196 protein-coding genes, 1 tRNA gene, 1 other RNA gene, 1 pseudogene and 1 riboswitch (2 of these 200 only partly in view) are annotated in these 230,686 nt (G+C 52.1%); of the genes and pseudogenes, 79 read left to right on the top strand and 120 right to left on the bottom strand.

The genetic code is table 11. From position 1 onward, the window contains the following. The 3 genes from ubiH to X965_RS02035 all read right to left on the bottom strand — a co-directional run. On the bottom strand, positions 1-914 hold the 5' portion of the coding sequence (gene ubiH / locus X965_RS02045) for a 2-octaprenyl-6-methoxyphenyl hydroxylase (protein WP_004238343.1). 289 nt of this gene lie to the left of the window's left edge; only the first 914 of its 1,203 coding nucleotides appear in the window; its start codon is at positions 912-914; its stop codon lies off the left edge, out of view. A 3-nt stretch (positions 915-917) separates the two neighbouring features. Beyond that, entirely contained in the window at positions 918-2,237 is a 1,320-nt protein-coding gene (gene pepP / locus X965_RS02040) for a Xaa-Pro aminopeptidase (protein WP_036416807.1), read from the bottom strand. Positions 2,238-2,324: 87 nt separating this feature from the next. Then, complete coding sequence (locus X965_RS02035) at positions 2,325-2,906, bottom strand: YecA family protein (protein ID WP_004238345.1); 582 nt, start codon at positions 2,904-2,906, stop codon at positions 2,325-2,327. A gap of 149 nt (positions 2,907-3,055) precedes the next feature. Here X965_RS02035 and zapA point away from each other — a divergent pair, with 149 nt between their 5' ends. The 3 genes from zapA (at position 3,056) to X965_RS02025 (ending at position 4,319) form a co-directional block, all read left to right on the top strand. Continuing rightward, entirely contained in the window at positions 3,056-3,385 is a 330-nt protein-coding gene (gene zapA, locus X965_RS02030) for a cell division protein ZapA (RefSeq protein ID WP_004238346.1), read from the top strand. Between the two features lie 108 nt (positions 3,386-3,493). Further along, a non-coding RNA gene (gene ssrS / locus X965_RS18845) (6S RNA) lies at positions 3,494-3,676 on the top strand. A gap of 37 nt (positions 3,677-3,713) precedes the next feature. Further along, entirely contained in the window at positions 3,714-4,319 is a 606-nt protein-coding gene (locus X965_RS02025; protein WP_004238347.1) for a 5-formyltetrahydrofolate cyclo-ligase, read from the top strand. Positions 4,320-4,489: 170 nt separating this feature from the next. On the opposite strand, the gene serA is transcribed toward X965_RS02025, so the two are convergent. Both serA and rpiA read right to left on the bottom strand, forming a co-directional pair. Continuing rightward, positions 4,490-5,740: a phosphoglycerate dehydrogenase gene (serA, locus tag X965_RS02020; protein WP_004238348.1), complete on the bottom strand. Its 1,251-nt coding sequence runs from the start codon at positions 5,738-5,740 to the stop codon at positions 4,490-4,492. Positions 5,741-6,026: 286 nt separating this feature from the next. Then, on the bottom strand, positions 6,027-6,683 hold the full coding sequence (rpiA, locus tag X965_RS02015; RefSeq protein WP_036416805.1) for a ribose-5-phosphate isomerase RpiA: 657 nt from the start codon (positions 6,681-6,683) through the stop codon (positions 6,027-6,029). 128 nt (positions 6,684-6,811) lie between these two features. On the opposite strand from rpiA, the gene X965_RS02010 reads away from it, so the two are divergent. Continuing rightward, positions 6,812-7,720 (top strand): LysR family transcriptional regulator ArgP, encoded by a 909-nt coding sequence (locus X965_RS02010; RefSeq protein ID WP_015422913.1) that lies wholly within the window; start codon positions 6,812-6,814, stop codon positions 7,718-7,720. Here X965_RS02010 and X965_RS02005 read toward each other — a convergent pair. The 11 genes from X965_RS02005 to ampD all read right to left on the bottom strand — a co-directional run bounded on the left by X965_RS02005 (position 7,717) and on the right by ampD (position 22,571). After that, positions 7,717-8,442 (bottom strand): oxidative stress defense protein, encoded by a 726-nt coding sequence (locus X965_RS02005; RefSeq protein WP_015422914.1) that lies wholly within the window; start codon positions 8,440-8,442, stop codon positions 7,717-7,719. The genes X965_RS02010 and X965_RS02005 overlap by 4 nt on opposite strands. Before the next feature lie 91 nt (positions 8,443-8,533). Then, on the bottom strand, positions 8,534-9,157 hold the full coding sequence (argO, locus tag X965_RS02000) for an arginine exporter ArgO (RefSeq protein WP_004238353.1): 624 nt from the start codon (positions 9,155-9,157) through the stop codon (positions 8,534-8,536). Between the two features lie 126 nt (positions 9,158-9,283). After that, positions 9,284-9,769 carry a hypothetical protein gene (locus X965_RS01995; RefSeq protein WP_004238356.1) on the bottom strand — a complete coding sequence of 162 codons (486 nt, stop codon included), beginning with the start codon at positions 9,767-9,769 and terminating at the stop codon, positions 9,284-9,286. A gap of 65 nt (positions 9,770-9,834) precedes the next feature. Continuing rightward, entirely contained in the window at positions 9,835-10,695 is an 861-nt protein-coding gene (gene mscS, locus X965_RS01990; protein WP_036416802.1) for a small-conductance mechanosensitive channel MscS, read from the bottom strand. A 130-nt stretch (positions 10,696-10,825) separates the two neighbouring features. Further along, positions 10,826-11,197, bottom strand: coding sequence for a YacL family protein (locus X965_RS01985; protein ID WP_004238358.1), 372 nt, complete (start codon positions 11,195-11,197; stop codon positions 10,826-10,828). Between the two features lie 188 nt (positions 11,198-11,385). After that, a complete protein-coding gene (gene acnB / locus X965_RS01980) occupies positions 11,386-13,983 on the bottom strand; it encodes a bifunctional aconitate hydratase 2/2-methylisocitrate dehydratase (RefSeq protein ID WP_015422915.1) in 2,598 nt (865 codons plus the stop codon). Positions 13,984-14,397: 414 nt separating this feature from the next. Beyond that, positions 14,398-15,825, bottom strand: a complete 1,428-nt coding sequence (gene lpdA / locus X965_RS01975; protein ID WP_004238360.1) for a dihydrolipoyl dehydrogenase — start codon at positions 15,823-15,825, stop codon at positions 14,398-14,400. A gap of 194 nt (positions 15,826-16,019) precedes the next feature. Beyond that, entirely contained in the window at positions 16,020-17,903 is a 1,884-nt protein-coding gene (aceF, locus tag X965_RS01970; RefSeq protein WP_024474864.1) for a pyruvate dehydrogenase complex dihydrolipoyllysine-residue acetyltransferase, read from the bottom strand. Positions 17,904-17,916: 13 nt separating this feature from the next. Beyond that, entirely contained in the window at positions 17,917-20,580 is a 2,664-nt protein-coding gene (gene aceE / locus X965_RS01965) for a pyruvate dehydrogenase (acetyl-transferring), homodimeric type (protein WP_004238362.1), read from the bottom strand. Positions 20,581-20,757: 177 nt separating this feature from the next. Further along, positions 20,758-21,522 (bottom strand): pyruvate dehydrogenase complex transcriptional repressor PdhR, encoded by a 765-nt coding sequence (gene pdhR / locus X965_RS01960; protein WP_015422916.1) that lies wholly within the window; start codon positions 21,520-21,522, stop codon positions 20,758-20,760. A gap of 488 nt (positions 21,523-22,010) precedes the next feature. Continuing rightward, entirely contained in the window at positions 22,011-22,571 is a 561-nt protein-coding gene (gene ampD / locus X965_RS01955) for a 1,6-anhydro-N-acetylmuramyl-L-alanine amidase AmpD (RefSeq protein ID WP_036416800.1), read from the bottom strand. 281 nt (positions 22,572-22,852) lie between these two features. On the opposite strand from ampD, the gene ppdD reads away from it, so the two are divergent. The 6 genes from ppdD (at position 22,853) to yacG (ending at position 27,777) form a co-directional block, all read left to right on the top strand. After that, positions 22,853-23,272 (top strand): prepilin peptidase-dependent pilin, encoded by a 420-nt coding sequence (gene ppdD / locus X965_RS01950; protein ID WP_036416798.1) that lies wholly within the window; start codon positions 22,853-22,855, stop codon positions 23,270-23,272. 25 nt (positions 23,273-23,297) lie between these two features. Then, positions 23,298-24,821, top strand: a complete 1,524-nt coding sequence (locus X965_RS01945) for an ATPase, T2SS/T4P/T4SS family (protein WP_036416796.1) — start codon at positions 23,298-23,300, stop codon at positions 24,819-24,821. 27 nt (positions 24,822-24,848) lie between these two features. Further along, positions 24,849-26,048, top strand: a complete 1,200-nt coding sequence (locus X965_RS01940; protein WP_036415473.1) for a type II secretion system F family protein — start codon at positions 24,849-24,851, stop codon at positions 26,046-26,048. Positions 26,049-26,190: 142 nt separating this feature from the next. Then, a complete protein-coding gene (coaE, locus tag X965_RS01935) occupies positions 26,191-26,808 on the top strand; it encodes a dephospho-CoA kinase (protein ID WP_036416793.1) in 618 nt (205 codons plus the stop codon). Then, positions 26,805-27,557, top strand: coding sequence for a cell division protein ZapD (gene zapD, locus X965_RS01930; protein WP_004238473.1), 753 nt, complete (start codon positions 26,805-26,807; stop codon positions 27,555-27,557). Before coaE ends, zapD begins: the two co-directional genes overlap by 4 nt. A 13-nt stretch (positions 27,558-27,570) precedes the next feature. Continuing rightward, positions 27,571-27,777, top strand: coding sequence for a DNA gyrase inhibitor YacG (gene yacG / locus X965_RS01925; protein WP_004238472.1), 207 nt, complete (start codon positions 27,571-27,573; stop codon positions 27,775-27,777). Between the two features lie 50 nt (positions 27,778-27,827). Here yacG and mutT read toward each other — a convergent pair whose 3' ends face one another. From mutT to secM, 3 genes are all read right to left on the bottom strand, one after another. Next, positions 27,828-28,220 (bottom strand): 8-oxo-dGTP diphosphatase MutT, encoded by a 393-nt coding sequence (gene mutT / locus X965_RS01920; protein ID WP_036416873.1) that lies wholly within the window; start codon positions 28,218-28,220, stop codon positions 27,828-27,830. Between the two features lie 84 nt (positions 28,221-28,304). Next, positions 28,305-31,016, bottom strand: a complete 2,712-nt coding sequence (gene secA, locus X965_RS01915) for a preprotein translocase subunit SecA (RefSeq protein ID WP_036416791.1) — start codon at positions 31,014-31,016, stop codon at positions 28,305-28,307. Positions 31,017-31,086: 70 nt separating this feature from the next. Next, positions 31,087-31,629: a secA translation cis-regulator SecM gene (gene secM / locus X965_RS01910; protein WP_036415476.1), complete on the bottom strand. Its 543-nt coding sequence runs from the start codon at positions 31,627-31,629 to the stop codon at positions 31,087-31,089. Positions 31,630-31,632: 3 nt separating this feature from the next. On the opposite strand from secM, the gene X965_RS01905 reads away from it, so the two are divergent. Continuing rightward, positions 31,633-32,157: a DUF721 domain-containing protein gene (locus tag X965_RS01905; protein WP_004238468.1), complete on the top strand. Its 525-nt coding sequence runs from the start codon at positions 31,633-31,635 to the stop codon at positions 32,155-32,157. A gap of 78 nt (positions 32,158-32,235) precedes the next feature. Here X965_RS01905 and lpxC read toward each other — a convergent pair whose 3' ends face one another. From lpxC to leuO, 21 genes are all read right to left on the bottom strand, one after another. Beyond that, positions 32,236-33,153 carry a UDP-3-O-acyl-N-acetylglucosamine deacetylase gene (lpxC, locus tag X965_RS01900; RefSeq protein ID WP_004238467.1) on the bottom strand — a complete coding sequence of 306 codons (918 nt, stop codon included), beginning with the start codon at positions 33,151-33,153 and terminating at the stop codon, positions 32,236-32,238. A gap of 98 nt (positions 33,154-33,251) precedes the next feature. Next, complete coding sequence (gene ftsZ / locus X965_RS01895) at positions 33,252-34,409, bottom strand: cell division protein FtsZ (protein WP_004238466.1); 1,158 nt, start codon at positions 34,407-34,409, stop codon at positions 33,252-33,254. A gap of 61 nt (positions 34,410-34,470) precedes the next feature. Then, on the bottom strand, positions 34,471-35,727 hold the full coding sequence (ftsA, locus tag X965_RS01890) for a cell division protein FtsA (protein WP_004238465.1): 1,257 nt from the start codon (positions 35,725-35,727) through the stop codon (positions 34,471-34,473). 34 nt (positions 35,728-35,761) lie between these two features. Continuing rightward, positions 35,762-36,565: a cell division protein FtsQ gene (gene ftsQ, locus X965_RS01885; protein WP_036416789.1), complete on the bottom strand. Its 804-nt coding sequence runs from the start codon at positions 36,563-36,565 to the stop codon at positions 35,762-35,764. A gap of 1 nt (position 36,566) precedes the next feature. Further along, the gene (locus X965_RS01880; RefSeq protein WP_004238463.1) at positions 36,567-37,484 is read right to left on the bottom strand and encodes a D-alanine--D-alanine ligase; all 918 of its coding nucleotides are present in this window, start codon (positions 37,482-37,484) and stop codon (positions 36,567-36,569) included. A 2-nt stretch (positions 37,485-37,486) separates the two neighbouring features. Next, the gene (murC, locus tag X965_RS01875) at positions 37,487-38,953 is read right to left on the bottom strand and encodes a UDP-N-acetylmuramate--L-alanine ligase (protein ID WP_036416787.1); all 1,467 of its coding nucleotides are present in this window, start codon (positions 38,951-38,953) and stop codon (positions 37,487-37,489) included. A 25-nt stretch (positions 38,954-38,978) separates the two neighbouring features. Next, positions 38,979-40,052, bottom strand: coding sequence for an undecaprenyldiphospho-muramoylpentapeptide beta-N-acetylglucosaminyltransferase (gene murG / locus X965_RS01870; RefSeq protein WP_004238461.1), 1,074 nt, complete (start codon positions 40,050-40,052; stop codon positions 38,979-38,981). After that, a complete protein-coding gene (gene ftsW, locus X965_RS01865; RefSeq protein ID WP_004238460.1) occupies positions 40,049-41,242 on the bottom strand; it encodes a cell division protein FtsW in 1,194 nt (397 codons plus the stop codon). Before ftsW ends, murG begins: the two co-directional genes overlap by 4 nt. Beyond that, complete coding sequence (gene murD / locus X965_RS01860) at positions 41,239-42,555, bottom strand: UDP-N-acetylmuramoyl-L-alanine--D-glutamate ligase (RefSeq protein WP_004238459.1); 1,317 nt, start codon at positions 42,553-42,555, stop codon at positions 41,239-41,241. The genes ftsW and murD overlap by 4 nt, the downstream gene beginning before the upstream one ends. 2 nt (positions 42,556-42,557) lie before the next feature. After that, positions 42,558-43,640, bottom strand: a complete 1,083-nt coding sequence (mraY, locus tag X965_RS01855) for a phospho-N-acetylmuramoyl-pentapeptide-transferase (protein WP_004238458.1) — start codon at positions 43,638-43,640, stop codon at positions 42,558-42,560. After that, positions 43,634-45,007 (bottom strand): UDP-N-acetylmuramoyl-tripeptide--D-alanyl-D-alanine ligase, encoded by a 1,374-nt coding sequence (gene murF, locus X965_RS01850; RefSeq protein ID WP_004238457.1) that lies wholly within the window; start codon positions 45,005-45,007, stop codon positions 43,634-43,636. The genes mraY and murF overlap by 7 nt, the downstream gene beginning before the upstream one ends. Next, positions 45,004-46,491 carry a UDP-N-acetylmuramoyl-L-alanyl-D-glutamate--2,6-diaminopimelate ligase gene (murE, locus tag X965_RS01845; protein WP_036416786.1) on the bottom strand — a complete coding sequence of 496 codons (1,488 nt, stop codon included), beginning with the start codon at positions 46,489-46,491 and terminating at the stop codon, positions 45,004-45,006. The genes murF and murE overlap by 4 nt, the downstream gene beginning before the upstream one ends. Further along, the gene (gene ftsI, locus X965_RS01840; RefSeq protein ID WP_046024167.1) at positions 46,478-48,271 is read right to left on the bottom strand and encodes a peptidoglycan glycosyltransferase FtsI; all 1,794 of its coding nucleotides are present in this window, start codon (positions 48,269-48,271) and stop codon (positions 46,478-46,480) included. Before ftsI ends, murE begins: the two co-directional genes overlap by 14 nt. Before the next feature lie 7 nt (positions 48,272-48,278). Continuing rightward, positions 48,279-48,596 carry a cell division protein FtsL gene (ftsL, locus tag X965_RS01835; protein ID WP_004238454.1) on the bottom strand — a complete coding sequence of 106 codons (318 nt, stop codon included), beginning with the start codon at positions 48,594-48,596 and terminating at the stop codon, positions 48,279-48,281. Then, positions 48,593-49,534: a 16S rRNA (cytosine(1402)-N(4))-methyltransferase RsmH gene (gene rsmH / locus X965_RS01830; protein WP_036416782.1), complete on the bottom strand. Its 942-nt coding sequence runs from the start codon at positions 49,532-49,534 to the stop codon at positions 48,593-48,595. Before rsmH ends, ftsL begins: the two co-directional genes overlap by 4 nt. Then, positions 49,535-49,993: a division/cell wall cluster transcriptional repressor MraZ gene (mraZ, locus tag X965_RS01825; RefSeq protein ID WP_004238452.1), complete on the bottom strand. Its 459-nt coding sequence runs from the start codon at positions 49,991-49,993 to the stop codon at positions 49,535-49,537. 669 nt (positions 49,994-50,662) lie between these two features. Further along, complete coding sequence (cra, locus tag X965_RS01820; protein WP_004242044.1) at positions 50,663-51,667, bottom strand: catabolite repressor/activator; 1,005 nt, start codon at positions 51,665-51,667, stop codon at positions 50,663-50,665. Positions 51,668-51,751: 84 nt separating this feature from the next. Then, entirely contained in the window at positions 51,752-52,243 is a 492-nt protein-coding gene (gene ilvN, locus X965_RS01815) for an acetolactate synthase small subunit (RefSeq protein WP_004238450.1), read from the bottom strand. A 2-nt stretch (positions 52,244-52,245) separates the two neighbouring features. Beyond that, positions 52,246-53,967, bottom strand: a complete 1,722-nt coding sequence (gene ilvI / locus X965_RS01810) for an acetolactate synthase 3 large subunit (RefSeq protein WP_015422920.1) — start codon at positions 53,965-53,967, stop codon at positions 52,246-52,248. A gap of 286 nt (positions 53,968-54,253) precedes the next feature. Then, positions 54,254-56,062, bottom strand: a complete 1,809-nt coding sequence (locus X965_RS01800) for a long-chain fatty acid--CoA ligase (RefSeq protein WP_004242048.1) — start codon at positions 56,060-56,062, stop codon at positions 54,254-54,256. A gap of 212 nt (positions 56,063-56,274) precedes the next feature. After that, complete coding sequence (gene leuO, locus X965_RS01795) at positions 56,275-57,222, bottom strand: transcriptional regulator LeuO (RefSeq protein WP_004238446.1); 948 nt, start codon at positions 57,220-57,222, stop codon at positions 56,275-56,277. 861 nt (positions 57,223-58,083) lie between these two features. On the opposite strand from leuO, the gene leuA reads away from it, so the two are divergent. From leuA to X965_RS01755, 8 genes are all read left to right on the top strand, one after another. Then, a complete protein-coding gene (leuA, locus tag X965_RS01790) occupies positions 58,084-59,685 on the top strand; it encodes a 2-isopropylmalate synthase (protein ID WP_032098316.1) in 1,602 nt (533 codons plus the stop codon). 2 nt (positions 59,686-59,687) lie between these two features. Then, a complete protein-coding gene (gene leuB / locus X965_RS01785; RefSeq protein WP_004238443.1) occupies positions 59,688-60,779 on the top strand; it encodes a 3-isopropylmalate dehydrogenase in 1,092 nt (363 codons plus the stop codon). 1 nt (position 60,780) lies between these two features. After that, positions 60,781-62,193: a 3-isopropylmalate dehydratase large subunit gene (gene leuC / locus X965_RS01780; protein WP_036416780.1), complete on the top strand. Its 1,413-nt coding sequence runs from the start codon at positions 60,781-60,783 to the stop codon at positions 62,191-62,193. An 11-nt stretch (positions 62,194-62,204) separates the two neighbouring features. Beyond that, positions 62,205-62,807: a 3-isopropylmalate dehydratase small subunit gene (gene leuD, locus X965_RS01775; protein ID WP_004238441.1), complete on the top strand. Its 603-nt coding sequence runs from the start codon at positions 62,205-62,207 to the stop codon at positions 62,805-62,807. Positions 62,808-63,072: 265 nt separating this feature from the next. Then, entirely contained in the window at positions 63,073-64,737 is a 1,665-nt protein-coding gene (sgrR, locus tag X965_RS01770) for an HTH-type transcriptional regulator SgrR (protein ID WP_036416778.1), read from the top strand. A gap of 560 nt (positions 64,738-65,297) precedes the next feature. Then, the gene (gene mutH, locus X965_RS01765) at positions 65,298-65,984 is read left to right on the top strand and encodes a DNA mismatch repair endonuclease MutH (protein ID WP_036416775.1); all 687 of its coding nucleotides are present in this window, start codon (positions 65,298-65,300) and stop codon (positions 65,982-65,984) included. 89 nt (positions 65,985-66,073) lie between these two features. Beyond that, on the top strand, positions 66,074-67,324 hold the full coding sequence (gene agp, locus X965_RS01760) for a bifunctional glucose-1-phosphatase/inositol phosphatase (protein ID WP_015422921.1): 1,251 nt from the start codon (positions 66,074-66,076) through the stop codon (positions 67,322-67,324). A gap of 157 nt (positions 67,325-67,481) precedes the next feature. Further along, complete coding sequence (locus X965_RS01755; protein WP_036416772.1) at positions 67,482-67,901, top strand: hypothetical protein; 420 nt, start codon at positions 67,482-67,484, stop codon at positions 67,899-67,901. On the opposite strand, the gene X965_RS01750 is transcribed toward X965_RS01755, so the two are convergent. Beyond that, the gene (locus X965_RS01750) at positions 67,849-68,307 is read right to left on the bottom strand and encodes a DUF6122 family protein (RefSeq protein ID WP_004242057.1); all 459 of its coding nucleotides are present in this window, start codon (positions 68,305-68,307) and stop codon (positions 67,849-67,851) included. The two genes, X965_RS01755 and X965_RS01750, sit on opposite strands and share 53 nt — an antisense overlap. Before the next feature lie 234 nt (positions 68,308-68,541). Here X965_RS01750 and fabV point away from each other — a divergent pair, with 234 nt between their 5' ends. Beyond that, a complete protein-coding gene (fabV, locus tag X965_RS01740) occupies positions 68,542-69,741 on the top strand; it encodes an enoyl-ACP reductase FabV (RefSeq protein WP_036416769.1) in 1,200 nt (399 codons plus the stop codon). Positions 69,742-69,813: 72 nt separating this feature from the next. Here the strand turns inward: fabV and X965_RS01735 are convergent, their stop codons facing one another. Further along, positions 69,814-70,362 carry a GNAT family N-acetyltransferase gene (locus tag X965_RS01735; RefSeq protein ID WP_004237786.1) on the bottom strand — a complete coding sequence of 183 codons (549 nt, stop codon included), beginning with the start codon at positions 70,360-70,362 and terminating at the stop codon, positions 69,814-69,816. A gap of 21 nt (positions 70,363-70,383) precedes the next feature. Continuing rightward, the gene (locus X965_RS01730; protein ID WP_004237785.1) at positions 70,384-70,878 is read right to left on the bottom strand and encodes a YbaK/EbsC family protein; all 495 of its coding nucleotides are present in this window, start codon (positions 70,876-70,878) and stop codon (positions 70,384-70,386) included. Positions 70,879-70,977: 99 nt separating this feature from the next. Here X965_RS01730 and X965_RS01725 point away from each other — a divergent pair, with 99 nt between their 5' ends. After that, positions 70,978-72,399, top strand: a complete 1,422-nt coding sequence (locus tag X965_RS01725) for a PLP-dependent aminotransferase family protein (RefSeq protein WP_004237783.1) — start codon at positions 70,978-70,980, stop codon at positions 72,397-72,399. Positions 72,400-72,509: 110 nt separating this feature from the next. Next, positions 72,510-73,391, top strand: coding sequence for a pirin family protein (locus tag X965_RS01720; RefSeq protein WP_036416767.1), 882 nt, complete (start codon positions 72,510-72,512; stop codon positions 73,389-73,391). Between the two features lie 77 nt (positions 73,392-73,468). Here X965_RS01720 and X965_RS01715 read toward each other — a convergent pair whose 3' ends face one another. The 3 genes from X965_RS01715 to X965_RS01705 all read right to left on the bottom strand — a co-directional run bounded on the left by X965_RS01715 (position 73,469) and on the right by X965_RS01705 (position 76,441). Then, on the bottom strand, positions 73,469-74,566 hold the full coding sequence (locus X965_RS01715) for a Fic family protein (protein ID WP_004237781.1): 1,098 nt from the start codon (positions 74,564-74,566) through the stop codon (positions 73,469-73,471). Between the two features lie 74 nt (positions 74,567-74,640). Continuing rightward, positions 74,641-75,564 carry a LysR substrate-binding domain-containing protein gene (locus X965_RS01710; RefSeq protein ID WP_036416766.1) on the bottom strand — a complete coding sequence of 308 codons (924 nt, stop codon included), beginning with the start codon at positions 75,562-75,564 and terminating at the stop codon, positions 74,641-74,643. A gap of 97 nt (positions 75,565-75,661) precedes the next feature. Next, on the bottom strand, positions 75,662-76,441 hold the full coding sequence (locus tag X965_RS01705) for an acetoin reductase (RefSeq protein ID WP_004237779.1): 780 nt from the start codon (positions 76,439-76,441) through the stop codon (positions 75,662-75,664). A 417-nt stretch (positions 76,442-76,858) separates the two neighbouring features. On the opposite strand from X965_RS01705, the gene galS reads away from it, so the two are divergent. From galS to mglC, 4 genes are all read left to right on the top strand, one after another. Further along, positions 76,859-77,872 carry an HTH-type transcriptional regulator GalS gene (galS, locus tag X965_RS01700; RefSeq protein WP_032098325.1) on the top strand — a complete coding sequence of 338 codons (1,014 nt, stop codon included), beginning with the start codon at positions 76,859-76,861 and terminating at the stop codon, positions 77,870-77,872. Positions 77,873-78,130: 258 nt separating this feature from the next. Continuing rightward, the gene (mglB, locus tag X965_RS01695; protein ID WP_036416764.1) at positions 78,131-79,126 is read left to right on the top strand and encodes a galactose/glucose ABC transporter substrate-binding protein MglB; all 996 of its coding nucleotides are present in this window, start codon (positions 78,131-78,133) and stop codon (positions 79,124-79,126) included. 73 nt (positions 79,127-79,199) lie between these two features. Beyond that, positions 79,200-80,708: a galactose/methyl galactoside ABC transporter ATP-binding protein MglA gene (mglA, locus tag X965_RS01690; protein WP_004237775.1), complete on the top strand. Its 1,509-nt coding sequence runs from the start codon at positions 79,200-79,202 to the stop codon at positions 80,706-80,708. Between the two features lie 11 nt (positions 80,709-80,719). After that, complete coding sequence (mglC, locus tag X965_RS01685) at positions 80,720-81,733, top strand: galactose/methyl galactoside ABC transporter permease MglC (protein ID WP_004237773.1); 1,014 nt, start codon at positions 80,720-80,722, stop codon at positions 81,731-81,733. A 64-nt stretch (positions 81,734-81,797) separates the two neighbouring features. On the opposite strand, the gene speB is transcribed toward mglC, so the two are convergent. Next, a complete protein-coding gene (gene speB, locus X965_RS01680) occupies positions 81,798-82,721 on the bottom strand; it encodes an agmatinase (RefSeq protein ID WP_036416762.1) in 924 nt (307 codons plus the stop codon). Between the two features lie 79 nt (positions 82,722-82,800). Continuing rightward, positions 82,801-84,705 (bottom strand): biosynthetic arginine decarboxylase, encoded by a 1,905-nt coding sequence (gene speA, locus X965_RS01675; RefSeq protein ID WP_036416759.1) that lies wholly within the window; start codon positions 84,703-84,705, stop codon positions 82,801-82,803. A gap of 668 nt (positions 84,706-85,373) precedes the next feature. Between speA and metK the strand changes: the two genes are divergently transcribed. After that, positions 85,374-86,528: a methionine adenosyltransferase gene (gene metK / locus X965_RS01660; protein ID WP_004237769.1), complete on the top strand. Its 1,155-nt coding sequence runs from the start codon at positions 85,374-85,376 to the stop codon at positions 86,526-86,528. A gap of 74 nt (positions 86,529-86,602) precedes the next feature. On the opposite strand, the gene X965_RS01655 is transcribed toward metK, so the two are convergent. The 3 genes from X965_RS01655 to X965_RS01645 are packed head-to-tail and all read right to left on the bottom strand — an operon-like array spanning position 86,603 to position 87,767. Continuing rightward, positions 86,603-87,028 (bottom strand): DUF6691 family protein, encoded by a 426-nt coding sequence (locus tag X965_RS01655; protein ID WP_036416754.1) that lies wholly within the window; start codon positions 87,026-87,028, stop codon positions 86,603-86,605. Positions 87,029-87,037: 9 nt separating this feature from the next. Next, positions 87,038-87,448: a YeeE/YedE family protein gene (locus X965_RS01650; protein ID WP_036415514.1), complete on the bottom strand. Its 411-nt coding sequence runs from the start codon at positions 87,446-87,448 to the stop codon at positions 87,038-87,040. Position 87,449: 1 nt separating this feature from the next. Beyond that, on the bottom strand, positions 87,450-87,767 hold the full coding sequence (locus tag X965_RS01645; protein ID WP_004237764.1) for a helix-turn-helix transcriptional regulator: 318 nt from the start codon (positions 87,765-87,767) through the stop codon (positions 87,450-87,452). A 109-nt stretch (positions 87,768-87,876) separates the two neighbouring features. Here X965_RS01645 and X965_RS01640 point away from each other — a divergent pair, with 109 nt between their 5' ends. Then, positions 87,877-88,428: a SprT family zinc-dependent metalloprotease gene (locus X965_RS01640; RefSeq protein WP_004237763.1), complete on the top strand. Its 552-nt coding sequence runs from the start codon at positions 87,877-87,879 to the stop codon at positions 88,426-88,428. Here X965_RS01640 and X965_RS01635 read toward each other — a convergent pair. From X965_RS01635 to hcp, 4 genes are all read right to left on the bottom strand, one after another. Then, positions 88,409-89,470: a magnesium transporter gene (locus tag X965_RS01635; RefSeq protein ID WP_004237762.1), complete on the bottom strand. Its 1,062-nt coding sequence runs from the start codon at positions 89,468-89,470 to the stop codon at positions 88,409-88,411. The genes X965_RS01640 and X965_RS01635 overlap by 20 nt on opposite strands. A 75-nt stretch (positions 89,471-89,545) precedes the next feature. After that, positions 89,546-89,718, bottom strand: a riboswitch (M-box (ykoK) riboswitch). 87 nt (positions 89,719-89,805) lie between these two features. Further along, positions 89,806-90,195, bottom strand: a complete 390-nt coding sequence (locus X965_RS01630) for a nuclear transport factor 2 family protein (protein WP_004240932.1) — start codon at positions 90,193-90,195, stop codon at positions 89,806-89,808. Positions 90,196-90,322: 127 nt separating this feature from the next. Next, the gene (hcr, locus tag X965_RS01625) at positions 90,323-91,330 is read right to left on the bottom strand and encodes an NADH oxidoreductase (protein ID WP_015422923.1); all 1,008 of its coding nucleotides are present in this window, start codon (positions 91,328-91,330) and stop codon (positions 90,323-90,325) included. A gap of 66 nt (positions 91,331-91,396) precedes the next feature. Next, positions 91,397-93,049 (bottom strand): hydroxylamine reductase, encoded by a 1,653-nt coding sequence (hcp, locus tag X965_RS01620; RefSeq protein WP_015422924.1) that lies wholly within the window; start codon positions 93,047-93,049, stop codon positions 91,397-91,399. Between the two features lie 502 nt (positions 93,050-93,551). Between hcp and X965_RS01615 the strand changes: the two genes are divergently transcribed. After that, positions 93,552-95,693 carry a TonB-dependent siderophore receptor gene (locus tag X965_RS01615; protein ID WP_036416752.1) on the top strand — a complete coding sequence of 714 codons (2,142 nt, stop codon included), beginning with the start codon at positions 93,552-93,554 and terminating at the stop codon, positions 95,691-95,693. A gap of 14 nt (positions 95,694-95,707) precedes the next feature. Continuing rightward, positions 95,708-96,865, top strand: coding sequence for an ABC transporter substrate-binding protein (locus tag X965_RS01610; protein ID WP_036416749.1), 1,158 nt, complete (start codon positions 95,708-95,710; stop codon positions 96,863-96,865). Between the two features lie 69 nt (positions 96,866-96,934). Here X965_RS01610 and X965_RS01605 read toward each other — a convergent pair whose 3' ends face one another. Then, positions 96,935-98,314 carry a sodium:alanine symporter family protein gene (locus X965_RS01605; RefSeq protein WP_024474815.1) on the bottom strand — a complete coding sequence of 460 codons (1,380 nt, stop codon included), beginning with the start codon at positions 98,312-98,314 and terminating at the stop codon, positions 96,935-96,937. A gap of 216 nt (positions 98,315-98,530) precedes the next feature. Between X965_RS01605 and clcA the strand changes: the two genes are divergently transcribed. Next, positions 98,531-99,931, top strand: coding sequence for a H(+)/Cl(-) exchange transporter ClcA (gene clcA, locus X965_RS01600; protein ID WP_004237754.1), 1,401 nt, complete (start codon positions 98,531-98,533; stop codon positions 99,929-99,931). A 6-nt stretch (positions 99,932-99,937) separates the two neighbouring features. Here the strand turns inward: clcA and tehB are convergent, their stop codons facing one another. From tehB to X965_RS19705, 9 genes are all read right to left on the bottom strand, one after another. Then, complete coding sequence (tehB, locus tag X965_RS01595; protein ID WP_036416747.1) at positions 99,938-100,801, bottom strand: SAM-dependent methyltransferase TehB; 864 nt, start codon at positions 100,799-100,801, stop codon at positions 99,938-99,940. A gap of 69 nt (positions 100,802-100,870) precedes the next feature. After that, a complete protein-coding gene (locus X965_RS01590) occupies positions 100,871-101,950 on the bottom strand; it encodes a linear amide C-N hydrolase (RefSeq protein WP_004237752.1) in 1,080 nt (359 codons plus the stop codon). A 72-nt stretch (positions 101,951-102,022) separates the two neighbouring features. Beyond that, positions 102,023-103,516, bottom strand: coding sequence for a DHA2 family efflux MFS transporter permease subunit (locus X965_RS01585; protein WP_004237751.1), 1,494 nt, complete (start codon positions 103,514-103,516; stop codon positions 102,023-102,025). A gap of 42 nt (positions 103,517-103,558) precedes the next feature. After that, complete coding sequence (locus X965_RS01580) at positions 103,559-104,749, bottom strand: EmrA/EmrK family multidrug efflux transporter periplasmic adaptor subunit (protein WP_004237750.1); 1,191 nt, start codon at positions 104,747-104,749, stop codon at positions 103,559-103,561. A 487-nt stretch (positions 104,750-105,236) separates the two neighbouring features. Beyond that, positions 105,237-106,007 (bottom strand): hypothetical protein, encoded by a 771-nt coding sequence (locus tag X965_RS01575; protein ID WP_004240944.1) that lies wholly within the window; start codon positions 106,005-106,007, stop codon positions 105,237-105,239. A 104-nt stretch (positions 106,008-106,111) separates the two neighbouring features. Continuing rightward, entirely contained in the window at positions 106,112-106,687 is a 576-nt protein-coding gene (locus tag X965_RS01570) for a YceI family protein (RefSeq protein WP_032098366.1), read from the bottom strand. Between the two features lie 39 nt (positions 106,688-106,726). After that, positions 106,727-107,278, bottom strand: a complete 552-nt coding sequence (locus X965_RS01565; RefSeq protein ID WP_015422926.1) for a cytochrome b — start codon at positions 107,276-107,278, stop codon at positions 106,727-106,729. Positions 107,279-108,083: 805 nt separating this feature from the next. After that, complete coding sequence (locus X965_RS01560) at positions 108,084-108,932, bottom strand: glycosyltransferase family A protein (protein WP_004237741.1); 849 nt, start codon at positions 108,930-108,932, stop codon at positions 108,084-108,086. A 117-nt stretch (positions 108,933-109,049) separates the two neighbouring features. After that, positions 109,050-109,229: a helix-turn-helix domain-containing protein gene (locus X965_RS19705; RefSeq protein WP_225902866.1), complete on the bottom strand. Its 180-nt coding sequence runs from the start codon at positions 109,227-109,229 to the stop codon at positions 109,050-109,052. 540 nt (positions 109,230-109,769) lie between these two features. Here X965_RS19705 and mtnK point away from each other — a divergent pair. The 4 genes from mtnK (at position 109,770) to X965_RS01535 (ending at position 113,303) form a co-directional block, all read left to right on the top strand. Further along, complete coding sequence (mtnK, locus tag X965_RS01550) at positions 109,770-111,035, top strand: S-methyl-5-thioribose kinase (protein WP_004237738.1); 1,266 nt, start codon at positions 109,770-109,772, stop codon at positions 111,033-111,035. A gap of 26 nt (positions 111,036-111,061) precedes the next feature. Beyond that, positions 111,062-112,171, top strand: coding sequence for an S-methyl-5-thioribose-1-phosphate isomerase (mtnA, locus tag X965_RS01545; protein ID WP_004237737.1), 1,110 nt, complete (start codon positions 111,062-111,064; stop codon positions 112,169-112,171). Between the two features lie 2 nt (positions 112,172-112,173). Then, positions 112,174-112,821: an L-fuculose-phosphate aldolase gene (locus X965_RS01540; protein ID WP_036416743.1), complete on the top strand. Its 648-nt coding sequence runs from the start codon at positions 112,174-112,176 to the stop codon at positions 112,819-112,821. Positions 112,822-112,946: 125 nt separating this feature from the next. Continuing rightward, positions 112,947-113,303: a hypothetical protein gene (locus X965_RS01535; RefSeq protein WP_065425773.1), complete on the top strand. Its 357-nt coding sequence runs from the start codon at positions 112,947-112,949 to the stop codon at positions 113,301-113,303. 54 nt (positions 113,304-113,357) lie between these two features. Here X965_RS01535 and X965_RS01530 read toward each other — a convergent pair whose 3' ends face one another. Together X965_RS01530 and rimO are read right to left on the bottom strand one after the other, a co-directional pair. Then, positions 113,358-114,344: a sugar-binding transcriptional regulator gene (locus X965_RS01530; protein ID WP_036416741.1), complete on the bottom strand. Its 987-nt coding sequence runs from the start codon at positions 114,342-114,344 to the stop codon at positions 113,358-113,360. After that, the gene (gene rimO, locus X965_RS01525; protein WP_004237733.1) at positions 114,341-115,681 is read right to left on the bottom strand and encodes a 30S ribosomal protein S12 methylthiotransferase RimO; all 1,341 of its coding nucleotides are present in this window, start codon (positions 115,679-115,681) and stop codon (positions 114,341-114,343) included. The genes X965_RS01530 and rimO overlap by 4 nt, the downstream gene beginning before the upstream one ends. A 378-nt stretch (positions 115,682-116,059) precedes the next feature. Here rimO and X965_RS01520 point away from each other — a divergent pair, with 378 nt between their 5' ends. Genes X965_RS01520 through X965_RS01510 form a run of 3 tightly spaced genes read left to right on the top strand, consistent with a single transcriptional unit; the run spans position 116,060 to position 121,015 of the window. Further along, positions 116,060-117,133 carry an HlyD family secretion protein gene (locus X965_RS01520; protein WP_036416738.1) on the top strand — a complete coding sequence of 358 codons (1,074 nt, stop codon included), beginning with the start codon at positions 116,060-116,062 and terminating at the stop codon, positions 117,131-117,133. After that, a complete protein-coding gene (gene rbbA / locus X965_RS01515; protein ID WP_036416736.1) occupies positions 117,130-119,889 on the top strand; it encodes a ribosome-associated ATPase/putative transporter RbbA in 2,760 nt (919 codons plus the stop codon). Before X965_RS01520 ends, rbbA begins: the two co-directional genes overlap by 4 nt. Position 119,890: 1 nt before the next feature. Beyond that, positions 119,891-121,015 (top strand): ABC transporter permease, encoded by a 1,125-nt coding sequence (locus tag X965_RS01510; RefSeq protein ID WP_004237730.1) that lies wholly within the window; start codon positions 119,891-119,893, stop codon positions 121,013-121,015. 262 nt (positions 121,016-121,277) lie between these two features. Here X965_RS01510 and X965_RS01505 read toward each other — a convergent pair whose 3' ends face one another. Together X965_RS01505 and X965_RS01500 are read right to left on the bottom strand one after the other, a co-directional pair. Further along, on the bottom strand, positions 121,278-122,279 hold the full coding sequence (locus X965_RS01505) for a LacI family DNA-binding transcriptional regulator (protein ID WP_004237729.1): 1,002 nt from the start codon (positions 122,277-122,279) through the stop codon (positions 121,278-121,280). A 112-nt stretch (positions 122,280-122,391) separates the two neighbouring features. Next, positions 122,392-122,937, bottom strand: coding sequence for a D-lyxose/D-mannose family sugar isomerase (locus X965_RS01500; protein WP_004237728.1), 546 nt, complete (start codon positions 122,935-122,937; stop codon positions 122,392-122,394). A gap of 211 nt (positions 122,938-123,148) precedes the next feature. Here X965_RS01500 and X965_RS01495 point away from each other — a divergent pair, with 211 nt between their 5' ends. The 6 genes from X965_RS01495 to X965_RS19500 all read left to right on the top strand — a co-directional run bounded on the left by X965_RS01495 (position 123,149) and on the right by X965_RS19500 (position 129,808). Beyond that, positions 123,149-124,186, top strand: a complete 1,038-nt coding sequence (locus X965_RS01495) for an NAD(P)-dependent alcohol dehydrogenase (RefSeq protein WP_015422928.1) — start codon at positions 123,149-123,151, stop codon at positions 124,184-124,186. Positions 124,187-124,189: 3 nt separating this feature from the next. Beyond that, a complete protein-coding gene (xylB, locus tag X965_RS01490; RefSeq protein WP_036416733.1) occupies positions 124,190-125,701 on the top strand; it encodes a xylulokinase in 1,512 nt (503 codons plus the stop codon). Further along, positions 125,698-127,197: a sugar ABC transporter ATP-binding protein gene (locus X965_RS01485; protein WP_004237725.1), complete on the top strand. Its 1,500-nt coding sequence runs from the start codon at positions 125,698-125,700 to the stop codon at positions 127,195-127,197. Before xylB ends, X965_RS01485 begins: the two co-directional genes overlap by 4 nt. A gap of 40 nt (positions 127,198-127,237) precedes the next feature. Next, a complete protein-coding gene (locus tag X965_RS01480; protein ID WP_004237724.1) occupies positions 127,238-128,278 on the top strand; it encodes an ABC transporter permease in 1,041 nt (346 codons plus the stop codon). A gap of 153 nt (positions 128,279-128,431) precedes the next feature. After that, a complete protein-coding gene (locus tag X965_RS01475; protein ID WP_223302461.1) occupies positions 128,432-129,394 on the top strand; it encodes a substrate-binding domain-containing protein in 963 nt (320 codons plus the stop codon). Positions 129,395-129,601: 207 nt separating this feature from the next. Further along, positions 129,602-129,808: a DUF2786 domain-containing protein gene (locus X965_RS19500; RefSeq protein WP_036416731.1), complete on the top strand. Its 207-nt coding sequence runs from the start codon at positions 129,602-129,604 to the stop codon at positions 129,806-129,808. Between the two features lie 95 nt (positions 129,809-129,903). Here X965_RS19500 and X965_RS01465 read toward each other — a convergent pair whose 3' ends face one another. Then, complete coding sequence (locus tag X965_RS01465; protein ID WP_036416729.1) at positions 129,904-130,818, bottom strand: LysR family transcriptional regulator; 915 nt, start codon at positions 130,816-130,818, stop codon at positions 129,904-129,906. Positions 130,819-130,955: 137 nt separating this feature from the next. Here X965_RS01465 and X965_RS01460 point away from each other — a divergent pair, with 137 nt between their 5' ends. The 3 genes from X965_RS01460 (at position 130,956) to X965_RS01450 (ending at position 134,333) form a co-directional block, all read left to right on the top strand. Beyond that, complete coding sequence (locus tag X965_RS01460; RefSeq protein ID WP_036416728.1) at positions 130,956-132,605, top strand: alpha-keto acid decarboxylase family protein; 1,650 nt, start codon at positions 130,956-130,958, stop codon at positions 132,603-132,605. Between the two features lie 249 nt (positions 132,606-132,854). Continuing rightward, entirely contained in the window at positions 132,855-134,066 is a 1,212-nt protein-coding gene (locus X965_RS18840; protein ID WP_082457264.1) for a colicin E3/pyocin S6 family cytotoxin, read from the top strand. A gap of 12 nt (positions 134,067-134,078) precedes the next feature. After that, positions 134,079-134,333: a colicin E3-like toxin immunity protein gene (locus X965_RS01450; protein ID WP_004240967.1), complete on the top strand. Its 255-nt coding sequence runs from the start codon at positions 134,079-134,081 to the stop codon at positions 134,331-134,333. A 114-nt stretch (positions 134,334-134,447) separates the two neighbouring features. On the opposite strand, the gene X965_RS01445 is transcribed toward X965_RS01450, so the two are convergent. Beyond that, the gene (locus X965_RS01445) at positions 134,448-135,257 is read right to left on the bottom strand and encodes a DeoR family transcriptional regulator (protein WP_015422932.1); all 810 of its coding nucleotides are present in this window, start codon (positions 135,255-135,257) and stop codon (positions 134,448-134,450) included. Positions 135,258-135,516: 259 nt separating this feature from the next. Between X965_RS01445 and kbaZ the strand changes: the two genes are divergently transcribed. The 11 genes from kbaZ (at position 135,517) to X965_RS01390 (ending at position 148,848) form a co-directional block, all read left to right on the top strand. Continuing rightward, on the top strand, positions 135,517-136,839 hold the full coding sequence (gene kbaZ / locus X965_RS01440) for a tagatose-bisphosphate aldolase subunit KbaZ (RefSeq protein ID WP_015422933.1): 1,323 nt from the start codon (positions 135,517-135,519) through the stop codon (positions 136,837-136,839). Continuing rightward, positions 136,821-137,294 (top strand): PTS N-acetylgalactosamine transporter subunit IIB, encoded by a 474-nt coding sequence (gene agaV / locus X965_RS01435; RefSeq protein ID WP_004237714.1) that lies wholly within the window; start codon positions 136,821-136,823, stop codon positions 137,292-137,294. Before kbaZ ends, agaV begins: the two co-directional genes overlap by 19 nt. A gap of 10 nt (positions 137,295-137,304) precedes the next feature. Beyond that, positions 137,305-138,084 carry a PTS N-acetylgalactosamine transporter subunit IIC gene (agaW, locus tag X965_RS01430; protein ID WP_004237713.1) on the top strand — a complete coding sequence of 260 codons (780 nt, stop codon included), beginning with the start codon at positions 137,305-137,307 and terminating at the stop codon, positions 138,082-138,084. Beyond that, complete coding sequence (gene agaE / locus X965_RS01425) at positions 138,074-138,949, top strand: PTS N-acetylgalactosamine transporter subunit IID (protein WP_004237712.1); 876 nt, start codon at positions 138,074-138,076, stop codon at positions 138,947-138,949. Before agaW ends, agaE begins: the two co-directional genes overlap by 11 nt. 15 nt (positions 138,950-138,964) lie before the next feature. Beyond that, positions 138,965-139,399: a PTS galactosamine/N-acetylgalactosamine transporter subunit IIA gene (gene agaF / locus X965_RS01420; protein WP_004237711.1), complete on the top strand. Its 435-nt coding sequence runs from the start codon at positions 138,965-138,967 to the stop codon at positions 139,397-139,399. Further along, positions 139,396-140,535 (top strand): N-acetylglucosamine-6-phosphate deacetylase, encoded by a 1,140-nt coding sequence (gene nagA / locus X965_RS01415; protein ID WP_036416727.1) that lies wholly within the window; start codon positions 139,396-139,398, stop codon positions 140,533-140,535. Before agaF ends, nagA begins: the two co-directional genes overlap by 4 nt. 284 nt (positions 140,536-140,819) lie before the next feature. Continuing rightward, complete coding sequence (locus tag X965_RS01410) at positions 140,820-141,989, top strand: SIS domain-containing protein (protein WP_036416724.1); 1,170 nt, start codon at positions 140,820-140,822, stop codon at positions 141,987-141,989. Positions 141,990-141,991: 2 nt separating this feature from the next. Beyond that, positions 141,992-142,849, top strand: a complete 858-nt coding sequence (kbaY, locus tag X965_RS01405) for a tagatose-bisphosphate aldolase subunit KbaY (RefSeq protein ID WP_004237706.1) — start codon at positions 141,992-141,994, stop codon at positions 142,847-142,849. A 140-nt stretch (positions 142,850-142,989) separates the two neighbouring features. Next, positions 142,990-144,561: a maltose/glucose-specific PTS transporter subunit IIBC gene (malX, locus tag X965_RS01400; RefSeq protein ID WP_004237705.1), complete on the top strand. Its 1,572-nt coding sequence runs from the start codon at positions 142,990-142,992 to the stop codon at positions 144,559-144,561. A 12-nt stretch (positions 144,562-144,573) separates the two neighbouring features. Further along, complete coding sequence (locus X965_RS01395; RefSeq protein WP_036416721.1) at positions 144,574-145,746, top strand: MalY/PatB family protein; 1,173 nt, start codon at positions 144,574-144,576, stop codon at positions 145,744-145,746. 1,620 nt (positions 145,747-147,366) lie between these two features. After that, complete coding sequence (locus X965_RS01390) at positions 147,367-148,848, top strand: nucleobase:cation symporter-2 family protein (RefSeq protein WP_015422934.1); 1,482 nt, start codon at positions 147,367-147,369, stop codon at positions 148,846-148,848. A 68-nt stretch (positions 148,849-148,916) separates the two neighbouring features. Here X965_RS01390 and X965_RS01385 read toward each other — a convergent pair whose 3' ends face one another. The 15 genes from X965_RS01385 to X965_RS01310 form a co-directional block, all read right to left on the bottom strand. Further along, positions 148,917-150,881 (bottom strand): FAD-dependent oxidoreductase, encoded by a 1,965-nt coding sequence (locus tag X965_RS01385; protein ID WP_032098351.1) that lies wholly within the window; start codon positions 150,879-150,881, stop codon positions 148,917-148,919. Between the two features lie 303 nt (positions 150,882-151,184). After that, positions 151,185-152,447 (bottom strand): NupC/NupG family nucleoside CNT transporter, encoded by a 1,263-nt coding sequence (locus X965_RS01380; RefSeq protein ID WP_004237700.1) that lies wholly within the window; start codon positions 152,445-152,447, stop codon positions 151,185-151,187. Positions 152,448-152,576: 129 nt separating this feature from the next. Then, entirely contained in the window at positions 152,577-153,509 is a 933-nt protein-coding gene (locus X965_RS01375) for a pseudouridine-5'-phosphate glycosidase (RefSeq protein WP_004237699.1), read from the bottom strand. Further along, positions 153,506-154,597, bottom strand: coding sequence for a PfkB family carbohydrate kinase (locus X965_RS01370; protein ID WP_004237698.1), 1,092 nt, complete (start codon positions 154,595-154,597; stop codon positions 153,506-153,508). The genes X965_RS01375 and X965_RS01370 overlap by 4 nt, the downstream gene beginning before the upstream one ends. Before the next feature lie 569 nt (positions 154,598-155,166). Next, the gene (zinT, locus tag X965_RS01365) at positions 155,167-155,811 is read right to left on the bottom strand and encodes a metal-binding protein ZinT (protein ID WP_024474783.1); all 645 of its coding nucleotides are present in this window, start codon (positions 155,809-155,811) and stop codon (positions 155,167-155,169) included. Between the two features lie 2 nt (positions 155,812-155,813). After that, entirely contained in the window at positions 155,814-155,939 is a 126-nt protein-coding gene (gene ykgO / locus X965_RS01360) for a type B 50S ribosomal protein L36 (RefSeq protein WP_004237696.1), read from the bottom strand. A 17-nt stretch (positions 155,940-155,956) separates the two neighbouring features. Beyond that, on the bottom strand, positions 155,957-156,205 hold the full coding sequence (locus X965_RS01355) for a type B 50S ribosomal protein L31 (RefSeq protein WP_004237695.1): 249 nt from the start codon (positions 156,203-156,205) through the stop codon (positions 155,957-155,959). 201 nt (positions 156,206-156,406) lie between these two features. Next, complete coding sequence (gene gss, locus X965_RS01350) at positions 156,407-158,299, bottom strand: bifunctional glutathionylspermidine amidase/synthase (protein ID WP_036416718.1); 1,893 nt, start codon at positions 158,297-158,299, stop codon at positions 156,407-156,409. Between the two features lie 140 nt (positions 158,300-158,439). Then, positions 158,440-159,801: a nucleobase:cation symporter-2 family protein gene (locus X965_RS01345; RefSeq protein ID WP_004237693.1), complete on the bottom strand. Its 1,362-nt coding sequence runs from the start codon at positions 159,799-159,801 to the stop codon at positions 158,440-158,442. A 1,447-nt stretch (positions 159,802-161,248) separates the two neighbouring features. Beyond that, positions 161,249-162,265 (bottom strand): alcohol dehydrogenase AdhP, encoded by a 1,017-nt coding sequence (adhP, locus tag X965_RS01335; protein WP_004237690.1) that lies wholly within the window; start codon positions 162,263-162,265, stop codon positions 161,249-161,251. Positions 162,266-162,438: 173 nt separating this feature from the next. Beyond that, positions 162,439-163,332, bottom strand: coding sequence for a pirin family protein (locus X965_RS01330; protein WP_004240988.1), 894 nt, complete (start codon positions 163,330-163,332; stop codon positions 162,439-162,441). Between the two features lie 316 nt (positions 163,333-163,648). Beyond that, on the bottom strand, positions 163,649-165,763 hold the full coding sequence (locus tag X965_RS01325; RefSeq protein WP_036416715.1) for a peptidase domain-containing ABC transporter: 2,115 nt from the start codon (positions 165,761-165,763) through the stop codon (positions 163,649-163,651). 34 nt (positions 165,764-165,797) lie between these two features. Further along, positions 165,798-167,084, bottom strand: coding sequence for an HlyD family secretion protein (locus tag X965_RS01320; RefSeq protein ID WP_032098354.1), 1,287 nt, complete (start codon positions 167,082-167,084; stop codon positions 165,798-165,800). 609 nt (positions 167,085-167,693) lie between these two features. After that, positions 167,694-167,969 carry a hypothetical protein gene (locus X965_RS01315; RefSeq protein WP_036416713.1) on the bottom strand — a complete coding sequence of 92 codons (276 nt, stop codon included), beginning with the start codon at positions 167,967-167,969 and terminating at the stop codon, positions 167,694-167,696. A 484-nt stretch (positions 167,970-168,453) separates the two neighbouring features. Further along, positions 168,454-169,380 carry an SPFH domain-containing protein gene (locus X965_RS01310; RefSeq protein WP_225902835.1) on the bottom strand — a complete coding sequence of 309 codons (927 nt, stop codon included), beginning with the start codon at positions 169,378-169,380 and terminating at the stop codon, positions 168,454-168,456. A 221-nt stretch (positions 169,381-169,601) separates the two neighbouring features. Between X965_RS01310 and X965_RS18835 the strand changes: the two genes are divergently transcribed. Next, positions 169,602-169,781 carry a hypothetical protein gene (locus tag X965_RS18835; protein ID WP_004240997.1) on the top strand — a complete coding sequence of 60 codons (180 nt, stop codon included), beginning with the start codon at positions 169,602-169,604 and terminating at the stop codon, positions 169,779-169,781. Between the two features lie 108 nt (positions 169,782-169,889). Here the strand turns inward: X965_RS18835 and X965_RS01305 are convergent, their stop codons facing one another. From X965_RS01305 to X965_RS01275, 9 genes and pseudogenes are all read right to left on the bottom strand, one after another. Further along, entirely contained in the window at positions 169,890-170,873 is a 984-nt protein-coding gene (locus X965_RS01305; protein ID WP_036416707.1) for an MDR family oxidoreductase, read from the bottom strand. Positions 170,874-170,990: 117 nt separating this feature from the next. Beyond that, positions 170,991-171,689 carry a TetR/AcrR family transcriptional regulator gene (locus X965_RS01300; RefSeq protein WP_004237680.1) on the bottom strand — a complete coding sequence of 233 codons (699 nt, stop codon included), beginning with the start codon at positions 171,687-171,689 and terminating at the stop codon, positions 170,991-170,993. A 131-nt stretch (positions 171,690-171,820) separates the two neighbouring features. Next, positions 171,821-172,243 carry an arsenate reductase (glutaredoxin) gene (gene arsC / locus X965_RS01295; protein ID WP_036416703.1) on the bottom strand — a complete coding sequence of 141 codons (423 nt, stop codon included), beginning with the start codon at positions 172,241-172,243 and terminating at the stop codon, positions 171,821-171,823. Between the two features lie 10 nt (positions 172,244-172,253). Next, complete coding sequence (locus tag X965_RS01290; RefSeq protein WP_032098356.1) at positions 172,254-173,543, bottom strand: arsenic transporter; 1,290 nt, start codon at positions 173,541-173,543, stop codon at positions 172,254-172,256. 55 nt (positions 173,544-173,598) lie between these two features. Then, positions 173,599-175,350, bottom strand: coding sequence for an arsenical pump-driving ATPase (gene arsA, locus X965_RS01285; RefSeq protein ID WP_015422940.1), 1,752 nt, complete (start codon positions 175,348-175,350; stop codon positions 173,599-173,601). Between the two features lie 13 nt (positions 175,351-175,363). Then, complete coding sequence (arsD, locus tag X965_RS01280; RefSeq protein WP_024474765.1) at positions 175,364-175,729, bottom strand: arsenite efflux transporter metallochaperone ArsD; 366 nt, start codon at positions 175,727-175,729, stop codon at positions 175,364-175,366. A 47-nt stretch (positions 175,730-175,776) separates the two neighbouring features. Then, positions 175,777-176,112, bottom strand: a complete 336-nt coding sequence (locus tag X965_RS18830) for a metalloregulator ArsR/SmtB family transcription factor (RefSeq protein ID WP_072144547.1) — start codon at positions 176,110-176,112, stop codon at positions 175,777-175,779. Positions 176,113-176,192: 80 nt separating this feature from the next. Continuing rightward, positions 176,193-176,345: pseudogene (locus X965_RS19495) on the bottom strand (Arm DNA-binding domain-containing protein); the annotation flags it as partial. A gap of 165 nt (positions 176,346-176,510) precedes the next feature. Next, positions 176,511-176,587, bottom strand: a tRNA-Arg gene (locus X965_RS01275). 192 nt (positions 176,588-176,779) lie between these two features. Here X965_RS01275 and folD point away from each other — a divergent pair. From folD to cybB, 3 genes are all read left to right on the top strand, one after another. Next, on the top strand, positions 176,780-177,643 hold the full coding sequence (gene folD, locus X965_RS01270; RefSeq protein ID WP_004241000.1) for a bifunctional methylenetetrahydrofolate dehydrogenase/methenyltetrahydrofolate cyclohydrolase FolD: 864 nt from the start codon (positions 176,780-176,782) through the stop codon (positions 177,641-177,643). A 2-nt stretch (positions 177,644-177,645) separates the two neighbouring features. Next, positions 177,646-177,858: a ribosome-associated protein YbcJ gene (gene ybcJ, locus X965_RS01265; RefSeq protein WP_004237674.1), complete on the top strand. Its 213-nt coding sequence runs from the start codon at positions 177,646-177,648 to the stop codon at positions 177,856-177,858. 68 nt (positions 177,859-177,926) lie between these two features. Next, on the top strand, positions 177,927-178,460 hold the full coding sequence (gene cybB, locus X965_RS01260; RefSeq protein WP_036416701.1) for a cytochrome b561: 534 nt from the start codon (positions 177,927-177,929) through the stop codon (positions 178,458-178,460). Between the two features lie 80 nt (positions 178,461-178,540). Here cybB and cybC read toward each other — a convergent pair whose 3' ends face one another. Next, positions 178,541-178,930 carry a cytochrome b562 gene (gene cybC / locus X965_RS01255; protein ID WP_004237672.1) on the bottom strand — a complete coding sequence of 130 codons (390 nt, stop codon included), beginning with the start codon at positions 178,928-178,930 and terminating at the stop codon, positions 178,541-178,543. A 175-nt stretch (positions 178,931-179,105) separates the two neighbouring features. After that, positions 179,106-180,494, bottom strand: coding sequence for a cysteine--tRNA ligase (gene cysS / locus X965_RS01250; protein WP_004237668.1), 1,389 nt, complete (start codon positions 180,492-180,494; stop codon positions 179,106-179,108). A gap of 273 nt (positions 180,495-180,767) precedes the next feature. On the opposite strand from cysS, the gene ppiB reads away from it, so the two are divergent. The 5 genes from ppiB (at position 180,768) to X965_RS01225 (ending at position 185,084) form a co-directional block, all read left to right on the top strand. After that, positions 180,768-181,262, top strand: coding sequence for a peptidylprolyl isomerase B (gene ppiB / locus X965_RS01245; protein WP_036416698.1), 495 nt, complete (start codon positions 180,768-180,770; stop codon positions 181,260-181,262). Positions 181,263-181,264: 2 nt separating this feature from the next. Continuing rightward, positions 181,265-181,987, top strand: a complete 723-nt coding sequence (locus X965_RS01240; protein ID WP_004237665.1) for a UDP-2,3-diacylglucosamine diphosphatase — start codon at positions 181,265-181,267, stop codon at positions 181,985-181,987. Between the two features lie 148 nt (positions 181,988-182,135). Next, complete coding sequence (gene purE, locus X965_RS01235; RefSeq protein ID WP_015422943.1) at positions 182,136-182,660, top strand: 5-(carboxyamino)imidazole ribonucleotide mutase; 525 nt, start codon at positions 182,136-182,138, stop codon at positions 182,658-182,660. Beyond that, complete coding sequence (gene purK / locus X965_RS01230; protein ID WP_004237663.1) at positions 182,660-183,730, top strand: 5-(carboxyamino)imidazole ribonucleotide synthase; 1,071 nt, start codon at positions 182,660-182,662, stop codon at positions 183,728-183,730. The genes purE and purK overlap by 1 nt, the downstream gene beginning before the upstream one ends. Positions 183,731-183,818: 88 nt before the next feature. Then, positions 183,819-185,084 carry a CynX/NimT family MFS transporter gene (locus X965_RS01225; RefSeq protein WP_004237662.1) on the top strand — a complete coding sequence of 422 codons (1,266 nt, stop codon included), beginning with the start codon at positions 183,819-183,821 and terminating at the stop codon, positions 185,082-185,084. On the opposite strand, the gene ybbP is transcribed toward X965_RS01225, so the two are convergent. Both ybbP and ybbA read right to left on the bottom strand, forming a co-directional pair. Beyond that, entirely contained in the window at positions 185,081-187,513 is a 2,433-nt protein-coding gene (gene ybbP, locus X965_RS01220) for a putative ABC transporter permease subunit YbbP (protein WP_004237661.1), read from the bottom strand. The genes X965_RS01225 and ybbP overlap by 4 nt on opposite strands. Further along, positions 187,510-188,196 (bottom strand): putative ABC transporter ATP-binding protein YbbA, encoded by a 687-nt coding sequence (gene ybbA / locus X965_RS01215; protein ID WP_004237659.1) that lies wholly within the window; start codon positions 188,194-188,196, stop codon positions 187,510-187,512. The genes ybbP and ybbA overlap by 4 nt, the downstream gene beginning before the upstream one ends. Between ybbA and tesA the strand changes: the two genes are divergently transcribed. The 5 genes from tesA to X965_RS01190 all read left to right on the top strand — a co-directional run bounded on the left by tesA (position 188,164) and on the right by X965_RS01190 (position 191,998). Then, complete coding sequence (gene tesA / locus X965_RS01210; protein WP_032099246.1) at positions 188,164-188,790, top strand: multifunctional acyl-CoA thioesterase I/protease I/lysophospholipase L1; 627 nt, start codon at positions 188,164-188,166, stop codon at positions 188,788-188,790. The two genes, ybbA and tesA, sit on opposite strands and share 33 nt — an antisense overlap. A 62-nt stretch (positions 188,791-188,852) precedes the next feature. Further along, positions 188,853-189,638, top strand: a complete 786-nt coding sequence (locus tag X965_RS01205) for an SDR family oxidoreductase (protein ID WP_004241009.1) — start codon at positions 188,853-188,855, stop codon at positions 189,636-189,638. Positions 189,639-189,697: 59 nt separating this feature from the next. Further along, the gene (locus tag X965_RS01200; protein ID WP_015422944.1) at positions 189,698-190,555 is read left to right on the top strand and encodes a co-chaperone YbbN; all 858 of its coding nucleotides are present in this window, start codon (positions 189,698-189,700) and stop codon (positions 190,553-190,555) included. Positions 190,556-190,610: 55 nt separating this feature from the next. Next, positions 190,611-191,549 (top strand): SPFH domain-containing protein, encoded by a 939-nt coding sequence (locus X965_RS01195; RefSeq protein ID WP_004237654.1) that lies wholly within the window; start codon positions 190,611-190,613, stop codon positions 191,547-191,549. After that, complete coding sequence (locus X965_RS01190; protein WP_004237653.1) at positions 191,546-191,998, top strand: NfeD family protein; 453 nt, start codon at positions 191,546-191,548, stop codon at positions 191,996-191,998. Before X965_RS01195 ends, X965_RS01190 begins: the two co-directional genes overlap by 4 nt. A 65-nt stretch (positions 191,999-192,063) precedes the next feature. On the opposite strand, the gene X965_RS01185 is transcribed toward X965_RS01190, so the two are convergent. The 6 genes from X965_RS01185 to cueR all read right to left on the bottom strand — a co-directional run bounded on the left by X965_RS01185 (position 192,064) and on the right by cueR (position 201,502). Beyond that, entirely contained in the window at positions 192,064-193,548 is a 1,485-nt protein-coding gene (locus X965_RS01185) for a C69 family dipeptidase (protein WP_036416694.1), read from the bottom strand. A 302-nt stretch (positions 193,549-193,850) separates the two neighbouring features. Further along, a complete protein-coding gene (locus X965_RS01180) occupies positions 193,851-194,078 on the bottom strand; it encodes a type II toxin-antitoxin system YafQ family toxin (RefSeq protein WP_004237651.1) in 228 nt (75 codons plus the stop codon). Then, positions 194,062-194,334, bottom strand: a complete 273-nt coding sequence (locus X965_RS01175; RefSeq protein WP_015422945.1) for a type II toxin-antitoxin system RelB/DinJ family antitoxin — start codon at positions 194,332-194,334, stop codon at positions 194,062-194,064. Before X965_RS01175 ends, X965_RS01180 begins: the two co-directional genes overlap by 17 nt. A gap of 208 nt (positions 194,335-194,542) precedes the next feature. Further along, entirely contained in the window at positions 194,543-199,177 is a 4,635-nt protein-coding gene (locus X965_RS01170) for a hemagglutinin repeat-containing protein (protein WP_036416689.1), read from the bottom strand. Positions 199,178-199,213: 36 nt separating this feature from the next. Next, positions 199,214-200,902: a ShlB/FhaC/HecB family hemolysin secretion/activation protein gene (locus X965_RS01165; protein WP_036416687.1), complete on the bottom strand. Its 1,689-nt coding sequence runs from the start codon at positions 200,900-200,902 to the stop codon at positions 199,214-199,216. A 183-nt stretch (positions 200,903-201,085) separates the two neighbouring features. Then, the gene (gene cueR / locus X965_RS01160; protein WP_004237647.1) at positions 201,086-201,502 is read right to left on the bottom strand and encodes a Cu(I)-responsive transcriptional regulator; all 417 of its coding nucleotides are present in this window, start codon (positions 201,500-201,502) and stop codon (positions 201,086-201,088) included. A gap of 141 nt (positions 201,503-201,643) precedes the next feature. Between cueR and copA the strand changes: the two genes are divergently transcribed. The 3 genes from copA (at position 201,644) to ybaK (ending at position 205,858) form a co-directional block, all read left to right on the top strand. Next, on the top strand, positions 201,644-204,382 hold the full coding sequence (gene copA, locus X965_RS01155) for a copper-exporting P-type ATPase CopA (RefSeq protein ID WP_036416684.1): 2,739 nt from the start codon (positions 201,644-201,646) through the stop codon (positions 204,380-204,382). A gap of 135 nt (positions 204,383-204,517) precedes the next feature. Next, positions 204,518-205,327: a TraB/GumN family protein gene (locus X965_RS01150; protein WP_036416681.1), complete on the top strand. Its 810-nt coding sequence runs from the start codon at positions 204,518-204,520 to the stop codon at positions 205,325-205,327. Positions 205,328-205,378: 51 nt separating this feature from the next. Then, on the top strand, positions 205,379-205,858 hold the full coding sequence (gene ybaK, locus X965_RS01145) for a Cys-tRNA(Pro)/Cys-tRNA(Cys) deacylase YbaK (RefSeq protein WP_004237643.1): 480 nt from the start codon (positions 205,379-205,381) through the stop codon (positions 205,856-205,858). A gap of 61 nt (positions 205,859-205,919) precedes the next feature. Here the strand turns inward: ybaK and X965_RS01140 are convergent, their stop codons facing one another. Together X965_RS01140 and ushA are read right to left on the bottom strand one after the other, a co-directional pair. Beyond that, positions 205,920-208,760 carry an RHS repeat-associated core domain-containing protein gene (locus X965_RS01140; RefSeq protein WP_051997300.1) on the bottom strand — a complete coding sequence of 947 codons (2,841 nt, stop codon included), beginning with the start codon at positions 208,758-208,760 and terminating at the stop codon, positions 205,920-205,922. 246 nt (positions 208,761-209,006) lie between these two features. Further along, on the bottom strand, positions 209,007-210,674 hold the full coding sequence (gene ushA / locus X965_RS01135; protein ID WP_036416678.1) for a bifunctional UDP-sugar hydrolase/5'-nucleotidase UshA: 1,668 nt from the start codon (positions 210,672-210,674) through the stop codon (positions 209,007-209,009). 606 nt (positions 210,675-211,280) lie between these two features. Here ushA and ybaL point away from each other — a divergent pair. Continuing rightward, on the top strand, positions 211,281-213,086 hold the full coding sequence (gene ybaL, locus X965_RS01130) for a YbaL family putative K(+) efflux transporter (RefSeq protein WP_036416674.1): 1,806 nt from the start codon (positions 211,281-211,283) through the stop codon (positions 213,084-213,086). Positions 213,087-213,211: 125 nt separating this feature from the next. Here ybaL and X965_RS01125 read toward each other — a convergent pair whose 3' ends face one another. The 10 genes from X965_RS01125 to apt form a co-directional block, all read right to left on the bottom strand. Continuing rightward, entirely contained in the window at positions 213,212-213,424 is a 213-nt protein-coding gene (locus X965_RS01125) for a DUF1471 domain-containing protein (RefSeq protein ID WP_036416672.1), read from the bottom strand. A gap of 354 nt (positions 213,425-213,778) precedes the next feature. Then, positions 213,779-215,089 carry an inosine/guanosine kinase gene (locus tag X965_RS01120; protein WP_036416671.1) on the bottom strand — a complete coding sequence of 437 codons (1,311 nt, stop codon included), beginning with the start codon at positions 215,087-215,089 and terminating at the stop codon, positions 213,779-213,781. A gap of 95 nt (positions 215,090-215,184) precedes the next feature. Then, entirely contained in the window at positions 215,185-216,174 is a 990-nt protein-coding gene (locus tag X965_RS01115) for a Wzz/FepE/Etk N-terminal domain-containing protein (protein ID WP_036416670.1), read from the bottom strand. A gap of 176 nt (positions 216,175-216,350) precedes the next feature. After that, the gene (gene hemH, locus X965_RS01110) at positions 216,351-217,307 is read right to left on the bottom strand and encodes a ferrochelatase (RefSeq protein ID WP_036416668.1); all 957 of its coding nucleotides are present in this window, start codon (positions 217,305-217,307) and stop codon (positions 216,351-216,353) included. A gap of 190 nt (positions 217,308-217,497) precedes the next feature. Beyond that, positions 217,498-218,142, bottom strand: a complete 645-nt coding sequence (gene adk / locus X965_RS01105; RefSeq protein ID WP_004236486.1) for an adenylate kinase — start codon at positions 218,140-218,142, stop codon at positions 217,498-217,500. 211 nt (positions 218,143-218,353) lie between these two features. Next, positions 218,354-220,228 carry a molecular chaperone HtpG gene (gene htpG, locus X965_RS01100; protein WP_036412853.1) on the bottom strand — a complete coding sequence of 625 codons (1,875 nt, stop codon included), beginning with the start codon at positions 220,226-220,228 and terminating at the stop codon, positions 218,354-218,356. Between the two features lie 162 nt (positions 220,229-220,390). Then, the gene (recR, locus tag X965_RS01095) at positions 220,391-221,008 is read right to left on the bottom strand and encodes a recombination mediator RecR (protein WP_004236484.1); all 618 of its coding nucleotides are present in this window, start codon (positions 221,006-221,008) and stop codon (positions 220,391-220,393) included. After that, positions 221,008-221,337, bottom strand: a complete 330-nt coding sequence (locus X965_RS01090; protein WP_015422952.1) for a YbaB/EbfC family nucleoid-associated protein — start codon at positions 221,335-221,337, stop codon at positions 221,008-221,010. Before X965_RS01090 ends, recR begins: the two co-directional genes overlap by 1 nt. 44 nt (positions 221,338-221,381) lie before the next feature. Further along, on the bottom strand, positions 221,382-223,313 hold the full coding sequence (gene dnaX, locus X965_RS01085) for a DNA polymerase III subunit gamma/tau (protein ID WP_032097920.1): 1,932 nt from the start codon (positions 223,311-223,313) through the stop codon (positions 221,382-221,384). 94 nt (positions 223,314-223,407) lie between these two features. Further along, positions 223,408-223,971, bottom strand: a complete 564-nt coding sequence (gene apt, locus X965_RS01080) for an adenine phosphoribosyltransferase (RefSeq protein WP_024474610.1) — start codon at positions 223,969-223,971, stop codon at positions 223,408-223,410. Positions 223,972-224,147: 176 nt separating this feature from the next. On the opposite strand from apt, the gene priC reads away from it, so the two are divergent. Together priC and rsmS are read left to right on the top strand one after the other, a co-directional pair. Then, positions 224,148-224,693, top strand: coding sequence for a primosomal replication protein PriC (priC, locus tag X965_RS01075; RefSeq protein WP_036416664.1), 546 nt, complete (start codon positions 224,148-224,150; stop codon positions 224,691-224,693). Between the two features lie 18 nt (positions 224,694-224,711). Continuing rightward, positions 224,712-224,876 carry a pleiotropic regulatory protein RsmS gene (gene rsmS / locus X965_RS18820; RefSeq protein ID WP_004236479.1) on the top strand — a complete coding sequence of 55 codons (165 nt, stop codon included), beginning with the start codon at positions 224,712-224,714 and terminating at the stop codon, positions 224,874-224,876. On the opposite strand, the gene mscK is transcribed toward rsmS, so the two are convergent. The 3 genes from mscK to acrR are packed head-to-tail and all read right to left on the bottom strand — an operon-like array spanning position 224,864 to position 229,373. Then, positions 224,864-228,280: a mechanosensitive channel MscK gene (gene mscK, locus X965_RS01070; RefSeq protein ID WP_082457266.1), complete on the bottom strand. Its 3,417-nt coding sequence runs from the start codon at positions 228,278-228,280 to the stop codon at positions 224,864-224,866. The genes rsmS and mscK overlap by 13 nt on opposite strands. A gap of 54 nt (positions 228,281-228,334) precedes the next feature. After that, entirely contained in the window at positions 228,335-228,688 is a 354-nt protein-coding gene (locus tag X965_RS01065) for a DsrE/DsrF/TusD sulfur relay family protein (RefSeq protein ID WP_004236477.1), read from the bottom strand. A 37-nt stretch (positions 228,689-228,725) separates the two neighbouring features. After that, positions 228,726-229,373, bottom strand: coding sequence for a multidrug efflux transporter transcriptional repressor AcrR (acrR, locus tag X965_RS01060; protein WP_004236476.1), 648 nt, complete (start codon positions 229,371-229,373; stop codon positions 228,726-228,728). Between the two features lie 125 nt (positions 229,374-229,498). Here acrR and X965_RS01055 point away from each other — a divergent pair, with 125 nt between their 5' ends. Then, a protein-coding gene (locus X965_RS01055) for an efflux RND transporter periplasmic adaptor subunit (RefSeq protein WP_015422955.1) crosses the window boundary here: on the top strand, positions 229,499-230,686 show its 5' portion. The gene runs 9 nt beyond the window's last position; 1,188 of the gene's 1,197 nt are visible here — the first part of the coding sequence; its start codon is at positions 229,499-229,501; its stop codon lies off the right edge, out of view.

Below are 230,686 nucleotides of genomic sequence, written 5' to 3'. Positions count from 1 at the left end.
ACGTCACGCATTCCCAGGTTAAAACCCTGGCCGGCGATCGGATGGAGTGTCTGCGAGGCGTTACCCACCAGCGCCAGGCGGTGGGAAATCTGAGAGTGCGCGGCACTCAGAGTCAGCGGATAACAGTGACGGGCACCGGCAGTGACAATTTTGCCCAGTTGCCAGCCAAAGGCTTTCTGCAATTCGCGGCAGAAAGTCTCATCATCCCATTCACGCACGGCTTCCGCATGCTCTGCACGGTGACACCAGACCAGCGAACTGCGCCCTTCTGTCATCGGCAGCATGGCCAGCGGCCCCTGCGGGGTGAAACGCTCAAACGCCCGCCCCTGCGGATCCAATTCTGTCATCACATTGGCAATCACCGCCACCTGCTCATACGGGGTGTCGCTCCACTGCATACCGCATTGTTGCGCGACCGCAGAGTGACTGCCGTCCGCCGCGATCAGAACCTGACCGTTCAGTGTTTTGCCGCTGTCCAGCTGAACACTGACCGAATCCATTGTACGGGTAATGCTTTTTACGCTGTCCGGACAATACAACGTGACATTTTCGGCTTTTGCCAGTTCGGCAAACAGGGTTTGCCCGGCATCATACAGCTCAATCACCTGTCCGAGCGCATCAATATCATAATCACCGGCGGTAATATTCACACAGCCGGTATGCCCCTGATCAGACACATGCACCCGGGTAATCGGCGCCGCATGCGCTTTCAGGGCGGACCACAGCCCGATTTTCTCCAGCCGCTGACAGGTACCGTATGCCAGGGCAATCGCCCGCGCATCAAACCCCGGATGATGGTCATCCGGTAATCTGGCTTCCGCCAGTGCAACGGGAAGCCTGCCGTGACTGAGGCGGGAAAGTGCCAGCGCCAGTGTTGCGCCGGTCATTCCGCCCCCGGTGATTATCACACTCATTAATTATTCAGCCTGTTTTGCCTGCGCCATCAGCGCCTCAATATCATCTGCGTTTTTGACCACTGATGCGGTCAGGTTTTCGTTGCCGTCCGCTGTGATGACAATATCATCCTCGATACGGACACCAATGCCGCGATATGCTTCCGGCACATCCGCATCCGGCGCAATATACAGCCCCGGTTCGATGGTCAGCACCATACCCGGTTCCAGGATGCGGTCACGTTCTGTGCCGTAATGGCCGACATCATGTACATCCAGTCCTAACCAGTGGCTGAGACTATGCATGAAAAATGCGCGGTATGCTTTGGTCTCGATCAAATGCGGCACATCCCCGGTCAGTAAGCCGAGTTTTACCAGCCCTTCCGTCATGATTTCCACCACGCGCTCTGTCACCTCTGCAATAGAAGTACCGGGGCGGTAGAGTTCGAGGGAGACATCCAGGGTTTCCAGCACCAGATCATAGATTTCGCGCTGCTCTTTGCTGAATTTGCCGTTCACCGGGAAGGTACGGGTGATATCCCCGGCATAACCCTCAATTTCACATCCGGCGTCGATCAGCACCAAATCGCCGTCTTTCATCCGGCATTCGTTTTCGGTGTAGTGCAGAATGCAGCCGTTCTCACCGCTGCCGACAATGGTGTTATAGGACGGGAAACGCGCGCCGTTACTGACAAATTCGTGTTCAATTTCGCCCTGTAACTGGTATTCGTACATACCCGGACGGCATTTTTCCATCGCGCGGGTGTGTGCCAGTGCACTGACTTTCCCGGCACGGCGCATGATGTCCAGCTCCGCCGGGGATTTAAACAGACGCATTTCGTGGACAATCGGCCGCCAGTCAATAATCGTGCCCGGCGCGGAAAGGTTACGGCGGCTGCCGCGGCGCAGTGTATCGAGGGCATTAAAGACAATGGTATCAGCATACGCCATTTCGCCCTGAGCGAAATAGAGGGTGTCGAGGCCGTTAAGCAACTGGCAGAGCTGCTCGTTGATTTCATCAAACGGCAGTGCGCGGTCAATACCCAGTTTTTCCGGCGCAGCATCCTGGCCGAGACGGCGGCCGAACCAGATTTCCGCCGTCAGATCACGAACCCGGTTAAACAGAACACTGTGGTTATGGGTTTCATCACTTTTAATCAGTACCAGTACGGCTTCCGGCTCACTGAAACCGGTCAGGTAGAGAAAATCACTGTGCTGGCGGTAGGGATACTCACTGTCCGCATTGCGCTGTGCCGGAGGTGCCGAAAAGAAAACCGCCGCGCTGGCCGGTGCCATTTTTTCCAGCAATGCCTGACGGCGTGAGATAAATTCTTGTTTATTCATACCCTCTTTCCTTGTACTGTGTGATGATTCAGGAATCTGATGGTTCAGTGTGCCGCAGATTATCTGCTGCGGACAGATTCAGATATATCAGTGTAATGTCGGTTTCTGTTCCGGCGCATCAGCCTTTTGTGCGCTGCGCGGCTTCGCCAGCGAGATATAGCACAGCTGTACCGCAACGCGGACATACTCGATCACTTCTTCCAGCGCGTCATCCAACTCTTCGGCATCTTCTGCCTCATCATAGCCCAGCATGCCGATTTCCCGCAGATCAGTCACAATTTCTTTTACTTCCTTGCGATCACTGAATTTCGGATCCGCCACACCCAGACCTAATAAGAAGTGATTGACCCAGCCGGCCAGCTCATCAGCCCGGGCAAACACACCCGCTTCATCATCCGGCAGCAGTAAATTAAACTGACATTCGGTATCATCAAGCAGTTCAAATGTGGTATTAAAGAGAGCACGCAGCGGCTGTGCCAGAACCTGTGAAAACGCCATGCCTTCGTTGGTCAGGTCGTGGATCAGTGCCAGCCAGCTGTCATCTGTGTTACCGCCGCAGAGCAGACCCGTGATCAGGCCGTGCATCTCTGACGCGGTCATGGCGACGGCCTGCTGACGCAAAAGTTCATCAAGTGTTTTAAAATCGGGCAGTGTTTTATCCGGGGTCATTATTTTGCTCACCAGTCGGGTTTCAGTTCATGATATGCTACCATCAAGAGGCGCCGCTGTACCAGATAAGGGCTGCGGCCTGCTGCTATAACGTACACAATTCACGTCACACAGGATAATATCCTGTTGCAGAACCAAAGGAAGATTTCATGTCTGCACAACCCGTTGATATCCAGATATTCGGGCGTTCCATGCGCGTTAATTGTCCACCGGAACAAAGAGAAGCTCTGCTCGCTTCTGCTGCGGAGCTTGAACAACGGTTACAGGACCTGAAAGAACGCAGCCGGGTGTCCAACACAGAACAGCTCGTTTTTATCGTCGCGTTAAACATCTGTCACGAACTGGCACAAGAAAAATTGAAAACGCGCGATTATGCCTATAACATGGAACAGAAGATAAAACTGTTACAGCAGACTATCGAGCAGGCGCTGCATGACCAAACCCGAATCACTGAGCGCCAGGTAACACCTATTGAATAAAATTGTTTAGAAATCAGTCACTAGACAAAAAAAATTTCGAAATTAGGTTGCAATATCTGCCCGATTTCATACAATGAGTTTAAGAACAACGTTACACGAAGTTCACAAAATTCTCTGAGATGTTTGTCTGCGGGTCAGTCCCCTGAGCCGATATTGATACAGACAGAATGTGGTGATTTGTCACCGGTGAGCATACCTGATTCGTTCAGGCAGCCTAATGGAAGCAACACCGCGTTCACCTTGAACCAAGGGTTCAAGGGTTACAGCCTGCGACGGCATCTTGGAGACCTCTCTCTTCTTTATCTCCTGATATTTCGCTGATTTCACTATGACTCATGACCCGTTGTTACAAGCGCGGCATCATCTGCGTCAGTTAATCCGCAACAAGCGCCGTGCGCTGACACCTCAGCAGCAAAGCACTGCCGCACAAGACCTTGTTCAGCAAATCATTCATCACCCTGATATACACCGCGCCAATAATATTGCCCTGTTTCTCTCTTTTGATGGTGAGATTGATACCCGTCCGCTGACAGAGTGGCTGTGGTCACAGGGAAAACAGGTCTTTTTACCTGTTCTTCACCCGTTCAGCCGCCATCATCTGTTATTCCTTGCTTATCGCCCTGATACACCGCTGATTAAAAACAAGTTTTCAATTTCAGAACCGGCGTTGGATGTCACACAGGTATTACCGCCGCAGGAACTGGATATGATGTTTATTCCGCTGGTCGCGTTTGATGAAAAAGGAGAGCGTCTCGGGATGGGCGGCGGTTTTTATGACCGCACACTGACAGGCTGGCAGAAGAAAGGGTTTTACCCGGTGGGGCTGGCACATGATTGTCAGCAGGTTGATGAACTTCCTGCCGCACAGTGGGATGTCCCGCTGCCGGAAGTGATCACGCCATCACGTCGCTGGCTGTGGCCGGAACATAAATAAATCAGTATAAACAATCAGATAAATAATCCATCTGCTGCTGACAGCGACAGCGGTTAACGGGCAAATGAAACGAAAAGCATGCGCGTCATGGATGACGCGCCTGAGCGCACACGGATGTGTTTACCGCGACTTTTCGTTTTTGCCCGTTATCCGCAGAGCAATCACCGCTCTCAGAACAACAGACGTGCTCTGACAGTTCCCGGCAGCGCTTTCAACTGCAGCAGAACGTCGTCAGCTTCATCTTTGTTATTCGCCACAATGTCGATAACCACATAACCCAGATCACCCGCCGTCCGCAGATACTGCGCCGCGATATTAATACCGCGATCAGTAAAGACCTGGTTGATGCTGGTCAGCAGTCCCGGGCGGTTTTCGTGGATATGCAGCAGACGGTTGGCATTCTGGCCATGCACCGGCAGTGACACTTCCGGGAAGTTGACCGCAGAGAGCGTCGAGCCGTTATCGGAATATTTCGCCAGCTTACCGCCGACCTCAAACCCGATATTTTCCTGTGCTTCCTGAGTGGAGCCGCCGATATGCGGGGTGAGAATGACATTATCAAACCCAATCAGCTCTGAAATAAACGGATCTGCCGGGTCATTGTTGGCCGCCGGTTCAGACGGGAACACATCCACTGCCGCGCCGGACAGGTGTTTTGATGCCAGTGCCTGACTCAGAGCCGGGATATCCACTACTGTGCCGCGTGAGGCGTTAATAAAAATTGCCCCAGGTTTCATCAGCTCAAACTCATGTTTACCAATCATATTTTTGGTGGATTCCGTTTCCGGCACATGCAGGCTGACCACATCACTCATATTCAGCAGCTCAGACAGATGGCGCACCTGAGTGGCATTACCGAGCGGCAGTTTGTTTTCGATATCGTAAAAATAGACATCCATACCGATGGATTCCGCCAGGATACCCAGCTGTGTCCCGATATGGCCGTAACCGATAATCCCCAGCTTTTTACCGCGCGCCTCGTAGCAGCCTTTCGCCTGTTTATCCCAGATACCGCGATGCGCTTTGGCATTCGCCTCCGGAATACGGCGCAGCAGCAGTAATAACTGGCCCAGCACCATCTCAGCCACGGAACGGGTGTTTGAGAATGGCGCGTTAAAGACCGGAATACCGCGTTTTGCCGCTGCATCGAGATCAACCTGGTTAGTCCCGATACAGAAACAACCGACGGCGACCAGTTTTTCCGCACAGGCAAAAATCTCTTCCGTCAGTTGGGTACGGGATCGGATACCGATAAAGCGTGCATCACGGATCGCTTCTTTTAATTCTTCCGTGGATAATGCGCCTTTATGATATTCAATATTTGAATAACCCGCTGCTTTCAGACTGTCTACCGCACTCTGGTGTACGCCTTCCAATAGCAGAAATTTAATTTTATCTTTTTCCAGTGATACTTTTACCATGACCCTGCCTTTTGTTAAGTTCCCGAAATGTCCTGTCCTCACATCAAAATAACAAAAAATAACGTCTCCGCAATACACGCTCCTGTACAAGTCACAGAACAAGTCACAGGGAAAAGGCAGGTTTACAGGAGAAAATGAAAAAATGCCGCTGAGAGCTGATATTTTGGCCATATCAAAGACAAAATTGTGATATATATCACCGAAATTTATGATTTTAAAAAAATAAAAAAAGGAACCGTTTCCGGTTCCTTATTCAGCATCTGAATATGACAGATATCGTACTGATTTATTTAATGGTTTTTACGCCATCCTGAGTACCCATCAGCACCACGTCGGCACCACGGTTAGCAAATAAACCAACGGTCACCACACCGGCGATACCGTTGATTTTATTTTCCAGCTCAACCGGATTCAGGATTTCCAGGTTGTAGACATCCAGAATCACGTTACCGTTATCCGTCACCACATTCTGACGATATTCCGGCTGGCCGCCGAGTTTGACCAGTTCACGCGCCACATAAGAACGCGCCATCGGGATCACTTCCACCGGCAGCGGGAATTTACCCAGAATATCAACACGCTTACTTTCATCCACGATACAAATGAATTTCTTCGCGATAGCCGCCACGATTTTCTCGCGGGTCAGTGCCGCGCCACCGCCTTTGATCATATTCATGTGATGGTCGATTTCATCCGCGCCGTCGACATACACGTCCAGGCTGTCCACATCATTGCAGTCCAGCACCGGAATGCCATAGCTTTTCAGTTTTTCGGTTGAGACCACAGAGCTGGATACCGCGCCGTCAATCTGGCCTTTCATGGTTGCCAGTGCATCAATAAAGTGAGATGCGGTGGACCCGGTGCCCACACCGACAATGGTGCCCAGCTTCACGAATTCTAATGCTGCCCAGCCAACCGCTTTTTTTAATTCATCCTGAGTCATGTTATTGCCTTTTCGTCGTCATCCTATGCCACCGGCATAGCCCGCAATAATTATAGCAATTATTTCTCCCCCGGAATGCGAATTGTGGCATATTGTGAATGACTTATAAAAAAGAGGAGAAAACCGCCATGAGACGACCGGATTATCGCGCCCTGCAGGCGCTGGACGCTGTTATCCGTGAACGTGGTTTTGAGCGGGCTGCACAGAAACTCTGTATTACCCAGTCTGCCGTTTCGCAGCGCATCAAACAGCTGGAAAATCTGTTCGGGCAGCCGCTGCTGGTGCGTACCGTGCCGCCGCGTCCGACTGAAGAAGGCCAGAAGCTGCTCGGCCTGCTGCATCAGGTGGAATTACTCGAAGCGGAATGGCTGGGGGATGATGCCGGGAATATTGAGCCGCCGCTGATCTCTCTGGCGGTCAACGCCGACAGTCTCGCGACCTGGCTGCTGCCGGCACTGCGTCATGTTCTGGCGGATCTGTCTATCCGTCTGAATATTCAGGTGGAAGATGAATCGCGCACTCATGAACGCCTGCGGCGCGGGGAAGTGGTCGGTGCGGTCAGTATTCAGCCGCGTCCGCTGCCCGGATGTCTGGCGGATCAACTTGGCGCGCTGGATTACCTCTTTGTCGCCTCACCGGAATTTGCCGCCCGTTATTTTCCTGACGGTGTCAGCCGCAGTGCCCTGCTGAAAGCTCCGGCTGTGGCGTTTGATTATCTCGATGACATGCACATGGCCTTTTTACAGACTAATTTTGACCTCGCCCCCGGCAGTGTGCCGAGCCACGTACTCAATTCCTCAGAAGCGTTTGTGCAGCTGGCAAAACAGAGCTCAGCCTGTTGTATGATCCCGCATTTGCAGATTGCGGATGAACTGGAGCGGGGAGAGTTACTGGATCTGACACCGGGGCTGTTTCAGCGCCGGATGCTGTACTGGCACCGGTTTGCACCGGAAAGTGCCACCATGCGCCGGGTGACTGACGCCCTGCTGAAACACGGGCGTCAGACCTTACGGCAGGAGCAGCCTGAAACGGCTTAACGTTTCAGTTCAAACACGACATCCACCTGGTCGCGGAAATCGATAGTCTGCTGTTCATAGGTTTCATCCGCAGAGACTGCTGCCGGTGCGCCGGCGGCCAGCATCATTTTATTACGCGCCATTACCGGAACCGGCTGTGGTGCGTTGTAACCGATGCTGTAAACCGCACCCAGCTCAGTACCAAAGCCTTTTGCGACCGATTTGGCTTGTGAAATCGCATCAGAAATCGCTTTCTGGCGTACTTCTTCACGGTATTTCTCCGGATTATTCACCCCGAACTCAACGGCACTGATATCATTCAGCCCGCTTTTCAGCGCACCGTCGAGCAGTGTGTTCAGTTTGTTCAGGTCATGCACTTTCACTGTCACAGAGCGTGAGGCGTTATAACCACGGATAACGGACTCTTCTTTCTCTTTGTCATAGACATAATCCGGACTGGTACTGATATTGGCCGCATTAATGTCTTTCTTTTCAATTCCCTGTGCTTTCAGGAAATCAAAATATTGCGCCACACGTTTATCTGCCTGTGCTTTGGCGGCTGACGCATCTTTTTCCTTTACTGTCACATTGATGGACAGTGTCGCCATATCAGGCTCAGCCTGGATCACGGCGCTGCCGGAGGTTGAAATATGCGGGCCTGCCGGCGTTTCCGCTGCCTGAGCAGCTGCCGCGTAACCACCCAGGGCAACCATAGCGGCAAGAGCAAGAGATTTCAGTTTCACATATCCTCCTTCTGTTTTAAACCGGTCACATAACAGAATGTTATGCCGGAATTAGTAACACTACCACACTCTGACGAAACAATATTTCGGATTAATAAGAAATATTCAATCCTTTTAAAGCTAATTGTATCGCGATATACCACATCACCGAACCGACAAACAGATTGATAATCCGCTGTGAAACCGGTTTTTGCAGCACCGGAGAGAACCATGCCGCCAGCAGCGCCAGGCCGAAGAACCACAATATTGATGCACAGACTGCCCCGGCGGTGAACCAGATCCGCATATCAGAACCGAGTTGCCCGCCGATGCTGCCCAGCACCACAAAGGTGTCCAGATAAACATGCGGATTCAGCCAGGTAACAGCCACCAGCGTCATAATCACCCGCCAGCGACTGCGGACCACCTGTTCCTGCATGGTCAGCGCGGTATCAGCGGTAAAAACTGCCCGCAGTGCCCCCCAGCCGTACCACAGCAAAAACGCCACGCCGCCCCAGGTAACCAATGCCATCAGCCACACTGACTGGCTCAGCAGCGCACTGCCGCCGAAGACCCCGGCCGTGATCAGTAAAACATCACTCAGCGTGCATAAAAATGCACTCATCAGATGGTACTGTTTACGGCTCCCCTGCTGTAATACAAATACGTTTTGCGGCCCGAGCGGCAGTATCATTGCTGCGCCAAGTAATAACCCCTGAAAATAAGTCGATAACATGCAAAAAATCCCGATAATTATTCAATCCACGCCGGATGGAATGAATATTACCGGGATTTCAGTATTAGTGAAATTAATACCATTAATGGACCATTACTGCGGCTAATAACACACGGAAAAATGCTGTCAGATCCACTCCCAGACCAGACGCACCGGTGTACCGAGACATTCACTCACACGATGGATAATTTCGTCACGCCCGTTATCCATGCAGACAATAAAACTGTTGTTATAACGGACTGTCAGCCCGTAACACGCGAAACCACCGGTTTCATCGTAATCCATCTCCGGAATAACGACCGGCGCCCCGCAGCAGGGGGTATTGCGTGGTGTCAGCGCCGCAGAAATTCGCGCCTGTCCGGTGACCGCAAAAATCGCATTCATCTGTGCGCCCCACCAGACACCGGAAACCGGCTTACGGCAGACAGGGCAAAGCGGATAACGGAAATTTTCACTGCCGGACCAGAACATAACGTCCGGATCCGCCTGATGCATAATATCGTCAGCCGCCATCCACTCACTCAGATACTGCTCCGCAGCCTGTTGCTGCTCAGCATCCGGGATATAACTCAGTGTCTCAGGAATAAAATGAAGTAAATGCTCGCTCATCATAATCTCTCACAGTACGGCAAAAAAAAGCGGCACCCGAAAGGGGCACCGCTGATAATATACACCTGTTATGCCTGTGTTTGCTGACTATTCTGATGCATATGCACATCAAGCTGCGGGAACGGAATGCCGATATTATGCTTATCGAGTGCGCGCTTGAAGTTTTCCAGCAGATCCCAGTATACATCCATGAAATCGCCGTTTTTTGTCCAGTAGCGGACAACGAAATTCAGAGAAGACGGCGCCATTTCATTGAGACGCACCACGATGCCTTTCTCTTTCTGGACACGCGGGTCAGCCGCGACGATCTCTGTCAGAATCTCTTTGACCTGATCAATATCCGCGTTGTAGGCCACACTGACAATAATGTCACGGCGGCGATCCGGTTCACGGGTCACGTTAATAATATCACCCGCAATCACTTTACCGTTCGGGATCACAATGATTTTGTCATCCGCGCTGCGCAGTGTGGTGGAAAAAATCTGCACATTCTGAACCGTCCCTTCTGACGCACCGATAACCACATATTCTCCGGCACGGATAGGACGGAAAACCACCAGCAACACGCCAGCCGCGAGGTTAGAGAGTGAGCCCTGCAATGCCAGACCAACGGCCAGACCTGCCGCACCGAGCACCGCGATTACGGACGCAGTCTGCACGCCGAGACGTCCCAGCACCGCAATCAGTGTGAAGGCAATAACCGCATAGCGAACCATCGCGGACAGAAAATCAGAGACAGTGACATCCACGCCGCGCATTGCCAGCAGGCGGGAAACCGCTTTAGCAGCCATTTTTGCCACAAACAGACCAATAATCAGGGTCAGTACGGCAGCCACAATATTCACTGCATAATCCAGCAGCAATGCCTGATTATTTGCCAGCCATCCGGTTGCCTGATTCAGACCGTCCGTCAGGATTTGTTCATTCATTCATCCACCTCATAAGTTACCGGAAATAAAGAAAAACAACATTGTTGCAATAACCGACCGATTATCGCCCCGGGTAAAGAACCTCTGGTTTATATTACCGTAACAAATGAAAATTTCAGAATAAAAATTCTCAGCCCTGCCCGCCGGTCACAATAAATTTACGATAGTTTTCCAGTAAAATCATAAAGTCAGCTGTGCCGCAGAATGCAATACTTTCATTATCGTAATAACTCATGCCTTCGTCCGGCTCATCTGTTTCAAAGGTAATCTGATTCGCGTTAATCATGATTTCCTCATCATCCATCAGCAAAGTGTATTCATGCCCCACACGCTGCCACTGCTGTTCCCGCCCTTTAATACTGTCAAATGCCACGGTTATCTCATCAATCACCGAGAGATCCCCTTTCACTTCTTCATTCAGCCAGTGACCGATCGCTTCGTGATCCATTGACAGCTTAACTATCACGTTCCCGTCGATCCCGAGGGAAAATTCATAATCCATCGCTGTATACCTCTTGTTAATGCTTTACCGCTGTCACGTATGCAACACCTGCTCTTATTTTAGCGGGTTATCCCGTTTCCAGGTACATTGATACCGTAATTAACCGGATAACAGGTATAAAAAACGGGAGACAGTGGTTGCTGTCTCCCGCCGGTAATAAAACTGCGGACTGATTCAGATGCTGACTATCACACCTGAGTCTGGAAAATCACGCCATCCGCGACTTTGGTATACTCATTCAGCTGGTCAAAGTTGAGGTAACGGTAGGTATCTTCCGCCGTCTCATCCACTTTATCCATAAAGGTCTGATACTCCGCCGGTGTCGGTAAACGCCCCAGCAGGGAAGCCACCGCCGCCAGTTCCGCAGAGGCCAGGTACACATCGGCACCGGTACCCAGACGGTTCGGGAAGTTACGGGTGGAGGTGGAAACGACGGTTGAGTTATCCGCCACACGCGCCTGGTTCCCCATGCACAGTGAACAGCCCGGGATCTCAACACGGGCACCGCTCTTACCGAAGATGCTGTAATAGCCCTCTTCTGTCAGCTGAGCGGCATCCATCTTGGTCGGCGGTGCCACCCACAGGCGGGTCGGCAGCTGGCCTTTATGACTGTCGAGCAGTTTACCCGCAGCGCGGAAGTGTCCGATGTTGGTCATGCAGGAGCCGATAAAGACTTCATCAATTTTACTGCCCGCCACGTCAGACAGCAGACGCGCATCATCCGGATCATTCGGCGCGCAGAGAATCGGCTCTTTGATGTCATTGAGGTCGATTTCGATCACCGCTGCGTAATCCGCATCCGCATCACCTTCCAGCAACTGCGGATCCGCCAGCCATTTTTCCATGCTCTGAATACGGCGCTCAATGGTACGGCGATCGCCGTAACCTTCCGCAATCATCCACTTCAGCAGAACGATGTTGGAATTGAGGTATTCTGTGATCGGCGCTTTATCCAATTTGATGGTACAACCCGCCGCAGAACGCTCGGCAGAGGCATCCGCCAGCTCAAACGCCTGTTCCACTTTCAGTGTCGGCAGACCTTCAATTTCCAGGATACGACCGGAAAAAATGTTTTTCTTCCCTTTTTTCTCCACCGTCAGCAGGCCCTGCTGAATAGCGTAATACGGGATAGCATGCACCAGGTCACGCAGTGTGATCCCCGGCTGCATTTTCCCTTTAAAACGCACCAGTACAGATTCCGGCATATCCAGCGGCATCACACCGGTCGCCGCTGCGAAGGCAACCAGACCGGAACCGGCCGGGAAGGAAATCCCGATAGGGAAACGGGTGTGAGAGTCACCACCGGTACCCACGGTATCCGGCAGCAGCATACGGTTCAGCCAGGAGTGGATGATACCGTCCCCCGGACGCAGAGACACACCGCCACGGTTCATAATGAAATCAGGCAGAGTGTGGTGAGTATTTACATCCACCGGCTTCGGATACGCGGCTGTGTGGCAGAAAGACTGCATCACCAGATCCGCTGAGAAACCAAGACACGCCAGGTCTTTCAGTTCATCACGGGTCATCGGCCCGGTGGTGTCCTGAGAGCCGACAGAGGTCATCTTAGGCTCGCAGTACTCGCCCGGACGAACACCTGCCACACCGCAGGCACGGCCGACCATCTTCTGAGCCAGCGAGAAACCACGGCTGCTTTTCTCAACCGGTTTCGCCTGACGGAAAATATCCGTATGCGGCAGACCGAGAGACTCGCGTGCTTTTGCGGTCAGGCCACGGCCGATAATCAGCGGGATACGGCCACCGGCGCGGACTTCATCCAGCAGCACATCTGTTTTCAGTTCAAATGTCGCCAGCAGTTCATTGGTGTCATGATTGCGGATCTCACCTTTATACGGGTAAACATCAATCACATCCCCCATATTCAGATTACTGACATCCACTTCCACCGGCAGCGCGCCCGCATCTTCCATCGTGTTGAAGAAAATCGGGGCAATTTTGCCGCCCAGCACGATACCGCCGCCGCGTTTGTTCGGCACATACGGGATATCATCCCCCATAAACCACAGCACGGAGTTGGTCGCGGATTTACGGGAAGAGCCGGTACCGACCACATCACCGACATAGGCCAGCGGGAACCCTTTTTTGCTGAGCAGATCGATCTGATTAACCGGACCGATATTACCCGGTTCATCCGGATCAATACCGTCACGCGGGTTTTTCAGCATCGCGAGTGCATGCAGCGGGATATCCGGACGCGACCAGGCATCAGGTGCCGGTGACAGATCATCGGTATTGGTTTCACCGGAGACTTTAAAGACGGTGACGGTCAGTTTTTCCGCCAGCTGCGGACGCTCCAGGAACCAGTCTGCATCAGCCCAGGACTGAATAATTTTCTGTGCATACGGATTACCGGCTTTCGCCTTTTCTTCCACATCATAGAAATTATCGAACATCAGTAAGGTATGAGAGAGCGCTTTGGCGGCCACAGGGGCCAGTTTTTCGTTATCGAGGGATTCAATCAGGGCGTGAATATTATAACCACCCTGCATGGTTCCGAGTAATTCAACGGCTTTTTCAGCGGAGATCAGCGGTGAATGTGCTTCACCCTTTGCCAGAGCGGCCAGAAAACCGGCTTTCACATACGCGGCTTCATCAACACCCGGCGGTACACGGTTGGTAATCAGATCAACAAGAAACGCTTCTTCGCCTGCCGGCGGAGATTTCAGTAATTCGACTAACTCAGCAACCTGAGCGGCTTCCAATGGCTTAGGGGCGATCCCTTGTGCTGCACGTTCGGCAACGTGCCTGCGGTAATTTTCCAGCACGACGTACTCCTTGCTTTGTGTTTTTTATGAGTGCCCGGCAACGGGGTTTCAGCATATCAAAATTTAAACACATTGTTAATTCATTCACATTAAAGCAACATAAACAATTTGTGAGCTGAATAACATTAGTGAATTAAACTTGCTGCTTACCCGTTTCACCAGTGTTATGCCGTTTTAAACAGGAATCTGCACGATTATTGATTACGCCGGAAATGCAAAAAACGGTCGTTTGCGTAGTTCTGCTGCACCGGGAACGGCGGTCAGCACGCTAAAATTATTAATATCTGAATAATACCGGTTTGTCTATGAATACACAGGCGGGTGCTGACAGCAGGGAATAAAAAAAATCCGGCGCCAGAGGCAACCGGATTTTTATCTTCAGCCGGGTAACAACGTGGTTACCGGGTCAGCTGATTACTTTTTCTTTTTCGCTTTCGGATTCGGAAGGTCAGTGATGCTGCCTTCGTAAATCTCAGCCGCCATACCGATTGATTCGTACAGCGTCGGGTGAGCGTGGATGGTCAGTGCCAGATCTTCCGCATCACAACCCATTTCGATAGCCAGGCCGATTTCACCTAACAGCTCGCCGCCGTTAGTACCGACAATCGCACCACCGATAACACGGTGAGATTCTTTGTCGAAAATCAGTTTGGTCATACCTTCAGCGCAGTCAGACGCGATTGCACGGCCGGAAGCTGCCCACGGGAAGGTTGCTGTTTCGTAGCTGATGCCCTTCTCTTTCGCTTCTTTCTCGGTCAGACCAACCCATGCCACTTCCGGTTCGGTATAGGCAATAGATGGGATCACTTTCGGATCGAAGTAGTGTTTCAGACCGGAGATAACTTCGGCTGCCACGTGACCTTCGTGAACACCTTTGTGCGCCAGCATCGGCTGACCGACGATATCGCCGATAGCAAAGATGTGCGGCACGTTGGTGCGCATTTGTTTGTCAACGTGAATGAAACCGCGATCGTCAACTTCAACACCGGCTTTATCAGCCGCCAGCAGTTTACCGTTAGGGGTACGGCCGATAGCCACCAGAACCGCGTCGTAACGCTGTGGTTCTGCAGGGCCTTTCTTGCCTTCCATTGTGACATAGATACCATCTTCTTTGGCTTCAACGGCAGTCACTTTGGTTTCCAGCATCAGGTTAAACTTGGAGCTGATACGTTTGGTGAACAGTTTAACGATATCTTTGTCTGCCGCAGGAATGACCTGGTCAAACATTTCAACAACATCAATCTGTGAACCCAGCGCGTGGTATACGGTACCCATTTCCAGACCGATGATACCACCACCCATGACCAGCAGACGGCCCGGGACGGTTTTCAGCTGCAGTGCATCAGTTGAATCCCAGACACGCGGATCTTCGTGCGGGATAAACGGCAGCTGGATCGGGCGTGAGCCCGCAGCAATAATCGCGTTGTCAAACGTGATGGTGGTTTTACCCTTCTCACCGTTGACTTCGATAGTATTTGCGCCGGTGAACTGGCCGAGACCATTCACAACAGTCACTTTACGGCCTTTCGCCATACCGGCCAGACCGCCGGTTAACTGAGAAATAACTTTCTCTTTCCACAGACGGACTTTATCGATATCGGTCTGCGGTTCGCCGAACACGATGCCGTGAGAAGCCAGCGCTTTCGCTTCTTCGATCACTTTAGCAACATGCAGTAATGCTTTAGACGGGATACAACCTACGTTCAGGCAGACACCACCTAAGGTTGAATAGCGTTCAATCAGGACAGTTTCCAGACCTAAGTCAGCACAGCGGAAAGCCGCTGAATACCCTGCAGGGCCCGCACCAAGTACAACGACCTGGGCTTTAATTTCAGTACTCATCGTGACCTCTTAATTGTTTGTCCGGCGGGTCAGACGACATATATTCCACCGGGACGTACACACTGAGAGCAGTTTACAAAATTGTTAACAACCTGGAAAGGCGCAGTTCTGTGACCTGACTCCCGTTATCCGGGATGAGCACGTTTCAGCCTGCGCCACTGAGACCGGCTCTGCACCGGTCTCAGTGTAATTGCTTACATCGCCAGGCGGCGTAAATCGCTCATGTACTGATTAATCAGCGTGATGAAGCGGGCGCCGTCAGCACCATCGATCACACGGTGGTCGAAGGAGAGTGACATTGGCAGAATGAGACGCGGAACAAACTGTTTGCCGTCCCATACCGGTTTCATGGATGAACGTGACAGACCCATGATAGCCACTTCCGGTGCGTTAACAATCGGTGCGAAACCGGTTGTCCCGATACCGCCCAGGCTGGAGATGGTGAAACATCCGCCCTGCATATCAGAAGAAGTCAGCTTACCGTTACGGGCTTTTTTGGAGATTTCAGCCAGTTCGTAAGACAGTTCCAGAATACCTTTTTTGTTCACGTCTTTAATGACAGGAACAACCAGGCCGTTCGGGGTGTCTACCGCGATACCGATATTGACATATTTTTTCAGAATCAGACGCTGTGCATCTTCGGTGATAGAGCTGTTGAAACGCGGCATTTCGACCAGCGCTTTGGCAGCAGCTTTCATCACGAAGACCAGCGGAGTGATTTTCACGCCCAGCTGTTTCTTCTCAGCTTCTTTGTTCTGCTGTTTGCGGAATTCTTCAACATCAGTGATATCCGCTTCGTCCATCAGCGTAACGTGCGGGATCATCACCCAGTTACGGCTCAGGTTAGCACCGGACAGTTTCTGAATACGGCTCAGTTCAACTTCTTCCACTTCACCGAACTTGCTGAAGTCCACTTTCGGCCATGGCAGCATGCCAGGCAAACCGCCGCCTGCTGCAGCCGGAGCTGCTTCAGCGCGTTTCACCGCATCTTTCACATAAGCCTGAACGTCTTCGCGCAGGATACGGCCTTTACGGCCTGTCCCTTTGACTTTCGCCAGGTTCACACCGAATTCACGGGCCAGACGGCGGATAACCGGACTTGCGTGAACGTAGGCATCGTTCTCAACGAAGTCATTACCCGCAGCCGGAGCTGCTGCCGGAGCGGCTTTCGCTGCCGGTGCAGATGCCGGTGCTGCTGCCGCAGGTGCGGCGGCTGGCTGTGCTGCCGGAGCAGGTGCTGCACCCGCTACTTCGAATACCATGATCAGAGAGCCGGTTTTGACTTTATCGCCAACGGCTACTTTGATTTCTTTAACTTTACCGGCCATCGGAGACGGGACTTCCATTGAGGCTTTATCGCCTTCAACGGTGATCAGAGACTGTTCTTCAGTCACGGTATCGCCGACGCTGACCATGATTTCAGTCACGTCAACTTCATCACCGCCGATATCCGGTACATGGATTTCTTTGTCTGCTGCCACGGCAGGTGCCGCTGCTGCAGGAGCCGGAGCGGCTGCGGCAGGCTGTGCCGCCGGTGCTGCGCCCGCAACTTCAAAGACCATGATCAGGGAACCGGTGCTGACTTTATCGCCGACAGCAACTTTGATCTCTTTAACCACGCCCGCCATCGGAGACGGAACTTCCATTGACGCTTTGTCGCCTTCAACGGTGATCAGAGACTGTTCTTCAGTCACGGTATCGCCGACGCTGACCATGATTTCAGTCACGTCAACTTCGTCACCGCCGATATCCGGCACATGAACTTCTTTCAGTGCGGATGCGGCAGCCGCCGCCGGAGCAGCCGGTGCGGCAGCCTGAGCTGCCGGAGCAGGAGCCGCTGCTGCGGCCTCTGCTTCAAATACCATGATGAAAGAGCCGGTGCTGACTTTGTCGCCCACAGCCACTTTAATTTCTTTAACAACCCCTGCCTGCGGAGACGGAACTTCCATCGACGCCTTGTCACCTTCAACGGTGATGAGTGATTGTTCTGCTTCTACTTTATCGCCGACACTGACCAGAATTTCTGTTACATCAACTTCATCTGAACCGATATCGGGCACATGGATTTCAATAGACATTAATTTTTACCTCTTATGCCACACGCGGGTTAACTTTTTCAGGGTTGATGCTGAATTTCTTAATGGCTTCTTCAACCACTTTCACGTCAACTTCACCACGTTTAGCCAGCTCACCCAGAGCAGCAACAACAACGTAACCGGCATCGATTTCGAAATGATGACGCAGGTTATCACGGCTGTCTGAACGGCCGTAACCGTCAGTACCCAGTACACGGTACTGGTCAGCAGGAACATAACCGCGAACCTGTTCTGCGAACAGTTTCATCCAGTCAGTGGACGCCACAGCAGGTGCATCGTTCATCACCTGAGTGATGTAAGGCACGCGCGGGGTTTCTGACGGATGCAGCATGTTCCAGCGGTCACAATCCTGACCTTCACGGGCCAGTTCGGTGAACGAGGTTACGCTGTAGATATCAGAGCTGATACCGTACTCAGAAGACAGAATCTGACCTGCTTCACGCACGTGACGCAGAATCGCACCTGAACCCAGTAACTGTACCTTGCCTTTATCACCGGTCAGGGTTTCGAGCTTGTAGATACCTTTACGGATACCTTCCTCAACACCTTCCGGCATTGCAGGCATGTGGTAGTTTTCGTTCAGCGTGGTGATGTAGTAGTAAATGTTTTCCTGCGCTTCACCATACATACGCTCCAGACCATCCTGCATGATGACCGCAACTTCGTACGCGAATGACGGGTCATAAGACAGGCAGTTAGGGATAGTCAGAGACTGAATGTGGCTGTGGCCGTCTTCGTGCTGCAGACCTTCACCGTTCAGGGTGGTACGGCCGGAAGTACCGCCGATCAGGAAGCCGCGTGCCTGCTGATCGCCTGCCATCCACATCAGGTCACCGATACGCTGGAAACCGAACATTGAGTAGTAGATGTAGAACGGAATCATCGGCAGGTTGTTGGTGCTGTAAGAAGTCGCAGCTGCCAGCCAGGATGCGCCTGCACCCAGTTCGTTGATACCTTCCTGCAGGATCTGACCTTTCACATCTTCACGGTAGTAAGCAACCTGTTCACGGTCCTGCGGGGTATACAGCTGACCTTTGGAGTTGTAGATACCGATCTGACGGAACAGACCTTCCATACCGAATGTACGTGCTTCGTCAGCAATGATTGGCACGATGCGTTCTTTGATGGATTTGTTTTTCAGCATCACGTTCAGTGCACGCACAAACGCGATAGTGGTGGAGATTTCTTTGCTCTGCTCTTCCAGTAACTGGCTGAAATCGCTCAGTGCAGGAATATCCAGTTTCTCATCGAAATGAGAACGGCGTGAAGGAACCGGACCATGCAGTGCCGCACGGCGTTCCATCATGTATTTCTGCTCTTCAGAGTTTTCGTCAAACTTGATGAACGGCAGTTTTTCCAGCTGATCATCAGCCACATCGATATTGAAACGATCACGGAGATGGCGCACGCCTTCCATGTTCATTTTCTTAACCTGGTGAGCGATGTTTTTACCTTCAGCGGTATCACCCATACCATAACCTTTAACGGTCTGGGCCAGGATCAGAGTTGGTTTACCTTTGGTGTCATGCGCTTTTTTCAGTGCAGCGAACATTTTCTTCGGATCGTGACCACCGCGGTTCAGTGCGAAGATCTGCTCATCAGTCCAGTCTTTGACTAATGCAGCAGTTTCCGGATAGCGGTTGAAGAAGTGTTCACGGACGTAAGCACCGTCTTTGGATTTGAATGTCTGATAGTCGCCGTCAACGGTTTCGTTCATCAGCTGGATCAGTTTACCGCTGGTATCTTTCTTCAGCAGTTCATCCCAGCGGCCGCCCCACATGACTTTGATTACCTGCCAGCCGGCACCTGCGAACATACCTTCCATTTCGTTAACGATTTTACCGTTACCGTTTACAGGGCCGTCAAGACGCTGCAGGTTACAGTTGATAACGAAGATCAGGTTGTCCAGGCTTTCGCGGACAGCGATATTGATTGCACCTTTAGATTCCGGCTCATCCATCTCGCCATCACCCAGGAAGGCATAAACGGTTTGCTCAGAAGTGTCTTTCAGACCACGGTGTTCCAGATATTTCAGGAACTTAGCCTGATAGATAGCTGCCAGCGGCCCCAGACCCATAGAAACGGTCGGGAACTGCCAGAAGTTAGGCATCAGTTTAGGGTGCGGATAAGAAGGCAGACCTTTGCCGCCGATTTCCTGACGGAAATTGTTCAGCTGCTCTTCGGTCAGACGACCTTCCATGAATGCGCGTGCGTAGTAGCCCGGGCTTAAGTGGCCCTGGAAATAAATAACATCACCGCCGTCTTTTTCGTTCTGCGCACGGAAGAAGTGGTTGAAGCACACTTCATACATGGTAGCCGCAGACTGGTAAGATGCCATGTGACCGCCCAGATCCAGATCTTTCTTGGATGCGCGCAGGACCATCATGACAGCGTTCCAGCGGATAGCAGAACGGATACGACGTTCCAGCTCCAGGTTGCCCGGGTAGGCAGGTTCATCCTCAACAGGAATGGTGTTGATGTAGTTACGGGCCGCAGCACCTGCTGCAACACTCACACCACCCTGACGGGCAGTATTCAGAACCTGATCAATCAGGAACTGTGCACGCTCAACACCTTCTTCACGGATGACCGATTCGATCGCCTGTAGCCAGTCGCGGGTTTCGATCGGATCCACGTCATTGTTCAAAATGTCTGACATGGTGTATTCCTTATAGTTTATCTGTTTCTAATGATATTCGGAGCCTATCTTCACGTATCCCGCTTTAACGGTGACGGGCGACGTGAAGATAGGCCCGGCTATATATTGCCGCTGATGCATAGGTCAGCTTACAGACGCAGCATTCAGGGATCTGTAAGCCCCAAAACCATTACTGATTTATTCTGTATACTGCTGGAGACGGCGCAGTGAACGTTCCCGGCGGGTGTGTTCACGGCTCATATCCAGCAATACGTCTTCCAGGAATGCCAGATGGCGGTGGGATGCTTCCCGCGCAACCTCCGGCGACCGGCTCATAATGGCCCGGAATACCTGTTCCCGGTGCTCGCTGACCATCGCCAGCATCTCTTTCCGGGTATATAAGAATTCAAAGTTCTGCCGGATATTTTTTTCCAGCATCGGCACCATACAGCGCAGCAGATGTAACAGCACCACATTATGTGCGGCTTCTGTGACAATCAGCTGATATTGCAGGACAGCCTGAGATTCGGCTTCCACATCCCCGGCGTCGCGGGCATCGGCAATCGCCTGATGGCTGTTGGTGATACGGACAAAATCCGCTTCGGTTCCCCGCAGTGCGGCATAATAGGCAGCAATACCCTCGAGGGCATGACGGGTTTCCAGCAGATCAAACTGAGATTCGGGATGCCCTTCCAGCAGCTGGGCCAGCGGGTCACTGAAGCTTTGCCAGAGATTGCTCTGTACAAATGTGCCGCCACCTTGTCTGCGCAGCAGAAAGCCTTTCGCTTCAAGTTTTTGAATTGCTTCGCGCAGTGAGGGACGTGAGACGTCGAACTGTTTGGCCAGCTCGCGTTCAGGCGGCAGCTTCTCCCCCGGGCTCAGAGTGCCGTCGAGGATTAAGTGTTCCAGCCGCTGCTCGATCACGTCGGCTAATTTTGGTTGGCGGATTTTGCTGTAAGCCATATTTGCATCAGAACCATCAACATGGATAAATATTGCTTCATGGGTTTTGTAGTCAATTGGTAATACCAATTTCTTTTACAGGGTCTTAAAGTAACAAAGTATTCACCAACTGTCTATAAAGACCTTGAGCTAAATCATAAAAACCAGCAAGTTTTAACAATTTTTTTTAAATTTTAGCATAAATTGATAACTGATACGTTTAAATGCTGCATCGTGAATGTTACAGAATTTAACGTTTAAAATTCAGATAAATACGCAAACTGAACCGTTACAGTGACTAGATTGACGGATAAATAATCACTTTTTGTGCATTTTCACCGCATCTTATTGATGATTTTCCGCTTCACAGAGCCCGACCAGATTGTTTCCGCTGTAACGATACTCACCAGACGCATTTAATCAGTAACAGGTTACCGGAATGCTAATTCTAGCAGGGAACCGGTAAACAGGAAAATTTCACGTCAGTCATATCTGCGAAATTTTACTGATCATTCAGCCGGAACGTCTGCCGGATTCAGTGAATTCCTGTATCGGTTCCAGTCGAAACAGGGACCGGGATCCGTTTTGCGCCCCGGCGCAATATCACTGTGTCCGGTGATATGCCCTTTTATTTGCGGATAGTGTGCCAGAAGCATCTGTGTCACCGCAGTCAGTGCGCGGTACTGTTCATCCGTAAAAGGTCGGGTATCCGTGCCTTCCAGCTCAATACCGACGGAAAAATCATTACACTTTTCTGTGCCCTGATAACAGGAAACCCCCGCATGCCAGGCCCGTGCATCAAAAGGCACATACTGCACAATTTCCCCGGTCCGGCGGATCAGGCAATGTGCGGAAACCCGCAGTGCCTGTATTTCCGCAAAAAAAGGATGCGCATCCGGGTCCAGCGTGCCCTGAAAAAGCTGGTCAATATACGGACCACCGAACTGTCCCGGCGGCAGACTGATATTGTGGATCACCAGTAAACGGGGAGTCACCTGTTCCGGCCGGGTATCGTGATGCGGTGAAATCACCCGGCGCGCTGTGGTCAGCCAGCCATCCTGAATATCCATTCGTTCTCCTGAGCAAAAAACCGTTATTCAATCACATAATAAATATCATTTTGTGCCGCACAGTATACGTGTCTTCCCCCCTTTCCGGGGAGTACTGATTTTTCACGACAGATTTTTGCGTGTCAGACCGAAAAAAAATCTGCATTTCTCAAATGTTACACCGCAGTTTTCCATCTGTACCGAGAAATCCGGAGACCTCTCTTTTTTGCCGATCCGTCATTGAATAAAGTGCATCACGCTAAATAAGTACCTCTTTCACAGACACAAAAAGGAGCATCTGTATGAACCAGCGCGGATTCACATTAATCGAGGTGATGGTGGTGGTTGCCATTGTGGCCGTTCTCAGTGCCATCGCGGTTCCCGGCTATCAGAACTATATCCGGAAGGCAGCACTGATTGACGTGCTGCGCACGGTTACCGCGTTTAAAACCAGCGTGGAACTGTGCAGTTTTGATAATCCCTCTTTTGCAGGATGCAACAGCGGGTCGGGCACCATTCCGGCTGATACTCCGGGGCGCTACATCAAATCCGTCAAAGCGGAAAACGGTGTTGTGACGGTACAGGGAAACAGTTCACTGGCTGCGCTGACGGTCAGCACTACCCCGGTAAGAAATCCGCTTAACGGTATCACGGTCTGGACAACCGACTGTAACAGCGAAGAAGACGCACTGAAAAAAATCTGTCTTGACGTCATCAAGTAACTACTGACATGAAAAGGAATTCATTATGCAAACAGCTGCACCCGCCCCTGTCACCCGTACCGGCGGGGAAGAACAACTCTTACTGGCTGAAGTTCATGCACTTTGTGAGCGCAATGAACTGATGCTGATTGACTATAACCCCGATGCCGTCAGAGTTGCTGCCGCACAGCAGCCGCGCAGAGATATTGTGTCTGCTATCCGGTTTCTGGCCGGTAAGCGGGTGGACATTGAATTGTGGCACAGTGAAAAACTGGCCTACTGCCGCCGCAATACCCCGCTGCCGGAGCCGGTCCTTTTCCCCGGTGTAACACCGGAGACAAACACGCAGGTCTCGGCGGATACCGGCAATAACTGTACAGGCTCCGGTTCACCACTGCCGCCGCCTGCCCCGCCTCCGGCGCAGGATCCCCGCAGGGCGCCGGAGACCGATACCTGGCCGGCAGAACAGCAATCCGCCGCTGTCCGGTTTGTTAACCAGCTGATTGCCGGAGCCATTGCCAAACGGGCCTCCGATATTCACATTGAACCGGCACAACAGGGTTACCGGATCCGTGCCAGAATCGACGGGCAACTGCATACGCTGAATTCACCGCCACCGGAAATCAGTAGTGAGATAATTATCCGCATCAAAATCATTTCCGGCCTCGATATTGCCGAAAAACGGTTACCCCAGGACGGGCAGTTTGAGTGGCTGGAAAATAACACCCGCTATGCTGTCCGTGTTGCCACACTGCCGACAATTTATGGTGAAAAAGTCGTACTGCGCCTGCTGAGCACCACGCAGAATCTGGCGCTGGAAAAATCCGGGCTGACGGCCCGGCAACTGGAAACGCTGCATACAGGTCTGGGCAGTGCCACCGGTATTATTTTGCTCACCGGTCCCACCGGCAGCGGAAAAACTGCCACACTCTACGGCTGCCTGCAGTACCTGAATCAGAATAACCGGAATATCTGCAGTGTTGAGGATCCGGTGGAAATCCCGCTGCGGGGGATCACCCAGACGCAGATAAACCCCAAAATTGAGCTGGGCTTCGCCGCCATCCTGCGAGCCCTGCTGCGTCAGGATCCGGATGTCATTATGGTGGGGGAAATCCGGGATAAACCCACCGCCGAGATGGCAATCAAAGCAGCTCATACCGGTCACCTGGTGCTGTCCACTCTGCATACAAACTCTGCGGAGGATACATATTCACGACTGAGGCAACTGGGTATTGATGAATATTTCATGAAAACCTGCATCAAACTGATCATTGCACAGCGTCTGGTCCGCCTGTTGTGTCCGCGCTGTAAAACGCAGAAACAGAAAACAGAAACCGTGATACTGAGCAGCGGAAAAACACATCAACTCACCCCGTGGCAGGCAAACGGTTGTGATCACTGCTTTTCAGGCTATTACGGGCGTACCGCCTGCTTTGCATTTCTCACTCCGCAACACACAATGTCTTCTTCTGCCGGTGAATTACCCGGTTCACTGTTTGATGCCGGTATCGCGCTGGCGGAATCAGGGGTAACCACACTCAATGAGATTTACCATATGCAGGATATTTAACATCCGCTGACCAACAGGAGTGATGCCATGCAAATTTACCGGCTGTATGACTGGTCCGGTCTGACACCCGCTGACAAGGTGGTGACCGGAACGCTTATCTCACCTTCAGAGAATAATGCTGTCAGTCAGCTGATTTCGCAGAGCATCACACCTGTATCACTGTTTTGCCGCAAACGGCTGGTCTGCTCACAAAAAGAAAAACAGTATCTGCTGCACTTTACCCGGCAGCTGGCAACATTACTGACGTCGGGGTTACCGTTACTGAAAGCGCTCACACTACTGGCAGGTGAATGCAGTCACCCGCTCTGGAAAGAAGTAGTCCGTGCTCTTATCAGACAACTTCAGCAGGGAAAAACATTTACTCAGGGAATAATGCAGTACCCCGGTTTATTTGATTCCTTTTATTGTCAGATGGCCACTGTCGGGGAGGAGACAGGAAAATTGCCGGAGTGCCTTCACACGATTGCACAACATATTCAGAGTAACCGGGATCACCGGGCTGCATTAATTAAATCAATCCGCTATCCCGTTGCATTGTTAGTTGTCTGCTTTTTGATGATCACATTAATGTTTCTGTTTGTTATTCCTGAATTCGCAAAAATATATACCTCATTCGGTGCGGAGCTTCCGGCTCTGACGCAATGGCTGATCCGGGTTTCTGGTGTTATTACCGGTTACACAATCCCGGCAATGGGTATAATGACTGCAATTATATTTATTTATCATGTATTTCGGCGAAGACATCCGGATATAAAAAAAACAGAATCAACCTGTATTCTGCGTATTCCGTTTATCGGAAACATTATTATCTTCAGCTGTGTCTCTCATATTTTCCGGATACTGGCAATAACACAACAATCAGGCATTACACTTATTTCGGGTATTAATACACTTATTATGACAACAACACATCCGTTATATAAAGAGGCATTAACTGTGATACGGGAGGACTTGCTTCACGGGAAAACATTCAGTGAATCAATTAAACAATCCGGGTTATTCCCATCTCTGTGCCATGAGCTGATTGCCACCGGTGAAGCCACCGGGCAATTCGGACACTTTTTTCTCTATACCGCAGACTGGTTTAAATCTCTCGCCTTAAACCAAATTCAGACATTTTTTAAAATACTCCAGCCGGTACTGTTTATCCTGCTGGCAATTCTTGTTGCTGTTTTATTAATTGCAATGTATTTACCTTTATTCCGGCTCGGTGAAGTTTTAGTCTGATAAAACTATTCATAATTTAAAGAAACAGATTAAAAAAATTCAAACCTGTGAAATATCTCTGTATTCATCGCTTATTTGCCATAGGCGAAATTAATTTCATCAGGTACAATTTACCCGTTGTTTCGATCAGGACAGAAATACAATGGCTTATATTGTTGCGTTAACCGGAGGTATCGGCAGCGGAAAAAGTACCGTTGCGGATATGTTTGCCCGTCTCGGGGTCCCTGTGACAGATGCGGATATTATTGCCCGTCAGGTGGTTGAACCGGGAACGCCCGCATTGCAGGCTATTGCCGATCACTTCGGTACCCGGATTCTGACTGCAGACGGCACGCTGGACAGAGCAGCACTGCGCCGGGAGATCTTTGCAGACCCCGCGGAAAAAACCTGGCTCAATCAGTTACTGCATCCGCTTATCCATCAGGAAACCCGGCGCCAGCTGAACAATATCACTGCCCCTTATGCCCTTTGGGTGGTTCCTCTTCTGGTTGAAAATAACCTTGCTTCCCTTGCGGATCGCGTGCTGGTTGTGGATGTTCATCCGCACGAACAAGTCGCCCGGACAATGCGCCGTGACGGCGTTTCCGCTGAGCATGCCGAAAATATTCTGCGGGCGCAGGCATCCCGTGAACAACGTCTGGCCGTTGCCGATGATATCCTGACAAATCATGATAACGATGAGCCGCTGATGCCCCGCGTCCTTGCACTGCACGAACTTTATACAGCATTGGCCCGTCAGCCAAAACAGGAACACCCATGAGCGAAATCCGTCAGTCTGTTATTTTTGAACACCCTTTAAACGAACGAACCCGTTCATGGCTGCGCATTGAAACATCACTTCAGCAAATGAGTACACTCTCCCCGCTGGACTCTCTGCCGTCCAGCCTGGCATTCTTCCGGGCCGTCGCGGAATTTATTGAAGTGATTGATCGCGGTGAAGTCCGTTCGGAAATTTTAAAAGAGCTGGAAAAGCAGCAAAAAAAACTGGCCATGTGGGCAGAAGCCCCCAATGCTGACCAGGCACTGATCCGGGGGTTTTCTGACGAACTGAAACAAAAGGCCGCTGAACTGAGCAAAGCGCCCCGCATCGCCCAGCACCTGAAAGAAGATAAAATAATCGGTATTGTCCGTCAGCGGCTGAGTATCCCGGGCGGATGCTGCGGGTTTGATCTGCCCTACCTTCATCTGTGGCTGAATCTGCCGCAGAGTGTCCGTGATACCACACAGGCCGCCTGGATTGAAGGCTTGCAGCCGCTGCAAAATGCACTCGGCAGCCTGCTGACCCTGCTGCGTCAGTCCGCACCATTTGTTGCGGCTGAAAGCCACAACGGTTTTTATCAGGATAACGCGGAAGGGGCGGATTTACTGCGCCTGCGTCTGCCGGTTGATTTCCAGATTTACCCGCAGGTCTCCGGCCATAAAACACGTTTTGCCATACGCTTCCTGCATACTGACAGCGAACACGGTATAATACCGGCTACTTTACCGTTTGAAATTGCCTGTTGCTGACAGGGAGGATGTTATGTCAGAAGCTATTATCGTTAACTGCCCGAATTGCAAAAAAGAAGTTGTCTGGGGACCGGAAAGTCCGTACCGCCCGTTTTGCAGTAAACGTTGTCAGTTGATTGATCTCGGGGAGTGGGCTGCGGAAGAAAAACGGATTGCCAGCCAGAGTGACCTTTCTGACAGTGAAGCCTGGAGTGAACCGGAAGACAGTTCACCGTACTGATTAATCCGGCAGCGGCTGAATTAAAACAGCCGCCGCCGTACCTCTGAATCTTATTCTGTCAGCAATGCCACAATTCCCCGGTTAACCGGCGGGAACTCCTCAGCAATCAGTGCTGTTTGTTTTACCCAGCGGGATGGCTGACCTTCGCGACCATATGGCGCATTCTGCCACTCTTCCACCAGGAAGAAATAAATGGTGATCAGGCGATCCGGAAATTCATGTTCTGCCGTCTGCAATAGTTTACCGGGAACCGCAACAATACCCAGCTCTTCTTCCAGCTCCCGTACCAGCGCCTGCTCCGGTGACTCTCCGGATTCCAGCTTACCGCCGGGAAACTCCCAGTAACCGCCCATATGAGATTTCAGCGGACGCTGAGCAATAAATATCTCACCTTCTGCATTACGGATAACGCCGGCGGCAATACGTAAGTGTTTTTTTTCCATCATGTTCTGTCCGTTTTATTTACAGAAGAAAGGCGGGTTCCCCCGCCTTTTTACTTTATTATGCTAATCGTCTGTCAGGACTGATTATTTCAGTGCACCGTGGCACTGCTTGTATTTCTTACCGGAACCGCAAGGACACGGATCGTTACGGCCGACTTTGCGGACACCGGATGCCATTTCCGCTTCAGTTTTAGTCATCAGCGCGGCATTGTCATTTTCATGGCTGAGCTGCTGGCGCTGTGCCAGACGTTCAGCTTCCTCACGACGACGCTGCTCCAGTGCTTCCACTTCTTCCGGCATGCGGACCTGAACTTTGGAAATGGTGCTGACCACTTCATATTTCAGGCCTTCCAGCATGTTAGCAAACATGGAGAAAGATTCACGCTTGTATTCCTGCTTCGGATCTTTCTGTGCATAACCGCGCAGATGGATCCCCTGACGCAGATAATCCATTGCCGCCAGGTGCTCTTTCCACAGGGTATCCAGGGTTTGCAGCATCACGCCTTTCTCGAAGTGACGCATCATTTCAGCGCCGACAATCTCTTCTTTGGCTTTGTAAACTTCTACCGCTTTGTCAAGAATGCGCTCACGCAGGGTTTCTTCGTGCAGTTCAGGCTCTTTATCCAGCCACTCTTTGATTGGCAGATGTAAGTCGAAATCCTGTTCCAGACGTTTTTCCAGCCCCGGGATATCCCACATTTCTTCCAGAGATTGCGGCGGAATATGTGCATCGATAACTGTTGTGAATACATCACCACGGATGCTGTCGATAGTTTCGCTGATATCCCCGTTATCCAGCAGGTCATTACGCTGGGTATAGATAGCGCGGCGCTGGTCGTTAGCCACATCATCGTATTCCAGCAGCTGTTTACGGATATCAAAGTTGCGGCTTTCCACTTTACGCTGTGCGTTGGCAATCGCTTTGGTTACCCACGGATGCTCAATCGCCTCACCTTCTTTCATACCCAGTTTGCGCATCATGCCGGTAACACGGTCAGAGGCGAAAATACGCATCAGCGCATCTTCCATAGACAGGTAGAAGCGGGAAGAACCGGCATCACCCTGACGGCCTGAACGACCGCGTAACTGGTTATCGATACGGCGGGATTCATGACGCTCAGTACCGATAATATGCAGGCCGCCTGCTGCCAGAACGGCATCGTGGCGCTCCTGCCATGCAGCTTTTGCCGCAGCGATATTCTCTTCTGTCGGCTCGTCCAGCGCCGCCAGATCCGCCTGTAAGCTGCCGCCCAGCACGATATCCGTACCACGACCCGCCATGTTGGTGGCGATAGTCACGTGACCGGAACGACCCGCCTGTTCAACGATATCCGCTTCCATGGCGTGGAATTTGGCGTTCAGCACGCTGTGTTCAATGTTGGCTTTTTTCAGTGCGTTGGAGATGAGCTCTGATTTCTCGATAGAGATAGTACCCACCAGTACCGGTTGTCCGGCTGCGGTACGCTCACGGATATCTTCAATGATGGCATTGAATTTATCAGCTTCTGTCATATAAACCAGATCCGGCAAATCTTTACGGATCATCGGACGGTTAGTCGGGATAACAATGGTATCGAGTTTATAAATTGAACTGAATTCAAAGGCTTCCGTGTCCGCTGTACCGGTCATCCCGGCCAGTTTGGTGTATAAACGGAAGTAGTTCTGGAAAGTGATGGAAGCCAGTGTCTGGTTTTCATTCTGGATTTCCACACCTTCTTTGGCTTCCACTGCCTGATGCAGACCATCAGACCAGCGGCGGCCCTGCATGGTACGGCCGGTGTGCTCATCGACGATGATAACCTCACCTTCGCTGACGATATAGTCGACATCACGGACAAACAGGGAGTGCGCACGCAGACCCGCCATAACGTGGTGCATCAGCATGATATTGGATGGTGAGTACAGTGATTCACCTTCATTCATCAGACCCGCTTCAGACAGCAGCTCTTCCACCAGCACCAGACCACGCTCGGTCAGTGTGACCTGGCGGGTTTTCTCGTCCACAGAGAAGTGACCTTCACCTTTGAAAGTGTCGGAATCTTCTTTTTCCTGGCGGACCAGACGCGGGATCAGTTTATCCACTTTCATGTACAGCTCAGAGCTGTCTTCTGCCGGACCGGAGATAATCAGCGGGGTACGGGCTTCATCGATTAAGATGGAGTCAACCTCATCCACCAGCGCGTAGTGCAGTTTGCGCTGTACACGCTCTTCCGGGCTGAACGCCATGTTGTCACGCAGATAGTCAAAACCGTATTCGTTGTTGGTACCGTAAGTGATATCCGCAGCGTACGCTTCGCGTTTGGCCGGTGCAGGCATGCCCGGCAGGTTGATACCGACGGTCATACCGAGGAATTCAAACAGCGGACGGTTGTTTTCGGCGTCACGCTGGGCGAGGTAGTCGTTCACTGTCACCACGTGAACCCCTTTGCCGGACAGGGCGTTGAGGTAAGCAGGCAGTGTTGCGGTCAGGGTTTTACCTTCACCTGTACGCATCTCAGCGATGCAGCGTTCGTTCAGCACCATGCCGCCGATCAGCTGGACATCAAAGTGACGCATACCAAATACACGTTTACTGGCTTCACGTACCGTGGCGAACGCTTCCGGTAAGATATCCTGCTCGGATTCACCTTTGGCCAGGCGATCACGGAATTCCTGTGTTTTGGCTTTTAATTCATCATCACTGAGTTTTTCGAACTCAGGTTCCATCCGGTTGATAGCTTCCACGGATTTGCGCAGGCGGCGTAAAGTACGGTCATTCCGGCTGCCGAAGATTTTGGTCAGTAATTTTACCAGCATAATAAACGTCTCTGTTCAGGCACAATCAGGCCTTGTTAATAATCAATGTGTTAATAATTTTTTTGAGGAACTACGCTGATTGTACGGGACCGGCACGGATGCCGCCGGTGCGGGCAATCCACTGAACCGAAAAAGACGGAGACGGGTTAACTACAGCAATACGCTGCGGCAGAACTGCCGGATGATAAACAGGCAGAGCCGGGGAGTCGGTCAGAATGGCATACAGTGCCGCCAGCATATTTTGTGCGGAGGCATCATGCCGGTCTTCTGCCGGGGTATTATCTTTTGAGGCATCTTCCGGACAGGAAAATGCAAAGGAAATCTGGCGGATAACATTACGGACAGCATGCTGCTGCCAGTAATTAACGTTCTGTGAGGTTCTCGCCGGCTGGCTGCTTTGCAGGAACAGGCTGTCAAAGGCGGATAATGCCTGACTCTGGCGGTTTTGTGTTGTCCCGGTACCGGCTGTGGTAACATCACCACTGTTCAGTACCGCAGGCAGGCCAAAACCGGTCGCCACAATCCCGATAAAGAGATGGCACCAGAAATAACGCCTGCCAAATTGCCGCCAAAGATTTAAAATAGTGTTTCCCTCACGAGATCCGGAGTATATGTGATGCGCGACAGTCAGCCAGTTTCCCTTGAAAGCCTGCTGGAAAGCGGGACTAAGGATAATAATACCCTTAAAAGTATTCAGCAGCGTGCTGTCGTGTTACTTAAACTCAACCGCGCAGTTCTGGCGCTGCTGCCTGCGATGCTTAAACCACACTGCCGCGTGGCTAATTATCGCAAACAACTGTTAATTCTGGAAGTCTCTAATGCGGCACAGATGACCCGGCTGCGTTACGAACTTCCCGCACTGCGTTCTGCACTGCGCCGGGAGATTTTACCATCATTATCGGCCATCGACATCAAAATCAATCCGTCATTGATGAAATCATCAGCAACAGGGTTACCGGGTGGTGATAAAAGCAGCAATTCAGATAGCAGAGGGCAAAAAACAGCGGAGCCGGGACGGAGATTAAGTGCGGAGAGTGCCAATTCACTGAAAGCGCTGGCGCAGAGAAGTCCGGAAAAACTGAGGAAGAAGCTGGAGAAATTGGCTGCACTGGCCGGAGAGAGTACCAGTGCAGCAGATTAAGCAGACGGTTATTTGGTAAATAACGTCAGTGACAGGAGTGTCAGGGTCAGAGCAACGAGCTGTGGCACCATGACCTGATTACGCCAGTACGGTTGACGGTGCACGGAATGCAACCGGCATCTGTGCTTCGTTCTCGAATGTCACGAGTTCCCAGGCGCTCTCTTTAGCCAGAACAGCCTGAAGTAACTTGTTATTCAGTGCGTGACCGGATTTGAATGCGGTAAAGGCACCAATGATATTGTGGCCGCACATAAACAGGTCACCGATAGCATCCAGCATTTTGTGACGGACAAATTCGTCTTCAAAACGCAGGCCATCTTCATTCAGTACGCGGTAATCATCCACCACGATGGCACAGTCAAAGCTTCCGCCTAAACATAAGCCTTTGGACTGGAGATATTCAATATCCCGCATGAACCCGAAGGTACGTGCACGGCTGATATCCCGGACAAAGTTTTCCGCAGAGAAGTTCATCGCGTAGCGCTGAGTGCTGGAATCGATCGCCGGATGGTTGAAATCGATAGTGAAATCTAAGCTGAAACCGTTAAACGGAGAGAGTTCAGCCCACTTATCACCATCTTCAACACGGACGGTCTCTTTCAGACGCAGGAATTTCTTCGCACTGCTCAGTTCTTCAATACCGGCATCCAGTAACAGGAATACGAACGGGCTTGCGCTGCCATCCATAATCGGGATTTCAGCGGCATCGACTTCGATAACCAGGTTATCAATGCCGAGTCCGGCCAGTGCTGCGTTCAAATGCTCAACCGTGGAAATACGTACGTTGTCTTCATTTACCAGACAAGTACATAACATCGTATCACGCACGGATTTCGCATCTGCCGGAAAATCGACAGGCGGATTAAGATCAGTACGGCGATAGATGATCCCGGTATTGGCCGGTGCCGGACGCATTGTCAGCGTAACTTTTTTGCCGGTGTGTAAACCTACACCCGTAGCCTGAACAATACGCTTTAATGTTCTTTGTTTGATCATCGTTTCTGTCTCGTTTGATTAACTGTCTCCCTGTCATTATAAACTAATGACAAGGGAGATAGTTTAGCACAAAAAGCGGAGATGCAAATCTTTTCGGTTTAATCAGCCTGTTTGCGTAAGAAAGCCGGGATATCTAAATAATCCGGTTCTTTATTGCTCTGGGCTGAAGAATCGTTGACAACCTGTGCCACTGATTTGCTCTCATCCATGCTGGTCATGCTGTTTTGCATTTGTGCATAACGATGTTCCATGTTGTTGGTCTGCACCGCTTTATTGGTTACCAGCGTGATTTCAGGACGTTTGTCCATGCCGATACCGGTCGCGACCACAGTCACACGCAGTTCATCGTTCATTTCAGGGTCTAAGGAAGTACCGATAACCACAGTCGCGTTATCCGATGCAAATGCACGGATAGTGTTACCCACAGTTTCGAACTCATCCAGACGCAGGTCAAAGCCCGCGGTGATGTTAACCAGCACACCACGCGCACCTGACAGGTCGATATCTTCCAGCAGCGGGCTGGAAATCGCCATTTCGGCAGCTTCTTCCGCACGGTCTTCACCGCGCGCCACGCCGGAGCCCATCATCGCGTAACCCATTTCTGACATCACAGTACGGACGTCCGCAAAGTCAACGTTCATCAGGCCCGGACGGGTGATCAGTTCTGCGATACCCTGGACCGCGCCGCGTAACACGTCGTTGGCGGCACCGAAGGCATCCAGCAGTGAGATCCCGCGGCCTAATACTTTCAGCAGTTTGTCATTCGGGATGGTGATCAGTGAGTCAACATGCTTGGATAACTCAGTAATCCCCTGCTCGGCGAATGCCATGCGCTTTTTGCCTTCAAAGTTGAACGGCTTGGTCACCACAGCAACAGTCAGGATGCCCAGCTCTTTGGCAACTTCAGCAACAACAGGTGCCGCACCGGTTCCTGTACCGCCGCCCATACCGGCTGCGATAAAGACCATGTCCGCACCGTCGAGTGCATTGCGCAGCGCTTCGCGATCTTCTTCCGCCGCGTTACGGCCCACTTCCGGGTTTGCACCCGCACCCAGGCCTTTGGTGATTCCGTTACCAATCTGAATAGTCTGGCCGACGGCGGTTTTACGAAGCGCCTGAGCGTCCGTATTCACAGCGAAGAACTCAACGCCTTCGATGCGTTCACGGACCATATGCTCAACAGCGTTACCGCCGCCCCCGCCGACGCCGATGACTTTAATCACCGCGTCGTTGGTCAATTCCATCGGTTCAAACATAATCTCTCTCCGTTTTGTGCCTTTCTTATATGGCGGCTATTATCGCCAGCCTTAATACAAATTAAAATTCTTTTCTGAGCCAGCCAGTTAATTTTTTAAACCAACTGCCCACCGAGGCACGTTTTTCTGTCTCGGTATCGCCGACCAGGTGAGATTCTTTTCCGTAATGCAGCAACCCTACCGCTGTAGAGTAATACGGTTCCTGCGCATAATCCGTTAAGCCGGTTATATTAAGCGGTTGTCCGATACGAACCTGTGTATGGAAAACACGCTGGGCGCACTCAACCAGTCCGTTAATCTGAGCCGCACCACCTGTCAGCACGATACCAGCGGCCAAATGGTGTTTGACACCCTGCTGACGTAATTGTTCCTGCACTTTCAAAATTTCGTCATTAACCAGATTGAGTAATTCGGTGTAACGCGGCTCAATAACTTCGGCTAATGTCTGGCGCTGTAAACTGCGCGGCGGACGCCCGCCGACACTCGGTACTTCCAGGGTTTCGTCTTTGCTGACCAGAGACCCCAGCGCGCAGCCGTGACGGACTTTAATGGCTTCCGCATCATTCGGCGGCGTGCCGAAGGCGTACGCGATATCGCCGGTCACCACATTCCCTGCATACGGGATAACACGGGTGTGACGCAGTGCGCCGCCGGTGTAAATCGCCATATCCATGGTGCCGCCGCCGATATCCACGACACAGACACCCAGCTCACGCTCATCTTCCGTCAGTACCGCGAAGCTTGATGCCAGACCGGCAAAAATCAGCTGGTCAACTTTTAGTCCGCAGCGCTCAACGGCTTTGACAATATTCTTTGCCATGTCGTTATGACAGGTGATCAGATGCACTTTCGCCTGCATCCGCACACCGGATAATCCCACCGGATTTTTAATGCCTTCCTGGTAATCGATGGCATATTCCTGCGGGATCACATGCAGAACGCGGTGCTCGTCGCGGACACGGACAGATTTCGCCGTATGCACCACATTTTCCACATCTTCCTGGGTCACTTCTTCTTCTGAAATCGGCACCATACCGATTTCATTCTGGCAGCTGATGTGTTTGCCGGATAACGCCAGATAGACTGATGATATCTGGCAGTCCGCCATCAGTTCCGCCTGGTCGATGGCACGCTGAACGCATTTTACCACCGACTCCAGATCATTGACGCCGCCTTTGTCCATTCCGCGTGACGGGCAGTTACCCGCACCGATAATGTTCACCACACCGTCCGGCAGAATTTCACCAACAAGCGCAGATACTTTGGCGGTGCCTATTTCGAGGCCGACGACTAATTTTCTATCCGTTGCTTTGATCATTGTTATTCTGCCCGCCTTCTTTACCTGTTATGTCTTAATGTCCGTTTGCGAAAGGATCGATCTGCAATGGCGCCCAGCCGACCGCAGCACCGCTGTCATAGCGGAGATCGACATAATCAACCCGTTTGTCCTGTTCCTGCGTCAGGGTCGGATACAGTTCGATAAAACGCTGTAACCGGCCTTTGGTATCCAGCCGTCCGAGTTCAACCCGGACATCATTATCCAACACAAGCTGCCAGGCATGACGCGGTGACATTGAAGCTGATTTGATTTTCAGCCCTGCCCCGCTGAGCTGCTGCGCCATTTCACGATACCCGCTCAGTACATCCTGTTCACTGCCCTGTGCCCCGTAGAGCATCGGGAAAGAATCTTTTTCTGTCAGTTCCGCCGGCAGGCTGAAAACCCGCCCGGCGTCATCAACCATCTGTGAGTCATTCCAGCGTGCATACGGCACATACTCGACCAGATGAATTTTTAATTCGTCCGGCCACTGCTTGCGCACAGTGACCTGACGTAACCACGGGATCCGTTCCAGCTGCTGCTGTACTTCATTGACATCCAGTGTCATAAACGTGCCGGGCGTCCCGAGGGATAACACCGCTTTGCGCACATTATCGTTTGTCGTGTAATGGCGCTCACCGGTTAATACCAGTTTTGACATCGGCAGGCGGTCTGCATCTTTCATCCAGTTCAGCACCATCAGCCCCCCCCAGACCAGCGTTCCCAGCACCATCAGGAAAAACAGCAGTCCGGCAAGGTATGTGCCGTTACTGGGACGTGAACCGTCATAATCCGAATCCGGATCCGGTTCACGCATATTCAGTGCAGCCTGTGACATATCAGTCCGCCAGTGCCAGAACGTCCGCCACAAAAGCGGAGAAGCTCATGCCTGCCTGACGCGCCGCCTGCGGCACCAGACTGTGGTTGGTCATACCAGGGGAAGTGTTCACTTCCAGCAGGTAGAACTGCCCGTCACTGTCGAGCATCACATCCACACGGCCCCAGCCTTCACAGCCCACGGCTTTGTAAGCAGCTTTTGCCAGCTCACGGATTTCTGTCTCGCGTGCCCCTTCGAGGCCCGGGCAGAAATATTGTGTGTCGTCAGAAATATATTTGGCTTCGTAGTCGTAGAACACCGCCGCCGGCTGAATACGGATAGACGGCAGCATCTGCTCACCGAGGAAGCCCACGGTGAATTCCGGGCCGCTCAGCCATTTTTCCACCAGCACGTCTTTGTCGTGTTTAAACGCTTCTTCCAGTGCCGGACGCAGCGCCTGCGCATTATCCACTTTGGACATACCGACACTTGAACCTTCCAGGCTTGGTTTGACAATCACCGGATAACCCAGCGGTGCCACACCCTGCTGTAATTCTTCATCGCTGATCTGCGCGAAACGGGCTGCACTGATGGCGAAATACGGTGCAATCGGCAGACCTGCGCCCGCCCACAGCTGTTTGGTGCGCAGCTTGTCCATAGAGAGTGCGGAGGCCATGACACCACTTCCGGTGTACGGCAGTCCCATCTGCTCCAGGCAACCCTGCAGTGTGCCGTCTTCCCCGCCGCGGCCGTGCAGCGCGATAAAGACTTTGGTAAAACCGTCTTCCTTCAGACGGGTAACCGGATACTCTTTGGTATCCACACCGAATGCATTAATACCGGCTTCTTTTAAACCGGCGAGCACCGCCGCACCTGAAGCCAGGGAGACTTCACGTTCTGCGGATGTACCGCCCATCAGTACCGCGACTTTTTCAGTCATTCTTAATTATCCTCACTCAAAACCGGCCGTAATTTTGTGTCAGCCAATGTACGCGCTATTTTACCGATATTTCCGGCGCCTTGAACCAGTATTAAATCATTATCTTCAAGAACCTGTGCCAGAACCGCTGCAATTTTGCCCGGTTCGGTGACCAGAATCGGATCCAGCTTACCGCGCTGGCGGATTGTGCGGCACAGCGAGCGGCTGTCCGCCCCCGGAATGACCGGCTCACCGGCGGCATACACATCCAGCATCAGCAGGATATCGACCTGATCCAGCGTGTTGGCAAAATCATCATACAGGTCACGGGTACGGGTGTAGCGGTGCGGCTGAAACACCATCACAATCCGCTTATCCGGCCAGCCTGCTCTTGCCGCTTTGATAGTCGCATCCACTTCGGTCGGGTGATGGCCGTAATCGTCCACCAGCATCACACTGCCCTCTTTCTGGTTGACGTGCTCCAGCGGGAAGTTGCCGAGGAAATCAAAACGGCGCCCGGTACCCTGGAATTCACGCAGAGAGGCCAGAATATCCTCATCCGGAATACCCTCTTCTGTCGCGACCGCAATCGCCGCGGTGGCATTCAGGACGTTGTGACGGCCCGGTGCATTCAGTTCCACAGTCAGATCCGGCAGATTCTCCCGGTGAACGGTGAAGAAGCACTGTGAGCCGCGCTGTTCAAAATCTGTGATACAGACATCCGCATCCTCATGAAAACCGTAGGTAATCACATAACGGCCGATACGCGGTACGATTTCGCGGATAACCGCATCATCCATACACACCACAGCCAGGCCGTAGAACGGCAGGTTGTGCAGGAAATTCACAAAGGTGTCTTTCAGGGTTTCAAAATCACCGTGATAAGTATCCATGTGATCCGGCTCGATATTGGTGACCACGGCCACCATCGGCTGTAAATGCAGGAAAGAAGCATCGCTTTCATCCGCTTCCGCAATCAGGTAACGGCTTGAGCCGAGACGCGCATGCACACCGGCAGCTTTAACCAGCCCGCCGTTGACGAAGGTCGGATCCAGGCCGCCGCGGCCGTAAATACCGGAAATCATCGCCGTGGTGGTGGTTTTGCCGTGAGTACCGGCAATCGCCACACCGTGGCGGAAGCGCATCAGTTCCGCGAGCATTTCCGCGCGGCGGATCACCGGAATACGGGCTTCACGCGCCGCAACAATTTCCGGGTTATCCGCTGAAATGGCGGTGGATACCACCACCACACTGGCGTCTGCCACGTTTTCCGGACGGTGATTGAAATAAATCGTCGCGCCCAGGTTAGTCAGCTGTTTTGTTACCGCATTCGGCGCCAGATCAGACCCGCTGATCTCATAACCTTCGTTCGCCAGCACTTCCGCTATCCCGCCCATACCGGCACCGCCGATACCGACAAAGTGAATGTGCCGGACACGTTTCATTTCCGGAATGAAGGATCGTAATTTCGCCAATTGCTGTGTATTCACGTTATTTCTTCGCTATATCAATTCGTTAGTGTTTTTTCGCTGCCGCGATAATTGCATCCGCCACCCGTTTGGTGGCATCGGTAATTGCGACACTCCGTGCTTTTTCCGCCATGGTCAGCAGGCGTGGTCTGTCCCACTCGCGCAGCTGCTCTGCCACTGCCTGTGCGTTAAAGGACGGCTGTTCCATGATAACCGCAGCGCCCGCCTGTTCCAGCGGCAGCGCATTCCAGTATTGCTGGCGGTCTTTATGCAGGAACGGCACAAAAATCGCACCCAGCCCGACCACCGCGATCTCACTGACGGTCAGCGCCCCGGAGCGGCAGATAACCACATCCGCCCAGGTATAAGCTTCAACCATGTCATCAATAAATTCTGTGACTGTCACACTGTCTGACGCATTCTGCGCGTTATACAGCGCTTGTGTGCTTTCCGCACTGCCTTTGCCGGCCTGGTGGCGGATACAGACGGCATCCCCCATAATCCCGGCCACTTCCGGCAGGGTCTGATTCAGGATACGCGCGCCCTGACTGCCGCCGATCACCAGAATGCGGATCGGACCTTCACGTCCGGCAAAGCGTTCTGCCGGGGACGGCAGACTGAGGATATCCTCCCGCACCGGGTTACCGACCACCGGAGCCTGCGGAAACGCGCCCGGAAATCCCTGTAATACTGTGGTGGCGATTTTCGACAGCCAGCCGTTGGTCAGCCCGGCCACACCGTTCTGCTCATGCAGGATCACCGGAATACCACAGCGCCAGGCGGCCACACCACCGGGACCGGAAACAAACCCGCCCATGCCGAGCACGGCATCAGGCTGGTAGTCACGCATAATTTTTTTCGCCTGTTTTACCGCTTTCGCGATACGGAACGGCGCGGTGAGCAGCGCTTTCACGCCTTTGCCGCGCAGACCGGTAATCTCAATAAAATCGATATCAATGCCGTGTTTCGGCACGAGCTGAGCTTCCATCCGATCACGGGTACCCAGCCAGCGGATTTCCCAGCCCTGACTCTGTAAATAGTGCGCAACCGCAAGCCCCGGAAAGACATGTCCGCCACTACCACCGGCCATCACCATCAGACGGGGGGCTTTATTACTCATCGCGCTCTCCTTGAGAATGCCTGGGCTTTTGCCAGGCGTGTTTCAAAATCAATCCGCAGCAGCAAGGCAATGGCTGTGGTCATAATCACTAAACTCGAGCCGCCGTAACTGATCAGCGGCAGCGTCAGCCCTTTGGTCGGCAGCATGCCGGAGGCTGCACCGACGTTAACCAGGGCCTGGAAGCTGAACCAGATGCCGATGGCACAGGCCAGAAAACCGGCAAAACGCTGGTCGATCATCAGTGCGCGGCGGCCGATAACCATGGCGCGGAATGCGACAAAAAAGACCATCAGCAGCACCAGGATCACACCGAAATACCCCAGTTCCTCACCGAGGATGGCAAAAATAAAGTCGGTATGCGCTTCCGGCAGGTATTCCATTTTCTGAATGGAGTTGCCCAGCCCCTGACCGAGATAATCACCGCGCCCGAAAGCCATCAGTGACTGTGTTAACTGGTAACCGCTGCCGAACGGATCTTCCCACGGGTCAAGGAAGGAGGTTACACGCCGCATACGGTAAGGTTCGGCAATAATCAGCAGCACCACTGCCGCGACACCGCCGCCGATAATCGCGATAAACTGCCACATTTTGGCACCGGCGAGGAAAAGCAGCGCCAGTGTGGTGACAAACAGTACCACCACGGTACCGAGGTCCGGCTGTAACAGCAGTAACACCGCCAGCACAAACATCACGCCCATCGGCTTGCAGAATCCCCAGAAGTTATTTCTGACTTCATCCACCTTGCGCACCAGATAGCTCGCGAGATAAACAAACAGTGCCAGTTTCGATACTTCCGCAGGCTGAATACGCATCGGCCCGATAGCTATCCAGCGTGATGCCCCGTTAACCGAGCTGCCCACGCCGAGTACCACAATCAGCCCGCCGATCGTACCAATCAGCAGTAATGTGCTGTAGCGCTGCCACATTTCCAGCGGGAACCGCATAATCACCGCAGCGATAATAAAAGCAAAAATTAAGAAGCCGCCGTCACGCTTGGCAAAATAGAAAGGATCATCCGCCAGACGCTGCCCGACAGGCATAGAGGCGGAAGTCACCATCACAAAGCCAATCGCGGCCAGTCCCAGTGCAAACCACAGCAGTGTCCGGTCATACATCACGACCGTACTGAACTCGCCGTTACGCTCGCCGATCATCCAGTTTTTAAAACGCTGTGATCCGGGGAATCTCATGCCGCTAACTCCCGTGCCAAACGGGCAAATTCACGCCCGCGCTCTTCAAAATTACGGAACTGATCCAGGCTCGCACAGGCCGGTGATAACAGCACCATATCCCCGGCGGCCAGTGACGGCGCCAGTGCCCGCATTGCCTGCTCCATGGTATCTGTCAGCAGAGAGACATCCGGACGCAGCTGCGCCAGTTGTTCGCCGTCACGCCCGAAGCAGTAAAGACGGATTTTTTCGCCGCTCAGGTACGGCAGCAGCGGAGAGAAATCCGCTGATTTACCGTCACCGCCGAGCAGCAGATGCAGACAGCCGTCCACCTGCAGGCCGTTCAGCGCCGCTTCAGTACTGCCGACGTTGGTGGCTTTGGAATCATCAATCCAGCGGATCCCGGCAGATTCATGTACCAGCTGAAAACGGTGCGGCAGACCGCTGTAAGTGCGCAGTGCTTTCAGTGCGCCTTCACGCGGGATATTGACCGCATCTGCCAGTGCCAGGGCTGCCAGGGCATTACAGTAGTTGTGCTGGCCGTGCAGGATCATCTCACTGCAATTAATAATTTTTTCACCGCAGAAGCAGAGTGCCTGCTCATCGGTATCCAGCCAGTAATCCCCGGTTTCGACGCCGAAGCTGACATATTCTGCGCGGTCACAATCACAGCCTGGCTGTGTCAGTGCATCTTCCGCGTTATACACGCAGACGGCAGCGTCGTGATAGACACGTAGTTTTGCCGCACGGTACTGCTCCAGTCCCTGCGGGTAGCGATCCATATGATCTTCCGTGACATTCAGAACAGTGGCCGCCGCCGGTTTCAGGCTGAATGTGGTTTCCAGCTGAAAACTGGATAACTCAAGCACACAGAGCTCGTAATCGTCTTTCAGCAGTTCCAGTGCCGGCAGGCCGATATTACCGCCGACACCGGTACGCAGACCGGCACAGCGCCCCATTTCCCCCACCAGGGAGGTCACGGTGCTTTTGCCGTTTGAGCCGGTGATCGCCACAACCGGGACAGTCACTTCGCGGGCAAATAATTCAATATCGCCGATAATTTCCGCACCGGCCTGCGCCGCTGCCTGCAGTTGCGGGGTACTGACCGCCACTCCCGGGCTTGCGATAATCAGGTCTGCATCCAGCAGCCACTGCGCTTCAAGACCACCGCAGTGACACTGAACGCTGTCCGGCAGCTTATCGATGCCGGGCGGGGAGATGCGGGTATCCATCACCTTCGGCGTAACGCCGCGTGACAGAAAAAAGTCCACACAGGAAAGCCCGGTTAAACCGAGCCCGACAATCACAATGTCTTTCCCCTGATAATTCGTCATGATTAACGTACCTTGAGTGTCGCCAGACCGATCAGCACTAACATCAGGGAGATAATCCAGAAGCGGACAATCACCCGCGGCTCAGGCCAGCCTTTTAATTCATAATGGTGATGAATAGGTGCCATCCGGAAAATACGCTGACCGCGTAATTTGAAGGATCCGACCTGTAAAATCACCGACAGAGTTTCCACCACGAATACACCGCCCATAATCAGCAGCAGGAATTCCTGACGCAGCAGAACAGCAATGGTACCCAGCGCGCCGCCGAGTGCCAATGAACCGACATCACCCATAAAGACCTGTGCCGGATAGGTGTTAAACCACAGGAAGCCCAGCCCTGCCCCGACAATCGCGGTGCAGACAATCACCAGTTCCCCGGCATGCGGCAGATACGGGATATGCAGATAATGCGCGAAATTCACGTTACCGGTCGCCCACGCCACCAGCGCAAACCCGGCAGCCACAAAGACGGTCGGCATAATCGCGAGACCATCGAGGCCGTCAGTCAGGTTCACCGCGTTACTGGTGCCGACAATCACGAAATACGCCAGCAGGATATACAGCACACCCAGCTGCGGCATCACATCTTTAAAGAACGGCACCACCAGCTGGGTTGCCGGGGTATCTTTACCGATGGCATACATACTGAACGCCACAGTCAGCGCCAGCACGGACTGCCAGAAATATTTCCAGCGGGCAATCAGCCCTTTGGTGTCTTTGCGCACCACTTTGCGGTAGTCATCGATAAAGCCGACAATACCGTAGCCGATCAGCACCAGCAGCACACACCAGACATACGGGTTGTCCAGACGCGCCCACAGCAGAACAGAAATGGCGATGGAGAACAGGATCATCATGCCGCCCATGGTCGGGGTACCGCGCTTGCTGAAGTGCGATTCCGGCCCTTCGCTGCGGACAACCTGGCCAATCTGCATTCTCTGGAGATACGCAATCACATGCGGCCCCATCCATAATGCGATAATCAGCGAGGTCAGCAGGCCGACGATGGCGCGGAACGTCAGGTAAGAGAAGACGTTAAACGCGGTATGAAACTGCACCAGATACTCAGCCAGCCAAATCAGCATGGGACATTCTCCTGCAAGGCGTGCACAACTTCTTCCATTGCGGAGCTGCGTGAACCTTTAACTAAAATTGAAATTGATGAATGCTGTGCCACCAGAGGTGCCAGCGCAGCAATGAGGGTTGTTTTGTCAGCGAAATGGTGTCCCTGACACTCATCACTGATAAAATGACTGAACTGACCTGCGGTGAACACCGCATCCAGCCCGGCATCACGGGCAGCCTGCCCGACTCTGCGGTGACTCTCTTCGGCGTAACCGCCCTGCTCGCCGATATCCCCGGCAACCAGCACGCGGTAACCCGGTAATTGTGCCAGCACACGGATTGCCGCAATCATTGAGCCGTCATTAGCATTGTAAGTGTCGTCAATCATCAGCTTGCCCGGTGCCAGTTCAACCGGGTATAACCGTCCCGGTACGGCGCTGGTTTGTGCCAGACCACTGCAGATATCCACCAGTGTCGCCCCGGCAGACAGTGCCAGTGCCGCCGCCGCGAGAGCATTGGCAATATTGTGACGGCCCGGCAGCGGCAGGGTGACAGCGGTGCTGCCTGCCGGTGTGTGCAGGGTAAAGTCAGTGGTCAGCGGGTTCATCACCACATCTGCCGCGTAAAAATCGGCCTGCGGGTGCGGATCAACGGAGAAACTCCAGCGGGTCTGACGCGGGGTCAGATGTGCCTGCCAGTGAGTGACATCATTGCTTTCCAGATTGATGACAGCGGTGCCTTCGTCAGTCAGTCCGGTGAAAATTTCCCCTTTTGCCTGCGCGATGGCTTCTGCGGAACCGAACTCGCCGATATGGGCGGCAAACAGGTTATTCACCAGTGCGGTCTGCGGGTGTGTCATGGCAGCGGTATAGGCGATTTCGCCGGTGTGGTTGGCACCCAGCTCAATCACCGCAAACTGATGTTTTTCTGTCAGGCGCAGCAATGTCAGCGGTACGCCGATATCATTATTAAAGTTCCCGGCGGTAAACAGGGTTTCGCCAGCCTGCTGTAAAATCGCCGCCGTCATCTCTTTGACAGACGTTTTGCCGGACGAACCGGTCAGCGCCACCACTTTCGCCTGACTGCGGTCACGGTTGCCTTTCGCCACCGCCCCCAGCGCAAGGCGGGTATCTTTAACAATAATCTGCGGACAGTTCACGTCCATCCGGCGGTTCACCAGGACGGCGGCAACACCTTTCGCTGCCACATCCGCAATAAAATCATGAGCATCAAAACGTTCACCGGCCAGGGCGATAAACAGCGCACGTTCACCGATAGTGCGGCTGTCCGTGGTGACACTCTCAATCCGTTCTGATGCCGCGTGGCCGCTGAGGATAAGCTCCCCGGCGGTCAGTTGTGCGATATCAGCGAGGGAGAACGGGATCATGCCATTACTCCCAGCAGGCGGGCGACGGTCAGGCGGTCGGAGTAGTCCAGACGGCGGTTGCCGACCAGCTGATAATCCTCATGCCCTTTTCCGGCCACCAGCACCACGTCATCCGGTTTTGCCTGCATCACCGCAAAGGTGACGGCTTCCGCACGGCCCGGGATCGGCAGTGCACGGGAGGTATCAACCAGCCCGGCCATAATGTCATTGATAATCGCCTGCGGCTCTTCGCTGCGCGGGTTATCGTCGGTGATCACCACCACATCGGATTCCTGCTCGGCAATTGCGCCCATCAGCGGACGTTTACCTTTGTCGCGATCACCGCCGCAGCCGAAGACACACCACAGTTTGCCTTTGGTATGCAGACGCGCCGCACTCAGTGCTTTTTCCAGCGCATCCGGGGTGTGAGCATAATCGACAACAACTGTCGGGCGGTTATCCGCGGTGAAGACTTCCATCCGGCCGCAGACCGGGGTTAACGCGGTTGCAGCGCGCAGCAGTGTATTCAGGTCATAATCCAGTGCCAGCAGGGTTGCCGCAGCCACCAGCAGGTTACTGACATTAAAGGCGCCCATCAGCGGGCTGTCCAGTTCACCGTCACCCCAGCTTGAGGTAAAGGTGATGTGCGCACCGCTGTCGTGGTAATCCACAGAAACCGCTTTCAGGAAACGCCCCTGCCAGCCGGCCGGCAGATTATCATCCATCGTGACCGCGACCGCTTCCGGTAGTTTTGCCAGCCATTTCAGCCCTGTCTCATCATCCGCATTAATAATTTTTTGTTCGCTGTGATGGGTTGAGAACAGCAGCCATTTGGCGGCTTCGTAGTTGGCCATATCACCGTGGTAATCGAGGTGATCACGGCTTAAGTTAGTAAAGACCGCAGCCCGGAACGGCAGTGCCGCCACACGGCTTTGTACCAGTCCGTGAGAGGAGACTTCCATCGCCGCCACTGTGGCACCTTTCTTCGCCAGTTTGTCCAGCTCGAGCTGGATATCAACAGCTGAACCGGTGGTGTTTTCAGTCGGGATCACATGCCCGAGCAGCCCGTTACCCACCGTTCCCATCACGGCACTGGTTTCGCCCATCGCCTGAGTCCACTGCGCCAGCAACTGGGTGGTGGTGGTTTTACCGTTAGTGCCGGTCACGCCGATCAGTTTCAGGCGTTCCGCCGGGTGGTGATAAAACTCTCCGGCCAGGCGTGATAATTTTTCATTCAGGTGGCTGAGATACACCACCGGTACACCATGCAGAACCTGCACACTGCCGTCTTCCGCCGCACCATCCGCTTCCGCGACCACAGCAGCCACACCCTGGGCAATGGCCTGAGGAATGTAGTGACGTCCGTCGGAGTGGTGGCCTTTAACCGCCAGGAACAGATCACCGGCAGCCGCTTTGCGGCTGTCCAGGGTCATATCACGTAACGCCTTAGCCGGTGCATCAACACCGAGCGGCGCGAGTAAATCGCGCAAATTACGATCTGCCACTTGTACCCTCTTTTGGTTTATTAATAACCACTTCATTAGTTTGTTCTTCCGGTGTCAGCGCATCGGGTTCCACGTTCATTGTCCGCAAAACACCGCCCATGATGGCACCGAATACCGGTGCAGAGATCGCACCCCCGTAATACTTGCCGCCCTGCGGGTCGTTGATAATCACAACCAGTGCAAAACGCGGACGGCTTGCCGGTGCAACCCCGGCGGTGTAAGCGATATAACGGTTCACGTATTTGCCGTCATCGCCCACTTTTTTCGCGGTCCCGGTTTTAATGGCCACGCGGTACCCTTTAATCGCAGCGCGCGTTCCGCCGCCGCCCGGTAACGCAACGCTTTCCATCATCTGAACCACGGTTTTCATCACCGGCTCAGGGAAGACGCGGGTGCCCGGCACCGGCGGATCCACTTTTGTGATGGACAGCGGGCGGTAAATCCCGAAACTGCCGATTGTCGCATAGGCCCGTGCTAACTGTAACGGTGTTACCATCAGCCCGTAACCGAAAGAAAAGGTGGCCCTTTCAAGCTCAGACCACCGTGTTTTTTTACTTGGGTATATGCCACTGCTTTCTCCGACCAGCCCCAGATTGGTCGGTTTTCCCAGCCCGAAACGCGAATAGACGTCCACGAGTTCCTGAGCGGGCATCGCTAACGCAAGTCTTGAGACACCTACGTTACTCGACTTCTGTAAAATACCGGTGATGGTCAGTTCGGCATAACGCGCCACGTCTTTGATTTCATGACCACTGATCCGGTACGGATAAGTATTCACCACGCTGTTCGGTTTGATGATGTTGTTGTGCAGTGCTGTCATCACCACCAACGGTTTTACCGTCGAGCCCGGTTCAAAAATATCGGTGATAGCGCGGTTACGCATAGCATCTTTCGGCGTGCCCTGGAGGTTGTTCGGGTTATAGGACGGGCTGTTCGCCATCGCCAGAATTTCCCCGGTGTTCACATCCACCAGAATCGCCGTGCCGGATTCCGCTTTGTTCAGTGCCACCGCACTGCTGATTTCGCGGTATACCAGCGCCTGTAAACGCTCATCAATACTGAGTGTCAGGTTGTGCCCGGCCTGACTTTCGCGGGCGATAGTATCTTCAATAACACGGCCGCCGCGATCTTTACGGACTGTCCGCTGCCCCGGAACCCCGGTCAGCCAGCGATCAAAGCTTTTCTCAACCCCTTCAATCCCTTCATCATCAATATTGGTGACACCAATAATGTGAGCAGTCACAGAGCCGGACGGGTAATACCGTTTTGATTCCGCCTGTAAATAAATCCCCGGCAGATTCAGTTTTTTCACATAATCGCCGATAGTCGGGTTCACCTGACGCGCCAGATAGACAAAGCGGCCTTTCGGGTTCGCCGTGACTTTGCTTTTCACCTGTTCGAGCGGGATATTCAGCGCTTCGGACAGTGCGCGCCAGCGGGTGTCATCCCCTACCCCGCCTTTGTCGGCTAACTCTTTCGGATCAGCCCAGACGGCGTTTACCGGCACACTGACCGCCAGCGGACGCCCCATACGGTCGCTGATCATACCGCGCGCGGTCGGGATCTCCTGGACGCGCAGCGAGCGCATATCGCCCTCTTTGACCAGCATGTCCGGGTTGATAATCTGTAAATACGCGACCCGGATCAGCAGGGCGGCCAGGGCAAGCCCGATACCGCCGCATAACAACGCAAAACGCCAGCTGATAAAACTGGCTTTTTCTTCCGGACGTTTGATACGGGCTCCGCCCTGCGTTTTGCCTGCTGATTTTCTGCTTTTCATGCCTTCGTCATTTTGTTACGACAATTTTTTCGTTTGCCGGATCCACATGCTGCATACTGAGACGCTCAACGGACAGGCGCTCAACACGGCTGTGATCCCCCAGGGCGTTCTCTTCCAGAATCAGGTTACGCCATTCGATATCCAGCGAGTTACGCTCCAGCACAAGATGTTCCCGCTCTGCGGTCAGCAGACGTGTTTTATGTGCCGTGATGACTACAAAAATCGCGCTGACGATCACTGCGATAAATAAAATCGCAGGGATAAATCCGTGGCGCAGCAGGTCACGACAAATAACGCGGGCTAAATTGTGCCGTTCTGTGGTCATGCTTTCTCCGCAAAGCGCAGTACCGAACTGCGGGCACGCGGGTTAACACTGATTTCCTGCTCTGACGGTTTCATTTTTCCGGCCAGTTTCAGTGCCGGTGTGCCGTGCGCTTTCAGTTGTTCTTCCGTCAGCGGTAATCCGTGCGGCACCTGTGGTCCGCGGCTTTCATCACGCATAAACTGCTTCACAATCCGGTCTTCCAGCGAGTGGAAGCTGATAACCGATAACCGGCCGCCCTGAGCCAGAATGCCCAGTGCGCCGGTCAGCGCCTGGCGGATCTCATCCAGCTCGCTGTTGACATAAATGCGGATAGCCTGGAAGCTGCGGGTCGCCGGATGCTTGTGCTTTTCTTTCACCGGAGACACAGCGGCAATTAAATCCGCCAGCTGTTTTGTCCGCGTCAGCGGCTCTTCGGTTTTATTGCGTTCAACAATCGCGCGGGCAATTCGTTTCGAAAAACGCTCTTCGCCGAAATTTTTCAGCACCCACGCAATATCTTCTTCTTTGGCTTCGGTCAGCCACTGCGCAGCGGAGATCCCGCGTGTCGGATCCATCCGCATATCCAGCGGCCCGTCACGCATAAAGGAGAATCCGCGCTCCGCGTCGTCCAGCTGCGGGGAGGACACACCCAGATCCAGCAGAACGCCGTTAATCTGTCCGCTCAGTTCCAGATCATTCACATAACCGGCGATACCGGAAAACGGACCGTGAATAATGGAAAAACGCGGGTCATCAATCTGTGCCGCAGCGACAATCGCCTGCGGATCCCGGTCAATGGCAATCAGACGCCCCTGCGGACCGAGTTTTGATAAAATCAGGCGGGAGTGCCCGCCGCGGCCGAATGTGCCGTCGATATAAATGCCGTCTTCGCGGATCTGTAATCCGTTAACGGCTTCATCCAGTAAAACACTGGTATGCTGAAACTGACTCTCTGCCATTTAAAGTGATAAATCCTGTAACCGGGCGGATAAAGGTCCGGATGCCGTCTGCCCGGCAGCAATATCATCCTGTACCTGCTGATACCACGTCTGCTCATCCCACAGCTCAAACTTGTTGAACTGCCCGACCAGCATGACTTCTTTGGTTAACCGCGCATGTGTGCGCAGTGTACCGGCTAACAAAAGACGTCCCGCACTGTCCATCTGACATTCCGTGGCATGGCCCAGCAACAGGCGCTGAACACGGCGCTCTGTGGGATCCATGGTGGACAATTGTGCCAGTTTCAGTTCGATCAGTTCCCACTCCGGTAAGGTGTAAAGCAGCAGGCACGGCTGGTGGAGATCGATAGTGCAGACCATCTGACCTTCCGACTTTTCAGCAAGCAGCGACCGGTACCGTGCCGGTACGGTTATGCGCCCTTTGCTGTCAAGATTAACCAGTGTTGCCCCGCGAAACATTCGTTTCTCCGCTCAGTTTTGCCCTGAATTACCACTTTCACCCACAATTCCCCACCAACAGAGTTTACGAATGGTAGGAAAAGCTTGTCAAGCCAGAGCTGACAAGGTTTCGTTTCCGCTGTCGGGGAATAAAGGGGTGAGAAAATATGGGATTTTTTGCTTCAGGGAACAGAAGTGAGGTAACACACTGATTCAAATCAGAAAAAAATTCACATAATACGCACTCGGCTAACCGGGGCAAATTATACCGAATCTGGCGAAAGAAAGATGCATTTTTGCGAGGTGTCCCTCACTTTCAGGATAAAAATTCACCATCACCGCAAAGACCCCGGGATTTTTGTTCCGGTCATCTGTGCTGTTACTTTCTGTTACACAGCGTGATTATTTGATATTTGAAAATTTAATATTCAGTTTATCAATAGCATAACTGTCACAAAACCGGGCTAATGATATTCTGCGGCATATACCCTTAATTGGAGTAAGTGAATTTCCGGGGAATGAAAGGTGTAGTGTGAAAATTGTCAATTTCTGTCAATCAGCAGAATTGAAAAAAATTCTTAGGATTCCTCTCAAAAAGGGTTTTTCATCTGTTTCCGGACAAACCAAACAAAAATACCTATACGTTTCCGTACAGGTATCGGTAAAAATAATGATTTTACTGCCTGAATATTACCGGCGGCTCAGACTTCCGCGACGGCACAGATCACGACGGATCCGGGTGATACCCGCAGCCGGTTTCTGTTTTTCATCCAGACTGGCCAGTACCAGCTCCAGCACACGCTCCGCAATATCGCGGTGACGCTGCGCCACGGACAGTACCGGACACTCAAGGAAATCAAGCAGTTCATGATCACCGAAGGTCGCGATCACCAGTTGCCCCGGCAGACGGCCGCTGCGGGCCAGCGTGGCATCCATCACCCCCTGTAACAGGGCAAATGAGGTGGTAAACAGCGCATCCGGCATCGGATTGCTTTCCAGCCAGGTATCAAACGCTTTGGCGGCGGCATCACGCTCATAGCTGTCGGCATAGAGGAAATTCACGTTACGTGCATCCCCTTCCCAGGCTTCGCGGAATCCCTGTTCACGCAGGAAACTGACGGAAAGTTCCGGCAACGCGCCGAGATATACCACCGATTCTGCCGGGAACTGACGCAATTCGGATGCCAGCATTTTGGCGTCCTCAAAGTCATCCCCGACCACACTGATAAAGTGCTCATTTTCCAGTGCGCGGTCAAGCGCGACAATCGGCAGGGAGCGGTTTGCCCAGCGCTGATAGAACGGATGCTCCGGCGGCAGTGCGGTGGAAACGATAATCGCATCCACCTGACGCTGTAACAGGTGTTCCACACAACGGATTTCGTTGTCAGGCTGGTCTTCAGAGCAGGCAATCAGCAACTGATAACCACGGCTGCGCGCCTGGCGCTCCAGATAATTTGCGATGCGGGTGTAGCTGGTGTTCTCCAAATCCGGGATCACCAGTCCGATAGAGCGGGTACGGCCTGCACGCAGACCGGCAGCCACCGCATTCGGATGGTAATTATGTTCACGAACCACCGCCATCACTTTTTCGACAGTTTTGTCACTCACACGATATTGTTTTGCTTTTCCGTTGATGACATAACTGGCCGTCGTGCGCGACACACCGGCAAGGCGGGCGATTTCATCCAGTTTCACGTTAACCCCTTACAAATCAGGAAACGGCCCGAACAACGGGCCAAATAAGAAGAGTAATCAGTTTACCCTTTCACCGCGAATATTTCACCGCATTATTTTATCGCCGCGCGACATCCCGACGATGCCGGAGCGGGCAATTTCCACAATTTCCGCGAAGCCGCGCACCGCATCCAGGAAGGCATCCAGCTTTTCACTGGTGCCGGTCAGTTGCACGGTATAAAGCGTCGCGGTCACATCGACAATCTGTCCGCGGAAGATATCCGTACTGCGTTTGACCTCATCCCGCCCGTAGCCGCTGGCCTGTAATTTTACCAGCATCACCTCGCGCTCAATGTGAGTGGCAGAGGTCAGTTCTGTGACACGGAACACATCCACCAGCTTATTGAGCTGCTTTTCAATCTGCTCCAGCACCCGCGCATCGCCTTTGGTCTGGATGGTCAGACGGAACAGTGACGGGTCATCGGTCGGGGCGGCGGTGATACTTTCGATATTATACCCGCGCTGGGAAAAAAGCCCTGCCACACGGGACAGCGCCCCTGTTTCGTTTTCTAATAAAATTGACAGAATCCGGCGCATGATCAGGTCCTCTCCGTTTTGCTTAACCACATTTCATCCATTCCGCCATTGCGGATCTGCATCGGATAAACATGCTCTTTCTCATCCACCATCACATCGGCGAACACCAGTCGTTTCTCTTCGCGGACAATGCGCAGTGCCTCCGCAAGCTGTTCACGCAGCGTGGCTTTATCACTGATACTGATACCGACATGCCCGTAAGCCTCTGCCAGGCGGACAAAATCAGGCAGCGATTCCATATAGGAGTGTGAGTGACGGCCGTGATAAACCATATCCTGCCACTGCTTCACCATACCGAGAAAGCGGTTGTTAAGATTAAGCACCAGTACCGGCAGCCCGAACTGTAATGCCGTGGAAAGTTCCTGAATATTCATCTGGATACTACCGTCCCCGGTGACACACACCACCATATCATCCGGTTTCGCCAGCCGGACACCCAGTGCCGCCGGTAACCCGAAGCCCATCGTGCCCAGCCCGCCGGAATTGATCCAGCGGCGCGGTTCATCAAACGGATAATAGAGTGCGGCAAACATCTGATGCTGACCGACATCGGAGGTGACATACGCCTTCCCTTCCGTCAGTTCCCACAGGGTGCGGATCACTGTCTGCGGCTTGATTTTCTCCCCGCTCTCATCAATGGCCAGACACTGTTTCGCTTTCCACTGATCAATGCGCCGCCACCAGTCGCACAGTGCATCCGGATCCTGTTCATCGGTCAGAGATTCAAGCTGTAACAGCATCTGCGCGAGACACAGTTTCGCATCACCGACGATCGGAATATCCGCTGCCACGGTTTTGGAGATAGACGCCGGATCGACATCGATATGAATGATGGTTGCCTGCGGGCAGTACTTCGCCAGGTTATTGGTGGTCCGGTCATCGAAACGGACACCGACGGCAAAAATCACATCACTGTGATGCATGGTATTGTTTGCTTCATATGTCCCGTGCATACCCAGCATGCCGACACACTGCGGATGAGTGCCCGGAAACGCGCCCAGCCCCATCAGGGAGAGCGCCACCGGCAGACGCAGTTTATCCGCAAGGGTGAAAATCTCCGGACTGCATCCGGCACTGACAGCACCGCCGCCGATATACATTACCGGGCGTTTCGCCTGCATCAGTGTGATAAGCGCGCGTTTGATCTGCCCTTTATGACCGGCTCCGGTCGGGTTATAGGAGCGCAGGCTGACCCGTGACGGGTAGCTGTACTCATGCTGCTGCTGGACAATATCTTTCGGAAAATCGATGACCACAGGTCCCGGACGGCCGCTCTGTGCCAGATAGAATGCTTTTTTGATGGTGGCCGGAATATCCGCGACATCATGGACCAGGTAACTGTGTTTCACGACCGGGCGGGAAATGCCCACCATATCCACTTCCTGGAAGGCATCGTTGCCGATCAGCGCGCTCGCCACCTGGCCGGACAGCACCACCAGCGGCACCGAATCCATATACGCGGTGGCGATACCGGTAATGGCGTTAGTCGCACCCGGACCGGAAGTGACCAGCACCACGCCGGTTTTACCGGTCGCGCGGGCATAGCCGTCCGCCATATGCACGGCGGCCTGCTCGTGACGCACCAGAATGTGCCCGACACCGCCCACCGTATGCAGTGCATCATAAATATCCAGAACAGCACCGCCCGGATAGCCGAATACGTGTGACACGCCCTCATCAATTAAGGAGCGCACGATCATTTCTGCCCCTGTCAACCTCTCCATAAATGCTCTCCTGCCCGTGATTGCGGGTTGTAACTGCAAGTGATGTGTTTGTCTGTTTTTAGTTATCTGAGGATTAACATAACGATAAAATGACAGTGCTGGCAAATGCGTTTTTCGGGACGCAAAAAGCGGAAAACCACAGGAATAAAGGAAATGACAGGATCCGCAGACGATCATACCTGCGGCGGCAAATCACAAAGCAGAGTTCACTGAGAGCGGGGGAAAAACCGGCGGGATATAAAAACGGCACTGCACAGGAAACAGGCAGTGCCGTCAGGGACAGCAATCAGTCCGTGTACATGGACTCAATTTCGCGTTGATAGCGCTGGGCTATCACTTTACGGCGCAGTTTCAGGGTCGGTGTCAGTTCGCCGAGCTCCATGGAGAAATTCTGCGGCAGCAGTGTAAAACGCTTAACCTGATGAAAGGCTGCGATATTTTTCTGCAACTCTTTCAGACGGCTTTCAAACAGCGCCACAATCTGGCTGTTTTTCAGCAGTTCCATCCGGTCATGGTATTTCAGATTCAGTGCCCGGGCGTGCTCTTCCAGAGTATCAAAGCACGGCACAATCAGTGCGGAGACAAACTTACGTGCATCCGCCACCACCGCGATATGTTCGATAAAGCGATCCTGACCCAGCGTGCCTTCCAGCATCTGCGGCGCAATATATTTGCCGTTCGAGGTTTTCATCAGATCTTTCAGGCGTTCGGTGATAAACAGATTGCCCTGCTCATCCAGCGCACCGGCGTCACCGGTCCGCAGCCAGCCATCAGCCGTAAAGGCCTGACGGGTCTCTTCCGGCTTATTGTAATAGCCGCGCATCACCACCGGCCCGCGTACCTGAATCTCATTTTCCTCACCGATACGCACTTCCACATCCGGCAGCGGCACACCGATAGAGCCGAGCTGATAACCGCTGTTTTCCCAGCAGGATACCGTGGCACAGGTTTCTGTCATGCCGTAGCCGTATTTGATGTTAATGCCGATGGCGAGGAAAAAGCGGATAATTTCATCATCCAGCCGCGCACCCGCCGCCGGTAAGAAACGGACATTACCGCCGAGCACATCACGCAGTTTGCCGAGCACTTTTTTCTGTGCGAACTGATCACACCGCGCAGCCAGCCACGACTGTTTTTCACCGCGCTGCTGTGCATCAAGGGTCTTTTTACCGGTCCGTACCGCCCAGTGGAATAACGCCCGTTTATACCACGGCGCCTGTGCCACTTTTTCGTAAATACCGCTGAATACTTTTTCATAGAAACGCGGCACCGCACACATCACGGTCGGTTTCACCGATACCATCGCTTTGCGCACCAGATTGGTATCACTGAGATAGACATTCAGTGCGCCGGTGTGCATCACATAGAAACTCCAGGCGCGCTCAAAAACATGCGTCAGCGGCAGGAAGCAGAGTGAGACATCATCTTCGGTCAGTGTCAGCCGCTCATCATGCAGATAAAGCTGGGCGGCCATGTTGCGGTAATCCAGCATCACGCCTTTCGGCTCGCCGGTGGTCCCGGAGGTGTAAATCAGGGTGAAAAGATCGTCAAGGGAACAATCAGCGATGCGCTGGCGCAGCTCTGCGGCGTAACTGCCGTCGTGGCCGTTCATAAACTGACGCAGTGTGCAGACCGCCGGATGCGACGGGATTGCCGTGTTTTCCGGGTTCATTATGATGATTTTCTGCAGCGACGGGCAGAGAGAAAGCAGTGACAGCGCGATTTCCGCCTGCTTCTGACCATCCACAAACAGGATGCGCACCTGCGCATCATTAAGAATATAGGCCGCCTGGTCATCACTGCTGGTGGCATAGAGCGGCACCACAATGGCACGGCACTGAAGAATCGCCAGGTCGGTTAATGTCCACAGAGCGCTGTTGTGCGAGAAAACGGCGACATTCTCCTGCACTTCAACCCCTTCTGCCAGCAGGGCTTCCGCCAGATTTTCACTGAACGTCCCGGCCTGCTGCCAGGTAAAATCGATATGCTGACCTTGTTCACACCACTGTCGCAGTGCGATTTTGTCACCCCGGCGCTGTTTTTGCTGTTGCAGCCGCGTCACTAAATGATAGTGATGCAAATTTGTTGTTGTCACACGCGTTTCCTTTACTGAGCCGTCAGACTGTACGGTTTCACGTTATGTAATAATTTTTCAGCTTACAGTTGTAAGCTTAAATTTTTCCGCAAGTGTAGCCTGTTGTCTCCGGGAACAAAAGCAAATTTAGTTATCTTTGCAATGACGGGATCACAAAAAAGCCCCGGCAGGTACATTTGCCTGACGGGGCGTGAAATAAATTAAATGATCGATTACATATGATGTGTGAACTGCGTCAGCAGTGCCTTCATCCACTGATGCCCTTTATCGCGGGTACACGCCTCGTGCCAGATCAGAAACGCCGGACGGCTGACTTTATCCCACGGCAGCTGCACTTCCTGAATCGGCAGCACATGAGAATAGAGCTGAATCAGCCATTTCGGTGCAATCGCCACCAGCTCTGTTTTAGAGACAATATTCAGTACACTGACTAAATTGGTTCCCTGATAAACAATAGCCCGGAGTAATTCATTATTTTCATAATACGGTGAACTGAATGAATCAATTAAATCCAGCGACACCACGGCATGCTGCTCGGTAAATATTTGTTTCTCTGTTACCGTATATTGTATACGCGGGTGATTGCGGGCGGCGACCAGTGATAACTGGTCATTAAATAATAAGTGATGACTGTAATCCGGTTTATCGAAACGATTATAACTGACAGCAAAATCGGTTTCCTGGTATTTCAGGTTATTCTCGATATGTGAATTCATATAAGACTGAATATTAACATCGATATTTTCACTGTGAAGTTTAACCTGTTCGATTATTTTGTCTGTCAGGCGGATATCCAGCGGACTGGAGATGGCCAGATTAAATGTCCGCTCGCTGCTGCCCGGTTCAAAACCGGCACCCGGCAGCTCATTATGCACCAGCTGCAATGCCTGCCTGACCGGCCCGAACAGCTGTTTGGCGCGCGCTGTCGGCTGAATTCCCCGTCCGAAACGGACAAATAATTCATCATTAAACATAACTTTAAGTCTTGACACCGCATTGCTGACAGCCGGTTGCGACATACCTAAAAGTTCAGCAGCCCGGGTCACATTCTGCATCTGCATAACCGCATCAAAAACAGTCAGCAGATTAAGATCCACATTACGCAGCTGTGTTTCACCGGATTCTTTTTTTACATCTGCCACTGAGGTGTATTCAGTCATCTTAAACTCCAATAAATGATTATAATGACTTCAATAAGCCACCTGCCGCCATGATGAAACGGCAGATCAATACAAAATTGAAATCTATTATCTCAATTGATTATCCAATTAATAATTGAGTCTCTTCCTTGTATGGTTCTGAATACGCGGGTGCGCATCATCATCACAATGCATACTATTTAAATATTTAAAGCCAGTAAATTATTCATGCCAGTAATAAATCAATACCGCTTTATTCATTTAGTTTCCATGCAGTGAGATAATAAAACAAAGATTGTGTTTATTCATAATAAAATTGTCTTCTGTCAGCATAAAAAATCCGATTTTTTTTACTGACATAACGGAAAGAATAAACTGTTCAATGAATATCTCACCGGTTACCGGTGGCTGCCTGACCGCCGGCCCCCCTGTTACCCGCCTACTCAACTGATTCTGATTCTCCGTAAAAAAATCTGCAAAAATATTAGCCCAATTATTTAGCTGGATTATAGATGAAAACGCTGATTAATTTTTATAAATTAGTCAGTTTATCTGCTTTTTGTGCTTTTTTTATCCTTTGACCGGAATCTCCGGCGAACCTCGTGAGTTGACAGGGCATTTTATATTCAGTATCAATAATACATCGCCACGGATAAGCCCTGTGCTCCGTGCCACTGAATTTACTGAGAAGGTTATTACTATGTCTTTCACTTTCCGCCTAAACAGCCTGCTAATTATCGCCTTAACTGCGCGTGGCGGGTTCGTGGCCGGAAGTTCCTCATAACTTTCTCCCTGAGACCTGAAAAACCCGCGCAATGTCGCGGGTTTTTTTATACCTGCAAACCGGAAAACAGAACAAGAAATAACCGAGAGGATCACAACATGAGCGATAACGTCATCATTTTTGATACCACACTGCGTGACGGGGAGCAGGCATTACAGGCCAGTCTCAGTGTCAAAGAGAAGTTACAGATTGCTTTCCAGCTCGAACGCATGGGGGTTGATATTATTGAGGCCGGTTTCCCTGTCTCCTCTCCCGGTGATTTTCAGTCAGTGCAGACTATCGCCCGCGAAATCAAAAACAGCCGTATCGCGGCATTATCCCGCTGTGTGATCGGCGATATTGATGCCGCAGCGGAATCCCTGAAAGTCGCGGAAGCCTTCCGGTTGCATATGGTGCTCGCCACCTCCGGTATTCACGTCAAAACCAAACTGCGCAAGACCTTTGCTGACATCATCGATATGGCGGTCGGCTCGATTAAACATGCCCGCCGCTTTACCGATGACGTTGAGTTTTCCTGCGAAGATGCCGGGCGCACCGATATCGATGATTTATGCCGTATTGTGGAAGCCGCGATTAACGCAGGAGCCACCACGGTCAATATTCCGGACACCGTCGGTTACACCACACCGTACCAGTTCGGCGGCATTATCAGTGAATTGTTCAACCGCGTGCCGAATATCGACAAAACCATCATTTCTGTCCACTGCCATGATGATTTGGGCATGTCCGTTGCCAACTCCATCACCGCCGTACAGGCCGGAGCCCGCCAGATTGAAGGTACGATCAACGGGTTAGGCGAACGCGCCGGGAACTGTGCGCTGGAAGAAGTGATTATGGCGATTAAAGTGCGGGAAAAAATGCTGGGCGTGCGCACCGGGATCAATCACAAAGAGATTTACCGCACCAGCCAGCTGGTCAGCCAGTTATGCAACACCCCGGTACCGCCGAACAAGGCCGTGGTCGGCAGCAATGCCTTCTCCCACTCCTCCGGTATTCACCAGGACGGCGTGATTAAAAACCGCGAAACCTACGAAATCATGACGCCGGACAGCATCGGCCTGAAAGATAACTTAATCAACCTGACCTCCCGTTCCGGCCGCGCGGCGGTGAAACACCGGATGGCGGAAATGGGTTATCAGGAAGGTGACTATAACCTGGATGAATTATACGCCGACTTCCTGCAACTGGCGGACAAGAAAGGTCAGGTTTTCGATTACGACCTGGAAGCGCTGGTGTTTATGAAGCAGCAGCACCAGGAGCCGGAACATTTCTCGCTGGCGTTCCTCAACACCCAGTCAGGTACCGGTGTCAAAGCCTCCGCGATGGTCAGAATGCAGGCCGGGGATGACATTATCTCGGAATCCGCCCAGGGGAACGGCCCGGTGGATGCGGCTTATGAAGCCATCCGCCGTATCGCGGGTTACCCGCTGACCCTCGCCGCCTATCAGCTGACTGCCAAAGGTCAGGGAACGGATGCACTGGGTCAGGTGAATATCGTGGTGGAGTATGAAGGCCGTAAATTCCACGGTATGGGGCTGGCGACCGATATTGTTGAATCCTCCGCCCAGGCCATGATCCACGCCATCAACAGCATCTGGCGCGCCGGACAGGTAAAAGAAGAAAAACGGCGTATACAGTCAGATAACAACATGCACAACGATACTCATAACAACAATACAGAGACAAAGGAAGCGGTGTAATTATGTCGGAACAATTTCATATTGCAGTTTTACCGGGCGACGGAATCGGCCCTGAAATTATGGCGCAGGCGATTAAAGTGCTGGATGCGGTGCGCACCCGCTTTAACCTGACCATCACCACCAGTGAATATGATGTCGGCGGCATTGCCATCGACAACCATGGCCACCCGCTGCCGCCGGCCACACTGAAAGGCTGCGAACAGGCCGATGCGGTACTGTTCGGCTCTGTCGGCGGCCCGAAATGGGAAAAACTGCCGCCGGACTCCCAGCCGGAGCGCGGCGCTCTGCTCCCGCTGCGGGCACATTTCAAATTATTCAGTAACCTGCGCCCGGCACGGCTCTATCCTGCGCTGGAAGCGTTCTGCCCGCTGCGCAGTGATATCGCCGCACGCGGATTCGATATCCTGTGTGTCCGCGAACTGACCGGCGGGATCTATTTCGGGCAGCCTAAAGGCCGTGAAGGCGAAGGTAAATATGAGCGTGCTTATGATACCGAGGTGTATCACCGCTTTGAAATCGAGCGTATTGCCCGTATCGCCTTTGCCTCCGCCCAAAAACGCCGTGGCCAGGTAACATCGATTGATAAGGCCAACGTACTGCAAAGTTCCGTATTATGGCGCGAAGTGGTAACAGAAATCGCCAAAGAGTATCCGGATGTCGCGCTGTCACACATGTATATCGATAACGCCGCCATGCAGATGGTCAAAGATCCGTCGCAGTTTGATGTGATCCTCTGCTCCAACCTGTTCGGCGACATTATCTCCGACGAGTGCGCCATGATCACCGGCTCCATGGGCATGCTGCCGTCCGCCAGCCTGAATGAGAAAAAATTCGGTCTGTATGAACCGGCAGGCGGCTCTGCGCCGGATATCGCCGGGCAGAATATTGCCAACCCGGTGGCCCAGATTTTATCCGCTGCCATGATGCTGCGCTTCAGCTGCGGGCAGGATGCAGCGGCGGACAGCATCGAAAATGCGGTCAATCAGGCACTGAATGCCGGATACCGCACCCGGGATGTGGCCGGAAACGGCAAGAGTGTGACCACAGACGAAATGGGCGACATTATCGCGCGTTTGATTACAGAAGGGGCTTAAGATGAGCACAGGAAAAACTTTATATCAGAAATTATATGATGCCCATGTGGTTCGTGAAGAAGCAAACGAAACACCGATCCTGTATATCGACCGCCACCTGGTGCATGAGGTGACCTCTCCGCAGGCGTTTGACGGATTACGGGCAAAAAACCGCCCGGTGCGCCGCCCGGAAAAAACCTTCGCCACCATGGATCACAACGTTTCCACGCAGACCAAAGATATCAATGCCTGTGGTGAAATGGCCCGTAACCAGATGCAGGAGCTGATCAAAAACTGTGAGGCCTTTGGTGTCCGTCTCTATGATCTGAACCATCCGTTTCAGGGTATTGTGCATGTGATGGGGCCGGAACAGGGCATCACCCTGCCTGGCATGACCATTGTCTGTGGTGACTCCCACACCGCCACCCACGGCGCATTCGGCTCGCTGGCTTTTGGTATCGGCACCTCCGAGGTGGAACATGTGTTAGCCACCCAGACACTGAAACAGGCGCGGGCCAAAACCCTGAAAATTGAAGTGCGCGGCAAAGTGGCTCCCGGTATCACCGCCAAGGATATTGTACTGGCGATTATCGGTCACACCGGCAGCGCGGGCGGCACCGGTTACATCGCGGAATTCTGCGGGGATGCCATTGAGGCACTCTCCATGGAAGGCCGGATGACCGTCTGTAATATGGCAATCGAAATGGGCGCCAAAGGCGGAATGATTGCGCCGGATCAGACCACCTTTGATTATCTGAAAGGCCGTCAGTTCTCCCCGCAGGGCGCGGACTGGGATGCAGCTGTGGCTTACTGGCAGACACTGAAAAGTGATCCGGATGCAAAATATGACGCGGAAATTATTATCAATGCCGCTGATATCGCCCCGCAGGTCACCTGGGGCACCAATCCCGGTCAGGTGATTGATATCAGCCGGGCCATTCCCGCACCGGAGAGCTTTACCGACCCGGTGGAAAGAGCCTCGGCAGAAAAAGCGCTGGCGTATATGGATTTAACGCCGGGCAAAAAATTAACCGATGTGAAAATCGACAAGGTGTTTATCGGCTCCTGCACCAACTCACGGATTGAGGATTTACGCGCGGCTGCTGCCGTCGCCAAAGGGCGCAAAGTCGCGCCGGGTGTGCAGGCGATAGTGGTTCCGGGCTCCGGGCCGGTGAAATCCCAGGCGGAAGCGGAAGGTCTGGATAAAATCTTCACCGATGCCGGGTTTGAATGGCGTTTACCGGGCTGCTCGATGTGTCTGGCGATGAACAATGACCGTCTGGCACCGGGGGAGCGCTGTGCTTCCACCAGCAACCGCAACTTTGAAGGCCGCCAGGGGCGCGGCGGACGCACGCATCTGGTCAGCCCGGCCATGGCCGCCGCAGCCGCTGTCACCGGCAGTTTCGCCGATATCCGTACCATTGAGATGCGCTGAGGGAGAAAACCATGGAAAAATTTATTGTACATCAGGGCATTGCCGCACCGCTGGATGCCGCCAACGTGGATACCGATGCCATTATCCCGAAACAGTTTTTGCAGAAAGTGACCCGCACCGGCTTCGGACAGCATTTATTCAATGACTGGCGTTTTCTCGATGATGACGGACAGGTGCCGAACCCGGATTTTATCCTCAATGCCCCGCGTTATCAGGGCGCATCCATTCTGCTGGCCCGTGAAAACTTCGGCTGCGGCTCCTCCCGTGAGCACGCGCCGTGGGCCTTAACAGATTACGGCTTCAGAGTGGTGATTGCGCCAAGCTTTGCGGATATTTTTTACGGTAACTCATTCAACAACCAATTATTGCCGGTGAAATTACCCGAAGACGCGATTGATGCGCTCTTTGACTGGGTACAAAAAACAGAAGGTGCACAGATTATTGTTGATCTGGAGAACCAGAAAGTGATCGCCGGTGAGCTGGAATATCCGTTCAGTGTTGATACCTTCCGTCGTCACTGCATGATGAACGGCCTCGACAGTATCGGCCTCACCTTACAGCATGACGACATGATTTCCCGTTTTGAGGAAAAACTGCCTGCATTTATGAACTGATAACCGGATCCATTTCCACCATTGAACCCCTGCCATCACCCCCTTTTGTGATGGCAGCTTTTTTCCCCGTTTTCCCCGCCTCTTTTTCCGGATCACCGGACAGAAAAAAACCAGCCTTTCGGCTGGCGGTAAAAGTCACCATTACTCAAGAATCGGGAGTGAGTCAGGTATCACACTGACGTCATGAGCTGCTTTAATGACATTGAGTATGGACGTAATATATGGAAATAAAAATGGACAGAAAACCGACCGGAGTTCCTCTTTTATGAGCACACCACGCCTCCAGCACCAGTTTATCCGCCTGTGGCAGCATCATCAGGGACAGGAGACCGATACCACGCTTCAGGAGATCGCCGATATCCTGCATTGTTCCCGCCGTCATGTCCGCTCTCTGCTCAGCAGTATGCAGACAGCGGGCTGGCTCAGCTGGCAGGCAGAAACCGGACGGGGTAAGCGCTCACGTCTCTGTTTTCTGCAAAGCGGACGGGACCTCCAGCACGCCCGTGCCGAACAGCTGATCGAACAGGACAATATCGAAAAACTGGTGGCGATGGTCAATGATAAGGACGCGATGCGCCAGATGGTGTTATCCCAGCTGGAGCGCAGCTTCCGGCAGGGAAAAAGTCTGCTGCGCATTGTCTATTACCGACCTTTTTATAATTTACTGCCCGGCTCGCCGCTGCGCCGCTCGGAAGTCCATCTGCTGAGCCAGATTTTTAACGGACTGACGGCAATAAATGAGGAAAACGGGGAAGCTGTCCCGGCGCTGGCGCATCACTGGCAGCAGACCGGCGACAAACAGTGGCGTTTCTGGCTGCGCCCGGCGATATTTTTCCATCACGGCCGTGAGTTGCAGATGGTGGATATCATTTCCTCTTTTGAGCGCCTGCGTGACACACACCCGCTGTTCAGCCATATCCGCACTGTCCGTTCCGATATGCCTTACATTATCGATATCACACTGAATGAGGCCGACAGCTGGTTCCCGGTACTGACCGGCAGCCCGCACGCCGCCATTCTGCCCCATGAGTGGCAGGAACTGCCGGATTTCGCCCGCCGCCCTGTCGGCACCGGCCCGTATCAGGTGATCTGTAACAATGACCGTAAACTGACAATCCGTGCCTTTGACCATTATTACGGCTTCCGCGCCCTGCTGGATGAAGTTTCTGTGCTGGTGGTGCCGGAGCTGGAAGAAAAAATGGTCTGTACCACCCTGCATATCGGTGCGGACGGGCCGGAGCGGGATTCTCTCGACAGCCGGATGGAGGAAGGCTGCTATTTCCTGCTGCACGACACGCGTTCGGCAAAAGGAGAGCGGGAAGATATCCGCCGCTGGCTCAACAGCCTGATGACCCCGGTCAATCTGCTGTATCACTGCGAACCCCTGTATCAGCGCCACTGGTGGCCCGCTTACGGGCTGCTGCTGCGCTGGCATCACAGCAAACTTATCCCGCCCTGTGAAAAACCGGCTGACCTGACAGAACTGACACTGACCTATTATCAGGATCATCACGAATACCATGCTATCGGCAAATTATTGCAGCAGTTACTGGCAGAACAGGGTGTAAAACTGACGATTAATATCACTGATTACGACACCTGGTTTAACGGCGATTGTGACAGTGATTTCTGGCTGGCGACCGCCAACTTTTATAAGCCGCTGGATTTTTCGGTTTTCGCCACCCTGTACGAGCTGCCGCTGCTGCGCCGCTGTCTGGGCGATGACCTGCGTGCGCCGCTGAAGCAATGGCGGCAGCGTTCCCTGTCTCTGGCGGCATGGTGTGAGCAGATCATTGACAGGCAGATGCTGTTCCCGCTGTTCCATCACTGGCTTGAATTACAGGGGCAGCGCAGTATGCGGGGCGTCAAAATGAATACCTTCGGCTGGTTTGATTTTAAATCCGCCTGGTTTATCCCCCCGGAAAGTTAATTCACAGAAAAAGGCAAAGTTATAAACACCCTCTGATAAAAAACCGGCTTTTATTCACGTTTTCTGTGGATATAGTTGTGAAAAACGCAAGGGTAATGGGGGTATAGTTTTTAACTGCCCCCTGTTGATAAAATCACAATCTTTAAATAAACCCTGTTAAATCATATCAGTACGGAAATAAAAACAGAGAATCATCTGAAAAAAACACCGGCATTTTTTTTCACAGACTTACACAGCACAAAAAATAACCACACCCGGTGTTATCCACAGATTGTGACTTATCCGTGAGCAAAACCCCTGCTGAAACGCGAAAACAGGCGGAAGTCAAGCCTGTAAATCAAACCAGTAGTGAGGCTGTTTTTCACTTATCCCATAAAGCTGTGGATAACTCAGTGTAAGATCCTGTTTATTGTCTGAGGATGCTGGTGCACAACCTTCTGTACTTGTTGCGGTGGCGAAAATTAATAGCTATATATCAATAAATTAGATAATATTTATTTTTCATTCATGCCTATGTATTATTTTACCTGATAACACTGTTCAACTTTTAAGCACATAACATGACTCAACTTTTTCAGCCGCCGTTACCCCCGGCCAGCGAATCTGAGCTGCTCAGCCGCGCCCAATCCCTTGCCGGTGCCACTTTCGGTGAGCTGGCGGACTGTGCCGGTATACCGGTGCCGCCGGATCTGCGCCGCGATAAAGGCTGGGTCGGCATGCTGCTGGAATACTGGCTGGGCGCAGATGCAGGCAGTAAGGCAGAGCAGGATTTTGCTCACCTCGGGGTAGAGCTGAAAACCATTCCGGTGGATGAATCCGGCATGCCGCTGGAAACCACCTTTGTCTGTGTCGCCCCGCTGACCGGCAACAGCGGCGTTACCTGGGCGGATTGTCATGTGCGTCATAAGCTCTCCCGCGTGCTGTGGGTGCCGGTGGAAGGTGCGCGTCATATCCCGCTGGCAGAGCGCCGTGTCGGTTCACCGCTGCTGTGGTCACCGTCGGAGGAGGAAGAACGTCTGCTGCGGGCGGACTGGGAAGAGCTGATGGATATGATTGTGCTGGGGAAAGTGGAGCAGATCACCGCCCGTCATGGTCAGGTGATGCAGATCCGCCCGAAAGCGGCCAACAGCCGGGCACTCACAGAAGCTATCGGTCCGCACGGACAACCGATACAAACACTGCCCAGAGGCTTTTATCTGAAGAAAAATTTCACCGCACCTTTACTTAAGCGCTATTTCCGGTGCTGATCACTGTTTTGGGAGTTTGCTCCCGGTAAATATGAATCGCTTCAGTCATTAATATCGGTTCGAAAATAATGACAACAGGAGTGTTCCGGATGAAAAAAACCTTACTGACGCTTTCACTTGCAGCCGCATTACTGACTCCCGCCCTGCCCGCTTTTGCTGATACATCCTCCGCTGATATGACACTGGAACAGGTTCTGGTGATGAGCCGCCACAACCTGCGCACGCCGATTGTGAATACCGGTATTCTGACCGAAATCACCGATAAAACCTGGCCTGCGTGGGATGCGCAGAGCGGTTATCTGACCACCAAAGGCGGCGCACTGGAAGTCTATATGGGCCACTATTTCCGCGAGTGGCTGGATGAGAACAAACTGCTGCCGGACACCCTGTGCCCGACCGGTGAAAAAGAGCTGAATGTCTACGCCAACAGCCTTCAGCGCACGATTGCCACCGCGCAGTTCTTTACCGCCGGTGCTTTCCCGGGCTGTACCGTCACCGTGAACCACCAGCCGGAAATCGGCACCATGGATCCGGTGTTTAACCCGATCATCACCAATGACAGCGCAGAGTTTAAACAGACTGCCCTCGCTGCAATGGAGAGTCATTATAAAGGGCTGGATCTGACACCGGGTTATCAGGCACTGAATAAGGTGCTGAATATCAAAGACTCAGAACAGTGCAAAACCAACAAACTCTGTTCACTGGCCGACGGCAAAAACAGCTTTATTATTGAAGCCGGCAAAGAGCCGGGCGTGAAAGGCCCGCTGAAAATGGCAAACTCTGCGGTGGATGCCATCGACCTGCAATATTATGAAGGTTTCCCGGCAGACCAGGTCGCCTGGGGCGAAGTCACCACGCCGGAGCAGTGGACTGCGCTGAATACCCTGAAAAACGGCTATCAGGAATCTCTTTTCACCCCGCGTATTATCGCGAAAAACGTGGCACATCCGCTGCTGAACTATATTAATCAGCACTTTGCCGCCGCTGCGCCGGGCAGTGAAGCGAAATTTACCTTCCTGGCCGGGCATGATTCCAATATTGCCTCCCTGCTCTCCGCCCTGGAATTTAAACCGTATCAGTTGCCGGAACAGTATGAACATACGCCAATCGGCGGCAAATTAGTGTTCCAGCGCTGGACAAATAAAGCGGATAATAAATCCTATGTGAAGATTGATTATATTTACCAGTCATCTGATCAGCTGCGGAATAACAGTTATCTTTCTTTAAAAACTCCGCCGCAAAAAGTCACACTGGAACTGAAAAACTGTCCGGTTGATAAAAACGGCTATTGCGGATGGGAAACTTTCCAAAAAGTAATGAAAGACAGTTTATCCGAATAAACATTTTATGTTCATATTCCTGCCCGGCGCACCTTCGCCGGGCTTTTTATTTCTATCCCTGTCACGCTTCGGATAACACTAATAGATTAAGGCACTGTAAGCCGTACCTGCTGAGCCGCGAAAGTGTCGCGCAACGGCAGCCGCACAGTGACCCGGGATGGTTTCCGGTGCACCGTCTGACGGCACAATGGTGAATAAAGAGACCGGTGCGGAACAGTTCAGGCCGGATAACGGTCAGATGCGCAGACCGGATGCACAACTGGTCGCCGGGGGACAGAGCGGACAAACCGCCCCGCAGGGACAACAAAGCACACCGGTTTCCTCTGATCGTAACGGGAAAGTGCCTCCGGCACGCCCGCAGGCTGAAAACAGCCGGATGTCATCCGTGAAAAAAGAGATAACGTCAGCGGCGGAATCCGCCATGCCGTCTGTGGATGTTGACGCACCGTCAATCACGGCCCCGGAAGTGGGCATCTCCGTTCCGGGAACCTCCGCGCCAACGCTTGATATCAAAGCCCCGGCAGTCAGTTTACCGGGAGCGGAAGTCCCGGTCCCTGCACTGAAAAATCCGTTCTGATGATCTCAGCCGCACAAAAACCCGCCCCCGGCGGGTTTTTTAATGCCTGCACCGCCGCATATTCCGTGCCCTGCTTCAGACTACCCATGTAACAATCCATCCCGTCGGTAAACAGATGGAACAGGCAGCCGACCGCCACCGCCCGTACTTTCCATGACGGGATCAGCAGCAGAATAAGATACACAATCGCCGCCCACACAGTATGCAGCGGATGAAAACCGACACTGCATCTGTCCGGGTCAAAGACAGGATCTGCCAGCAGGTGATCCGCATCCATCACCATAGTGGCAATCATAATCATCGCCGCCGCTTTCCAGTGCTGCCGCCAGAACAGCCGGGCAAACAGAACCGGCACCAGAAAATGGCAGCCGTAATGCAGGATATTCCGGAAAATGTCAAATGCCACAGTAACTCCGCTGACGGGTTGTCCGTTATGATGACGGCTATCATAGCGGAAATACCGGAGGCTATCCGGCAGAAAATGGATCAGTCCGTCACAATAATAAAATACACCGCATTCCGGATAACAAAGCGGGAATTAACTGGTCTGCTCTGCGGGTTTATCGCTGCATTGTCTTAAGTAAACTGAGAAGATCAGGTATATTACCCCCTGATTGTTGGCTACCAAGAAAAAATAACTATGATTATCAAACCTAAAATTCGTGGTTTTATCTGCACTACCGCTCACCCGGCGGGCTGTGAAGCCCATGTTCGTGAGCAAATCGCCCGTGTGAAATCCTGCGGCGAACTGAAAAACGGGCCTAAAAAGGTTCTGGTGATTGGTGCATCCACCGGTTACGGTCTGGCTTCCCGTATCAATGCCGCTTTCGGCAGCGGTGCAGCGACTATCGGTGTATTTTTTGAAAAGCCGGGCAGTGAAAACAAAACCGGTTCTGCCGGCTGGTACAACGCAGCCGCTTTTGATAAAGCCGCCAAAGAAGAAGGCCTGTATGCAAAAAGCATTAACGGTGATGCCTTCTCTGATGAATGCCGTCAGAACGTTATTGATTTAATTAAACAGGATCTGGGTCAGATCGATCTGGTTGTTTATTCTCTGGCATCTCCGGTCCGCAAAATGCCGGAAACCGGTGAAATTGTCCGTTCCGCCCTGAAACCTATCGGCGAACCGTACAAATCTGTCGCGCTCGATACCAACAAAGACGTGCTGATCGAAGCCGTTGTTGAACCGGCCAATGAGCAGGAAATCGCAGACACCGTTAAAGTCATGGGCGGCCAGGACTGGGAACTGTGGATGAATGCATTAGAGGAAGCCGGTGTTCTGGCGGATAATGCACAGTCTGTTGCCTACTCCTATATCGGTACCGATTTAACATGGCCGATTTACTGGCACGGTACGCTGGGCAAAGCAAAAGAAGATTTGGATCGCGCAGCAGCAGCGATCAATCAGAAACTGCAGGCCAAAGGCGGCGCGGCGTATGTTGCCGTTCTGAAATCTGTCGTGACTCAGGCCTCTTCCGCTATTCCTGTTATGCCGTTATATATCTCTATCGTGTTTAAGATCATGAAAGAGAAAGGCATTCACGAAGGTTGTATTGAACAGACTCAGCGCTTATTTGCTACTAAACTGTTTAACGGTTCTGCGCCGGAAACCGATGAAAAACAGCGTCTGCGCCTGGATGACTGGGAATTACGCGATGATGTGCAGAACACCTGCCGTGAAATCTGGCAGCAGCTGACAGATGATAATATCAACGATTTAACCGACTATCAGGGCTATAAAGCGGAGTTCCTCCGTTTATTCGGCTTTGGTCTCGATGGCGTTGATTATGATGCTGATTTAAGCAGTGAAGTTAACTTCGACGTTAAAGAATTAGTATAATCATTTCTGAAAAACCCGCCACAGCCCTGACTATTCAGCGGCTGCGGCGGGTTTCTTATTTTTCCGGATTATTCAGCGGGTTTCGCAGACCAGCCAGTAATAATGGTTATTATTGAATCCGAACTCATCCAGCACCGTCAGCCCGAGCTTACGGGTGTGGGCGGCATAAGAGCGCGGGTTCACCTTGTTGATAAAGGTCACCAGGATATCAAACCGCTGCGACATTTTTTCCAGCGCAAAAGCAAACAGCCCTTCCAGCACGCCCTGCCCGCGCAGTGATGCATCAATACAGACCGGGCCGTACTGATACGAGTTCTCTGTGGTCAGCGTCTGACCGGCAAACTCATAATCACCCAGTTTATCAATCATATGGGCAAACAGCGGCCACGGTGACCAGTACTGCCAGGATGCCGCCATCACAAACGCCACCACCTTTCCGTCCTGTTTGGCGACAAATAATCCCTGCTCGTTTTCAATCAGATCCGTCATCTGTTCATCACTCATCTGTGTGGTGACAAAACCGTCCGGCTTGTCTTCATCACTGATGGTGGTCAGATGATAACGTTTTAATAAGGCTTTTACCTGATCCATATCCGTCAGTTCAGCAACACAATATTCCATCGTTATTCTCCGTTATCATTGTTATTCTGCGGCGGGAGGTACCGCAATATCCGCAATGCGATCATGACCGATCACACTGAAATAGTCATCCGCTGCCAGAGACACCGATCTCACCAGTTCACCGGCATTAAAAAATACCCGTCCGGCACCGGTCAGACGCTTATCAACATACAGCGTCAGTTCGTCATTAAAGCTGAACGGCGGGACCGCACCCATCGGGCAGCCGGTCAGTGCCTGTGCCGTTTCCGGCGCGGCAAATGAGGCTTTCTTCCCGCCCGCCAGTTTCGCGGCATTTTTAAAATTGACTTTGCAGTCTCCCGGCACAATCGCCAGCACATAGCGGATGTCCGGTGTGCTGCCGGTAACCTGTAAGACCATCGCTTTCGCCGCCTGGCTCAGTTTATTTCCCCTGATTTTACTTATCGCATCAGAACGGCCTTCCGCCGGATGTTCGATCACCTCAAAGGAAACCGCCCGTGAATCCAGTAAACGGGTGATTTTGTCAAATGTTGTCATATAAACCTCACAGTCAGCCGGAGAAACTCTTGCGTCATAATTTACTCTCAACGTACTCTTACAGAAACACACAGAACCCGTAAGAATGAGGCAGAACAGATGGTACAGCTTCCGCGCTACCGGCAGATGGCCGATCAGATAAAACAGGCTGTCCGCGAGGGCGTTTTACCGCCGGACAGCCGTCTGCCGTCCGTCCGTGTTCTGGCCGCACAGTACAATGTCAGCCTGACCACCGCCCTGAAAGTGCTGCGCACGCTGGAAGATGAGCATGTTGCGGTGGCGCGGCCGAAATCCGGCTTTTTTGTCGCCCCGGTTCAGCCTGCCGCTGCGGAAAGCCGCAGTACAGAGACACACACCGCCGATTTTGCCCCGCTGGATGAACAGACGGAACTGCATATGTCGATGGTCGGCGAAGAGTGCCGTGTCCGGCTCGATCTGGCTAACGGGCGGCGGGAACTCTATCCGGTCAGAAAACTGAGTCTTATCATGCGTCAGCTCAGTTACAGCAAGCCGTTCCTGCTGGGGGATTCGGTCAAAGGCACCGGCTATGCACCGCTGAAAGAGGAAATTGCCCGCCGTGCAGTCAGTTACGGTTGCCATATCACACCGGAAACCCTGCTTATCACCAACGGCTGTATTGAAGCCTTATCACTGGCACTGCGCGCCACGCTCAGCCCCGGGGATGCGGTGGCAGTGGAATCCCCCTGTTACTTTGTACTGTTGCAGATGCTGCGTAATCTCAATCTGCGGCTGACCGAAGTGGATGCCTGTGAAAACGGTTATGTCGATTGCGATAAACTCACCGCCCTGTTCCGCCGCAAAGCGGTAAAAGCTTTTGTGACACTCGCCAACGTCAATAATCCGCTGGGCAAAACGATTCCGGATGAAGTCAAAGCGGAGATAACCCGTCAGGCGGATGAAAACGGTGTGATCATTATTGAGGATGATACTTTCGGTGATGCCGCATTCGGCGGGCAGCGCCCGTTCCCGATGCGGGCATTCAGTCACAATGTCATTCTGTGCAGCGGATTTTCCAAAACCATCGCACCCGGCGTGCGTATCGGCTGGGTTCACAGTCAGCATTACATGCGCAAAATCACCTCCCTCAAATACACCTCCTCGATGGGCTCTCAGGTCCTGCCGCAGGCAGCTATCAGCGAACTGCTGAGCAACGGTGGCTATGATGCTCATCTGCGCCGCCTGCGCCGTGAACTGGCGGCACAGGTGCAGAACATCCGCCGTGTTGTGCTGCGGGAATTTCCGCCGGGCACCACCGTGACCGAACCGGAAGGCGGTTATGTTCTGTGGGTCACCATGCCGGAAGGCAGCCTGAATGTGCGGGAGCTGTTTCTCAATGCACGGGCGGAGGGGATCGGCATTGCGCCGGGCCATATCTTTGCCACCGACAACCGCTATGACCGCTGTTTCCGGCTCAACGCCGGGTTCGGCTGTGATAAGGACGTGGAGGATGCGATCGCCCGGCTGGCTCAGTGGTGCCGGGAATCATTACACACCGGATAACCCGGGGCTGACTGTTCTGTTTCTGCAACAGTGAAACCCGTTTTCATGACTACTCCTTGATAGTTCGCGCCCTTATTATCTGTTTATACATAATTATCAGGAGAGACATCATGAGAAACATTATCGGCACCTACCGCGCACCGAAAGGCCATTGGGTCGGCGACGGATTTCCGGTCAGCCAGATGTTTTCCTACAGCAATCACGGCAAACATCTGAATCCGTTTATCCTGCTCGACCGCGCCGGTCCGGCGGATTTCCCGCCATCAGAAGGCGCCAACCGGGGAGTTGGTGAGCACCCGCACCGCGGCTTTGAAACCGTAACTATCGTCTATGACGGCGAGGTGGCTCACCATGACTCCACCGGTCAGGGCGGCGTGATCGGTAAAGGTGATGTGCAGTGGATGACTGCCGCATCCGGTATTCTGCATCAGGAATACCATTCTGACCGCTTTATGCGGGAAGGCGGCACGCTGGATATGGTGCAGTTGTGGGTGAATCTGCCTGCTTCCGCAAAATCCGCCGCACCGGGTTATCAGTTACTGGAAAATAACGCCATTCCGGCAGTGGCACTGCCGAATGACGCCGGGACATTACGGGTGATCGCCGGAGAATATGCCGGAGCACGCGGTCCGGCCCGGACCTTCACGGAAATGGATGTGTGGGATCTGCGCCTGAAAGCCGGAAAAGTCACCGGACTGGCGGCAAAAGCCAGCCGCAACGCCGGACTGATCGTTCTGCACGGCAGTATTTATGTCGACAGCCGCGCACCACTGCACACCGGCGAGCTGATGATCCTGGACGGCACTGACAGCACTGACAGCACCATTCTGCTGGAAGCCACCGAAGATGCGGTTGTCCTGTTCCTCAGCGGCGAGCCGATTGATGAGCCGGTTGTCGGTTACGGCCCGTTTGTGATGAACAGCGAGCAGGAAATCCGCGAAGCCATTGAGGATTTCAACAGCGGCCGTTTCGGACATATCCCCGCTGAGTAAGACCGATGAGGCAAATACGACCGCTATTTGCCTCACAAAATGAGGCGAATAGCGTGGTTATTTGCCTCATTCTCTTATTATCCCTTATTCAGACAATAGCGGCTGCTGCGCCCGCCACTTTCACTTTCCGTCAGATAACCGGACTCAACCAAGTCAGCCAGATGCCGTGTTGCACTGGCGCGGCTGACTTTTGCTACTGACATATACTGCCGGTTATTAATACCGTCAGCAAAATCACCGTCCAGCATCCGGTTCAGTACTTTAGCCTGCTCAGGTTTCAGCCGGTTCTGATCAAACCGGTGCCAGTATCTGTTTTTTTCCAGTGTCCGCCTGATTTGCGCCAGCGTTGCGCCGACAGACACAACCAGCATTTTCACAAACCACTCCAGCCACGGCGTAATGTCCGTTCCCTGCCGTTGTGTCTGCTCCAGCACATTATAATATTCTTTGCGGTGCTCATTGATGGTCTGTGACATTGCATACAACCGCACAGTGCTGTTTTCTGCCTGAGCCAGTGCCAGATCCATAATAAGACGCCCAATCCGGCCATTCCCGTCTTCAAAAGGATGAATAGTCAGAAACCACAAATGGGCAATGCCTGCCCGTAAAACGGGGTCAATACCGGCGTTATCTCTGCTTTCATTAAACCAGGCGATAAATGCGTTTATTTCTGACTCCACCCGTTCCGCCGGAGGGGCCTCAAAATGAATGACCGGTTTATCCAGCCTGCCGGATACCACCTGAACAGCCCCGGAACGGAAACACCCGCCGGTTGTCCGGTTAAAAAGGGTGTCATTTTCGGGGAATAACCAGGTATGCCATTTCAGAAGGCGAGCCGCAGAAAGCGGTTCACCGGGATTATTGATTGCATCCAGCGCTGACTCCACCAGACCTTCCGTACGTTTGTCCGCCGGATAAGAGACCTCCTCAGAAATACCAAGGTGATTAGCCAGTGATGATCTGACAGAACGGGCATCCGGTTTTTCCCCCTCAATATCACTTGAGTAGATAATATTTGCCAGAATCGTATCCAGTGTCTTATCTTCAGCAAGCTCAAGCGCTTTATTACTGCCGTATAAATCACCCTGAAGAAAAGCAGCCTCCCGCAGCAGCGGCAATAACTGCGGTAAATCATACGTAAATCCGGGCCAGCTATGATGCTCCCATATCCACATACTGCCTCCGATGAGTAGAATAACATCGCTATTCTACTCACTAACTGAGGCGAATAGAATGATTATTTGCCTCACTATTCCCCCGTCCCCGAAAACGCCGCCGTCTGCGGCACACGTTCCGCCAGATAATTCAGCAGTGCCTGCACCGCAGGTAACAGCCCTTTGCGGGACGGGAAAACCGCGTGGATCACATCCTGCGGGAACTGCCAGCCCGGCAGAACACGGACAAGCCGTCCGGCAGTCAAATCATTGAGAACCACACCTTCCGGCAGACGGGCAATGCCCAGCCCTTTGCATGCCGCGCGGTGCAGTGTCATGACATCAGTGGTGGCGAGGCGTGCTGTGAGGTGTTTGGTGATGCTGCTGCCGTCTTCGCCGGTCAGTGTCAGCGTGTAGTTTTGTTTTTGTTCGCTGTTGGCGAGGATCGGGAATTCTGTCAGTTCGTCCGGATGCTGAGGTGCCGCTTTTCCGGTAAATAACAGCGGTGAAGCAACCAGGATACGCCGCGAATAGCCCAGCACTTTCATGGTCAGCCCGGAATCATCCAACGGGAGGGAGCGCACCCGCAGTGCGAGATCAAACCCTTCGCTGATCACATCCACCGGACGGTTAACTGCCAGGATCTGCACATCAATATCGGGGTATTTCACCATAAAATCTGTCAGCAGATCCTGAAGATAAGCCTGTAACAGCGCGACCGGACAGGAAAACTTCACGCTGCCGCGCGGATGCCCCTGTACCGAGCAGATAATCTCTTCGGCGATCTCCGCCTCATCAATCACATTTTTACACTGCTGGTAGAAGGTCCGGCCGATCTCAGTGACATGAAACTGCCGGGTGGAGCGGTAGATCAATGAAATATTCAGTTTCTGTTCCAGATCAGCAATACGGCGGCTGAGCCGGGATTTCGGAATGCCCAGCGCTTCGCCCGCCGGGGAAAATCCACCGTATTCCACCACTTTCACAAAATAATAGAGGTCATTCAGATCGTATTTCATGCCTGTCACCCGCAGCGTTATCCTGCGGATCAGTATACATAAAAAAATCCGCCGCATTCAGCATGCGGCGGATGTCTGTGAATATAAACGCAATAATTTAGCGGTAAACAATCCCGCCGTCGGTCAGAATCGCCTGGCCGGTGATGTAATCCGAGTCGTCGCTTGCCAGGAAGGCAACCAGTGCCGCCACGTCATCCGGCGTCTGGGCGCGGCCCAGCGCGATACCATCGACATATTTTTTGTAAGTTTCCCCTTTCGGCGCGCCGGTGATTTCAGAGAAACGCTCATCAATTTCCACCCACATATCCGTGCCGACAATCCCCGGACAGTAAGCATTCACGGTGATCCCGCTGCTGGCAAATTCTTTGGCCGCCGCCTGTGTCAGTGCACGGACCGCAAATTTAGTGGCGGAATAGACGCCGAGTAAGGCAAAACCATCATGTCCGGCAATGGATGAGGCGTTAATGATTTTCCCTTTCTGTCCGCGTGCTTTGAATTTGGCCGCTGCGGCCTGAATTCCCCACATCGTGCCATCGACGTTAATGCGGAAAATACGATCCATATCCTCCGGCAGCACATCTTCAATGGCTTTAACCTGTGCAATACCGGCGTTATTGACGATAACATCAAAACCGCCCAATGCTTGTTCTGCTTTATCAACAACCGCAAAAACCTGATCGCGCTGACTGATATCTGCGGTGAATACCGCCGCTTTGCGGCCCAGGGCTTCCACTTCTTTTTTGACTTTCGCCAGCCCTTCTTCTTTCAGATCCACCAGCGCGATATCCGCCCCTTCTTTGGCTAAGCGCAGTGCAATACCACGACCAATCCCCTGTGCAGCGCCGGTAACCAGAACCACTTTACCCGTTAGTGCCATGATGTGCTCCTTATGAGTGAGGTATTTCGTTATGATATTAATACTCATTTAAAAACATACGCGTTTTTACCCGGGTTGCAAGCCGGTAAGCACATAATGAGCAACTGTCCTGCCATGTGACAACACATCGCTGTAACAAAATTCATCGGAGTCTCATTCCGTAACATTCCCTGTCCTGCATAACCCACCCGCCGGAAACAAAACAATCAGTATCATTTATATATTAATAATTTCAGTGAATGTAACCCAAAACGCTGTTACAGACTCTGGTGAAGGGATTCAGCTTACCGTTACAGGCGGATAATCCGAAAAAATCAATGTAAACGCTTTCTTTTGCTGTGAGATGAATCACACGGTCATCACGCACTCCGGGTTAAGATGGCAACATGTTTCATTACCTCTGACCTGTAATTTCTGATGACATCTATACACCCCGTAACTATCCGTGATGTTGCAAAACGCGCCGGTGTCTCCGTTGCCACGGTATCCCGTGTGCTGAACAATACGGCGGCCACCCGCTCAGAGACCCGGGAACTGGTGATGAACGCCGTGACTGAGCTGGATTACCGGCCAAACGCCAATGCACAGGCACTGGCCAGCCAGAGCAGTGATATTCTCGGCGTGGTGGTGATGGATGTGGCCGACCCGTTTTTCGGCGCGCTGGTCAAAGCGGTGGACACAGTCGCCCAGCAGCACAGCAAGCATGTGCTGATCGGCAACGGCTACCATCAGGCAGAGCAGGAGCGTCATGCCATTGAAGTACTGATCCGCCAGCGCTGCAACGCCCTGGTGGTGCATTCCAAAGCGCTCAGTGACGCGGAACTGAGTGATTTTCTCCGTCAGGTGCCCGGCATGACCGTTATTAACCGCGTTATTCCCGGTTTTGAGCACCGCTGTGTCGGGCTGGATAACCTGTCCGGCGGGGAAATGGCGACCCGTCTGCTGATCTCTCAGGGGCATCAGCGCATTGGTTATCTCGGCTCCACCCATGAGATAGAAGATAATACCCTGCGTTATCAGGGTTATACCCGTGCCATGAAAGCCGCCGGACTGACAACTGGTGCAGCCTGGTATGCCGCCGGTTCGCCGGATTCTGACGGCGGTGAGGCCGCCATGATAGAGCTGCTGAGCCGTAATCAGGCACTCTCCGCTGTGTTTGCCTATAACGATGCCATGGCGGCCGGCGCTATGTCGGTACTGAATGAAAACGGTATCCGCGTGCCGCAGCAGTTTTCCCTGATCGGCTTTGATGATATTCCCGCCGCCCGTTTCACCACTCCGAAGCTGACCACAGTACGCTACCCGGTGGTCTCCATGGCCATGCTGGCGACAGAACTTGCCTTAGCGGGCGCCGCCGGAACCTTGCCGCCGCCGGAGTCCCATGTGTTTATGCCGACCCTGGTTATCCGTCACTCTTCTGCCTACCGGTGATATTTCTCCATGTAAACGTTTTCAATCTGTGAGTCTATTCACAGACGGATAACAACTCTCATTTTATGATCCGGGCGTTTCCTGACGTTATCGTCATGTCCCAGGTTCTGCCATCTTCTTACCGGCATGCCGTTTTATTTATAAATTATTATTATCATTTGCCGGAAGAATGATAAACACCGCCCCTGCCTTTCCTCTGAATAACAGGTGGCGTCATAAATAAAAACTGTACCCTATCCCCCGACCCGGAGGCAGAGAATGAAGAAGCATTTTGTCCTGGCAGGCGTTGCCGCCGCCATGCTGTTTGGTGCTGCGGCACAGGCACAGGCTGATACCCGTATTGGTGTGACCATCTACAAATACGATGACAACTTTATGTCTATCGTCCGTAAAGCCCTTGAAAAAGATGCAAAAAATTCACCGGAAATCACCCTTCTGATGAATGATTCACAAAACGACCAGTCCAAACAGAATGATCAGATTGATGTGCTGCTGGCCAAGGGCGTTAAAGCACTGGCGATCAACCTGGTTGACCCTGCCGCCGCCCCTGTGATCATCGACAAAGCAAAATCCAGTGATATTCCGGTCGTATTCTTCAATAAAGAGCCTTCGCGCAAAGCCCTCGACAGTTACGACAAAGCCTGGTTTGTCGGTACCGACTCCAAAGAATCCGGGGTTATCCAGGGTGAGCTGATTGCCAAACACTGGGCAGCCAACCCGGCGTGGGATCTGAACAAAGACGGTAAAATTCAGTATGTGCTGATCAAAGGTGAGCCGGGTCATCCGGATGCGGAAGCCCGTACCACCTATTCGGTCAAAACCCTGAATGAGAAAGGCATCCCGACAGAGCAGCTTCAGCTCGATACCGCAATGTGGGATACCGCACAGGCCAAAGATAAAATGGATGCATGGCTCTCCGGCCCGAATGCAGACAAAATCGAAGTGGTCATTGCCAACAATGACGCGATGGCAATGGGCGCGGTTGAAGCCCTGAAAGCACACAACAAAACCAATATCCTGGTCTTTGGTGTGGATGCGCTGCCGGAAGCCCTCTCAATGGTGAAATCCGGGGCAATGGCCGGTACGGTGCTGAATGACGCGGAAAACCAGGCGAAAGCCACCATGGCTATCACCAAAAACCTGGCGGAAGGCAAACCGGCAGCGGAAGGCACAAACTACAAAATTGAGAACAATGTTATCCGTGTGCCGTATGTCGGCGTGGATAAAGAGAACCTGTCACAGTTTATAAAATAAGCAGTGATTCTTTCCGCCCGCAGCATCCGTGCTGCGGGCGTGTCCGGAACGATAACATTAGCCAGGTGTATGTATGGCCGACAGCTCAGGCGAATATCTGCTGGAAATGATGCATATCAATAAGTCATTTCCCGGCGTTAAGGCACTCGATAATGTCAATTTACGGGTACGACCGCACTCCGTTCATGCCCTGATGGGCGAAAACGGTGCCGGTAAATCCACATTATTAAAATGCCTTTTCGGGATTTATAAAAAAGACAGCGGCAGCATCCTGTTTCAGGGACAGGAAATCGATTTTAAAGGCTCAAAAGAGGCACTGGAACACGGCGTGTCCATGGTGCATCAGGAGCTGAACCTGGTGCTTCAGCGCTCGGTGATGGACAACATGTGGCTGGGACGGTATCCCGCCAAAGGGTTTTTTGTCGATCAGAACAAGATGCTGAAAGACACCCAGGCCATCTTTGATGAGCTGGATATCGATATCGATCCGCGGGAAAAAGTCCGCAATCTGTCCGTCTCGCAAATGCAGATGATCGAAATCGCCAAGGCGTTTTCCTATAACGCCAAAATTGTGATCATGGATGAGCCGACCTCCTCCCTGACCGAAAAAGAAGTCAATCATCTGTTTACCATTATCCGCAAGCTGAAAGATCGCGGCTGCGGCATCGTCTATATCTCCCACAAAATGGAAGAAATTTTCCGTCTCTGTGATGAGATAACCATTCTGCGTGACGGCCAGTGGATCTCCACACAGCCCCTCGAAGGGCTGACGATGGATAACATTATTGCCGCCATGGTCGGGCGCACACTCAGCCAGCGTTTCCCGGAAAAACAGAGCACACCGGGGGATGTCATGCTGGAAGTCAGAAACCTGACGTCTCTGCGCCAGCCGTCTATCCGCGATATCAGTTTCGATCTGCATCAGGGGGAAATCCTCGGTATCGCCGGTCTGGTCGGTGCAAAACGGACGGATATTCTCGAAACCCTGTTCGGGATCCGCGAGAAATCCTCCGGCACCATCACACTGAGAGGGAAAACCATTAAGAACAACAGTGCGAATGAAGCCATTAATCACGGTTTCGCACTGGTCACCGAAGAGCGCCGCGCCACGGGAATCTATGCCTGGCTGAATATCAGCTTTAACTCGCTGATTTCAAACATGGGCAAATATAAAAATAAACTGGGTCTGCTGGATAACAGCAAAATGAAAAGTGATACCCAGTGGGTAATTGATGCCATGCGGGTGAAAACCCCCGGCCATCACACCCAGATAGGCTCGCTATCCGGCGGGAATCAGCAGAAGGTGATTATCGGCCGCTGGCTGCTGACACAACCGGAAGTGTTAATGCTGGATGAACCGACACGGGGTATTGATGTCGGGGCAAAATTTGAAATTTATCAGCTAATTACTGAACTGGCCAAAAAAGGAAAAGGGATCATTATCGTTTCCTCCGAAATGCCGGAACTGCTGGGGATCACAGACCGGATTCTGGTGATGAGCAACGGTGAGGTCGCCGGTATCGTCAACACCCGTGACACTTCGCAGAGTGAGATTTTACGTCTCGCCTCCCTTCACCTTTAAGGATATTAACAATGAGCGCAGCATTAAATAAAAAAAGCTTCCTGTCCTATCTGAAGGACGGGGGGATTTATGTGGTTCTGCTGGTCTTACTGGCGATCATTATCATTCAGGACCCGACATTCCTCAGCCTGATGAACCTGAGTAATATCCTCACCCAATCCTCGGTGCGGATTATTATCGCGCTGGGTGTCGCAGGGCTGATTGTCACCCAGGGTACGGATTTATCCGCCGGCCGTCAGGTCGGGCTGGCGGCGGTGATTGCGGCAACATTGCTGCAATCTATGGAAAACGTGAACAAAGTTTTCCCGCAGATGGAAACCTGGTCTATCCCGATGGTGATCCTGCTGGTGTGCGCGGTCGGTGCGGTTATCGGTCTGGTTAACGGCCTGATTATTGCCTATCTCAATGTCACGCCGTTTATTACCACACTCGGTACCATGATCATTGTCTACGGTATCAACTCCCTGTATTACGACTCTGTCGGTGCTTCTCCGGTGGCGGGGTTTGATCCGAAATTCTCTGAATTTGCCCAGGGATTTATCCGTTTCGGTGATTTTAAGCTGTCATATATTACGTTCTATGCCGCGATAGCCGTCTTTTTTGTCTGGATCCTGTGGAATAAAACCCGCTTTGGTAAAAATATCTTTGCCATCGGCGGTAACCCGGAAGCGGCTAAAGTGTCCGGCGTGAATGTCGGCCTGAACCTGATTATGATTTATGCCTTATCCGGCGTGTTCTATGCCTTCGGCGGGTTGCTGGAAGCCGGACGTATCGGCAGTGCGACCAACAACCTCGGCTTTATGTATGAGCTGGATGCCATCGCGGCCTGCGTGGTGGGCGGCGTATCCTTCTCCGGCGGGGTCGGGACTGTGCTGGGCGTGGTGACCGGGGTGCTGATTTTTACCCTGATAAACTACGGCCTGACCTATATCGGCATCAACCCGTACTGGCAGTACATTATCAAGGGCAGCATCATTATTTTTGCCGTCGCGCTGGATTCACTGAAATACGCGAAGAAAAAATAATCCCGCTGAAATGCAAAAAGACCCGCACTGCGGGTCTTTTGTTTTAACGGTGGTGAAACCGGTTTCAGCCTTTCTTCGCGGCCTGGAGATAGAGCATTTCCAGTGCGATGGTTGCGCCGGCCAGTGCCGTAATATCGGACTGATCATACGCCGGTGCCACTTCCACCAGATCCATGCCAACGATATTCAGCGGCTGAAGGCCGCGCAGCAGTTTCAGCGCACGATCTGTTGTCAGCCCGCCGATAACCGGTGTGCCGGTGCCCGGGGCAAATGCCGGGTCCAGACAGTCGATATCGAAGGTCAGATAAACCGGCATATCACCGACAATCGTTTTCACCTGAGCAATCACATCATCCACGGTGCGGTCATTGACCTGCGCCGCATCAATCACGGTGAAACCGTTATCTGTTTCATGCTCGGTACGGATACCAATCTGCACGGAATGCGCCGGGTCAATCAGTCCCTCATTCGGGGCGTGATAGAACATGGTGCCGTGGTCAAATTTGCTGCCGTTGCCGTAAGTGTCGGTATGAGCATCGAAATGCACCAGCGCCATCTTACCGAAATGTTTGGCATGCGCGCGCAGCAGCGGCAGAGTCACAAAGTGATCGCCCCCGAAAGAGAGACATTTTTTACCGGACGCCAGCACTTTTTCTGTGTGTGCCTGTAACTTATCACTCATGTCCTGTGCATCACCGAACGCGAACACCAGATCACCGCAATCCACCACATTCAGGCGCTCGCGCATATCGAATGTCCACGGCCAGCGGTTACCTTCCCAGGCCAGATTGGTTGAAATCTGACGGATGGCTGCAGGTCCGTGACGGGAACCCGCGCGGCCGGAGGTCGCCATATCAAACGGAACACCGGTGATCACCCAGTCAGCGTCACTGGTGTACGGCTGGAAATTCAGCGGCAGGCGGAGAAAACCAAACGCATTAGAGACCAGTGAGTTATCGGTCTGATTGCCTAATGTGCTGTTAATCATAATGATTCCTTTATCAATGTCTTACTGACACAAAACCGGACGTAATAAATATCCCGCCGGGTATTATTCATCTTCTAAGCTATTCGTCTTCTAAATACGTGTAACCGTACAGGCCGCTCTCGAACTCTTCGGTAAAGGCCTTTTGCTCCTCTTCATCCAGATCAGAGATTTTCACCTGATCACGGAAGCGTTCGAGCAGAATTTTCGGATCCAGCTTCACATACTGAAGCATATCCGCCACGGAATCGCCCTCTTCACTTTCCAGATAGCGCACCTGACCGTTTTCGCCGACATACACATCCAGTGCAGCGGTATCGCCGAACAGGTTATGCATATTGCCGAGGATTTCCTGGTAAGCACCAATCATGAAAAAGCCCATCATCGGCGGATTTTCCGGGTCATAAGATGGCATCGGCATGGTGGTCGCCACCCCGTCACCATCCACATAGTGGTCGATAATACCGTCGGAGTCACAGGTGATATCCAGCAGCACCGCGCGGCGATCCAGCGGCTTATCCAGCCCTTCAATCGGCAGTACCGGGAACAGCTGATCAATCCCCCACGCATCCGGCAGTGACTGGAACAGCGAGAAATTCACATAGAATTTATCCGCCATGCGTTCCTGCAGTTCATCGATAATCGGACGGTGTGCGCGGTTACCCGGATCGAGATCCTGCTGGATACGGCGGCAGATATTCAGATACAGCCCTTCTGCCCAGGCGCGTTCAGTCAGGGACAGCATGCCCTGCGCGTACTGGGTGTGAATATCATGCAGGTCGAGCTGGCTGTCGTGCAGCCATTCGCGCAGAGAGCGGGTATTGCCCTTGCTCTGCATCTCTTCCCAGGTTTCCCACAGGCTGGCAACCGGACGCGGTGCGTCTTCGGCAGGCGCCGCCACCGGGGAGAACTCGTTGCGCTCAACACCGATCACATTGGATACCAGTACGGTATGGTGCGCCGTCAGGGCTCGGCCGGATTCGGTAATAACTGTCGGGTGCAGCAGGCCGTGCTCTTCACAGGCATCGCCGATAGCCCAGATCACATTATTGGCATACTCATTCAGCCCGTAGTTCACAGAGCAGTCAGACTGCGAACGGGTACCTTCATAATCCACCCCGAGGCCGCCGCCGACATCAAAGCACTGAATATTGACACCCAGCTGATGCAGTTCAACATAAAAACGGGCGGATTCACGGACACCGGTCGCGATATCGCGGATATTCGCCATCTGCGAACCGAGGTGGAAATGCAGCAGCTGCAGGCTCTCCAGGCTGTCAGCCTGACGCAGCATATCAATCAGCTGCAGTACCTGGGTGGCCGCCAGACCGAACTTGGATTTCTCGCCGCCGCTGGCCTGCCATTTACCGGATCCCTGAGACGCCAGACGCGCCCGCACGCCCAGGCGCGGTACCACATCCAGATTTTTGGCTTCTTCAAGCACCACGGCGATTTCAGACATTTTTTCAATCACAAGATACACTTTGTGACCGAGTTTCTCGCCCATCAGGGCAAGACGGATATACTCGCGGTCTTTATAGCCGTTGCAGACGATCACACTGCGGGTCATACCGGCGTGCGCCAGTACCGCCATCAGCTCTGCTTTGGAACCGGCTTCCAGTCCCAGCGGCTCCCCGGCATTGACCAGGGTTTCAATCACGCGCCGCTGCTGGTTGACCTTAATCGGGTAAACCAGAAAATAATCACCTTTGTAACCATAGGATTCGCGGGCACGGCGGAACGCGGCATTAATCGAACGCAGACGATGCTGCAAAATCTGCGGAAAGCAGAATAATGCAGGCAGACGGATGTGCTCCCGCTCTTTCTGCACACGATTAACCAGCTCAGCCAGATCAACGGCGGCCTGCGGCATCTCCGGATTCGGGCAGACGGTGACATGACCGAGGTCATTCACACCGTAATAGCTGCCGCCCCAGTACGCGATGTTATAGGTCTGCTGCATCTTCAGCGCGATATTATCATTCATTAGTCATCTCCTGATTCTGGAGTGAAACTTACCTGTATGGCTGACATACGCCTATCCCCCTTCACCGTGGGATAAATCTGTCCTGTTGACAAGTAAAAATTCAAAATGGATTACATCATCCGGCAAAAACCGGACACAGATTTACGGGCTTACCGCAGAGTGACCCGCCTGCTTGCGTTATCCGGTCTGTTTGAGTGTAACGGATACGGAAAACACCGTGCAGAGCACGTGTCAGTCAGAGAGGAAGAGAGAACAGAAAAAGACGCGGACACATGCTGTAAAGCACGTGGCTGTTGAACGTCAACAAGCAGCAGATAATGGTTCATTAACCCATTTACCCCCACACAGGATTACACACCGTAACCCCCGCCTGAATCATACAGAAAACCTGAGTTTCTGCCGTTTATAACTGAAGAAAAATTCACAGCTACTGGCCGCAGTTTATACCGGTTATGACACAAAAATGCAAAATCAAAATGACGGATAAGTGTAAAAAATAAAAAACAGTCACGTAACACATTCTGAAAAGTGAAAAAAACCAGCGGAAAAACCGGAGGCACTATAAAATTTCTGGAACCACTGCCGATTATACATTAGAATAGCCGTCTAGAAGTTAATACATCCATCAATGTACCGAAAGTTCACTTCACTTAAGGTAGAGAAAAATAATGACTACACATCTTTTCACTTCTGAGTCCGTATCTGAAGGACACCCGGATAAAATTGCCGACCAAATTTCGGATGCAGTCCTTGATGCGATTTTAGAACAAGATCCCAAAGCGCGTGTTGCCTGCGAAACCTATGTCAAAACCGGTATGGTTCTGGTCGGCGGTGAAATCACCACCAGGGCATGGGTTGATATTGAGGAAATCACGCGCCGTACTGTCCGTGAGATTGGCTATACCAGCTCATCCATGGGCTTCGATGCTGATTCCTGTGCGGTAATCAGTGCTATCGGCAAACAATCTGCCGACATCAACCAGGGCGTTGACCGCGCTGACCCGCTTGAGCAGGGTGCCGGTGACCAGGGTCTGATGTTTGGTTATGCCTCAAACGAAACTGACGTGCTGATGCCGGCACCAATCACCTATGCTCACCGTCTGGTCGAGCGTCAGGCTCAGGTACGTAAAAGCGGTACGCTGCCGTGGCTGCGTCCGGATGCGAAAAGCCAGATCACCTTCCGTTACGATGACAACAAAATCGCCGGGATTGATGCGGTTGTGCTGTCAACCCAGCATTCTGAAGATATCTCACAGAAAGATCTGCATGAAGCGGTGATGGAAGAGATCATCAAACCGGTTCTGCCGGTTGAGTGGCTGGATCCGACCACCAAATATTTCATCAACCCGACCGGCCGTTTTGTTATCGGCGGACCAATGGGTGACTGCGGTCTGACCGGCCGTAAAATCATCGTCGATACCTACGGCGGCATGGCACGTCACGGCGGCGGCGCATTCTCCGGTAAGGATCCGTCAAAAGTTGACCGTTCCGCAGCCTATGCGGCCCGTTATGTGGCAAAAAATATTGTCGCTGCCGGTCTTGCTGACCGCTGTGAAATCCAGGTCTCCTACGCAATTGGCGTGGCAGAGCCGACGTCCATTATGGTGGAAACCTTCGGTACCGGTAAAGTCTCCAACCAGCAACTGACGCTGCTGGTGCGCGAGTTCTTCGACCTGCGTCCGTACGGTCTGATTCAGATGCTGGATCTGCTGCACCCGATTTATCAGGAAACCGCAGCATACGGTCACTTCGGGCGTCCTCAGTTCCCGTGGGAAAAAACCGACAAAGCAGAGCAGCTGCGCGAAGCCGCTGGTCTGAAATAATTCCCTGTTATATTAACAGGCACAAAAAACCGGCTTTTCAGCCGGTTTTTTTATGTTCTGAATCCGTAAATACATTATGATTTACTGCACTGCCGTGATGAATACAGTGCAAAAATCACCATCCCGGCAATCATTGACGCAGTAAATACCAGTCCTTTAATGCTGAGCATCCCGGATAACACAATACCTGGTCCGGGGCAGATCCCCGCCAGCCCCCAGCCGATACCAAACAACAGTGCGCCGGTCAGCAGCCGTTTATCAATTTTACTGTTTGCCGGTAATTCAAGCGGCGTGCCGCATACGGTCTTTTTGCGTTTTTTGGCCACGATAAAGGCAACCATACTGACTGCCATCGCCACCGCCATGGTGATCAGCAGAGAAGGATCCCAGTTGCCGGTAATATCCAGAAACGCCAGAATTTTCTGCGGATTACCCATCCCGGGCACCAGCAAACCGAGGCCGAACAAAATCCCGCTGATTAATGCAGTGATAACAGGCATAGCGTATCCTTATTTCATCAGCCAGACAGTCAGAAAAGCACTGACCATAAACACCGCCACGGCAGCAAATGATCGTTTTGATAACCGCGCCATACCGCAGATACCGTGTCCGCTGGTACAGCCGTTACCCAGCCGCGTGCCGAAACCGACCAGCAGACCGGCCACAATCAGCAGCGGATAATCCGCAGCGATCACCACATCCGGCTGACCGGCAAACAACCTGTAAACCCACGGTGCCCCTGCCAGCCCGGCAATAAACGCTATCCGCCAGCCGCTCTGCTTTGTGAACATATTGGCGAAGATCCCGCTGATCCCGGCAATCCGCCCGTTAAACAGTAACAGTACAGCAACCGCAATGCCGATCATCAGTCCGCCCAGTGCCGCACTGACCGGCGTAAAAGCCGCGCTATCAATAATCATATTATTTTCCTTGTTTTTCAGGACAATAAAGCTGATACAGCGTGGTGAGCAATATCAGGACTTTTTCATCTGCCACGGAATAATAGATACGTTTTCCCTCACGCCGGGTGTGCACCAGTCCTTCATTGCGCAGAACCGTCAGTTGCTGTGACAGCGTCGGCTGATTGATGCCGGTCCGCTCCTCCAGTTCGCTGACATTGCATTCCCCCTGACTCAGCTGACAGAGCAGCAGCAGACGATCCGGATTCCCCAGTGTTTTCAGCAGGGCAGCAACGCCGGTGGCGGCTTCCTGCATATCGGTAAGCAGTGTTGGTGTCATGAATTTATTCCTTACGACATTATATAATTAAATATAATATTATTTTGCAACATATACAACATACTGATAACGGTTGCAGCTTTACGTCAGTATCGCTAAGCTTCCGGCTATGAAACCGACCCGAGTCCCCACCGCATTACAGCAGGCCTGCATGCAGACCCTGCGTGATTATCTGGCCCGCGCCTGCCGGGTGCTGAAGACGGATTATCCGGAGCCTGAACTGAACTATCGTCAGCGCGGCACCACCGCCGGCAGTGCCTGCCTGCAAACATGGGAAATCCGCCTCAATCCGGTGTTACTGACGGAAAACGGCCCCGGATTTATACAGGATGTGGTTCCTCACGAGCTGGCGCATCTGCTGGTTTACCGCCGTTTCGGACGCGTGGCGCCTCACGGGCGGGAATGGCAGTGGATGATGACAGAGGTGCTGGGTGTTCCGGCCGTCCGTACACACCGCTTTGATGTGACGTCTGTCCGCGCCCGGACATTCACTTACCGCTGCCAATGCAAAACGGCACATGAACTGACTGTCCGCCGCCATAACAAAGTGTTGCGCGGGGAAAGTCAGTACCTGTGCCGTCACTGTAAAAGTACGCTGGTGTGGGATAACAGTGCAGCTGCAATATCATCCCCGTGCGACCTTACACCAGATCAGTCATAATCAGTTTGGCCATCTCGAAGTAGATAATCAGCCCGGTGCCGTCAATCAGTGTGGCAATAAACGGCGCGGAAACCACTGCCGGATCCACTTTCAGACGCTTGAGCACCATCGGGATAATGGAAGACACCACCGCACTCCAGACTGTGATACACACCAGTGTCAGACTGACCACCATCATCACTTCCGGCCCGACCCCCAGGAACCAGGCACGGATCATCCCGGCACATCCCATGGTAAAGGCGACCAGCAGTGACGTGGACAGCTCTTTGCGCAGCACCGCGCCGATATTGCGCAGGCTCACTTCCCCGAGAGCCATGGCACGGACGAGGGTTGAGGTGATCTGAGTACCGCTGTTACCGCCGGTGCCGATCAGCAGCGGGATAAAGAAAGCCAGCGAGATAGCGGCTTCCAGCTGCTCTTCAAATGCCTTGAGTACCGTACCGGTATAAGCTTCCGCCACAAACAGCATCAGCAGCCAGACTGCGCGCTTGCGCCACAGCGTAAACGGGCTGGTGCTCAGATAAGGCTCATCCAGCGGCTGGGAACCGCCCTGTAATGCCGCATCCTGGGTATTTTCATCCTCAATCAGCTCTGCGATATCCTGCGGACGCAGAATACCGGCCAGCTTGCCGAACTGCACCACCGGCACAGTATCAATCCCGCTGTTGTTGATAAGCTCATACACGTCGTGCCGGGACTGCTCCGGTGACACCGAAAAATACGTCTGGCGCATAACATCGGCGACAAACATATCTTCCGCTGCGGTCAGCAGGGCTTTGACCGGCAGGATACCATTCAGGTAATTATCCTCATCCAGTACATATAAATAAGTGGGGATCTGCTCACCTTCCAGTTCCTCACGCAGGGTGCGTTTGACGGCAGCAATCGTGTCTGACACGGTCACGCGGATATACGCCTGACTCATGTAAGCACTGACTGCGTCTTCATCATTACGCTGCGGACGATCGGTATGGTGTGGCGGATTAACGGATGGCGCGGAAATGACCAGCGCGTCCGCTTTTTCGTAGTTGGTTAACTTCATGATGTGTGACCCTAATGTCTGTTATGGACTTCAAACAGCACTCCAATAGGGGCGAAACCAGATGAGAGAATGCGTAGGCTATCTCACGTCTCGGTTTTAGCACTATACAACGTATCCCGCAGACTGCGGGAAGTTACTTCGGGTTATACCTTCTGTTCGATATAACCTGTCCTAATCTTGGGCGTCTCTCGACGTCGTCAGATCAGCAACCTTTGTTTGTATAGGAGCCTCGCCTAACGAGATACTGCACCTTAAATGCGGCGCGAATTATAACTCTCAGAAATTATATGGCGAGGACTATTACTATTTCGTTTAGAAACCATTGAGGTTACAAATCAGGTCCGGGAACCCAGATCATTATCGCTCTCATCACCGGTCAGCTGTCGTGTCACTTCCTCACAGCGGACAATTTTACCGTCTGCCAGACGGAAACAGGCGAAAACCTCAAAAGCGGCATGCTCACCACTGACTTTTTCCGCCTTAGCGATATGCTGAGTGTGCACACAGGACCCGCCTTCAGCGATAGATTTAATCTCAATAGTAATACTGCGGGTTGCCATTTTCAGGGCATTAAGATGGGCAAGAAAAGCGGGGAACTCAATTGTCTGACCATTCACTACCTGAACATAATCACGGGAAAAATACTGTTCAACCAGGGATTCATCACCGATATGTTCACCGAGAACGTCAGTCAGGGCACGGGTTACAAACTCTGTCTTATTCATTGCTGAAAATCCTTTTTTATTATGATCACATTTACAGCATAGCGGAAACCCGGCGTTTATCCGCCGGAAACAGAAAAAGCGCCGCTGAAAACGGCGCTTTTTTGTAATTATACAGAATGATTCTCAATCAGGCTAATTCAACATTGCCCTGAATCTGACAGCTGCACGCCAGAACATAACCCTGTTCAATCTCTTCCGGGGTCAGCGTCATGGTGCTGGTGGTGGTGTATTCACCGCTGCGGACGCGGGTTTTACAGCTGCCGCAGACACCGGCACGGCAGGCCGCCATCACCGGTACACTGTTAGCTTCCATCGCTGCCAGCAGGGTCATACCGACAGGTACTTTTACCTGACGCAGCGGGGACTGAATGGTCATGGTGACCATCTGCTCTCCGGCTTCCGCTTCCGGCTCCGGCCCGAAACGCTCCATAAAGAAGCTGCCCGGATCCACATTCAGCGCCTGACAGAATGTCTGCACATTCTTCATATACGGCGCCGGGCCACAGGTCATCACCGTATGCTGTGCGATGTCCGGGATCAGTGCCTTCAGTTTTTCCTCTGACAGGCGGCCGGATAACAATTCATCCGTCTCATCACTGTTTTCCACCATCAGGATCAGGCGCAGACGGGCCGGGAATGCAGTCAGCAACTGCTGCCATTCCTGAGCAAAAATCACCTGCTGTTTATCACGCACGTTGAAAATCACCGTCACCTGACTTTCCGGCTGACGGTGCAGGATCCAGCGGGTCATCGACATCACCGGTGTCACGCCGCAACCGGCGGCCAGCATCAGATAGCGCTCTGCCGGGCGGGCATCACAGGTAAATTCACCCTGTGCATCAGACAGCCACAGGTAATCACCCGGTTTCACCTCGCCGGTCAGCCAGCCGGAACCCTGTCCGTCATCCAGACGGCGCACCGTCAGGCTCAGGAACGGGCTCAGTCCCGGTGTGGAGGATAAGGTATAAGCACGCAGTGTCTCATCACTGTTGCGGATACTCACCAGCGCATACTGCCCTGCGTGATACTGATAAAAATCGTGGTTAATCAGATTGATAGTCCACACATCCGGGGTTTCCTGCCTGACAGAATGGACCTGCATGCGGTTCGGACATAAAGACGTCGGCATTGTCATCGGGCTCTCCTGACTCCGTGCCGGAGAAGGCGTGACCGCCCTCTCCGGTGCTAACAGTTACAGCAATTACGCGCCTAACACAGCGTGTAAATCATTTTCAACAGTGGTAATCGGACGCATACCGAATTTTTCATTCAGTACATTCAGCAGATTGTCAGTCAGGAATGCCGGAGCAGTCGGGCCGGTGAAGATATCCTTCACACCCAGCGCCAGCAGGGTCAGCAGAATCACAATCGCTTTCTGTTCAAACCAGGAGAGCACCAGTGTCAGCGGCAGATCATTGACGCCGCAGCCCAGTTTCTCAGCCAGTTTCACCGCCAGCATAATCGCGGAGTACGCATCGTTGCACTGACCGACATCAAGCAGGCGCGGTAATCCTTCCAGGGTACCGAAATCCAGTTTGTTGAAACGGTATTTACCGCAGGCCAGAGTCATAATCAGGCAGTCCTGAGGAACCTGACGGGCGAAATCGGTGTAGTAGCTGCGTTCACCGCGGCTGCCGTCGCATCCGCCGACGAGGAACACATGACGCAGTTTGCCGGTCGCCACCAGGTCAATCACTGTATCGGCGGCATTGAGCAGCGTTTCACGGCCGAAACCGACGGTGATCAGGTGCTCGATTTCGCTGTACGGGAAGCCGTCCATCGCCTGAGCCTGCGCAATAATATCGCTGAAATCATCACCGGTCAGGTGTTTCGCGCCCGGCCAGCCGACGATACTGCGGGTCCAGATACGGTCGGTATAACTGCCCGGATTCGGATCCAGAATACAGTTGGAGGTCATCAGAATCGGGCCCGGGAATTTGGCAAACTCAGTCTGCTGGTTCTGCCAGCCACTGCCGTAGTTACCGACCAGATGTTTGTATTTTTTCAGTTCCGGATAGCCGTGTGCAGGCAGCATTTCACCGTGAGTGTAAATGTTCACACCGGTGCCTTCTGTCTGTTGCAGCAGCATATGCAGATCTTTGAGGTCATGACCGGAGATCAGAATCGCTTTACCTGCCACCGGACGGACGTTCACGGAAGACGGCGTCGGGTGACCGTAAGCTTCGGTTTCACCGGCATCCAGCATTTCCATGATTTTAAAGTTCATCATACCAATCGCCATGGACTGGTTGAGCAGCTCACCCATATCAGACGGATCAGTACCGAGCCACGCCATGATTTCATGGTACTGGCCGTAAATCTCATCACTGTATTTGCCCAGCACATGGGCGTGCTCCATATATGCCGCCGCCCCTTTCAGGCCGTACAGGCAGAGCATACGCAGACCGTGGATATCATCACCGATAGCCTGCTTATCTTTATTCAGGGCAAATTCATCCGCCTGTTTCACCAGTGACGCAATATCCGTGCCCTTCAGTTGCAGGTTTGCTAACGGGTGATTCAGAACCAGTGCCGGGTTTTTCGCCAGGCAGCGTTTCATCAGGCTGTCACGCATCACAATCGCTTCCTGCGCATAACCGATGATGCGCTCAGAATCGAAGTTAACGTTAGTTAATGTGGAGAAAAATGCACGCGGCGCAAAGCTGTCTGTGTCGTGATCGATGATACCTGATTCACGCGCAGCAACCGCCCACGCTGAAAGACTTTCCAGTACTGCCACCAGCAGATCCTGTAAGTCAGATGTTTCTGCGGTTTTACCGCACATGCCCTGGGCATAGGCACAGCCATTACCCACCGGTGTACGCATCGTTTGTTCACATTGCACACAGTACATGCTCTTGCTTCCTTATAAGTTGTATTTTATATGCAACATAAGAATACGCCATTTCAGACCGGTGAAAAGGGGTTTTCCTGACTATCATTCCTTTGCTTGATCTAAAGCAAAAATTAACCGGCACGACACATCACTATCGCGAATGATTAACATTTACATTATTTACAGATGCAATATGGAGTAAGGAATTATCCGGTATTTTGGGGTAAGGTGGCGTGATATAAACCGGTAAGGCAACTGACCAGAAGATGGATAAATGCACTTGCATCCAGATGTGGAACGAAAGAATAAAACAGGCGGATTAATCCATAAAACCGCCCTTTCCCCGCTAAAACAGCAAGATCACATTCACACCAAAAATAATTCTCACGACTATCATTTAACCCCCGAATTTCGAACCAAAAAATCAGCATATTAGTAACTTTCCGTTAAAAAATTATTGCGCACAGGTAATAGTTATTATTATCATTTGTCTTCTTAAATTCTCACGGAAAACTGAGTGATGACTGATTCCTGTAACGCATCCTGCCGCCCTGCCCGCCTCACGCCGCTGGCACTGGCGCTCGCTGTTATCAGCGGTGGCAGTATCGCCGCCACCGCAGATACCGAAGACCCGGTTGTGGTTGTCGGCAACTGGCTGGATAACACTGATAACAGCGATACGCTGCTGAACCACGGCGGCGCACGGACCATCAAAACCAAAAAACAAATCGATGAGTCAGGGGCAGAAACCATAGCGGACGCCCTGCGTGGTATTCCGGGTGTTCAGGTGCGGGACAGTAACGGCACCGGCGGCAGTGACGTTTCACTCAATGTCGGTATCCGCGGGCTTCCGGCACGGCTTTCCCCGCGTTCCACCATTCTGTTCGACGGTATTCCGCTGGCCGCTGCCCCCTACGGGCAGCCGCAGTTATCGATGTCACCACTCTCGTTAGGCTCAATCAGCAGCATTGATGTGATGCGCGGTGCCACCTCTGTCCGCTACGGGCCGCAAAACGTCGGCGGCGTGATTAACTTTGTCACTAAACCGATCCCGGAAACCTTCAGCGGTTCCGCGTCCGTCAAAACACAGGGTGCACGCACCGGCGGGCTGAAAACCCTGACCGATGCCTCTGTCGGTGGCTCAAAAGAAGACGGTTCTGCAGGTGCGCTGCTGCTCTACTCCGGTCTGCACGGCCAGGGCTACCGCAAGAATAATGACAATACCGATATTGATGACATCATCCTGAAAACCCGCTATGCCTTCAGTGACACTGATGAGTTGCTGGCAAACTTTCACTATTACCATGCGCAATCCGGGATGCCGGGCGGCCTGACAGAGGCACAGTACAAAGCCGATCCTTACCAGTCTGTCCGTCCGTTTGACCGTTTTGAAGGCAACCGTCAGGATATGTCCTTTAAATACCGCCACCAGGAAGATGATAAACAGTTTGAATTACTGACCTGGTTCAGCAAAAGTTACCGGGGCAGTTATATTGAAAGTGAGGGAACAAATGCGAGTGCCGGTAAGAGCCGCCTTGTTTCCTATCCGCGTCACTACACAGCTTACGCCATTGAACCGAGCTATTCACAGCTGTTCCGCTTTGATAACCAGTCCCACGAAATCACCCTGGGTTACCGCTATCTGAATGAAACGGCGGATGAAAAAGCCTACCGCTCCGGCTGGTATCCGACCGGTTCTCAAAGCTCACGCCCTCAGACCGACAGCTACTATCAGCACACCTCCGGCGGTACAGAGGCCCATGCCATCTATATCGATGACACCATTAATGTTGGTAACTGGACGGTTATTCCCGGCCTGCGTTATGAAAATATAAAAATTCATCTCGATGACGGTTTCCGTAACCAGTTCCGCAGCAAGAGCTACAGCGAACCGTTACCGGCACTGTCGGTGATTTATCATATTGATGATCAGTGGAAACTGTTCGCCAACGCCGGCAGCTCATTCGGCAGCCTGCAATATTTCCAGCTCAATACCGGCGGCGCGGGTAATGATCCGGCAAACGGCCTGAGTGCGGAAAAAGCCCATAACTATGAAGCCGGTACACGGTTTGATGATGGTCTGCTGTCTGCGGAAATGACCCTGTTCTATATCGATTTCAATGATCAGCTGCAATACATTGAAAACTCGACCGGCTGGACCAACCTCGGTGCGACCACCCATCAGGGGGTAGAACTGGCACTGAATTATGACCTGAGTGAAACCGCGAAATGGCTCGACGGCGTCAGTATCTACAGCACTTATACCTACACAAAAGCAGTGAGCAAACGCGGTAATTTTGCGGATAAAGATCTGCCGTTCTACTCCCGCCAGCTCTTTACTGCCGGTGCCCGCTATGAAACCGGAAACTGGGTGTGGAATCTCAACACCTATGCGCAGTCAAAACAGCAGTCACCGGGAACCGGGAAAAATTACATTACCGAAGGCAGTGCAGACGGACGTTACGGCATTATTCCGGGCTATATGATGTGGGATGCGCGTGCGGAGTATCATTTCGGCCCGCAATGGTCAGATCTGACACTTGCCGCCGGGGTGAAAAACCTGTTTGATCAGGCCAGCTTTACCCGTTCAACAGATAATAACTACGGCATTTACGCCGGGCAGCCGCGCACTTTCTTTGCACAGGCTTCCGTGAAGTTTTAAAGGTCATTCATATAATGAAACGCATATTCCACGCTGCCGGACGTTTTCCGGCCCTTATCATCACCCTTTGTGCCGCACTCGCGGCACTGTTTCCGCTCAATGCAACAGCGGAACTGATAACGGTGACGGATATTGCCGGGCGGACAGTCACCGTCAATGCCCCGGTATCCCGTATCATGCTGGCAGACAGCCGGGTACTGGTTGCGCTGAATATTCTGCATCCGTCTGAACCGCTGAAAGGTATTGCGGCATGGGATGATGCACTGACCAAAAAAGCACCGGATCTGCGCATGGCTTATGAAAAACAATTTCCGCAGCTGAAAGATATTCCGGTATTTCCGAACCCTTACACATCGGATTTCAGTGTCGAAAAAGCGCTGACTTATCAGCCGGATTTGGTGATTTTCGATACCGGACTGCAAAGTAAACTGACCGAAAGCGGCACCCTGGATTTGCTGGAGAAAAGCGGTATTCCGGTGATATTTATCGATTTCCGTCAGTATCCGCTGCAAAACACCATGCCAAGCATGACGCTTTTGGGGCAGGTCTTCGGGCAGGAAAAACAGGCGGCAGCATTTAATGATTTTTACCGCGAGCGGCTGGATCTTATCCGCTCGCGGGTTGCAAATATTCCGGAAGACAAAAAGCCCACAGTCTTTATTGAACGAGCGGCGGGTCTTGCCGGGGAAAACAGCTGTTGTAAAACCTTTGGTAACGGTAACTTCGGGGAGTTTGTTGCCGCTGCGGGAGGTCATAACCTCGGTGCAGACTGGTTTAAAAACGGTATGGGCGGTGAGGTGAGTGAAGAACAGATTATTGCCGCTGACCCGCAGTTTTATCTGATGACCGTCGCCGACTGGGAAAATACCCGCAAAGGCAGTGCTTCAGTACCGCTCGGCTATACCGGCTCTGAGGAGCGGGCTGTACCGGCACTGGAAAAACTGATGGCACGGCCGAAACTGCAGTATCTCACGGCGTATCAGCAGAAACAGGTACTGGCACTGTATCAGCAATACTATGACACTCCGTTCAATATTATTGCGGTGGAAGCTATTGCCAAAATGCTGCATCCGGCACTGTTTCCTGAGCTCGATCCGCAGGCAGACAGCCTGATGCTGCATAAAACCTTTACCGCTCTGGACGGCAGCGGCCTGTTCTGGCTGCAACCCTGATCATCACATCAGTTGCTGCATCAGAAAAATAACGGGCAGTTTCCTGCCCGTTATTTACAATTCCCACCGTTATTTCTTCTGATATAACTCATTCGCCATATCAATACTGTCCGCATTAACATCCCGGATGTGGTCACGCGTCAGACGGTATACCACCGGGCTTAATAAGATCAGTGCTATCAGGTTCGGGATCGCCATCATGGCATTCAGGGTATCCGCCAGCAGCCAGACAAACTCCAGAGACTGTGTGGCGCCAATTGGTAGTGCTATCAGCCACAGCACACGGAAAACCTTAATCGCCTTCACGCCGAACAGATACTGGACGCACTTCTCACCGTAAAAACTCCAGCCGAGGATTGTAGTGAAGGCAAAAATCGTCAGTGCAATCGCCACAATATAGTTTCCGCCCGGAATCGCCGCTTTGAAAGAGGAAGCGGTCAGTGTGGCACCGGTTTCCGCTGTCAGCCAGCCGCCCATAATGACAATGGTCAGGCCGGTTACCGAGCAGACAATAATGGTGTCAATAAAGGTACCGAGCATGGCGATCAGCCCCTGACGGATCGGGTTCTGGGTTTTCGCGGCAGCATGCGCTATCGGCGCACTGCCCAGACCCGCCTCGTTGGAGAATACGCCGCGCGCCACCCCGAAACGGATAGCCGCCCAGACGGTCGCCCCGGCAAACCCGCCCTGTGCCGCCACCGGTGTAAAGGCAGAAGTAATAATGAGGGAAAACGCCGCCGGAATTTCACTGATATTCAGCGCGAGCACCACAAGACCGGCACCAAAGTAGCCGACGGTCATAAACGGTACCAGTTTACCGGCCACGTCTGAGATACGGCGGATCCCGCCAATCAGTACCGCACCGACCAGCAGCACCAGCGCCACGCTGGTCACCCATTTATTGATGCCGAAGTTACTCTCCAGCACATCCGCCACCGAGTTGGCCTGAACCGTGTTCCCGATACCGAACCCGGCACAGGCACCGAATACCGCAAACAGTGTTCCCAGCCAGACCCATTTCGGGCCGAGGCCGTTTTTGATGTAATACATCGGGCCGCCGACATACTGCCCGTATTTATCCACTTCACGATAACGAACCGCCAGCACGGCTTCTGAGTATTTTGTCGCCATACCCACCAGTGCCGTCATCCACATCCAGAACAGCGCCCCCGGCCCGCCCATCACCACTGCTGTTGCCACACCGGCAATATTGCCGGTGCCGATAGTGGCGGATAATGCCGTCATCAGCGCGTTAAACGGGGAGATCTGCCCTTCCCCGCGTGATTCATTGCGCTGAAATAATAATCTGAACCCGGTTCCCAGTTTACGAATCGGCAAAAAACCCAGCCGAATCTGCATATATAAGCCGACACCCAGTATTCCCACCAGCATCGGCACACCCCATACCACGCCGTTCAGCGCGCCCAGCCACTCTGTTATCAAATCCATTCACCCCTCCTGACCGGCCCTGTTACTTTTTTATTTTACGCATTACATATAAATAACATTTATTTATCATTTATTAATAAAGCGGAAAAATGCCGGGAATGCGAACAAAAAATGTCCGGATTTGCGTTGGATTTTTGAATCTGTGAAGGGTGTCACTTGTCACAAATTGAATTAAAATAGTGATTAATTTTTATTTAGAATGGATCATGTTCAGCCATGTCAGATGCTTTACCGCATACGACAGCCACGCTTAAACGCCGTTATCGTGTGCTCAAACGCCTTAAAGAACGCAATCTCGCCCCTGTTACTGTCCTGCTGCTGGCGGCTGCCGTCGGCGCACTCGCCGGTTTTACCGGTGTGCTGTTTGAACGCGGGGTCAATTGGGTTGGTGAATACCGGGTCAGCTCTCTGTCTTCACTGACAGATAATAAAGAAATACTTATCCCGCTGATGTTTATTGTTTCCGCCCTGCTGGCCATGTCAGGTTACTGGCTGGTGCGGCGTTTTTCGCCTGAATCCGGCGGGTCGGGGATCCCGGAAATTGAAGGGGCATTGCAGGATGTCCGCCCGGTACGCTGGTGGCGGGTGCTGCCGGTAAAATTTATCGGCGGGCTGGGTACTCTCGGCTCCGGTATGGTGCTGGGGCGTGAAGGCCCGACCGTGCAGTTAGGGGCAAATATCAGCGGGCTGGTCAGTGCGCTGGCCGGGGTGAAAAACCAGGAATCCCGCCACACATTGCTGGCCACCGGTGCCGCCGCCGGTCTGACCGCCGCCTTTAACGCACCGCTCGCAGGGATCCTGTTTATCATTGAGGAAATGCGTCCGCAGTTCCGTTACAGCCTGATTTCCATCAAAGCCGTTTTTATCGGCGTGATCATGTCGAGCATTGTTTTTCAGACCTTTAACAGCGGCGCGCCGATTCTGGATATCGGCAAATACCATGCCGCCCCGCTGAATACTCTCTGGCTCTATCTGGTGCTGGGAATGGTTTTCGGTGTGATTGGTGTGATGTTTAACCGCTTTCTGCTCACCATGCAGACACAATTCCGCCGTTTTTATCAGGATAAAACATCCCGTTTTGTTGCTACCGGCGGTCTGATTGGCGGACTATGCGGTATTGCCGGGCTGTACTGGCCGCAGGTAACCGGCGGCGGATTCGCGGTGATCCCGGATGTCGCCGCACTGCACTACTCCCTGACCGGTATTCTGATGATCTTCCTGTTCCGTGTGCTCACCACGGTTATCTGCTTCAGTTCCGGTGCGCCGGGCGGGATCTTCGCGCCGACACTCGCACTCGGCACACTATTCGGCAGTTTCTTCGGCTATGCCGCCATGCTGCTGTTTCCGCAGTATCAGATTGAACCGGCGACCTTCGCCATTGCGGGGATGGGGGCGCTCTTTGCCGCCACCGTCCGTGCGCCGCTGACCGGTATTGTGCTGGTACTGGAGATGACCGATAACTATCAGCTGATCCTGCCGATGATTATCACATGTCTGGGGGCAACACTGCTGGCGCAGTATCTGGGCGGACGTCCGCTGTATTCGGTACTGCTGGAGCGGATCCTGATGCAGAACGGCACGCCGCCGGAAAAAACCGGTGACGCGCCGCGGGGGTAATATTAATCAGGCTTTTTTGCGGGCAATCAGGGTGGCAAAATTTAATCGGATCCGGTTGCCTGCCGCATCAGTGCGGTGCAGATGTCCCGGGTTTTCGTTGTATTTCAGGATCTCCCAGTCCGCATAATAACCGGATAACTCGCCCGGTTTCAGGAAGCAGTCAAACGGCAGTTCATCATACGGCATATTCTCTGTTTCCACCGGGCAGACAATCAGGTTATACCCGTCCGGGCGGGTATGCGCCTGCATATCGGCGATGATCGCGGCAATATTCTCTCTTTTCAGGAACATCAGCACCACAGTGGAAATAATGATATCGTAATCATCCTGCAACGCATGCTGGTTGATGTCATACATCTGCGTGCGGATATTGCTGATCCCCGTAGTGGCTTTCACATCCTCAATCGCCTGAATGTGCTGCGGATTGATATCCATGGCCGTCACGTCATAACCGAGCTGCGCCAGGAAAAAGCTGTTGCGCCCGCGTCCGGAGCCTAAATCGAGTGTTTTACCCGGTTTTGTCATTGTCACCAGTTCACGGACTTCGGAGTGCGGACGGGTCAGTCCGTGGATTTTATAGAATTCATCTTCAGGCTGACACCAGAAGGCAAGCTGACAGGAAATATCATCACTGACGGATTCAATTTTGTGCCACACCTGCGGGTCAAGACGCGGCGGCTGATGCGCGGTATCAAAGTGGTAGCGGGTCTCTTCGCCATTTTCACCGAAAACGACAAAATCCATCTCCCCCGCCAGAACCGTCAGCTGCGCCCATGTACCTTCCGCCGTATTATGGCGATCCGTAAAGGCCATCGGGATAGTGGTTTTTTGCCAGACCGGCAGGGTTTTATAGCAGACTAAGTTTTCCATTTTACGCCTCACCTTAAAGATGCATTTTAAATACATCTTATATCCTTTCCGGTGAGGCGTAAATGACTTTTATTTCTGACGGGCGATAACTTCGTTTATCCCCTGAAAGACAAACGGTTTAGCATCGGTGAAATCCTTTGCCACATCACCGGAATAAATGTTTTGCTGTTCAGGACCCAAATCCAGTTTCTTCACTTTGCCGTTTTCTTTGCTGAAATCCACTTTCTTCAGGTCAACCCAGAAGATATTAGGTGTCAGCGCCGATTCAAAGAAATAAATCTGACGTTTGTGATCCACCACCGTACGCCAGCGGGTGGAGGAGATATTCGGCTCTTCTTCGGTATTCAGCCCGAACGGCACAGACACATTGCGGATCACACTGAATACAGACGCCACCGCTTTATTCGGCGTGGTTGCTTTCGGAATCGCATTAATATAGAAAGACCCGCGCGCAAAACGGTCAGCGGAGCGGTTGGTGCCCGGCAGCATCACGGTGCCGTTGATTTGCTGCCAGTAGCTGTCCAGTGCCAGCTGCTCGCTGAATACCGGAGAGTTGGTCATTACCTGATATTTACGACTGTGATGAATTACCTGCTTACCATCAATATATTCAATAATGGCGCTGTCACCGGAGGCATCGGATAATGAAAGGTGCAGTGTCGCCAGGCGCTCTTCACCCGGGACTTTATCAGTGATCACTGCGAACGGCTCTTTTTCCAGTGCAGTAACCGCTTCTTCAACGGTCGCGTAGTTATCCAGCACATACTGTGCCCAGGCAGAGATACTCAGGGTTGGTTTGTTGCTTTCCGGTGTCGGATACACCGATTCCACCAGCCACAGCAGGTTTGCGGACAATCCCTTTTCATTAATGCCGTCGGTGGTGGAAACATCATAGCCGGAAGCCACCACGCTGCCGTATTTTGATACCCATTTCACGGAATTCGGCCCGGCGGCACCATCGCGTTCCATCCCCTGCGGGAAGATCCATAAATTGGTACCGACATCACTTTTCCAGTCCATTGACCGGGCAGTGATCACCTGCGCATCATCCCCGAGATACACCAGCCGGGTGCAGGCGGAAGCAATCTGGGCAGCCAGTAATGTGGCCGACGCGACCGCACCGGCAAGTATAATTCGCTTAAATGTCATGAAAAAACCCTTTTCATTGCGTCCGGCAACCGGCAGCTTACCGGTTACGCTTCCTTATTACTGTAGTCCTTATCAGGATTTTGTGGCAAACGGCGGCCGGGCAAACCAGATAAGAACAATCAATCCGATGAAGACGCCGCCGGAGAGCCAGAAAATCTCATTGGCACTGATAATCAGCCCCTGGGCGGTAATTTCCTTCGCCAGATAGGCGGAGGTCTGCGCTTCTGATAACCCGTGCTGCGCCATCTCCTGATACATCTGTACCGATTCCGGATTATACGCGGTGATGGATTCCGTAAGCTGAGAATGATGTAACGATTCGCGACGGCTCCACAGCGTGGTGGTGATCGATGTACCGATAGATCCCGCCAGTGTCCGGAAGAAATTGGCCAGCGCGGAGGCCGAGGCCAGTTTCTCCGGCGGCAGACCGGAAAGCGTGATGGTGGTGAGCGGCATAAAGAAACAGGCCACTGCAAAACCCTGCACCAGCTGCGGCCAGACCGAGGCATAGAACCCCATCTGTGGCTCGAAAGTATAGGCGCGCCAGTAGAAACAGACGGAATACACCACGAAACTAAAGGTTACAATCCAGCGCAAATCCACCACATTGGAGATTTTACCGACAAACGCGGAAATCAGTATCGGCACCAGCCCGATAGGCGCCAGCGCCAGCCCTGCCCATTCAGCCGTATAGCCGTACACCTCCTGGAGCAGCTGCGGCAGCAGTACAATTGCGCCGAAATAGACCATATACGCCAGACTGACCGACAGTGTGCCGATGGTAAAGTTACGCGACTTAAACAGCGACAACTCGACAATCGGGTTTTTATCCGTCAGTTCCCAGATCACCAGGAAGACCAGCGCAACGGCTGCAATAATGGCCAGTGCGACAATTTCATCTGACTCCAGCCAGCCGAGATCTTTCCCTTTATCCAGCAGGATTTGCAGACAGCCGATCCCGACCACCAGCAGCGACAAGCCAATCACATTGAGCGGAACCTTTGTCACCTTCGATTCCATACCGCGCAGCAGCATCAGGCTGACCAGTACCACCGCAATACCGATAGGCACGTTGATAAAGAAAATCCAGCCCCAGTGGAAGTTATCACTGATATAGCCGCCCATAATCGGCCCGAACACCGGCGCCAGAATGATGGTCATCGACCAGAGTGCCAGCGCGGTATTCTGTTTGGCGGGCGGGTAACTTTTCAGCAGCAGGCTTTGTGAGAGCGGGATAATCGGCCCGGCCACCCCGCCCTGTAACACGCGGAAGAAAATCAGCATTTCCAGGCTTTCTGATAACCCGCACAGCAGTGACGTCAGGGTAAACAGCCCGGTGGACCAGATAAATACCCGCACTTCCCCGAAGCGCTTGGCCAGAAACCCGGTAATCGCGATGGAAATCGCGTTGGATACCCCGAACGAGGTAATAACCCAGGTGCCCTGAGAGACAGAGGCACCGAGATCACCGGAAATAGTCGGGATCGCCACGTTGGCAATAGTGGAGTCCAGCACCTGCATAAAGGTGGCCATCGACAGCGCGATGGTCGCCCAGACCAGTTTCATGCCTGTTAATGGTTGATTAGCCACAATAAAGCCCCGCGCTGATTAACTGGCGTTATCGGTAATGATTTGTGCAATCACCGCATTGACCGGTGCCAGATCCGGGATCAGCACATCACTCTTAAAGGCCGGGGTATCACGCTGGACATTGGCCAGTACCGGGCCATCGGTATTTTTGGTTTCGATAGTCACGTTCATCGACAGACCGATACGCAGCGGATATCTGGCAACCTGCTGCGGATCCAGCTCTACCCGGACCGGCAGACGCTGCACCACTTTGATCCAGTTCCCGGTGGCGTTCTGCGCAGGCAGCAGAGAGAAGGCACTGCCGGTACCCATATCCAGCCCGGCTACCGTGCCGTTAAAGGTCACTTTGTCGCCGTAAAAATCACTGGTAATGGTGACCGGCTGCCCGATGCGCACACTGCTGAGCTGCGTTTCCTTAAAGTTGGCGTCAATCCAGACCGGCTCGACCGGCACAATCGCCATCAGCGAGGCATTCGGGCTGACCTGAGCCCCGACCTGCACATTGCGGCGGGAGACATACCCGGTAAACGGACTGCGGATTTCCGTGCGCTGTAAGTTAATCCAGGCATCACGGACTTTATCCGCCGCCTGCAGCACCGCAGGCTGATCCGCCAGCGCCGTGGTTTTCAGCAGGGCTTTGGTGGCATTCAGTTGCTGCACAGACGCATTCAGGGATGCCTGCGCCTCTTCAACCGCTTCCCGTGAGTGCTGTAAATCTTCTTTGGAGATAGTCCCCCGCTGTCCTAACACACTGCGGCGGGCATAGTCATTCTGTGCCTGATTCAGCATCACTTGTTTCTGGGCGATAACCGCACCGAGCTGGTCGCGGTTAAAATAGAGTTCCTGAGTCTGCCGCACCGTGGCCGCGAGATCATGACGGGCCTGCGCGTAAGCCAGTTCAGCATTAGTTTTATCCAGCACTACCAGCACATCCCCGGCATGCACCAGATCGGTATTCTCAAAATTCACCTGTGTCACATTACCGGTGGTTTGTGCGACGATCGGCACCTGAAGGCCCACCACGTAGGCGTCATCGGTATATTCCTGATAACGCAGCACCATGAACCAGTAAATAAGATAGCCGGCGAGCAGCACAATAAAGAGGAGTGACGTTCCCGCAAGCCAGATTTTTCGTCTGGCGGGATTGGATGACGATGTTTTTTTGTCAGAAGGCTGGGCAGCAGAAGACTGCGCTGATGTGTTGTCCATCAAAATACCCCGGTAATAAAGTTAAGCCAAAAATATTGCGCACAGAATAGCCTGAATCACTATAAAAGTAACGGTAAGTGAAATATTACAGGGGAAAACCGAAAACAATATAAACAGAAACAAAACATCTGCTGAACACAATAAAATATGTAACTTATTTATCGGATTATGATGAACAGCAAATGAATATAGGGAAATAATCAGATATTTAAGTAATATCCGCTGCATATTTTGATACTTATTTCTGCACTCTCAGTGACATCCCCCCCTTGATTATTCGTCTGCCCGGTTCATTTTCGGGTATCAGAGTATTTTCTGTTTACCTTTCCCGATTCTTAAACAAAGTATCGTGTTTTACTGAAATGTGTTTGTTTTTTATCCGGATACAGAAAACAGCACGATTTGCACATTTCCGTTTCTGTCCGCCGGACATAAAAAAACCGCAGAGTCATAAACGCTGCGGTTATTATCCGGTACCCGGAGATATTTACTGAGACAAAATCAGACGCAGCGCCTCAGCGGTAGCCGCTTTATTCGGTTCTTTCGTGAATAAGTCATAAAAATCGCCGACAATCAGACAGGTGGTGACCGGGTCTTCCGCGCCTTTATTCAGGTCACTCAGCAACATCACTTTATCACCGTATTTTTCTGACAGTTTCTGATAAACATCCCCTAATACCTTATAAGCTTCCTGCGCCGGGACATTACCGGTATTCCGGTCTTCCAGTGATGATGTCAGGATCAGATTCACGGTTTTCAGCATCCGGATATCGGCTTCATTATAGGTAAACTGCGCTTTATTCTGCGGGAATTTATTCAGTGCCGGGAAAAAGTTATTAAAGCACTGCTGTCCGGACGGATCTTTTACCAGATAACCTTCCGCCTGCTCTTTTACCGCCCCGGCGAAGGCATTCAGGGCATCATCAGAGGCATACGGGATCCGGTCAATTAATAACACTGCCGTCATCCCGGCGATATCATTCATCCATGCCACTTTCTGCTCGCGGGTCATGGTGTCATAGTTCCTGATATTACTCTTCAGGCCTTTATATTTTTCCGGGGAAATTTTGCCTACCACTTCAACAAACTGCATCGATTCCGACATCATCTCTGCTTCAAGTGATTTTTGTGTTGCCGCTCCGTCTTTACTGACGGCGGTGACAGAAAAAACATTATCCCGCTTACCCATATAATAACCGGCACCGGCAAAGACCACGGCAACAATAAGAACCAATAATAAGCTGAGTTTTTTATTCACGCACTTTCCTCTGATACGCTGAGTTATCACTGAAAGTGATAGTGACACAAATTAATAAGGCCTGCTATTGCAGGCCCCGATAATTGTTCAGATTGTAAAAATAATCAGATTTTTACGCCTTCAACGGAAATAATCAGTTCAGCATCCTGAGACTTCGGTCCCAGATCGGCTTTAATATTAAAGCTTTTCAGTGAGACTTTCCCCGTTGCCTCAAAACCGGCGCGATAACCACCCCACGGATCTTTGCCTTCACCGGTCAGTTTTGCATCCAGAGTAACCGGATTGGTCACGCCGTTCAGCGTCAGATCACCGGTGATAATAAAGTCGTCGCCTTTCTTTTCTACTTTGGTTGAAACAAATTTTGCTTCCGGATTTTTCTCTGTATTCAGAAAATCCCCTCCGCGCAGATGTTTGTCACGCTCAGCATGGTTGGTATCCAGGCTGCCGGTTTTGATGGTCACATCCACGTTATCCTTTGCCGGGTCGGCCTTATCAAAGGTAAATGTGCCGTCAAAATCCTTAAATGTCCCGTACAGCCAGCTGTAACCCAGGTGCTGAATACGGAACTGCACAAAGGCGTGCTGCCCTTCTTTATCTATCTTATAGGTGTCGGCCATTGCCGCACCGGAACCCAGCAGCATCATACCTGCGCTTAAACCAACCAGTGCTTTCTTCAGCATCATATTCACTCCGTCATAATAAAATTACGGGCAGCCCGTTCAGGGTTTCATGCCCAGCATGCGTTTTAATGTGGCGTCTTTATCAAAGAAATGATGTTTCAGTGCCGCCAGCGCGTGCAGCGCCGATAACACAACAACCGACCAGGCAAGGTACAGGTGAACCGTACCGGCGGTATCCGCCTGCTCTGCGCCGTCTGTCACTGTGGCCGGTACATCAAACCAGCCGAAAACCGATATCGCCTGACCATTTGCCGTTGAGATAAAATAGCCGGTGATCAGAATGGCAAACAAAATACCGTACAGCAGCCAGTGCGCCAGTGCGGCACTGATGCGGGTAAACCGGCTGTAAGTGGATAATGCCGGCGGCGGCGGGGAAAGCCAGCGCCAGATCATGCGGACAGCCAGCACAATAAACAGCAGGATCCCGATACTCTTATGGATCTCCGGTGCGCGGTGATACCAGACATCATAGTAACCCAGCGAAACCATCCACAGCCCCAGTGCAAACATCCCGTAAACGGTGATTGCCACGCCCCAGTGAAGCAGAACGGAGAGGTGCCCGTACCGTTGCGCACTATTTTTCCATTGCATTGATAAATACCCTTTGCTGTTCCATACGGATAACATTTCAGTAACAGCGGGATACTTTACGTGAATTTTCCGGCCATATCGGACAAATATTTTGTTTAAGTTAATCAAATTAAGTCAATAACTTATTAATTTAACTGTCATTTTTATATCGATATAAAATATTAAACCGGAAAAATCTTATATAGCGGGATTTTGTAAGACTGAATCGGACTGAGTTATAACCAGAATGCAGGAAAATCCGCAATCCGGCGGATATTACCAAAAAAATAATTTTAATATTTAAAAATATTTTTGATAAAAAAGTTGACGAACATCGCATAAATGCTATGATACATCCATCGAAGCAAAACAGCTTACCAACCTAATTCAAAAGCAGGAGTTCATTATGAAAAGCATCAAAACTTTCTTTTCCAATCTGACCCGTGCTGCTGCTATCATTGCAAAATACAGCAAAGCATTCTGATTAAAATCAGACAGATACAAAAAAAGCGCCCGATGGGCGCTTTTTTTATGATCTGCAGATCACCGGTTATTGTGAGTCCTGCCGTAGTTAAAAACAATTTTAATATCTTAAAATAAAGTTTATATAAAATTTGACATTCATCACAAAAATGGTATAGTAGCGCCATCAAAGCCAAACAGGCTTAATCACTTACTCAAAAGCAGGAGTTTATTATGAAAAGCATCAAAACTTTCTTTTCTTATCTGACCCGTGCTGCTGCTATTATTGCTAAAAACAGCAAAGCATTCTGATAAATCAGACAGATACAAAGAAGCGCCCGATGGGCGCTTTTTTTATGCTGCTTTATTTTGCCAGCGGCGCAAATAACCAGCGCAGCCACCAGCGGGCTTTCCAGCCCGGATTTTTCTCCCGGACTACCGGCGATGTACGGCAGACCGACCGCAGAATTTTCCATTCAAAATCCAGGAACAGCCGGGAATGACCGGATTCCGCACCATACGTGCAGACTTCCTCATGCTTGCGTTTATCAACCGGCGTGTTGTATTCCAGACTTCTGTCCAGCGTATGATAAGACTTATCACGATCCACAATCCGCTCTGTGGCATACACCGATTTCGGCAGGTAGCGCTGACGGGAGCCGTGATATTTCTGCAGTTTCACAAAACGGTAATCTTCCGCGCCGTAATGGCCGCAAAACTCTTCATCATAACCGTAAAAACGGAAGAAGCGGGCGCGGGACATAAAGAACAGATTGGAATGCCCTTTACGGAGATTCCCCTGCTCACCCCGGCGGTAGAGTTTATAGAATGTCCGACCCGGGTTTGCCGCATTAATCAGATAAGTAAACGTCGAAACCGGCAGGACATGATCCAGGTCGGTCATCAGAATTTTGTCTGACGCCGCATAGGTCACCCCCAGATTACGGGAACCACCCTGGTTCCACGGAATATCGGTTGTGATCCGCAGCCATGTCAGATTTAAATCAAATTCAGGAATTTCATACTCAAGCGGGGAGCAGTCATCAACAATGACAAACTGAACATAGTCCAGCACCGATGCCGGCATGCTTTCATATTCACGAAGCAAATTGATAACTTCAGAAATATCTTGCTGATTACAATAGAAATGAGTGATGTAAGTAAGTTTTATATGTTGCTTATCCGCAACTTTTCGGAAGAATTCGCGTGACATTATACCTGTGACCCTATTACCACAAATGACCGACCGGCAATTAGCAACCAGTGCGATGTTAATTGCCGGCTATTCTCACATACAGGTGGTACGGTGTCACTACTTAGCGGGGATAAACTATTCCTGATCGAAAAAGTAATCCACCGGAACATGGAACATTTCTGCCAGATACATCAGATAATGTATACTAATCCGGCTTATTCCCCGTTCATAACGGTTAAATTGCTGCTGCGTTATTCCCATGTCTTCCGCTAACCGGACGATACTTAATCCTAAGTATTTTCGCTTTTCTTTAATCCGTGTTCCGACACAGGGATATATAGATTCCTGTCTCCATAAGATTCTCCTTCACTTATATTGACAACGTGATAACAAAAAATTCTGTTTTTCAGAGTCTGCCATCCGCTTACTTATCAGCGGCTCAATAACCTCATAACAACATGAAATTTAAAAAATAAAAATCAACAGTCATGAATAACCGGCATCTTCAGTCTTAGTAATCGGGATTTAACCTTATAGGTGTATTCTTTGCAATATCAATACGTCTGTTTAATGTAATAATACCTACCCGATCACAATTAATATCAAAATAGAATCTTAATAAGATTAAAAGTATTTCTGAAAAATACCGTTCACTGAATATCGGTTAATAATATACCCCGGTATTTCATAAAAATAATTGCGTGAAAATACTTAAGAAATATTTATATTACTTCCTTATCACCTGCTTAAGAAAGGCTATTTCCGGCTATGTGTTAGTTGCATCACAGAAAAAATACATATGTATAGTTATAATTTACATATGTAGCCATTTATCTCTGTTTCTGAGGTTATCTTATGACGCAAAAAACCCCTGCCGGATATACCCCGCTAACCTGTGGCACCCTTCCCGCTTACCTGTCCGCACATTTACCGGATGACATTTTACCAGGCGGCACGCCGGAATCCTGGCAGACAGAGGAAGTCGGTGACGGTAATCTCAATCTGGTGTTTATTGTCAGAGGCAGTGAGCGGACTCTGGTGGTCAAGCAATCACTGCCGTATGTCCGTGCGGCCGGTGAATCCTGGGAACTCTCTTTGCAGCGTAATTATTTCGAATACCATGCGTTGTCACAGGAGAAACGTTTCGCACCTGACAGTGTGCCGGATGTCTATTTCTATGACGAAGCCATGGCGCTGTTTGCCATGGAATACCTCGCTGACCATATCATTCTGCGTAAAGCACTGATTGCAGGAGAATATGTCCCTCAGCTGGCGGAGAAAACCGGCCTGTTTATGGCGCAAACTCTGTTCCATACCTCGGATATCGGCATGGCGGCACAGGAGAAAAAAGCCCTGACCGCACAGTTCTCCGCTAACCATGAATTATGCAAAATCACCGAAGATCTGATTTTTACCGAACCTTACTTCCCGGCGCCGCGCAATAATCACACCTCTCCGCAGCTTGACCGCGATGCAAATGCCGTGATGCTGGACAGAGAAATGGTGCAGGTCGCGATGCGCTATAAGTACAAATTTATGACACAGTCACAGGCGCTGCTGCACGGAGATTTGCACTCCGGATCCGTCATGATTGGCACTGACTCTGTTCAGGTTATTGATCCTGAATTCAGTTTTATGGGGCCGATGGCGTTTGATACCGGCAACTATGCCGGTAACTTATATATGGCCTGGTTTTCTCAGCCCGGACACCGGAAGACAGAGGAAGAGACCGCGCGCTATCAGCAATGGCTGTTATCGCAGATAAGCCAGACCTGGAATACGTTTGAGACTGAATTCCGCCGCCTGTGGGCCGAAAAATCACAGGGCGATGCCTGGCCGCGTGAGCTGTACCAGGACGGCCTGTTTGATGACAAATTCCTGAAAGCCGCTCAGGACAGCTTCTTCGAAGAACTGTTTCAGGACACGCTGGTCAATGCCGGGCTGGAAATCAACCGCCGCCTGCTCGGGTTTGCCGGAGTTGCTGATTTCAAAACCATTGCTGATGCGGACAAACGCGCGGTACTTGAGCGCAAAGCCCTGAAACTGGCGCGGGAGCTGATTGTCAACGCGCGCCATTATCACAGCTTTACCGATGTCGAAGCCTTTCTTTCTTATTGTTAAGCGTCACCTGCACACGAGGTTATATAATGAAAATTAACGGAAAACATTACCGTTCCGTCTGGCCCGCAGATAATGGTATTGATGTCTGTATTTTTGATCAGACAAAACTGCCTTTTGAAGTCAGTATCATCACACTGACGACGATGGAGGAAGCCGCAACGTCCATCAAAGATATGTGGGTACGCGGCGCACCGCTGATTGGTGCTGTGGCTGCTTACGGCGTGGCGCTGGCGATGCACCGTGACAGCAGTGATGCCGCCCTGAAAAACGCTTATGACGTGCTGGTTGCCACCCGTCCGACCGCGATCAACCTGAAATGGGCGCTGGACAGAATCTGCGGTGCCCTGACACCACTTCCTGCGGCTGAGCGCGGTGACGCCGCATACCGTATTGCCGCTGAAATCGCTGATGAAGATGCGGAAATTTGTCACCGCATCGGCGAACACGGCCTGACAATTATCCGCGACATCGCCGCCCGCAAAAAACCGGGTGAGCCGGTGAATATCCTGACCCATTGTAATGCCGGCTGGCTGGCTACCGTTGACTGGGGCACCGCGCTGTCACCGATTTATCAGGCTTATGATGAAGGCATTAATATTCACGTCTGGGTGGATGAAACCCGTCCGCGCAACCAGGGCGGACTGACTGCCTTTGAGCTGGGCTCGCACGGTGTGCCGCATACCCTGATTGCAGATAACGCCGGGGGGCACCTGATGCAGCACGGCGAAGTGGATATGTGTATTGTCGGCACTGACCGCACCACCGCTCGCGGGGATGTCTGCAATAAAATCGGCACTTACCTGAAAGCACTGGCGGCCAAAGCGAACAATGTGCCGTTCTATGTGGCGCTGCCGTCACCGACCCTCGATTTTACCGTGTGGGACGGGGTAAAAGAGATCCCGATTGAACAGCGTGCCGGTGAGGAACAGTCACATGTTTTCGGCATCACACCGGAAGGTACCCGCAGCTGGGTGAATACTGCACCTGCGGGCACCCGTTGCGGTAACTATGCCTTTGATGTCACTCCGGCGGAGTATGTCACCGGGCTTATCACCGAACGCGGCATTTGTGATGCCTCCCCGGCCGGGCTGAAAGGCATGTTCCCGGAGATGTGGCCGTCTGAGTATGAGGTGTGATCATGACCCGTACTGAACTGGCACAACAGATTATCGATACCTGTCTGAAGATGAACGCAAGCGGGCTCAACCAGGGGACGTCCGGTAATGTCAGCGCCCGCTGGCAGGACGGCATGCTGATCACCCCGAGCGGCGTGCCTTATGAAAAACTGACCCCGGACAGCATTGTGTATATGGACAGTACCGGCCAGGCAGAGGCGGATAAAATCCCGTCGAGCGAATGGCACTTTCACCTGAGCTGCTATCAGGCGCGTCCTGAGCTGAATGCGGTGGTCCATAATCACGCTCTGAATACAGCGGCGGTATCCATTCTCAATGAATCCATTCCGGCCATCCATTATATGGTCGCCGTGACCGGAACCGACCATATCCCCTGTGTGCCGTATGCCACCTTCGGCACACACGAACTGGCTGATATTGTTGCGGAAGGGATTAAAACCAGTAAGGCTCTGATTATGCAGCATCACGGCATGCTGGCGATGGAAGTCAACCTGGAAAAAGCGCTGTGGCTGGCGCATGAGGTTGAAGTGCTCTCCGCGCTGTATCTGAAAGTCCGGGCCATCACACCGGATGTGCCGGTACTGAGCAGTGAGGAGATGCAGCGGGTTTTGGGGAAATTCAAAACCTACGGACTGAAAACCGGAAAATAGTGATTACCGGCGGCAGAAAACGGCGCAATGCGTCGTTTTTTGTCACCTTACGTAATTAATTATTTTAAATGATAATCATTTGCAATATAATTAAAACCTTAATGTATCTGTTATTTAAGGTTTTTATGAAAAAAGTCATTTGTTATGCTGCGTTTGCTTCTGCCGTTCTTCTCCTGTCCGGATGTGCCGCCACAAAAAAATCCCCGCAATTCAGCGAAAAAAGCATTGAAGAGTGCGGACGCTATCTGCCGGACGGCATTGCTTACTATGTCACGATTGAAGGCGAAGTGGATTTAAACAAGCAGTTTAACGGTGATATCAATGTGACCGCATTGCAGGACAGCGCACCCGCTGTTGCATTTAACCACGAGCTGATTCAGGCCGGTGCGGATAAATATATGGACTGTGCTATTCAGCTGCTGAATAACGGTAAGGGAGATACCCGCACACCGGAAGAAAAAGCGGCGGCAGAAAAACAGTAACCGGCAATATTAATGCTCTAATGTAAAAAAACCGCCTTCCGGCGGTTTTTGCACTTATTTATCTGACAGCAAATGTGCCGCGATCAGCGGATCAACAATTAAATCAGAAACATATCCGCCACGCAGTGCCCCGCGGGTGGCGGCGATATTTTGTTCACCGGTGGCGATAAAAATCCGCCGTGCAATGTTGCGCAGCTGCGGCAGCCGGATACCGAGGATGCGGGCATCCGTATGGGTATCCAGCGGCTCACCCGCCTGATCATAAAAACGTCCGCAAATAACCCCGACCGCCCCTTTGCGGCGGAAGTCAGTCATTTCCTCTGCCGTGATCACGCCGGCGCGGATCAGCGGGTTCTCTTCCGTGACATTTCCGGCCACGAACAGTGCTTTGGTGCAGCGATCCAGCTGAGCAAAGTTTGCCTGAATGATAGGCTCACGGCGCAGTGCATCTGCCAGCTCCGCAGAGCTGACAATCGCGGGAACATGCAGATACGCACACTCACCGCCGAACTTTCCGGCAATCAGCGAGGACGATTCCACCGTGGTGAAATCCGGCTGCGACGGCACGGAACCGAGCATCTGTAATACCGCCATATTGCGGATGACTTTTGGTGTCAGACACTTCGCCATATAGTGAATTGTCCGTCCCCAGGCCACGCCGAGCACATCCCCGTCCTCAATCACCTGACTGAGATACACCCCGGCCGCCTGTGCCATGTTTTCCCGGCGGCGGGCGGAATCTGCCGCCGCCTCCGTAACCGGGCTGTCCGGTACCACCAGCACATTGGTCAGATTGAACTTTTTTTTCAGTGACAACGCCATATCGATGCGGCTGTAACGCGCCATATCCAGGCTGATATGCACCACACCGTTTTCCCGGGCCGTCTGCAGGTATTTCACCACGGTCACGCGGGAAATCCCCATCGCATCAGCCACCTCCGTCTGACTGAGGCCGGACTGATAATAGAGCCATGCGGCCTGCAGAACCGGGTCATTACCGAACATCAGGCGTCCGGTCAGGCGGTTGTCACTGTTTGTCATGCTTCGCGCACCACGCTGCCCCAGAGATCATACTCATCGGCATGTTCAATATTCACCATCACAATATCCCCCGGCTGCACATCAAATTCACCGTTGAGATATACCATACCGTCGATTTCCGGCGCATCCGCCATACTGCGGCCGACAGCGCCCTCTTCTTCATCAACTTCATCAATGATCACCGGCAGTGTGCGGCCGATTTTTTCAGCCAGACGCTCTGCGGAGATCTGCTGCTGTAACTGCATAAAGCGGTGATAGCGCTCTTCTTTGATCTCTTCCGGCACCTGATCCGGTAATTCGTTGGCATGTGCCCCTTCCACCGGACTGTATTTAAAGCAGCCGACGCGATCCAGACGGGCTTCAGTCAGGAAGTCCAGCAGCATCTGAAAGTCTTCTTCGGTTTCACCCGGGAAGCCGACAATAAAGGTGGAACGCAGTGTCAGTTCCGGGCAGATTTCACGCCAGCGTTTGATACGCTCCAGTGTGCGCTCAACGGCACCCGGGCGTTTCATCAGTTTCAGAATACGCGGGCTGGCGTGCTGTAACGGGATATCCAGATACGGCAGGATTTTGCCTTCTGCCATCAGCGGGATCACATCATCCACATGCGGATACGGATAAACGTAATGCAGACGCACCCACACACCGAGCTGGGATAACTGCTCACACAGACCGATCATGCTGGTTTTCACCGGCAGACCATCGCGGAAACCGGTGCGGTGTTTGATATCAGCGCCATAGGCAGAGGTATCCTGGGAGATCACCAGCAGTTCTTTCACACCGGCTTCAACCAGGCGCTGCGCTTCACTCAGCACCTCACCGACAGGACGGCTGTCCAGATCGCCGCGCATGGACGGAATAATGCAGAATGTGCAGCGGTGATTACAGCCTTCAGAAATTTTCAGATACGCGTAATGGCGCGGCGTCAGTTTCACACCCTGCTCCGGTACCAGGCTGGTGAACGGATCATGCGCCGGTTTCGGCACATATTTACGGACATTCGCCAGCACCTGCTCATAACTGTGCGGACCGGTGATTTCCAGCACCTTCGGGTGCACTTCACGGATCTGGTCTTCTTTCGCACCCAGACACCCGGTCACGATCACTTTACCGTTTTCCGCCAGTGCCTCGCCGATTGCTTCCAGGGATTCCTGCACAGCACTGTCAATGAAACCGCAGGTATTGACGATCACCACATCGGCATCATCATAGCTTGGCACAACCTGATAGCCGTCCGTGCGCAGTTCAGTCAGAATCCGCTCGGAATCCACCAGGTTTTTCGGGCAGCCTAAAGAAACGAAACCGACTTTCGGCACTGTGTTGGTATTTTGCGACATAAGCTCATTTACTCAAAAGAGCAGGATGCAGCAGGATATTTCCGGCTGCATCCCGCAGATATTAGTCATTATCGGAAAGGAAAGAGACAAATTTTAGCAAACAAACTCCCCTGACTGATAGCCTCCGGCGTAAAAAATCCCTGTGTCAGATAAAAAACCAGTGCAATTCGTGTAATCCCCCGGCGCTGTATTCTGCCGTTTACAGTGAATGTGATATATACGGCAGCTTTATCCTGCTGATCCGGTTATGCTTTCTTTGTCAGCATTTAATGTCATCGTTCTGAAAATTAAAAGCATCATTATTTGCGAGCCTGATATTGAAATGCTGCTGTTGTGCTTATCTCATTATTTTCCATAAGAAGGGTAATCACGGTATCTATGCAAAAATCAAAACGTAAAACGTGGATTTTTTATCTCATCCTGATCATTGTCCTTGCCGGCGGCGGCTACCTGTTCCGCATGCTGCAAAGCCCGGGGCTGCCTGCGGGCTTCGCTCAGAGCAACGGACGGATCGAGGCAACGGAAATTGATATCTCAACCAAAACCGCCGGACGCATCAGCACCATCAATGTCAGAGAGGGGGATTTTGTCCGCGCCGGAGATGTGCTGGCGCAGATGGATACCCGGACACTGGAGGCACAACTGAGCGAGGCTCAGGCGCAGTACCGCCAGGCGGACAGTAATGTGATTTCCTCGCGCTCGGCACTGGCTCAGCGGAAAAGTGAGAAAGCCGCCGCAGAGGCGATGGTACGCCAGCGCACCGCAGAACTGACCGCTGCGCAAAAACGTCTGACGCGTTCACAGGCACTGGTGAGAACCAACGCGGTATCTGTTCAGCAGGTGGATGATGACCTAGCTGTTGTCCAGGGTGCCCGTGCTGCCGTGGAAGCGGCGAAAGCTCAGGTGGCAGCGGCTTCTGCGGCGATTGATGCCGCACAGTCCGGTATTATCCAGGCACAGACCAAAGTGGATGCCGCTCTGGCGACACAACACCGGATTGAAGCGGATCTGGATGACAGCCAGCTGAAAGCGCCGCGCAACGGCCGTGTTCAGTATCGCGTTGCCGAACCGGGTGAAGTGCTCGGTGCCGGTGGCCGTGTGGTGAATATGGTCGATCTCAGCGATGTCTATATGACGTTCTTCCTGCCGACCGAACAGGCCGGACAGGCGGGCATCGGCGGTGATGTGCATATTGTTCTTGATGCCGCTCCGGACCTGGTGATCCCGGCGAAAACCTCGTATGTCGCCAGTGTCGCGCAATTTACCCCTAAAACTGTGGAAACAGATAATGAGCGCCAGAAACTGATGTTCCGCGTTCGTGCGCGTATCGCCCCCGAACTGCTGGAAAAACATCTGGAATATGTGAAAACCGGTCTGCCGGGACGCGCTTATATCCGGCTTGACCCGAAGCAGGACTGGCCGGCTGACCTGGAGGTGAAATTACCTCAATGACATCATCAAAACAGCATTCCGACACCGCAATCGTCACCCTGGAACAGGTTACGCATCATTACGGTGATGTGTGCGCCCTTGATGATATCACGCTGAACATCCCCGCCCGGCAGATGGTGGGGCTGATCGGGCCGGACGGTGTCGGGAAATCCACCCTGATTTCCCTGATTGCCGGTGCCCGTAAAGTGCAGCAGGGTAATGTGATTGTGCTGGGCGGTGATATCCGCGAAGAAGAGCACCGCCGCGCGGTATGTCCGCGTATTGCCTATATGCCGCAGGGATTGGGGAAAAACCTGTATCACACCCTGTCGGTGTTTGAAAACGTGGATTTTTTCGGGCGGCTGTTCGGCCAGTCTGAGAAAGAACGTCGTCTGCGGATTGACGATCTCCTCGCCAGCACCGGGCTCGCCCCGTTCCGCGACCGCCCTGCGGGAAAACTCTCCGGCGGGATGAAACAGAAGCTCGGACTGTGCTGTGCCTTGATCCATGACCCGGAACTGCTGATCCTCGACGAACCGACCACCGGTGTTGACCCCCTCTCCCGCGCCCAGTTCTGGGAGCTTATCGACCGCATCCGCGAACGCCAGCAAAATATGAGTGTGCTGGTGGCGACGGCCTATATGGAAGAAGCGGAACGGTTTGATCACCTGGTCGCAATGGACGACGGCAAAGTCCTGGCGACAGGACACGCCCGTGAACTGAAAGCGCAGACACAGACTAATGAGCTGGAAGCCGCCTTTATCGCTCTGCTGCCGGAAGAAAAACGCAAAGATCACAAAGCGGTGGTGATCCCGCCGCGCAAGGCGCAGGACAATGAAGAGATTGCTATCGAGGCACAGGATCTGACCATGCGCTTCGGCAGTTTCACCGCCGTTGACCACGTCAGTTTCCGCATCCCGAAAGGAGAGATCTTTGGTTTCCTCGGCTCCAACGGCTGCGGTAAATCCACCACCATGAAAATGCTCACCGGGCTGTTGCAGGCCACGGAAGGCAAGGCGTGGCTGTTTGGTCAGGAGGTCGATCCGAAAGATTTGAATACGCGGATGCGGGTCGGTTATATGTCGCAGGCGTTCTCCCTCTACAGTGAGCTGACGGTTTTACAGAACCTGGTGCTGCACGCCAAATTATTCCATGTGCCGGAAAACGAAATTGATGACCGCGTTGATGAAATGATGACGCGCTTTAAACTGACGGATGTTGCCGATGCCATGCCGGAGGGGTTACCGCTCGGGATACGCCAGCGTTTATCGCTGGCCGTGGCGGTTATTCACCGCCCGGAAATGCTGATCCTCGATGAGCCGACATCCGGCGTTGACCCGATTGCCCGCGATATGTTCTGGGATCTGATGGTGGATTTATCACGCAAAGACGGCGTGACGATTTTTATATCCACCCACTTTATGAATGAGGCCGCCCGCTGCGACCGCATGTCGCTGATGCACGCCGGGAAAGTACTGGTGACGGATACCCCGGAGAATCTGGTCGCCAACAGCCAATTTGACACCCTCGAAGCCGTCTTTATTGATTATCTGAAAAAAGCCTCGGGGATTGAGGATGATGCCCCGCCGCCGGAAGCACCGGAATTACCCGCCGACAGCGGCGAAGCTGCCGCCACAGCACTGAAGCGCCGTTTCAGTCTGCGCCGTCTGTTCAGTTATAGTCTGCGTGAGGGGCTGGAACTGCGCCGCGACCCGGTGCGGCTGACACTGGCGCTGCTCGGTACAGTGATCCTGATGTTTATTATGGGCTACGGCATCAGTATGGATGTGGAAAATCTGCGTTTTGCCGTGCTCGACCGCGACCAGACCACCACCAGCCAGAACTATGTGCAGGATCTCTCCGGTTCGCGCTACTTTATCGAACAGCCGCCGCTGCAAAATTATGACGATATGGAGCGCCGGATGCGCGCCGGGGAAATCGCGGTGGCGATTGAAATTCCGCCGGATTTTGCCCGTGATATCGCCAAAGGCCATGATGTGAAACTGGGTGTCTGGGTGGACGGCGCCATGCCGAACCGGGCTGAAACGGTGCGCGGTTATGTGCAGGCTATGCATCTCAACTGGCTGACCCGCATGGCATCAAAACAGCCGGTGGCAAACCCGCTGCGCTCTGCCATCGATATCGAAACCCGTTACCGTTATAACCCGGATGTGAAAAGTCTGCCTGCTATCGTTCCGGCGGTGATCCCGCTGCTGCTGATGATGATACCGGCAATGCTCAGCGCCCTTAGTGTGGTGCGGGAGAAAGAGCTGGGGTCGATTATCAATCTCTATGTCACGCCGGTGACCAAAACAGAGTTTTTAATCGGCAAACAGGTGCCTTATATCGTGCTGGGGATGTTTAACTTTTTCCTGCTCTGCGCCCTCTCCGTCTGGGTATTCGGAGTGCCGTTCAAGGGCAGTCTGCTGACGGTGACACTCGCCGCATTCTGCTATATCACCATTGCCACCAGCATGGGGCTGCTGATTTCCTGCTTTATGAAAAGCCAGATTGCCGCAATTTTCGGAACCGCGATTATCACCCTGATCCCGGCCACCCAATTTTCCGGAATGATTGACCCGGTTTCATCACTGGAAGGTATGGGTTACTGGATAGGACACATCTACCCGACCGCTCATTTCCTGACCATTACCCGGGGAACCTTCTCCAAGGGGCTGGGGCTTATCGATCTGTATCAGGCCTTTATTCCGCTGTTGATAACTATTCCGGTTGTTCTCGGGTGCAGCATCTTTTTCCTGAAAAAGCAGGAGGGATAACATGCGGACACTGAAGAATATTATCTATCTCGGCATGAAAGAGCTGCGCAGCCTGATGCGGGATAAAGCAATGCTGGCACTGATCGTGTTTGCATTCACGGTATCAATCTATTCCTCGGCGACGGTGACCTCCGGTTCGCTGCATCTGGCACCGATTGCCATTGCGGACCAGGATCGCTCTCAGCTCAGCGAGCGCATTATCAACAGCTTTTACGAGCCCTATTTTCTGGCCCCGGCAGATATTGATATCAGTCAGATGGACGGCCTGATGGACAGCGGCACCTACACGTTTACCATGGATATTCCGCCGAATTTTCAGCGTGATGTGCTGGCCGGACGCCGTCCCGCCATTCAGTTGAACGTTGATGCCACCCGCATGAGCCAGGCGTTTCTCGGCAACAGTTATATTCAGAATATTGTTACCGGGGAGGTGAATACTTTTCTGGCTAAAAACCGGCAAAACACGGTGCTGCCGGTGGATCTGGATATCCGCGCCCGTTTTAACCCGAACCTGAATCAGATGTGGTTCGGATCGGTAATGGCGATTATCAACAATATCACGATGCTGTCGATTGTCCTGACCGGGGCGGCACTGATCCGCGAGCGGGAACACGGCACAATTGAGCATCTGCTGGTGATGCCGGTGACGCCGTTTGAAATCATGATGTCCAAAGTCTGGTCGATGGGATTGGTGGTATTGCTTGCCTCACTCGGCTCGCTGCTGCTGATTGTCCGCTTTCTGCTGCAGGTGCCGATAGAGGGTTCAATTACGCTGTTTATGTGCGGGGTGGCGCTGAGTCTGTTTGCCACCACCTCCATCGGAATTTTTATGGGGACGCTCGCCCGTTCGATGCCGCAGTTCGGGCTGCTGATGATTATGGTGCTGCTGCCGCTGAATATGTTATCAGGCGGGATGACCTCGCGGGAAAGTATGCCGCAGTTTGTGCAGGATATTATGCAGACCATGCCGACGACACACTTTGTCAGCCTGGCACAGGCTATTCTCTACCGGGGCGCGGATTTCCTGATCGTCTGGCCGCAGTTTATTTATCTGATCATTATCGGCGGCGCGTTTTTTGGTGCGGCTTTGCTGCGCTTCCGCAAAACCATCAGTGCGATGGCATAGAGGCGGGGTATTGCTGCCAACATTGAGTGCCGGCAAAGTGCAGCCGCCGCCGGAAAGAATAAAACCATCTTCTTTCAAACCAGGGCGGCGGGATAACCGGCAAAGCGGAAAGCCGCTGACACGTCCCTGTTCGCGAAATCTGCTGAATCATCCGGTTTGTGGCAAGGCGGCAAGGGAAGGATTCCCCGGGAGCATACACCAGTATGTGACCGGGGGGGACGAACGAAGCCAACACAGCCACAGGCGGAAGGATGACGCGGATTCAGGATTTGAGGAGACCGCGCACAACCACCTTGCTCGCCGGGGCGCTGCGATCGGTCGCCCGCCGCACTGCCATATTGATGGCCTGCCAGGCAATTTCCTGAAGATCATGAGAAATGCACGGGAAGTTGAATCCGTAGATATCGGCATGAGAGACTTCATCGATGCTGAACAGCGAGACATCTTTTTGCGGGATCAGGTTGTGGCGGATACAAGCTTTGATAATCCCGAGTGAGATCTGGTTATTGCAGCCGACAAAATAATCCGGCGCGGGATGGTATTTCAGGTAATGATCGGTGACTTTAAAGGCTTCATCCATCAGGAAGTCCGCATGCAGCACATTAACGCTGCTGACCTGGCCGTGCAGACCGGCCACCATGCCGGTTACGCGATCCTGGGCCACATTGGAATCTTCCGGGCCGGAGACAATCACCACGTTATCCGCTTTTTGTGACAGCAGATAGCGCCCTGCCTGCAATCCGCAGTCGAGATTATCGATGTAAACGCCGCTGCATGCCTTGGCATCCAGCTCACGGTCAACCAGGATCACCGGAATATTGAGCAGTTCCAGCTGTTTCATATACGCCGGGCGATACACCCTTTCGGCGGAGACAACGGACAGAATGATGGCATCCACGTTGTAACCAATCAGCTTATCAATGATACGCGCTTCATTTTCACGGGATTCATAGGAGTCAAACATCAGCGTGTCATACCCGGCGTTATAGGCTTCCAGGGTGATGCGCTTGGCCAGCCCGCCGAAAAACGGGTTGCTCATGTCCGGGCTGACAATACCGATGGTACGGGAGGATTTCGCGCGCAGGCTGCGTGCCGCCGCATTCACCACATAACCGATTTTATCTGCGGCATCGAGAATACGCCTGAGAGTTTCCGGGTGAACCTTATCCGGCTGCGAAAATGCGCGGGATGCGGTGATCTTACTGACATTCGCAATAGCGGCCACATTTTCCAGTGTGACTTTCTGTGTCCGGGGTTCCGCCAATTTTCTCTCCTTAGCAGCAACGTATCATTTTATACCATTATAATATCATCTAAATCGATTCAGTCACGTGAAAAACACGCTTTTTATTACTTAAACCGACACTAACAACTTTTTAACACTCGAGTCTTTTTATCCGCGGATCGGTAAAAATGTCGTATTCATCGGTGTTTTCTGTGGAGAACTCCGACACCACCGCGCCCTGCGGCCCGGCTTTAAACCAGTGGCGGGTATCCGGCATGATGGTGTACTGCTCTCCCGGCCGCAGCAGAATAAAGCGGTCACAGGTGTACCATTCCTCATCCCCCTGCGGCGGACGGCAGACCGGATTGCCCTGAGCATCCTGATTCAGTGTCAGCGCAGGATCATCCACAAACAGATACACCTCGCCCCAGCGGCAGCGGAAAGTTTCCTGCTTACCCGGCCGGTCTTTGTACGGCGGATGACGGTGCTCCGGACAGGTCTGGTCAGCAAAGAGAACCAGCTCTTTGGCGCAGTACAGCGGGCTGTTGCAGTACGTGAGCAGTTGCAGGCCAGAGCGGGGATAATCCGGCAGATTAAAGTGAGCAATTTCAATATGCTGCTGTTCCGCTTCTGTCAGAATGATATGTGCCTGTTCCAGAACCGCCAGTGATTCCGCGATATACGGCTGTTTATTCATCTGTCTCTCTCCTGAATGATATCGTTATCATTATAGCCTTGTCACAGATAGCAAAGATGTGACCCGGAAGACCCTTTGCCGAATACTACATGAGTAGATCAGACTTTATTTAATAAAAGTTTAACCATCATCACATAATTATAATAAACATTGCTCTATTATCCACATCATAGCAATGATATCGATATCATTTTAATGAAAGGAAATGATCATGAAGGCATTAGTATTAGAGAAAGCAGGGAAAATCGCCATTCAGGATTGGCAGAGCAATGAAGTACTTGGCGACGACGATGTTGAGATTAAAATCCACACCGTCGGTATCTGCGGCAGCGACGTTCACTATTATCAGCATGGCCGTATCGGGCCGTTTGTGGTTGAGGCACCGATGGTGCTGGGTCACGAAGCGTCCGGTGTGATCACTGCAGCCGGTAAAAATGTGAAACACCTGAAAGTCGGCGATCGCGTGTGCATGGAACCGGGTATTCCGGATCTGCAGTCCCCGCAATCCCGTGCCGGTATCTATAACCTTGATCCTGCCGTCCGTTTCTGGGCGACCCCGCCAATCGACGGCTGCCTGCGTGAAAGCGTGATCCACCCTGCCGCCTTCACCTTTAAACTGCCTGATAACGTTTCCTTTGCCCAGGGCGCAATGGTTGAGCCGCTGGCAATCGGTATGCAGTCCGCGACCAAAGCCGGGATCAAACCGGGCGATATCGGTCTGGTTATCGGTGCCGGGACCATTGGTATCATTACCGCGCTGTGCGCACTGGCCGGTGGCTGTTCCGATGTCATCATCTGTGATGTGTTTGATGAAAAACTGAAAGTGGCTGAGAAATATCAGGGCCTGCACGCGGTTAACAGTAAAGACCAGCAGGCACTGGCGGATAAAGTCCGTGAGCTGACCGGCGGCGAAGGCGTGAACGTCCTGTTTGAGTGCAGCGGCGCGAAACCGGTTATTGCGTCCATCTCTGATCATATCGCCCCGGGCGGCACCGCAGTTCTCGTCGGTATGCCTATCGACCCGGCACCGCTGGATATCGTGGCGGCACAGGCGAAAGAAGTAACCTTCAAAACTATTTTCCGCTACGCCAATATGTATCCGCGCACCATCCGTCTGCTGAGCTCCGGCAAACTGAATGTGGCCCCGCTGCTGTCCGCAACCTACAAGTTCAAAGACAGTGTCGAAGCCTATGAGCGTGCAGCCGAAGGCCGTGCGACTGATGTGAAAATTGTGCTGGAAATGGAGTAAACCATGACGCTCTATGCCGGTATTGACTGCGGAACACAAAGCACCAAGGTCATTATTGCCGATAACCGGACCGCGCGTATTCTGGGTGAGGGCTCGGCCTCTCACCCGATGATCAGCGAATCAGACGGGAGCCGTGAACAGGAAGCTGTCTGGTGGACTGATGCGCTGGAAACCGCGTTTGCTCAGGCGATTAAAAACGCCGGGATTGACGGGCGGGATATCCGCGCCCTCGCCGTTTCCGGCCAGCAGCACGGTTTTGTACCTGTCAGTCATGACGGTACGGTACTTGCGCCTGCCAAACTGTGGTGTGATACCTCGACCAGTGCAGAAAATCAGTGGTTTATTGATGCTCTGGGCGGTGAACAGGCTGCACTTGACCGCCTGGGTGTGTTGCCGCAGACCGGCTATACCGTGTCAAAAATTATCCGCTTTAAACAGCAGCACCCGGAACTGTGGAAACAGCTGCGCTATGTGCTGCTGCCGCACGACTATCTGAATTTCTGGCTCACCGGCCAGGCCTGTGCCGAGTACGGCGATGCCTCCGGGACCGGGCTGCTCAATATCCGTACCCGTGAGTGGGATCAGGCCGCCGCTGATCTTATCGATCCGGAAGGCCGCTTATGGCAGGCGCTGCCGCCGCTGGTGCGCGCAGAGCAAATCATCGGCACGGTTCGTCCGGAGATCGCGGAAAAGCTCGGTATTTCCCCGGAAACCCGCGTGGCATCCGGCGGCGGCGATAACATGATGGCCGCCATCGGTACCGGAAATATCCGTCCGGGCATCACTACGATGAGCCTCGGTACCTCCGGTACGCTGTTTACCTTTGCGGAACAACCGGTTGTGGCGGATTCCGCGATGATCGCCGGGTTCTGCTCCTCCAGCAATGGCTGGCTGCCGTTGATTTGCACCATGAATGTCACCTCCGCCACCACTACGGTTCAGTCCTTATTAGGCATAGATATTCAGGCCTTTAATGATGCACTGAACAGCAGTAAACCCGGTGCGGGCGGTCTTATTATGCTGCCGTTCTTTAATGGTGAGCGCGTACCTCAGTTACCCGAAGCCCGCGCCAGCCTTCACAATATGGACGGCAGCAACCTGACTCCGCAGAACCTGAGCCTGGCTGTGGTGGAAAGTGCCACTTACGGGCTGCGCTTCGGTATCGATCTGTTCCGTCAGCAGGGAATTACCACCAGTGAGATCCGTCTGACCGGCGGCGGTGCCCGCAGCGTGAAATGGCGTCAGATTGTCGCGGATATCATGGCGGCACCGGTGGTGTGCGTCACCAACCAGGAAGCGGCAGCGCTGGGTGCAGCGGTTCAGGCAATCTGGTGTGACACCCTCAGCGCAGACAGCGCACCGGAAGCACAGCTGGCCGCTCTCTGCGACCGCTTTGTGCAACTGGATGACAGCAGCCGCACACAGCCGGATCCGGCGAATGTGGCGGTTTATGAGTCCCTGTATCAGAACTACCTTGCTTTACTGACATCAGAATACCCGGAGGTCACCGTATGACAGCCACTGTCGCTGACAATGAGGAATTACTGCGGGTTGAAGGGGTGCGCAAAGCCTTTGGTCAGGTTGTTGCACTGAAGAACGCGCAGTTTTCACTGAAAAGAGGTTCCATTCACGCCCTGTGCGGCGGGAATGGCGCCGGTAAATCCACGTTCCTGAGCATCCTGATGGGCTTTATCCGCCCGGATGCGGGGGAAATCTATGTCAAAGGCAAACGCTGTGAGTTTCATCAGCCGATCGAAGCCCTGCACGCCGGTATCGCCATTGTTCAGCAGGAGCTGAGTTCCATTCCTGATCTGACCGTGGCGGAAAATATCTGGCTGGGGCGGGAGCCGCGCCGGTTCGGGTTTGTCGATTTTAAACAGCTCAACCGGCAGACCGCTGAACTGCTGACCGACCTGCATTTTGATATCTCCCCGTCAGAAAAAATGCGCAACCTGAGTGTGGCGGAACAGCAACTGGTCGAAATCGCCAAAGCCCTCTCCCACGCGGATGCGGATATCATCATTATGGATGAGCCGACCTCCGCCATCGGCGAGGAGGATGCGCAGAAGATTTTCGATGTCATCACCCGCCTGACGGAAAAAGGTAAAGGCATTATTTATGTCTCACACCGCCTGTCCGAGATTTTTCAGATAGCCGATACCTTCACCATTTTCCGTGACGGTACCTTTATCACCGACGGCCCGCTGGCGGATATTACCCGCGAGAAGCTGATTGAGCTGATTATCGGCCGTGAGATCAAAGATGAGTTCGCCAAATTTAACGAGCCGACAGATGAAACCATTATGGAAGTCCGGGAACTGTCCCGCGATGACCAGGTGCAGGACATCAGCCTGACGCTGAAAAAAGGCGAAATCCTGGGAATTTACGGGCTGGTCGGCTCCGGCCGTTCTGAGTTCCTCGACCTGATTTTCGGCATCGAACACGCCGATAAAGGCACCATAAAAATTGGTGACCGCTTCCTCGACAAACACACACCGAAAGATTCCATTAATGCCGGGATCGCCTATGTCACTGAAGACCGCAAAGATACCGGGCTGATGCTGGGCCGCTCCATCAATGAAAATATCAATATCGCCTCATTTGGTGCCATCAGTACCGGCGGCTTTATTCATGACCGCAAAGAGCGTGCCCGTGCAGACGACATGATCACACTGTTCAATGTCAAAACCCCGGATGCGGATCAGCTGGTCGGGAACCTCAGCGGCGGTAACCAGCAGAAAGTGGTTCTGGGACGCTGGGCGCTGATCGAGCCGGATGTGATGCTGCTCGATGAGCCGACACGCGGCGTGGATGTCGGTGCCAAGAAAGAAATTTATAAGTTTATGTCTGAGTTCGCCTTACAGGGCAAAGGCATTGTGATGGTCTCTTCTGAGCTGTCGGAGATTATCGGGATGAGTGACAGGATTATTGTTTTCCGTGACGGACGGATCGCCGGAGAGCTGACCGCCGCCACTGCCACCCAGACTGATTTAATGAAACTTGCGGTGTGATCTCACCCGCCAACGTATGCATGAATAAAGAGAAGTGACCATGACTACAACAAATACTGCACCCGCACCAGGGGTCTCATTTATCGCCCGTAACAAGAAAAACATGCACAAATACGGCATTATTCTGGCGTTCTTTGTGCTGTGTCTGATTGTGGCGGTTGTCGGTGAAGTTCAGGTCGCCCGCGGCGAATGGACCAATAACTACTTTCTGAGTCAGGACAACATGCTGATTATCCTGCGTCAGATTTCCATCAACGGTATTCTCGCCATCGGGATGACCTTCGTCATTATCACCGCCGGTGTTGACCTCTCTGTCGGTTCGGTGCTGGCACTGAGCGGGATTGTGGCGGCGCGGTTTGCCACCAGCAATACCGGTCTGGCTATCGGTGATACCGCGAATGCCGTGATGATCCCGATGATTATCGCACTCGGCATCGGTATCATTTGTGGTCTGCTTAACGGGACCATTCTGGCGAAATTCAACCTTCAGCCGTTTATCGTCACCATGGGGATGCTGTCTGCGGCACGCGGTCTGACTCTGCTGACCACTGACGGTAACCCGGTTTCCCAGCTCAACAGCGATTTCCGCTGGCTGGGTAACGGCTATATCCTGGATATCCCGGTACCGGTGGTGATCCTGGCGGTTATCTTTATTCTGGCCTGGATTTTACTCAATAAAACCACCTTCGGCCGTTATGTGTATGCCGTCGGCGGCAACCCGAAAAGCGCCAGAACCTCCGGTATCAGCGTGATTAAAATTAAAGTGCTGGTTTATACCCTGTGTGGCGCGTTAGCCGGTATTGCCGGGCTGATTCTGACTGCCCGTACCGGGTCAGCACAGACCAGTGCAGGCAGCGCCTACGAGCTGGATGCGATTGCGGCGGTGGTTATCGGCGGCACCAGTATGGCCGGTGGTGTGGGGACGTTAGTCGGCACCCTGTTCGGTGTATTAATTATCGGTGTGATGAATAACGGTCTCGACCTGCTGGGCGTGCAGTCGTACTACCAGCAGATTATCAAAGGCGCATTAATTGTTATCGCCGTACTTTTGGATCCGTCACGTAAGCAACGCCGTGACTGATGGCAGTACCGCGCGGATTCTTTCAGCCTGCCACTGGCTGAAGGATGAAGCGTAAAAAAGACGAAAACAGCAAAAAACAAAAGCAAAACTACCCTACACAATGAAGGAATGACCATGAAAAAACTGACCAAAATCGCTGCACTGACAGCCCTGATGATGGGCGGACAGGCATTTGCGGCACAGGACAATCCGGTGAAAATTGCCGTTCTGATGTACGGCATGAAAGCTGAATTTGTCCAGTTAATGGAAAAATCCGCAAAAGAGCATCCGGCTGTGAAAAACGGTGAAGCGATCATCACAGTTTATGATGGCCGTTATGATCCGATGGTTCAGAACAACCAGGCGGAAACCGCAATCCAGACCAAAGCCGACGCTATCATCATCAACCCGATGGATTATGAAGCGAATATCGACGTGGTCACTATGGCAAATGACGCCAAAATCCCGGTTATCGTCACCAACGCCCGTCTGAACACCGACAAAATGACCGCAGAAGTGGTGTCTGATGACGTCCTCGGCGGTTATATGGAAGCCAAAGCGGTTCTGGAAAAAATGAACTGTGAAGGTAACGTGGTTATTATCGAAGGGCCGAAAGGCGGCAGCGGTGAAATTCAGCGCGGCGAAGGTAATGACAAAGCGATCGCAGAATGTGGTCCGGGTAAAGTGAAAGTACTGGAGCGCAAAACGGCTAACTGGTCACGCGCGGAAGCGATGCCGCTGATGGAAAACTGGTTACAGAAACACCGTGGTAAAATCGGTGGTGTTATTGCACAGAACGACGAAATGGCACTGGGTGCGATCGAAGCAATCAAATCTGCCGGTCTGAATGTCAATGATTTCTCCATTGCCGGCGTTGACGGCGTGTCTGATGCTATCCGCTCTGTTCAGGAAGGCGAAATGGTCTCCATCCTCCAGGACGCGAATGCACAGATGCAGGGCTCTATCGACCTGGCGATGAAAGCAGTCAAAGGTGACAAATACGAGCCGCAGTCCAAAATCTGGGTTCAGTATGCTGACCAGTTGAAATGGAATGACGGTAAAGACAAACGTTACGCGATTCCGTGGACTCAGGTCACCAAAGAAAACGCGCAGCAGTTACTGGATGCCCGTAAATAAATACACTCCCGCCGTCTTCTTATGAAGGCGGCGTTTTTTTATCCGCAACTTCCCCTGTTCAGGCGGTTTTATACACAATTCAAAAAAGTCATGTCCGGAAAGCGGCATGAACCGCTGAATATCCCGCAACGCCGTATTCATCCTTCCCCTCTGATTAATTCACCGTATGATAGGCTTATCTGCCGGATAAATGTGCGATGTGAAATAATGGATGACAGAGAAAAGGCGGTTGAAAAAGTCAGAAAGCTGATGTCTCTTGCCGAAAATGCCGGTAATGAGAATGAAGCCGCGAACGCCTTTTCAAAAACGCGGATATTTATGAAAAAATACCACCTTGAACTGTCTGATATCTATTCCGCAGAACCGTCTCCCCCGCCCCCTCTCCCCGCAGAAAAACACCACCGCGCCCGCTGACCCCGGAAGAGGAGCCGCGCCCGGTCAGATTACACTTCACCGGCCCGGCACTGATTTTCATTATGCTGCTGTTATTTGTGGTTTATATACTGTATTTACAGTAAATGGCCGGCACCGGTTACATACGGAATACCGAGTATTTCCATCGCCAGTGCATTCCACGCACGGCAGCTGCGGCTCTGATACCCGCCGCGCACACCGGCCAGTGCCAGATCGTAGGAGAGCACCGGGTCGGTCACCGGCAGCAGTACCAGACCATCAGCCGTGCGTTCACGCCACATGCTGTCCGGCAGCAGCGTGATCCCCACCCCCGCCCTGACCATCGCAAGGATCAGATCAAGGTGATTGCTCCGTCCTGCTACCACCGGTTCCGTGCTGTAAATCCCGCACGCGCTGCGCACCAGGTCGTTTATCCGGAATGCTTCGGAGAAAAACACAAACGGCTCACGGATAATCTCCGCAAAGCTCACCTGTTTTTTTGCCGCCAGCGGGTGCTGATGATTCACCAGCAGCATCAGCCGGTCGGTGGCGAAACGGTGCAGCTCAAACAGCTGCTCATCAAACGGCAGCATCACCGCAGCGGTTTCCACCGTACCGTCGGTCATCGCTTCGGCCATCTGTTTCGTGCCCAGTTCAAAAATCTTCAGTTCCACCTGCGGATGGCGGGACGTAAACGCCATGATAATCTCGGCAAACCAGGTCGAGGCGATAACCGGCGGTAATCCCACATTCAGTGTGCCGGTCAGCGGGCCGGATTTATCCTGTAATGCTTTGTTCATACACTGAAACTGCACCAGAATCCGTCGCGCGTGCTCATACAGAATCGCCCCTTCATCGGTCAGCGTCACCCCGCCGGTATCACGGACCAGTAACGGAAATCCCAGTTCATGCTCCAGCTTCTGAATACTGCGGCTGATGGCGGGTTGCGTGACAAACAACGCCTCTGCCGCCCGGCTGAATCCTTTGTACTGAACTACCTCTGTAAAGTAGCGGAGTGCGCGTATATCCATGTTTTTGCTGCCCTATAACAAAAAGTTATCACACTGATGATTATATACCATTTCCATTTATACCGCAGAACCACTAGAAATGATCGTCATAACACGTGGTTCGTTCTGAATAAACGGTGTGATCGGAGAAGATAACAATGACAAAAAGCGTAATTGAGCATGTTTTAAGCCGTCTGGCAGATTTAGGCATCACCGATATTTTCGGTGTCGCGGGGGATTTTGCATTCCCCATTGAAGATGCGGTCTGCGACGGTAACACACAGCGCTGGATTGGTAACTGTAACGAACTGAACGCCGCCTATGCTGCAGATGGCTACGCGCGTATCAAGGGCGCCGCGGCGCTTTCCACCACGTTCGGCGTGGGTGAATTAAGCGCGATCAACGGTATTGCCGGTTCGTATGCGGAAAACCTGCCGGTTTTTCATCTGGTCGGCATGCCTGCCAGTGGTGTGCAGAAGAGTGGCCGCCAGGTGCATCACACCCTGGGCGATGGTAATTTCAGCCTGTTCTGTGAACTGGGGCAGCGCCTTTCATGTGCCTACGCCATAATGACCCCGGAGAACTGTGTGGCGGAGACGGAACGCCTGATTGCTGCCGCGCTGCGCGAGCGCCGTCCGGTCTATATGGGCTTCCCGTTTGATTACGCGACACAGCCGGTTCAGATGCCGGAACACCTTACCGCACCGGCACAACCGGTCAGTGACAAAACCGCGCTCACTGAAGCGGTTGCCGCGATCAGAGCAAAACTCTCGGACAGCCCGTCCGCCTGTATCCTGCCGGGCATGCTGGCCGCACGTTCCGGACTGATTGATGACGTACAGGCGCTGATCCACCGGACCGGGCTGCCTTACGCCACCATGTTTATGGATAAAGCCATCATCAGTGAGTCCGACCCGCATTACGCCGGGATGTATAACGGTCAGCTGATGAATCCGCAGGTCAGGGAATTTGTTGAAAACAGTGACTGCGTGCTGGGTATCGGAGCGGTGATGACGGACTTTAACACCGGCAGTTTTACCGCTGATATCGCCCCGGAAAAGCTGATCAGCATTATGGCGGATCATGTCCGAGTCGGCGTGGCAATCTGGCAGAATGTGTATATGCAGGATCTGCTTCCCGCCCTGATCGCCGGACTTCCGCACAGAGAATGTCATATTCCGGCAGCAACCGGGCTGGGTAAACCGGTAGCTGACGCTTCCGGTAATATTACCCCACCGTATCTGTATCCCCGTTTTGAGCAATTGTTCAGAAAAGACGACATTATCATCGCCGAAACCGGCACCGTTTCTATGGGGCTTGGCTTTGCACTGCTGCCGGAAGGGGCGCAATTCCATAACCAGACGTTATGGGGATCAATCGGCTGGGCAACACCTGCGGCCGTTGGAGCCGCCATCGCGGCGCCTGATCACAGATTGATTCTGATCACCGGGGAAGGCTCACACCAGCTGACTGCCCAGGAAATCAGCCAGTTTGGCCGTTTTGGTCTGAAACCACTTATTTTCGTGCTGAATAATGACGGCTATCTCATTGAGCGCCTGCTGTGCAAAGACCCGGAAGCCGTTTATAACGACCTGCCGCAGTGGCGTTACGCACAACTGCCGCAGGCGCTGGGATGCGATAACTGGTATTGCCGCCGCGTTACCACCTGCGCGGAGCTGGATGAGGCAATCCGGGAAGCGGAAACCGGTGACCGCGCCGCCTATATTGAAATCATTACGGAGCGCTATGCCGCATCCGATCTGGCAAAAAAACTCGGTGAATCAGTAGCAACACTGTACTCGTTTTAACTCTCCGGTGAACCGGATGCAGCCCCCGAGGCATCCGGATATTAAAACCCGTTTTTCTCACATACGGCTTTATTGGCGTTCAGCCCTATCTGCAAAAAACATAAAACAAAATTTAATCACATGATAACTATATAAAATAAGTTACCCCCGGAATTACTTTGATACTATTAGTGGTGAGGCTCGCAGTAGATTTAACAGGTTACAGACATAGCGAATTAAACGGATTTTTAAATAAAAAAGGAGCTTTTAATGTCAGATAAGCATGACCCTTCAGACGGTACGCCCCATATTAAAGTTACTGTATACAGCACCCCTTGTGAGAGTGAAGAGTGGCCGTCTATTGATAATTTTAACGTATTCCAGTATCCCGGTCGCAACCGCCCGTCCATCCTGAAAGAATATCTCGATGAAGCACGCAGGGAACCGGAGCGGATGGTCTATCTCAGCAGTGCCGCAGCAGTCGGCCGGAGTGCATTAATTTTTCCGGTTAACGGCACTCTGGCCGCAACCATTGCATCCTGGATTCAGTCTTTCGATTTCAGTGCTCTGCTGGCAGGACTGAGAGATACATTACCCCTGGCGGGGCGGATAACCGGTATTGCCGCATTATTGTGGCCGACTAAAATGGGGAACGCTGAATTATATCAGGGTGCCGGACCCCTTATTGATTTAAACCGTGCGAAACTTGTCGATATGAGGCAGGCGGATATGGTTGTCACGCTGCCGTCTGAACTGGTCACCACGGTAAAACCGGCAGACATCAGGGGACAAAAAACGGTTCCCGCAATGGTTGTGGCACAGGGTGTGGTGGATGCCGTTAAGCAGGAGCACACGGTTGCACTCACAATGGCGGAAAATACGGATATTCCGGTCATCACGGCACAAAAAACGAAGAAACCGAATGTGTATACCGCAGAGGTTGTCCCGGGTATGAAGCCGCTGCGGATAAGAATGGTGTCACCATCAGGTAAGCAGGTTCCCCCCTCAAAAAGTGTGGAACTTCCGGCCGCAGAGCATTATCTTCCTCAGCCGGACAGCGGAAAAACCCATCATGCGTTTATTGTTTTCGGCGATGATTATCAGCCGGTTTATATTTCGGTGACGCGGAAGGAGTGGCAGGTAAAGCCTTATGTTGAGGCTAAAAAAGCGGAAGAAGAAAAAAAACGTCAGGGTGTTAAGGATAAAGGTCATAGTTACCACCCTGAACCAGATGTTGAAGAAATTAAAGGGTTGGGGGAATTAAAACCAGGTAAAAAGAAAATGCCTAAACAAGGTGGTGCAGGTAAACGCGCACGCTGGGTTGGGGATAAAGGCCGTAAAATCTACGAGTGGGACTATCAGCACGGTGAGCTGGAGGGGTATAGAGCCAGTGACGGCCAGCATCTTGGAGCATTTGACCCGAAAACGGGCAAACAACTGAAACCCGCTGATCCGGAACGTAATATCAAAAAATATTTATAAGGAGATAACATCATGGGATTGAAAGTACATTTACAATGGTTTGATAAAAAAACGGAAGACTTTATTGATAAGGAATATTCAGTAGATTTAGGGGATGACGACACTGTGATTACTCAGACAGTCAACCCGACAGAAAATATCATTAATAACGGTTGGTTTGATGTTATTTCCGCGTGGGTGCCTTATCTTCAGAATCACCTTAAACATAAAATTGATCTGGGTAAATACGATTATCAGGTGGCATTTGCTTACCGGGATAACTGGTAATTAATTACCATCAGTGATGAAATGAAGGCGAATACCCGCCACTCACAAATGAGTCGCGGGTATTCATTCACAACAACACAGAAAGTATGTGAACAGATACACCACTGTTTTTTCTTATCCCTTCACCAGAATCACTTCTGTGCCAATCCGGCGCAGCCCGGTCAGGCTCGCTTCAGGAATACCGTCATCAGTAATAATGGTATCAATACGCTGAGTATCGATTATTTTGTGCAGACTGGAACTGTTAAATTTACTGGAATCCGTCACCACCACAATATGTCCGGCCACTTCACACATCCGCCGGTTAAGCCTTGCCTCATCTTCATTATGTGTGCTGATGCCGCGCTCCAGATCAATCGCATCCACCCCGAGAAACAGCATATCAAAGTGATAATTCTGCAATGACTGCTCCGCCTGATCGCCGTAAAAAGAGAGCGACTGGCGCCGCAGCTGACCACCGGTCATCAGCAGCTCCACGCCCGGTGCTTCCAGGAGGGCATTCGCCACATTCATGCCGTTGGTCATCACAATCGTATCCTGATGGTGACGCAGCTGGCGGGCAATCTCATACGTCGTGGTACCGGAGTCCAGGATCACACGCAGCCCCGGCCGGATAAGGTCGGCGGCTACCGCCGCAATATTGCGTTTGATAGTGGTGTGGCGGGTACTTTTATCTTCCAGTGACGGCTCGCTGACCGGTGAAACCCCCTCACAAATCAGTGCGCCGCCATAGGCACGCACCGCGATCCCCTGTTTTTCGAGGAAAGCGAGGTCATTGCGGATAGTCACTGTGGAAACATGAAACTGCTGCGACAGCTCATTCACCTGAACACTGCCGTGGGTGCGCAAAAGCTGGATGATATGCTCACGCCGCCCGCTCGTTCCCATCACCCGGTTATCCGTCCCGGCATCCGGACTGTTCATGATTTTATCCTTAACATTCATTTGAAAAATCTTTCGTTTCATTTCGTTTGGCATATTAACGCTTTTCTTTGTCCGGAATGCAAGCCCATAAAAAGGGTGAACACCGGATGACTCAGGAATTAATCCTTTCATTATATTTCTTTTGTGATGAAGATCCGGATTTCACAACCTTTCATTTTGTTTTCTTTTTCCTGTATAGCAGTATGTTATTCAGACATCGAAACAAAAACAAACCAAATCCGGCTGTAAGGAGAGGAAAGTGAAACTTTTAACTGATATCGTTGCCCGTCACAAACGGGGTGAGAAAACAGGGATTTATGCTGTCTGTTCCGCCCATCCGTATATTCTGAAAGCAGCGGTATGTTTTGCCCGTGAACAACAAACGCCGTTACTGGTTGAAGCAACCTCCAATCAGGTGGATCAGTTCGGCGGTTATACCGGCATGACCCCGGCGGACTTCCGTGATTTTATGTGGAAGCTGGCCGATGAACATCACTTTCCCCGTGAAAATCTGATCCTCGGCGGCGACCACCTCGGGCCGAACCGCTGGCAGAATGAACCGGCTGAAGACGCCATGACAAAAGCCGATGAGCTGATCCGCACTTATGTTGCCGCCGGGTTCAAAAAGATTCACCTTGACTGCAGTATGTCCTGTGCCGGTGATCCGGTGCCGCTGACGGATGAAATCGTCGCACAGCGCGCTGCCCGCCTGGCGGTGATTGCCGAGGAAACCTGTGAGAAACATTTCGGCATCCGCGACCTGGTGTATGTGATTGGTACAGAAGTGCCGGTGCCGGGTGGCGCTCACGAAGAGCTGAATGAGCTGGCGGTCACCACACCGCAGGCCGCATCTGCCACTATCGCCGCACATCAGGACGCATTTGCGCGGCATCAGCTCACGGATATCTGGCCGCGCATTACCGGGCTGGTGGTACAGCCGGGGGTGGAATTTGATCATAATAATGTTATTGATTACCGTCCGGAAAAAGCCCGTGCCCTGAGTGAGATGATCACACATCATGACCATCTGGTGTACGAGGCGCACTCCACGGATTACCAGACCCCGCATGCACTCAGTCAATTAGTTGACGATCACTTTGCGATTCTGAAAGTCGGTCCCGGTCTGACCTTCGCCCTGCGTGAAGCACTGTATGCCCTCGCCGGTATAGAGGATGAGCTGGTTGCTCCGGCAGTACGTTCCGGGCTGCGTCAGGTGCTGGAAGATGTCATGCTGAAACAACCGGGCTACTGGCAGAGTTATTACACCGGTGATGAGCAGACCCGCCGTCTTGCCCGCAGCTACAGCTATTCCGATCGCATCCGCTATTACTGGCCGGATGAGACCATCAGCGCGGCAGTGACCCGTCTGCTGGAAAACCTGACAGAAACGGCGATCCCGCTGCCGCTGATCAGCCAGTATCTGCCGTTACAGTATCCGCTGGTACGTGCCGGAACGATTTCCGCCGCACCGGAAGAGTTAATCATCGCACACATTCAGACTGTGCTGCGTCACTATCACGATGCCTGTAAAACCATGCCTGCCGATAAGAGCGAGAAACAGCCATGCCAAATATTGTGTTAAGTCGTATTGATGAACGGTTAATCCACGGACAGGTTGGTGTCCAGTGGGTGGGATTTGCCGGTGCCAACCTGGTGCTGGTCGCCAATGATGAGGTGGCGGAAGATCCGCTGCAGCAAAACCTGATGGAAATGGTGCTGACGGAAGGGATTGCCGTGCGTTTCTGGCCGCTCCAGAAAGTGATCGACAATATTCATAAAGCTGCTGACCGCCAGAAAATTCTGCTGGTCTGCAAAACCCCGGCAGATTTTCTGACTCTGGTGAAAGGCGGCGTTCCGGTGGAACGCATTAACGTCGGCAATATTCACTATACCGAAGGCAAGCGTCAGATTGCCAAAACTGTGTCTGTGGATGAGGCGGATATCGCCGCATTCCGCGGGCTTAACGAGGCCGGTGTCGCCTGTTATATCCAGGGCGTACCGACAGAACCGGCGCAGGATCTGTTTAAACTGCTCTGAGGATACATGTATGGAAATCAGTCTGTTACAAGCTATCGCTCTCGGGCTGGTAGCCTTTATTGCCGGATTGGATCTGTTTAACGGGCTCACCCACATTCACCGTCCGGTGGTGCTGGGGCCGGTGGTTGGTCTGATCCTCGGTGATCTCAATACCGGGATCCTGACCGGCGGGACACTGGAGCTGGTCTGGATGGGACTCGCGCCGCTGGCCGGTGCCCAACCGCCGAACGTGATTATCGGTACCATTGTCGGGACTGCCTTTGCTATCTCCACCGGGGTCAAACCGGAAGTGGCGGTCGGTGTTGCAGTGCCGTTTGCCGTGGCAGTGCAGATGGGGATCACCTTCCTGTTCTCGGTCATGTCCGGTGTGATGTCGCGCTGTGACAAAATGGCTGCCAATGCCGATACCCGGGGGATTGAGCGCATCAACTACCTTGCCCTGCTGGCGCTCGGTACGTTCTATTTTCTCTGTGCCTTCCTGCCGATCTATTTCGGGGCGGATCACGCCAAAACCCTGATTGATGTACTCCCTGCCCGCTTAATTGACGGACTGGGTGTCGCGGGCGGCATTATGCCTGCCATCGGGTTTGCCGTTCTGCTGAAAATCATGATGAAAAATGCCTACATTCCTTATTTTATTCTGGGATTTGTCGGCGCGGCCTGGCTTCAGCTGCCGGTTCTGGCAATCGCTGCCGCCGCACTGGCGATGGCAATGATCGATTTCGTCCGCAAACCGGCAGAAAGCGAACCGGCACAACCGTCACACGAGGAATTTGAAGATGGCATCTGAAAAAAATCATTCATCTGCCGCAGAAGCGGAAACCTTACTGCCGGCAGACTGTAACCAGAACGTGTATGAAGATCAGAGCACCGGCGCGGAACTGACCCGCAAAGATATCAACCGGGTCGCGTGGCGCTCCCTGCTGTTACAGGCCTCCTTTAACTATGAGCGGATGCAGGCGGCGGGCTGGCTGTACGGTTTACTGCCCGCACTGAAAAAAATCCACACCAATCCGCGTGATCTGGCACGCTCCATGAAAGGCCATATGGGATTCTTCAATACCCACCCTTTCCTGGTGACCTTTGTTATCGGCATCATCCTGGCAATGGAACGCTCCAAACAGGATGTAAACAGCATCCAGAGCACCAAAATTGCGGTGGGTGCGCCGCTGGGCGGGATCGGCGACGCCATGTTCTGGCTGACCCTGCTGCCTATCTGCGGCGGTATCGGTGCCAGTCTCGCATTACAGGGCTCGATTCTCGGTGCTGTGGTGTTCCTGGTGATGTTTAACGTTGTGCACTTCGGGCTGCGTTTCGGCCTGGCGCACTATGCTTACCGGATGGGGGTTGCCGCCATCCCGCTTATCAAAGCCAATACCAAAAAAGTCGGCCATGCGGCTTCGATTGTCGGGATGACCGTGATCGGCGCGCTGGTGGCCACTTATGTGCGGCTCTCAACCACACTGGAGATTACCGCCGGTGATGCGGTGGTGAAATTGCAGAGTGATGTGATTGATAAGCTGATGCCTGCTTTCCTGCCGCTGGTATACACCCTGTCAATGTTCTGGCTGGTACGCCGTGGCTGGAGCCCGCTGCGCCTGATTGTACTGACCGTGGCGCTGGGTATTATCGGTAAATTCGCCCATTTCCTGTGATAAAAGGAGTCACTGATGCCGGGAATTATTTTATGTGGTCACGGGGGCTTTGCCTCCGGACTGGAAAAAGCCATGTTACAGATTATCGGGGAACAGGAGGATTTCGCGGCGGTTGATTTTCCGGCGGAATCCACCACCGCCCGCCTGACACAGGAACTGGAAGCCACACTGGCGCTGATGTCACACTGTGACAGTGTGATTTTCCTGACCGATATTCTCGGCGGTACGCCGTTCCGCGTGGCGGCCACCCTGTCACAGGGCCGGGAAGACCGCGAAGTGATCACCGGCACTAATCTGCAGTTACTGCTGGAAATGGCGCTGGAGCGGGATTCTCTCTCTCCGGCTGAGTTCCGCCGCGAAGCACTGGCCTGTGGTCACCGCGGATTAACCAGCCTGACAGACGAGTTACAACGCGAACGCTGCTGTGAAACTGAGGACGAAGGCATATGATTCAGCAAATCCGCGCCCGCCGTGTGCTGACAGAATACGGCTGGCGGGAAAATCAGGCGGTGACGGTATCAGACGGCATCATTACCGCTATCACGCCGCTGGCGGCAAAAGAAACACAGTTTGATGCAGAGCAGCTCTGCCCGGCTTACATTGATACCCATGTCCACGGCGGACAGGGTATGGATGTGATGGATGATAACCCGCAGGCGCTGAAAACCATTGCCGCTTTCAAAGCACAACAGGGCGTCGCCGCGTGGCTCGCCACCACGGTGACCGCCCCGCTGCCGGATCTGCGCAGCACCCTCGGGCGGATCGCCCGCTACTGTCAGCAGCAAACCACCACAGAGCCGGTGGCGGAAGTGCTCGGCAGTTATCTGGAAGGGCCGTATTTCACCCCGCAGAACAAAGGTGCGCACTCGCCGGAGCTGTTCCGTGAATTACAGATCAGTGAGCTGGACACGCTGATTACCGATGCGGCAGGCACACTGAAAGTAGTCGCACTGGCACCGGAAAAGCCGGAGGCGCTGAATGCCATCCGTCATCTGAAACGGCGCGGGCTGAATGTAATGCTCGGCCACAGTGCCGCCACCTATGAGCAGACTCTGGCGGCTCTCGATGCCGGAGCTGACGGGCTGGTTCACTGTTTCAACGGCATGACCGGCCTGCATCATCGCGAGCCGGGCATGGCAGGAGCAGGACTATCCGACCCGCGCGCCTGGCTGGAACTTATCGCTGACGGGCATCATGTCCACCCGGCAGTGATGCGGATTGTCTGTCAGTGCGCCGCACACCGCACGGTGCTGATCACCGATGCCATGCGGGCAGCCGGGCAGCCGGACGGCATTTATGATATCTGCGGCCATGATGTCACGATGAAAGCAGGCATTGTCCGGACGGCCTCCGGCGGCCTGGCGGGCAGCACCCTGGCACTGGATGACGCGGTCAGCCGGATGATTAATGATACCGGCACGCTGCCGGAAACCGCCATCCGCATGGCGTCCCTGCAACCGGCACAACTGCTGGGGATCACCGCGACACACGGCAGTATCTCGGCGGGAAAACGGGCGCATTTCAATAACCTGAACAGTGACTGGCGGGTAACACAAACCTGGATCCACGGACAACCGGTACGCTGATTTCCTTTCATTCTGAGGTGCGGATCTCTCCGCGCCTTTCTTTTCCTTATGTTTATCCACCGGGTACTTTTACATAACTTACTAATAAACAATAGCTTAATCATTTCACTTGTGGCGCAAATCACACTTTTTCGTTTTCTTTTCATTACTGCATTGATCCTTCGTTTTCCTTCCTGTAAATTGAAATAAAACCTCAAAACGAAACCAACTGAAAGGTAATGACGGATCGGGTGATCTTTTGATTCATTTCACTTTCGGCTGAACGTCATGTAAAGGATGAAGCTATGCACGACCCTCTTTCTGCCGCCACACCCCGCTATTCCACCTGGACGGAAACGGAGATCCGCCAGCAACCTGATTGCTGGATGAGTGCATTACACTCAATCGACTCACAACGCGCACAGCTGGATGCTTTTCTGGCACCGCTGCTGGCTCAGGACAACCTGTGCATCATTCTGACCGGTGCCGGAACCTCCGCCTTTATCGGCGAGATGATTTCTCCCGTACTGCGCCGCCTGACCGGCAAAAGCGTCACGGCGATCCCGACAACCGATATCGTCACCAATCCGGCGGATTATCTGCCTGAGCAACAGCCGGTGCTGCTGGTCTCCTTTGCCCGTTCCGGTAACAGCCCGGAAAGTGTTGCCGCGTTTGACCTCGCTAATCAGTGTGTTGCCCGCTGCTCTCATCTGGTGATCACCTGTAATAAAGAGGGGCATCTGTATCAGCGCGTACAGGGAAGTGATAACGGTTTTGCTCTGCTGATGCCGCCGCAGACCAATGACAAAGCCTTTGCCATGACCAGCAGCATCACTTCAATGATGTGCAGCTGTCTCGCCGTCCTCGCCCCGCAGACGTTCAGCACAGACCGTTTTGCCGTTGTGGCGCAGCGGGCACGGGATATTCTCGCCGCTCACGGAAACTGCGGACAAATCCTGCCGGGTAATGATTCGTTTAAACGCGTGGTTTACCTCGGCAGCGGCAGCTTCCAGGGACTGGCGCGGGAATCCGCTCTCAAACTGCTGGAACTGACCGCCGGGCAAATCGCCGCCTTTTATGACACGCCAACCGGCTTCCGCCACGGCCCGAAATCTCTGGTCGACGGCGACACCCTGGTGGTTTTGTACATCTCAAACCAGCCTTACACCCGTCAGTATGATTTGGATTTGCTGGCCGAACTGCGCCGCGACCGGATCGCCAAACAGGTGGTCGCAATAGCCGATCTGCCGGATGACGCCATCAGCGCCGGGACACACTGCTATCTGCCTGCCGGTGACGCCCTCAGCGACACAGAACTGCTGTTCTGTTTCCTGCCGTATGCTCAATTATTTGCCCTCAGTCAGTCTGTCAGAACCGGGATCACACCGGATACCCCGTCTGCCAGCGGCACCGTTAACCGCGTTGTTCAGGGCGTGATTATTCACCCCTTCAATAACCAGAACACAGGAGCGTAATCATGGGGATCATCTCAACCAAATATCTGCTCACACATGCACAGGCCAATGGCTATGCGGTTCCGGCGTTTAATATCCATAACGCCGAAACTATTCAGGCCATTCTGGAAGCCTGTGCGGAACTGCGTGCACCGGTGATTCTGGCGGGCACGCCGGGCACCTTTAAACACATCAGCTTCCCGGAAATTTATGCACTGTGTGACGCCTATTCCCGCTCGTTTTCCATGCCGGTCGCGCTGCATCTTGACCACCACGAAACTCTTGACGATATCCGCACCAAAGTCGGCCAGGGCGTGCGCAGTGCCATGATCGACGGCAGTCATTTTCCGTTTGAGGAGAATGTCGCGCTGGTCAAATCCGTGGTGGATTTCTGTCACAGTCAGGATTGCAGTGTGGAAGCGGAACTCGGCCGTCTCGGCGGCGTTGAGGATGATATGGATGTGGATGCGGAAAGTGCCTTTCTGACCTCCCCGGATGAAGCGCGCCGTTTTGCACAACTGACCGGCATCGACAGCCTGGCAGTGGCTATCGGTACCGCTCACGGCCTGTATACCAGCCGTCCGAAAATTGATTTTGCCCGGCTGGAAAAAATCCGCAGTATTACGGATATCCCGCTGGTGCTGCACGGCGCGAGTGATGTGCCGGATGCGGATGTCCGCCGCACCATTGAGCTGGGGGTGTGCAAAGTCAATGTCGCCACCGAGCTGAAAATCGCCTTTGCCGGAGCGGTCCGCGCCTGGTTTGCGGAGAATCCGGACGGCAACGATCCGCGCTATTACATGCGGGTCGGTATGGATGCCATGAAAGCGGTGGTCCGCGATAAAATCAGGGTCTGTGGTGCGGAAGGTCAGCTTCTGTAACCCGTCAGGCGGTACTGTGTTCCCCCGCAGTGCCGCCTTTTTCATCTGCGAAAAAATAATAAAAAAAACAACAATAAAAAATACTGTCCCGTAACACCCCTTAACCAATAAATTATAAAGAAGCTGAGGAGTACTCTACGATGTCGCAGGAAAAGTCGTTTAAATCCAAACTCTGGGAATTTTTTCAAAGTCTCGGGAAAACCTTTATGTTTCCCGTCTCGTTACTGGCATTCATGGGGTTATTACTCGGGATAGGCAGTTCGGTCACCAGTCCTTCCGCTATCAGCAGTTTTCCGTTTCTCGGTAATGAATTTGTTCAGCTGACCTTCGGCTTTATGGCGATGGTCGGCGGCTTTGCCTTTACCTATCTGCCGGTGATGTTTGCCATGGCTATTCCGTTCGGACTGGCAAACCGTAACAAAGCGGTCGGCGCCTTTGCCGGGTTTGTCGGCTATATGCTGATGAACATGAGCATCAACTATTACCTGACCGTCACCCACCAGCTTGCCGACCCGGCGATGATGAAACAGGTCGGGCAGTCCGTGGTGCTGGGGATCCAGACCCTCGAAATGGGCGTGCTGGGCGGGATTGTGGTCGGTGTTATCACCTATTTCCTGCATGAGCGGTTCCAGGATACGGTTCTGCATGATGCTTTCGCGTTTTTCGGCGGCATCCGTTTTGTGCCGATTATCACCGCGCTGACACTGTCACTGGTTGGCCTCGCGATCCCGTTCCTGTGGAAATATGTCGCTATGGGCATTGCCGGGATCGGCCATATTATTCAGAGCACAGATGTTTTCGGCCCGTTCCTGTACGGTGTCGGCGTGCTGCTGCTCAAGCCGTTCGGGCTGCATCATATTCTGCTGGCGATGGTGCGCTTTACCCCGGCCGGGGGCACGGAATTTGTTGACGGTTATGAAGTCGCCGGGGCACTGAATATTTTCTATGCCGAACTGAAAGCCGGTCTGCCGTTCAGCCCGCATGTCACCGCGTTCCTGTCACAGGGTTTTATGCCGACCTTTATCTTTGGTCTGCCTGCGGTCGCTTATGCTATCTACCGCACCGCAAAACCGGAGAACCGTCCGGTGATCAAAGGGTTATTACTGTCCGGGGTACTGGTTTCCGTCGTGACCGGGATTTCCGAGCCGATTGAGTTCCTGTTCCTGTTTATCGCACCGGTGCTCTATATCTTCCACATTATTATGTCCGGCCTTGCCCTGCTGGTGATGGCACTGCTCGGCGTGACAATCGGGAACACCGATGGCGGGATTCTCGATCTGCTGATCTTCGGCATCATGCAGGGAACGGCCACCAAATGGTATCTGGTGTTCCCGGTCGGGATTATCTGGTTCGCTATCTACTTCTTTGTCTTCCGCTGGTACATTCTGAAGCATGATGTCAAAACGCCGGGCCGTGAAGATGCCGCTGACGGTGCCGAACAGGCGGTGAAAGCCAATACAAAAGCACGCGGCAAAGCCAAATACGATCACAACCTGATCCTCACCGCACTCGGCGGCAAAGAGAATATTGATTCGCTGGATAACTGTATCACCCGTCTGCGTCTGGTGGTGAAAGATATGGACAAGGTGGATCAGAAAACCCTGAAAGAAGCCGGTGCCCTCTCTGTGGTGGTACTGGATGCCCACAGTGTGCAGGTAATTATCGGCCCGCAGGTGCAGAGTGTGAAATCCGGCATTGAAGCTTTAATTTAACAGGAACTGAGCATGTACGATTTTGATGAAATAATTGAGCGCAAAAGTGACCGCTGCCGGAAATGGGATCATCAGTATGTCTGTTCCCGCTTCGGGGAGGTCCCGCAGGATTTCATTCCGCTGTGGATAGCGGATATGGATTTCAAATCCCCGCCGGCGGTGATTGAGCGGTTCACGCAGGTGGCACAGCACGGTACCTTCGGCTACACCTGGTGCTTTGATGAATTTTACGATGCGGTGGTCCGCTTCCAGGCAGAGCGCCATCAGGTCACGGTTCTGCGGGAGTGGGTGACACTCAGTTACGGTACGGTTTCCACCCTGCACTATCTGGTGCAGGCATTCTGTCAGCCGGGCGACTGTGTGATGATGAATACACCGGTGTATGATCCGTTCGCCCATGCTGTGACCCGGCAGAATGTTACCGTGCTGACCAATCCACTGGTGGCGCGGGATAACCGCTATCACCTTGATTTTGACCATATTGAGGCGCAGATGCGCGAACACCGGCCGAAAGTCTGGCTGTTCTGCTCGCCGCACAATCCGTCCGGCCGTATCTGGACGGCGGCGGAAATAAAACAGGTCTCGGATTTGTGTCTGCAATACGGTGTGCTGCTGGTGATTGATGAAGTGCATGCGGAACATGTGCTGTATGGCAGCTTCACCGGCTGTCTGCGCCCGGGATGTGCAGCGCCGGAGAATCTGATCCTCCTGACCTCACCGAACAAAACCTTTAACCTCGGCGGGCTGAAAACCTCTTACAGCATCATTCCCGACCCGGCACTGCGGGCACAGTTCCGCCGTCAGCTGGAGAAAAATTCCATTACCTCACCTAATCTGTTCGGGGTATGGGGCATTATTGAGGCTTACAACAACAGCACTGACTGGCTGGATGAGCTGAACCGCTACCTGAGAGGCAATGCGGATTATCTGACACAGGCCGTTGCGGAGCATTTCCCGGACTGGCAGATGATGCAGCCGGAATCCTCTTACCTCGCCTGGGTGAATATCAGCGCCACCGGACGCACAGCGACGGAACTGACTCTGGATTATGCCCGGCAGACCGGCGTGGTGGTTGAGGACGGCAGTCATTATGTGGCGGATGGTGAACAGTATCTGCGGATTAACTTCGGTACGCCGCGTGCACTGCTGGCGGAAGCGGTAAATCGTCTGAAAAACGCCCGGTAACAGAAAAAAATTGGCGACCTTGCTGTATTCCGTCAACAGGATCGCCATAATTACCGATGTTTTACCTTGTACTGATAACACTTAACTGCTCTGATTTGTCATGCGCACTGCAGTGAAAGTCCGTTTTCATCAGAGCATCGGGGCATGACACCTGTCCGCTCTTACTTCCTTGTAACGGTAAATTCCTTTTACCGTTCCCTTCCCGGGGTAAATCCTTTTATTACCTGTGATGATAAAACACAGGCTCCCTGATAATACATCCGTGTGGTAAGTCCGTTTACACCGGGCAACTTTGTCCGGTAACATCCGTTTATGTCCCCGCGGGATATATCCGTTATCCCGCTAAATCATTAAAAAATAATTCCTTTATTTTTTTAAGATAATAACGAGTCAGTCAGATTATATTCGCATCCTTGCGGGCATATTAACTTATAACACTCCGGTTATAAGAAACATCTGTAATAACTGCATTTTTTAATATTTTCAGTGAGATATCTGAAGATTAATTTACAGTTCACGCCGGGCGTGAGTTATAAAACAACATCCCGATACTTAATTAAAACTGAGAATAATAACGTAAACACAATTTCAATTTACATTTAAAAAACACAAAGACCAATAAGAAAATGCTCAGTTTAAAACAAGGAATATATTTACCAGAAAGAAAATAAACATAACTCAGTCCCTATTGAAGTTAAAAATTATCATCATAAAATATATCGTCAATAAGAAATGGATTAGCTTTATGCGTAAATAGCTTGATTTTTCACCTTCATTCCTTTTATTAGTATTTCTTCTTTTGTTTATGACATAAAAAAATGATGAACTATGCAAACACACAATAAAACACCGCGTTATTGATACAAACAGACAAAAAATCCGGACGAGCATGTCATATGATTATTTTGATAAAATTTAAGGCCAAATTATTTTATATGATACTGCCGTATTTTTAGGATAATACTCATCTCATGAATAATCCGCAATTTCATCAAAATACATACAACACATTGATTATAAAAATCATATTTATAACCTGACTATACCGGAATTATTTACCCTGAACAATAACATGCCGATGATATAACAAAAAAACAACATGAAAACATTAATTTACATAATAAATATCAGCAAAATAACGTAATTCACTTTTACCTTTGCCGGTTTATTTAAGATAATTGCACATTCTTAATTAGCATTCATAATTTAATAAACTAATTTCTAATATAATTCCATTAACAAAAAATGGAAATATCTTATTTAAATAAAATTTAATTAACGCGATAGTCACTCTGCAGGGTATCTGCATCTCCTTCCGGCATAAGGTTCCGGAGGGATGCCATTATCACTGCCGTTTCATTATCAAAATGAGATGATATCATTCTCATACTGTACAAACCCTGTTCACTCTGCTTTTCTCCCGCCCGGCTGACCGGTACGGAAAGCCTTTCGCAAATCCCCGGTGACACGTTTCACAAATCGCAGATGATTTAAGAGATCTCTCACATTTTTATTTCTTTGTCGCGCCGCTGGTTCAGTTATTGCTTTATTCCCTGTACCAAACGATCCGCTGAGGCCGACGTATGACCTCTCATTCCATTTATTATAAAGGAGAGAAGGATGTCAGATCTCAATCATCCAACCTCTGATCTAATCTATCAGCTGGACGACAAGCCCCCGTTTTTCCAGGCCCTTCTTGGTGCGGTAACCCATTTATTGGCCCTGTTTGTTCCGATGGTGATGCCTGCCCTGATTGTGGGCAAAGCCCTGGATTTATCCGCCGATACCACAGCTTATCTGGTTTCTATGGTTATGATTGCCTCCGGCATCGGTACCTGGATACAGGTTAACCGCTACGGGCCGATGGGCTCCGGCCTGTTATCTATTCAGTCCGTCAACTTCTCATTTGTGACTGCCATGATTGCCATCGGCACCGCCATGCGCAGTGACGGGATCCATGAAGAACTGATTTTGTCCTCTCTGCTCGGCGTCTCTTTCGCCGGTGCTTTCCTGGTTGTCGGTTCCTCTTTTGTGCTGCCTTATCTGCGCCGGATAATCACCCCGACTGTCAGCGGCGTGGTGGTGCTGATGATCGGCCTGAGCCTTATCAAGGTCGGGATTATCGACTTCGGCGGCGGTTTCTCCGCCAAATCAGCCGGCACATACGGCAACTATGAAAATATCGGTGTGGGATTACTGGTCCTGCTGGTGGTGATCGGCTTTAACTGCTGCAAGAGCCCGCTGCTGCGGATGGGCGGGATCGCCATTGCCCTGGTGGCGGGCTATATCGCCTCACTGTTCCTCGGACTGGTGGATTTCAGCACCTATCAGAACACTGCGTTTATTACGGTACCGGTGCCGTTTAAATTCGGCTTCTCATTTAATTTCACCCACTTCCTGGTGGTCGCTATTATTTATATCCTCAGCGTGCTGGAAGCGGTGGGCAACCTGACAGCGACAGCCATGGTGTCCAATCAGCCGATTAAAGGTGAGGTGTACCAGAACCGGTTGAAAGGCGGTGTAATGGCGGATGGTGTGGTGTCCGTTATCGCGTCAGCTCTCGGCTCGCTGCCGCTGACCACCTTTGCCCAGAACAACGGTGTGATCCAGATGACCGGTGTGGCCTCCAGTTATATCGGGCGCTTTATTGCTGTGATCCTGGTGTTCCTCGGTCTGTTCCCGAGTATCGGCTGGTTCTTTACCACTATTCCGGCACCGGTACTGGGCGGGGCAATGACGCTGATGTTCTCCATGATTGCCATTGCCGGGCTGCGCATTATTATCTCCAACGGCCTGCGCCGCCGCGAAACCCTGATTGTGGCAACATCCCTGGGTCTCGGGCTGGGTGTTTCTTATGACCCGCAGATCTTCAGCATCCTGCCGCCGTCTTTATATATTCTTGCCGAGAACCCGATTTGTGTCGGCGGTCTGACAGCGATTATCCTGAATCTGCTGATCCCTGTCGGACAACCGCGTGGTGCGGCCAATGAAGAAGAACCGGACATGCTGGCTGACGAGCTGGAAGCCATGCTGGATATCCCGGATGCAGAGCGTGACCTGCCGGATATGGCCATGAGTGCGGAGAACAAACGCGTTATCTGACCCCTCTGATTTCTGCCCGTAAAAAAACCGCGATAATCATTATCGCGGTTTTGTTTTACTGCTCTCTGTTATGCGTTACTGACCATCGCCTGCGGTGACTGTGCCTGTTCATCGAACATACTCAGCATCTCCCGGGCGGCCTGACGACCGGCAGCCATAGCGGTGACCACCAGATCCGCGCCGTGCACCGCATCACCGGAAGCAAAGATTTTCGGGTTGGTGGTCTGGTTACTCATGCGGCCGTTGCCGCCGGTTTTAATTTGTCCCCATTTATCCAGCTGGACATTATAACCGCTGAGCCACGGCATCGGATGAGACTGGAAGCCGAACGCCATAATCAGCACATCCGCATCAAGGATAAATTCAGAGCCTTCCACTGGTTTCGGACGACGGCGGCCATCCGGCCCCGGTTCACCGAGTTGTGTGCGGATAAGCCCGATACCGCTGACGGCTCCCTGCTCAGTGCGGTCAATAAACTGCGGCTGCACGTTATAAAGGAATTCCACCCCCTCTTCACGGGCGTTGATCACCTCTTTCTTCGAGCCCGGCATACTGGCCTCGTCACGGCGGTAGGCGCAGATAACACTCTCAGCACCACGGCGGACAGCAGTACGGACACAGTCCATCGCAGTATCACCGCCGCCGAGCACCACCACTTTTTTCCCTTCCACATCAATCCACGGGTATTCATCCGCCACCGGCAACCCCATCACTTCGCGGGTACTGGCGATCAGGAACGGCAGTGCCTGCACCACGCCCGGGGAATCCTCATGTTCCAGCCCGGCTTTCATCATGCCGTAGGTGCCGACACCCAGCAGTACTGCATCATACTCGCTCATCAGGCGGCTGAACGGGATATCTTTGCCGACTTCACAGTTCAGATGGAAGGTGATCCCCATATCCGTGAAAATCTGCCGCCGCTGTGCCATCAGCTGTTTGTCCAGCTTGAACGGCGGGATCCCGAAGGTCAGCAGTCCGCCGATTTCCGGATGGCGCTCAAACACCTCAGCTTTCACCCCGGCACGGGTCAGCACATCCGCACAGCCCAGCCCGGCCGGTCCGGCACCGATAATCGCGACACGTTCCGGACGCGGAACCACATCCTCCGCCACAGACGGACGCCAGCCCATCTCAAAGGCGGTATCTGTGATATAGCGTTCGATGTTCCCGACAGTGACCGCGCCGCCGTGGTTACGCAGCGTACAGCGGCTTTCACACAATCTGTCCTGCGGGCAGACACGGCCGCAGATTTCCGGCAGCGAACTGGTTGAGTTACTCAGCTCCGCCGCCTCAATAATTTTGCCTTCACGCACCAGACGGACGAAATCCGGAATAGCGTTATGCAGCGGGCATGACAGGTTACACATCGCCTTTTGTGAGCAGTACAGGCAGCGCTCACTTTCATAACCGGCACACTGTTCATTCAGCCCGATATAGATTTCGCCGAAATGATTTTTACGCAGGGCCGCACTCTGTTTCTTTGTTCCTTCACGCGGCGGACGTTTGAGGATCTCAAAACGGATTTCCGACTGACGCGCCTGGTTGTATGCACCGGTGGCTGCCCGCATCAGGCGGTCATTGCGCAGGATCACCAGTTTGTGTTCATCCAGGATGCTGAGTGCGCTGGTCGGGCAGTTAGCCACACACGCGGGCGACCCGCCGGTGGTATCACATAAATCGCATTTCTGTGCCAGTTCGTGCGAGTGATCGAACGTCATCACCATTTCCATCGCCCCGAACGGGCAGACCAGCACACAGCTTTTACAGCCGATACATTTTTCCTGATCCAGTTTGACTATATTGTCCGCCACATACAGGGCATCCACCGGGCAGGCAGCGGCACAGGGGGAGTCTTCGCACTGGCGGCAGGTGACAGCGAGGCTGTCACTCTCTTTGAACATGACACGGATACGGGGGGCGTAATCACGGCTGTCATGTGGCCAGTGGTGATCATTATGCGCGACAACGCAGGCAATTTCGCAGGCGTGACATCCGATGCATTTCTGGCTGTCCGCAACTATACATTTGTTCATGTTCACCTATCGCTTTCCGGGTTTTCGGTATTGGTAACCATGCAATAACCGGGCACATTCGGCCCTTCTTTGTCGGTTTTATGGTCATTTTGCGGGGCGGGTCAAATTCTGCGGATGCAGGAAGGCAATAACACACGCGCAACAGGGCTACCGGATTTTTTTTACTTTAACGGGGAGCGGGATTTGTTTTTTTGACCTGACGCGGTCTTAAGCGGAATAAAAAAAATTGAATCGTATCAGCTGGTAACAGACGCTTCCTTTATAAGGAAGCGTCTGTAAATACCGGACATTCATCTGAACCGGTCAGACACCCGGTGCCACGGCCAGACCGATAAACAATCCGGCAATAGTGGCACTCATCAGGTTGGATAATGTCGCCGCCAGCAGTGCGCGGATCCCGACACGGGCGATATCAGATGCCCGCTCCGGCGCAACCGCACTGAACGCCCCGACCACTACCGCAATCGAGCCGAAGTTGGCAAAACCGCATAAGGCAAAGGAGATCACTGCAATCGTTTTGGCATCCAGTGTGCCGTCGTGTAAATGCGGGGAGAAATCCACATAGGCCACGAACTCGTTGATCGCCAGTTTTTCGCCGATCAGGCTGCCTGCCAGCGCAATGTGCTCACTGCTCACGCCCATCAGATACGCCAGCGGTGAGAAAATATAGCCGAACAGGCTTTGCAGACTGACGCCCTCAAAACCCATAACGCCGCCGAGGCCGCCAATCAGGCCGTTAATCAGGGCAATCAGCGCCACAAACGCCAGCACCACCGTTGCCACGCCGACAGCAATCTTCAGCCCGAGCATCGCACCGCCTGCCGCCGCCTCAATAATACTGGCCGGTCGTTTTTCACTAAAGGAGATTTCGGTGAATTCCACGGTGGATTCCTGTGTCGCCGGACTTAACATCCGCGCAAACAGGATCCCGCCCGGAATCGCCATCAGAGACGCCGCCAGCAGATATTCAATCGGCACACCCAGTCCGGCGTAACCCACCAGCATTGACCCGGCAATGGAGGCCATGCCGCTGCAAATCACGGTGAATAATTCATTGTTATTCATCCGGCTGACAAAGGGTTTCAGTACCGCCGGTAACTCATTCTGACCGAGGAAAATGGTGGTCACCGCAGCAAAGGACTCGATCTTGCTGATTTTCATGGTCTTCTGGAAGACATACGCCAGAACGTTGATCACCCAGCGCATAATGCCGAGGTAATACAAAATCGCGATCAGAGAAGTGATAAAGATAATGGCCGGTAAAACACGGAATGCGAAGATAAACCCGGCTCCGTCAAATAACACGTCCATTTTCGGACCAACCAGGCTGCCGAAAATAAAGGAACTGCCCGCGTCACTGTAGGCAATAACGTTGTTCACACCCGACGCGATGGTCTGAATAAACCATTTCCCCGCCGGGATATACAGCATGATGGCACCGAGTGCCACCTGTAACAGCAGTGCCGCGCCGACAGTGCGCAGACTGATTTTCCGTTTATTCACCGAAAAAAGAAATGCTATCAGTAATAAAACGCCGATCCCCGCCAAACTCCGTAATAAATCCATAATCCGGCCCCGTAGTTATTATACTCATCAGTTGTATGCTGCAATGCCCGGTAAAGGCTGATTGTGAGATCAGCACCTTACCGGGTCAGGTATTTCATTCGTTGTTATGACCGGTAACCGGTCAGCCGCTTACAGTTGCTGATAAGCGGAGGCGATACGGGCAGCCAGTTTCGCGTTGTTGAACACCAGTTCAATGTTGGAGTTAACACTGTTACCGCCGGTCAGCTCTGCCACACGGGCCAGCAGGAACGGCGTGCTTGCTTTGCCGTTAATGCCCTGCTCATCCGCTTCGCGCACAGCCTGTGCGATCGCGCTGTTGATGGTTTCTTCCGGCATGGCAAACTCATGCGGGATCGGGTTGGCAATTACCATGCCGCCGTTCAGCCCGGTCGCCCACTTGGCGTGCAGTGCTTTTGCCACGGTTTCCGGGGTTTCCATGCGGATAGTGACCGGGAATTCGCTTTCACGGCAGAAGAATGCCGGTAATTTATCCGTCTGATAGCCGACAACCGGTACGCCGTAGGTTTCCAGATATTCTGTGGTCAGCCCCAGATCCAGGATAGATTTGGCACCCGCACAGACAACCGCCACATTGGTTTGTGCCAGTTCCTGTAAATCTGCTGAGATATCAAAGGTGTGTTCCGCACCACGGTGCACACCGCCGATCCCGCCGGTGGCAAAAACAGCAATCCCGGCCATTTCCGCGATAATCATGGTGGAGGCAACGGTCGTCGCACCGTGGATGCCCTGAGCAATCACAAACGGCAGGTCGCGGCGGCTCACTTTCATCACCTTGTGGCCTTCTTTGCCGAGCATCTCAATCTCATCATGAGACAGACCCGCTTTCATGCGGCCGTTAATCACTGCAATCGTTGCCGGGATCGCACCGTTGTCACGGATACGCTGTTCAACTTCCAGTGCCATTTTCACGTTGTCCGGATACGGCATACCGTGAGAAATAATGGTGGATTCCAGTGCCACAACCGGCTTTTTCTCCGCGAGCGCCTGTGCAACCTCAGGGGAAATATCCAGATATTCTGCGTTCAGTTGTTGAGTTTTCATGCTTGTGATTCCATTAGTTTGTGAACACTGTCTTTTGACAGACCGGGATTATTTGTCAGCTCGCTGGCGAGCGTCAGGGCGGAGCAGCCCTGGGAAAAACGGATACTCTGTGACAGCGGCTCGCCTTCGAGCCAGCAGCGGGCAAGGCCTGCCATCATGGCGTCACCGGCACCGGTCACATTGACAATGTGGACACTGAACGGCTTCGACCAGCCGTTTTCACCGCCCGCCTCGCTGTAATAAACACCTTCGCCGCCCATACTCAGGGCAATGCGCTGTACCCCCTGCTCATGCAGGGCATTGGCGGCACGCACCACATCCTGTTTGTTTTCCACTTTGATACCGGTGAGAATTTCCGCCTCAAAGCGGTTCGGTTTCAGGGTGTGGATATGACTGAGCCACGGCTTGATTTTGTTTGCTTTGAACGCGGAAACGGTATCGACAAAGACCGGTACATTGCCCGCATTGGTAAACAGCCACTCCAGCGCGCCTTCTGACAGATTGCAGTCCGCCACCAGCACACCGGCGTGCCGGATCAGGTCGCGGGAGGTTGCCAGTAACGCCGGGGTCAGTTTTTCCAGGATGCGCATGTCATTGATCGCGGTGATCATTTCACCCTGCGGATCCAGCAGTGACAGGTAGGTGGAGGTGGTTTCCCCGTGCAGGCGGTGCAGATTACTGACATTCACACCGGCCAGTTTTGCCTGCTCATACAGGGTGTTACCGTAGAAATCATCACCGATAACGGAGATAAAATGAGACTCACAGCCCAGCAGGGCAATATTCTGGGCGATATTGCGCCCGACCCCGCCGGGTGAACATTTAATGTGACCGGGATTAGAATCTTCATACACCAGATTCAGGTCAGAATAACCACAAACATCCATATTGGCTGAACCGACAGTCACCACATAGCGGTGCTCGGAGAGGATGTATCCTTTACCCTTGATGTAGCCTTTATTCATCAGATTCATGATATGTCCGGCCACCGCAGAGCGGCTGATACCTAATACACCGGCCAGTTCCTGCTGCGGAATGAGCGGGTCACGCCGGAGGATCTGAAGGATTTGTTTTTCTCGACTGGTCATAAGCGGACACTTGTTGGTTATTAAACATGTGCTTGTTTTATTTTTTGTCCGCTACAAAGTAAAGCGCTGAAATAAAGATTTCGCCGGAATTTAAGGGATGATCGTAAAATGAGGAGAGTGCGTTTTCAGCAGAAAAACCGGAGGGAGATCATGTTTTTTATATCTTCAAAAATAAAATAAAAAACACAAAATAATAACCATCAAAAAAAGAGGATTTAATTAAAAATAATTTTCATATCTATCAATCTGTTATGTGCGGGTTGTTATATAAGCAAACATCTGTTTGTTTTCATGACCTTAGAATAACAACGCTGAAATGCGCTCTTTATCGTTACATAAATACTGTGACTGATATCAAATAAATAAGCCTGAAATAAAAACAAAAAAGACCTGATGTTTATTGCGGAAAATCTGTTTAATCTGGCTTGCTGAATCGCTTATTCTTATTTTATTTTTAACTGACACGATTAATCAAGTTTTATATTCATCTGTTAATGAAATAACAAAACAGCCCGGAAACAGAGATTGTTTCCGGGCTGCCGGTTTTATATTGCTGCGCAGCTTTGCTGTCAGTGATGCAGCATTTCGTGAACGATATCTTTTCCGCTCATTGTATAAGGATAATAGGTCGGCCAGTTGTCCAGCTGAGTCAGGAGTGCCTCCTGGGACTCATTGCCCATATACAGGTGGAAATGACCCGCTTTTTCCGGTGCAATGATATGGTCGCTGAACTGGATATATTTCGGCGCATGACTGTTTTTATCTTTGCACTCAAACAGATAACGTGCCCCTTTCTTGCCGGAGGTGTAATTCAGGATCCGGTAACCGGCATACTGATACTCACACTGATCCACCTTATCCCCGCGATGGAATTCGATGATATTATTTTCAATACCAATCATATCCACATCGGTTTTATATCCCTTTGTATAATAAGCGCGATACTCTTCTGCCGTTTTATCGCCGTTCTTCGCGGCTTTCGCCTGCATCACCGGGTCCAGCTCGCCGCTGGCCAGGTAAGGCTCAACAGACTGCCAGACGCCATCCCAGTCGCTCAGTTGCCGGTCTTTGACATCCTTATCAGCAAAAATCCCTTCTGCGGCCTTGCGCTGTGCTTCTGTCTGCGGTTTGTCGTGATGGTGTCCGTGTGCCACCGCCGCACCGCTGAATAATCCCGCCAGTAACAGTAACGGGAGAACTGATTTAGCTGTCATAATCACCCCTGTACGGCTTTAAAACGCGGGTTGGACTTACAAATCACATAGATACGACCGCGACGACGGACAATTTTACAGTCCGGATGACGCTGTTTCGCACTTTTCAGTGAACTTAATACCTGCATCGGTTTTTCCTCTTCTTTTAATGTACAAAACGCCCGAAGCGCTTGGCAAAACGGGCCACATTCCCTTCCTGAGAGTGTGTTTTCTGTTTGCCGGTATAGAACGGATGAGAATGAGATGAGACATCCAGGGTGACATAAGGATAAGTCTGCCCTTCAAACTCAATGGTTCTTTCCGTTCTGATAGTGGATCCGACTTTGAAATACACGTCTGCTGCGGTGTCGTGGAAGATGACTGTCCGGTAATCCGGATGAATATCGGGTTTCATGGTCGCCTCACTTTGTTATGTTATAATATAACAATAATGATTTTTATCGTGGTTGACCACTGTTTTTTAACCCTGATTTTTATACGGGAAAGGAGTGCGATCGCAGAAAGAAAGGAAATGTAAATCAGATCAAAAGGATATAAAAACGGGCAGCTACCGGTGAATACGGGGGCTGCCCGGGAGAAGCACAATGGTCAGAAATCAGCCCTCTGCCAGAAAGTCCTTATCCTCCAGAACCCGCAGCGGCTCAATATCACTCTCTTTTTTGATAACCAGAGACGGATCCGAACGCAGACAGACACCGCCGTAGTGGCCGCCGACAGTAAAGGCGCACATCTGGATATAGCGGCCTGCCACTTTCGGTAAACACCAGAGCTGCTGATAGACGTTTTCCTGCTCACCGAAACGGCCGCAGGTTTCATCCAGCACTTCGTCGCGGTGATCCACCAGCCCGATATTGCTGCCGCAGCGTCCGGCGATCGGTTTAACCGCATAACCGGTCCGGCGCAGTTCGTCGCTGAGTTCAAATTCTGTATCCAGCAGATAAGGATGATGCGGGAACAGCGACCACAGGATCGGCAGAATCGCTTTGTTGCCCGGGATCACCGTCCACAGTGGTTCAAATACACGGATTTCCGGGCGCAGCAGCACATCAATCAGCCGCACATCATCTCCATGACGCGGATGGCCGGTACGGATAGGCAGTGCGGAGTATGTCCGGTCGCTTTCACTTTCCTGACGCAGTTGTTCCAGTGCCGTTTCCCACGCCCAGGTTTTCCAGACACATTTAAGCACGCGCCCTTCACCGTCGATGACCTGTCCGCTTTCGTTCCAGCTCAGTTCATCCAGCCCGTGAATGACCCGGTATCCGTACCCTGCCGCCGTGATGGCCCGCGCCATATTGAGGGCGTGATAATCTTCCTCGCTGTCTTTATCCTGCATAATATGGATAAACGGCTTGGCCGAGGTGTGTTTCCAGATATCCGCCAGCATTTCTGACAGGCGTTCCCCCGGATCCCAGCCTTCGGTCAGCCCGCCCTGTTTCGCCCATTTATTAATAATCACCCCGGTTTCTGCATGACAGGAGGCAGAATCCGCATTGTATTCATACACTTTCAGACCGCGCTCATCCATGCAGAAATCCAGTCTGCCGGTCACCATATCGTGACGCCGGTTCTGCCAGGAGAGCCGCAGTCTCGGCCAGAGGATTTCCGGGATATTGAATAATTTAAGCAGATTGTCATCTTTCAGCACTTTCTCCGTGGCGTGCAGGTACATCAGATGGACTTCGTTGGTTGCCTGCATCAGTGCATTTTCGGCAGTCTCTGAAATGGTGAAATATTCATGCGGATCCGCATTCAGATTGTGGCCGTGATTGGCTTTGACATAGGCTTTTTCCATCGGATCCGATTCATCCAGCCATTTACCGGTGAAATCGGCTTTCTCATCCAGACGGGCAGCATGCAGTGTCATCAGCGCAGGATCCACCGCCGGCTCTGTCCAGGCATACTCATCATCAATTGTCTGGATCATCCAGCCGAGGATCTGTGTATCCGTGAAAGTATCTGACAGGGTGTAATAACCGTCTTTGACATGCATCGGCAGCTCGCGGGTCCACTGCTGACCGCGCGGCAGTTTATGGTGGATGACGTTCTGCTCCACAATCCGGACTTTATCCGCACACACCTGGGTTATCACCGCCACATGACCGGTGCGTTTAAATTCGCCCCCTTCCTGCCAGATAAGCAATGCCCCCGCTACCGGCGCCTGCTGGCAGCCGTTTTTAAACGCACGCAGCGGCAGAATACTGTCATCCACCACATGACGCAGAAAACGCAGGGAAAAAATCTCGTACGCCATACCGACATCGGTAAACACCACACCGTAATTGAGATACAGGAAGCGGCGGGCAAATTCCACACACTGCCATTTGTATCCCATATATTCATTTCCGATATAACTGCGGAAGGAAATATCATCCTCTTTCTCTGCTTCCGTGATGGTATCGTAGTCAGAGGAATAGATAGCCACACCGCCGGGCGCATAGCCCAGTAATGTGCCGAAAGGTTCATGCTCCGTGATGATTCCACTCATAGTACGGCCTTACTGATATGATTTAGATTGCCAATAATTGTGCTTACTGATAATCCAGTATACGCCCGTCCATAAAAAAACACCGATGCTTTTCTGCATCGGTGTCAATCACCACTCCGGGTTATGCTTAGTGAGTCAGATCACGTTGCCGGGCTTTCCTTTTTCGGATGATAACCGTTAAAAAACAGGTTCAGGATCACCGCGCTGACCGTTGCCAGCAGGATCCCGCTGTGCAGCAGCGGTTGTAGGAACATCGGCAGTTTGGCGAAGAAATTACCGGAGAGTGTCGGCGTCAGCCCGACACCCAGGCTTATCGCCACAATATAGAGATTGTAATTATTGCCGCTGTAATCAACACGGGACAGAATGCGGATCCCTGTCGCCAGTACCATGCCGAACATCACCAGCCCCGCTCCGCCGAGCACAAACTGCGGAATAGAGGCAATCACCACCGCCATTTTCGGCAGCAGACCAAAGATGATCAGGATAAACCCGGAGACCACACACACCCAGCGGCTGTGGACTTTTGTCACGCCCACCAGCCCGACGTTCTGGGAAAATGAAGTATGCGGGAAACTATTGAACAGACCGCCGATAACTGTCCCGATCCCGTCCACCCGCAGCCCGCGCACAATGTCATCTTTTCCGACCGGGCGGCCGACGATTTCCCCGAGTGCCAGGAACATCCCCATCGATTCAATAAAGACAATCAGCAGCACCACACTGAGGGTGATAATGGAGATCGGCTCAAACGTTGGTGTTCCCAGCGCCATCGGGGTAACCAGTTTGAACCAGGGCGCATCCGCATAGCCGTCGAAACTGACCTCATTGCACATCAGCGACAACACAAAACCAAAGATAATCCCCAGTAATACCGAGATATTACAGAGAAAACCCTTACAGAATTTGGTGATAAACAGGATAGACAGCAGAACCGCAAATGAGATACCGAGGTAGAGCGGATGACCATATTCCGGGTTACCTTTACCCCCGGCAGCCCAGTCGATCCCCACCTGCATGATACTCAGCCCGATAGAGGTGATCACAATACCGGTGACCATATTAGGGAAAAGCGGCATCAGTTTTCCCATCAGCGGGACTATCAGCGTTGTCAGCACCCCCGCCGCAATGGTGGCGCCGAAAATCCCCATCAGGCCGATATCCGGGTTGGCACCGATAGCCAGCATCGGCGTCACCGCCGCGAACGTCACAGACATAATCACCGGCAGACGGATACCGGCAAATTTCCCGATACCAATACACTGCAACAGTGTCACGATACCACAGCAAAACAGATCCGAACTGATAAGCAGTGTCACCACTTCCTTGCTCAGCCCCAGCCGGTCACCGATAACCAGCGGTACCGCTACTGCACCGGCATACATCACCAGTACGTGCTGTAATCCCAGCATCATCAGTTTTCCCGCAGGTAATATTTCTTCAACTTCGTCAATAACGGGCTTAACCGGTTCCTGTGCTTGATCCACACTATGATTGCTCATGAAACAGACTCCCTTACAACCGGGACTCCCCGGCTTCGATTCGAAGATCTCGGAAAATGACCCCTGGCGTCAGGGTGTCTCACTATGATGACGAACCCGGCCCGGGTATCTGTTCATCATTTAAACGATTGAGCAAAATTCAGACCAGCGCGATTTTTTATCAGCATAAATGCTGTGTTTCGTGACCGGATTCCGGTTTTTTGACGCATTTTGCCATTAAAAACGAGATACCCGCCGCATTTTTATTACCCCTGTGAAATGTAATTTTTCAGGACTCACGGCATGACAATCGATTGCCTTCTCAATTTAATAATCCCGGTTATCACATTGATAGCCGTGTATCACCGTATATTTCACCGGAACCGGCAGCCCGGGAGCCCGGCCCCCCTGCTCCTCATTGCGGACACGCGCCAGAAACTCACCGACAGCCGGTTCATCATAGTCTCCCGGCCACTGATACTGTTCATACCCGTTGTTATTAAACTGAAACCGGGGTTTCAGGAGAACTGATTCCCGCAGCGGAGAGTAATATCGTTATCCGAGAACACCAGAAAATAATATTTGATACCATACTCAGGTGTCTGATTATCCATTTATCCGCAACCTTTATGTACAGAACCACGCATTTATCATCACAGAGAAAACTGAAAGCACCGAGATAAAACGCGTCTTTCTTTTCTGATACCGGGACAACAAAGTACCATGGGATTTGCTTTGTAATCACTCTATTGTTAAGCGATTGATTGATATTTAATTGGCTTCACTGGCGGCTAATACGCTGAATTACTTGATTACCTTTAATTTTATTTCTTCCCGAACCATTTTCCAACCCTGAAAAAATTGTCTTTATTTTCATAATAAGCAGCCATTTATCAATATAAGAAAATCGCTCTGATAATTAACAGAAAAACCTCACAATTAAATAAGAAACTGAATACTCTTACTTATAAATATCTATTGTTTAAATATCCGCCGGACACTTAAAGTTTTTCAGTATTTTATTAACCGGCTTTTCTTTATAATTTAATCCGTTGATATTTATATTGAGCTTTTTCCATCCAGTGCAGCAGCGCCCATTCGCCCATATCTGAACCATTAAATATTGGTAATGATCATGCTATCGGAGCAGTAACTGAGCCAGGATGCTAAGCCTGCATAACCTGCCGGGATTCCGTTCGCGGTTTTACAAATCTCACAGACGGACGGGATGCTGTCTCATATATAGCTTCGGCACAGGCTTCCGTCACAATCGTCACTGATGAACATCCCGTTAAAAATTCAATCAGTTTGGTTCGCGTGAATTTTTTGTGCAACAACGCTTTGCATGATGGCCTCTCCTGAAAGAAAAACACCCTGTCAGCATACCGCTCACAGGGCGGGGGGGATTATCTCATTAACCGCCCGCAGGCGGGCGGCTAAAGGATATTGCAGCAAATAACCGGATCGATTATTTTTTGTTTTTAAAATCAATGACCATACGGCCGGTAAATTTGCCCTGCTCCATCTCTTCAAAGATGGCATTAATGTCTTCAAGCGGGCGCATCGCCACTTTTGGTACCACTTTGCCTTCGGCACCAAAACGGAATGCTTCTTTCAGATCTTCGCGGGTTCCCACCAGCGAACCGACAACCTCGATACCGTCCAGTACCAGACGCGGAATACTCAGATCCATGGTTTCCACCGGCAGACCGACCGCCACAACACGCCCTGCGGCACGGACACTGCCGACCGCCGAGTTAAATGCGGATTTGGCTACTGCGGTAACGACCGCTGCATGCGCGCCGCCGAGGTCTTTCTGAATGATTTCATCGACATTATCGGTTTTCGGATTCAGGATCAGATCGGCGCCCATCTCTTTTGCCAGTGCCAGTTGTTTATCATTGACATCAATAGCGATCACTTTGGCATTAAAGACGTTTTTGGCATATTGCAGCGCCAGGTTGCCTAATCCACCGAGACCGTAAATCGCCAGCCACTGACCCGGTTTGATGCCGGAAACTTTAATTGCTTTATAAGTGGTGACGCCGGCGCAGGTAATACTGCTCGCCGCGGCTGAATCCAGACCATCCGGCACTTTTACCGCATAATCCGCAGTCACAATGCACTCTTCCGCCATACCGCCGTCCACGGTATAACCGGCATTTTTAACTTCACGGCAGAAAGTTTCTTTGCCGCTGTTACAGTATTCACAATGGCCGCAGCCACGGAAAAACCATGCAACACTGGCACGATCGCCGACTTTCAGTGAGGTGACCCCTTCCGCGATTTCCGTCACCACACCAATACCTTCATGCCCGAGGATCACACCGGAGACATCACCAAAATCAGCATTTTTTACATGCAGGTCAGTGTGACACACGCCGCAGCATTCCATTTTCAGCAGGGCTTCTCCATATTTCAGAGGGCGTAATGTTTTCTCTTTGATTTCTACGGTCTTATTTTTTGCGACAACAGCTGCTTTCATAGTTCACCTCAGTTATGGAACAACAGAAAAGTTATGTTCAGTTCAGCAACATAACGACCATTAACTGGTTTATTCTAGCGTGAAATACGGGATAATACTGCACTCTGAATGCCAATCATTTCAACTATCATTAATAAGAATTATTGCATTCAGAGTGTATCAGCTATTGCCTGTTACAGGCGGGATGCGGGATACGATGGTGCGGGCAGCGGCTCGCGGGGGTCATTTTCAACAGTACCGAACCGGATATCGCCATTGTTCCAGTCACTGACAGCCTGCTGCAGTGTCTGTACGTCGTAGCCGACAAAATTCCACCACATCATTATCCGTTCCTGCACCGGTGTACCGCCCAGCAACAGCAACCGCGAGCCCTTCATCAGTGTCAGTGTGACAGAGGACAACCCTTCACCGACATACACCAGCTCATTGGCGGTATAAACTTCACCGCGGTATGTCAGCTGGCCCTCCAGCACAAAGAGGCCGTATTCAAAGTCCGGCCGGGTATCGAGTGTGGTTTGTGTTGCCTGCTGTGCCAGCAAATCCATGCCGATCAGCGGGGAAAAATGCAGAACCGGCGAACGGTGATCACCATATTCGCCGGTCAGTAATGTGAAACTCACCTGGTCATGATGCCAGACAGGTAAATCAGGATAGTGGTCAAAGCGCGGCGCGATGGTGCTGTCCGCCGGAGGTAAGGCAATCCAGAGCTGGGCGGCATGCAGACGGGCATTTCTGCCGGCGGAATCTTCGGTATGTGTGATACCGCGTCCGGCTGTCATCAGATTCACCTGTCCCGGGCGGATAATCTGCTCTGATCCGAGGCTGTCCCGGTGCAGCACCTCACCTTCCAGCATCCAGGTGAACGTCTGTAAGCCGATGTGCGGATGCGGCCCGACTTTCATGCCGTCATCCCCTTTGAAAACTGCCGGACCGGCATGATCCAGAAAACACCAGGCGCCTATCTGACGGCGCTCTTTTACCGGTAATGCACGGGATACCGGCACGCCGCCGACATCTTTAATCCGCGCGCTGATACGCTGGGGTAAGACCTCTTGTCTGTCTGTCATGGTGTCACCTGCCTTGTCAGTGAGAGAGTACCGTCAGCAAGCGGACGGCTGCCTTAAGGTATCAGTATACTGTTAAGCATTCACATGACAAATAAAGAGAAAGCCCCGCATATCACACTGTGATATGCGGGGCTGACTGACAGGATCAGCGCTCACGCAGGGCTTCGTTGGCCCGGTTCAGCGGTTTGACCAGATAAATACAACAGATTCCGGATATTCTGCATAAAATTCAGAAAATGCCACAAGAGTTGTAGTACTAACGGTAATATAAAATACATATCCGGAGATTATTATTTCCGGTTATATTTTCGTAGCTTTATTTATTGTTTTTCCCGCCAAGAGAAATAATGCGGTCCGCTGACTCAATCGTCGACTCGCGGTGCGCAATAATAATCCGCGTGATCGGCAGTTGGCGGATCGCCTGATTGACGTAAGATTCACTCTCTTTATCCAGTGCGCTGGTGGCCTCGTCCATAAACAGGATGCGGGGTTTTCGGTACAGGGCGCGGGCGATAAATATCCGTTGTTTCTGCCCGCCGGACAGTCCTTCGCCCAGCTCTCCTATCAGCGTTTCATAGCCCATCGGCATCGATATAATCACGTTGTGAATATAACTGGCCTGTGCACAGGCGATCATCAGCTGCTCGTCGGGATTTTCGGTGAACCCGCAGATATTTTCGCGGATCGAGCCGGAAAACAGTTTGTCGTCCTGCATCACACAGGCGATCATTTTGTGGTAGTTATTGACCCCGAGCTGGCGGATCTCAATGTTATCAATGAATACCTTGCCGTCTGACGGTTCAAACAGGCCGCACAGCACCTTCATCAGCGTGGTCTTTCCCGAGCCGGACGGCCCTGTTATCGCCACACTTTCACCGGGGGCGACCGACAGATTAATATCGCGGAAGATCGGTGCAGACTGGCTGTCGTAGCTGTACGCCAGGTTGCGGGTTTCCAGCCCGGCAGCCTGCATCTGCGGCTCGTACGGTACATCCGGCTTTTTATTTTCCTGCTCGTTGAGCGCGATATCGGAAATACGCTCGTTGTGCAGGCTCATGATGCGCAGCTGCAGCAGGAACTCAATGATGGAGGCAGCGCGGTCGGAAAACTGCTCGCGGTAGGCGCTGAACGCGACAAACATCCCGAGGGTCATGGCGTTGTCGATCACCAGACCCGCACCAATCCACAGAATGGCAATCTGGTCACAGGCCATGATAAAGGTATTCACCCCGCCGAACATCAGGTTCATTTTGGTCAGGCGGATGCCGGTGTTGATGGAATCGACTTTCAGATTCAGCCAGTGATTCCCCCGGCGATCGCTCATGCCCTGGGTTTTCACCGTGGTGATGCCGTAGAGGGACTCCATAAAATACGACCCGGCGCGTGCCTCTTTGATCAGCGATTCCTCTGACAGCTGGCGGTAATAACGGTAGGTCGCCAGCCGCAGCCCGATATATACGGCGGTAAACCCGAGCACAATCCAGGTGAGATGGCCGCCGTAGAGGATCATCATGATAAACACGCCGATCAGCATGATACCGTCCATGATCGCCCCGACCACGCTGGTGGTAAAGGTGGTACGCAGAATATCCAGCGAGCCGAAACGGGACTGAATATCCCCGAGTTTGCGCCGCTCAAAATAGCTGAGCGGCAGCCGCAGCAGATGGGTGAATAATCCGGACTGCCACTGGACGTTGATCAGCGTTTCCATAATCACACTGGCCCAGGCGCGGCACATACTGACCGCTGCTTTCAGCAGAATAAAGAACAGTAACCCGACACAAATCAGGGACAGTAACCCCTGATCTCCGGCAGGAATAGCGTGATCCATCACCAGCTGTGTACCGACCGGCATAATCAGGCCGATGGCCTCAATCACCACGGAGAACGCGAAGATTTTCAGCAGCGCTTTTTTCAGCCCATGAATATTGCCTATAAGCTTACGCAGGCTGAGTTTTTTCACCACCTCCTGCTTTGTGAAGGTGCTGCCGGGCCAGGCTTCCAGCGCCACGCCGGTAAAATTGCGTGACATCTCCTCAATACCGACCACCCGGCGGCCATACGCCGGGTCGTGCAGGATAAATTTGTTGCCGCTGATTTTCACCAGCACCAGAAAGTGATTGAAATCCCAGTGTAAAATACACGGCAGACGCAGATTGGGCAGGTCGTCCATATCCAGTGACAGCGCGCGGGTGGTCATGCCCAGTTCGGCGGCCATGCCGGTCAGTCCGGCCAGGGTCGCGCCCCGCGCGGAGAGATTGAACTGCTGGCGCAGGGAAATCAGATCGATACTTTTGCCGTAATGGGCGGAAATCATGGCCAGGCTGGCGAGGCCGCACTCAGAGGACTCGGTCTGGTGGATCACCGGAATGCGCTGACGCAGACTGAGATCGAGTTTTTCCAGCAGGTTTTTCAGGGATAAACGGCGCATACAGCCTCCCGGTCAGATAACAGCGTCCGTTCTGTCATGGTGTGTCTGCTCCTGTTGGCCCGGAGGCGCTCTGTTTCATGTCATAGAATGGCGATACCATCCACTGATAGATTTTGCGTTTTTCCAGAAACAGGGTGGTATTGGCTTTCATGCCGTTTTGCAGGCTGAGTTCGCGGCCGTCATAGGCGATCATCTGTTTTTCCGGACGTACAATCACTTTGTAATAGGGGATGGACTGCGGCATCTGACTGACTTTCGGCGCCCCGGCATAGGTCATCATTTCCTGTGCAGAGGCAGGGGTTTTGGAAATCACCTGAATGGTGGCGGCAAACTGGCCGAATTTTTCTGCCGGGAAAGCTTCATAACGGATATTCACCGCGTCACCGACATTCAGATAAGGCAGTGCGTCATTGGGCACCCAGAGCGCCAGCCAGTACTGACGGATATTTTCCGGCAGGATCTGCAGCAGGGTATCACCGGGATTGACCATCTGACCGACGGTCACGCCAAGGGAATCCACACGGCCGTCTGTCAGGGCACGAACGATAATCTCACCACCCGCGTCATTATTCACCTGCTCTTTCATCAGCTCAGACTGTTGTAATTCCAGCTGATAAATCCGGTTATCAAATTCTGCCGCCTGAGTCAGGATCTGGCTTTCCAGAGACGTAACCTGCAGAATATTCTGTTCATTCTGTCCGCTTAATCCCAGCAGACTGTTTTGCTGAGAATAATAAAGCGCAGCCTGATTCAGCCACTGATCTTTATTTATCAGCCCTCTTTCCCGGTAATGATGATAATTATCCATATTCTGTTTCATAATGCGGATCCCTTCCTGTGCCCGTTCAATAATCCCGGCAGATCGCAACTGTGCCTGTGCATAAAGGGACTTTTGTTTTTCGAGCGAGGCCAGAGTGGTCTGTTTGTTATCTCTGAGACGGGCGGTCATATCACGGATATGCTGTAACTGATTTTCAATTTCACGGCGCTGATTTTCACTGACCACACCGCTGGCTGTGGCTCTGCTGGTATCAATACGGTAAACCGGATCCCCTTTGCGGATAATCTGCCCTTCATTCACATATTGCCCGGTAATAAATCCCTGCACACCTGCATATACAGTAACAGCCCGGGGATTGGTGGTGATTTCTCCGGTCACACTGACCCGCCGCGTATAGCTGCCGGACAAGATCAAGGTCAGAAAAACCATTAAAAACAGAAAACTGCATACTATAATCAGCCACAGCGGAATACCGGGTAATAATAAGGCCTTACCCCGCCATTTCATTTTTCGGTTATCGAGTGCGGCTTTGCGGAACACAATAAACCCTGCCTGCGGTTATCCGGTGAATAAAAGGCCGTCAGTATCAGGGAAAAGATAAAAAAACGGGAATTCATAAAATAATGAATTCCCTCAAAATATGATATTGACTGCGGAACAGTCAATAATGCGGGTTATAGTATTAATTAACCGGCACCAGAAACTGCTTCAATTTCCAGAATACTTAACTCTTTCATATTTAGATTTCCCTTTCATTATTTATGACTTCGTCTGAACATAGTCATCACGGTACTTATTTTAGATGAATTGACTGCTGATAATGAACAGAGGGAAGGATGTAATAAAAATCAATCGTTGTTACAGCGGAAAATGATATGGTTAATGTACTGACAGAAAATAATTATTATTTATCAGCTCAACAGGAAAAACTGTAATTTCACATCACTTTTCAAGTATATATTTTCTTAAGAAATTATACTATATTATCGTAAAATATTCAGGTTTTGTTATGAATCAAAATAACATTCCTGCTCTGTCGTCAGCCGGGAAAAACACCGGCGATTCCGATGATAACTATTTATATATCAAGGATCCTCTGTGGTATATTCCGCAGAGGATCACCATTTATACTATTACTTTATCAGCGTATTATTTACAAATACCACCGAGATCTACAATGCCGCCTAATTTATCTTCAATAAAACCGCCGACAGCCGAACCCACTTTCCCGCCGACTTCCCTGCCCAGCCCCGGGTATGCGTCTTTGAGGCTGACTTTACCGAACACCGGCAGGTCTGCCGTCAGATAAGGCCTGAGCAGTTCAAAACCCCAGTCACCGAGTTTTTTTCCGAGGTCGGTGATAGTGTCCTGAACACATCCGGCACCGGAAACCAGTTCAATTTCAGCATGACTTAATTCTTTCATTATCAATCCTTTTAATAATCAGTTATTTTATCTGAATAATAAAATGATCTTTAAAATAACAAATAAAATTATTATTTTAGAATTATCTATTATTCATCCGATATCCTACTGATTATTTTAATGAAGAGATAAACCAATATTTATTACTCCGATATCTGAAATCCGCCACCAGTGCAGCCATGCATTCCGCCTGTAACGCATAAGAAAGCATGATTGATTTCACTTTCCGCACAGGTTGCCGGAGTTTCAGATGAAAATAATGCCAGCAGAGTACTGATATCATAATGCTGCGGGTGTTGCTCTGACATCAGAGTGCTTTGCCGGAGACTGAAATCGTATCGCTGTTACCGTTCCTTTCTGACCATCGCCCGGCAGGTTTTTATCTGATATAAAGATAAACCAATACCTTATTTAAGCATCAAAAATTCCATATAAATAAAAAAACCCGTCATATGACGGGTTTTCGGTAACGGGCAGTTATTTTTTATTGTTGTGAGCGCATATCCATGATCATTTTTCCGTCATAGTCTGCACCAACAACAATATTAGGCACTTCACCTTTGTATTTCTCTGCTTTAATTTGTTCTATTTCAAGCTGCTTCCAGTTAATCATTTCGCGGGTGATTGTCTGCTGTAACACGGCGTTCGCTTCTGATTCTTTCTGAGCGGCATATAAACGTGCATCGGCTTCCTGACGCATTGCATAAGAGCTGGCCTGGGCATTACGCTCACGGGCAAGTGCCTGCTGTTCTGCGGACTCACGCTCTGCCTGTGCGATAACCACTTTTTTCTGAGCCAGTTCACGCTCTTTCTCTGCTTCCGCTTTTGCCTGGTTTATCTGCTCCTGACGCATCTTGGTATTCACAACCTGCTCCTGAACCACTTCCGGCAGCGTAATATCCTGGATCATAATCTCTTTGATCGTATAGCCGTAAGGTGAAGCATAACCCTGAATGGCATCACGGATAGATTCCTGTAATTTCCGCTGGGTATCTGCGGTATACAGATCCTGTGCGTTGGCAACATCTTTCCCGAATTCCAGAATCGTGGAAATCAGTTTCTGGCGGACATATTTATCCAGTGCTTCACTTTCTGTACCGCCGTTAATACGGAGAATGGGGGCTTTAGCGCCATCGAACTGGAGCATTACCGTAATATCCACGATGGATTTCAGTTTGTCCTGTGAGGGTACACGTAACTCTTTCAGTGATACGCGGATATCTTTTGTTGAATAAGTATCAAATGTCATAAACGGGTTAATCGGAAAATGCAGCCCGGCATCATAAGCGACCGGGTTGACCTTACCTAAAAAGGTTCCGACTTTTACCGAACCATCCTGCACAATAGTATACGAATTAAAAGTAACCACTCCCGCGACGAGGAGAATAACGGCAACAATAATCAATTTCATAACTGACTTCAGTTTGACCGGATTTACTGCCTGCATCATTTGCATGTCTCATCCCTATAAGATAATTCTTAGTTAATGTCGTTTTTATAAATACTGCTTTATGTATTAGTCATATCTTTTTACATCGCTATTATTCATAAAATACAGAAATGAGCAAATGCAGCCCGTCAGACGAATAATGATAATAATCTGTGATACCGGATGCCCCGGATACGGCCGTGATGATTATGCCTTCAGAAGGGGAAATACATGTCATTAATACTGCTTCCGGTATAAAAACAGGGAAATATAACGTTAACAGCACGTTTATTGATGGAAGAGGACAATCCGGGACAATATTCCGGGAACAGCAGTTATGGTATATTCATGGCAGCGATAATACATCTATCGCTGATAAGTGATTATGAGTAGTATGTAAGAGCACTTAATAGTGCTGACTTTGTAAACCGGACACCCGGCGGAAGGGTTCTGCCGGATGTTCTTTTACGGATACTGCGGGTCAGACAATATTAATTATTCACATCAACAACGACACGGCCGCGGATTTCACCGTTCAGTAAGCTGTGTGCCGCCGGAATCGCTTCATTTAACGGGATCACACGGCTGATGGTTTCCATCTGTGCCGGATCAGTCAGTTCTGCCAGCTGTTTCCATGCCGCCACACGATCTGCCTGCGGGCGCATCACACTGTCGATACCGATCAGGCTCACGCCTCTGAGGATAAACGGTGCAACAGTCCCGTTAAAATCCATGCCCTGTGCCAGGCCGCAGGCCGCCACAACGCCACCATACTGAGTACCGGCACAGACACCGGCCAGCGTGTGGCTGCCCACACTGTCAATCGCTGCCGCCCAGCGCTCTTTGGTCAGCGGTTTGCCCGGTACGGATAACTCGTTGCGATCCATGATTTCAGATGCGCCCAGGGTATCGATCAGATACGCGGTATCAGCCGTACGGCCGGTGGAAGCAATAACCTCAAAACCTAATTTTGACAGCAGAGAAACAGCGAAGCTGCCCACGCCGCCGCTGGCACCGGTCACCAGTACTTTACCGGATTCTTTGGTGATCCCCTGTTTCAGCAGTGCCTGAACCGCCAGCATTGCCGTGTAACCGGCGGTACCAATCATCATAGCCTGCTTTGTGCTCATCCCGGCCGGTAACGGTGTCAGCCAGCTGTCTTTCACTTTTGCCACCTGAGACAGTCCGCCCCAGTATTTTTCGCCGACACTCCAGCCGTTGAGCAGTACTTTGTCGCCAACTTTATAGTGTTCAGAGCTGCTTTCGGTCACGGTACCGGCAAAATCAATCCCCGGAACCATCGGAAAACTGCGCACAACCGGGCTTTTGCCGGTAATCGCCAGGCCATCTTTATAGTTCAGCGTGGAGTAGTCAATCTGCACAGTCACATTGTGATCCGGCAGTTGTGATTCATCGAGCTGAGCCAGCTTTGCGGTATAACCGTCAGTATTTTCAATCAGAATGCAGTTAAACATGGTGTTATCCTTTTATGAATATAGACCAGTTGTCTGGTTAATTGTAAAAAAATTTATTAAATACTCACCGACGTGTTAACAACGGCGATATTTAATAAATTATTCTGCAACAATCTCTCAGGCTTTCTCAGCCAGTATCTGCGTCATAAAAACAGTGATAAACAGATCCAGCGGTTCACTGTTGCGGGTCAGTTTGGCACGCATTACCGCCCCTTCCCAGCCCGTCCAGAAAAAAGCCGCCATTTGCCTGCAATCTGTTTTAGCGGAAATAAGCTGCTGTTTCTGTGCTTCAAGAAGGCAGATTTCCACTTTCTTCTGCCAGCCGGTAATAATCTCATCGAGTATTTCACAATACCCCGCCGGCAGGCTGGTCACTTCCTGACCGAGATTCCCCACCAGACACCCGCGCTGCCAGTGGTATTTTTCCATCCCGGCTTTGGCGGTCAGATAAAATGCCCGTAACCTTTCCGGTGGCGGCAGCGTGATATCAGACAAACATTTATCCAGCAGACGGGAAAAATAGCTGTCGTAATTACGCATGATTTCCAGACCAAACTGCTCTTTACTGTCAAAGTAATAATAAAAAGAGCCCTTCGGTACACCGACCTTTTTCAGGATCCCGTTGATATCCGATGTCATATACCCTTTTTCGGTAAACATCTCCATGCCGCTGCGGATCAGCATTTTTTTTACATCCGCACCCGCATCATGATTTTTCGGCGGCCGTCCCCGTTTCGGTTTTGTGATTACTGATGTCATTGCGTCTTTACCTCTGTCATGCGGAATAATATAGACCAGTTGTCTGGTAAATACCATGCTTTTTTATCCGGGGAATTTCCGGCACCGGTTTATTCGCAGATAAAGGTAAAATCGACTTTGCCGTCAGCACTGCCTTCTGTGACAAAATCATTGCTGTAACGGATATAGCGGGCAAAGAAAGGGAAAATTTACATTTTTACATCGTGACTACCAATCACTATCTGACCATCTTCCTTGATAAATTCACTTTGTTGCTGATTAGGCAATATATCTAACACTACCTCTGAAGGCCTACACAACTTTACGCCCAGCGGAGTGACGACAATCGGCCTATTAATCAGTATCGGGTAGTGCAACATAAAATCGATCAATTGCTCATCGGAATAAAGGTTATTTTCTAAATTTAATTGCTTATACGGCTCAACATTTTTTCGTAATAGCTCCCTCGCTGTAATTTTCATATCTGCAATAAGTTGCACTAACACATCCTTAGCCGGAGGTGTTTCCAGGTAATAAATAATCGTTGGCTCAACGCCACTATTGCTGATCATTGCAAGGGTGTTACGCGAAGTGCCACAATTGGGGTTATGATAGATAGTGATCTCATTCATGAAGTTACCTTTAATTTAACAGTGAAAGTCGAAGTACTAAAGCAACGAGTGTGACAATGAGCACAGGGATAGTCATGATAATCCCGGTTTTGAAATAATATCCCCATGTAATGGTCATGTTTTTTTGCGATAAAACATGCAGCCACAGCAATGTAGCCAAACTACCTATTGGTGTGATTTTCGGACCCAAATCGGCACCAATCACGTTAGCATAAACCATTGCTTGCTGAATTAACCCTGATGCTTCACTTCCTTCAATGGACAGGGCACCAATTAATACCGTTGGCATGTTATTCATTATTGAGGATAAAAATGCAGTTATAAATCCCGTACCAATTGTTGCAACCCATAACCCTTTGTCTGCAAGGTAATTGAGCGTTTCAGAAAGATAATCGGTTAACCCTGCATTTCTTAAACCATAAACAACCAAGTACATACCTAAAGAGAAAATGACGATTTGCCACGGTGCTCCGCGTAATACTTTTTTGGTATTAATCGTATGGCCTCTGGCTGCAATCATCCAAAGAATTAAAGCGCCAATAGCCGCAATTGCACTGATTGGAATACCTAATGGTTCTAAGACAAAGAAACCAATAAGCAGCAGTACCAATACCAGCCAACCTGTTTTAAACGTTGTCATATCCTTAATGGCTAAAGTCGGTTCACTCAGTTTGGTAACATCATATTGTTTAGGAATATCTTTGCGGAAAAACCAATGCAGCATCGCTAATGTTGCAATAATTGCTGCAATATCCACTGGCACCATAATCGATGCATATTCAGTAAATCCAATATTAAAGAAGTCTGCAGAAACGATATTCACGAGGTTCGAAACGATCAGCGGCAAGCTCGCCGTATCTGCAATAAACCCGGCAGCCATGACAAATGCTAATGTCGTGCCTTTGTTGAAACCAAGTGCCAATAACATCGCAATCACAATGGGCGTTAATATCAATGCTGCGCCATCATTGGCAAATAAGGCTGCAACCGTTGCTCCAAGTAACACAATATAACTGAATAACAGTTTTCCTTTACCCCCGCCCCACTTGGCAACATGTAATGCAGCCCATTCAAAGAAACCACTTTCATCTAAAAGTAGACTAATGATAATTACGGCAACAAATGTCGCCGTGGCATTCCAAACAATGTTCCAGACAATCGGGATGTCCTGGAAACTGATCACACCAAAGATCAGTGCCAATACAGCCCCTGCTGTAGCACTCCAGCCAATACCCAGTCCTTTGGGTTGCCAAATAACAAAGGTGATCGTTAAAATAAAAATGAATGCGGCAATAAACATAACAACCTCATTTAAAAGGTACTTTTCCGCACCTTTTATTTTTAGAAAATAAAACTTATTCTGCGAGCTGACTTAATGCAGATATCCCCACAGGCTCTGTTTCAAGCAAAGGAACAATAGCAACACGTTTTGCCAATGTTGATGTCACCTTTTCAATCTGAGCGACTTCCTGTTCTGCTCTTGAAAGTAACAATGGTGATATTGTTTCCGTGATAGACAGACTGTTATTGATCACCCACGCCCACGGATGTATATCTGCCCGAATTAAATCATTTTGTAAGTTCTCCGCCTCAAGCACAGGCGTAGTTTCAGCGAGTGTCGTAATAATAACTTTAGTACGTTCAGGATCTTGTAATTGCATCATCGGCGTTAAATAGTGGCCTTTTTCGCCCATTTTTTTAACAATTTCTTTATGGTATGCCCCTGTTGCATCCAGAAGTAATAATGTATGCCCGGTCGGTGCAGTATCCATGACGACAAAACGTTTACCCGCGTCTCTAATGATGCGAGAGAAAGCCTGAAATACCGCGATTTCTTCTGTGCATGGAGAGCGTAAATCTTCCTCAAGTAATGCACGCCCCTCTTCATCTAAATCTTTCCCTTTGGTTTCTAAGACATAATTACGATAACGCTCAGTTTCAGCGACAGGGTCAATTCGGCTAACCTGAAGATTGGGTAAAACACCATCGAGGGTTGATTCAATATGCGCGGCCGGATCAGATGTGGTCAGATGTACATCAAGCCCTTTTTCTGCCAATTTAACTGCGATTGATGCCGCAATCGTTGTTTTCCCTACACCACCTTTGCCCATTAACATAATCAGCCCATGCTGTTGCTGAGATATTTCACCAACCAGTTCTGACAAGGTAGGTAAAGAAATAGGTTGTTTTGTAGGGGTAATAGTTGGAATTTGTGGCATGTCATCAGATAACAACTGCTTCAGTGCATCGACACCCACCATATTGATATTTTGTAAATAAAGAATATCGACAGGTAACGAGCGTAGTGCTTCCGGCATAGACTCTGATGCCGCTTGTTCACGAGAGTAGAGCGCATGGGATAACTTATCATTTTCAGTCACCGCCGTTTCAGGGAAAACACCATTGACAACCAATTGCTGATTTTTGATACCCAGAGATGACAACTCGCTATAGGTTCTCGCGACTTCCCTCAATGCGGCAGACTGAGGTCGTGCAACCAAGACCAGCCTTGTCAGTGATTTATCACTCAACGCTTCCACCGCCATGCTGTACTGCTCACGTTGTTTATCAAGACCAGACATTGGCCCTAAACATGACGCGCCATCAGGATTGTTACTAATAAAATCACTCCATGCACTCGGGAGTTGTAATAAACGGATGGTATGCCCCGTTGGTGCGGTATCAAAAATGATATGGTCAAATTGCTCTGTAATTTCGGTATTGGTTAACAACCCGGTAAATTCATCGAAAGCTGCAATCTCTGTGGTACAGGCACCTGATAGCTGTTCCGTAATACTTTGAATTACCGCTTCAGGTAAACTTTCTTTGATTGGATTAATAATTTTGTTTCGATATTCTTCGGCTGCGGCTTGAGGATCTATTTCAATAGCAAATAGATTTGGAACCAATGTTATTGGCTTAATATTGTTGCCTATCGATTGAGAGAATACTTGCCCAACGTTAGAAGCTGGATCGGTGCTCACCAGTAAAACTTTTTTCCCTTTTTCAGCCAACTTAATTGCTGTCGCACAGGAAACAGAGGTTTTACCCACACCACCTTTTCCAGTAAAAAATAAATAATTAGGTGTGTTATCTAAAAATTTCATTTTATTGCTCCTGTTAACAACACGTTTTACCATTACCACAACACGATTTAACAATTTCAGCTTTTTCAATATTCGGTCGAATACCAAACCATCTGGCTAGCTCATGTCGTTTTGGGTATCGACCAGTCAGCACAATCTCACCGTCAAGAATCAATAGCGGAAGTGACCCGGCACCTGCGGTTTCCAAAAATGTTTTTGCTTTTGTGTTGTTAACGAACTCCATAGGCTCTTGCGCTAAATTAAAACGCCTTATACTTGCTCCTTGTTTTTTTAACCAATCCACATCTGTTGCGAAGTCTACCAATGCTTGATCGACTTCGGTTCCGCAAACACCGGTGCTACAGCATAATGCGGGATCAAATACTTCTAGTTTTTTCATCGCTCAACCTTACATATGTTTTTCCAAATATGTTAGCTTAAAAATTTTTATACAGAACAGCTACCCGCAGGTTCTTTTGTCTCCAGACTCTTAAGCAAATCTGCAACTCTATTTTTCTCTGTGGCGTAAGTGACATCAATGATACTTTTCACCCACGGTAGTAATGCAGGAGATAAACGATAATGAACCCATTTGCCATGTTTTGAATCGAGCAAAAGACCTGATTCTCTTAGCATTGCCAGATGCCGGGATGTCTTTGGTTGCGATAAATTCAAGACCGTATAGATATCACAGACACATAACTCCCCGGATGCTTTTAGCAATAGCACGATATCCAGTCTGGTTTGGTCACCTAAAATTTTAAACAGTTGTAATGGTTCCATGTGTACCTCTTTAATCTTTTTTTTAAATTACCTCTAAAAAACACATGCGTCAAATCGAATATGTTTCCCATAAACTATTATTGTAACCGCCAGTATTTAGAACCATTAGCATGCACATAAAGGTGCATTCCTTCACCGTCAGTTAGTTTGTATCCTTTATCGGCAGGCTTTGCCGTTCTTACCTTCACATCTGTTAGTGCCGTATAGGAACTCCCATGAGTTTGTGTTGGTATAAGAATTCATTGAACCTGTATGTACCAACGCATATGCCAACAAATATTACTTGATTTAGGTTGATATAGGTGGATGTCAGTTGAACGAAGAAAAGTTAAAATCAGCTAATTAACTGAATTTCAGACATAAAAAAAGACATCGGTTGATGTCCATTGACTTCGGAATGGTACGCCCTACAGGATTCGAACCTGTGACCTACGGCTTAGAAGGCCGTTGCTCTATCCAGCTGAGCTAAGGGCGCGCTGAGGAAAAAAACAGCGGGTTAACTGCTTGATGCACCGTGGATTATACGGCTGCGACGCGGCGAGTCAATCAGAAAATCAGTTATCTTCGGCAGTTACTTTCTGACACCTTAATAAAACATAACTGACAGACGGAAAATGTTCTGACAGAATAGTGCCCATCTTTTATCTGTTTTATGGATTTTTACACGATGTCAGCAAAAATTATAGACGGGAAAACGATTGCGTCGACCATACGTGCCGAAGTTGCCGCAAAAGTTCAGCAACGGATTGCCAGCGGAAAACGGGCTCCCGGTCTTGCCGTTATCCTGGTCGGTGAGAACCCCGCGTCGCAGATTTATGTCGCCAGCAAACGCCGTTCATGTGAAGAAGTCGGATTTATTTCACGCTCTTATGACCTCCCCGATACCACCAGCGAAGCCGAACTCCTCCATCTCATTGATGAACTGAATAATGATAATACTATCGACGGGATCCTCGTTCAGCTTCCGCTGCCTGCCGGCATTGATAATGTCAAAGTGATTGAACGCATTCATCCTGATAAAGACGTCGACGGTTTTCATCCTTATAATATCGGCCGCCTGTGTCAGCGTGCGCCGAATCTGCGCCCGTGCACACCGCGCGGTATTGTGACACTGCTTGAGCGCTGCAATATCAATACATTTGGTCTGAATGCCGTGATTATCGGCGCATCCAATATTGTCGGCCGCCCGATGAGCCTGGAGCTGCTGCTGGCCGGTTGCACCACAACTGTCACTCACCGCTTTACCACCAATCTGCGTCACCATGTTGAACACGCGGATTTGCTGATTGTGGCGGTCGGGAAACCGAATTTTATTCCGGGTGAGTGGATCAAACCCGGCGCAATTGTGATTGATGTGGGCATTAACCGTCTGGAAAACGGCAAAGTGGTCGGTGATGTGAATTTTGCCGAAGCCGCTGAACGTGCAGAGTGGATAACCCCGGTGCCGGGCGGTGTCGGGCCGATGACGGTCGCCACACTGATTCAGAATACATTACAGGCCTGCGAAGAATTTCACGATAAGGACGAGTAACAATGGATATTTTTAATCTTGACGGCCATCCGCATGTTGAGCTGTGCGACCTGCTCAAAATTCAGGGCTGGGCCGACAGCGGTGCCGCCGCCAAACAATTTATCGCTGATGGTCAGGTGACTGTTGACGGTGAAACGGAAACCCGCAAGCGCTGCAAAATCACCGCCGGTAAAGTGGTGGAATTTGCCGGTGAGCAGGTAAAGGTGGCTGAATAATCGTAATCTGCGAATAAACCAGAGCACTGCCTCTGGTTTTTTTATCCGTATAATAAGAGCCGCAAAAAATGAAAACACAAAAATTTCAGCCTGTGCAGATTGCCCTGCACTGGTTTATTTTCCTGCTTGTGATTGTCGTTTATATCAGCGCCCTGTTACGGGACAATGCTGACGAACCACTGAGAAGTATTTTGGCCGGGCTGCATTACAGTTGCGGTATCGCTGTCGGTATACTGATGATTGTCCGGCTGGCCGTCAGAATAAAGCACCGCGCACCGGCTATTATTCCCAGACCGTCACCGATGATAACCGGCTTATCCCATCTGGTGCACCTGATAATCTTTGTGATATTTATTTTGTTACCGGTACTCGGTTTCAGTATTAAATATCTGAACGGTTATGACTGGTCATTATTCGGTATCCCGATGCCGGTCTCCGCCGCGCCGGATGAAGATCTCGCGTACAGCATACAGAATATTCATGAGATCGTTGCCAATACCGGTTATTTTATTATCGGCCTGCATGCCGCCGCCGCACTGGCTCATCACTACTTCTGGAAAGATAATACCCTGCTGCGCATGATGCCGCGCAAACGGGACTGATTATCAGCCACTGAATAACAAAACGCCCGGCAATCATGACCGGGCGTTTTTAATACGGAAAATGGTATTTATATCAGTTGTTAACGGTATTTCTTGTGGTATTCACCACGGGTGGCTTTAAATTGTTCAGCCATGGCTTTTGCTTCCGGAATTTTACCTTCTTCCGTCAGCTTCAGTGCTTCATCAATTTGTCCGGTCAGAACATCATAACCGTGATGGTAATCCTTCACTTCTGCGCTGTCCGCCGCTTTACCTTTCAGTTTGGCCGGTAATTCTTCTCTGGCACTCTGTGCCGCAGCACGCATGTCGGTCAGTGCAGTTTTCAGCGCTGCCGCGTCATCTGTTTTTTCAACAATCTGCAGATTCGCGTTCAGCGTTTTCATATTATCTGACAGTCCGGCGGCAGATGCCGTCATTGCGCCGAATGCACAGACAGACGCCACCAGCATAGCTAACATATTTTTACTCATCAGATGCTTCCTTTATTTTTAATATAAAAGTACGACAAAGACATCACACAATAAAGCAGGTGCTGTAACAGAATAGCGGATAACCGGCGGTTATGCCTGCCCGGTAAAAATAAAATAATATAAAAAAACCCGGCAGTGAATAATGCCGGGCTTTTCAGTCAGAATGTAATAACGATTACTTACGGCGCCAGGTGGTGCCCTGCGGACCATCTTCCAGCACAATACCCATGTCGGTTAAAGCATCACGGGCCGCATCGGCCAGCGCCCACTCTTTTGAGGCGCGGGCATCATTGCGCTGTTTGATCAGTGCTTCGATTTTCGCTGCATCTTCATCACTTTCGCTCTGCGCACCGCTTTGCAGGAACTGCTCCGGATCCTGAGTCAGCAGCCCCAGCACACCGGCCAGCTGGCGCAGTTGTGCTGCCAGGCCGTTTGCTGCAGTCATATCTTCCTGTTTCAGACGGTTCAGTTCACGCGCCATATCAAACAGCACAGAGTAAGCTTCCGGCGTGTTAAAATCATCATCCATCGCATCGCGGAAACGATTTGCGAATTCCTCATTCACCACGACCGCCGCATCTTTATCTGTGCCGCGCAGTGCGGTATAGAAACGCTCCAGAGCAGTACGCGCCTGTTTCAGGTTCTCTTCTGTGTAGTTGAGCTGGCTGCGGTAATGTGCGGACAGCAGGAAGTAACGCACCGTTTCCGGGTCGTAATAGCCCAGCACATCACGGATGGTGAAGAAGTTATTGAGGGATTTTGACATCTTCTCTTTATCAACCATCACCATACCGGAGTGCATCCAGTAATTGACATACGGGCCGTCGTGGGCACAGGTGGACTGCGCTATTTCGTTTTCATGGTGCGGGAACATCAGGTCAGAACCGCCGCCGTGAATATCAAAATGTGTGCCCAGCTGTTTGCTGTTCATCGCGGAACATTCGATATGCCAGCCAGGACGGCCTGCGCCCCACGGGGATTCCCATGACGGCTCACCCGGTTTGGACATTTTCCACAGCACGAAATCCATCGGGTTGCGTTTCACATCCGCCACCTCGACACGGGCACCGGCCTGGAGCTGCTCCAGATCCTGACGTGACAGCAGGCCGTATTCCGGGTCACTGCTGATATCAAACATCACATCCCCGTTGTCCGCCACATAGGCATGACCGCGATCGAGCAGTAACTGCGTGATCTCAATAATCTCTTTGATGTGATGTGTGGCACGCGGCTCTGAATCCGGGCGCATCAGGTTCATGGCATCGAAATCGCGGTGCATTTCCGCCACCATGCGATCCACCAGCTGATCACAGGTTTCGTTATTTTCATTCGCCCGTCTGATAATTTTGTCGTCCACATCCGTGATGTTGCGGATATAGTTTACATCATACCCGGCGTGACGCAGATAGCGCACAATGGTGTCAAACGCGACAAATGTCCGCCCGTGTCCGATATGACACAGGTCGTAAACAGTGATACCACACACGTACATCCCGATTTTACCGGGGTTAATGGGCTTAAATTCCTCTTTTTGTCTTGATAAGGTGTTATAAATTTTCAGCATAGGACTATTCCATTAAAAGTCTGTACGTGTTGATGGTGACTTCTGTTAATTAATTGATAATAAATACTTTATTTTTTATATCTGCCTGCGGGGATCATAATCTGAGACAGGTCAGGTTATTGAAACGCGAATACCCTGCAAATGCAAGAAAGACCCTGTAAAACCCGGTGATTATAACAAATACTGACGCAGATTAGTGAGTATGATATAACACACCCCGGAGATAAAAACGGCAGATTATTGCCTTTATAATATAAGCAGCAGGAAATTATTATGGTAACTTTTCATACAAATCATGGTGATATCGTCATTAAGACGTTCGCGGACAAAGCACCGGAAACGGTCGCAAACTTCCTGAAATATTGTGAAGACGGTTTCTACAATAACACCATTTTCCATCGTGTTATCAATGATTTCATGGTCCAGGGCGGCGGTTTTGAACCGGGCATGAAGCAGAAACCGACTCTCGGTATGATCAAAAACGAAGCCAACAACGGTCTGAAAAACAACCGCGGCACCCTGGCGATGGCCCGTACCAACGATCCGCATTCCGCCACTGCACAGTTTTTCATCAACGTGGTTGACAACGACTACCTGAACTTCCGTTCAGAAACACCAAGTGGCTGGGGCTACTGCGTGTTTGCTGAAGTGGTTGAAGGTATGGATGTTGTGGATAAAATCAAAGCGGTCAAAACCGGCAACAGCGGTATGCACCAGGATGTGCCGCGCGAAGATGTGCTCATCGAAAGCGTGACTGTTTCTGAGTAAGTATGACCACGCTTATTATTGCAGATTTGCATTTAAATGAGCAGGAGCCGGCGATCACCGCCGGCTTTCTTCGTTTCCTGCGGGAACAGGCTGTTCACGCATCACAGCTCTATATCCTCGGTGATTTTTTTGATTACTGGATTGGTGATGATGACCCGAACCCGCTGCATAAAACCGTGGCTGATGCACTGAAATCCCTCAGTGACAGCGGCGTGAAGATCTTCTTTATCTGCGGCAACCGTGATTTCCTGCTGGGTGAGCGCTATGCCCGTCAGTGCGGCATGACCCTGCTGCCGGATACACAGGTGATTGAAGCCGAAGGGCATCAGATCCTGATCCTGCACGGCGATACCCTCTGCACGGATGATACGGACTACCAGCATTATCGCCAGCGTGTTCACACTCCGTGGATCCAGCGCCTGTTTCTGTGGCTGCCATTGTCGCTGCGCCTGAAAATCGCGAAGAAAATGCGCGCGGGCAGTCAGTCTGCCAATCAGCGCAAAAGCGAAGCGATTATGGATGTGAATCAGAACGAGGTGATGAAGGCATTCCGTCAGTACCGGACCCGCTGGATGATCCACGGCCACACTCACCGTCCTGCGGTGCATGATGTCTCCGCTGACGGCGAAACGCACTTTCGCGGTGTCCTCGGCGCGTGGCACTCACAGGGTTCTGCCTTTAAAATCACCCCGGACAGCATTTCACTGATCTTCTTTCCGTTCTGAGCCGTTATCTCCCCGTATTTGTGAAAAATCCGTGACGCAAACGTTTTCCTTCGTGATTTACCGTGATATTATGCCCGTCTTCTTAACCGGCCAACGGCCGGACGTCTGTCAATTTTCGTGACGCGGGATGTACAGGAGCACCGAAAACATGAACGCCGCCTCTTCGCAACAACACTCACCGGCAGCCAAAGTGGCTATTGTTATGGGATCCAAAAGTGACTGGAGCACCATGGAACACGCCGCAGCGATCCTCGATATGCTTCAGGTGCCTTATCACACAGAAGTGGTTTCCGCGCACCGCACGCCGGACAAACTGTTTTCCTTTGCTGAAACCGCAAAACAGAACGGGTTTGATGTGATCATTGCCGGTGCCGGTGGTGCCGCGCATCTGCCGGGGATGCTGGCGGCGAAAACCCTCGTTCCGGTACTGGGTGTGCCGGTGCAGAGTGCCGCGCTCAGCGGTGTCGACAGTCTCTATTCCATTGTGCAGATGCCGAAAGGCATTCCGGTCGGTACGCTGGCCATCGGCAAAGCCGGTGCCGCCAATGCCGCCCTGCTCGCCGCACAGATCCTCGCCCTGCATGATGAGGCGCTGCTTACCCGCCTGACAGCATGGCGTAATGCACAGACCGATGATGTCCTCAGCCACCCGGATCCGCGGGAGGCCAACTGATGAAACCGGTGTGTGTTCTGGGAAACGGCCAGTTGGGCCGGATGCTGCGCCAGGCCGGTGAGCCGCTGGGGATTTCGGTTTATCCGGTCGGGTTAGATGCCGAGCCGGAAGCCGTCCCTTATCAGCACAGCGTGATCACCGCTGAAATTGAGCAGTGGCCGCAGACCGCGCTGACACAGGTGCTGGAGCAGCACCCTGCCTTTATCAACCGCGATATTTTTCCGCGCCTGGCCGACCGCCTGCCGCAAAAAACGCTAATGGACGATCTGCATCTCGCCACCTCACCGTGGCAGCCGCTCTCCTCTCCGGATGAATGGCCGGACATTTTTGCCCGTCTCGGGGACTTTATCATCGTCAAACGCCGTACCGGCGGTTATGACGGACGTGGTCAGTGGCGGGTGCGTCCCGGTGATGAAGCTGCTCTGCCGCCGGAGATTTACGGCGAATGTATTGCCGAGAAAGGCATTCTGTTTTCCGGTGAAGTGTCGCTGGTCGGTGCCCGTAACCGCGCCGGGGAATGTGTGTTTTACCCGCTGACCCGTAACCATCACGAAGAGGGCATTCTGCGTATGAGCGTGGCCTTCCCGCAGACACAAAACCCGCTTCAGACACAGGCTGAGCAGATGCTGGGGGCGATCCTCACTGAGCTGGATTATACCGGTGTGATGGCTATGGAGTGTTTTGTCACAGAGGACGGCCTGCTGATCAACGAACTGGCACCGCGAGTGCATAACAGCGGCCACTGGACACAAAACGGTGCGTCTGTCAGCCAGTTTGAGCTGCATCTGCGGGCGATTCTGGATCTGCCGCTGCCGCAGCCGGTTGTCACCGCCCCGGCGGTCATGGTGAATATTATCGGCACAGAACTGAATACACAGTGGCTGGCACAGCCGCTGGCGCATCTGCACTGGTATGACAAAGAAGTGCGCCCGGCGCGTAAGGTCGGTCACATTAACCTGACTCATCCCGATCCGGCACAGCTTATCGTGGCACTCAGCGGGCTGGCACAGGATTTACCGCCGGAATATCAATCCTCTGCGGACTGGGCAAAAACAATATTAAGCTGGTAGTCGGCACGGTTTCCGGCGACAATAGCCCCATTCTGATGCCCGGTGTTCAGCCGGGCATTTTGCTTTTTACGCCGTATCCGGAGCCGGGATGTTTTCGTCAGATCGCCGCTTAGGTCCTGTTTATCAATGGACTATACTCACCCTGCTGGGGCTGGTTTATTTCCTCACCACTGCCACCACCTTTACCTCATTAGGCGTGGTCTTACCCGGCATGCTCAGAGAGCTGAACTGGAGCTGGACAGACGCCGGTTTCGGATTCACCCTGCTCGGGCTGACCTGCGGGCTATCCAGCTTTCTGCCAAGTCTTCTCATCCGTAAAACCAATGTTCGCCTGACGCTGCTGGCCGGGCTGCTGCTGTTTCTGGCCGGGTTTTACAGCCTGTACACCACACAGTCAATTCAGCGCTATTTTATCGGCACCGCCTTTCTCGGGATTGGTTTTACCTTTATGGCTACTGTTCCCGGCACTTATGTAATTTCGCGGCTGTTCAGCCGTCAGTCGCTGGCGTTTGGTTTTTACTTTACTCTTGGCGGGCTGGGCGGTGTGGTCGGGCCGTGGATCTATTTTCTCGCCGCGCATGTGTTCGGCTCCTGGCGGATCCACTGGCTGATCTCCGCCCTGACGCTGGCCGTTGTCACTCTGATCACCCTGCTGGTGATGCGGGAAGGCCGCCGTGAGATCACTCACGCCCGTGCCGTGATGTGGCAGCAGAAAAAACAGAGTTCCCGTATCTACCGCAGTCAGGCGCGCTGGAGCGCCCGTCAGGCGCTGAGAACCTGGCAGTTTTATGTCATCGCCGCCTCTTATACCGCGTTTTTATGGTGCGGATTCACCGTAAACAGCTTTGCCGTGCCGCATATTATGGATAAGGGGTTCAGTGAAACCGTTGCCGCCACACTGCTCAGTACTATGGCCTTTATTAACGCCTTTTCCCGTCTGGCGGGCGGCGCTATCGGAGAGTGGCTGGAGCCGAAAAAACTGCTGATTATCAGCCTCGCCACTATCACATTCGGTGTGCTGACACTGAGTATCGCGACCAGCTGGCCGCTGCTGATCCTGTTTACCGTACTGGTGGGGATTGGTTACGGCATGACATTCCTGGCCTCCAGCGTGCTGCTGGCAAACTATTTCGGCCGTGGTCCGTATCTGGAGCTGTTCTCTGTGGTGAACCTGATTTCCACCTTTGCCTGTCTGGCACCATTCTTTGCCGGTGCCGTCAAGGATTACAGCGGCAGCTTTACCCCTGCGTTTCTGCTGATTGCCCTGCCGGTGATTGTGATTCTGGCGGCCACATTCTTTATGCGGCCACCACAACACAAACCGGTCAGAGCATACACATCGTCGCCGGACTAACTCTGCAGGCGGCGGTATTGCTGAGAATCCCCGAGCAGGCGGATCCCCAGCACACTGCCGCAGAGTGACAGCAGAAAACCACCGGCCAGCGGCAGCCCGACCCACAGCGGCCACTGCGGCTGCCACGGAAAATCAAACACGCGGGTCTGCAACAGCCACAGGGCTGTCTCCGCTCCGAGCGCCGCGACCACTCCGGCCATCGCGCCCAGCAAGGCAAACTCACTCCACAGCGTGCGCCGCAACAGGCGTTTACCGGCCCCGAGCGTGCGGTATACCACCAGCTCGGTCCGGCGCTGGTTCATCCCCACCTGGATCTGTGCCAGTAATAACAGCACGCCGCAAATCAGCACCAGTACCACCATCGCTTCCAGCGCACGGCTGACCTGCGCGAGAATGGTCTGGATCTGTTTCAGCATCGAGCCGGTATCAAAAATACTGATGGACGGATACTTGCGGTTCATCTGGGTGATTAACCCGTCATTACCGTCATAGTGAAAGCTGGTCAGCCACATGGCGCTCTGGTTTTCCAGCGAGGCGTGATTAAAGATGAAGAAGAAATTAGGCCGCATACTTTCCCAGTCCACCTGCCGCACACTGCTGACAGTCACGGTAAACGGCCGGGTATCACCGGTAAAGGTCAGGGTATCCCCGACTTTCAGCCCGAGTTCTTTGACCACTTCCATCTCAATGGAGACTTCCCCGGGTTTCGGCGGCCAGGTGCCGTCCACCAGTTCATTGAGCGGCGGCAGCGATTCCAGCCAGGTGAGGCTCAGTTCGCGGCGGACCGTGTTGTTGCCCGGATCACGCGCATCCGCCCATGCCAGCGCAGTTTCGCCGTTAATGCCGGACAGCCGCGCCAGCACCACCGGGTAATATTCCGACGGTGTCACGTTGTGTGACGCCAGCAACTGATTGACCGGCGTTATTTGTTCTTCCGTCATATTCACGAGAAAATAGTTCGGCGTGTCCGGCGGCAGTTGCTGCTGCCAGCGCCCGATCAGATCACCGCGGATCATCACCAGCAATCCCAGCAGCATAAAGGAGAGCGCGAACGCCCCGGTCTGTACCAGTGTCTGGCCGGGCTGGTGCAGCAGACGGCGGACAGCCAGGCGCAGACTCAGCGCACGGAACGGGATTTTTGCCAGCAGCCATAATCCGCCGTAACCGGCCACCGCCAGCAGTGCGGCGATCAATACCACCCCGGCCAGCACCGCCCAGAGCAGAAACGAGGCATTGGTCAGCACCGCCAGCCCGCCTGCCACAATCAGCACCGCCAGCGGCAGATACCAGCGCAGCGGCCAGACCGGCGCCACCACATCATCACGCAGTACGCGGGTCGGTTGTGTCAGCATCAGCTGGCGGTAAGGCCGTGCGCCCACCAGCAACGTGATGGCAAGCAGTGTCAGCAGTGCCCATGCCCACGGCCATAATCCCGGATCCGGCAGCGCCTTCGGCAGCAGCGGTGCCAGCAGGCTCATCAGGATTGCATCAAAAATCAGTCCCAGCAGAGATCCGGCAACCATTGCTGCCGCCATCAGCACCGCCCACTGGCCGACCACCCAGTAACGCAGCTCGCGCCGCCCGGCTCCGAGTGTTTTCAGTACGGCAATCAGGGTGTGACGGCTGCGGCAGTAATGCGACATAGCAACCGCCACTGCGGCGATCGCCAGCAACAATGTCAGCAGCGCAGAGAGCACCAGGAACTGCTGAGCGCGATCGATCGACTTCGCCAGCGCCCCGCCTTCCTGTTTCAGGGTGACCCAGCGCTGGTCAATCCGCAGCGCATCTTCATACTGCTGTTTAAACACCGCCACCGCATCCGGCGCACCGGCAAACATATCGCGGTAGGTCAGGCGGCTGCCCGGCTGTACGGCACCGGTGGCTTCCACATCCTGTAAATTGATCAGTACACGGGGCGCCATCTGAAACGGGTTAAAACCGCTGTCCGGCTCCTGAATAAGAAAACCGGCGATTTTCAGATCGGTATCCCCCACTTCCAGCATCTGTCCCGGTTTTACCGAGAGCAGCTCTGCCAGACGCGGCGCGATCAAAATCTCTCCCCGGGCCGGTTTCAGGCCGGGCGGGTCGGTTTCCAGCTCGCCGTACAGCGGATAAGCGTCATCCGCCGCTTTGACATACACCAGTTGCGGCACATCATTGGCAAATACCATGGTGTTGAAACTCATCTGCTGACTGAGCGCCAGGCCGCTTTCCTGTGCCTTTTTCAGCCAGGTTTCATCCGCCGGATACGAGCCGCGCAGTACCAGATCACCGGCCAGATAGTCACGGCTCTGATAGTTCACACTTTGATTAATACGATCACCGGCACGTCCCAGTGCCAGCACACAGGCCACCGCCAGGGTCAGTGACAGCCAGACCACCAGCAGAGACGGCGTACGCCACTCCCGCCAGAACCAGCGCCAGATCATGCCAGTTCCTCCAGCTTACCGTCCGACAGTTTCAGCCGCCGCTGACAGCGGGCAGCGAGGGTCAGATCATGCGTGACCAGAATCAGGGTGGTGCCGTAGTCGCGATTGAGCGAAAACAGCAAATCGGCAATTTTGTCGCCGGTGCGGCGGTCGAGGTTGCCGGTCGGCTCATCGGCAAACAGAATTTTCGGCCGGGTCGAGAATGCACGGGCGATGGCCACGCGCTGTTGTTCCCCGCCGGAAAGCTGGGCAGGCATATGTTTCAGGCGTTTTTCCAGCCCTAGCTGGATCAGCAGCTGCTCTGCATTCTCCCGGCTGACGGATTCGGACTCACCGCGCAGCAGCGCAGGCAGCTGGACATTCTCCAGGGCATTAAGGGTCGGGATCAGCATAAAGGACTGAAACACAAAACCGACATCCCGCGCCCGCAGTTTTGCCCGCGCTTCCTCATCCAGCTGCGGCAGTGACTGCCCGAGCAGTTTCACCTCACCGGAGGTCGCGTCATCCAGACCGGCGATAATGCCGAGCAGGGTTGATTTTCCGGATCCGGATTCCCCCACCAGCGCGATTGTTTCTTCAGGCTCGACAACCAACCCGGCACCCTGCAATATAGTGATCTCATTTTCACCCTGACCGACGCGCTTAATAAGATGATCAATTTCAAGAATAGGCTCCGCTGCCATCTCTGTTTCCTTTTTCTGCTGCTGTTCAGCGGGAATTTGTATGCCGCCGGAACATTACTGATACTGGGGGACAGCCTGAGTGCCGGTTACCGCCTTCCGGCCGGAGAGGCGTGGGCGGCACAGCTGGGACAACGCTGGCAACAGGCCGGTAACGGTATCACACTGATAAACGGCAGTATCAGCGGAAATACGGCGGCTCAGGGACTTGCCCGTCTGCCCGCACTGCTGGAGCAGCACCGGCCGCAATGGGTACTGATTGAACTGGGTGCCAACGACGGCCTGCGCGGTCTGCCGCTGACACAAACCCGCACTGACCTTCAGGCTGCGATTGATGCAGTGAAGGCCGCCGGGGCGAAACCGCTGCTGATGCAGATCCGCATTCCGCCGAATTACGGCAAACGCTATACCGAGCGGTTCTCGGCGCTCTATCCGGCGCTGGCACAGGAAAATGCCGTTCCGCTGATCCCGTTTTATATGGAAGCGGTCGTCACCAATCCGCAGTGGATTCAGGATGACGGCATACACCCGAACGCGGCAGCACAGCCTTATGTGACTGACTGGATGGATAAAACACTGCTGCCTTACTTACAGTAACGGGTGTCAGACTATCCTAAATGATTTATCCATAATTTATAAGCAGTTAAGCAGGTAAAGAAATGCAAAAAGCAGTTTTGATCACCGGCAGCTCCAGCGGTATCGGGCTATGCGCGGCTAAAACACTGAAACAGCGGGGCTACCGTGTGCTGGCCGCCTGCCGCAAACCGGCAGATCTGGCTGAAATGGCGCGCCTCGGGTTTGAGCCGGTGGAGCTGGATCTGGACTGCCCGCAGAGTGTTGCCCGTGCCGCAGAGCAGGTGCTGGCACTGACAGATAACCGCCTGTACGGCCTGTTCAATAATGCCGGTTTTGGTCTGTACGGCCCGCTGGACACCGTCAGCCGTGAAGATCTGGAAAAACAGTTTTCCGCCAATCTGTTCGGCACACACCAGTTGACCACCCTGCTGCTGCCCGCTATGAAACAGGCCGGTGAAGGCCGGATCATCCAGACCAGCTCGGTAATGGGGCTGATTTCCACGCCCGGGCGCGGTGCCTATGCCGCCAGCAAATACGCGCTGGAAGCCTGGTCTGATGCCCTGCGGATGGAACTGTCCGGCAGCGGGATCCGCGTCAGCCTGATTGAACCGGGGCCGATCACTACCCGCTTTACCGAAAATGTCACACAAACGATGCAGGATAAACCGGTAAAAAATCCGGGAATTGCCAGCCTGTTTACCGGTAAACCGGAGGATGTGGTGAAAAAAGTCATCCACGCCCTGGAGCACCCGCACCCGAAAATACGCTATCCTGTTACGGGTCTTACCGTAATAGTGATGTGGCTCAGACGCCTGCTGCCGCTGTGGCTGATGGATAAAATACTGAACAAAAAATCCGCCGCCGCTTGAAATGCCGCGCTGCGCCCAGATGTTAATAGAAAGTCCGCCAATTTATTAAGAGAATGAATATGTTATCAAACGCACATATCACAGACGTTAACGAAACCAATTTACGCCAGGTTATTGAATCTTCAATGCAGGTGCCGGTGGTCTTTTTCTTCCATTCCGCACAGTCCCCGCAGTGTCAGGAACTGGGCGCCATTCTGGAAAAAGTGGCGGCTGACTATGCCGGGATGATGATCCTCGCCAGAGTGAACTGCGATACCGAGCAGATGATCGCCTCACAGTTCGGCCTGCGTGCGGTGCCGACCACCTATCTGTTCCATCAGGGGCAGCCGGTCGACGGTTTTGAGGGGCCACAGAATGAAGAGACTGTCCGTAATTTCCTGGCCAAATTCCTGCCGTCCGAATCTGAAATCAAAACCGGTCAGGCCATTGAACTGATTGAAGCCGGCGATTTTCAGGCTGCTCTGCCGCTGCTGCGTGAAGCACACCAGGCTGAGAGTAATAACAGCGAAATCACCCTGCTGCTGGCACAGACACTGATGGAAGTGAAGCTGTCAGAAGAAGCTGAAAAAGTATTGAAGTCCGTCCCGATTCAGGATCAGGATACGCGCTATCATGGTCTCTTATCTCAAATTGAGTTACAAAAGCAGGCCGCAGACACCCCGGAAATCCAGGAACTGCAAAATACCTTTGCGGCGGATCCGGAGAATGCAGAGCTCGCGGTACAGCTGGCACTGAAACTGCATGAAGTGCACCGCAATGATGAAGCACTGGCCCTGTTATTCAGCTTCCTGAAGAAGGATCTGGCGGCTGCGGAAGGTCAGGTGCGCAAAACCATGATGGATATTATGGCGGCAATGGGAACCGCAGACAGTACTGCCGCATCTTATCGACGTAAGCTATACTCGTTACTGTACTAATTAATTGCCTTACTGAATTATTTAACCCACTCATTACTGATAAGGATTTTGGCTCATGGATTTGTTCTCACTGGGTTTTGTCCCGATTATTATTCTCATCGCCGTCATTATTGTGGCAACCGGTGTTAAAACTGTACCGCAGGGCTTTCAGTGGACTGTTGAGCGTTTTGGCCGCTATACCCGGACACTGCAACCGGGTCTGCATATTATTGTGCCGTTTATTGACCGTGTCGGCCGTAAAATCAATATGATGGAACAGGTTCTCGATATTCCGTCACAGGAAGTTATCTCCCGCGATAACGCCAACGTCACCATCGATGCCGTCTGCTTCATTCAGGTGGTGGATCCGGTGCGTGCCGCGTATGAGGTCAGCAACCTGGATCTGGCTATCATCAACCTGACCATGACCAACATCCGTACCGTGCTGGGTTCGATGGAGCTGGATGAAATTTTATCCCAGCGTGACTCCATCAACTCCCGCCTGCTGCACATTGTGGATGAGGCTACCAACCCGTGGGGGATTAAAATCACCCGTATCGAAATCCGCGACGTGCGTCCGCCGAAAGAACTGATCTCCGCGATGAACGCGCAGATGAAAGCGGAACGTACCAAACGTGCGGACATTCTTGAAGCGGAAGGTATACGTCAGGCCGCCATTCTGAAAGCAGAAGGTGAAAAACAGTCTCAGATCCTGAAAGCAGAAGGTCTGCGTCAGTCCGCCTTCCTGGAAGCGGAAGCCCGTGAACGTGCGGCAGAGGCGGAAGCCCGCGCCACACAGATGGTATCTGATGCTATCGCTGACGGTAATATGCAGGCTATTAACTACTTCGTGGCACAGAAATATACCGATGCACTGACCAAAATCGGTGCGGCGGAAAACAGCAAGGTCATTATGATGCCGCTGGAAGCAAGCAACCTGATGGGCGCTATCGGCGGTGTGGCTGAAATGTTCAATGTGTCAAAAGACACTAAAGGTCAGGGTAAATCCGCATGATTGAGATGATCGCATCACAGGCGGTCTGGTTCTGGCTCTGTTTCGGCGGCATCCTGCTGATTCTGGAGATGCTCGGTACCGGCGGTTATCTGCTCTGGAGTGGCGTGGCGGCACTGGTTGTCGCGCTTCTGGTGTGGATTATGCCGGGGCTCAGTCTCGAGTGGCAGGGTATTATCTTCGCGGTGATGACGGTGATCTGTGCGGTGTTGTGGCGTAATTTTCAGCGCCGCCGCCAGCGTAATGACAGCAGTTCGCCGAATCAGGTCAATCATAAGCTGATCGGCCTGCGTGCCGCACTGCTGGCAGAGACGGAAGACGGTTACAGCCGCATCCGTCTGGCAGACGGCAGCTGGCGTGTCTACAGCCAGTCGGCACTGCCTGCCGGTACGGAAGTGGAAGTGATTGCCGTTGACGGCATTACACTGACGGTCCGGGCTGTCAGCCGGTAACTGACCGGAAAGACCATCTCAAAACGGCCTCTGGTAACAGAGGCCGTTTTTTATGTACTCCCGCATCACGCGCCTTTAAAGCGGTAGCGTTCGTTCACGGAATTGGTCAGATCCTGCATAATAATATTGGTCAGTTTATCGGTGGTATTTAATGCATCCTGCATGACTTTATTCTGGAAGTCCTGTAACAGCTGTTTGGCTTTCGCCGGGTCTGTTTTATAAATACTCAGATACTCTTTTTCCATTGCCTGTTGTTCTTTGGCAAACTCAGCTTCCTGTTTGCTGTATTCCGCCTGCACAATTTTCGAATATTTATTAAAGTCGATCATCGCCAGTGTCTGTAATTTACGGAATTTCCAGTGTGCGGAGGCGTTATCCGCCTGCGGTGAACCGATGGTATAAGCTTCCACGTAGCTGTCCGGGCCGTAATATACCGGGACATAAACGGATAATGTCGGCATACCGAAGGCAATATAACGGACATTCCCGATTTCTTTCGGTAAATCTTTGCGTACCTGTAAAATATGGGAGTGCTGGGTTCTGAATACCGAGATTGGTCGTTTAGTGGTATCCGGATAGGTGGTTGCATACGGAGATGTACCGACATTTTCATAATGGTTGCGCAGTCCGGCTTTAATATCTTCCAGCCCCAGTTTTTTCGCCGGTTTTAAGAAGACAGGGAAATCATTGGATTTCACATCTTTAAAGTCAGTTTTAATTTCCGGGTTATACATTTTCTGCAGCACTAACACTCGCGGATAGTTGTAATAACCGTCACTTTTTGCGTCATCTTTGGTATAGGCTTTTTTGAAATTAAACTCACCGTCTTTTTTCGGATCATATAAGCCATTTTTCTCGGCAAAGGAAATCAGTGTCGGGGATGACAGGTAATTTTCTTTGTCATTCATATCAAATTTTTCCAGGCGGCCCTGGTTTGCGGTGACGTAATAGGTATTGGCCGGAATTTTCGCTGCCATCCACTCGTGGCCGCTGCCGGTTTCCAGATACCAGATCCCGTCTTTATCAATAAAGGCCACGCCGAAACCTTCACCGGCCCCTTTTTCCTCAATGATTTTCCCTAACCGCATCACCCCTTCTTTTGCGGAAGAGACATACGGTAATACCACATCCGGAATCGCATCTTCAATAATCCCGGTATCTTCAACATACGGGTCAATTTTTAATGAAGCTTCATTGGCGAAAATCGTTTCTGTGGCACTGATCCCGACACCGGCGTCATTAAAGCCGTTGGAACTGAAACGGAACTGACCTTTATCATTCCATTCCGGGATAGTGGTATAACGCATTGCCTTTTCCGGCAGGGTATAGGTGAATTTATTTAAGTTGGTTTTAAACTCAGTGTCTTTATTTACTTTTTCCTGATTCACCTGCAAAACTTTCGGGTTTGCCGGATTCATATCTTCATTGCGGGCAATATATTGCGCACCATCTGAAGACGCATTTTCACCGACAAAAATAGTGGTACACGCCGTTGCATCAGAAATCACCAGTGCAGCACCCACAGCAAGAGATAAAACACTACGTTTCATAGAGAACACCTTCCATTGAGTTATAAATTGCGCTTACGCTATCCATTACCCACTGAATTTTCTTTTACGCAGATCGCATAATGCAAAGTCAATCACTGAATTATTCGCAAAATATGGTGCATTTCACTAATTTGCGATTTAATCACGGATAAGTGTTTTGGTTAAAATTACGGATTATTTTTTCAGCGGGGAATTGATCGGAAACAAAAAAGAGAAACAGAGGTAATCTATTTTGCCTGAGGTAAAAATTAAAAAATTTCACTGTGAGATCCGAGGCGAGCCAATTTCAGACAGCGATCACCTTATTTTTTATAAATCAAAATCAAATCAGGATAGAGGTGGCAATCACGAAATGTACGCCAATTTCCTTTAAGCGGATGATCAGCGTATTTTTCAGGTATAGGGAGATCATTTACCAATATATTCAGGATGTTCTGTAGACTGTCATTTAACATCATACGGTAAATACCCTTAACTTCCCGTTTATAATCTTTTTTAAACTGAGATGAACGTTCAATCGTCCTTGCCATCCTGCAGATCCGCCATTAAATCTGAAATACTGTCAAATTTTTTGCCTTTCCCGCACTCCAACTCTTCTATTGCGGCCCGGGTACGTGCAGCATGACGATATTGTGTACTTTTCACACAAAATGGCATCGCTTTCTGTTCAACAATCTGAATCATCAACATTCTTATCGCGTCACTCACTGTTAAGCCCATCGATTCAAGCGTTTCAATCGCTTCTGCTTTCAGCTTCGGATCAATTTTTGCTCTGACATATTCCACTTTAGAGATAACCAGCCCTCAAAGCAGGTGAATAAACAGACGATAGTGTAGTCATACCGTAGTCGTTCCACAATCAGATTAAGTACAGCCGAACTGATAACCCTGATCATAACCACAGTTATATAAACAATTTTTAAACCACGCCGGATTGTCATATTAAAAAACGGCTCCGCAGGGAGCCGTTTTATCTTACTGAATAAACTAATAATTACTTCACTTTACTGTTCACACTGCTGTGATCATTAGTGACAGAAATACCGACCGGGGATTTTCCGTTTACAATTCCGTCCTTAACCGCGCTGACAGCCTGTCCGGCATTGAGCCGGAGTTCGCCGTGAATGCGGGTGCCGGTCTCTTTGACCGCCACAGAGCGCATTTCGGTGTTCCCGCCATCCGGCAGACCGTCCAGCACCGCGCCGGTCAGGATAGTGCTGCCGCCGGTACGCAGTTTGCCCTGTTCACGGGCGGTCAGACCGGATTGCTGTCCCACCTGTTCTGCGGAACGGGTTTCGAAGGACGCTTTAACATTGCCGTTCATCCCGGACGGGGATGTCAGGCCGGATTTCACCTTGTCCGCCACCGTACCGGCACCGGCTCCGGCATTTTCCCGTACAGAATCTGCCGCTTTATCCAGTCCGTTTTCCAGACCCGCTTTGATGTCATCTGCAAACTTCGGTGTACCGGCATTGGCCAGTTTTGAGGTGGTACTGCTGCCCTCATCATTGGTATGTGCCGCCGACAGATCCGCGTCAACTTTCAGAACAGATTCGGTGTTAGTCCGGCTTTCCACGATCAGATCACCGCCGACACGCCCGCTGATGGTATCCGCCGTCAGTTTTCCGCCCTGAATCCGCGTGTCATTGCGGCTGTTCAGTGTGAGGTTACCGCTGTCCGTCAGGGCATTTTTCTGTGTGACCGTCTGCTGATTATCGATCCCGCCCTTCAGACCGGCACTGATATTATGCCGCGAACCGGTTTCCGGATTTTCTGTACTGCGCGAGGTGCCGATATTCAGGTTTCCGCCCGCATTCCAGTTGGCTTTGTCCGTGGTTTTCTGTGCGGATTCAATCACAATACCGCCGTCACGGGCAGTCAGTGCGGTATTTTGTGCATCAATCTGCGTGCCTTTCAGGTACAGCGCATCATCCCGCATACCGTCCGCAGAAACAGACGCTGTACCGCCGCTGCGCAGACTGCCGCCGCGCTGGTCAGTGACGTTTTCAGATTGTTTGCTGATACTGAACTCCGCACCGCCGCCGAGTTTGCTGCCGGTCTCCGTTTTACCGCCGCTGGCCTGCACATCACCGTGCCATTGATGGCCGGAGATAGTATTCGTGCTCTCCGCGCTGTTAAGCAGGGTGTTGTGCCCGCCTTTCACGGTCACATCCCCGTCACTGCTGACATCAGTACCGTTAGCGGTCAGGTCGTTTCCGGCCTGTAATACCACGCCGGTTTTGCCTTCAATCACCCCGGTTTTCGCCGTTGTGCCGCTTTCGTTATACACTTCACGTCCGCCGCTGAGACCACCACCGGCATTTTTCAGGTTGAGCGATTCCACATTTACCTTCGCCCCGGCATCATAGCCGCTGACGGTTTTGCTGTGGGTATCACCCGCCTGATCCAGCGTCAGATTATCGCCGGCACGGACAGAAACGAGTCCTTCCTCACTGCGCAGTGTATCGCCCTGCAATGCCGCATCACGCCCCGCCTGCACAGTGATATCCCCTTTCGCCGACAGTGAACCGGGCACCGCTTTACTGCTGCTCTCAGTTGCCAGACGATGACCGCCGCTGCCTTCCGCGCTGATCGCAACATCCTGTCCGGTGGATGTTGCCACACGCAGACTTCCTTTGCCCTCAGTCACAGATTCCGACTGATGATGTGTATCCGCTGCCGCCGCAGACTGATAATCGCCGGCGCTGATCGCAATACCGCCGTTATCCGCCCGGTACTGTGTTCCCTCATCAAGAACACGATCTGTGGCGTTCACGGCAACCGATCCTGCATTAACAGACGTGGTTTTCGCCTGTGTATTTTCGGTGATGCTCTGCCGGTTTTCCCCTTTGCCGCTCAGATCAACGCCGATATCCGGCAGTCCGGTGGCTGCGGTGCTGTCAGCCACCCCGGCAATATTGCCTTCCGCAATATTTTCACCGGCTTTGGCCAGCGGACGGGAGACTTTGCTGTAATCCAGCGAAACACCAAGGCTGCCTTCGCCGCCTTTGGTGGTTTCGGTGGTGCGATCACTGTTGTGAGCCGCCCGGTGCGCCGAGTTTTGCGCGGTTTCCGTATAAGCGCCGCCCACCCTGTGTGATGCGCCTTCCTGCGAGAGCGTTTTACCGGCGGTCAGGGTGAGATTGCCCTGCACCTGTGTGCCGGAGGTGACTGCCTGATGCTGCTCCTGTGTCCTGCCGGTTTCAGTATGACCGCCGCTCAGCCCGCCGCCGAGTTTATCCATGCCGCCGGTCAGATAAATACCGCCGTGTGATTCCCCTTTCTGCTGTGTCCGGGTCTCACGGTTATCCGCTGCGTTCAGGGTGATATTTTCAGCGGAAAGTGCCGCATCCCCCTGCGTGGTGGTCAGAGAGGAGCCGATAAGGGTGAGATCGTTTCCGGCGGTGACAGAGACACTGCCGCCTTTGAGTTCACTGCCCTGCTGCGTGACCGAATCCTGCTTTTGTGTGTCGCGGGTATGGTTGATATCCAGACCGGCGCGGTACTGTTTGTCCTCATCCTCTTTGGCATAGCCGCTGATTTTGAGTGTGGTTTCTGTTTTGTCAGACTGTTTTTGTGCCTGTGCCGCACGGACATTGATATCACCAAGGGTATCAATTTTCAGTGTGCCCGCACTTTCAATCAGGCTTCCGGAGATGGTGATATCATTTTTCCCTGCCAGCCGCAGGTCAGCTTCTGATTTCAGCTCGCTGCGCTCAACGCGGGTATCTTCGCTGTTTTCACGGAGGGTACTGCGGGTGATGTTAAACGCGCCGCCATCACGGTTATCAATGTGTTTCGCTGTCCGGCTGATGCCGTTTTCAATCACCAGCGCGCCCTGCCCGGTCTGCACCAGACTGTCCTGTGTGCCTTTTACCTTACTGCCGGTGACGGTCACACCGTTGCCGCCGGAAAGCCAGAGCTTACCGCCTGCGGTAACGTCAGAGCCGTGCGCCGTCTCTTCCGTGGTGGCACGGTTTTCACGGGAGCCGCCGCCGATACCGCCCCACGAGGTGATATTCTCCGTATGCCCCTGATGCTGTGTCGTGGTTTGCGTACCGATGGTGAGATTATTACCGGTGTTGATGATCAGATCCTGTCCGGCGTGTACCTGTGCCGCCTGAGTCCGGATGTCATGGCCGGCATTCAGTCCCAGATTGCCGCCTGCGGTCAGTTCGGTTTTCACCAGTTGCTCTTTTGACGTGACATCGCCGTGTGTGCCGCTGAGCAGTTTTGCCGTCTCATTGCGTTTATTGCCGGACACCGTCTGTGTGCGGGAGTTGGTCACACTTTCAAGCCGGATATCCCCTTTGGCATCAGCACTGAGATGCGTTCCGGCCGCCAGTGTTGCTCCTTTCAGGGTAATATCACCGGTTGTGGCCGCCAGGCGGATATCACCGTCAGACCGGAGGTTGCTGGTTTCCTGCCGGATACTTTCATCTTTGCGGGTTTCATTATTTTCCCACGACATTTTCCACTGATTTGTGGTGCGGGTGTCTGACTGCGCAACCTGGTCGCTGCCGAGCGTGATGGTTCCTGCCTGAACGGCAATCTCAATCCCGTGCAGATCAGTGCCGGTCAGCCGTGCTTCCTGCTGTGCCACCAGGGTGATATTTTTGCCGTCCAGTGAGGTGCGGGTGTAACGCCCCTGCCGGGTTTCGCCGGTGACGGATTGCCCGCTGCGTTTGTCTTCTGTCCGCTGATGTTCGTTGCGCAGCTGTCCTTCGGTACGCAGCGTATCACCGCTCAGGCGGATATCCCCGCCGGTGACCTGTGCGCCGGTGAGTTTCAGAGCGCCCTGTGACTGGGCATCGAAACCATTCACAGCATCAATATTACCGGCAAGTTTCACGCCGCTGCCCTGCGCGGTATTCACCAGACGGATTTTACCGGCACGCATGCCGCCCAGATAATAGCTGTCCAGCGGAACCGCGTTTTTCCCGGCGGAAATGGTCTGCATATCAGCGGAAACGGTATTGTTCCCGGAGATCACATTCAGTACCGCCGCGCGGATCTCCCCGTCGGCATTAATCGCAGGCGCAACCAGATCCAGCACTTTACCGGTCGTGATCCCGTTATTTCCGATCGTCAGTGAACTGGTGTTATCCAGCGTACTGTATGCACTGATCATTCCGTTCTCAATCAGCGGATTACCCACGATCAGCCCGGCATTATTGGTGTTGATAAAACCACAGCCCTGACAGCTGATCCCGTTCGGGTTGGCGAGGATCAGATCCGCCGCCATGCCGAACACTTCCTGCTGGCCCAGCAGAAGAGAGGGGTTACGGCTGACCACTTCATTGAGGATCACCCCGGCGGCCTGCCCGTTCAGGTTTTTGTTGGCCTCCAGCATACCCGCCAGTTGCGACTGCCCGGCGGTCAGGGCGTTATTAAAGACCGCGCCCCGGTTATCCACATTAAAATCAAGATACTGGTTATGAGACAGCCCGTTACTGTTCGGTGCTGTAATATTAACAATATCCGTTCCGTTTACCTGAGAAACCCCGGGGCCGTTCGGGCCGCCGTCCGCCACAATCCCTGCGGCGGCGCTGTTCAGCGTGACGAAGGCCAGCGCCATCCACGCGGCCACCTTACCTGACGAAGATAGTTTAAAGCGTTCTTTTTTCATTGTATTTCCTTACCATCCAACGACTGACGGAGCAGATCAGAACTGATATCCCAGGCGCAGGGAAAACAGGGTGTCCTGTGCGGGCAGTGCCGCCACAGAGGTCCGGGCGCGGCTGATTTGCGCATCCAGCTGTGCGCCGCCGTAACTGACATTAACCCCTGCGGCGATACCCGCGGCAGACTGCCATCCCGCCTGCCCGGTCTGAGCCATAACCCGTCCGTAGTCCGCACCGGCACGGGGTGTTACCGTGATCCCCTGCCGGACAAAACGGCGGGAAAGGGTGTTTTGCCAGTACCATCCCTTATCCGCCGATAACGAGCCGTCGTGAAACCCTCTGATCGCACTGTTATCCGACAGTGTCAGCCACTCCCCCCCGGGGAGGTGATCCTGTGTGTACTGACCGGCCAGATGACTGCTGAACAGATACGCGTCTTCCGACAGCGAAAACTGCTGAATATAACTGAGTGAGAATTTGCCTTTGGTGTATTGCGGATCCGAGCCCGGCATGGTGTTCCGGGTAGCTGCCCCGAACAGTGTGGTGCCCTTCTCCGCTGATAAAGAGGTGCTGATAACACCGCCCGGTACCAGAATCAACCCGGTGTAACCGGCTTCGGCGATACTCAGGGACGGGCTGCTGACGCCAATCAGTGTGTCATTGAGGTAGTTGCGGCTGCGTTTGTAAGTCATCTGCGCCATCAGGGAATCAATCCGTGAGCGGTTACGGAAGATGACATAATCCGCCCGCAGTGCGGCCTGAGCGCTGTCCCCGCTAAGAATGACGTGGTTATAGCGCAGCGCCTGAGTGATGCGGTAACGGGAAAGACTGCCGTAAGTGCTGATCGTCAGTGCGCCGTAAGGCACGGAGTAAAACAGCATGCCAGAGCGGCTGTAACGCGCCGCCGGATTATCGGTTGTGGCGGAGCCGCTCAGGCTGACAAAATCAGATAATCCTGCCGGGCTGTCTGCGGTGACTGCGGTGCGGATAACATTGCGTCCGGTACTTTTCTGCCCGTAATTATCTGCACTGATAGAAAACCCGGCCGGAGTGCCGCGCTGATTAACCAGCCGGATCACCGAGCCTCCCGGTGCGCTGCCGGGCAGAATATCCATAGTGACATGGTTGGATTTCAGGCGGTTTGCCTGATCCAGCCCCTGCTCCAGTTCGGTGATTTTCAGCGGTTTGCCGGTCAGAGCGGGAAACAGCAGAGCGGTATTAACACCGCGATCCGTGCTGTCGATCCGCTCCACGGTTCCTTCCGTCACGCCGATCCCCAGCTCGTGATAATCGTTGACCGGCAGAAAGCGGATCCGGGCGGTGATATAGCCTTTATCCAGATACCGCTCCATCAGTTCCGCCACCAGCACATTAATGTCACGGCTGCGGATACAGTCTGCGGGCAATGGCGAAAGTGAGCGTAGGTCGTCCTGAGATAACAGTGTGATACCGGAGAGATACACGCCGCTGACCGGCAGACAGTGTTCATTCTCTGCCGCACGCAGTAACGGCTCTGTGGGGGTGATCGTTGTCTGCGGCTTGCTCAGTTGCCGGTAAGTCTGCTGTTCCAGCAGATCACTGACCTGCTGTCCGGCATCCTGCATCGCCCGGCGCGAGGCATCAGCGCCCGGATTTTCCGCAGCAGCAGGGAAAGGTGCGGCATATAATGTCGGGCAAAAAAACAGCCCTGATAATAATATGCGGCGTAATAATGTCAGCAGTTTGGTCAATTCGTCTTACTTATCCTTTACGCCGGTTACCGCCGCAGCGGACAGAAATGCCGGTTTTCTCCGGTATAACGCCGGATGAAAAAGAGCCGTGCTTTTATCTGTTATCGGCAGAAATAAGAAAAACTTAACTGACAGGATGTAAGACGGCGTCTGCCCGGCGGGCAGACGCACAAAACAGACGGATTATTTATGGCAGGCAGGTTTGCTGTGGCGGCATCCGGAGAGATGATCGATGATCGGACACTCTGCGCTGTCATCCCCGGGACAGGAATCAGCCAGTGCCAGCAGGCGGTCACGGATAGCCGTGAGCTCCGTAATGGTTTTCTCAATCTGCTTCACTTTGCCCAGTGTCGCCGATTTCACATCCGCCGCGTGGCGGTTCGGATTACGGAACAGCGATAACAGCTCGCGGCACTCATCCAGCGTGAACCCGACCTCTTTTGCCTGGCGCAGCAGAGTCAGTTCATCCACATGCCGTTCACTGAAATACCGGTATCCGTTCTCACCCCGTTCCGGTGGCGTGATCAAAGATTTATCTTCGTAAAAACGGATTGCTTTTGGTGTTAAACCCGTTTTTTGTGCAATATCGCTGATATTCATAACTTCTCCTTGACCTTACCCTTGAGGGAAGGTTTACCATCATCGTAAATCAAAATTCCCGTTCCCCCGAACAGAATTTTTTCTCTTGCGCCGTGTGCTGATATGCGGCGTGATGATGCGAAACATGTAAGGAAAAAAAGTATGGCTAATACCACTATTCTTGCGTTACAGGGGCTGTCCTGCGGACATTGCACCGGCAGTGTGAAAAAAGCACTCGACGCCCGCCCGGATGTTGAATCTGCGGTGGTCACCCTTGATTTCGCCAAAGTGACCGGCGATGCAGATGCGCAATCCCTCATCAAAACTATCGAAGAAGCAGGTTATGAAGCTCAGATTGCAGACAAACCCGGTACAATTTTACAGCTTTCCGGGCTGAATTGTATGAAATGTGCAGCGAAAACGCAAAGTGCATTAGAAGCGGTTGACGGTGTTGCGGCTGCGGTCGTTGATACCAAAGAGGCAAAAGTATACGGCAGCGCTGATGCGCAGACCTTAATCAGCGCGGTGGAAGCCGCCGGTTTTCAGGCAGCAGTGGCGGGAGAAAACGCCTCCCCAAAATCTGAACCGCTGACGCCGTCTCAGACTGAGGCTGCGGCAGCGGAGCACTGCGACATTCCGGCCACCCCGGACAACACCCCTGCCATGCCGGTGATTGAGGAGGATGACGACAGTCTCTCCTTCCTGCTCGACGGCATGACCTGTGCAAGCTGTGTCAGCAAAGTACACAAAGCGCTGCTCAGTGTGGACGGCGTGGAAAATGCCCGTGTGAACCTCGCGGAGCGCAGTGCACTGGTCACCGGCCATGCCTCTGCGGAGGCACTGATCGCCGCTGTGGAGAAAGCCGGTTACGGCGCGGAACTGATTCAGGATGATGCCAAACGCCGTGAGCGCCAGCAGGAAGTCGCGGTTGCCAATATGAAGCGGTTCCGCTGGCAGGCTGCTCTGGCACTGGCGGTCGGTATCCCGGTGATGATCTGGGGAATGATCGGCGACAATATGATGCTGACCCCGGCGAACAACGGGATCTGGCTGACCATCGGGATCGTCACCCTGGCGGTGATGATTCTGGCGGGCGGGCATTTCTACCGCAGCGCCTGGCAATCCCTGAAAAATGGCAGTGCAACGATGGATACCCTGGTGGCTCTCGGCACCGGTGCCGCGTGGCTCTATTCCATCACGGTAAACCTCTGGCCGGACGTGTTCCCGCCGCAGGCGCGTCACCTCTATTACGAGGCCAGCGCCATGATTATCGGTCTGATAAACCTGGGTCATATGCTGGAGCAGCGTGCCCGCCAGCGTTCGTCAAAAGCACTGGAGCGCCTGCTGGATCTGACTCCGCCGACCGCCCGTGTGGTGACACCTGAAGGTGAGAAAGATGTACCGCTGGCAGATGTGCAGCCGGGGATGATCCTGCGTCTGACCACCGGTGACCGCGTACCGGTCGATGGTGAGATCACCGAAGGCGAAGTGTGGATGGATGAGGCGATGCTGACCGGGGAGCCAATCCCGCAGCAAAAAACCACCGGTGATACCGTTTCTGCCGGAACCACCGTGCAGGATGGCACCGTGCTGTTCCGTGCCGCCGCTGTCGGCAGCAAAACCACGCTGGCACGCATCATTAAACTGGTGCGTCAGGCTCAGAGCAGTAAACCGGAAATCGGTCAGCTGGCAGATAAAATCTCAGCCGTCTTTGTGCCGGTTGTGGTGGTTATCGCCCTGATCGCCGGTGCTGTCTGGTACTTCTTCGGCCCTGCGCCGCAGATAACCTATGCACTGGTGATTATTACCACGGTACTGATTATCGCCTGTCCGTGTGCACTGGGACTGGCAACGCCGATGTCGATTATTTCCGGGGTCGGACGCGCCGCTGAGTTTGGTGTGCTGGTACGGGATGCGGATGCTTTACAGCAGGCAAGCACTCTCGACACCATTGTTTTCGACAAAACCGGGACCCTGACAGAAGGCATGCCGCAGGTAACGGAAATCCATACCTTTAATGGTTTCAGTGACGATGATGTCCTGCGTCTCGCGGCGGCGCTGGAAAGCGGTTCTAATCATCCGCTGGCCCGCGCTATCACTGAACGTGCAAAAGCGCTGACACTGCCGTCTGTTACTCAGTTCCGTACCCTGGCGGGGATGGGGATCAGCGGGGAGTCTGAAGGCCGGACACTCCTGCTGGGTAACCATGCGCTGATGCAGGCACAGAATATCAGCACTGCCGGGGAAGCGGATGCGCTGGTACAATCCCAGGCCGGTAAAGGTGTGACTCCGGTGATGCTGGCAGTTGACGGCAACATCGCGGCGATTCTTTCTGTCCGTGATCCGCTGCGTGAGGACAGTGTCAGTGCGCTGGCGCGTCTGCACAAACAGGGTTACCGTCTGGTGATGCTGACCGGGGACAACGAAGTAACCGCCCGGGCTATCGCCAAAGAAGCCGGGATTGATGAAGTAATCGCCGGTGTACTGCCGGACGGCAAAGCCGCTGCCATTGAAAAATTACAGCAGGCCGGACGCCGTGTCGCCATGGTCGGTGACGGTATCAATGACGCACCTGCGCTGGCACGGGCAGATGTGGGGATCGCGATGGGCGGCGGCAGTGATATTGCCATCGAAACGGCAGCAATCACTCTGATGCGCCACAGCCTGCACGGCGTGGCCGATGCGGTGGCTATCTCGAAAGGGACACTGCGTAATATGAAACAGAACCTGCTGGGTGCCTTTATTTATAACACCCTCGGGATCCCGATCGCCGCCGGGGTGCTGTTCCCGTTCACCGGCACTCTGCTGAATCCGGTAGTGGCAGGGGCAGCCATGGCGCTGTCATCCATTACCGTGGTCAGTAACGCCAACCGGTTGTTACGTTTTAAACCGAAAGATTAATCTCTGACCTGATAAGGGAGCGAATAATTCGCTCCCTTATTTTTTTCCTGTTAATTAACCGGATATTACTTATCAGGGTTGAAAAAAGCCCGCGCTTGCAGTCAACTAAGGTATCGTTTCACGACAGGAGTCGTCATGAAAACACTGTTCCGCCGGCTGAAAGATTACCTTATCCCGCCTGATCCGCAGGGTGGCTGCACCTGGCCTTCGGTTGAACTCACATTGCCCGGGGATATCTCACTGCATCTGGTCGGCAGTATTCATATGGGATCGGAAGCCATGTACCCGCTGCCCGGCCCGCTGCTGGAAAGAATCAATCGTGCTGATGGCCTGATTGTGGAAGCGGATATCACCCGTCCGGCACCGCCGTTCCCGGGACAAGACCCTGAATTCCCCCGTCTGCCGGTAAGTGAGCGCTTACCGGAGCACCTGAGAGATGACTACCGCCGCTATTGTGAGGAACAGCGTCAGCCGGTACAGACGCTGGATACCCTGCCCGCCTGGCAGGTGGCGCTGATCCTGCAGTCCGCCCAGGCACAAAGCCTGGGGCTGCGTCCGCATTACGGCATTGATTATCAGATGCTCAATGCCGCTCACGGACAGAATATCCCCGTTTTTGAGCTGGAAGGCACACAGGCACAGTTACAGATGCTGCTGGATTTCCCGGACGAAGGGCTGAGCCTGCTGGAAGATACCCTGGCCTACTGGCATGACAATGCCCGTGCACTTCAGATTATGCTCGGCTGGTGGCTGGATTACCGGCCGGAAAAACTCGCGCAGCCGCTGCCCGCCACCTTCAGCGAGCAGACGTATCAGCATCTGATGATAAGCCGCAACGACGCCTGGAAAACCCGGCTGACACAACTGCCGCCCGGCAATTATGTGGTGGCGGTCGGCGCACTGCATCTTTACGGCGACCACAATCTGCCGTCCATTTTGTGTTAAACTGGCAGGCCTTGTGACACTGCCGTCTGAATTATCAGCAAGGAAAGACCTATGACACCGGCTGTAAAACTTCTGGAAAAAAACCGGATTTCATTCACCCTCCATCCGTATGAACATGATCCGAATGATCATAATTTCGGTGATGAAGCGGTCCGCAAACTCAATCTCGATGCCCGTCAGGTATACAAAACCCTGCTGGTGGCGCTTAACGGTGATAATAAACATCTCGCCGTGGCAGTCACCCCGGTATCAGAACAGCTTGATTTAAAAGCGGTAGCCAAAGCCCTTGGTGTGAAGAAAGCGGAAATGGCTGACCCGGTGAATGCACAGAAAGTCACCGGCTATCTGGTGGGCGGGATCAGCCCGCTGGGACAGAAAAAACGTCTGCCGACCCTGATTGATGAGGGCGCACAGGAATTTGCCACTATTTTTGTTTCCGGCGGCAAACGCGGCCTGGATATCGAACTGGCACCGCAGGATCTGGCAAAAGTGCTGGACGGGAAATTTGCCCCGGTGGCGAAACGGGACTGATAAGAGATATCCCGGAAACGGTTACTGACCGTTTCCGGTTTTTACATTGGCTCCTTTATTATTAAGAAACTGAATTTCTCCGCGTCAGCCTTATATGATTTTTAACACGCCCTGTCATAACATTTTCAAGGCCTGAAATAATCCCTGAACAGTTATGGCATGCCGGGAAATCTTCGTTTTTAGCACCGACCAAACGTTGGGTATAAATGTAACTTGCACTGAGTTTACCAGCTACGCTTTCTCCTTTCTCCATCGAGGACACAACAAAATTTAATGCCTGTACCTCAGCATGAAGACCAGCAATCCCAGCCATTTTAGGGAGTATGTTATTATTATTTTTTATATGCTCTCTAATCCTGCTTTCCACTACGTCAGTAAGTGGCGTACCGGATTCTGAATATCTATTTTTTATCTCCGATACAAAGGCATTAGTATCCTCTATCCGATAATAACCGAGGCTTACTTCCGGCCGCCATTTTTTTGTGGTTTTGAGTAATGCCGGAGAAAACGCCTCAAATCCGGCTTTCACTTTTTCATCGATCAGATGAACCCCGGGAAAAGTATTTTTATTACTTAAACTACCGGTGAAATTAATAAAGCCAGACTTAAATACCGGTTCCCGTTTTTCGGATAAACTTAAAAAACCGGCATGTGCCGCGTAGGATTTCAGTTTTGCATTAGTATATTTCATTCCCCTCATTTTTTTTTCTTTGACATTAGGCTTAAGTCCCTTAAGACTAAATTCATTTTCTTCTGTTTCATCGAGTATTTTTTTTGTCTCCGCCGTAAATTTTATATGATGCATTTTTACGACCGTATTTTCTTTATAGATCTGTTCAACCATGTTGTTTCTTTCGCGCGGATATGCCAAATCAAGCCACTCAGCAACCCTCCCATCTTCATCTTTCATAGACACCGGATTATTCCTCACCATCCGGAACAGATTCAGCCCGTCGACCGTTCCCGCCGGGTCTGAGCTCAGCCAGCGCCCTGCCCACGGCTGATAGTAACGGTAGCCGTAGTAATACAGCCCGGTCGCATCCCGCTCTTTGCCGGAATAACGGTGGGTTTTGTAGTCAATGCCGCTGTCCGCATCCGCCACCAGCACAGCTGTGCCGCCGAACGGATAATATTCCTCCTGACTCAGCAGGTTACCGTCGCCGTCCGTTTCCAGGCCGCTGCTGCCGATCAGATTGTCATAACTGAACCGCTGGTGATCTTTTTTGCCGTCCTGCCAGTGCAGCAGCCGTACCTGTGCCCGCCCGGCAACACCGGCGCAGATCACCTGATAGTTTTCTTTTCCGCGGTACAGCTCCAGCCCCGGCAGATAGATCACCTGCTGTGTCAGTGAGCTGTTACCGGTCTTCTGCACGGTGGTTTTCAGAATACGCTGGCTGCCCGCATCATAACGGTAGCTTTCACAGTCACCGGCGGCACCGTTACGCACCACCGGCGTAACCTGTTGCAGCTCGCCGCGCGCAGTCCATGACAGAGTTTGTCCCGGCTGTAACTGTGTCTGTTGTCCGCCCGGGGTAAACAGGTCTTCCGCTTTCTCCGGCGTGTCCGCCAGGGTTTTCAGTACCGTGCGGTTGCTGCGCTGGCTGACGGTGATATCCGTGGTGTGGTTATTGCCGGTCTTCGGTGCTGAATGACGGATTTGTGTCATATTCCCGGCACGATCATAGATATAGTTGCGGGTGTAATTGGTGTAACTGGCTTTATCAAACGGGGAAATATCAGGGAGGGAACAGCTTTGCTGTCCGGCACTGGCCATCTCGCGCCCGGTGGCGCTGACCAGCTGATACAGGGTGTCGTAAGTGTATCGGTTTTCCGGCACCACTTTCTGATTATGCCAGAATCGCGTCTCCTCGGCGCTATTGGTCACACACAGCACATTGCCGACCGGATCGTATTCATAACGCAGATCCTGAAATATTTTTTTCCGTGCCGGATGTTCGGTTTTGACAGCAATCAGGCGCTGGGTTTGCGGTTCATAAGTGTAAGTGGTCACTACACCGTTACCGTGCTCCTCACGAAGTTTCTGCCCGGCAGCGGAATACGTCACAGATTTGATAATGATTTTTTCCGCGCCGCCTTTCACTGTCACCCGGCTGGTGCTCAGTAATCCGGCGATATCATAAGTCACTTTCTGCTGATGACCCGCCGCATCCGTGGTGTTCAGTACCGCACCGGTGGTATCAGCCGTAGTCTGTGTGGTGTATTTTTCAGCTGACAGCAAACGCTCCGGATTGCTTTCCGGCCAGTTAACACGGGTATCCGGCTTATCCGCATCTTTCAGCAACTGACGGGTCACCGACAGTGGCACGCCGGTCAGCGCAATGCTGTCCGTCTGCATCAGCCCGGCCGGATCATAATGGTGTGTACAGACCCCCGCCAGGTTTTTTGCTTTCTCCGCCTCACTGCTGCCTGCATACACAAAGCGCTCGGTTACCTGAGCGTTCTGCCCTGCGGTCTGTTCCGCAATACTCAGCGGACGCCCGGCTGAATCCGCACCTTCATACCGGAAAGTCTGAGTCACGGCCCGGCTGCGGTCATCCTGCTCGTTATCCGTACGGATCTGACTGATACAGATCACCGGTCGCCCTGCCGCATCATTCAATGCCAGTGATGTTCCCGCATCCGCGCTTTCCGTACGCAGCACCTGTCCGGAGAGTGAGGTGATATAGCGGAAATTGCTCAGCCCGGATGCCTGCATACGCGGATCAGCACTCTGCTGTAAAAAACCGCGCGCATCAAACTGATGGCAGGTAATACGCTCATCGGTTTTCTCCGGGGTATCCGGATGGCGGTGATACACAATATCGCGTACCGCCTGCCCCCGGTTGCCCAGTACCGTCACCGACGGTGTTTTTTTATGTAAGGTGTTTTCTGTTTTGTTCATTAATAGTGTCCTTTTGAGAGGAGGGATATCTGTCCGGTTCTGAGATCTTCGTCACGGACAGGCACTTATTCTAAAAATAATGAACAAATCAGGAAGAGCCAATCGTAGCAAAACACGCTTTATTTTAAATTTTCACAATAAAAACAATTAATTGTATACATAAAATATAATAATTAACTTATTTCATAACTCTCACGAATAAAAAACCGGAGTTCACCCCCGGTTTTTTATGACAGTCATAATCAATTATTTGTTTTTATAAATAATTTCGCCCTTCGGCTCATAATCTGCCGCTTTCAGCGGTGAATGAGCTTCAATATACCCTTTCAGTACTTCCGCATCGACAAAGCCGGTATTGACATAGCCCAGGTGAGAATCAATTTTCGGATAACCATCCCCGCCGATCGCATTGAAATTCAGTGTCGCCATGCGGTAGGTTTTTGCCGGATCCAGCGGTTTGCCGTCAATCGTCACATCACTCACAGAGCCGTCTTTATTCAGTGTCAGACCGACATTGTAAAACTGTGCGTAAGCACCTGAATCCGTTTTCATATTTGCCACGGCGGTCAGATACGGCAGCACTTCGCTGCCTTTGAAATCGACATACACCAGTTCGTTGGCAAACGGCTGCACTTTCAGCACATTTTTATAGGTAATATCGCCCGGTTCGATGGAGTCACGCACACCACCGCCGCTCATAATAGCGAAATCGGCATTTGCGCGCTCTTTCTGTGCAGCCAGCAGAAGATGCCCCATACTGGTCTGTTCAAAACGGACTTTGCTGCGATCACCTTCCAGTTTGCTGTCAACCGAGCCGACTTTGATATTCAGCTGCTCATTGCCTTTTTCCTGGTACGGTGTCAACAGTTTAAGCATGTCCGGGCTTTCGGTGATTTCACTGGTGTAATACACCCGCTCTGATGTGCCATCCTCTTTGGTGACTTTTTTCTTCAGATTCACCGGGATAAGCTGATAGTGTTTCAGCGTGAATTCGCCGTTGCGGAACTGAAAGTCCGCACGTCCGACATATTTACCCCATTCATGTGCCTGTACAATCCAGGTACCGTTCTGGTTGTCCGGTGCACACGGGGTGCCCGGTACGTAATCTGCAATTTTGTAATTCTTGTTTTCCGGCTGCATACAGACAGGATCCTGCGAGTGACCGCCGACAATCATATCCAGATAACCGGCCGGCAGGCTGCGCGCCATTTCCACATCTCCGGGAGCGTTGGAGCCGTGGTTGCTGTCATCGTAATGCCCCATATGAGTGGCGGCGATAATGATGTCCGGTTTTTCCGTTTCGCGCAGGGCTTCAACCACTTTTTTGGCTTCTTCAGCCGGGACACGGAATTCAGTGTCCGGGAAGTTCCCCGGATTACCGATTTTCGCTGTGTCATCCGTTGTCAGGCCGATTACCGCAATTTTTACCCCCTGCTTATCAAACATGGCATACGGCTTAAACAGGCGTTCACCGGTGCTTTTCTTATAGATATTGGCGGACAGGAACGGGAATGTGGCCCATTTTTCCTGAGTACGCAGCGTTTCCAGCGGATTATCAAACTCGTGGTTGCCCAGCGCCATCGCATCATAACCGACCAGATTCATCCCTTTGAAATCCGGCTCGGCATTCTGTAAATCGGATTCCGGCACGCCGGTATTGATATCCCCGCCGGAGAGCAGCAGCAGTGAGCCGCCCTTCTCTTCCACTTCCTTACGGATACCGTCCACCAGGGTCTTCTGGGCGGATAAGCCGTATTCGCCGTGATCGTTCTGCCAGAAATGGCCGTGGTGGTCATTGGTGTGCAAAATAGTGATGTCGTAGGTTTTATCTTTTTCCCAGGCATTCGCCAGCGCCGGAAAAAGCATTGCGGATACCGCCAGCGCACAGGCTGTGGTTTTCAGTGTAAATGTCATGGTCATTCCCTGTGTGTCTGAATGATGATACCGGCACAGAAACAACTCTCTCCGGCGTTCTGCTGAAAGTATGATGAAAATTCACAAATTTTTACACCGGTTATGATAAACACGGCAAGAAAGTGCGATCTGACTCAATGTTTTGTCATTTAGCGGATCCGCACAAATACGATAACGCATCCTTAAAAAATCGTTAAATATCAATATACAACAGAGAAAAATGCCTATTTATCTGCTGCATAGAAATGTAGTTATTTTATACCACGGGAATATTACCGTACCGTAACCGGCATAAATATCACGATTAAACCTGTATTTTTCAGCTGATTTTTATAAATACATCTGCATCGATATCAAAAACAGATCAAATGAACTTAATAACCTGTTAATTAACAATAATATTGAAGATTAAAGTAAATAAATAACGGTACGAACGGGGATCACAAAGAGCAGAATACGCTGAAAATAGTCAAAGCTGAATGGTATCTGCTGTTAAGTCCTGTTTTTTACATAATTAGTTATATTTTTAACGCGATTTATGTCACGAAAACATGTATTATATTTATAGCTAACCCACATCCGTTCACACCACTAATCAAAAGGAGAATGAAAAAAGTGCATTCAACGCCTCTTATCACAACTATTGTTGGCGGTCTCGTTCTCGCTTATTTACTCGGTATGTTAGCGCAGCGGTTAAAGATTTCCCCGTTAGTGGGTTATCTGGCGGCGGGTGTGTTAGCAGGCCCTTTTACCCCGGGATTCGTTGCCGATACATCACTGGCACCGGAACTGGCGGAAATCGGGGTTATTCTGCTGATGTTCGGGGTCGGGCTCCATTTTTCACTGAAAGATTTGCTGGCGGTTAAAAATATCGCCATTCCGGGTGCTATCTGTCAGATAGCCGTCGCAACTATTTTAGGTCTCGGCCTTTCCAGTCTGTTCGGCTGGGGATTATTTGCCGGGATCGTATTTGGTCTGAGCTTATCCACCGCGAGTACCGTGGTGCTGCTGCGCGCCCTGGAAGAACGGCAGCTGATAGAAAGCCAGCGCGGTCAGATAGCCATCGGCTGGCTGATTGTTGAAGACCTCGCCATGGTGTTAACCCTGGTGCTGTTACCGGCTGCCGCCTCTATCATTAATAACCCGGAGGCCAGTGCCAGCACATCAGATCTGCTGATAAGCCTGAGCATTACTATCGGTAAGGTCGTGGCATTCATCCTGATTATGATTTTTATCGGGCGCCGCGTGATCCCGTGGTTACTCGCCAGAACAGCCGCTACCGGCTCCCGCGAGCTGTTTACCCTGGCAGTACTGGTGCTGGCGCTGGGTATTGCTTATGCCGCTGTCGCGCTGTTTGATGCTTCGTTTGCCCTCGGCGCGTTCTTTGCCGGTATGGTGCTCAATGAGTCAGAACTCAGCCATCGTGCCGCACAGGATACCCTGCCGCTGCGTGATGCCTTCGCGGTACTGTTCTTTGTCTCTGTCGGGATGCTGTTTGACCCGATGGTGCTGATTAACCATCCGCTGGGCGTGCTCGGTGTGCTGGCGATTATTATTATCGGTAAATCCGCCGCCGCCCTGCTGCTGGTGAGGATGTTCGGCCATAACCGGCGGACAGCGCTGACAGTCGCCGTCAGTCTCGCGCAAATCGGGGAATTCGCCTTTATCCTCGCAGGAATGGGGGTTACGCTGGAAGTCCTCAACCGCCAGGCCAATGACCTGATCCTGGCCGGTGCGATTGTCTCTATCATGCTCAACCCGGTGCTGTTCACGCTGCTGGACCGCTATCTGGAAAAAACCGAAACACCGGAAGAGCAGCAGGAAGAAGAAACGCTGGAAGAAATCACCCAGGTGCCGGTCAATATCTGCGGACATACCATTATTGTCGGTTATGGCCGTGTCGGTGCGATGCTGGCGGATAAACTGCATAATAAAGGGTATCCGGTTGTGGTGGTGGAAGATACCCGCGCCCGCTTTGAAGAGCTTGCCGAACGCGGCTTCCCTTCCGTGATGGGGAATGCGGTGGCACAGGATGTACTGGAGCTTGCCCGTGCCGATTGCGCCAGCGCGCTGCTGCTGACTATTCCGAACGGCTATGAGGCCGGAGAGATTGTCGCCAAAGCCCGTGCCATGAACGCACATATGACGATTATTGTCCGCGCACATTATGATGACGAGCGCACCTATATTATGGAGCGCGGCGCAAACCGTGTGGTCATTGGTGAGTTTGAAATTGCCCGTGCGATGAGCACACTGCTGGTGGAAAACCAGACGGATCATGAATTCGGCTGCCCGGTCAATATCAATCCGGCGGCGGAAACAGAGACGGAAGGCCGCTCACTGCATGACATGCTGCGCAAACCTGAAGCAGATGCCGCCCCGGAGAACCAGAATCCGCATCCGTCGGCATAATTTGTTTTAACCTGCTGAAATACAAGCCCGGTCTGACCGGGCTTTTTTATGCGTATATAAAAAATCCTGCCGGGGCAGGATTTATACCAGAGGATAATAAACAGGTACTCAGTCACTGAACGCCATTATTTGTGCAGTTCTGCCGTCATAATCACATTATCTGTTGTACGGGCACTGGTAATGGTATAGCCGGAAGCACCGCTTTCCTGTGCTTTTGCAGCAATTTTTGCTTCAGCGGATGTCAGTGTGTCACTGGTGACAGAGACCGGTTCGGCAGAAGCCGCGAAGGAAAACAGTGTCAGAGCAGAAGCAGTAATCAGTGTTTTTACAGTATTCATGGTCATTTCCTTGTTACATTCAATAAAGTGTGTATTTCATCTGGCAAGCCTCTCTTGCCGGGAATGACTGAAGCTTAAACCTCAACATAACCTGAGGTTAAAGTGAATTTTTCACCTTAACTTCATCAGTAAAGTTGATGATGTCTGATGCACAACACGGATCACCTTTATAGGTAATATATTGAGTTATTAATTTCAGATTATTTAATTTTTTTGTCAGAGCTTAAAATATCAATTTTAATAAATCTGAATTCAGGGAGGGAAATAACATATGGAAATTCATTTACTCTGATATTATATTTCATTACCCATAAAAAACGCCGGATAATTCCGGCATTTTTTTCAGTTATTTTATCAGCGTTCCCAGTATGACTCTTCCAGGCTGTCTTCCCGGTCCGGTAACCCTTTGGTCAGACGCGGTGAGTGCTGAATCAGTACCTGATAGCTGACGCGGTTGGCATATTTGCAGACCTGCGCCAGTGAAGAGTATGTCAGATAACGGCGCTGATGCTTACTGGAGTTCGGGATATTCATCCGGTGATAGCTGTTGGCCGTAATATCATGCAGTAATGCGGATAATGCCCCGTCGCCGGCACCGTTGGTGTTCATTATCTTATCCGGGCCGCCCATATAAGGTTCGATATGGGAATAGACCCGCGCCGCGTCCTGACAATCTTTCTGACGCATTGCACGGCTGAATTCATACCGGTTAAACTCCGCCAGCGCGCCCGGCAACAGCGGGTGGGTGGTTTCGCGCATAAATTCTTTTTCTGAATAACCGGCCATATATAACCCGGCAGGACCTGCGGTACACAGCACCAGATCCACCCAGTCCAGGGCTTTATCTGACGCCAGCAGCGGGTCAGCAATGCCGGTCAGTGCCAGTGCTTCTTCTTCATTCATTGCCAGCACAGAGACATTTTCCGCAAGGAAATCACGCCACCACTGCGGATCTTCTGCAATCACATGTTTGGTGCCCAGAGTCAGAACCACCGGAACATCATATTTCCGGGCATATTCGATAGCTTTCATGGTGGCATCCGGCATCGGTTCGCCCGGTTTGCAGCGCACCAGATAAGCGGTCAGTACCAGCGCGGAGGCTTCCGCAATTATCGCTTCCGGAATGCTGTCCGGGCGCAGCTGGTTCATCAGCCCGGGGCTGATGGCAAATGTCCGCTCGCCGTTTTCACTGATCAGGGTGAAGCAGCGGCCAATCGGTCCGTCGACACCCTGTAAATAGTTGAGATCCATACGGCTGGAGGTGTTGCACAGATAATAATAGGCATAGCTGCCAATCTGAATATTATTGCACATGGTGCCCAGCAGCACGGAACGGTCGTCCGCCAGAACAGAATAATTGTGAAGGGTATTACCGATAGTACCACCGGCAAATTCATGGGTGATCAGCGAACGCTCAATCAGTTCACGGTACAGCTCTTCAGCCACATCATCCTCAATCACCAGCGAATGGCCGCGGCTGAGCTGATAACGGCGGATAAAATCATCATCCACATTGGCTTCGATATCCACCAGCGTCTGATCAATACCAACGATATACGCGCGGGTATTTTCATCATCTTTCATCAGCTGGACAGGCTGTAATAACGGGTCACGCAGGCTGACCGGGAAATAGTGTTTGGATTTGCGTCTGCCGGGGAATTTCATAAAGGTTCATGGCCGGAAAAAAAGATGGCGTATTTTATCATAACGCGGGGAAGAATGTGAGCGGACAGAACCCTCAATGTCCGCTCAACCGGAAATTATGCTGATTTTTTTCTGTTAACAAACATATTCCATGCGAAAACCGCCATCACTGACAGAATAAACCCTAAAAAGGCGGATGCGATGAGATACATTTTAGTGCCGGGGCCGTCTTTCACCACCGGCAGATCCGGGGACTCGGTCACGGTGAACGGAACAATGTTCAGTGAGAAAGGCGCGATACTTTTGATGGTTTTCAGCGCATAGGCTCTGTCCAGAAGTTCCGCATCCACAGCCGGTAAATCCAGAGCTTTCAGGGAGTCTCTCATCTGCATCACTGCCGGACGCCCCATGGCACTGTAAGAGGCAACCGGGTCAGCTTCCGGATTCTGAGGCGGAACAGATGCCGCCGCCGGTGCAACCCGTTCAGCTGCAGCCAGGTAAGCCAGTGTTTGCTCCCGCTGATGTTCCGCTCTCACCAGCGCCACATTATACTGACTCTGACCGGCACTCAGCGCAGCGGCCAGGTTTTCCTGTAACTGCGTCTGCATCACATTCTGACTGTATTGTGCGGTGTAATCGAGGTAATCCGACAACATTTGCTGTGCTGTTTGCGGATCTGCCGCAGTGAAGGTCACTTTGGCAGTAGTCGGTTTCAGTATATCGCCGTCCGTTTTCTGAAAACCAAAAGAGCCGGAAACAGCAGTATCGCCCTGTGAGAGGCGGAATGATTCCTGTACTGACGGCGACTGCCAGACAGTACCGAACACATTAAATGCAGCCGGCAGATCAGATACCGCAGTCACATTGAGTGCATTCATCTGCTGGCTGACTTTATCCAGCTCCGGCATGTCACGAAGCTCTGTTGCCGTCACTTCGGCGGTACTGGTCCATTTCTGCGGCAGTATTTTGGAGACACCGAACCCGGCGGCAGCGAATAATACGGTCACAATGACGATAAAAACCTTATGGCGGTATAACAGTTTCAGCAGATCAATAATATCGATCTCGTCATTATTCAGGTTCACTGAACCCTTCTCATTCACCATGTCCGTAGCACCTGTCCTGTCTGCGATGAAGTACTGAATTTCACTTAAAATGAACAATAATATCTGTCATTTTCAGCTAATTAATTGTTACATGATTAATGTTAACATTAATTTCTTAAAATTCTACGCATAACAGTGGTATATTTCGGACTATTCCAGATTGGAATGCGAAAAAACTAGCCAACCAACTCTTGCAACAGCTTTATATGAATATCAGCGTCATTAAGGGACTGAATGTAATGATATTCCGCCCCGCCGGAAGACAAAAATAATGCTTTATTCTGTTCCTTAATTTCCTCTAACGTTTCCAGGCAGTCAGCCGAAAATCCCGGGCACATCACCTGAACAGATTTCACGCCTTTTGAGGGTAATAACTTCATTGTTTCATCAGTATAAGGCGTAAGCCACGGCTCACGGCCAAAACGGGACTGATAAGTGTGCATGATATGTTCAGCCGGAAAATTGAGCCTTTCCCGCAGCAATGTCGTCGTGGCCTCACATTCTGCCGGGTAAACATCACCCTCTTTCGCATAACGGACAGGAATACCGTGATAGGATAAAATCAGCCGGTCAGGCACCCCGTGCTCCGCAAATGCGGCCTCCGCTGACTGCGCCAGTGCCTCAATATAGAGCGGGTGTGTCGCGTAACTGCGGATAAAATGCAGTGACGGGAATGTCCGGCGGCGTTTAAAGATATCCGCCAGCCCGTCAAACACCGCAGCGGTGGTTGAGCAGGAATACTGCGGGTACAGCGGCAGGACATCCAGATGTGTCACCCCCTGTGCCAGAAGGGCATCAACGGCGGATTCCAGTGATGGTGAACCATAGCTCATTCCCAGCTCGACCGGTGTGCCCGGCATCTGCGCCGCCAGTGCCGCCTGCTGACGGCGGCTGTATACCAGCAGCGGGGAACCCTCTTCCATCCAGACAGACTGATAAAGCTTCGCCACACGCGGCGAGCGGAACGGCAGCACAATACCGCGCAGAATACACTGCCAGAGCAGCGGAGAGACATCCACCACACGCGGATCACTCAGAAACTGCTTCAGATAGCGTTTTACCGCCGGGGTTTCCGGTGCATCCGGAGTACCTAAGTTAACCAGTAAAACGCCGCGTTTGTGTTGATTTGTCATCAGAAAATCCTGTCAGCAACTGAGAATGATTGTCAGGGTAATGCATTGTATATAATGATTCTTATTCTTTTCTGCCATGTTCTTCATGTTCTTCATCCTTTTGTCCGCAGGTTCGTTGGCTGCTGGTTCACCGGCGGCGCAGGATAAAAAAAGGCAGCCGTTTGGCTGCCTGACAGAAATAAGTGCCGGATTAACCCAGAATACGGGCTAATTCCTGACTGACTTCGCTTACCGGACGGGTGCCGTCAATACGATTGTATTTCACGTCACTCATCTGAGCTTCTTTCTGATAGTACTGGATCAGTGGTGCAGTCAGCTGATGGTATTCCACCAGACGCTTACGGACGGTCTCTTCCTGATCATCTTTACGGATGGTCAGTTCTTCACCGGTCACGTCGTCTTTATTTTCTGTCTTCGGCGGATTGTATTTTACATGATACACACGGCCTGAGCCCGCATGTACGCGGCGGCCGATAATACGGTCAACGATAATTTCATCCGGAACATCAAATTCCAGAACGAAATCAACGGTGATACCGGCTTCTTTCATTGCATCTGCCTGCGGAATGGTACGCGGGAACCCGTCCAGCAGGAAACCATTACGGCAGTCATCCTGTTTGATGCGCTCTTTAACCAGTGCGATAACTAATGCGTCAGTCACTAATTTGCCGTTGTCCATCAATTCTTTTGCCTGGAGACCCAATTCACTGCCGGATTTCACTGCTGCACGCAGCATGTCACCCGTCGAGATCTGAGGGATCCCGTATTTTTCCATGATAAACTGAGCCTGAGTCCCTTTACCGGCGCCCGGAGCGCCGAGCAGAATAATACGCATTGCGTAAACCCCTTGCTGGTTGCTTTTTTATAATTCGGATAAAAACAAGCTACCATACCATTTGTCAGGGTATGGACTCAAGAAAAGCGGGGAAACTCTGACGTTCGTTTTTCCTCATTTCAATAAAAAAACCACATGATCGTCATGAAATCATGTGGTTTTTAAGCGGGTTATGCGCGATTGTGCTCACCCGGCGCGGGAACGCCTGTTTTTAGCCTAATAACAGACTATTCATCCGGGAAACAAATTCGTTCGGATCTTCCAGGGTTCCGCGTTCAACAAACAGTGCCTGGTCGAGCAGCAGATTGATCCAGTCGGCAAAGCGGCTTTCGTCCTGCTGTTCTGCGGCCAGTTTCACCAGCGGATGCTCCGGATTCAGCTCGAAGTTGTATTTCACTTCCGGTGCCTGCTGGCCGGCGGCGGCAAACAGTTTCGCCATCTGAGTGCTCATATCATCGGCGTCGGTGGTGACAATCGCCGGGGTGGAGGTCAGACGATGGGTCAGTTTCACCTCTTTCACACGGTCGCCGAGCAGTGTTTTCACACGCTCAACAAACGGAGCCAGCTCTTTATCCGCTTCTTCTTTCGCTGCCGGATCTTCATCCGCCAGTTTTTCCAGCGATTCATCCGCTTTGCTGACAGACTGGAAGGTTTTACCCTCAAATTCATTGAGGTAATTCATCATCCACTCATCGATACGATCGGAGAGCAGCAGCACTTCAATGCCTTTCTTACGGAACAGTTCCAGGTGCGGGCTGTTTTTCGCAGCCGCATAGCTGTCTGCGGTGATGTAGTAAATTTTCTCCTGACCTTCCGCCATGCGGGATACATAATCCGCCAGGGAAACGGTCTGCGCGGAGGTGTCTTCCTTCGTGCTGGCAAAACGCAGCAGTTTGGCGATCAGCTCCGCATTGGTGCTGTCCTCACCCGGGCCTTCTTTCAGAACCAGGCCGAACTGCTGCCAGAAGGTCTGGTATTTTTCCGCGTCATTATTGGCCAGTTTTTCCAGCATCTGCAGAACACGTTTGGTCAGTGCGCTGCGCAGGCTGCGGGTGACGGCACTGTCCTGTAAAATCTCACGGGAAACGTTGAGCGGCAGATCATTGGAATCTATCAGGCCGCGCACAAAGCGCAGATAGTTCGGCATAAACTGTTCCGCGTCATCCATGATAAACACGCGCTGGACATACAGGCTCAGGCCACGGCGCTGGTCGCGGTGCCACAGGTCAAACGGAGCCACGGACGGGATATAGAGCAGGCTGGTGTACTCCTGCTTCCCTTCCACGCGGTTATGCGCCCATGTCAGCGGATCAGCGAAATCGTGGGAGAGATGCTTGTAAAACTCATTATATTCTTCATCACTGATATCGTTCTTATTGCGCGTCCACAGTGCCTGAGCTTTGTTGATTTTTTCCCATATAACAGTGCCGTCTTCTTCATTTTTGCTTTCGATTTCCACCGGCAGCGCAATATGGTCGGAATATTTGCCGATAACCGAGCGCAGACGCCAGTCATCGAGGAATTCATCTTCCCCTTCACGGAAATGCAGGGTGATTTCGGTACCGCGTGAATCCTTATGGGTTTTGGCGATGGAGTAATCCCCTTCCCCTTCAGATTCCCAGAACACCGCCTGATCAGACGGCACACCCGCCGCACGGGTGATCACAGTGACTTTGTCCGCCACAATAAAAGCGGAGTAGAAGCCCACCCCGAACTGGCCGATCAGCTGGCTGTCTTTGGCCGCGTCAGAGCCGAGTGATTCCAGGAAAGCTTTGGTGCCGGATTTGGCAATGGTACCCAGGTTGTCGATGACCTCATCGCGGGTCATCCCGATACCGTTATCACTGATGGTCAGAGTGCGCTTTTCTTTATCAGCGGACAGCCGGACATGCAGATCACCGTCATTTTCATACAGTGAACTGTCGGATAAGGCACGGAAACGCAGCTTATCGGCCGCATCAGAAGCGTTGGAGATAAGCTCGCGCAGGAAAATTTCTTTGTTGGAATAAAGTGAGTGGATCATTAACTGCAGAAGTTGTTTTACTTCTGACTGAAAACCACGGGTTTCTTGTTCTTGCAGACTCATGAATAACCTCAGACTGACTTATCAACGAAAAAAAACAGGATAAAAATCAGGTGGGGCCGGTCTTTGGGTTTTCAAGGCAAACGGGGAATTTTTTGTGACAATTCTGAGGAAAAGTGACAGACGGCACAGGCCGTCTGTCCGGGTAACAGGCAGAAACCGCCGTCAGTAATCGCTGTTGTAACGGATTTTCTGACGTCCGGCGATGGAGTGGGACAAGGTCGTGCCATCCACCATTTCCAGCTCACCGCCGACCGGTACGCCGTGGGCGATACGGCTGGCGGAAACATCATACTGCGCGCACATTTCCGCAATATAGTTGGCAGTGGCTTCCCCTTCCACTGTCGGATTGGTAGCCAGGATCACCTCAGTGATGGTTTCCTGAGACAGCCGCTCCTCCAGTTTATCCAGCCCGATATCCATCGGACCGATGCCGTCCAGCGGTGACAGGTGTCCCATCAGCACAAAGTAGCGGCCGGAGAACTGCCCTGTCTGCTCAATCGCGTGGATATCCGCCGGGCTTTCCACCACACAGATAAGACCGGTCTGCTGACGGCGCGGGTTGGCGCAGATAGTGCACTGTTCCTGCTCGGTAAAGGTCCGGCAGTCCCGGCAGTGGCCGATTTCCGACATGGCACGGGTCAGTGCCTGTGCCAGACGCATCCCGCCGCTGCGGTCGCGCTGTAACAGCTGAAACGCCATACGCTGTGCCGATTTCGGCCCGACGCCCGGCAGGCAGCGCAGGGCGTCCATCAGTGCTTCAAGAAGCGGACTGGTTTGCATCAGAACGGCATCTTAAAGCCCGGCGGCAGCTGCATTCCGCTGGAGACTGACGCCATTTTTTCTTTCTGGGTTTCGTCGATACGACGCGCGGCATCATTGAATGCGGCAGCAATCAGATCTTCGAGCATCTCTTTGTCGTCTTCCATCAGGCTTGGGTCGATTTCCACGCGGCGGCAGTTATGTGCGCCGTTGATAGTCACTTTAACCAGGCCTGCACCGGATTCACCGGTGACTTCCGTATTTGCAATCTCTTCCTGCATCTGCTGCATTTTATCCTGCATTTGCTGGGCTTGTTTCATGAGATTGCCCAAACCGCCTTTACCGAACATAGTTTTCTCTCTTTGACTAAATTGCGTATTCTAACGCAAGGTGGTTAAACAGGCCGGATACTCTCTTCATCCAGTTCCGCATCAAAAAAGGTCAGCAGAGTCTGAATGGTTTTATCCGTCACAATGGACTGACGCGCCTGCGCCAGCATCTCTTCATAGATAGCCTGCCGCCATTCCAGCGGCGTTTTCATGCTGACATCATCGTCTTCACAAATTGTGAGACTGATAACTTTACCATAAAGTTCACTCAGTGCATCACTCAGCACGCTGTGTGCTGATTTTGAATTCAGGTGGCGCTGTGAGGTGCGCAGATGCAGACAGATACTGTCTTCCCCGGTCTGCTCTTTCACCGCGTTCAGCGCCAGTTGCTGCACCAGTTTCGGCAGCTGCATTTTATCAATATCCGCCGCCCACGGATCCCGTTCCCGGGCAGCAACAGCCAGTTTTTCAGCCACTTCCGGCGTTTTTTCGTGCTCAAGGGCTTTTTTGATATCTTTCGGCCGCGCAACCGGGGGTTTCTCTTCCGGTTCATCCTGTTTCTGCGGACGCCACTGATACGGCTGCGGTTTACCGGATACTTTCGGCTGCGGTGCAGACACAGCACGGCCCCGGCGGTTTTCAGTCACGGCAGCGAGTCGCTCCAGTGCTGAGTTCGCCGGTTTACCCTTCTCTGTTGAGGTAACCGGCTCAGACTTTTTTGACGGCGGGATCTCCTGCCGGTTCAGTGCGTCACGGGCTTTCAGCAACTGAGCTGTCGGGTTGTTTTCCGTTTCCTGCGGCATCGCCGGCGGCGGCGTACTGCGCGCCGGTGCGGCCGGTGCCGCTGTCTGCGGCTGTGACGGCAGAGAGACCGGTACCACGGACGGCGCGGTGATCACTTCATCAATCACATTACGCGGATGAAATGCCAGTGCGCGCAGCAGTGCCATTTCAGCGCCCATGCGTCTGTCAGGGGCATACGGCAGCTCTTTGCGGCCGACCAGCAGTGTCTGATAATAGAGTTGCAGATCCGCCGGGGCAATGGCCCGGGCCAGGATGCGCAGACGTTCTTCTGTCACCCCGGCACTGTTATCCTGTACCGGCAGCAGTTGCAGCATGGCGATTTTATGCAGCGCGGCCAGCATTTCTGTCAGCAGGTTATCCCAGTCCGCGCCCCGTGATGCGGCATCATTCACGCCGTTCATCACCTGAACGCCATCCCCTTTCACCAGGGCTTCCAGGATAGTCAGCGGCTGTTCGTCGTCCAGAGTGCCGAGCATCTGCGTTACCACGTCGGTGGTCACTTTTCCGGCCCCCAGGGCAATCGCCTGGTCCGCCAGACTCAGCGCGTCACGCATACTGCCGTCTGCGGCACGGGCCAGTAACAGCCGTGCACGGGCATCGTTTTCAATCTGTTCTGCGGTCAGAATGGTATCGAGCTGCTGACTGATCTGATCCACATCCAGCGCTTTGAGATGGAACTGTAAGCAGCGGGATAAAATCGTCACCGGCAGTTTTTGCGGATCGGTGGTTGCCAGCAGGAATTTGACGTGCTCCGGCGGCTCTTCCAGGGTTTTCAGCAGCGCATTAAAGCTGTGACGGGAGAGCATGTGAACTTCGTCGATAAGATAGACTTTGAAACGCCCGCGCGACGGGGCGTACTGGACGTTATCCAGCAGTTCACGGGTATCTTCCACCTTGGTGCGCGATGCGGCATCGATCTCAATCAGATCAACAAACCGCCCCTGCTCAATTTCCAGGCAGTTCTGGCATTTACCGCACGGCGTGGCCGTGATGCCCTGCTCACAGTTAAGACCTTTGGCAAACAGGCGTGCCAGGGTGGTTTTTCCGACCCCGCGGGTACCGGAAAAGAGATAGGCATGATGCAGCCGCTGATGTTCCAGCCCGTTTGCGAGCGCTGTCAGAACATGCTGCTGACCGATAACCTGTGAAAATGTTTGTGGTCGCCACTTACGGGCAAGGACTTGATAGCTCATGGATTCCGCAGAGAGTGAACATGATTTTCCATCATGCTACCACAGCCTCACCACAATGGGCGAGGCTGAGTTTGCGTTTAATACGGGGAGAGACTCAGCCGCCGGCATATTCCAGCAGGCAGAAGCTGTGCACACCTTCCGCTTCAAGGCGTTCCGCGCCGCCGAGATCAGGCAGGCCGATAATAAAGGCTGCTTCATGCACTTCACCGCCCAGACGACGGATCAGACGGATAGTCGCATTGACGGTACCGCCGGTGGCCAGCAGGTCATCGACAACCAGCACGTTGTCACCACTGCTGATGCTGTCTTTATGCATCTCCAGGGTATCAGTGCCGTATTCCAGATCATAGGTCTCGCTGAGGGTATCACACGGTAATTTCCCTTTTTTGCGGACCGGCACAAAGCCGACACCCAGACGTAACGCAACCGGTGCGCCGAATAAGAATCCACGGGCTTCAGTGCCCACGACTTTGGTGATTCCTTTGTCTGCGAAATGCTCCACCAGCATATCAATCGTCAGACGATAGGCTTCCGGGTTGGCCAGTAATGTGGTGATGTCGCGAAACAGTACCCCTTCCTTAGGATAGTCAGGGATAGTCCGGATACTTTCTTTAATAAATTGCAGTTGTTCAGCAGTTGCGCTCATAATGGGTGCCATAGAGATAACACGAAACCTCAGAATCTATGCAAATCAGGGGAAAATTGCAACCGTATCCCGTGACTTTGCCGATTATTTGTTGTTTTATATCAAACAGACTAAGAAATGCTTCTGTAACTATAGATCCTCAACAGATCCTCAACGACGATCCCGGGCACATTTCACTGAGGCGGATAATGAACACCAGACAATTGTTACAGGCGCTGCGACAGAAAATCAGCGCGCTGGAAACACAGATTGCCCCGATAGCAGACCGGGAACTGAGCCAGCGCCGCTTCGATGATACCCTGTTCGCCGCCCGTAATAAAACCCTGCGCCTGTGCATGGATGAATTACTGCACCATACTGACCAGCTGGCGCAGTGTGCGGACGAAAACAGGGCTGAGCAGGTACGTTTTCTGGCAGAAAAAATTGTCGCCCAGATTGCGGCACTGAACCGCGAGGCCGCCACTCAGGCGCTGCGGCAGAAAGAACAGAGCTATGTGAAACGGGACAGCCAGGTGGATCTGTATCAGCGTCTGGCGCAGCATCAGGATTATGAGCGCCGCCTGGCTCAGATGACCGATGACCGCGAACTGGCACTCGGCCGCGCACAGACCTTTGCCGAACAGCAAAAAATCCAGAAAGAGCTGGCGGCTCTGGCCGGACGCCTTGTCCGCTGCCGTCAGGCTTTACAGCGCATAGAGCGGCAGATTGAACGCCACGACGGCACCGAATTTTAATCAGATACCGGATACCCCATGAGTCTTGAAAATGCCCCCGATGAGGTAAAACTGGCGGTCGATCTTATCTGTCTGCTGGAAGAGAACCGCATCCCGGCCGCAACCGTGCTCGCGGCGTTACAGATTGTCCGCCGCGATTATGAAAACAAACTGCGCGATACAGAGAACGATCAGGCCGGCTGAGCGCCGTCATCCTTCTCTTTTCCCTGCACCTGTACTTCTTTGCCGCTGTTCTGATCGTGGAGATACACTTCCAGCTGATTGAAGGCGATATTAATATCGTTTTCGCGCGCCATCCGGTCAATCGCGCGGTTCACTTCATCCGTGGTGGCACTGCGGTCGCCGATAGTGCGCACATAGAAACGCAGCTGGTGATCGAGGCTGCTGGCACCAAACTCGGTGAAATACACACCCGGCGCCGGGTCGGTCATTACTTTCGGGTTATCCGTAGCCGCTTTCAGCAAGACCTCTTTCACCTTCGCCAGATCCGAGCCGTAAGCCACACCGACATTAATCACAATCCGCGTTACCGTATCAGAGAGTGACCAGTTGGTCAGGCGCTCGGTCATAAAGGCTTTGTTCGGGATAATGACTTCTTTGCGGTCAAAATCAATCACCGTGGTCGCACGGATGCGGATCTTGTTAACCGTACCGGAGAAAGTACCGATAGTGACGGTATCGCCGATACGGATCGGGCGTTCGAACAAAATAATGATACCCGAAACAAAGTTAGCAAAGATTTCCTGTAACCCGAAGCTGAGACCGAAGGTTAAGGCTGCTGCCAGCCACTGTAATTTACCCCACGACACCCCGAGGGTGCCGAACGCGGCAATCGTCCCGATCCCGACAATCATATAAGTCAGAATGGTGGTGATAGCGTACGAGGTGCCCTGGCGCAGCGAGAGCCGCGAGAGTACAAGGACTTCAAGCAGACCGGGCAGGTTGCGCATCATTATCCAGGACACCACCACAATCAGGACAGACAGGATCAGATCCCCGAGCGTGATTGCCTCCACCACATTCCCCAGCGCGGTATCGACGTTGTAATGCCACAGCGTGATACTGTCAAAGAAGGAGAAAATGGTAATAAAATCAGACCATATGCCGTAGAACGCCGCTGCAAAGACAATAAACAGAACCATCGAGGTCAGACGCAGTGACTGCTGGTTAATCAGCTCCATCGACATCGGCGGCTCTTCCACAATCACATCCGGGACATCATCCCCCTCATGCTGCTCTTTATGCTGAACCTGCTGTTTCTGCCGGCGGGCCAGCGCACGCTGATAGGTCAGACGCCGTGCCGCCAGTGCCAGGCCGCGCAGACTGGTATGATAGACGATATACCACAGCAGCAGCAGATAGAGACTGTCTATCCAGCGGCTGCTCAGGCGCAGTGCCGTGTAGTAATACCCCAGCCCGACCAGCACCACCAGTACCAGCGGGGAGAATGTCAGTAAAGTCAGCAGGAACGCCCGCACCAGATGAGAGCCCTTCTCGCGCCAGATTTCAATGCAGAACGGCAATGTGAATGCAAAGACAAACACCAGTGCCACCGGCACCACCAGCTGACCAATCACATCATCCACCAGGCGCAGCGGGTATTCCATCCCGTAAGCCGCCCACAGCATAATCGGCAGCAGCGGCAGCGCCAGGCGCACCAGTCTGCGGCGGCCGGTACGGCAGATTTCAGGATCGATCCCGAAGTGTGTGACTGCAATTCCCTCCGGTTTCATAATCCGGTAACTCCACTCGAACAGCACCCAGAAGAGAGCCAGCTGGCGGGAGATAGTCCACATCAGTGCGGAATCCGCACTGCCGGTTTTCAGGCAGAAATAGCCGAAGGCAATCACAAACAGTGAGGACGGCAGGGTTTTGATCAGCATCAGTCCCAGCGCCATTGGTGTGTAGATCTGGCGGTCTTTTTTCAGCCGCCCGACATCAGCATTAATTTCAGCAAGTTTGGTATCAATATTCTTGGTGCCGAAACGCAGCAGCAGCGCAATAATCAGCAGCGGAATAGTAATAAAGAGGGAATCGACAAAACCGTTGATCAGGCTTTGCAGCGACCAGTTCAGATCCAGTGACGTCAGTTCCTGTTTGGCCGCGCCCGGGAAGGACTGGAACCAGGCCAGGTTGACCGGTTTGTTACTGTTGACCCAGAAAATCTGCTGCGCGAGGGTTTTCTCCAGTGAGGACACCACGGTGACCAGTTGAGTCTGATCCAGCTGCAGGTTAATCGCCTGGGAAATCTGGTTACCCATCTGGGTATTCAGCTGATCCAATAAATCCTGACGGACAGACACCACCTGCATCAGCGCATGTTTCTGAGCCCGCAGCTCTGCTGCGGTCGCCGGCATATCATGGGTTTTGGCGTACTCGTCAATCATGGTGCTGACAAAGTTGTCCGGCTGATAAAGCTTGTCGCGCTGCTGGTTGATTTCAAACTGCGCCAAACGCATATCCGCAATCCGGTCCGGCAAATCTTTAATCAGCAAATCCGGCGGCAGGTAGATCTGCTCTTTAAACAGGATACGGGAGAGCAGCAGGCTGCCGCGCAGCACGGTGATCTGCTCTTTGAGGTTGCGCTCGGATTGCAGTGCGCGATCCAGAATACTGCGTACCTTAATAGAGCGCTGCACCAACTGGTTATTATCGCGGGTGGCGGCGACCAGTTTTTCACTTAAATCATGGTTGAGCGCGATTTCACGCTGCACCAGCGGATCATCCTGCATATTGCGCTGGGTATCATCCGAACTCTGCGCCTCTTTGGCCGCCTCTTCCGAATAATCCAGCCGCTTGCCGCTGACCGTTTCCTGAATTACATCAATATTACTTTCCAGCTGTTTGATGCGCTCCACCACATAGTCACGCTGCACCTGCAGCAGATTCTGTAACTGGGTGTTCGACTGTAATGCCCGTTTCTGATAATCAATCTGCTGCTGTAAGTAATACTGCTCCACCTGAAGGGCTTCAATTTCCGTCGGCCGCAGCACTTTCTGGGCCGCCATCGAATCATTCAGCAGGACGCGGATCTGCTGCAGACGCTGCACATTACCGTACATAATATTCTGTGCGCGCTCAGGCTGAGTCTGGAGAGCAATCAGATCACTATTATAAGAAGAGAGGTTATTCTGTGCGGTCTGCAACGCCTCAAGGGTGCTGTTAAGTTTCAGCTCCAGTTGCGAGAGCGGCAGATTTTCAATGGAGGCCCGGTATTCCGCCAGTCCTTCATCAGTTAATGATTTTATCTGCGTTAATTTTTGTGTGACCTGATCTGACAGTTTCGGGGCTTCATCCACCCGTTTTTTCAGTGCCTGTGATTTTTCTTTCAGGGCATCGAGATTGTCATAAAACACCAGCGCCCGCTCCAGATCCTGCACTGACAGCTTATCAGCGGCAGTCTGTTCTTTGCGGTTATTCAGGGCATTGAGTTCGGTCTGAATGGTGTTGCGGTCAGGAATATCCTGTACGGCCGCCACCGCGCTGTTCTGAACCAGCACCGGCAGCAGAAATATGAAACAGGTAAAAAGACGGAGGAAAATCTGCCTCAGCAGACCGGAAGCCGGGACACGGCTGATTCGCTTCATAATAATATCCACCTGTATCTGCCCTTCCCCGGCTGTCTGTTTCAGGTTATCTGATTAAAAGGTAATGATTTTTTCTGCATCAAGTGACCACTGCGCCAGCTCGGCCAGTGTCCCGACCTGCACGCCGTCCACCAGCGGAAGCTCAGTGATACCGCGGGCATCGGTGCAGGTTTTGCACAGCTTAATGTCTGTTTTCTGTGCCACCAGGATCTCCAGCATCTGTTTCAGGTTATAACCCTCTTTCGGCTGCTGACCGCGTAACCCGGCAACCACCGCATCTGACATCAGAAAAACATTCATCGGCACCTGACTGTCCTGCTCTTTAATCGCAATTGCCAGACGCAGTGCGTTAAATAAAGATTCACTGCCATACGCAGCGCCATTGGCAATAATTAATACAGGCTTCATACATGATATCCTTAAGGTTAATGTTATAAAATGTAAATCAGGCGTCTGCCGGCGGTAGCTGCATATTTTTACTGAGCATTAACATATCCAGATAACCGTCAACCAAATATTCAGCCTGCCCGCTGATATTAAAACTCTCGCTGGAAAAGAGCCAGTTTTCTAACAGCCCGGTTATCATTCCGCGCAGCATGATGGCGGCACGACGCAGGTCGAGAGTAGAAGGCAGCAGCCCCAGTGTGACACTTTCAATCAGGAACGACTCTATTCTTGAGTATTCCGCAGCATATAAATTTTGTCTGATGGTAATTAATTCGCTCATTTCACCGGTAAATTCACATTTATGAAATGAAATGCTCAGAATAGCCCGCATTTTGGGATCGGAAGCCACAGACGTCAGAATGTAAATTAATATTTTCTTAAACACTAAAAGTGGATTATCCGGGTATTTTGCCCGATACTCTTGTTCAATAAAGCCAATTTTCGTATCGGTTATCGAACAGACTTCAGTAAACAGATCAACTTTATTTTTGAAGTGCCAATAGATCGCACCACGGGTCACACCTGCTTGTTTTGCAATATCCACTAATGACGTCGCAGACACGCCCTGCTCACTGAAGGCGGTTAACGCGGCATCAATAATCTGGCGGCGGGTTTCTCCGGCCTGTTGTTTAGTTTTTCGTGCCATGTAAGGCCTGTGTCATCTGAAGTTAATTTACATACATTCGTGTATGTTTGTATTATAGCACGCTGATTTATTAGTTAATCAACCATATTTACCGGTTAAAAATCGACATTTTATAGAGGTTTACTATGCGAAAAAACAGAGGCGTTCTACCTCTGGCGATGCTCGTTCTGTCCGGGAGCTTTCTGCTGTCCGGATGTGGTGAAGAGCAGAAGCAAGGGGGCGAAATGCCACCGCCGGATGTTAAAGTCGTCACACTGAAAGCTGCACCACTGACAGTGAGCACGGAACTGCCGGGACGAACTTCTGCTTACCGCATCGCGGAAGTGCGCCCTCAGGTCGGCGGCATTATTTTAAAACGCAACTACAAAGAAGGAAGTGACGTCAAAGAAGGCGAATCGCTCTATCAAATTGATCCGGCTCCTTTTCAGGCCACGCTGAACAGCGCGCAGGCTGAACTGGCAAAAGCCAGAGCGAATGCCGAACTGGCCCGCCTGACAGTGAACCGCTATAAACCGTTGCTGGGAACAAACTATATCAGCCGCCAGGATTATGATGAGGCTGTCTCCACACATGCACAGGCTCAGGCTGCGGTCCGGGCTGCACAGGCAGCTGTTCAGACAGCACAAATCAACCTGAACTATACCAAAGTCACTTCACCGATTTCCGGTCTGTCCGGTAAATCAAACGTGACTGAAGGTGCATTAGTGGCAACAGGTCAGAGCCAGCCGCTGACACTGGTTCAGCAGATTGACCCTATCTATGTGGATGTGACCCAGTCCAGCGATGATTATCTGCGCCTGAAACACGAAATCGCCAGCGGTGCCGTGGATAAAGAACAGGGCAAAGTTGCGGTCAGCCTGGTGACAGCTGAAAACAAAGATTATACCCATAAAGGTTATCTGGAATTCTCCGATGTGACTGTCGACGAAACCACCGGCTCCATCACCATGCGTGCTGTGTTCCCTAACCCGCAGGAATCCCTGCTGCCGGGCATGTTTGTCCGCGCCCGTGTGGATGAAGGTGTGCGTCCTGACGCCATCCTGGTTCCGCAGCAAGGGGTTATCCGTACAGCAAAAGGCGGTGCGGTGGTTAACGTGGTTAACGCCAAAAACGAAATCGAAGTCCGTCCGGTCACTGTCGGCCAGGCATATGGTAACAAATGGCTGGTTACCGCCGGTGTGAATAACGGCGAACGTGTTGTTGTCGAAGGCTTCCAGAAAATCAAGCAGGGTGCTGTCGTTAAGGCAACAGAGGTGGATTTAAATGCACAGCCGGCAACAGCTGCGCCGAAAGAAACTGAATCTGCCAGGAAG

It is taken from the genome of Morganella sp. EGD-HP17 (assembly GCF_000512315.2).
Lineage (GTDB): Bacteria > Pseudomonadota > Gammaproteobacteria > Enterobacterales > Enterobacteriaceae > Morganella > Morganella morganii.
The sequence above is the reverse complement of the archived record's forward strand: the minus strand, read 5'-3'. Positions and strand labels throughout refer to the sequence as shown.

Coding starts and splice junctions, on each gene's coding strand:
- X965_RS01310 (WP_225902835.1), bottom strand. CDS start 169,380: ATGAAATTGATTATTGTTGCCGTTATTCTCCTCGTCGCGGGAGTGGTT.
- rsmH (WP_036416782.1), bottom strand. CDS start 49,534: ATGGCAGAGAGTCAGTTTCAGCATACCAGTGTTTTACTGGATGAAGCC.
- serA (WP_004238348.1), bottom strand. CDS start 5,740: ATGGTAAAAGTATCACTGGAAAAAGATAAAATTAAATTTCTGCTATTG.
- X965_RS01390 (WP_015422934.1), top strand. CDS start 147,367: ATGTCAGATCTCAATCATCCAACCTCTGATCTAATCTATCAGCTGGAC.
- lpxC (WP_004238467.1), bottom strand. CDS start 33,153: ATGATCAAACAAAGAACATTAAAGCGTATTGTTCAGGCTACGGGTGTA.
- X965_RS01720 (WP_036416767.1), top strand. CDS start 72,510: ATGAGAAACATTATCGGCACCTACCGCGCACCGAAAGGCCATTGGGTC.
- agaE (WP_004237712.1), top strand. CDS start 138,074: ATGGCATCTGAAAAAAATCATTCATCTGCCGCAGAAGCGGAAACCTTA.
- tesA (WP_032099246.1), top strand. CDS start 188,164: ATGATCAATTTCAAGAATAGGCTCCGCTGCCATCTCTGTTTCCTTTTT.
- yacG (WP_004238472.1), top strand. CDS start 27,571: ATGTCAGAAGCTATTATCGTTAACTGCCCGAATTGCAAAAAAGAAGTT.
- zinT (WP_024474783.1), bottom strand. CDS start 155,811: ATGACAGCTAAATCAGTTCTCCCGTTACTGTTACTGGCGGGATTATTC.
- gss (WP_036416718.1), bottom strand. CDS start 158,299: ATGAGTGGAATCATCACGGAGCATGAACCTTTCGGCACATTACTGGGC.
- agaV (WP_004237714.1), top strand. CDS start 136,821: ATGCCAAATATTGTGTTAAGTCGTATTGATGAACGGTTAATCCACGGA.
- X965_RS01225 (WP_004237662.1), top strand. CDS start 183,819: ATGTTTTCGTCAGATCGCCGCTTAGGTCCTGTTTATCAATGGACTATA.
- X965_RS01445 (WP_015422932.1), bottom strand. CDS start 135,257: ATGAACAGTCCGGATGCCGGGACGGATAACCGGGTGATGGGAACGAGC.
- X965_RS01315 (WP_036416713.1), bottom strand. CDS start 167,969: ATGAAAGAATTAAGTCATGCTGAAATTGAACTGGTTTCCGGTGCCGGA.
- X965_RS02010 (WP_015422913.1), top strand. CDS start 6,812: ATGAGACGACCGGATTATCGCGCCCTGCAGGCGCTGGACGCTGTTATC.
- acrR (WP_004236476.1), bottom strand. CDS start 229,373: ATGGCACGAAAAACTAAACAACAGGCCGGAGAAACCCGCCGCCAGATT.
- htpG (WP_036412853.1), bottom strand. CDS start 220,228: ATGAGTCTGCAAGAACAAGAAACCCGTGGTTTTCAGTCAGAAGTAAAA.
- rpiA (WP_036416805.1), bottom strand. CDS start 6,683: ATGACTCAGGATGAATTAAAAAAAGCGGTTGGCTGGGCAGCATTAGAA.
- ppdD (WP_036416798.1), top strand. CDS start 22,853: ATGAACCAGCGCGGATTCACATTAATCGAGGTGATGGTGGTGGTTGCC.
- copA (WP_036416684.1), top strand. CDS start 201,644: ATGGCTAATACCACTATTCTTGCGTTACAGGGGCTGTCCTGCGGACAT.
- rsmS (WP_004236479.1), top strand. CDS start 224,712: ATGAGTCTTGAAAATGCCCCCGATGAGGTAAAACTGGCGGTCGATCTT.
- ampD (WP_036416800.1), bottom strand. CDS start 22,571: ATGGATATTCAGGATGGCTGGCTGACCACAGCGCGCCGGGTGATTTCA.
- leuD (WP_004238441.1), top strand. CDS start 62,205: ATGGAAAAATTTATTGTACATCAGGGCATTGCCGCACCGCTGGATGCC.
- argO (WP_004238353.1), bottom strand. CDS start 9,157: ATGTTATCGACTTATTTTCAGGGGTTATTACTTGGCGCAGCAATGATA.
- secA (WP_036416791.1), bottom strand. CDS start 31,016: ATGCTGGTAAAATTACTGACCAAAATCTTCGGCAGCCGGAATGACCGT.
- purK (WP_004237663.1), top strand. CDS start 182,660: ATGAAACCGGTGTGTGTTCTGGGAAACGGCCAGTTGGGCCGGATGCTG.
- X965_RS01570 (WP_032098366.1), bottom strand. CDS start 106,687: ATGCTGAAGAAAGCACTGGTTGGTTTAAGCGCAGGTATGATGCTGCTG.
- X965_RS01485 (WP_004237725.1), top strand. CDS start 125,698: ATGACAGCCACTGTCGCTGACAATGAGGAATTACTGCGGGTTGAAGGG.
- X965_RS01615 (WP_036416752.1), top strand. CDS start 93,552: ATGACTGATTCCTGTAACGCATCCTGCCGCCCTGCCCGCCTCACGCCG.
- X965_RS01640 (WP_004237763.1), top strand. CDS start 87,877: ATGAAACCGACCCGAGTCCCCACCGCATTACAGCAGGCCTGCATGCAG.
- X965_RS01195 (WP_004237654.1), top strand. CDS start 190,611: ATGGATTTGTTCTCACTGGGTTTTGTCCCGATTATTATTCTCATCGCC.
- tehB (WP_036416747.1), bottom strand. CDS start 100,801: ATGGAAAACTTAGTCTGCTATAAAACCCTGCCGGTCTGGCAAAAAACC.
- fabV (WP_036416769.1), top strand. CDS start 68,542: ATGATTATCAAACCTAAAATTCGTGGTTTTATCTGCACTACCGCTCAC.
- X965_RS01715 (WP_004237781.1), bottom strand. CDS start 74,566: ATGTGGATATGGGAGCATCATAGCTGGCCCGGATTTACGTATGATTTA.
- mglB (WP_036416764.1), top strand. CDS start 78,131: ATGAAGAAGCATTTTGTCCTGGCAGGCGTTGCCGCCGCCATGCTGTTT.
- cueR (WP_004237647.1), bottom strand. CDS start 201,502: ATGAATATCAGCGATATTGCACAAAAAACGGGTTTAACACCAAAAGCA.
- mraZ (WP_004238452.1), bottom strand. CDS start 49,993: ATGTTTCGCGGGGCAACACTGGTTAATCTTGACAGCAAAGGGCGCATA.
- X965_RS01300 (WP_004237680.1), bottom strand. CDS start 171,689: ATGGTATTTACCAGACAACTGGTCTATATTATTCCGCATGACAGAGGT.
- adk (WP_004236486.1), bottom strand. CDS start 218,142: ATGCGTATTATTCTGCTCGGCGCTCCGGGCGCCGGTAAAGGGACTCAG.
- rimO (WP_004237733.1), bottom strand. CDS start 115,681: ATGTCGCAAAATACCAACACAGTGCCGAAAGTCGGTTTCGTTTCTTTA.
- cybC (WP_004237672.1), bottom strand. CDS start 178,930: ATGAGTAAAAATATGTTAGCTATGCTGGTGGCGTCTGTCTGTGCATTC.
- X965_RS01630 (WP_004240932.1), bottom strand. CDS start 90,195: ATGAATAAGACAGAGTTTGTAACCCGTGCCCTGACTGACGTTCTCGGT.
- ftsI (WP_046024167.1), bottom strand. CDS start 48,271: ATGAAAAGCAGAAAATCAGCAGGCAAAACGCAGGGCGGAGCCCGTATC.
- leuB (WP_004238443.1), top strand. CDS start 59,688: ATGTCGGAACAATTTCATATTGCAGTTTTACCGGGCGACGGAATCGGC.
- priC (WP_036416664.1), top strand. CDS start 224,148: ATGAACACCAGACAATTGTTACAGGCGCTGCGACAGAAAATCAGCGCG.
- X965_RS01170 (WP_036416689.1), bottom strand. CDS start 199,177: ATGAAAAAAGAACGCTTTAAACTATCTTCGTCAGGTAAGGTGGCCGCG.
- X965_RS01650 (WP_036415514.1), bottom strand. CDS start 87,448: ATGATTATTGATAGCGCGGCTTTTACGCCGGTCAGTGCGGCACTGGGC.
- pepP (WP_036416807.1), bottom strand. CDS start 2,237: ATGAATAAACAAGAATTTATCTCACGCCGTCAGGCATTGCTGGAAAAA.
- nagA (WP_036416727.1), top strand. CDS start 139,396: ATGATTCAGCAAATCCGCGCCCGCCGTGTGCTGACAGAATACGGCTGG.
- arsA (WP_015422940.1), bottom strand. CDS start 175,350: ATGAAATTTTTAGATAACACACCTAATTATTTATTTTTTACTGGAAAA.
- arsC (WP_036416703.1), bottom strand. CDS start 172,243: ATGAATGAGATCACTATCTATCATAACCCCAATTGTGGCACTTCGCGT.
- X965_RS18830 (WP_072144547.1), bottom strand. CDS start 176,112: ATGGAACCATTACAACTGTTTAAAATTTTAGGTGACCAAACCAGACTG.
- xylB (WP_036416733.1), top strand. CDS start 124,190: ATGACGCTCTATGCCGGTATTGACTGCGGAACACAAAGCACCAAGGTC.
- leuO (WP_004238446.1), bottom strand. CDS start 57,222: ATGACTGAATACACCTCAGTGGCAGATGTAAAAAAAGAATCCGGTGAA.
- murD (WP_004238459.1), bottom strand. CDS start 42,555: ATGACGAATTATCAGGGGAAAGACATTGTGATTGTCGGGCTCGGTTTA.
- cysS (WP_004237668.1), bottom strand. CDS start 180,494: ATGCTGAAAATTTATAACACCTTATCAAGACAAAAAGAGGAATTTAAG.
- galS (WP_032098325.1), top strand. CDS start 76,859: ATGACATCTATACACCCCGTAACTATCCGTGATGTTGCAAAACGCGCC.
- ftsL (WP_004238454.1), bottom strand. CDS start 48,596: ATGACCACAGAACGGCACAATTTAGCCCGCGTTATTTGTCGTGACCTG.
- dnaX (WP_032097920.1), bottom strand. CDS start 223,313: ATGAGCTATCAAGTCCTTGCCCGTAAGTGGCGACCACAAACATTTTCA.
- agp (WP_015422921.1), top strand. CDS start 66,074: ATGAAAAAAACCTTACTGACGCTTTCACTTGCAGCCGCATTACTGACT.
- X965_RS01115 (WP_036416670.1), bottom strand. CDS start 216,174: ATGGTGAATGAGAAGGGTTCAGTGAACCTGAATAATGACGAGATCGAT.
- purE (WP_015422943.1), top strand. CDS start 182,136: ATGAACGCCGCCTCTTCGCAACAACACTCACCGGCAGCCAAAGTGGCT.
- X965_RS01655 (WP_036416754.1), bottom strand. CDS start 87,028: ATGCCTGTTATCACTGCATTAATCAGCGGGATTTTGTTCGGCCTCGGT.
- mglC (WP_004237773.1), top strand. CDS start 80,720: ATGAGCGCAGCATTAAATAAAAAAAGCTTCCTGTCCTATCTGAAGGAC.
- X965_RS01590 (WP_004237752.1), bottom strand. CDS start 101,950: ATGACATTTAAGCGAATTATACTTGCCGGTGCGGTCGCGTCGGCCACA.
- X965_RS01580 (WP_004237750.1), bottom strand. CDS start 104,749: ATGGACAACACATCAGCGCAGTCTTCTGCTGCCCAGCCTTCTGACAAA.
- X965_RS01535 (WP_065425773.1), top strand. CDS start 112,947: ATGAAAAAAGTCATTTGTTATGCTGCGTTTGCTTCTGCCGTTCTTCTC.
- X965_RS01375 (WP_004237699.1), bottom strand. CDS start 153,509: ATGAAAACTCAACAACTGAACGCAGAATATCTGGATATTTCCCCTGAG.
- sgrR (WP_036416778.1), top strand. CDS start 63,073: ATGAGCACACCACGCCTCCAGCACCAGTTTATCCGCCTGTGGCAGCAT.
- leuA (WP_032098316.1), top strand. CDS start 58,084: ATGAGCGATAACGTCATCATTTTTGATACCACACTGCGTGACGGGGAG.
- malX (WP_004237705.1), top strand. CDS start 142,990: ATGTCGCAGGAAAAGTCGTTTAAATCCAAACTCTGGGAATTTTTTCAA.
- X965_RS18840 (WP_082457264.1), top strand. CDS start 132,855: ATGTCAGATAAGCATGACCCTTCAGACGGTACGCCCCATATTAAAGTT.
- X965_RS01565 (WP_015422926.1), bottom strand. CDS start 107,278: ATGCAATGGAAAAATAGTGCGCAACGGTACGGGCACCTCTCCGTTCTG.
- X965_RS01475 (WP_223302461.1), top strand. CDS start 128,432: ATGATGGGCGGACAGGCATTTGCGGCACAGGACAATCCGGTGAAAATT.
- X965_RS01585 (WP_004237751.1), bottom strand. CDS start 103,516: ATGAAACTGGTCTGGGCGACCATCGCGCTGTCGATGGCCACCTTTATG.
- apt (WP_024474610.1), bottom strand. CDS start 223,971: ATGGCACCCATTATGAGCGCAACTGCTGAACAACTGCAATTTATTAAA.
- X965_RS01905 (WP_004238468.1), top strand. CDS start 31,633: ATGCGCGACAGTCAGCCAGTTTCCCTTGAAAGCCTGCTGGAAAGCGGG.
- arsD (WP_024474765.1), bottom strand. CDS start 175,729: ATGAAAAAACTAGAAGTATTTGATCCCGCATTATGCTGTAGCACCGGT.
- X965_RS01325 (WP_036416715.1), bottom strand. CDS start 165,763: ATGCGCCGTTTATCCCTGAAAAACCTGCTGGAAAAACTCGATCTCAGT.
- ftsW (WP_004238460.1), bottom strand. CDS start 41,242: ATGAGATTCCCCGGATCACAGCGTTTTAAAAACTGGATGATCGGCGAG.
- rbbA (WP_036416736.1), top strand. CDS start 117,130: ATGACATCATCAAAACAGCATTCCGACACCGCAATCGTCACCCTGGAA.
- agaW (WP_004237713.1), top strand. CDS start 137,305: ATGGAAATCAGTCTGTTACAAGCTATCGCTCTCGGGCTGGTAGCCTTT.
- metK (WP_004237769.1), top strand. CDS start 85,374: ATGACTACACATCTTTTCACTTCTGAGTCCGTATCTGAAGGACACCCG.
- aceF (WP_024474864.1), bottom strand. CDS start 17,903: ATGTCTATTGAAATCCATGTGCCCGATATCGGTTCAGATGAAGTTGAT.
- X965_RS01540 (WP_036416743.1), top strand. CDS start 112,174: ATGACCCGTACTGAACTGGCACAACAGATTATCGATACCTGTCTGAAG.
- ushA (WP_036416678.1), bottom strand. CDS start 210,674: ATGACATTTACACTGAAAACCACAGCCTGTGCGCTGGCGGTATCCGCA.
- X965_RS01465 (WP_036416729.1), bottom strand. CDS start 130,818: ATGGATATACGCGCACTCCGCTACTTTACAGAGGTAGTTCAGTACAAA.
- agaF (WP_004237711.1), top strand. CDS start 138,965: ATGCCGGGAATTATTTTATGTGGTCACGGGGGCTTTGCCTCCGGACTG.
- X965_RS01610 (WP_036416749.1), top strand. CDS start 95,708: ATGAAACGCATATTCCACGCTGCCGGACGTTTTCCGGCCCTTATCATC.
- X965_RS01645 (WP_004237764.1), bottom strand. CDS start 87,767: ATGACACCAACACTGCTTACCGATATGCAGGAAGCCGCCACCGGCGTT.
- X965_RS01945 (WP_036416796.1), top strand. CDS start 23,298: ATGCAAACAGCTGCACCCGCCCCTGTCACCCGTACCGGCGGGGAAGAA.
- mscS (WP_036416802.1), bottom strand. CDS start 10,695: ATGAATGAACAAATCCTGACGGACGGTCTGAATCAGGCAACCGGATGG.
- ilvI (WP_015422920.1), bottom strand. CDS start 53,967: ATGGAGAGGTTGACAGGGGCAGAAATGATCGTGCGCTCCTTAATTGAT.
- X965_RS01410 (WP_036416724.1), top strand. CDS start 140,820: ATGCACGACCCTCTTTCTGCCGCCACACCCCGCTATTCCACCTGGACG.
- X965_RS01385 (WP_032098351.1), bottom strand. CDS start 150,881: ATGAACAAATGTATAGTTGCGGACAGCCAGAAATGCATCGGATGTCAC.
- ybaK (WP_004237643.1), top strand. CDS start 205,379: ATGACACCGGCTGTAAAACTTCTGGAAAAAAACCGGATTTCATTCACC.
- X965_RS02035 (WP_004238345.1), bottom strand. CDS start 2,906: ATGACCCCGGATAAAACACTGCCCGATTTTAAAACACTTGATGAACTT.
- speB (WP_036416762.1), bottom strand. CDS start 82,721: ATGATTAACAGCACATTAGGCAATCAGACCGATAACTCACTGGTCTCT.
- mtnA (WP_004237737.1), top strand. CDS start 111,062: ATGAAAATTAACGGAAAACATTACCGTTCCGTCTGGCCCGCAGATAAT.
- speA (WP_036416759.1), bottom strand. CDS start 84,705: ATGAATGATAATATCGCGCTGAAGATGCAGCAGACCTATAACATCGCG.
- X965_RS01940 (WP_036415473.1), top strand. CDS start 24,849: ATGCAAATTTACCGGCTGTATGACTGGTCCGGTCTGACACCCGCTGAC.
- X965_RS01205 (WP_004241009.1), top strand. CDS start 188,853: ATGCAAAAAGCAGTTTTGATCACCGGCAGCTCCAGCGGTATCGGGCTA.
- X965_RS01305 (WP_036416707.1), bottom strand. CDS start 170,873: ATGTTTAACTGCATTCTGATTGAAAATACTGACGGTTATACCGCAAAG.
- ftsQ (WP_036416789.1), bottom strand. CDS start 36,565: ATGTCACAGGCTGCACTGAATATGCGTGAACCGGATCCGGATTCGGAT.
- X965_RS01345 (WP_004237693.1), bottom strand. CDS start 159,801: ATGAGCAATCATAGTGTGGATCAAGCACAGGAACCGGTTAAGCCCGTT.
- lpdA (WP_004238360.1), bottom strand. CDS start 15,825: ATGAGTACTGAAATTAAAGCCCAGGTCGTTGTACTTGGTGCGGGCCCT.
- folD (WP_004241000.1), top strand. CDS start 176,780: ATGTCAGCAAAAATTATAGACGGGAAAACGATTGCGTCGACCATACGT.
- kbaY (WP_004237706.1), top strand. CDS start 141,992: ATGGGGATCATCTCAACCAAATATCTGCTCACACATGCACAGGCCAAT.
- ftsZ (WP_004238466.1), bottom strand. CDS start 34,409: ATGTTTGAACCGATGGAATTGACCAACGACGCGGTGATTAAAGTCATC.
- ybbA (WP_004237659.1), bottom strand. CDS start 188,196: ATGGCAGCGGAGCCTATTCTTGAAATTGATCATCTTATTAAGCGCGTC.
- X965_RS01985 (WP_004238358.1), bottom strand. CDS start 11,197: ATGGATTATGAATTTTCCCTCGGGATCGACGGGAACGTGATAGTTAAG.
- adhP (WP_004237690.1), bottom strand. CDS start 162,265: ATGAAAGCAGCTGTTGTCGCAAAAAATAAGACCGTAGAAATCAAAGAG.
- X965_RS01735 (WP_004237786.1), bottom strand. CDS start 70,362: ATGGAATATTGTGTTGCTGAACTGACGGATATGGATCAGGTAAAAGCC.
- clcA (WP_004237754.1), top strand. CDS start 98,531: ATGTCAGATGCTTTACCGCATACGACAGCCACGCTTAAACGCCGTTAT.
- aceE (WP_004238362.1), bottom strand. CDS start 20,580: ATGTCAGACATTTTGAACAATGACGTGGATCCGATCGAAACCCGCGAC.
- X965_RS01290 (WP_032098356.1), bottom strand. CDS start 173,543: ATGTTTATTGCCGCATTCATTTTTATTTTAACGATCACCTTTGTTATT.
- X965_RS01190 (WP_004237653.1), top strand. CDS start 191,546: ATGATTGAGATGATCGCATCACAGGCGGTCTGGTTCTGGCTCTGTTTC.
- mglA (WP_004237775.1), top strand. CDS start 79,200: ATGGCCGACAGCTCAGGCGAATATCTGCTGGAAATGATGCATATCAAT.
- mutT (WP_036416873.1), bottom strand. CDS start 28,220: ATGGAAAAAAAACACTTACGTATTGCCGCCGGCGTTATCCGTAATGCA.
- X965_RS01370 (WP_004237698.1), bottom strand. CDS start 154,597: ATGACCAGTCGAGAAAAACAAATCCTTCAGATCCTCCGGCGTGACCCG.
- X965_RS01995 (WP_004238356.1), bottom strand. CDS start 9,769: ATGATGAGCGAGCATTTACTTCATTTTATTCCTGAGACACTGAGTTAT.
- X965_RS01500 (WP_004237728.1), bottom strand. CDS start 122,937: ATGAATAAACAGCCGTATATCGCGGAATCACTGGCGGTTCTGGAACAG.
- X965_RS01635 (WP_004237762.1), bottom strand. CDS start 89,470: ATGAAGTTAACCAACTACGAAAAAGCGGACGCGCTGGTCATTTCCGCG.
- murF (WP_004238457.1), bottom strand. CDS start 45,007: ATGATCCCGTTCTCCCTCGCTGATATCGCACAACTGACCGCCGGGGAG.
- X965_RS01140 (WP_051997300.1), bottom strand. CDS start 208,760: ATGAACAAAACAGAAAACACCTTACATAAAAAAACACCGTCGGTGACG.
- X965_RS18835 (WP_004240997.1), top strand. CDS start 169,602: ATGATTATGCCTTCAGAAGGGGAAATACATGTCATTAATACTGCTTCC.
- X965_RS01065 (WP_004236477.1), bottom strand. CDS start 228,688: ATGAAGCCTGTATTAATTATTGCCAATGGCGCTGCGTATGGCAGTGAA.
- X965_RS01460 (WP_036416728.1), top strand. CDS start 130,956: ATGACAAAAAGCGTAATTGAGCATGTTTTAAGCCGTCTGGCAGATTTA.
- ilvN (WP_004238450.1), bottom strand. CDS start 52,243: ATGCGCCGGATTCTGTCAATTTTATTAGAAAACGAAACAGGGGCGCTG.
- ftsA (WP_004238465.1), bottom strand. CDS start 35,727: ATGATCAAAGCAACGGATAGAAAATTAGTCGTCGGCCTCGAAATAGGC.
- X965_RS01530 (WP_036416741.1), bottom strand. CDS start 114,344: ATGACAAACAGTGACAACCGCCTGACCGGACGCCTGATGTTCGGTAAT.
- ybaL (WP_036416674.1), top strand. CDS start 211,281: ATGAAAAAAGTGCATTCAACGCCTCTTATCACAACTATTGTTGGCGGT.
- hemH (WP_036416668.1), bottom strand. CDS start 217,307: ATGACAAATCAACACAAACGCGGCGTTTTACTGGTTAACTTAGGTACT.
- mscK (WP_082457266.1), bottom strand. CDS start 228,280: ATGAAGCGAATCAGCCGTGTCCCGGCTTCCGGTCTGCTGAGGCAGATT.
- X965_RS01395 (WP_036416721.1), top strand. CDS start 144,574: ATGTACGATTTTGATGAAATAATTGAGCGCAAAAGTGACCGCTGCCGG.
- X965_RS01605 (WP_024474815.1), bottom strand. CDS start 98,314: ATGGATTTGATAACAGAGTGGCTGGGCGCGCTGAACGGCGTGGTATGG.
- pdhR (WP_015422916.1), bottom strand. CDS start 21,522: ATGGCTTACAGCAAAATCCGCCAACCAAAATTAGCCGACGTGATCGAG.
- hcp (WP_015422924.1), bottom strand. CDS start 93,049: ATGTACTGTGTGCAATGTGAACAAACGATGCGTACACCGGTGGGTAAT.
- leuC (WP_036416780.1), top strand. CDS start 60,781: ATGAGCACAGGAAAAACTTTATATCAGAAATTATATGATGCCCATGTG.
- X965_RS01725 (WP_004237783.1), top strand. CDS start 70,978: ATGGTACAGCTTCCGCGCTACCGGCAGATGGCCGATCAGATAAAACAG.
- X965_RS01150 (WP_036416681.1), top strand. CDS start 204,518: ATGAAAACACTGTTCCGCCGGCTGAAAGATTACCTTATCCCGCCTGAT.
- X965_RS01120 (WP_036416671.1), bottom strand. CDS start 215,089: ATGAAATTCCCCGGCAGACGCAAATCCAAACACTATTTCCCGGTCAGC.
- ykgO (WP_004237696.1), bottom strand. CDS start 155,939: ATGCAGGTATTAAGTTCACTGAAAAGTGCGAAACAGCGTCATCCGGAC.
- X965_RS01185 (WP_036416694.1), bottom strand. CDS start 193,548: ATGAAACGTAGTGTTTTATCTCTTGCTGTGGGTGCTGCACTGGTGATT.
- X965_RS01355 (WP_004237695.1), bottom strand. CDS start 156,205: ATGAAACCCGATATTCATCCGGATTACCGGACAGTCATCTTCCACGAC.
- X965_RS01560 (WP_004237741.1), bottom strand. CDS start 108,932: ATGTCACGCGAATTCTTCCGAAAAGTTGCGGATAAGCAACATATAAAA.
- X965_RS01880 (WP_004238463.1), bottom strand. CDS start 37,484: ATGACTGAAAAAGTCGCGGTACTGATGGGCGGTACATCCGCAGAACGT.
- X965_RS01480 (WP_004237724.1), top strand. CDS start 127,238: ATGACTACAACAAATACTGCACCCGCACCAGGGGTCTCATTTATCGCC.
- X965_RS01710 (WP_036416766.1), bottom strand. CDS start 75,564: ATGAAATACGATCTGAATGACCTCTATTATTTTGTGAAAGTGGTGGAA.
- murG (WP_004238461.1), bottom strand. CDS start 40,052: ATGAGTAATAAAGCCCCCCGTCTGATGGTGATGGCCGGTGGTAGTGGC.
- X965_RS01180 (WP_004237651.1), bottom strand. CDS start 194,078: ATGGCAAGGACGATTGAACGTTCATCTCAGTTTAAAAAAGATTATAAA.
- X965_RS01755 (WP_036416772.1), top strand. CDS start 67,482: ATGGTTTCCGGTGCACCGTCTGACGGCACAATGGTGAATAAAGAGACC.
- X965_RS01520 (WP_036416738.1), top strand. CDS start 116,060: ATGCAAAAATCAAAACGTAAAACGTGGATTTTTTATCTCATCCTGATC.
- ybcJ (WP_004237674.1), top strand. CDS start 177,646: ATGGATATTTTTAATCTTGACGGCCATCCGCATGTTGAGCTGTGCGAC.
- X965_RS01510 (WP_004237730.1), top strand. CDS start 119,891: ATGCGGACACTGAAGAATATTATCTATCTCGGCATGAAAGAGCTGCGC.
- X965_RS01705 (WP_004237779.1), bottom strand. CDS start 76,441: ATGGCACTAACGGGTAAAGTGGTTCTGGTTACCGGCGCTGCACAGGGG.
- cybB (WP_036416701.1), top strand. CDS start 177,927: ATGAAAACACAAAAATTTCAGCCTGTGCAGATTGCCCTGCACTGGTTT.
- mutH (WP_036416775.1), top strand. CDS start 65,298: ATGACTCAACTTTTTCAGCCGCCGTTACCCCCGGCCAGCGAATCTGAG.
- zapA (WP_004238346.1), top strand. CDS start 3,056: ATGTCTGCACAACCCGTTGATATCCAGATATTCGGGCGTTCCATGCGC.
- X965_RS02025 (WP_004238347.1), top strand. CDS start 3,714: ATGACTCATGACCCGTTGTTACAAGCGCGGCATCATCTGCGTCAGTTA.
- X965_RS01125 (WP_036416672.1), bottom strand. CDS start 213,424: ATGAATACTGTAAAAACACTGATTACTGCTTCTGCTCTGACACTGTTT.
- X965_RS01200 (WP_015422944.1), top strand. CDS start 189,698: ATGTTATCAAACGCACATATCACAGACGTTAACGAAACCAATTTACGC.
- X965_RS01495 (WP_015422928.1), top strand. CDS start 123,149: ATGAAGGCATTAGTATTAGAGAAAGCAGGGAAAATCGCCATTCAGGAT.
- ppiB (WP_036416698.1), top strand. CDS start 180,768: ATGGTAACTTTTCATACAAATCATGGTGATATCGTCATTAAGACGTTC.
- X965_RS01450 (WP_004240967.1), top strand. CDS start 134,079: ATGGGATTGAAAGTACATTTACAATGGTTTGATAAAAAAACGGAAGAC.
- hcr (WP_015422923.1), bottom strand. CDS start 91,330: ATGACAATGCCGACGTCTTTATGTCCGAACCGCATGCAGGTCCATTCT.
- ybbP (WP_004237661.1), bottom strand. CDS start 187,513: ATGATCTGGCGCTGGTTCTGGCGGGAGTGGCGTACGCCGTCTCTGCTG.
- X965_RS01730 (WP_004237785.1), bottom strand. CDS start 70,878: ATGACAACATTTGACAAAATCACCCGTTTACTGGATTCACGGGCGGTT.
- X965_RS01090 (WP_015422952.1), bottom strand. CDS start 221,337: ATGTTCGGTAAAGGCGGTTTGGGCAATCTCATGAAACAAGCCCAGCAA.
- X965_RS01240 (WP_004237665.1), top strand. CDS start 181,265: ATGACCACGCTTATTATTGCAGATTTGCATTTAAATGAGCAGGAGCCG.
- coaE (WP_036416793.1), top strand. CDS start 26,191: ATGGCTTATATTGTTGCGTTAACCGGAGGTATCGGCAGCGGAAAAAGT.
- zapD (WP_004238473.1), top strand. CDS start 26,805: ATGAGCGAAATCCGTCAGTCTGTTATTTTTGAACACCCTTTAAACGAA.
- X965_RS01330 (WP_004240988.1), bottom strand. CDS start 163,332: ATGACAGACAGACAAGAGGTCTTACCCCAGCGTATCAGCGCGCGGATT.
- mtnK (WP_004237738.1), top strand. CDS start 109,770: ATGACGCAAAAAACCCCTGCCGGATATACCCCGCTAACCTGTGGCACC.
- recR (WP_004236484.1), bottom strand. CDS start 221,008: ATGCAAACCAGTCCGCTTCTTGAAGCACTGATGGACGCCCTGCGCTGC.
- X965_RS01380 (WP_004237700.1), bottom strand. CDS start 152,447: ATGGATTTATTACGGAGTTTGGCGGGGATCGGCGTTTTATTACTGATA.
- X965_RS19500 (WP_036416731.1), top strand. CDS start 129,602: ATGGATGACAGAGAAAAGGCGGTTGAAAAAGTCAGAAAGCTGATGTCT.
- mraY (WP_004238458.1), bottom strand. CDS start 43,640: ATGCTGATTTGGCTGGCTGAGTATCTGGTGCAGTTTCATACCGCGTTT.